We start from the raw sequence: 186,081 nt of genomic DNA, 5'->3' as shown, positions 1-186,081 counted from the left end.
GTCGCCAACGCCACCGCCGACTTCGTCATCGCGCGCATGCTGCACTCCGGCCGTCTCCACCGACCACCGCCGCAGCTTCCGCTCCACCGCGATCAACGATTCAACAGAGCCGATGACAGGATGACCAATGCCGTTCGCCGTTCAGGGTCCGGCGCGCCGGTCCCCTGTGGCCTGTGGGAGGGATGCGGATGCTCCGGATGAAGCGGATGCTGCGGATCGCTCCGCACCGGCGCATGGAGCGTTGCCGCCACGCGGAACGATCCGAATGATCCGTTCAGATCCGGAGCATCCGCATCCTCCCCAATAGGCAAAGGGACCGGCGCGCCGACGCGTCCCGCGTTCCACAGCCGCCCCCCGCGGCCCACAGCGCCTCACCGCAGCTGCGCCGCCCCGAAGCTCAGCTGCAGCACCGCGCTGAACACGGTCTGCGAGATGCGCTGGTTCAGGTTGTTGTTGAACGTCGTCACGTGCGTGCCGTTGAGGCTCAGCGTCAGCGTCTCCGCCACGTCGGAGTTCGCGCTGAACGAGAGCGCGCGCCGCCCGTTGTCGGCCTGCACCACGCGCAGCGCCTCGTCGGCGATCACCTGCCCGAACGCGTCGCGCGGCAGCAGCAGCGTCTCCGTGCCGCCGTCCTGCCAGCCGAGTCGCGTGCGGATCGGGCTGCGCAGGTTCCAGCGCGACGGCGGCGTGAAGGCCTTCGTCAGCTCGACGTTCGTCTCGCGCGTCTGCACGTCCGTGCGGCTGCCCGGGACGTCGTCGAAGCGGCGCGTGAGCGCCACGCCGCCGCCCGTCGTGAAGCCGCCGAACGCCTTCCACACCACGCTGCCCGTGATCGGGTAGCTGCGCGACGTCACCGCGCGCGTGTCGAGCGGCGCGCCCGAGTCGGCCGGCGACACCGCGCGCGTGCGCTGCCAGAGCATGCGCGCGTTCGCGCCCACCGTCTCGATCCAGTCGCCCGCGAACGCCGGCCGCCAGTTCCAGCGCAGCGACAGGTCGGGGATCGTGCGCTGCGTGCCGTCGGCCTCCGCCTGCCGGTCGGTCGCCGCGCGCCGCCACCAGCTGCGCGTCCCGCCCGTCTCCATGCGATTGGTGAGCGAGAAGCCGAGCGGGAGACCGACGGTGTGCGCGAGCACGAGGCGCGTCACCGCGCCCGCGGCCGTCGCGTTGCGGCCGCCCGGCGTGCGGAACGCTCCCAGCCCGCCGAAGCCCAGCTGCAGCCCGAGGCTCGGATCGAGCGCCGTCGCGTCCAGGTTGGAGGAGAGCGTGCGCTCGACGCGCACGTCCACCGGCTGCAGCGCACGCCGCATGCGCGCGCGCAGCGTCGGCGTCGCGCCGCGGAGCGCGGTGTCGCGCGCGAGGCGCGGCGTGGAGTCGGGCACCACCGGCGCGATCGGCGGCGCGGGCACCGGCGTCGGCGCGGCGCCGAACAGCGCGCGCCCCAGGTCCACCATCGCGCCGGCGGACGCGACCTGCGTCGTGCCGATGCGGCGCGGCAGCCGCAGCGCGCCCGTCGAGTCGCCGAGCTCCTCGTCCGCGTGCAGCAGCGCGCGCGCGTTCGGGTCGCGCGTCGTCGTGTGGTACGTCGCCACCTCCGCGCGCGGCTGCACCCAGCCGCGCAGCGCCGGCGCGAAGCGCAGCAGCCCCGCCATCGCGCGCTCGCGCTCCAGGCCCACGTCCAGCCCCGCCAGGCGCTCGCGGTCCGCGCGCGCGGCCGCGCTGCGCTCGTTCGCCAGCGAGTCGAGCCCGTCGCCGAACGCCGGGTAGTCGCGCAGGTCGCGCAGCGTGCTCGCGTCCCAGCGCGCGGTGAGCGCGGGCGTCGGCTGGAACTCCACCACCAGCCCGTTCCGCCACACGTGATCGAGCCCGTTCACCACGCGCGCCGTGTCGTCGAACGCCACCACCGGCTTGAGGAACGCCTCCTGCCGGTTGCCCGTGCGCACCAGGTGGCTCGTGAGCTTGAGCGTCGTCGGGGTCCAGCGGAACGCGCCGCCGATCAGCCCCAGCGAGCGCGCCGCCGGCACCAGGTCGTAGTCCGCGCGCAGCGTGAAGCCGTCGCGCTGCGCGCGCTGGAAGGCGCTCCGCGACCCGCCGCTCGTCCACGTGGACGTCAGCGCGAGGTTGTTGAGGAGCGGCGCCCACGGCGTGCCCGTCACCGGCGTCGCGCGCTTGATCGTGAACGCCACGCTCGTCGTCGCGTCGCGCGGCGTGCGCAGCCCCGTCAGGTCCTCGCCGCGCAGGTCGGAGTTCGCGAGGAAGGTCGGCGCCGCGTCGGTCTGCTGGTAGCTCACCGTCAGCGGCATCGCGAAGCCGCGCGCGCCCGGCACGAGCCTGTCGAGCCGCACCGACGCGCCGACGTCGATCGCGTTCGCCGTCGCGAAGGTCGGCGTCTCGCCCAGCTGGCGGAAGTACGGATCGCGCCGCGTCACGTTCACGCGCACGTCGGCCAGGTCGCCCGCCTGCACCGCGAGCCCGAACTCGCCCGCCATCCCCGGCGTGTCCTCGACGTCGCTGAGGCGCAGGTCGTTGACCCACAGCTCCAGCGTGTCGCCCGGCACGATGGGCGAGCCGCCGCGCGCCAGCGTGTCCACGCGCACGAAGCCCACCGCCAGCTCCTGCACGGCCGCGAGGTTGGGCGGCGTGACGTTCGGCTCCACCGTGTAGACGAGGTAGCCGTCCTCGCACGCCGCGTAGCGGTTCACGGCGAAGCCGCGCGGGAGCCCCGAGCGCTCCACGAGGGCGGCGTCCACCCCCGTGCACCGGTACTGCTGCGCGATGCCGCCGCGCAGGTAGGCCTCCTGCACCGCCGCCCGCAGCCGGTAGAAGCGGCCGAAGTCCACGCGCACCTCGGGCAGCCACGACTCGCGCGACGGGCCCGCATTCACCGGCGTGCGGTAGACGTAGAAGTTGTGCTCGTCCCGGCCGAGCTTCACGTACGCGTTCAGCTCCCCGTTCACGCCCCAGCCGGCGCCGTTGCCGCGCATCCACAGCCGGAGCGTCTTGTACGTCATCAGGTTCTTGGCGCCCTCGGGGAAGCGGAAGTACGCCTCCGCGCGCTCGTAGAGCCCGAGCGAGCCGCCCGGCGCGCCGGCCTGCAGCCGCAGCGCGCGCTCGTTCACCTGCACCGCCGTCGCCTCCAGCCCCGTGCGGCGCTCGTCCGTCTCGTCGGTGACGCCCGGCGGGGACTGGTACGGCACGCGTCCCGTCGAGTCCTGCGTCCCCACCACGCCCGCGATCACCCAGCTTCCCTGCGTGCCGAGCGAGTCGCCCGCGATGCCGACGGCGGCGCGGTCGGTGCGGCGCAGCCACGGCGCGCCCACCAGTCGCAGGCGCGCGAGCGCGGTCGTCGTGAACGCGCTGTCGGGCTCCTCGTCGCCGCTCACCATCGTCAGCCGCAGCGACCGCACGCGGCGGATGCTGAAGCCGTCCGTCGAGTCGCTCGGCGCGCGGAAGGGCACGCGCACCAGCACCCAGCAGCGGCGCTCCGCGAGCGCGGCCACCTCGCCGACGGTCGGCGTGACGGTCGCCTGGCACGCGTTCGGGTTCTCGCGCGTGAAGGTGCGGCGGTCGCTCAGGTTCACCACGAAGCGCCGCAGCCGCTCGCCGCCGTCGGCGCTCGCGTCGTCGAGGTTCAGCTGCCCGTCCTGGTCGAGGTCCTCCTCGTCCAGCCGGTTGTTGCGCACCGTGCACGTCGTCAGCGGGTCGCCGATGACGGCGCTGCGCCCCGTCTGCGCGCGGCACACCGCGACGTCGCGCTGCACCGTGCGGGCAGGCGCGGTTCCGGATTCGTCGACCACCACCAGCGTGTCGATGCGGTCGCCCGGGAGGCCGCGGTCGTTGACGCTGGCGTCGAACACGCGCGTCAGCGAATCGCGCTCCGTGTCCAGCCGGTCGAAGCGCTGCAGCCGGCGCCCGCGATACAGCGAGTCCACGCCCGCCGGCACGCCCGGCCCCGCGGCGCGCGGCCGCACGGTCAGCGTCTCGGGCGCGAACGCGACGGTGTTCTCGGACACGTCGCCGAAGTCGAAGACGAGCGTCGGGTTGCGGCCGATGCCCGCGGCGTCGGTGCGCACGAGTGCGTAGAACTCCAGCGCCTCGACGCGCGACAGGTCGGCACCGCCGGGATTGAGCAGCGTGCGGATCGAGCGCCAGCGGCGGCCGGGCGTCGCGTCGGTGCCGCCGAGCGTCCAGCGGAAGCGCGACGCGGGCGACGACGCCGCGCCGCCGACCGGCGTGCCCGCGTCGTCGCGCGCCGGCAGGCCGCCGATGCTCGTCGGGTACAGCGTCAGCCAGAGCAGCGGCTCCGTCGGCGCGAGGCCGCCGGTGCTCAGCCGCACCGAGGGATCGATGTCGGTGATGCGATACTGCAGGAGCGCCGATCCGCCGAGCGGGCGCACGAGGCTCTGCCACGCCAGCGTCGACGCGCGGTCGGTCGTCAGCGGCACGCCGCGCGTCGCGCCGCGCAGCGCGGTCGACATCACCGGGCGGCTCGACAGGTACCACTGCGTCTCGCTGAGCGGCAGCCCGAGGCCGCCGTCCCCCTCGAAGCTCTCGAGGAACGCCTGCCCCGCCGCGTTGGGCACGGGCTTGCTGGCCGCGAACTCCGCGCGCAGCGCGACGCGCGCCGGCGCGACCGTCGTGTCACCGCCGCCGAGCGCGCGCGTCAGCCGGTTCACCGCGCGCGCCAGCAGCGGCGCGTTCCACGCCAGGTCCGCGCGCGCGCCGCCCACCAGCGACCCCACCGGCTCGAAGCCGAGCGGCGGCCGGTTGAACGTCGAGCGCTGCGACTGCGTGATCGCGGTGAGGCTCAGCACGCCCGCGTTCGTCGTCCACTCCGCCGCGCCGCCGACGATGCGCGTGGGCTGCGTGGCGAACAGCGGGTTCTCCTCGAAGCGCACCGTCACCGGCGTCGGCGTCGGGAAGAGGCGCGCCGGATCGGTGAACGTGACGACGCCCAGGTCGTAGTCGATCTCGTAGTCGGTGCCGCGCACCAGCGGGCGGCCGAACGCGGTCAGCCGCTCGGAGCCCGGCCGCAGCTGCACGGAGCCCAGCGCCAGCGTCCCCGGCTCGCCGAGGCCCTCGCCGTCGTAGCGCAGGCGCAGCCGGTACACGCCCTGCGGCCGCTGCGCCGAGTAGAGGAACTCGGCCGGGATCGTGTAGATCGTGTCGTTGGCCGGGTTCGACGCGCCGCGCGCGAGGCCCGCGCGCGCGAACGGCTGCAGCGACGGGAAGACGACGAAGTAGTCGCGGATCAGCTTCGCCGTCAGCCCGCCCGCGCCGCCCGCGGCGTTGACGTTCGGGTCCTGCGGCCGCGGCCAGAGGCGGTTCTCGACGTCGAAGGTCGTGGGGCTCGACGCCTGCGCGAGCCCGAACATCTGCAGGTACGTCGCGCCGAACGTCGCGTCGACGGGCTTCTCCTGGTCGCCGCCCGGGCCCGTGACGATGCGCAGCCCCACCGTCTCGCGCCGCAGCTCCTCGCCGCCCACGCGGTACACGTTGCGCAGCTCGCGGAAGAACGCGCCGTCGCGCGGCGTCAGCTCGGGCTCCCACACCAGGTTCGCGACCTGCGCGGTGTCCTCGCGCAGCTCGGTGTCGGGCGTGCCGCCGGTGGCGACGTACCGCGTGCGCACGCCGTTCACCGTCACCTCGTACGCCACCGCCAGCCGCTCGGCGTTCAGCTGCAGCGGGCGCAGGAGCGCGATCCAGAGCTGCGACGGGTCGACGTAGTAGTCGACGTTCTCGCGCAGCAGCTCGTACGTCTGCGCGCGCGGGTTCTTGGCGCCGCGCACCTGCAGCCGCGGGCCGCGCGGGTTCTGGTTCTGCGCGCCGATCAGCTGCCGGTAGAGGAAGACGCGCGTCGGGCGCAGCGTGTCCGGGAGCTGCGCCGCGAGCCGCGTCATGAGCGGCCGGTTCAGGACGTCGACGTTCGGGTAGCCCGGCAGCAGCCGCGGATCGATCGTGAAGAAGAAGCGGCGCGGCTCGACCTGGAAGTCGTCGAGCGGGCGCTCCGTCGTCTGCACCGAGCGATCGCCGACCGTGAACACGCGGTCGCGCTGCACGGTCCCCTTCTGCTGCGCGGCGATGGCGCGCCACACCATGCTGCCGAGCTGCCCCACGGCCTGCATGCCGTAGTTGTTGCTCGGGATGCCGGCGGTGAGGAAGCGCGACGCGGGCGGCGTGAACGAGACGTTGCCGACCTCCACGCGCCCGAGCTTCGCGCCCGGCTTCCCCTGGTACCAGGCGCTGATCACGTTCGACGCGTCGAACTCGCGCTGCGAGTCGTAGTCCACGTTCAGGTGCAGCCGCTCGGCCACCGCGCCGGCGCTCCGGACGTTGAACTGGAAGTCGAAGTTCGGCTGGAAGGTCGAGCGGCAGCCGAGGGCGACCGCGAACCCCTGCGCGCACCGCGCGTCGCGCGTGCGCTCCATCTTGGACTCCATCCGGCCGACCACGTGCAGGTCGAGGTCGGCGAGCGGGTCCTTCTCGGTCGTGTCGGCGGCGGAACGCTCCGCCCGGCGGGCGCTGTCGCCGGGCAGGCGCAGCGTGTCGGCGGCCGACCGCGGCGCGGCGCCGGGCGCGGCGCTGGAGTCCGTGCGGGCGCCGCGCAGCGAGTCGGCCGGGGCGCGGCGGCGGCCCGCGGTGTCCACGGGCATGCGGACCGTGGGCGGCGCGCCCGCGCGGCGCGCGGAGTCCTGCGGCGCCGGGACGGGCGCGGGACTCGGCGACGGGGCCGCGGGCGTGGGAGAGGGCGCCGTGGGAGGGGCCGGCGCCGGACGGACCTGCGCGGCGGCGGGCGCACCACCCAGCAGGGCGCCGCCGAGCAGGATCCGGAGGAGACGCACCAAACCCGAGGGCGTGGGTACTACGAGGGGACGCGGTCGGGCTTGTGTCGCCCCCCGCGGCCGGTGGAATATACCGGGATGCCCGATCGCGACAACCGCAGCCGAAATTGCGGTGCGTCTTGCGGTTACACGTTCGCCCGACGTCGTGAAGATCACCACCAAGTACGTGCTCCGGGAGCACCTCGGTCCGCTGACGTTCGCGTTGTCGGCGCTGACCTCGCTCCTGCTGCTCAACTACATCTCGCGCAAGTTCGGCGACCTGGTCGGCAAGGGGCTCCCCTGGCGCGTCATCGGGGAGTTCTTCGTGCTGTCCATCCCGTTCACGGTGGCGATGACGCTGCCGATGGCGGTGCTGGTCTCCGTCCTCTACGCGTTCAGCCGGCTGGCGGCCGAGAACGAGGTGACCGCCTTCAAGGCGAGCGGCGTGGCGATGAGCCGGCTGCTCGGCCCCGTGCTGGTGGCGGCCGTCGGGCTGGCGGGGCTGATGGTCTACTTCAACGACCAGGTGCTGCCGCGCGCCAACCACCGGCTCACCGTGCTGACGGGCGACATCGCCCGCACGCGGCCGACGTTCGCGCTGCGCGAGCAGGTGCTGAACGAGGTGACGCCGCAGTTCGTCCTGCGCGCGACGCACGTCTACAACGAGCGCGGCGCGCTCAGGGACGTGACGATCTACGACATGTCGCGCCCGGAGATGCGGACCATCCGCGCGGACAGCGGCCAGCTGGCGATGTCCAAGAACCAGAAGGACATCGAGATGACGCTCTACCACGGCGTCATCGAGAACCTGGGCGAGGGGAAGCCGAACGAGCTGCAGCGCCTGTTCTACCAGACGAACCTGGTGCGCGTGCGCGACGTCGCGAAGTCGTTCACGCAGACCGACAAGAACGGCACCAGCTTCAAGAGCGACCGCGAGATGTCGATCTGCGAGCTGCAGGACGCCTACCTGCGCTCGCGGAAGGAATACCTGATCGCGCGCCTCGAGTTCGACCAGGCGCTCGCCGACTCGCTGCGGCGCAAGCGCCCCGAGGCCGCGCCGCCGGGCAAGGTGTTCCTGGGCCTCGGCCGGCTGTACTGCCAGGCGGTGAAGGGCGTGCGCGGCGCCGTGCAGGAGGTGCTGCCGGTGCGCACGGCGGGCGCCATGGAGGTGCGGCCCGCATCGGTGCCGGCACTGCAGCCGCCCGCGCAGGACACGACGCGCCGTCCCGCCACGCCGTCGCCTGCATCGCCGGCATCGCCGGCGACGACGCCCGCGCCCACGCCGGCGCAGGACACCACGCGCCGCCCCGCGACGCCGACCCCGCAGCCGGCGCCGACCCCGCCGGCCGTCCCGCCGGCCGTCCCGCCGGGCGTTCCCGCGACGGTGCCGCCGGGTGCGCAGCCGTCGCGCGCCGACACGGCGGCGCTGCCGGGTCAGCCCGGGGTGCCGGTCGTCCCCATGGTCCCAGGCCAGCCGGTGCCCGGCCAGCCGGTGCCCGGCCAGCCGGTGCCCGGCCAGCCCGGCGCCGTCCCCGGCGCGACCGTCACCGGCCAGCCGCTGCCGCCCACCCCCACCCAGACGCCCGACAGTGCCGTCTCGGCCGCCGCGAGCGCGGGCTCGATGCTCGCGATCGCCCGCCTGCGCCTGACCGAGACGGCGACGCAGATGAACGGCTACGACATCGAGATCCACAAGAAGTTCGCGCTCGCCGTCGCCTGCATCGTGTTCGTCCTCCTCGGTGCTCCCGTTGCATTGCGCTTCCCGCGCGGCGGCGTGGGGCTGGTGATCGGCATGAGCCTGTTCGTGTTCGCGCTCTACTACTGCTTCCTGATCGCCGGCGAGGAGCTGGCCACGCGCGGCCTGCTCCCCAGCTGGGTGTCGATGTGGGCGGCGAACGTGCTGTTCGGCGCCGTGGGCGTCGTGCTCGCGTGGCGCATGGGCCGCGAGAGCGGCTCGGCGCGCGGCGGCGGGCTCGCGGAGTGGTGGTGGATGCTGCGGCACCGCAAGGAGCTGCGCCGGCAGGCCGAGGCGCGCGCGGCGGTCGCCGGTGCGGCCCGGGCCCAGGGGGCGGCATGAGCGCCGCCGTCCACCCCGCCCCGGTGCGCACGCCGGCCGTCGGCTCCACGGCGGCGGCCCGTCCGGTGGGCGCCAAGCGCCGGATGCGGCTCGGCAGCGCGCTCGATCGCTACGTGTTCGTCGAGTTCATGAAGGTCTTCACGGTCACGGCGCTCGGCTTCCCGCTGCTGCTGTTCGTGATCGACCTCGTCGACAACCTCAACAAGTACCTCGGCCGCAAGATCCCGCGCGCCGACCTGCTGCTCAGCTACGTCTACTGGCTGCCCGAGCAGATGTTCTTGGTGCTGCCGGCGGCGGTGCTGTTCGCGACCGTGTTCACCGTCGGTGCCGTCACGCGGCACTCCGAGATCACGGCGGCCAAGGCGTCGGGGATCAGCTTCTACCGCTTCATCCTCCCCATCGTCTGGGGCGCCATGATCGCGACCTGCGTCGGCATGGCGCTCGGCGAGCTGTCGCCCGACGCCAACGCGGTGCGCATGCGCCTCCTCAAGGAGCGCGAGGACCCGATGGGCGTCGCGCGCGCCAACTTCGCCTACGCCGCGGAGGGCGGACGCGTCTACCAGGCGCAGCTCCTCCTGGTGGACTCGGGGCAGCTGGTGAAGCCCCAGCTGGAGCGGAAGGGGAACGGCGCCGAGTACCCGGGCGTGCTGGCCGCGGCGAACGACGCCCGCTACCGCGCGGGCCAGGGGTGGATGCTGCGCAAGGGCGCGATCCACCTGATGCCGGGCGACACGGTGGTGCACGCGTTCCAGTTCGACTCGGTCCTCGACCGCCGCATGAACGAGCGCCCCCGCGACCTGCTGTCGTCCGCCAAGGCGCCGGCCGACATGGACTTCCGCGAGCTGGGCGCGTTCATCCAGGCGATGGAGCGCTCGGGCGTGGACGTCGGGAAGCTGCGCGTGGAGCGCATGCTGAAGATCGCGATCCCGGTCACCTGCGTGATCATCCTGCTCTTCGGCGCCCCGCTGGCCACCAGCACGCAGCGCGGTGGCACGGCGTACGGCGTGGGCCTGAGCCTCGGGACGACGATCATCTTCCTCGTGCTCATCCAGCTGACCCGCGCCATCGGCGGGAAGGGGCTGATCCAGCCCGAGCTCGCGGCGTGGATCCCCTCGGCGCTGTTCGGCGTGGTGGGCGGAATCTTGCTCCTGCGGGTCAAGACGTGAGGTGTCGAACCCGCGGAGGACGATGGAGCGGAGAACGGTGAGGCGGAGGACGGAAGGGCGCGAAACGAAGAAGCGGACCTCTCGGCTTGAAGCGTCAAGCGCGAAGGGTCCGCCTCACCGTTTCACGCCCCTCCGTCCTCCGCTTCATCGTCCTCCGCCCTTCCGTCCTTCGCCGTTAGTTTAGGGCTCGTGTCCACCACCCTGGCCCCCGTCCCCCGCTGGGCGATCCTCACCCGCACCTCGCGCACGGCGCGCGGGCTGCTGCGGGCCTTCGGCGAGCGCGCGTACTTCGGGCGCGACGTCGGGCGCGCGCTCGCGCATCCGTCCACGTGGTGGGCCGAGGCTGTGCGGCAGATGCGCGGCATCGGCGTCGACTCGCTGCCGCTCGTGCTCATCGTCGCCGGCTTCCTGGGCGGCGTCACGGCGTTCCAGTCGTACTACCAGCTGTTCGCCGGCGTGCAGCTGTCGGTGCTCGGCCTCCTGGTCCGCGGCAGCATCGTGCTGGAGCTCGGGCCCCTCATGACGGCCATCGTGCTGTGCGGCCGCGTGGGCGCGCGCATGACCGCGGAGATCGGGACGATGCGCGTCACCGAGCAGATCGACGCGCTCGAGACGCTGGCCTACGATCCCGTCGGCTACCTCGCGACGCCGCGGCTGGTGGCCGCGCTGATCATGTTCCCGGTGCTCGTGCTGATCGCGAACTTCACCGCGATCACGGTCGCCTGGCTCACGCTGCTGGCGGCGACGCCGGTCACGTCGACGGACTACGTGGCCGGGCTGCGGCTCGCGTTCGTGCCGTTCCAGGTGATCTACGGGTTGATCAAGGCGTTCTTCTTCGGCGGCGCGGTGGCGTTCGTCTGCTCGTACGAGGGCTACGTCACCGGCGCCGGCGCCGAGGGCGTCGGCCGCTCCACGGCGCGCGCGGTGGTCGTCGCGTCGATGTCGATCCTCGTGCTGGACGCGATCATCGCGGCCGCGCTCGCGCAGTACGTCAGCGCCTGATGCGGCGCCTCATGCGCCGCCGCGGCCCGCTGCTCTCCAACTGATGCGCTCATGAAGCGTCGCAATGAGATCCTCGTCGGCGGCCTGCTGCTCGTGTCGCTCGCCATCGGCATCCTCGGCACGATCTGGCTGGTGCGCGGCGGCTTCCGCTCGGGCTACCCGCTGTACTCCATCTTCAGGTGGGGCACCAACCTGAAGGTGGGCCAGGCGGTGCGCCTCGCGGGCGTGCAGGTGGGCTACGTCGAGGACGTGCAGCTGCGCGACGACGGGACGCTCGTGCTGAAGATGGCCATCGAGGAGGGCCGCAAGATCCCGCGCAACGCGCGCTCGGTGGTGCAGGCGGTCGGCATCTTCGGCGACGCGGAGGTGGCGCTCCTGGGCACGCCGGACCCGCGCTCCTACGTGGCCGGCGACACGGTGCCCGCGGGAGCGGCGGCGCCCGGCATCCCCGAGCTGACGGCCAAGGGCGACAGCGTGGCGACGATCGCGGTCAACCTGTCCAAGCAGCTGCAGGCGCAGCTCGTGGACAGCGGGGGCCTGGGCGACATGCGGCAGACGATCGCCCGCACGAACGCGCTCGTCGCGCAGCTGGCGGTCATCGCCGCCGAGCAGTCGCGCCAGCTCTCGGCCACGCAGCGCACGGTGCGTCGCTCCCTGAGCGCCGTCGACTCGGCCACGGTCGACTCCACGCTGCGGAGCGTGCGCGCCACCGCCGCCAACGCGGCCGCGCTCTCCGACTCGCTGCGCCTGACGGTGGCACAGCTCAACGGGACCATCGGCGACCTGCGCGGCGGCAGCGGCACGGCCGGCAAGCTGCTGACGGACACGCTGCTCTACTCCGACGTGCGGCGGCTCGTGACGCGGCTCGACTCGCTGACGCTCGAGTTCAAGAAGAACCCGCGGCGGTTCATCAACCTGGAGATCTTCTAGGGCAGCGGGCTGCGGATCCGAACCGCAAACCGCTCTGACAGGATGACAGGATGACCAGGAGGCTCCGTGCGGCGCGACGTGAGATGCGCCGGTGCGGAGCCTCTTCTTCATCGTGTCAGCTCTTGCATGTTGTTCCGGTACGCCGGACTCCTCTTGCCTATTGGTTGCCTATTGGGGGGGATGCGGATGCTTCGGATGCGAACGGATCCTTCGGATCGTCCCGCGTGGCCGCGACGTCCCATCCGCCGGGCCGGAGCGATCCGTTCGATCCGTTCCAATCCGCAGAATCCGCATCCCTCCAACAGGCCAACAGGTCCGGCGCGCCGACGCGTCCCGAGGCCCGATCCGCAGCCCGCAGTCCGCAGCCCTCTTGCACCTCACGTAGCGTCAGGTCCTATCCTGGCCCCGTGGCCACGACGATCCCCATGACCGCAGAGCGTACCGGAGGCGACGCATCGCCGCTGAAGGTCGGCGAGCTCGCCCGCCGCACCGGCGTCTCGGTGCGCGCGCTGCACCACTACGACGCGATCGGGTTGCTGCGGCCCTCGCTGCGCACGCCGTCCGGGCACCGGCTCTACGGCCGGCCGGACGTCGAGCGGCTGCAGCAGATCCAGTCGCTGCGGGCCATGGGGATCTCGCTGGACGAGGTGGGGCGCCTGCTCGACGGCGGCGCGGCCCTCACCCCGCGGCGCGTGCTCGCGCTGCACGCGGAGCGCGCCCGGCGCGAGGCCGGGCGCCAGGCCAGGCTCGCCGAGCGGCTCACCCGGCTCGGCGCCGACATGGACGCGGCGCGCATCGTCTCGCTGGACGAGCTGTGCCGCCTGATCGAGGAGATCACGCGCATGGACCAGTACTTCACCCCCGAGCAGCTGGACGTCCTCCGCGAGCGGCGCGAGCGCGCGGGCCCGGAGCGCATGCAGGCCGTGCAGGCCGAGTGGGCGGAGATCATCCCCGCCGTGCAGGCCGCCATGGACCGCGGCGCCGACCCGGGCTCGCCCGAGGTCATCGCGCTCGCGCGGCGCTGGACCGCGCTGACGCACGAGTTCACCGGCGGCGATCCGCAGATGGAAGCCTCGGTGCGGGCGCTCTACGCGCGCGAGGGCGACACGCTCCGGCAGCGCCACGGCGCCGTCCCCACGCCGGCGATGTTCCCGCACATCGCGCGCGCCGTCGCCGCCGACGCGGAGCGTCGGGGCACGTGACTCATGGGGCGCCGCCGGCCCGCGCGGCCGGCGGCTCCTCGCCGCGCAGCAGCGCCTCGATCGCGTCGCAGGCGGTCGCGACGCCGTCCTCCGTGCGCACCTGCGCGGCCACCTGCGCGGCACGCGCCGCGTAGCCCGGATCGTCCAGCAGCGCGCGCAGGGCGGTGGCCACCCGCGCCGCGCGGTAGCGCCACGGATGGACCGTGCGCGCGACGCCCAGCCGCGTCACGCGATACGCATTGTCGGGCTGGTCGTGCGCGAACGGCACCGCGAGCATCGGCCGCCCCGCGCGGAGCCCCTGCCCCAGCGTGCCGATGCCGCACTGCTGCACCACCGCGGCCGCGCGCGGGAAGAGCTGCGAGTGCGGCGCGGCGGCGATCGCGATCGCGTCGTCCGCGTTCGCGCTCGCGAACTCGGCGAGCCGCTCGCGGCCGACCATCAGCACCGCGCGCAGCCCCGCGCGCCGTGCGGCCGCCAGGCTCTCCGGGAAGAAGTCGCCCGACGCCAGCACCGCCGACGTGCCGAGCGTGAAGACGACCGGCGGCGGGCCCGCATCGAGGAACGCCTCCAGCGCCGGCGACAGCGCCGTGCCGTGCGCCGCGTCGTAGAGCAGCTGGCCGGTGACCACGACGTGCGCCGGCCAGTCGGGCTGCGGCGCGCCCAGCACGCGCGAGAAGAGCGCGAGCACCAGCGCCGGTGCGTGCTGTCCCTCGAAGAACGGATGCGCGCCGCGCGGAAGCCCGAGGCGCGCGCGCAGCCGATCGAGCGGCGCCGTCCAGCCGCGCGTGGCGAGGCGCGACGCGCCGATGATCGCGCGGCCCACCCACGGCCCGAGGGCTTCCAGCTGCTTGAGCCACGGCGCGGGCGGCAGCACCGGCACGTCGTGCGCCGACCAGAACGACAGCGGCGCGAGCACCGTCGACGCCCAGCGGAGCCGGCGCGACTCGGCCACCACGGGCGCGGCGAAGGTCGCCGGGTGGCTCACCAGCAGGTCCGCGCCGTCCGCGGCCGCGTCGAGCTCCGCGAACGCGCCCTCGACCGCCGGCAGCAGCAGCTCGCGCAGCAGCACCTCGCTGCCGCGGCGGCGGTCCATGATGCGGCGCACGAGCGCCGTGTCGGTGGGATCGAACTCGGGGCCGACGGCATGGGACGCGATCCCCGCCGCCGCCGCGACGTCGCGGTAGAAGGCGGGCGCCGCGAGCACCGGCGCGTGGCCGCGGGCGCGCAGCCCGCGCGCGAGCGCCAGCGCGGGATCGACGTCGCCGTGCGAGCCCCAGGTGTTGAGGACGATGCGTGCCATGCGGGTGCCAGGATCGCGGTGCGGTTCGCGATACGGTACGCGGCGCGCGTGCCGGACGCGACACGCCCCCGGAAGCGCGAGGCTCCCGGGGGCGTGCCGTTCGTCAGCGAGGCTCCTGCCGTGCCGCGCCCGTGGACGCGGCCGGTCGGACTCAGAAGCTGTAGCGGATCGACAGCTGCATGCGGTAGTTCGACGACGCGTTGCGCGCGTTGAACGCCGTGTACGTCGGGCTGAACGTGTAGATGCCGTCCGCCGTCGTCGACTGCGTCTGGCCCGTCGGCAGGCGGTTGCCGACGTGGGTCAGCACGACCGTCGCGGAGCAGATCTGGCCGCAGGTCGAGCCCTGGTCGGAGAACGCCTGCTCGCCCCAGTCCTTGTTGAGCAGGTTCGTGAAGTTGATGATGTCCCAGCGGAACTGGAGGTTCTTGAACCGCTCGCCACCGAACTTGCCGAGCGACTGCGCGACCGAGACGTCGACCTGGTTGACCCACGGGTTGCGGCAGGCATTGCGGGTCAGGATCGTGCCGCGCGCCTCGTTGAGGCACTCGTTCTCCGAGATGAACTTCTCGAAGGCCTGCGCCTGCTGCTGCGCGGTGGCCTGCTGCGCCGCCGTGCCGTTGTAGCCCTGGAACAGGATCTCGTTCGCGTCCGTCGCGTTGCGCGGGACGTAGATCAGATCGTTCTGCGTCTGGCCGTCGGCGTTCAGGTCGCCGAAGGTGCTCGACGAGCCGTACACGTAGTCGAACGGCGCGCCCGAGTTGCCCGTGTAGATGAGCGACAGGTCCGTCGCCGTCTTGAAGCGGTACGTGCCCGTGGCGACGATGCGGTGCGGCTGGTCGTACTTCGACTTCGTCACCGTCTTGTCGAGCAGGTTGCCGCTGACGCTGCGCTGGTAGCGGTAGTTCGAGCCGGCGGTGCTGCTCGTGACCGAGACGACGTCACGCGCCTGCTGGTACGTGTAGGCGAGCGAGCCCTCCCACGCGTCCGCGAACGTCTTCTGCAGCTGCGCGGTCGTGCTCCACGTGTAGTCGCCCGACGAGTTGGTCACGTCGAGGACCTGCGTGCGGTTGCCCGTCGTGCGCGGCGTCGAGCCCGTGGCCGACAGCGTGCCGTACATCGTGCGGCCGCGCGCGTCCGTCCCCTGCGGGCCGACGAGGGCGAGGTTCTGGTAGAACGCGTTGTCCTGCGAGCGCGAGTACAGCCCCTCGATCGTCGCGATCAGGTTCCCCGGCAGGCGGCGGTCGTAGCCGAGCGTCGCCTTGAGGTACTTCGGGTACTTGAAGTTCGGGTCGATCGAGTTGATCGCGGCGCCCGACGCCGGGCCGCTGATCGCCGCGCCCGGCACGACCTGGCCGTTCGTGCGCGTGAACGGGGCGCACGACGTCGGCGGGTTGTCGATCGCCGCCTGGTTGAACTGCGGGACGAGCAGCGACGACGTCGCCGTCGCGTTGGGCGTCACGCCCGTGCAGGTGAGCTGCGAGAAGCCGCTCAGGCCCGTCGCGCCGAACGCGTTCGAGAGGTACACGAACGGCACCGCGCCCGAGAACGAGCCGACGCCGCCGCGCAGCTGGTTGCGCTGGTCACCCGTCACGTCCCAGTTGAAGCCGAAGCGCGGCGAGATCTGCGCCTGCGACGGCACGCTGCTGGTGTGGCGGCCGTACTGCTGGAAGACGATGTCGTTCTCCGGCGGGAGCGTGCCGAAGTCCGGCTTGTCCCAGCGCACGCCGAAGTTGAGCGTCAGCGTCGGCGTCGCCGTCCACGTGTCCTGCGCGTAGAGCGAGTACGTCGCCGCCTTCACCGTCGCGATCCCGTTGTTCGGATCCGTCGGCGCGGGCGCGGCGATCTGGTAGCGCGACGCGACGCCGTTCTGCAGGTCGGTCAGCGAGTTGAACTCCCACAGGCCGAGCCGGTTCGACGCGAACAGGTTGACCGACTTGTAGAAGACGTTCTTCGTGCCGAGCGTGACCGAGTGCGAGCCGACGGGGATCGTGAAGTTGTCGGTGATCTCGAACGTGTTCTGGTCGAGGGAGTTGCCCTGCGACGGCGCGTCGGTGCCGAACACCAGGCCCGCGGTGCCCGTCGGGTTGTCGGTGCGCGGGATGCCGCGGACGGTGATCTGCGGGAAGGTCACCGGGACCGTGCGGAAGTCCTCGGTCGTCGAGCGGTTCACGAGCAGCTCGTTGTACATGCCGTTCGTGAAGTTCGTCAGGAGCTGCCCGACCGTGCTGTTCGTGCGCGTGCTGAACTTGTAGCTGTTGGACGTCAGCGTGAAGAACGGCACCGCCGCCGTCGGCTGGCTGCGGCTGAACGTCACGTTGTCCGCGCCCGCGTAGTTGTGGCGCAGCACCAGGCGGGTGTTCCACGGCAGGTTCGCGTCGAACCGGACGAACGCGTTGCGGTTCGGGTTCTCGCGGATGACCGGGTCGCCCGTGCCCGCGCCGGTGAAGCCGTAGCGCGAGGAGAGGATCTGGTTCAGCTGGTCGATCGAGGCCTGCGAGACGTACGCGTCGGACGCGCCGATGCTCGGGCCGGTCGCCGGCTGCTCGAGGCGCTGCTGCTCGTAGCTGACGAAGAAGAACGCCTTGTCCTTCCAGAGCGGGCCGCCGAGCGTGCCGCCGAACTGCTGCTGCGTGTAGTCGTTCAGGTACGGCTGCGAGCGCGTGAGCTTCTGGTCGCGCGTGTAGCCGTAGATGCTGCCGTGGAACTCGTTGGTGCCGCTCTTCGTGACCGCGTTGATGAGCAGGCCGCCGAAGTTGCCCTGGCGCACGTCGAACGGCGACAGCAGCACCTGGTACTCCTTCACGGCGTCGAGCGGGATCGACTTCGCGTTCGCCTGCGCGCCCGGCTGGCCGGTCGTGCCGAGGCCGAACATGTCGCCCGACTGCGCGCCGTCGATCTGGATCGCGTTCTGGCGCAGGTTCACGCCGCCGCCCGACAGGTAGCCGGTCGTGGTCGAGACCTGCGGGACGAGCTGGACGAAGTCCTGGAAGTTCCGGTTCAGCGTCGGCAGGCGGCGCAGCGCGGAGTCGGAGATCGTCGTGCTGGTGCCGGTCTTCGAGGTCGAGATCACGGCGTCGTTCGACACGGTGACGGTGACCGCCGACAGCTGCGTGGCCTGCGTCTGCAGCGTGAAGTTCACCGGCGTCGTCTGGCCGAGCGTCACGCGCACCGGCGCGATCGTCTGCGGCGCGAAGCCGATGCGGCGCGCGGTGACGCGGTAGTTCGTCCCGACCTCGAGGCCCTGCACGACGTAGCGGCCGTCGTTGCGGGTCACCGCCCCCGTCGTCACGCCCGTCGACGGGTTGACGATCTGGACCTGAACGCCCTCGAGCGCGTTGCCCTCGGGCCCGACCGCACGACCGCCGATCGAGCCGGTCGTGACCTGGGCCTGCACGACCGTCCCGCTGGCGAGCACGGCAATCGCCGCGATCGGCACGGGCATCCAACGATTAAAGCGCATGTTGTGCGTCCGAAGTGAGGAGTGATGCCGCCGACGGCGTTCGGAGCGATGCGTCGCTGCAGCGCGTGACGCTGCAACACCCGGCCCGGCGGACGCTCCGCGAGTCGTGGACACGGCCACGAGCCGAGGAACTTCGGGTGCGACGCCCCAGGGAGGTGGGAACGGCTGGCGGGGCCCGCACCGGTTTCACGCGCCCCAAAGCTAGCCGGGCTCGCGCGTGGGGGTCAACGCGACCCCGTCACCGGGCGGTCACGGGCTCGAGCTGGTCCCCACGCCGCAAGTGGACCCCGGGAGCGTGCGGCCGGTCACGGCGCGCGGCCGGTCCGTCCCGCGGACGGGGTCACCCGGGCGATCATTCCCGGCGTGCTCCCCCGGGCCGCTCAGCGCCCCCGGCGGCCGACCGTCAGGTAGTAGAGCGGGACGCCCAGCAGCACCATCCCCAGCGTCCCCGCCGTCGCCCACCGGCTGGCCGGATCGAGGAGGGCGTTCCCCAGCAGGTACAGCGAGGCCGCGATGAAGAGCAGCGGCACGATTGGGTAGAGCGGCACCCGGAAGGGCGGCTGGTAGCCGGCCTGCTTCCGGAGGCGGAAGATCGCCGCCACGCCCAGGGCGTAGAACGGCACGATCGCCGTCACGAAGGCGTCGGCCAGCTGCTCGAACGTCCGCAGCATCACGAACGCCACGCCCAGCCCCGCCGTCATGAGGATGGCGACGTACGGGCTCTGGAAGCGCGGGTGCACCCGCGCCACCGGCTCGAAGAAGAGCCGGTCGTCGGCCATCGCGAAGAAGATGCGCGGCCCCGTCAGCAGCGTCCCGTTCAGCGTCCCGAAGGTCGAGAGCATCACCGTGACCGCCACGAACACCACGCCCGGCGCCCCGATCAGCCGCTGCGCCACGTCCGCCGCCACCAGCCGCGACGCCCGGATCTCGTCGATCGACATGACCGCGAGGTAGGCGACGTTGGCCAGCAGGTAGATCGCGATCACCAGCACCGTGCCGATGATGAGCGCCCGCGGCAGCGTGCGGCGCGGGTCCTTCACCTCGCCGGCCACGAAGCTGAGGTCCGCCCACCCGTCGAACGCCCACAGCGCGCTCACCAGCGCCAGCCCGAACGCCCCGACGGCGAAGCTGCCCGGCGGGTTGGCGGGGGTGAAGTTCGCCCCGCCCGTCTGCGGCAGCCCGATCGCCAGCGCCAGCAGGATGATGAAGAGCAGCCCGCCGTACTTGGCGATGGTGGTGATGTTCTGCACCAGCGAGCCGGTCTTCGCGCCCCGGTAGTTGAACACGGAGGTGACGATGATCGCCCCCGCCGCGACCCAGTGCACCCAGTCGTCGTACGGCGCCCGCGACGGGTCGTAGCCGAGCACCCGCAGCGCGTACTCGGCGAACGTCGTCGAGATCGCGCCGAGCGAGGCGGCGCGGATCACGGAGAGCTCGGCCCATCCGAAGAGGAAGGCCGGCAGTCGGCCCCACCCGTCGCGGATGAAGACGTAGATCCCGCCCGTCTCGGGGCGGCCGCTCGCGATCTCGGCCAGCGTCAGCGCGCCGCAGAGCGCGAACAGCCCGCCCACGATCCAGACCGAGAACATCGGCAGCGGGCCGGGGAGGCGCTCCGCGATCCCGGCGGGCGATCGGAAGATCCCCGAGCCGATGGTCGAGCCGATGAGCACCGCGACGGCGCTCCAGAGGCCGATCTGGCGCGGGAGCGTGCTCCGGGAGCCGGGCGTGCGGCCGGAGTCGGCGTCGACGACGGGCGCGGCGACGTCGCCGGCTGGCGAGCGGATTGCGGACATGGCGCCAACGGTAACGCGCGGACCACGCGGCGGTCAGTGGGCGCAGGGGCCGCGGGCGCCCCGTGAACCGAATCCGCACCCGCCGCGCATCCTGCGGCCGGCCAAGCAGTTGCCGGCCGGCGGCGCCGGCACGCGGGGGTCCCCCGCCGCTTGAAGTCGCCGCCCCGCGCGGCGACCTTTCACGGGCTCGACTCCGACTTCTTCTGTCCCAGTTCGCGGCCGCCCGCCGGGCGCCTGCCCGGTGCGAGCCGGCCGCGTGGATGGCATCGATATGAGCCCGAACGTCGCCGACGCGGTCTTCTGGATCGCCGTCGTCGCCTGCGCCGTCGCCCAGGTCGCGATCACGCGCTCGGTCCTGGTGGCCCGCCAGCCCGAGCTCCCCGCCGGCGCGCGCGTGGCCCCGGCCCGCCGCCCCGCCGAGCTGGCGTGGGCGCTCCTGCCCGCCCTCGCGGTCGCCGGCGTGCTGGTGCTGACGTGGCGCACGATGCACCCCGCCGCCGCCGCGGCGACGCCCGCCGTCGCCGAGGTGCGCGCGTGAGCCCCGCCGCCACCCGCGAGGCCGTGGCGGTGCGCCGCGCCGCCGTCGTCGCGCTGTTCGTCGCCTTCGTGCACGTCGTCTTCGGCGCCATCGTCCGCATCTCGGGCTCCGGCATGGGGTGCAAGGACCGCTGGCCGCGCTGCGCCGATCCGCGCACGGGCCAGGAGTACTGGTTCCCGCCGCTCGACCTCCCGATCCTCGTCATCGAGTGGACGCACCGCCTGCTCGCCTCGGTGCTGATCGTCGCGGTGGGCGTGCTCGTCACGCTCGCCTGGCGTCGCCGCGCGCGCGTGGGCGGCGCGGGCGGCGCGCTGCGCGCCTCGCTGCTCTCGCTCGGCCTCGTGCTCTTCGCGGCGGGCTTCGGCGCGGTGACGGTGTTCACCGTCAACCCGCCCTGGGCCACGGTGGTGCACAAGCTCATCGCCGCATCGCTTCTGGCCACGCTGGCCGCGACCGCGGTGCGCGCCGGGGGCCTCGGCGCCGCGCAGGCGACGCCCGGCAGCGGGACGCCGAAGGCCGCGCGCGGCGCGGCGGTGGCCGCCACGCTGGCGATCGTCGTCGTGACGATGGGCGCCTTCACCGCCAAGATCCCGGACGCCGCGGTCGCGTGCGCGGGCTTCCCGCTCTGCGGCGACGGCTCGCTGGGCGGCGGGCCGCAGCACGTGCAGCTGACGCACCGCGTGCTCGCCTACCTGCTCGTGCTGCACCTGATCGGCCTCCCGTTCGCCTTCCGCAAGCGCGGCGAGGCGCTCACGGTGCGCCGCCTGGCCGCGATCGCCGCGGCCCTCGGCCTGCTGCAGGTCGCGTGGGCCGCGTGGATGGTGCTCGGCGGCTTCCCGTCGCACGTGCGCTCGCTGCACCAGGCGACCGGCATCGCGATCTGGCTCGCGACGTTCACGATGGCGTACGTGGCGCGGCGCGCCGCCGACCGCCGCGCCCCGCGTGCGGCGACGAGCCCCTCGACGCTCGACGCTCCACGCGCGACGCTCCTGGAGCCCGCCCGATGACCGGCGCCGTGATCGAGGAGGCGCGTTCCACGTCGCTCACCCGCGACCTCGTCGCGCTCACCAAGCCGCGCATCATCTCGCTGCTGCTGGTGACGACCGTCGCGCCGATGTTCGTCGCCGGGCGCCCGAGCTGGTGGACGGTGCTGATCGTCACGCTCGGCGGCTACCTGATGGCCGGCGGCGCGAACGCGGTCAACATGTACCTCGACCGCGACATCGACGACGTCATGTCGCGCACGCGGCTGCGCCCCATCCCCAGCGGCCGCATGGCGCCGCAGGCGGTGCTCGCGTTCGGCGTGCTGCTGGCGACGACGGCGACGTGGATGCTGGCGCACTTCGTCAACGTGCTCACCGCGCTGCTCGCGCTGGCCGGCTTCTACTTCTACGTCTTCATCTACACGCGCTGGCTCAAGCGCTCGTCGCCGTCGAACATCGTCATCGGCGGCGCGGCGGGCGCGTTCCCGCCGCTCGTCGGCTGGGCGGCGGTCACGGGACGCCTGGATCTCGCGGCGCTGTACCTGTTCCTGATCATCTTCTACTGGACGCCGCCGCACTTCTGGGCGCTCGCGCTCCTGAAGCAGAAGGACTACGGCCGCGCCGGGATCCCGATGGCGCCGCTCGTGTGGGGCGAGCGCGAGACGATGGACCAGATGCTCTGGTACACGGTCGTCCTGCTCGCGCTGACGATCCTCCCGGTGGCGTTCGGCGCCTTCGGCCTGATCTACCTCGCGAGCGCGATCGTGCTCGGCGGGCTGCTGCTGCGCGGCGTGCTGCGCGTGCGGTCGCTCGACCGGCAGCACGAGATCTGGACCAAGGCCGCGTGGTGGACGTACAAGTACTCGCTCCTCTACCTCGCGCTCCTCTTCGTCGCGATGGTCATCGACCGCGCGATCGGCTGATCCGATGTCCTACGATCCCACGCCCCTCCCCTCGTCGACCGACGCCGAGCTGCTCGCGGTGCACGTCGCCGGCGGCGACGGGGAGCCCGACTGCGTCTACGAGCTCGCGCGCCCGCGCGACGGACGCGTGGCCGTGCGCGCGCTCCCCGCGCCCGGCGCGCCGCACGGCTTCGAGGCCGCGTGTGACGTGGTGCTCGACCGCCTGGAAGGCGCGCGCCGCGCGGGCGGCCGCGTGAGCGTCGAGGGCTACGCGCTGCGTCACTGGCTGCTCGGCCGCGCGTGAGCGACGCGTCGTCGCCGGCGCGCCCGTCGCGCCGGCCGGTCTCGCCGCGCCCACTCGCCCGCCTGCTCCCCTACCTGCGGCCGCACGCGGGCCGCCTGGCGATCGCGTTCGTCTGCCTGCTCGTCGCCGCGGCGGCGGGGCTGGTGTTCCCGCGCGTCGTGCGCGAGCTGCTCGACGCCGCGTTCCGCGACGGCAGCCGCGCGCGCCTCGACCGGATGGCGCTCGGCCTGCTGGCGGTGTTCGCCGTGCAGGGCGTGATGAACTACGTGCAGGTGCTGCTGCTCAGCTCCGCCACCGAGCACGTGCTGGCGCGGCTGCGCGAGGCGCTGTTCGCGCACCTCGTGCGCCTGTCGCCGGGCTTCTTCACCGAGCGCCGCACGGGCGAGCTCACGAGCCGCCTGTCGTCGGACCTCGTGCTGCTGCAGAGCGTCCTGAACACGTGGGTCTCGGAGTTCACGCGCCAGGTCCTCTTCCTCGTCGGCGGCGTGCTGCTGCTGACGCTCACGGACCCGACGCTGACGCTGACGATCATCGCCGTCGCGCCGGTCGTGGTGGCGGTGGCGTTCGTGTTCGCGCGGCTGCTGCGGCGCGCCAGCACGGGCGTGCAGGACCGCGTGGCCGATTCCACCGCGCTGGCCGACGAGGTGTTCGGGCAGATCCGCACGGTGCAGAGCTTCGTGCGCGAGGGCGAGGAGACGCGGCGCTACCAGGCGCTCCTCGGCGGCGTGGTGGACGCGGCGGTCGCGCGCGCGCGGCTGCGCGCGCTCTTCTTCGGCGTCGTGGGCTTCGTCGCGTTCGCGGGCGTCACGGCGGTGCTCTGGATGGGCGGCCGCCGCGTGCTCGCGGGGACGCTGACGGCCGGCGCGCTCGTGCAGTTCCTCTTCTACGCCTTCTTCATCGCCGCGGCGGTCGGCTCGCTGGCGTCGCTGTTCGGGCACTTCCAGGAGGCGATCGGCGCCGCGCAGCGCGTGTTCGAGCTGCTCGACACCGCGCCGACGGTGGCCGAGCCGGCGCATCCGGTGCCGCTCGCGCGTCAGTCGGGGCGCGGCGCGACGGGCGTCGCCGTCGCCCTGGAGGACGTGCACTTCCGCTACGCCGATGGGCTGCCCGACGTGCTGCACGGCGTGACGCTGCGCGCCGCGCCCGGCGAGGTGGTGGCGCTGGTGGGCCGCTCGGGCGCGGGCAAGACGACCGTCGCGTCGCTGCTGCCGCGCTTCTGGGACGTCACCGGCGGGCGCGTGACGCTCGACGGCCACGACGTGCGCGAGCTGTCGTTCGCCGACCTGCGTGGCGCGATCGGCGTGGTGCCGCAGGAGCCGGCGCTGTTCAGCGGCTCGGTGCGCGACAACATCGCCCTCGCGCGTCCGGGCGCGAGCGACGCGGAGATCGAGGCGGCGTCGCGCGCGGCACACGCGCACGAGTTCGTGGTGCGGCTGCCGCAGGGCTACGCGACGCCGGTGGGCGAGCGCGGCGTGAAGCTGAGCGGCGGGCAGCGCCAGCGCATCGCGATCGCGCGCGTCTTCCTCAAGGATCCCGCGGTCGTCGTGCTCGACGAGGCGACGTCGTCGCTCGACACCGAGAGCGAGCGGCTCGTGGAGGAGGCGCTGGAGGAGCTGCTGCAGGGACGGACGACGCTCATCATCGCGCACCGCCTCAGCACCGTGCGCCGCGCGGACCGCGTCGTGGTGCTCGACCAGGGCCGCGTCGTCGAGGAAGGGACGCACGCCGAGCTGCTGGCGCAGGGCGGCGCGTACGCGTCGCTCTACAACGGGCAGTTCCGGGCGGAGGACGTCGTCGGGGCCTGAACGACGCTGCGTGCTGCGTGCTGCGCGGCCTGGATCGTCGCGCCGGACCTGAACGACCACTGCAAGACTTGATGACGGTATGACCGGGAGGCTCCGTGTGGCGCGACGTTCCAGGCGCCGGTGCGGAGCCTCCTCGTCATCCTGTCATCCTGTCGAAGCAGTTCGTCGTTCAGGGTCCGGCGCGCCGGGCACCGGTCGGCGAACTGCGGGTGCGGATGCTCCGGATCTGAACGAGGATGCGTCGGATCGCTCCGCCTGGCGGCGACGCACCGTGCGCTGCGCGGAGCGATCCGAATGATCCGCTCCCATCCGAAGCATCCGCATCCCAACGCGTAGTTCGTGCATGCCCGCCACGACGTCGGCCGCCGAGGGCACGGAGCCCACACGCACCACGCAGGGCTTACTTGCCGAGCGTCACCGGCACCGTCGCCGTCTGCCCCGCGCTCACCGTCACCGCCTGCTCCACGCGGCCGAGCCGCGGATGCCACGCCACCAGCGTGTACTGGCCCGCCGGCACCGAGTCGAGCGTGAACGCGCCCGCGGCGTTCGTCTGCGCGTAGTACGGCTGGTCGAACACCAGCAGCCACGCGCGCACCCACGGCAGCGACTCGCCGCGCACCTCGAGCGTGCCCGCGTCGGCGAGCACGCGGTCGTCGGGCACGACCTGCCCCGCGTCGGTCATGCGCCACGTCGCGCGCGTCTCGCCCGATGGCCACGCCGTCGCGCGCAGGCGCAGCGAGAGCGGGTCGCGCCCCTTCACGTTGAGCGTCGCGCCCGCGGGCAGCGCGGCGACGCGCGGCTGCAGCTGGCAGCGCTCCAGCGTCAGCTCGTGCCGGCGCGGCGCGGAGAGCGCCTTGCCGCTCTTCACGTCGGCCAGCCAGACGATCGCGCCCTCGACGAACGTGCCGCGATGCGACACCGCGCGGTCCACGAGCGTCGCGCCGCACGGCCGGGCGAGCGCCGCGTCGGGGCGCACCGTCGTGTCGGCCGGCGCGTCGCCGCCGAGGCTGACCACGCCGACGATCTGGCCGCCGTCGGTCACGGCGCGCACCTGGTAGCCGCCCGGCACCGGCGCGACGCCCGGCAGCGTGACGTCGTTCGGCGCCTTCGCGCGCGGGCGGCTCTCGTCGGCGCGCGCGGTGCGCACCGCGTGCGACTCGCCGTCGGAGCAGGCCACCGCCAGCGCGAGGCTCGTCAGGGCGCCGGCGATCGGGAGCGCGCGCGTCAGGCGGGCGACGGAGGCGGCGAGCGACGGCGGGAGCGGCGAGGCAAACACGAAGGCGGTGCTGCGGCAGGTGGACGGCGACGGCGAGCCGGGGAAGCTAACCGGACGGGATGGCGCCCGCGCCCGGGCAGGCCCTCGCGCAAGCGGCGCGCCGCGCACCGGTCGGCGTTCAGTCGCTCCCGGTCTGCGCGAGCGCCAGCGCGGCGCCGAGCTCGCGCCGATCCACGGGCATCGCGAAGAAGCCGAGCCGGCGCGCGCGCGCCGCGGCGCGCACCTCGTCGACGACGACCGGCTCGCCGAACAGGCAGACGCGCGCGCCGCTCTGCGCGCAACGGGCGAAGAAGAGGTCCGACCGCGCCTCCGGCAGCTGTCCGTCGAGCACCACGATCAGCGGCGGCCGCAGGCGCCGGATGGCGTCCTCGGGACGCTCGTCGGGCGCGGCGAACACCGGCTCGTAATCCTCCAGCTCCAGCAGCATGCCGACGAGGGCGGCGATGACGGCCTCTCGCGCGAGGACGAGGACTCGGACCGTGGGTTGGTGAGCGGACACGGACGGCGAAGCACGGGTAGTGAGCGTCGCTCGGTGCGAGCGGACTCGGCCCTACAGCACGGGCGGGCCGGCCGGGGGCGCTGCAAGCCATGCACCGTCCTCCGCGTCTGCTCGCGAGTCTCGGCATCAGCCGCCCCGCGTTTGACGCCCCTGCGCACCAAACGTATGTTGTCCGCTCGGACGGGCACGCCGGCTGCAAATGACGGCGTGCCGCCACTCCGTGGGCGTTGTCCTTCCTCCCCTCGCGCGTCACGTCGTCCCGTCCGCAATGATGGCCTTCGATTCGCGCTCGACGCCCGAGCGACCACGCCTCTCCGACCAGACGGTCTCCGACCTGCGCGACGCGGTGCTCCTGCTGTGGACCGCGCCGGCGTCCGCGGATGGGCAGCTCGGACGCGCGATGGACACGCTGGTGCGCGAGGCGCGCGACCGCGCGCTGCGGGCCGAGGACGTGCTGATCGAGGTGAAGTCGCTGCTGCAGGAGATGCCGCAGCTCGACGATCCCGAGCGACGCCTGGAGAGCGCGCGGTTCCGCGAGCAGCTGGTGACGCGCTGTATCAAAGCGTACTACGGGAACAACTAGGCGGAGGACCGAGGGGCGGAGGACGGAAGGGCGGAGGACGATACGGCGTGATACGGAAAAGCGGACGCTTCGAGCCTAGAGCTCAGAGCGTCCGCTTCATCGTTTCACGCCGTTCCGTCCTCCGCCTCTCCGTTCTCCGCCCTTTCGTCCTCCGCCGCCTCAGACGACGAGCAGGTCGCGCTGATACTCCACCGGCGTCACGACCAGCCCCTCCTCCCCCACGTACGCATTGACCTCCGACCGCATCCCGATCTCGCCCGGCACGTAGATCCCCGGCTCGATCGAGAAGCCCACGCCGGGGATGAGCAGCCGCTCGTCGCGCGACTCCAGGTTGTCGAGGTGCGGGCCGGAGCCGTGCAGCTCGCGGGCGTCGATGGAGTGGCCGGTGCGATGCACAAAGTACGGCCCGAAGCCGCGCGCCTCGATGACGGCACGCGCCGCGTCGTCGGCCTCGGCGCCGCGCACGGGCGCGCCCGCGGCGACGCGTTCGGTGAGCAGCGCGATCGCCGCGTCGCGCGCGTCGCGCACCGCGGTCCACACGCTCACCGCACGCTCGCTCGGCGCGCCGACGCTCGCCATCCACGTCTGGTCGGCGTGCGGCGTGCCCGCGAACGCCGCCCACAGGTCCAGCAGCACGACGTCGCCCTCGCGGATGGCCTGCGGCGCGGCGGCCGACGGCTCGTAGTGCGGATTGGCCGCGTGCGCGCCGACGGAGACGTTCGGTCCGTGGTCCGGCCGCTCCAGCCCCGCGCGCGCGAACGCGTCGAGGATCCACTGCTGCAGCTCGTGCTCGTGCAGCGGCGTCGCGCCGCGCGCACGCTCACCGGCCAGCGTCAGCGCGCGGCGCGCGACGTCGGCGATGATCTCGGCCGCGCGGCGGTGGGCATCGAGCTGCGCGGGCGTCCACACCGCGAACAGCCGGCTCACCAGCTCCCCGCTGGTCGCGATCGTCGCGCCCTGCGCGCGCACCAGATCGAGCACGCCGCCGGGCACGCGATCGACGTACGGCACCGCGTCGCCCGGCGAGTACTCCATCGCGACGCGCCTGCCCGCGACGAGCGCGCCGACCGCCGCCTCGAGCGTGCGCCACGAGCTGTAGACCTCCTTGCGCCACGCCGCCGGCCAGCGCGCCCACGGCGCCTGCTCGATCGCGTGCGTCACCGCGACCGGCGTCCCCTCGCGCGGCACCCACACGAAGATGCGCCGCGTCAGCATCAGGTGCCCGAAGCCGAGCAGCCCCCCCGCGATCGGGTTCGTGCCGCGGAAGTCGAACAGCAGCCACCCGTCGAGGCCCGCGTCGGCGATGGCGGACTGGAAGCTCGGAAGCGTCGTTTCGCTCAGCATGACCGGAACCTAAAAAGGCGGAGGACGGAACGGCGGAGAACGATACAGCGGAGGACGGAACGGCGTGAAACGGAAAAGCGGACGCTTCGAGCCTGAAGCTCAGAGCGTCCGCCTCTTCGTGTCACGCCGTATCGCCTTCCGCCGTTCCGTCCTCCGCAGCATCGCGCCTACGGAAACTCGATCCGCCATCTACACCGCCCCTCGCCGCGCGCGGAGCACTGCTCGTGAGCCACGGCGTCGGCGCGGCCCACCAGCAGTCGCAGCAGCTCGCCGAAGCCCGCCTCGTAGAAGGCGCAGCCGGCGCCGTCGCTCGTGCCGTCCAGGGTCAGCGGGCGCGGGACCTCGAGCACGAGGGCGCTGCCCGCCCGCTCGACGCGGCCGCCGAGGTAGCGCCGCGCGATGCGCCGCGCCTGTCGCGCGGCCAGTGGACGCGCCATGAAGCGCGGGAGCGCGCGCACGCCGCGGCGCGCCGTGCCGCCGATCGTCCGGTACGCACGCTCCGCGAGGTAGCGGCCGGCCTCGCGGAAGACCACCTCGGCGTCCGGGCGCCGGTCGATGAGGCGCGCGAGCGCGACGACCTCGTCCGTGGTGGTCCGCTGTCCGCGGCGCACCGCCTCGGCGTAGCGGCGGATCTGCGCCAGGACCGTGTCGCTCAGCCCGAGGCGCTTGTTGCGCAGCTCGGCGACGAACTCGGTCTCGGGGTCTTCGATGGGCCGATCGACGGCGCGGACGCCCTCGAGGAGGCTGAGCGGGAGGAGGGCGTCGACCGGTGCAGCCATGGTCAGGCGAGACGAGAAGCGGGAGGCCGAAGCTACCAGACTGCGCCGTGCCGTTCAAGCACTGGCGCGCGGCCGCGCGCCGTGCTCCGGATCACCGACCCGCCCAGTCCGGGAGGGGAACTTCCGGTGGCGCTGGGACGCTGACCGGGCGACGGCCGCCGGCTGCCGCGGGCGCCGGTCGCCGCGCAGATTGCGCGACGCCTCCCCGCCCTCCCCGCCGTGTCCCACTCCCCCCTCGCCAGCGTGCCGAGCATCGGTGCCGTGACGTGTCCGGTGTCCGAGGCACAGGCGCATGGTCTCCTCGACGCCGAGCTGTCGGGCGCCGAGGCCGGCGCGGTGCGCCGGCACCTGGAGGGCTGCGCGCGCTGCCGCGCGCACGTCACGCGGCTGTCGCACCTCCTCGTCGCGCTGCGACGGCAGCGGCTGCGACAGGAGCGCGCGCCGGCTTCGCTGCACGCCCGCGTGCGCGCGCTCGCCCGCGCCGAGTGATCGAGCGCGCGCTCGTCGGGCTCGGGATCGCCCTCGTCATCGCGTTCGGCGCCCATCGCGCGGGCTCGCTCGATCGCAGCGGCGCCAGCGCCGCCGTCGTCGTCGGCACCGCGTCCATGGCGGCGGGATGGACGTGGGGCGTGCTGCTCCTGCTCTTCTTCGGCACGGGCACCGCGCTCTCGCGCTGGCGCGCCCGCGAGAAGGCCGCGCGCACCGGCGGCGTGGTGGCCAAGGGCGGCACGCGCGACGCGGCGCAGGTGCTCGCCAACGGCGGCCTCTACGCGGCGACGGCGCTCGCGGGCGCCGGCCCGTGGGCGCTCGACTGGCCCGCGTCGTGGACCGTCGCCTGGTCGGGCGCGGCGGCAGGCGCGATCGCCGCGGCGACGGCGGACACGTGGGCCACCGAGATCGGCACGCTGGCGCGCGGCGCGCCGCGCTCGCTCCGCGGCTGGCGGCCGGTGCCGGCAGGGACCTCCGGCGCGGTCTCGACGCCGGGCACGCTGGCGATGCTCGGGGGCGCCGCGTTCATCGCGCTCGCGCTCGTCCTGGCGGGCCGCACGCGCGACGCGGCGCTCGGCGCGCTCGCGGGCGGCATCGCGGGCGCGATGGCCGACACCCTCGCCGGCGCCGCGGTGCAGGAGCGACGCTGGTGCCCGGAGTGCGCCGTGGGCACGGAGCGCGCAGAGCACGACTGCGGCGCGCGCACCGAGCGCGCGGGCGGCGTGCCGGGGCTGGGCAACGACGCGGTCAACGTGCTCTGTGGGGCGGTGGGTGCGGTGGCGGGCGCGCTGGCGGCGCTGGCAGCCGCGCGGACCGGCTGAGCGGGCGAGGAGGGGTGGCGATGCGGACGGGGGCGCGATGACGCGGGCGGCACAGGTGATCGTCGTCGGTGGAGGACCGGGCGGGGCGTCGACGGCGTGGCAGCTGGCCACGCTGGGACTCGACGTCCTGGTGCTCGACCGCGCGCGCTTCCCGCGCGACAAGACGTGCGCGGAGTGCCTCAGCCCGCAGGCGTCGCGCATCCTCGCGACGATGGGCGCGCTGGAAGCGGTCGAGGCAGAGGCGGCGCGGCTCACGGGCATGCTGGTGCGCGCGCCGTCGGGCGACGTGATCCACGGCGAGTACGCGGCGGCGCACGGCTTCCGCGGCTTCCGCGACCGCTGCCTCGCCATCCGCCGTCGGACGCTGGACGCGATCCTCGTCGAGCGCGCACGCATGGCCGGCGCCCGCGTGCACGAGGGCGCGCGCGTGGTCGACGTGCTGCGCGCGCACGGCACGCGCGGGCGCGCGACCGGCGTGCGCGTGCTGGATGCCGACGGCGCGACACGCGACCTCCACGCCGCGCTCGTCGTCGGCGCCGATGGCCTGCGCTCCGTCGTCGCGCGGCGGCTCTCACTCGGCGCGCGGCTGCCGTGGCCGCGTCGACTCGCCTTCCAGTGTCACGTGCGCGGGCTGCCCGGCGTCGGCCTGCTGGGCGAGATGCACGTCGAGCGCGACGGCTTCGTCGGCATCGCGGACGTCGGCGGCGGCGTGACGAACGTCGCGATGGTCGCGCCGGCTGGCGTCGCGCGGCGCGGGCTGGCCGCGCACGGCTCGCCGGCGAAGTTCATGGAGGCGTGGCTCTCGCGCGCGCCGCAGCTCGCGCCGCGCTTCGCGCAGGCCATGCGCGTGTCGCCCGTGCGCGCGACCGGGCCGTTCGCGAGCCACGCGCGCCGTGCGCACGCGCCGGGCGCCGCGCTGGTGGGCGACGCGGCCGACTTCTTCGATCCGTTCACGGGCGAGGGCATGTACAGCGCGCTGCGCGGTGGCGAGCTGCTGGCGCCGTTCGCGGCGGAGGCGGCGCGACTGCTGGATGCGGCGCACGCCGACGAGCGGCGCGCCGCGCGCGCGCTGGCCGCCTACGACGCCGCGCGGCGGCGCGAGTTCCGCGGCAAGTGGACGGTCGAGCGGCTGATCGCGCTCTCGGTCGCGCACCCGATGCTCGTGAACCGCGCGGCGCGCGCGCTGTCGCGCCGGCGCGATCTCGCCGACCTGCTGGTGGGCGTCGCGGGCGACATCGTCCCGCCGGCCACCGTGCTCAACGCCCGCTACCTGTGGGAGCTGTTCGGCGTGCGTGCCGACGGCACCGCCGCGCGGGCCACTACCTTCCAAGGATGATCGCGCCTTCCGATCCGTCCAACCGGCTGCCCGTCGACGGCGCCGCGCCGGACCTCGCGCTCCCCCGCCCCGCCGTCGATCCCGACGCCTTCCGCAGCGTGCTCGGTCGCTTCGCGACCGGCGTCACGATCGTCACCGCGCTCGACGCGCAGGGCCGCGACCACGGCATGACGGTGAGCGCGTTCTGCTCGCTGTCGCTGGAGCCGCCCCTCGTGCTCGCATGCATCGACCGCGCGGCGACGATGCACGACCTGCTGGTCGACGGGACCCCGCTCGCCATCAACGTGCTCTCCGCCGGCCAGGAGGCGCTGTCGCGGCGCTTCGCGTCCGGCGACCCACCCAACCGCTTCGACGGCATCGGCTACACGCGCGGCGCGCTCGGCGTCGCGGTGCTCGACGACGTGCTCGCGTGGCTCGAGTGTCGCGTCGTCGCGCGGCACCCGGGCGGCGACCACACGATCGTCGTCGGCCACGTCGAGGCGGTGGGCACGCGCCACGAGCGCCCGCTGCTCTACTATCGCAGCGGCTACGCCACGCTCGAGCGCTGACGCGCGCGGCCGCATGCTGACGCCCGCCCGCATCCGCGGCCGCGAGTTCCTCGACGAGCCGGGCATCGACGGCGCGACCGTCGTGCGCTCGCTGCACGACGTCGCGCGCTCGAACACGCTGTTCGGCGGGCGGCGCGCCGTGCTGCGCGCGCTCGACGCGGCGATGCCCGATCTGCCGACGGACCGCGCGGCCACGCTGCTGGACGTGGGCACCGGCGTCGGCGACATCCCGTTCCATGCGCGGCGGCTCGCGCGCCGACGCGGCGTGCGCCTCGAGACCGTCGGGCTGGAGCTGAGCGAGGCGCTCGCGCGCGCCAGCCGCGCGCGCGTCGGGCACGCGCTCGTGGGCGACGGCTTCCGCCTGCCCTTCGCCGACGCCAGCGTGGACGTCGTGACGGCGTCGCAGCTGCTGCACCACTTCGCCGAGGCGGATGCGGCGCGGCTGCTGCGCGAGCTGTCGCGCGTGGCGCGCGCGCGCGTGATCGTCGGCGACCTGCGGAGATCGTGGCTCGCCGCCGGCGGCTTCTGGCTCGCGTCATGGCCGCTCGGCTTCCACGCCATCACGCGGCACGACGGCGTGGTGTCGGTGCGGCGCGGCTTCACCACCGCGGAGCTGGAGGCGCTGGCGCGCGCCGCGGGTGCGGACGCGCCCGACGTGCGCCGCCGGCTGGGCTGGCGGCTCGTGGCCAGCTGGACGCCGGCGCATGGCGCCTCCCCCACTGCCGACGCGCCGCGCGCCGGCGCACCTTTGCGCGCATGACCACTCCGCCGACCGACCGGGCCGCCGCCGCGCGGCCCGACAAGGCGCGCCGGCCCTACGAGCTGGGGCGCATGCCCATGACGCGCTCGATGGTGACCGTCGACGAGGCCGTCGTCGCCGCGCCGATCGCGCGCATCTTCGCGCTCGCGCGCGACGTCGAGGACTGGCCGCGCCACCTGCCGCACTACCGTTTCGTGAAGTTTCGCGTGCGGACGCGCGACGGCGGCGGGCTGGTGGAGATGTCCGCGAACCGCCCGTTCGGGTCGCTGAACTGGCCCACGTGGTGGCTGTCGCAGATGTCCGTCGACGAGCAGGCGCCGAGCGTGCGGTACCGCCACGTCGACGGCATCACGGCGGGAATGGACGTCGAGTGGACGTTCGAGCGCGCGGCTCCCGGCGACGATGCGCGCACCCGCGTCCGCATCGTGCACGTCTGGGACGGCCCGCGCTGGCCCCTCATCGGAACGGCGGCGGCAGTCGCGGTGATCGGCCCCGTCTTCGTGCACGGCATCGCGTCGCGCACGCTCGCCGGCCTCGCGAGGGTCGCCGAATCCGCTCCCTCCGCCTGACCGTTTCGCGCCGTACCGTCTTCCGCAGTATCGTCCTCCGAAGCACCGTCGTCCGCCGCATCGTTTCCTCGCTTCATCGGTCTCTCATGTCACGTCGCGTCGTCGTCACCGGCATCGGCGCCATCACGCCCATCGGCCTCACCGCCGACGGGCTGTGGGCTGGCCTTCGCGCGGAACGGAGCGCCGTCGCCACCGTGACGCGCTTCGACCCATCCATCTGGCGCAGCCGCATCGCCGCGCAGGTGGACGACTTCGTGGTCACCGACCACATGGACGCCAAGCGCGCCAAGCGCCTCGACCGCTTCAGCCAGTTCGCGGTCGTCAGCGCACAGCAGGCGCTCGCCGACGCGGCCATCGACCTCGACGCCGAGGACCGCGAGCGCGTGGGCGCGATGATGGGCACCGCGCTGGGCGGCGTCGGCTACGCGGAGACGCAGATCCACGACTTCCTGAAGTACGGCGCGAAGGGGCTCAACCCGCTGCTCGCGCTCACCGTCTTCGGTGGGGCGGCCAGCTGCAACATCGCCATCGAGCTGGGCGTCATGGGCCCCAACGCCACGAACGCGATGAGCTGCGCGTCGGGCACGATCGCCATCGGCGAGGGCTTCCGGCAGATCCGCGACGGCTACGCCGACGTGATGATCGCGGGCGGCTCCGAGGCGCCGCTGCACCCGCTCTGCTTCGGCGCGTTCGCCGTCATCCGCGCGATGAGCACGCGCAACGACGACCCGGGCACCGCGTCGCGCCCCTTCGACCGCGACCGCGACGGCTTCGTGATGGGCGAGGGCGGCGCGGTGCTGGTGCTCGAGGAGCGCGAGCGCGCGCTGGCCCGCGGCGCGCGCGTGTACGCCGAGGTGTCGGGCTTCGGGATGACGAACGACGCGCACCACATGACCGCGCCGCGCCCCGACGGCCGGCAGGCGGCGCGCGCCATCCGCCTCGCGCTGGCCGACGCGCACCTGGCGCCGCACGAGGTGCAGTACGTCAACGCGCACGGCAGCTCGACGCCGCTCAACGACCCCACCGAGACCGTGGCGATCAAGCAGGTGTTCGAGGAGCACGCGCCGCGGCTGGCGGTCAGCAGCACCAAGGGCTACTACGGCCACGCCCTCGGCGCCTCGGGCGCGTTCGAGGCGGCGATCACGGCGCTGGCGCTCGCGCGCGACTGGCTGCCGCCCACCATCAACCTCGCGGAGCCCGACGCCGGCTGCGACCTCGATTACGTTCCGCGCACGGGGCGCACGGAGCGGGTGGACGTCGCGCTCTCGAACAGCTTCGGCTTCGGCGGGATCAACGCCAGCCTCGTGATGCAGCGCGCGGACGGCTAGCGGGTCGCCGCGCGGCGACGCCACCCTCAACGGAGGACGCGCGGATGCGCGATGCGCTGCGGCACTTCTTCGCGGAGTTCATCGGGATCTTCGCCCTCGTGTACGTCGGCGGGGGCGCGATGATGATGGCCCAGCAGGGCGCGGGCAACCTGCTCACCGTCGCGCTGGCCCACGGCATCGTCTACGCGGTGCTGGTGACGGCGACGCTGCGGATCTCGGGGCACTTCAATCCCGCGGTCACGATCGGCTTCCTCGTCACGCGGCGCATCCAGCCGATGATGGCCGCGCTCTACGTGGTCGCGCAGCTCGTCGGCGCGATGGCGGCGGCGTACCTGCTCAAGGCGACCTTCCCCGACGACATCTTCGCCGCGGCGCGCGGGACGACGTCGTCCATCGCGCTCGCCATCGACGGCGGGCAGGCGTTCCTGATCGAGGCGATCGCGACCTTCCTCCTCGTCTTCGCCGTCTTCGGCACCGCGGTCGACCCCCAGGCGCCCAAGCTCGGCGGGCTGGCGATCGGGCTGATCGTGATCGCCGACATGCTGGCGTTCGCGCCGCTCACCGGCGCCTCGCTCAACCCGGCGCGCACCTTCGGACCGGCCGTCGCGAGCGCGATCTACGAGGGGCAGGTCGTCTACTGGACGGGCCCGATCGTCGGCGGCGTGATCGCGGCGGTGCTCTACGACCAGCTCTTCCTCCCGCGGGCCCCCGAGGCGCCGGGGAGTGGCGCGGTCCAGCCGCAGCCGGGCCGGGGGGCGCGCCGCGACCACGCGGTCTGAGCGCGACCCGAGCGGCCGCCGGGGCCACCGAATTCGAGGAGGCGCGGGCGACACTCCCGCGCCCCCTCGTGCGTAGGACGCCCCATGAGCGACGCCCTCACCCCGACCGCCCCCCTGCCGCCGGCTCCGGTCGCGCTGGCCGACGCCCGCGAGCGCGCCATCCGGCTGCTGACCGACCGCTACGCGGACGACACGCTCTCGACCGGCGAGTTCGAGATGCGGCTCGACCGGCTCTACGGCACGCTGACGCCCGCCGCGGCCGAGGCGCTGGTGGCCGACCTGGGCGCGCCGCGCGCGGCAGCGATGGCACGGACGGCCCCCGTGTCCGCGGCGCTCCCGTTCCAGGCGGCGCCGGCCCGTGCCGAGCGGCTGTCGTGCATCTTCGGGCAGCGCACGATGGGCGGCAGCTGGACGCCGGGCGCCCGCGCCGAGGCGCTGGCCGTCTTCTCCGAGGTCACCTTCGACCTGCGGACCGCGGTGCTCCGCGACGGCGTCGAGCTCGAGATCGAGGCCTACTTCTCGACCGTGCGCGTGCTGCTGCCGCCCGACGCGGTGCTGGACGTCAACGTCGGCCCGGTGATGGGGAGCGTCACGGACGACACGACGCCGGCGCGCGGCATGGGCCCGGTCGTCCGCCTGCGCGGATCGGCGGCGTTCGCGGAGGTGACGATCCGCCGCGCGTCGCCGGACCTGCCTCCCGGCGCGCCGTTCAAGCTGGCGTGGCGGGAGGCGAAGCGGGCGGCGCGACGCGCGCGCGCCCGCTAGGCGTCGCTCCGAACGTCGGTCAGCGCGCGAGCACGGGCGCGGCCGCGTCGGGCGCGGGTCCGCGCACGCCGTACTTGGCCTCGTAGCGCGCGATCGACTCCTCGATCAGGCGCATCGCCGAGTCGCTCTTCTCCCAGCCGAGGATCTCGACGCGCTTCCCTTCGAGGTCCTTGTAGATGTGGAAGAAGTGCTCGACCTCCTTCAGGTAGTGCCCCGGGAGGTCGGCGATGTCGAAGTACTCCTGGTGATGCGGGTCGTGCATCGGCACCGCCAGGATCTTGTCGTCCGGCTCGCCCTTGTCGAGCATGCGCAGCACGCCGACAGGGCGCGCGTCGATGTGGCAGCCGGGGAACGTGGGCTCCTGGATGCGCACCAGGATGTCCATCGGGTCCCCGTCCTCGTGCAGCGTGCGCGGGATGAAGCCGTAGTCGCCGGGATAGTGCACCGCCGAGTAGAGCACGCGGTCGAGGCGGAGCAGCCCCGAGTCCTTGCACAGCTCGTACTTGTTGCGGCTCTTCGCCGGGATCTCGATGATCGCCGTGACCTGGTCGGGCGGATGGATGCCGGGCGGCAGGTCGTGCCATGGGTTCAGCATCCGCGCAATCTAGTGATGCCGGGCGGCGGACTGCAGGCGCCGTATCTTCCGGCATGCTCACCTCCCGCCTCGCACAGGATCCCGCGCTGGCGCCGCTGGTGCCGCGCCTCGCCTTCGCGCTCGAGATCGACCGGCTGAAGGGCGTCGAGCGGCGCACCTGGCTCGCCGACGGCTCGCGCCGCGAGAACTCGGCCGAGCACTCGTGGCACATCGCGACGCTGGCGCTCGTGCTGGCGGACCTCGCGCCGCCGGGGACCGACGTCGATCGCGTGGTGCGGATGCTCCTCGTCCACGACCTGGTCGAGATCGACGCCGGCGACACCTTCGCGTTCGACGCCGTCGGGCTCACCGACCGCGACGCCCGCGAGCGGCTGGCGGCCGACCGGCTCTACGCGCTGATCCCCGGTGGCGAGCGGCTGCGCGCGCTCTGGGAGGAGTTCGACGCGGGCGAGACGCCCGACGCGCGCTACGCCAACGCGCTCGACCGCCTGGCGCCGCTGCTGCTGAACCTGGCGACGGAGGGCGGCACCTGGCGCGAGCACGGCGTGCAGCGCTCCGCCGTGCGACGCCGCATGGCGCCGATCGCGAGCGGGCTCGCGGCCATCTGGCCCGCGGTGCAGGCCGCCATCGACGACGCGGTGGACGCGGGCTGGGTCGGGCCCGACTGACCGCGCCTCGTCACGCCCAGGTCAGCGTCCCGTGAGCGCGATTCCACGGCGATGACGCGCAACCGTTCCGGGGGGTCCTGCTGTCTGATGGACAGCAGCGTTGTCCGTCGCCCTTCCGGAGCCGTCCGCATGCGCCTCGCCCGCCGCTGCACCCTGGCCCTCGCCCTCGTCGCCACCACCGCCTCGCTCCTCGGCGCGCAGCCCAGCGTCCTCCCGATCGAGGAGGCGGAGGAGGCCGCGGCGTGGATGATGGTCCCCCGGCTGCCGATGCACCTGGCCACCGAGACGCTCGTCAGCCGCGACGGCGCCGCCGCGCTCCTGCTGACCGGCGACGCGGTGGTGGCGCAGCTCACCGACGACGGGGTCGCCCGCGAGACGTATGCGGCGCCCGCCCGCCAGCCGCGCGTCGCGCGCCTGGTCGCGAGCTTCCTGGCCAACTTCCGCCGCGCCGCGCCCGACCGCGCGGTGCGCTGCGACCTGCGCCGGGTCGCCGACGTGCAGGTGGATGCGGCCGGCCACGTGCTCCTCACCGGCCACGACGGCACGCGCATCAACGTCACGGGCGCGCACGGCCGGCACGACCGGTTCGACCCGGTGGCCGCGCGCGCGTTCGCGGCGCGGGTCCGCGCGGCGGCGGAGATGCGGCGCGCGACTGGCGGGACCTGAATGGCGAACGGTATTGGCAGGGATAAGATCGGATAAGGTCTGATAACGACGCATGGCTCCGCGTGGTGGCGAGGAATCGCGCACCACGCGGAGCCATCCGTCGTTATCAGATCTGGTCAGACTTTCATCCTTGCTGCCGTTGCCGTTCGGGTCCGGCGCGCAAGTTCCTGCCTCAGCGATCCGTGCCGCGCTCCAGCGCCCGCCGCACCCGCGCCCGCCGCCGCATCAGCAGCAGCGCGTAGCCCAGGTACACGGCGCCCACGACGACGTACGCCGCGTGGAAGTAGCCCGCGTTGTCCGGCGGCATCAGCCCTCCTCCCCGCGCAGCGCCAGCAGCTCGCGCTCCACGCCGTAGCGCACGCGCGCGCGCAGCAGTGCGACGAACAGCAGCGTAGTCGCGCCGAAGCCCAGCAGCAGCGTCGTCAGCATCTCGGGCGGCAGCGAGGGCGCGCTCGGCTTCAGCACGATCGCGCGCGGATGCATGGTGCGGAACAGCACCACGCTCAGGTGGATGAACGGCACCAGCAGCACCGCCAGCAGGCCGAGCACCGCGGAGAAGCGCGCGCGCTGCTGCCGGTCTTCCAGCGCGCCGCGCATCACGAGGTAGCCGAGCACCACGAACCAGAGGAAGAGCGTCAGCGTGAGGCGCGCGTCCCACGTCCACCAGGTGCCCCACACCGGCTTGCCCCACAGCGGCCCGGTGAGCAGCACGACGCTCAGGAAGACCAGGCTCACCTCCGCCGCCGCCTCGGCCACGCGGTCCACGCGCTCGTCGCGCAGCCAGAGGTAGACCGCGCTGCACAGCGCGACCACCGGCAGCCCGAGATAGAGGCCCACCACCGCGGCCGGCACGTGCACGTAGAAGATCTTCTGCGCCGGCCCCTGCATCGCCTCGACCGGCGTGAACCAGATCGCGCGCACCAGCACCGCGAGCACGGCCAGCAGCGCGCCGACCAGCAGCAGGTCGGGACCGCCCTTCGGCAGCGTCAGCGCATCGGATGGTACGCCGCGCGACGCGGGCGCGCCGGGGCGATGGGGATCGGCGGCGTGGGGCGCCGCGAGGGAGGGATTCGTCATAGGGGTCCGCGCGCCCGGGCTCAGTCCTCGAGCGTGTACGGGAAGGCCAGGGTGCAGGCCACGACGAAGATCATGTCGAACGCCCCCAGCATTTTCAACAGCCCGGCCATCTCGGCCACGGGACGGCCGGCCAGCAGGCGCGCCGTCGCCATCGCCGCCGGCGTCACCACCGGCACGAAGAACGGCAGCGCGAGCATCGGCAGCAGCAGCTCGGCCAGGCGCGTGTTCACGGTCATCGCGCTGAACAGCGTGCCCACCGCGACCAGCCCCACCGCGGCCATCGCCGCGACCGTGAGGATGCCCGCGAGCACGCCGCCGCCCACCGGCAGGTCGTAGAAGAGCGCGACCGCGGGGATCGCGATCCCCTGCACGCCCGCGACGAACAGCAGGTTCGCGAGCGCCTTGCCCAGGAAGAGCGCCTCGCGGCTCACCGGCGCGGCGAGCAGCCCGTCCATCGCGCGGTCCGCCTGCTCCACGCCGAACGAGCGATGCAGGCCGAGCAGCCCGCTGAACACGAAGATCACCCAGAGCACGCCGGGCGCGAGGTCGATCGCCGCGACCGCCGTCGGGTCCCACGAGAAGCGGAAGATCACGACCGCGAGCAGCGCGAACACCAGTGCCGCGAGGAACGCGCTGCGCGTGCGGAACTCGATGACGAGATCCTTGCGGGCGACGAGCCACGCGGTGGCCAGGACGCCGGGCGGCGAAAACGACGTCGCGCTCATCCCGCCGTCACCAGCGCGCGGTACTCGGCCGCGAACGCGGCGTCGTCCACTGCGGCGCGCGGGCGCTCCAGCACCAGCCGGCCGGCCTGCATCACGGCGACGTGCGTGCCGAGCGCGAGGCCCTCGGTGAGGTTGTGCGTCACCAGCACCAGCGCGGCGCCGTGCGCCTTGAGCGTCGTCAGCGCGTCCGTCAGCGCCCGCGCGCCCGCCTCGTCGAGCCCCGTGAACGGCTCGTCCAGCAGCACCACGCGCGGCTCGTGCACCATCGCGCGCGCGATCGAGACGCGCTGCTGCAGCCCGCGGCTCAGGCGCCGCACCGGCGTGTCCGCGCGGTCGAGGACGCGCATGCGCGCCAGCGCCTCGCGCGCCGCGCCCTCGGGGTCGGGCAGGCCGTACAGCCGCGCCGCGAACGCCACGTTCTCCTGCGCGGTCAACGCGGCGTAGAGCATCGCGTGGTGGCTGATGAGCCCCACGCGCGCGCGCACCTCGGGATCGCGCGCGATCGGCTGGCCGCCCACGCGCGCCTCGCCCGCGCTCGGCGAGAGCAGCCCGGCGAGCATCCGCAGCAGCGTCGTCTTCCCCGCCCCATTGGGGCCGAAGAGCGCCAGGCAGTCGCCGCCCGCGATCGCCAGGGTGACGCCGTCCACCGCGCGGCGCGGGCCGAAGGCACGACGCAGCGCGACCGCCTCGAGGGCGGGCGCGAGGACCGGATCCGAGGCGGCGGCGTGGTGCGGAGGGGAGGCGGCCGCGGTCAGCGGACGCCCCGGAGCGAGGCGCGGGACGACACGCCCGAATGCTAGCGCCGGCCGGGAGGCGCCGGCACCCGCAGTTGCCGCCGGCGGCCTTGACGGTCACGAGCACGCGGCCCAGTCTCGCCGCTCTCTCACAGCCCCCGTCTGCCCATGTCGCTGCGCCGCCTCGTCGCGCTCTGCTCGGCCCTCGTCCCCGCCCTCCTGGGCGCCCAGGCGTCGCCGCCGCCCGACCTCGTCCTGACCGGGGGCCGGATCTTCACGGCCGACTCCACGCGGCCGTGGGCGGAGGCGGTCGCCATCCGCGGCGAGCGGATCGTCGCCGTCGGGACGACGGCGGAGGTGCGCCGGATGGCCGGCCGCGCCACGCGCGAGATCGCGCTCGGCGGGCGCGTGGTCATCCCCGGCATCAACGACACGCACACGCACCTCGGCGTCGCCTTCGACGCGTCGTTCTCGACCGCCGACACGTCGCTCGCCGGTCCCGCCCTGCCGGAGGTGCTCGACTCGGTGCGCGCGGTGGCCGCGCGCACGCCCCCCGGCACGTGGATCCGCGGCGCCATCGGCACGCGCATGCTGGGCGACTCCACCGCCCGACGCGCGGCGCTGGATGCGGCGGCGCCGCGGCATCCGGTGCTCCTGCGCGCGCCTTGGGGGCACGGGATGCTCGTGAACTCCGCCGCCCTGCGCGCCGCGGGCATCGCCGACCGCGCCGCGGATCCGCTGGGCGGCACGTACGAGCGCGACGCCTCGGGGCGGCTCACGGGCTCCCTGGGCGAGTACGCGGGGTGGGCGGTGTTCCGGCGCGCGAACGCGTCGCTCCCGGACGCCGACGTCGTGCGCGCGCTGCGCCGCGAGGCCGAGCAGCGCCTGGGCTGGGGCGTGACGAGCGTGCAGGACATGGCGGATGCGTTCGCGCCGGCGCAGACGCTGCGCGTCCTGCGCGCCGCGCGGCTGCCGCAGCGCGTGCGGGTCGTGCGCTGGCCGATGGCCGGTGCGGGCGGGCGCCACGTCGCGGAATGGCGCGCGGTGAACGCGACGCCCGCGCCGCGCGTCCGCGTCTCCGGGGTGAAGTACGTGCTCGACGGCACGCCGATCGAGCAGGGCGCGCTCAATCGCACGCCGTACCCGGGCCGACCGGGATGGTACGGGCGCCTCAACTTCCCGCTCGACACGGTGCGCGCCATCCTGCGCGACGCGCTGCGCGGCGGCGACCAGACGATGCTGCACGTCGTCGGCGACAGCAGCCTCGCGCTCGTGCTGTCGGAGATGGAGCGGATGGCGCCCGACTCCGAGTGGCGCCGCCGGCGGCTGCGCCTCGAGCACGCGAGCCGGCTCGGCGGCGACTTCGTCCCGCGCGCCGCGCGGTTGGGGATCGTCGTCGCGCAGCCGCGCACGAGCGCCTCGCTGCGCAGCTGGCGCGCCGCCGGGATCGTGACCGGCTACGGCTCCGACGGGCTGCCCAACCCGTTCGTCGACATGCTCGTCGCCGTCACGGCGCCGGCACGCCCGGGCGAGGCCGTCTCGCGCGAGGAGGCGGTGACGATCCTGACGCGCGGCTCCGCGTACGCGGAGGGGATGGAGCGCGAGAAGGGGACCCTCGCGCCCGGGATGCTCGCCGACCTCGCCGTGCTGTCGCAGGACGTGTTCACCGTGCCGCCGGCGGCGCTCCCCGCGACCACGAGCGTGCTCACCGTCGTCGGCGGGCGGATCGTGCACGATGCGCTCGCGCGAGCGGCGACGGGCGCGCCGGTGCCGTAGCACCGGCGGCGACCGCCTTCACAGGCCCTCAGATGTCGACGTCCTTCGTCTCGCGCACCAGCAGCGCGCCCACGACCACCGTGAGCGCGGCGATGACGATCGGGTACCAGAGCCCCGCGTAGATGTCGCCCGTGGCCGCGACGATCGCGAACGCCGTCGTGGGCAGGAAGCCGCCGAACCAGCCGTTGCCGATGTGGTATGGCAGCGACATCGACGTGTAGCGGATGCGCGTGGGGAAGAGCTCCACCAGCATCGCCGCGATCGGGCCGTAGACCATCGTCACGAACAGCACGAGGACGAACAGCACCGCGACCACCATCGCGTGGTTGATGCGCGCGGGGTCGGCCGCGGCGGGATAGCCGGCGCTCGCGAGCGCGCCGCCGAGCGTGCGCTCGAACGTCGGCCCCTGCGCCGCCGCGTCGCTCGCGCTCGCGTCGTAGGCGGGGATCGCCGTCGTGCCCACGCGCACCTGCGCCGTGGTGCCCGCCGGCGCGGCGACGTTCGCGTACGGGACGCCGGCCTTCACCAGCGCGGCCTTCGCCACGTCGCAGCTCGACGTGAACCTGCTCGTCCCGACGGGATTGAACTGGAAGGTGCACTCGGCGGGATCGGCGACGACGGTCACCGGCGCCGCCGCCTGCGCGTGCTCCAGCGCGGGGTTCGCGTAGTGCGTGAGCGCGCGGAAGAGCGGGAAGTACGTCAGCGCCGCGAGCGCGCAGCCGGCGAGGATCACCGGCTTGCGCCCGATGCGGTCCGACAGCGCGCCCATCACGAGGAAGAACGGCGTGCCCAGGAGCAGCGCCGCGGCGACCAGGAGGTTGGCCGTCTGCGCGTCCACCTTCAGCAGCTGCGTGAGGAAGAAGAGCGCGTAGAACTGCCCCGTGTACCACACCACCGCCTGCCCCACCACGAGACCGAACAGCGCGATCAGCACGATGCGCAGGTTGGCCCAGTTGCCGAACGACTCGGCGATCGGCGCCTTCGACGTCTTCCCCTCCGCCTTCATCGCGGCGAACAGCGGCGACTCGTTCAACCGCACGCGGATCCACACCGAGACGCCGAGCAGCGCCAGCGACACGAGGAACGGGATGCGCCACCCCCACGCCTCGAACGCCGCGGTGCCGAGCGCCACGCGGCAGGCCAGGATCACGAGCAGCGAGAGGAAGAGGCCGAGCGTCGCCGTCGTCTGGATCCACGCGGTGTAGAGCCCGCGCTTCCCCGGCGGCGCGTGCTCCGCCACGTACGTCGCGGCGCCGCCGTACTCGCCGCCGAGCGCGAGCCCCTGCAGCAGGCGCAGGGCGACGAGGATCACCGGCGCCAGGATGCCGATGCTCGCGTACGAGGGCAGCACGCCGACGACGAACGTCGAGAGGCCCATGATGAGGATCGTGACCAGGAACGTGTACTTCCGCCCCACCAGGTCGCCCAGCCGCCCGAACACGAGCGCGCCGAAGGGGCGCACGGCGAAGCCCGCGGCGAACGCCATCAGCGCGAAGATGAACGCCGCCGTGGGGTTCACGCCCGAGAAGAACTGCTTCGAGATGATCGCCGCCAGCGATCCGTACAGGTAGAAGTCGTACCACTCGAAGACGGTGCCGAGCGACGACGCGAAGATGACGCCGCGCACCTCGCCCGGCGCGAGCGTGCGGACGGCGGTGGGGCGATCGGGCGACGCGGACGCGGGGTGGGCCACGGGGGTCGGGCGGCAGGGTGGAGGCAGGGTGGAGACGGGACGGGGCGCGGGGTAATCTTCCGCGCGTGCGCACCGTTGCGCACCCCTCTCCCGCCCCGCAATTCGCCGCAACGCGCCATGAGCGATCTCGACGTCCTCCTCCGCGAGGAGCGCTCCTTCCCGCCCCCCGAGTCCTTCCGCCGGGACGCGCTCGTCGGCGACGACGCGCTGCACCGCGAGGGCGCGGCCGACCCCGACGCCTTCTGGGCCCGGATGGCGCGCGAGCTGACGTGGATCAAGCCGTTCACGCGCACGCTCGACTGGACGCCGCCGCACGCGCAGTGGTTCGCCGACGGCACGCTGAACGCGAGCGTCAACTGCCTCGACCGGCACGTCGAGGGGCCGCGGCGCAACAAGGCGGCGCTGATCTTCGAGGGCGAGCCGGGCGACCAGCGCACGCTGACCTACTGGGACCTCTACCGGAAGGTCAACCAGTTCGCGCTCGTGCTCGACCGGCTGGGCGTGAAGAAGGGCGACCGCGTCGCGATCTACCTGCCGATGATCCCCGAGGCGGTGATCGCGATGCTCGCGTGCGCGCGCGTGGGCGCGATCCACTCGGTCGTCTTCGGCGGGTTCAGCCCGGAGTCGCTGCGCGACCGCATCAACGACTCGCAGTGCAAGGTGCTGATCACGGCCGACGGCTCCTACCGCCGCGGCCAGGTGATCCCGCTCAAGCGCAACGCCGACAAGGCGCTCGCCGAGTGCCCGTCGATCGAGCACGTGGTCGTCGTGCAGCGGCGCGCCGGCGCGCCGGGCGACGCGGCGTTCACCGAGATCAAGGAGGGGCGCGACCACTGGTGGCACCGCCTCATGCGCGAGGCGCGCAACGCCGACGGCGGCTTCTACCGCGCGCCCGAGGAGATGAGCGCCGAGGACCTGCTCTTCGTCCTCTACACGTCGGGCACGACGGGAAAGCCGAAGGGGATCGTGCACTCGACGGGCGGCTACCTCACCGCCGCGGCGGCGACGACGAAGTACGTCTTCGACCTCAAGGAGGAGGACGTCTACTGGTGCACGGCGGACATCGGCTGGGTCACCGGGCACTCGTACATCGTGTACGGGCCGCTGGCGAACGGCGCGACCTGCGTGCTCTACGAGGGCGCGCCCGACTGGCCGGAGAAGGACCGCTTCTGGGCGATCTGCGAGCGCTACGGCGTCACCATCTTCTACACGGCGCCGACGGCGATCCGCGCGTTCATGAAGTGGGGCCCCGAGTTCCCCGCGCGCTACGACCTGTCGCGCCTGCGCCTCCTCGGCTCCGTGGGCGAGCCGATCAACCCCGAGGCGTGGATGTGGTACCACGAGCACATCGGCCACGGACGCTGCCCGATCGTGGACACGTGGTGGCAGACCGAGACGGGCGCGATCATGATCACGCCGCTGCCGGGCGCCACGGCCACCAAGCCCGGCTCCGCGACGGTCCCCTTCCCCGGTGTCTCGGCCGCGCTGCTGGACTCGGCCGGCCAGGAGATCGAGGTGGGCGGCGGCCTGCTCGCGCTCACGCGCCCGTGGCCGTCGATGCTGCGCACCATCTGGGGCGACGATCAGCGCTTCGTCGACACCTACTTCTCGAAGTGGCCGGGGCGCCCGGACCTCTACTTCGCGGGCGACGGCGCCAAGCGCGACGAGGACGGCTACTACTGGATCCTCGGGCGCGTGGACGACGTGCTGAACGTCGCCGGCCACCGCATCGGCACGATGGAGGTCGAGAGCGCGCTCGTGGACCATCCGGCGGTCGCGGAGGCCGCCGTGGTGGGCAAGGCGCACGAGCTGAAGGGCCAGGCGATCGCGGCCTTCGTCACGCTGCGGGCCGGGCACGCGCCCAGCGGCGCGCTGCGCGACGAGCTGCGCGACCACGTGGCCGAGAAGATCGGCCCGATCGCGCGACCGGACGACATCCTGTTCAGCGCCGACCTCCCGAAGACACGCTCGGGCAAGATCATGCGCCGCCTGCTGCGCGACATCGCCGAGGGGCGCGCGCTGGGCGACACGACGACGCTGGCCGACCCGGGCGTGGTGGCGTCGCTGAAGGACCAGTACGAGGCGCAGGAGAGCTGACGGCCCGTCCGTTCCTGGCCGGCTCGCGCCCCCCGGTGACCACGGTCACCGGGGGGCGTCCCTGTCTGGTACGGCTCGTGCCCCCTGACCGGCCGGCCAGTGTATCTTGACGGTGGCCCGGCCGGCGCACGTCGCCGGCTCGCGCATCGCCCGGTCGCCCACCAGTCCCCGCATGCTCGGCAAGCTCTTCCCGGAAGCGATCTTCTCCCGCAAGCTGCCGCCGGCCGCCGAGCGCCGCCTGCGGCTGGCGCAGGCCCGGGCCGAGGAGTCCATCGTCCGCGCGCACGTGGACAACGCGCTGATGTTCATGGACACGCTGGCGGAGGACCTGCCCTTCGACCGGGCGATCGACACCTACATCCGCGTGATGGGGATCCCCGAGCCGCTGGCGAGCACGGTGGCCACGCGCGCGCTGGTGGTGCTGGGCCAGGATCTGGTCCCCTTCCGCCGCCGGCAGCGCGGCCCGGGGACGCCCGCGACGGCTCCCGCCGCGCAGGGCGCCGAGGGCGACGGCGACGACGGCGGGAAGCCGCGGCTGCGGCTGGACGACGCGGCGGAGGCCCGGCGGCGCCGGCGCGCCTGAGCGGTCGTCCTCGCGCCAGCCCCGAAGGGCGAACGGCATTGCAAGGATGAAGTTCGGAGAAGGTCTGATAAGAGCGGATGGCTCCGCGCGAGTGCGATGTCGGTCGCGCTCCACCGGAGCCATCCGTCGTTATCAGACCTTCTCGGACTTTCATCCTTGCTGCTGTTGTCGTTCGGGTCCGGCGCGCCGGACCTTTCTGCCATTTGGAGAGGATGCGGATGCTCCGGATCGAGACGGATGCTCCGGATCGCTCCACGTGGCGCCTACGCCCCGTGCGCCGAGAGGAGCGATCCGAGGCATCCGCTCACATCCGGAGGATCCGCACCCCTCCCAAAGGCATGAGGGGCCCCGCCGTGACGGCGAGGCCCCTCGGTCGTTCCCGGCGCCGCGAGCGTCAGGGCGCCGCGACCGGCGTGCGCCTGGCGGTGTCGCCGGCGTTGGCCGGCGTCACGGGCGCGGCGGCCGCGGTGGCGCGGGCCGAGTCCACCATCGCCTTGATGACGTCGAAGGGCTGCGCGCCCGCGACCATCTTGTCCCCGATCACGAACGATGGCGTCGAGCGGATCTGCGCCGTCTCGGCCGCCTTCGCATGCGCCGCGATGCGGTCGACGTGCTTGCGGCCGTCGTAGCACTGCTCCCACGTCGCGGCGTCCGCGCCGATCTCCTTCGCGTAGCCGGCGAAGATCGACTTCGGGTCGTCCGTCGCGAACGAGTTCCAGTCGTTCTGGCCCGCGAAGATGCGGTCGTGCATCTCCCAGAACTTCCCCTGGTCGTCCGCGCAGGCGGCGGCCAGCGAGGCCGCGGGGCTGTTGCGGTGCGACGCGTTCACCGGGAAGAGGTAGACGCGGTAGCGCGCCTGCCCCGTCTCGACCAGCCGCTTCATCACGTCCGGCTCGGTGACCGTAGCGAACTGGCCGCACCCCGGGCACTCGAAGTCCGCGTACTCCACGATCTCCACCGGCGCGGTGGGGCTGCCCTTCACGTAGCCCGGCGCGGCCGCGAGGTTCGCGGCGGGCGTCGGGACGGTGACGACGGCGGCGGTCTTGGAGCGCTGCGTCGCCCAGAGGATGCCGGCGACGCCGGCCACGCCGACGAGGAGGAGCGTGAGGTAGAAGCCGCGGCGCGACTGCTTGCCGCGGGCCTGCTTCACGACGTCCGGTCGTCCTCCGCGTCCGGCGTCCATTCGCTTCGATGCCATGTATTGCTGTCCTGAGCGTCGAGGGCCTGCTGCACGATGCGCCGACTCTCCGCCACCTCGGGGGTGTCGTAGGTCGCGCGCACCTCGTAGTGAAAGAGCTCGCTCCGCACGTCGCCGATCAGCCGCATGAGGGGACCGGCGTGCCGCAGCAGCTCGCCGCGCGCGTGGAGCTCGGTGATGCGCTCCGCCAACGCGAGGAGCAGCGCCTCGAGGTTGCGGGCGCGAGCGGCGTCGTAGGTCTGTTCGTCCGACATGCGGCGTCCCTGCGCGTGCTGCGCGTGCGGGTATGCCGGAGGCAAAGGTACGCACCCGCGCGTCCTCCGGCGACTGCTCCGGCCGGCGAGCTCGCGCGGCCCATCGGGTCCCATCGGGTGGACGGCGCCGACGGCCTCGCGGTCACGCCGGCGGCCCTCGCCCGTGCCTGTCGTGCGGGCGCGACTCGTGCCACCGGAGCGCGGCACGTTAGCTTCTCGCCCGTCCGCGCCGTTCCGTACCCCGCTGGTCCCGCCGGTTTCCGTCGGGCCCGTCGGCCGCGGTCCGCTTCCGCGCCTCCCGCTTCGCCCTCGTCACGCCCGTGCGCGCCGACCACCTCCGCCTTCCCGTCGGACCCGGATCGCTGCACGCCGAACGCTACGGCCACGGCGGCACCCCGATCGTGCTGCTGCACGGCTTCGGCACGTGCAGCTTCCTCTGGCGCGAGGTGGCGCCGCAGCTCGCGATCGCGCGGCACACGGCCGTCGCGCTCGACCTGCTGGGGCACGGCGAGTCGGACCGCCCCATCGAGGCCGACTTCGGGGTCGCGGCGCAGGCGGAGTACCTGGACCGCGCGCTCACCGTGCTGCGCATGGCGCGGTCGGTCATCGTCGGCGTCGACGTGGGCGGCGGCGTGGCGCTCCGGCTGGCGGCCACGCGCCCCGACCGCGTCGCCGGCCTGGTGCTCGTGAACACGGTCGCCTTCGAGCACATGCCGGGGCGCGACGTGCGCACGCTGCAGCGGAACACCGCCCGCGTCGCGTTCCGGCTGTCGCGCGGGATGTTCGGCGCCTCGCCGCTGCTGGCGCCGGTGCTCCAGGGGAGCGTCGCCAACCGCGCGCACATGCCCGAGCGGCTGGTCGCGCGCTACCTCGCGCCCTTCGTCGGCCGCGACGGGGTGACGCACCTGCTCGACCTCGCGCGCTCGCTGCGCACCGAGGAGGTCGACGAGATCGACCTCGCGTGCGTGACCGCGCCGACGCTGGTCGTCTGGGGCGAGGCCGACCCCTGGGTGCCCGCGGAGGTCCCGACGCGGCTCCTGCACGCGATCCCGGACACGCGGCTGGCGCGGCTGCCGGGCGTCGGCCGCCTCACCCCCGAGGAAGCGCCGGACGAGCTGGCGGACCTCATCCTCGGCCACGTCGTGCGGATCGAGGCGGCCGCCGCGGCCGCGCAGGCGGCGCGCGCCGAGCTGGCGATGGCGACCCGCCCACGCGAGGGCGTCACGGCCAGCGACTTGCCTTCCGGCCTCGCATCGGGCGACGTGGACCGCTAGGAAAAGGCCCCGGGATGGGTTAGCTTTCCTCGTCTATCACAGCATCGACTTGCAGCCGGATTTCATGAGCCGAGTGAAGAGCAACAACGCGAATCGCGGACGACGGGAAGTCGCGGTCCCGACGCCGTTCGAGGAGGCCCGCGACGAGCTGTTCCAGCACATCATGTCGTGTGGTGTCATCGGGAGCGAGCCCGAGCACCAGACGGAGTGGTTCGACGCCACCATGGCGTACATGACGGACCGCTTCCCGGAGATCCCTGCCGAGAAGATGCAGGAGCTCCGCACGCTGGGCGAGCGCTTCGCGCAGCCGCCCAAGCGGCAGGCCCAGACGTCGGCCGCCTGACGTCTCCCGCGAGGCCGCACGACGGCAATGACACCACGCCCCCGATCGCTCGGGGGCGTTCGTGTTTTCCGGCGACGCGCCCGGGGCTAGCGGCGCCCGGGCCGCGCGCGACGGAGCGCCACGGCCACGCGCACGCCGCCGCCCAGCCCCAGCTCCACCGCCGGCGCGAGGCGCCCGCGCGGCGCCCCCTCCACGCCCAGCAGCGCGACCAGCTGCCACCGGGGCGCGGCGCCGTCGCGCACCGCGGCTGCGACGCCCCCGCCCAGGTACACGCCGCGGCGGGCCATCCGCAGGGGATCGAGGTGGAAGCGCGCGAGCGCCTCGAGGCGCGCCGCCGGCACCACGGTGCGGCTGCCGTCGCCCGGGCCCACGCCGTCCGGATCGCGCGCGAGCCCCACCGCGGCGACGACGCCGACCCGCGTGTAGAGCCCCGCGTCGCCGAACAGCCCTGCGCCGCCGAACGCGCCGCCCTCGCGGCCGAAGGCGCCGTCCACGCGCACCTCGGGCGTCAGCGCCGGCCGCGCCGGCGCCTGCGCGGCCAGCGGAGCCGCGCGCACCGCGGCGAGGAGCGTCAGCGCGCGAGCGATCGGGAGACGTCCGCTCACGGCTTCAGCGTGCGGTCGCGCTCGCGCCAGAGCAGCAGCGTGTAGTCGATCGTCGACGCCACCGAGACGATCCCCAGCACGACCACCAGCGGCATCACCCAGCGCGGCCACACCAGCGCGGTGACCAGAGTGACCAGCTGCAGCGCGGTGACGACCTTGCCGAGCGGTCGCGCGCGGAAGGCCACGGGGCGGAGCCAGGCGACGCTGCGCGCGACCAGGAAGCCGATGGCGGTCATGATGTCGCGCAGCAGCAGCACGCCGACCTGCAGGAGCGTGAGCTGGCCCTGGAGCAGCAGCGTCGTCACGGCGGCCAGCACGAACGCCCGGTCGGCCAGCGGGTCGATGAGCGCGCCCCAGCGCGAGACGGCGTTGCGGCGGCGCGCCAGCCAGCCGTCGAGGAAGTCGGTGAGCGACGCGACGCCGACCAGCGCCACGCGCTCGCCGTTGCCGGTGGACGCGAGGAATCCGGCCGCCAGCACGAACCGCGACAGCGAGACGACGTTCGGCAGCGTCCAGAGCTCGGCCGACGGGGGCGGCGCGCCGCGTGACATGGGGCGGAACCTAGCGCGGCCTCGCATCCCGAAGCAAACCGCCGGTCGCGGCATGCGTCGTGGCGCGTGCGTGACGTGGCGCACGGTCGCGGTGCATGCGGCGGCGCGATCCTGGCACCCGCCGCCGCACCGGCCTGCACACCGCACGCGCGTCGGCCGGCCGCCATCCGCAGCGCACCCTCGTCCGCCCTCGGCCATGTCCACGTCCGCGCCCCCGTTCACCGCCCACCGGGACGACGCGGCACCCGGACCCCTGCCCCGCCTCGTGCGGCGGGCGATCGTGCCGTGCGGCGGCCAGGGGACGCGCATGCGCGCGCTCACCGGCGGCCAGCCGAAGGAGATGCTGCCCGTGGGCCGCATGCCGCTGGTGGAGCACGTGGCGCGCGAGTGCGCGGCGAGCGGCATCGACGAGCTGCTGATCATCGTCGCGCCGGGCAAGGACGCGATCGCGGCGCACCTCGCGCCGCTCGCGGGCGCGCCGGGCATGCCCCGCCGCGTGTCGTTCCTGGAGCAGCCGGCGGCGCGCGGGCTGGCGGACGCGATCCGGCTGGGCCGCGCGTTCGCCGCCGACGGGCCGGTGGCCGTCGCGCTGCCCGACAACCTGTTCGTCGACGACGCGCCGGGCGTCGCGCAGGTCGCGGAGGCGTACGCGCGCACCGGCCGCCACGTCGTCGCCGTCGTCGAGATCACGAGCGAGGAGGCGGCGCGCCGCGGCCCGACGTCGGTGTTTCCCGGCACGCGCGATGGGGAGCTGTTCGAGATCGCGCGCATCCCCGACAAGGGCGAGCGCGGTCGCACGTTCGACACCGGCGGCGCCCCGTCCGCGTTCACGGGCGTCGGCCGCTACGTGTTCCGCCCCGACGTCTTCGACGTCATCGACGCGGCGGAGCGCGAGCTCCCTGCGGGGGCGGAGCTCGACGACGTGCCGGTGATGCAGCGGCTGCTCGCGGCGGGGCAGCTGGTGGGCCGCCGCATGCGCGGCCGCTTCCTGGACGCGGGACTGCCGGACGGCTACGCGGAGGCGAAGGCGCGCCTGGCGCGCGCGTGACCGCGCCCACGACAGCGCCGACGACAGCGCCAACGACCGCGCGCGTGAACGCAGGCTGGCCAGGGGCGCCCCTTGTTCGCGCCCCTGCCGACGGCCTATCGTCCGCCGTGACCGACGCCCCCGCCCCGACGCCCCCGTTCACGCACCTCACCGCCGACTTCCTGGGCGTGCCGGCCGCGCAGCTGCGCGACGACGCGCTGATCGGCGGCCTGCTCGTCGCCGCCGCCGGTGCGGCCGGCCTGGGCGCCCACGGCCCGCCGGTGATGCGCGCGCTCCCGCACGACGGCGTCGCGGGGCTGTTCCTCCTCGAAGGGTGCCACATCGCGGTGCACACCTTCCCCTCCGAGGAGCTGCTGCTGCTCGACGTGCTCTCGCGCGCGACGCGCGACGCGCAGAAGGCGGTGGACGTGTTCTCGCGGCGACTGACCGCGCGCACCGTCCGCGCCGAGCATCGGGCTCGTGGCTGACGGCTCGCACGCCGCGCTGAGCGTCGTGGCGGCCGTCCTCGCGACGCTGGCGCAGATCGCCGCGCCGCTGGCCTCCCCGCTCGAGGCGCTGCCGATCGCGCGCGAGTGGCGCACCTGGCCCGCGCTCGCGTGGCTCGTGGGCGTCGGCGTCACCCTTGGCTGGAACATCGTCTACGCGGGGCGCATCGCGCGGCTGCGTCGCGCGCCGCGGCCGCTGGCGGCGCTGAGTGCCGCGTGCGGGCTGCTGGTGGCGCCCGCCCTCGTGGCGCACGTCGCCTCGAGCTCGCTCTACGGCGGCCGCGCGGTCAACGGCATCGCGTGGCTCTGGCCTCTCACGACGACGCTGTTCGTGGCGCAGGCGGCGTTCGCGACGTGGCGCCGATTCGTGACGCCGTTCGTCGGCGTGCCGCTGCTCGTGTGGGACGTGCTGACCTGCCTCGCGGCGTGGACGCGCTTCGCCGTCGAGCGGCAGGGCGACGCGCCCACGGCGCTGCTCGCGCTGTCGGCCGCGCAGGCGACGGTGCACGGCGCGGCCATCGGCGGCGCGGCGCTGGTCTCGCCGCTCGCGGTGCAGCTGCCGCTGCTGGTGCCCGCCTATCCGGCGCGCTGGCGGCTGACGCGCACGGTGCGCGCGCTGCTCGCCGTGGCGACGATCTTCGCCGCGGGCGTGCTGCTGCTGGAGCTCCCGCGCGGCATCGGCACGGTGGCCAGCTACCAGCCGTGGGCGAGCGAGCGCCTGAGCGAGCGGCCCACCGGCGACTTCGCGATCGGCGTGTCGCTGCTGCCGCCGCTGGGCGGCCCGCCGCCGACGGTCGCGACGCGCTGGGACATGCCGCTCCTCGACTCGCTCGACGTCCAGGCGGTGCGCGTCACGGTCGGCAGCGGCGCGCTGACGCTGGGCGCGCTCGACTCGCTGCAGCGGACGCTCGATCCGGCGCGCCGCGACAGCCTGCGCCTGGTGGTGGCGATCGCGTTCGAGCACGAGGACGGCGCGCGGCGGCGCGCGGCCCCCGAGCGCTTCGATGCGCGGCGGCTCGCGCTCGTGGAGCGCGTCGCGCGCGCGCTGCGCCCCGACGTGCTGCTGCCCGCGGATGCGCCCTACGGCGCGACGTCGGTGGACGCGGTGGGCCACCTGCCGGTGGAGCACTGGCGGCGCTTCCTCACGGCATCCGCGGCGCGCGTGCAGGCGGTGAACCCCAACATCCGCGTCGGCGTCGCGGCGTCGTCGTACGACGCGTCCGACAGCACGCTGTACGCGTGGGCGGCGTCGCGCGCGTCGCCGGTGCACGTCGTGGGCTTCGAGGTCGCGCCGTCGTTCTCCGGCGGCACGGGCGTGGACGCGCGGCTGCGCGCGGCCGACCGCTGGATGCGCGCGCAGGAGCGCACGCGCGTGGGGGTGGGCGCGGCGGCCCGCGCGAAGCCGCACTGGGTGTTCGACGTGCACGCCTTCCCGGTCACGCACGGCGACGCGAGCCAGGAGCGCGCCGTGTGGCACACGCTCGCGTGGGCGACCGCGCACCCCGACGTCGACGGCGTGGTCGTCGGCGAGTCGGGCGACTACGCGCGGATGACGGGGCTGCGCGCCGCGTCGGGGCGCACGCGGCGCGTGGCGGCCGCGATCAGCCGGGCGTCGCGGGCGCTACGGGAGGCGGTCGTTCCATGACGCTGCGGACTGCGGGCTGCGGATCCTGTGGAACCCGCAGTCCGCCGTCCGCAGCCGCCGTTCAGGCGCCGGCCGCCTCGCCGGAGCCCAGGTTCTCCGTCGCCCGATCGATCCGCCGCACGTAGTCGCGCGCGCTCTCGTCGTCGGCGCGCGTCGGCAGCACCATGCGCGCGTCGTCGGGCTGGGTGCTGTCGGGCGAGTTGGTCATGCGGTCGCCGCCGAGCGCCGAGACGGCCGCCTCGAACCGCTCGACCGCCTCCACGACGGCGGCGAGGTCGAGCGCCGACTCCTCGCCGGTGACGCGGACGCCGCGCTGCCGGAGCTGCGCGTACGCCATGTCGGCGGCGTGGGCGCGCTCCTCGTCGCGGTGCGGGTTGAGCTCCTGCTGGCGCTCCTCGAACGGGGGGCGGGACATCGGCTGGGCCTCCGGATGGGGTGGACGTCTGGACGCCCCCTCCCCGTTCACATTCGGTGCCGGCAGGCGCGCCTCAGCCCGTCCCGCGGACGACGCCCTCCACGCGCCGCGCCGGATCGAACCAGTCGCGGGCCAGCGTCTGGATCGTCTCCGGCGTGACCGCGCGCACCCGCGCGTCATAGGTCTCGAGCTCGGAGAGCCCCTCGCCGGTGAGCCACGCGTCCACCAGCTCGCCCATCACCGCGCCGCCGCTCTGCCGCGCGATGGCGTGCGTGCCGAGCGCGTACGTCTGCGCGCGCTCCAGCTCCTCGGCGCTCACGGGCGCGTCGCGCAGTCGCTCGAACTCGGCCAGCAGGCCGGCGCGCGCCTCGTCCTCCTGCGTCGGCCCCGTCGCGATGTAGGCGCCGAACGTCCCCGCGAGCCGCCGCGGGCTCGCGAAGGCGTGCACCGTGTACGCGAGCGAGCGGCGGTCGCGCAGCTCGTCGAAGAAGCGGCCGCCCAACCCGCTCGCGATGCCCGCCAGCAGCTGCGCCGCGACGCGCGCGGGATCGGTGCGCGTCGGCCCCGGGAAGAGCAGCGCCAGCGCCGTCTGCTTCTTGGCGCGCGCGTCGTCGCGCCGCGCACCCTCGCGCCACGTGGGCGCGGGCAGCGGCGTCACCTCACGCGGCGCGAGCGCGCCGAACTCGCGCGCCACCAGCGCGGCCGCCTCCTCGGGCGCGAGATCGCCGACGACCGCGAGCACCGCGTCGCCCGACAGCGCGCGCGCGCGATGCCACGCGCGCAGCTGCGCCGCGTCGAGCGCGCGCAGGGATTCGTCCGTGCCGCCCACCGGGCGCCCGTACGGATGGCCGGCGTACGCGGCCTCGGAGGCGAGCCGCATCGGCCAGCGGTACATGTCGTCGCGCAGCAGCCGCAGCTCCTGCAGCGCGACGTCGCGCTCCGTGTCGACCGCCGCGTCGGGGAAGACGGGACGCTGCACCACGTCGGCCAGCAGCGACGCCGCATCGGCCGCGTGTGGCAGCGGCACCGCGATCCCCCAGCCGAACGTCTCCGATCCCACGCTCGCGCCCACGCTGCCGCCCAGCACCTCCGCCTCGGCCGCGATCTGCGCGGCGGTGCGGCGCTCGGTGCCCTTCACGCTGGTGTGCGCCATCAGCATCGTGAGGCCCGCGTCGGCATCGGCCTCCTCGCTGGCGCCGCCGCGCGCGTAGACGCCGAGGTTCACGATGCGCGCGCCCGGCTTGCGCGCGACCAGCACGGGGATCCCCTGCGCGGTGCGGAAGACGTGCACGCCCGCCTCGACGCGCTCCAGCGCGGGCGCGCCCGTGTGCACCGCGGGCGCCTGCGGCGCCGGTGCGGTGCCCGCGCCGACGGGCGCGGGCGCGTCGGCCGCCAGCAGCGCCGCGAACGCCGTCGCATCGGCCGCGATCGGCGCGCTGCCCTGCGGCCGGTACACGATCACGCCCGCGCGCTCGGGATCGAGCCAGCGGCGCGCGGCCTCGGTCACGTCGTCGGGCGTCGCGCGCTGCACGCGCGCGCGGTAGTCCTCGCCCAGCCGCCAGTCGCCGAGCGCCTCCCACTCGGCCAGCCAGCTCGCCTGGCCTTCCATCGTCTCGAGGCGGCGCAGCCAGCGCGACTCGGCGATGCGCTGCACGCGCGCCAGCTCGTGCGCGCCCACGCCCTGCTCGCGCAGCGCGCGCACCTCCGTCCACATCGCACGCGCCGCGTCGGGCAGGCGCGCGGGATCGCCCTCGGCGTGTACGACGAAGATGCCGAGCTCCGTCGGCGTGCTGTCGTACGCGCCGACGTGAGACGCCAGCGAGCGCTCGCGGACCGCGCGATAGAGCCGCGAGCCGCGGCCCGTGCCCAGCACCGCCGCGGCGAGGTCGAGGTGCGGCGTGTCGTCGTGGCGCGTGCCCGGCGTGCGCCACCCGAACGCGACCTGCGCCTGCTGCACGTCGCCCGACAGCTCGCGGTAGCGGAAGTCCGCGTGCGCGTCCTCCTGCGGGCCGCGGTCGGTGGGCACGGCGCCGTCCGGCAGCGCGCCGTAGCGCTCGCGCACGTGCGCCAGCGCGACGTCCGGATCCACGTCGCCGACGATCGACAGCACCGTCGCGCTGGGCCGGTAGTAGGTGCGATAGAAGCCCGCGACGTCGTCGCGCGTGAGGCGCCGCAGCCCCTCCTCCGTGCCGATGCGCCAGCGGCGCACGCGGTGCCGGTCGTGCAGCAGCGCGTACAGCGACTCCACCGTCACGGCGCCCGGGTTGTCGAGCTTCCGCTTCGCCTCCTGGATGATGACCTCGAGCTCCTTCGCCAGCTCGTCGGCGTCCACCAGCGAGTTCGCGTACGCGTCGGCCTGGATGTCGAGCCCCTCCACGAAGCCCGACGACGGCAGCACCGCGTAGTAGCTGGTGTGGTCGTAGATCGTGTGCGCGTTGAGGTAGCCGCCCTGCGCCTTGGTCTGCTTCGCGATCTCTCCGACGCCGCGCCGCGGCGTGCCCTTGAAGAACATGTGCTCCAGCACGTGCGCGACGCCCACCACGTCGTCCGTCTCGTCGAAGTAGCCGGCGCGCACGAACGTGTTGACCGCCACCACGGGCGCGGACGCGTCGCGCCGCACGAGCACGGTGAGGCCGTTGGGCAGCACCGTGCGGTGCACAGTCGCGGGGTCGATCAGGGGCGTGTCGGGAGGCGTCGGCATCGCGTGCGTCGGGAAGCGGAACGGGGACGTCCGACCGGAGGATGGTCGGACGTCCCCGTTCGGTGAAGGGCTCCGGCGCACCGTGCGTGCCGGAGCCGCTCGCCCGTCGGTCAGGTGAGGATCGAGCGGCGCCGGAGGACGGCGATCCCGGCCGCCACGCAGACGGCGCCGTAGCCCACGGCCCAGAGCATCGCGCGCAGCGGGTCGCCGTTGACCATGGGATCCACCAGCGGCCCGAGGCGCTCGATGGGCGGCAGCAGGTAGCGCAGCGCGCCCACCGCGCCCCAGCCGTCCACGCGCTCGCTGAGCTCGCGCAGCGGGATCACGCCCAGCGTGCCGATGAGCGCCAGGCCGCCGTCGAAGCGCACCAGCGTCGAGAGCAGGAAGGTGAGCCCGCCGACCGACGCGAACAGCGCCGTGGCGATCATCAGCACCTGCTCGACCGGCACCGCGCGGCCGAACACCGCGCCCGCCAGCAGCGCCACGACGAGCGCCAGCGCGAGCGTCCCGACGAACGCGATCCCGAGCTTCTGCAGGTAGTACGGGACGCGCGCGACGGGCTTCGCGAACAGGAAGCGCTGCAGCCCGCGCTCGCGCTCCGCCGACACGATGCCGTGCACCGTGAACACCGACGACAGCCCGGCGAACGCCGACATGAGCGCGAGCATCAGCCCCGTGAACGTCTCCGCCTCGGGCACGGGACGCACGATGCCGTCCGCGCCGCGGCGCATGCGCTCGCCCATCTGCGCGGCGTCGTAGTTGTCCCAGAAGAAGTAGATGCCCATCAGGCCCAGCGCGAGCAGCCACACCGCGCGCTGCTGCACGAAGTCGCGCACCTGGTACTTGAGGTAGCGGCGCAGCGGCGACTCGGCCGGCGGGATGTCGAGCGTCTCGTCGGTGGCGAGGAAGTCGTCGTCGTCCAGCGCGGGGCCGCCGGCGGTCTGCGGCACGAGCGCCGCGGCGGCCGTCAGCTCGTCGAGCAGGCGCGCGTGGCGCTCGCGGTCGGGGGCGGGCGCCGCCCCGTCGAAGGAGATCACAGCAGCACCTCGCCGATGGCGTCGTGGAAGACCTGCTCGAGCGCGCTCTGCGCGGGGGCGACGCCGACCAGGAGCACGCCGCGCTCGATGAGCGCCGCGATGCCGTGGTTCAGCGCCTCGAGCGTGGGGGCGCTCACCGCCCAGTCGCCGCGTCCGAGGTCCGTCGCCTCGGTGAACACCTCGCTCAGGCGGTCGGCGCCGCGCGCGACGGTCAGGCGGTAGAGCGTCTCGTGCGTGTGCGGCAGCACCTCGCCCACCTCGACGACGCGCGTCACGCGCCCGCGGTCGAGGATCGCGACGCGGTCGCAGAGGCGCTCCAGCTCCTCCAGGTTGTGCGACGCGACGAGGATCGCGCGGCCGGGGCGGCGCAGCTCCGCGAGGATGCCGCGGAAGCGGATCATCCAGAGCGGGTCGAGGCCGTGCGTGGGCTCGTCGAGGATCAGCACGCGCTCCTCGCGCAGCAGCGCCTGCGCGAGGCCGAGCCGCTGCTTGTTGCCCTTGGAGAGCTTGCGGAAGGGACGGTCGGCATACTCGTCGAGGCCGAGCCGCGTCATGACCTCCTGGACGCGCACCGCGAGCCGCGATTCGGGGACGCCGGCCAGCGTGCCGAAGCGGAGCAGCGCCTGCCGCACCGTCCAGCGCGGGTCGACGTCGACGAGCTCCGAGAGGTAGCCCACGCCGTGGCGCTCGATGTACTCGCGCACCGGGCGGTTGGCGATGCGCACCTCGCCGCGGCTGGGCGGGACGTAGCCCAGGAGGATGGAGATCAGCGTGCTCTTGCCGGCGCCATTGGGGCCGGCAATGCCGAGGACCTCGCCGGCGTGGACGTCGAGCGAGACGTCCTCGAGGGCGACGACGTCGGAGGCGAGGGGGCGCGTGTAGCGCTTGCCGACGCCGCGGAACTCGATGAGGGATGGCACGGACGGCGGTGCGGAGGCGACGGGGCGGACGCCGGATGCGGCGCCGCGCAGGCCCTACGGAGCGGGGGCCGGACGCGGTTTCGCGCCCGGCCCCCGCGGCTACCCCGCCCTCGCCGGCCCGTGCCGTCAGGCCCGCGTCACGGGCGTGGCGCGACGCCCTGCGGCGCGGGGTACTGCTGCGGCACCGCCCCCTGCGGATACGGCGCCGCCGGGTACGCCGCCGGCGGCAGCTGGCCGGGCATCTGCCCGGGCATCTGCCCGGGCGCCATCGGCATCGTCGGCGCCGCGTTGACGCACCCGGACCAGTCGCCCTGCCCGGCGCGCTGCGCGAAGCTCTGGGCGAGCTGCACGTTGCCCTGCCGGGTCAGCGCGCACGCCATCCACCCCTGCGCCACCCGGTCGGCGTTGTTCGCCTCGATCGCGCGCCGGAGGAAGTTGATGGCGAGGTCGGGGCGGTTCACCTGCAACTGGAGCTGCCCCATCTCGCGCAGCGCGATCGCGTTGGCCGGCTCGTTCTGGATCGCGCGCGTGACCTCGTTCGTGGCGCGCGGCAGGTCGCCGTCCTCGCGGGCCAGGCGCGCCAGCCACACCCGCGGCAGCGCGAGCTCCGGGTGGTCGTCGGCGGCCGCCTGGAACTCGCGCCGCGCGATGTCCTTCTGGCCTGCCTGGTACGCGACCACGCCGCGCTCCAGTGCGCGCGGGCTCTGCGACTCGCTCATCCACCAGTAGGCGCCGGCGAGGATCGCGGCCAGCGCGACGATCCCGACGACGAGCACCGACCGCGACGGCCGCCGGAACGGGGTGCGGCGGGCCACCGGGTCGAGCGGCACGTCCGGCGCCGGCGCGCCGAGCCCTGGCCCGGGCCGGGCGCCGACGGCCGCGGGCGGCAGCGGCGCGGGCGTTCCCGGTGCGGCACCGGGGGGCGGCAGCGGACCGACCGCGCGGTGCACCCCCGTCGGCGCGCCGATGCCGAGGCCGAGCGCCGCCTCCAGCGACTGGAAGCCGCTGCGGGCGGCGTCCACGTCGGCGTGGTCGGGGCGGTAGCCCTGCCGCGAGGCGCGGTCGCGCGCGGCCAGGAAGCCGAGGAGGTCGTGCGCGTGGCGGTAGTCGAGCAGGCCACGCTGGCGCACCTCGCCCACCAGCGCCTGTCCGCCCAGGCCCGAGCCGCCGAGCAGGGCGCGGAGCGAGGTCTCGACGGCGCCCCAGGCCTCGATCAGGTCGGCCGCGACCTCCTCGGGGTGGCGGGTCGGGTCCAGCCGGGTGATGAGCGGGCGGGCCGCGTCGAGCGCGGCCATGGCCGTGCGATGGTTCGGGGTCGTCATCGGTGGCCCATCAGTGCAAGGGGCCGACCACCGCCGGGGCGGGGTCGCTGGGGCGGCCGCGTACGTGGGTGCTCACGCGGCCGCACGCACGACCGGCCCCCGGCGGAGCGCCGGGAGCCGGTGTGAGGCGGAATGAAGCGTCCGTCGGACGGAACGCGTCCGTCCCCGTCAGCGGACGATGCGAAGCAGCCCGGCGTCCGCGCTGCCGCGGATGAACGACTCGGCGTCCCCCGCCGAGATGCGCACCCCCGTCTTGCCGTACTGCCGCCGCGCGACCGCCGACATGAAGTCGGAGACCGGGCGTCCGGCGAACTCCTCGCTCGCGTCGCGCAGGAGGCCGACGATCTCCTCCCACGTGCCGTCCACCATGGCACCCTCGCTGGTGACCACGCGGTGGCGGCCCGTGTCCATGCGCGCCGGCGGCACCTGCGGCTCGTCCGTCCGTTCCGTCGGCGGGACCGCCTCGGCCGCGAACAGCTCCAGCTGCGCCACGTCGTCGTCGCCGTTCTCCAGCTCCGCCAGCAGGTCGTCGATCGCGTCGGGCTCGCCCGCCAGCTCGGTCAGGCGCGCCTCCCACGGCTTCAGCTCGACGTCGTCGTCGGCCAGCCGGTACACCGACTTCTTGAGCTCCAGCAGTCGCCAGATCCCGAGCTCGTCCCAGTGGTCCTCGGGCGTCGAGCGGTCCAGGTGGTAGAGGGCGCTCTCGAACTCCCCGCGGTCGTAGAGCAGGTTGCCGAGGTAGATGCGGGCCTCGACGTGCTCGCCGTCGAGCTGCAGCGCGCGCCGGAGCGCGGCGGCCGAGCCCTCGTCGTCGCCCAGCCGGTGCAGCGCGTAGCCGACGCAGGCGACCGCCTCGGCGTTGTCGGGGGCTTCCTGGACGGCGACCTCGAAGTACGAGCGCGCCTCCTCGATCAGCCCCTCGCGGAAGAGCGCGCGGCCGATCTGGAGCATGAGCTCGATGTCGTCCTGGTAGCCCAGGGTGAGCGTCTGCTGGAACGCGCGGAGCGCGGCGTCCTGCTGCCCGAACTTGAGCAGCACCTCGCCGAGGCCCGCCAGGGCGTCCTCGTGCTCGGCGTCGAGGACGAGCGCCTCGTCGAACGCCCGACGCGCCCACGCGTACTCCTCGCGCGCCAGGCGCGCGTAGCCCAGCCCCACGTGCAACTCCACCGCGTGCGGGTAGAGTGAGAGCCCCTCGCGGAGGACGTCGAGCGCCTCGTCGTACTTGCCCTCGTTGTAGAGGGCATGCGCGCGCTCGTCGTACTCCTCGGAGCTCAGGAAGGGGTTGGTCATGCTGTGGGTCCTCCGCCTGATCTGGTCTGCCTATAGTACAGCCCGGACGCGGATGAGTTCAATGTCGGGAACGTAAAGCGCACCTTTTGCGCCCCGGCGGGGGCGCTCAGCCGGCCAGCGCCACGGCCACCTCCCCGGCGAGGCGGGCGTTCGCCTCCAGCAGCGCCAGGTTGGCGACGAGCGAGCGGCCGCCGGTGGCCCGCTCGACGGCGGCGAGGAGGAAAGGGGTGACGCCCGGGCCGGCGACGCCCTGCCGCGCCGCGTCGGCGAGGGCATGGGCGACCGCGCCGTCCACCAGCTCGCGCGGGAGCGCCGTGTCGGCCGGCGGCGGCTGGACGACCAGCACCGTCTCGCGGCGGCCAAGGGCGCGGTGGTGCCGCCAGAGCGCGGCCAGCTCCTGGGGCGTGTCCGCGCGGTGCGGGAGGCGCAGCCCCGTGTCGACAGTGAAGAAGCCGGGGAGCGTGTCGGTGCGGTAGCCGACGATGGGGACACCCAGAGTCTCCAGCCGCTCCAGCGTCGCCGGAAGGTCGAGGATCGACTTGGCGCCCGCGCAGACGCAGAGCATCGGGGAGCGCGCCATCTCCAGCAGGTCGGCCGACTCGTCCCGGACCCACGAGGTGGGCGCGGAGCCCGGCGCCTCGCGGTGCACGCCGCCGATGCCGCCGGTGGCGAACACCTCGACGCCCGCCATCGCGCCGATCGCGAGCGACGCGGCGACCGTGGTCGCGCCGTCGTGGCCGCGCAGCATCGCGGGGGCGAGGTCGCGCGCCGAGACCTTGCGGACGCCCTCGCGGGCGAGGAAGCGCTCCAGCTCCGCGGGCTCGAGGCCGAGCGTGGGCACGCCGTGGACGACGGCGGTGACCGCGGGCACCGCCCCCGCGCGCTCGACGGCGCCGGTCATCCGGTCGGCGGCGTCGCGGTTGGCGGGGATCGGGAGGCCCTGGGCGAGCACCGAGCTCTCGAGGGCGACGATCGGGCGCCCGGCGTCGCGGGCGGCGCGGATGGCGGCGGTGAGGCGGAGCGGCGACGGGTCGGACATGCCCGATCGTAGCGCCTCCGCCCCTCGCGGGTCTAGGGCGCGCGCGACGGGCGGGCCGTGCTGTCGGCCGGCGCGGGGCGCCGGGCGTCCTGCGACGGGCGCGCCGGGGTGCGGCGCGGGGGCGTGGCCGGACGCGTCGCGGGCGCGACGGCCGGCGGCGCGGGATCGACGCGCGGGACGGGCGTGACGACCGCCGGCGCGGGGCGCGGCGCGCGCGCCAGCGCGGGAGCGGCGGAGTCGACCCAGGCCTGGATGTCGAGCTTCTGGATGATGGCCGCGGTGTCCGCGCGGAAGGGCTTCGGGCGGTTCGGGTCCGCGCTGTCGGCGGCGGCGGCCGCGGCGACGGCCGCGGGCACGGGGCGCGGCGGCGGCACCGGGACGCCGACCAGCTGCGCGTGCGCGGCGCCAGGCACGGCGAGCAGCGTGACGGCGGCCAGCGCCGCGGAGGCGAGAGTGACGGAAGCAGGCACGCCCCCCGCAGGCGCAGGGGGCGTGCCGGACGTGCAGGCGCGACCGGTCAGGACTGCGGCGCGCGAGGCCGCTTCGGCCAGGCGTCCGTGATCACCTTCCCCAGCCGCGCCATCAGCAGCTGCGGCTCGGTGTCGAGCACCCAGCGCGTGTCCCGGTTCTCCTTGGTGAGCACGCAGGCGACGACGCGCGACTGCAGCTCCCACAGCGCGCACTCGGTGCGCACCTGGTCGGTGGCGCCGGTCTTGTTGGCGGCGCGCACGCCCTCGACGTAGCGCTGCAGCAGCGCGTCGTCCTCGTTCTGGAACATGATGGCGAGCATCGCCGAGTCGGCGGCGGGGCTGACCGCCGTGCCGCGCGCGAGCCGCGCGTAGAGCGCCGCCATCTCGTCGGGCGTCGTCACGCCCAGGCCGTACTTCACCGAGCTGTCCATCGCCACGCTGGTGAAGCGCTGGAACACCTTGGCGTGGACCTTCGTGTGCGGCAGGCCGAGCGCCTCCATCTTCTCCCAGACGCGGCGCAGCGCGACGCGGTCGAGGAGCAGGTTGGTGGCGGTGTTGTCGCTGATCGTGATCATGTACCGCGCGGCGTCGGCGACGCGGATGGTGACGCCGGGCCGCAGGTGCTGCAGCTGCCCGGACCCGGGCACCTGGTCGATCTTCAGCATCGTGATCGGGTCGTCGAGCGCGATCATCTTCTTCTCGACGAGATCGAACAGCGTGACGAGGATCGGGACCTTGATCAGGCTCGCCGTGGGGAAGGTCTCGCCGCCGCGGTACGACAGCCGCTCGCCGGTGTCGAGGTTGTGCACGGCGTAGCCGACGACGCCCTGCTTCGCGCCCTCGTACGCGGTGACCAGCGAGTCGATGGCGCGGCGCAGCGCGACCGTGTCGGTGCGCACGGCCGCGGCGCGGGCGGGGGCGGTCGCGGGGACGGCCTTCGTGACGGGCGTCTGCGCCCGGGCGCAGGCGGCGGTGCCCGAGAGCAGCAGTCCCGCGCTGGCCACGGCCGCGAGGTGCCGGAACGCGACGCCGGCCCGCCCGAAGGCGGGCCGGCTGGCCGTGCGAGTCGTGCGCCCGATCACGCGACGGAGGGCGCGCGTGATCACTCCGCGGCGTCCGGGAAGTCGTCGGACTTCTTGGTGTCGACGAGCTCGCGGTCGTGCGAGGTCGGGTCGTACATCGCCAGCAGCTTGATGGTCTCGCCCGGGTAGGCGTCGAACTCCTTGCCCGTGCCCTTGTAGACCTTGATCTCGTGCCCGTCCTCGAAGCGCATGATGACGAGGGGGTACTCGCTGTTGACGTACTGCTTGCGGATGCGCTTGGGCGCGGTGCTCATGGCCAGACTCGGAAGTGGAAGGGAGTTTCCCGCGAAGCGGGAGCGGTCCATCAGGTCACCACCGCCCGCCGTCCCGCGTGCCGCTGCCAGGCGCCGGTCGCGAGGATCTCGTCGATCGCGGCCACGGCCGCCTCGAGCTCCTCGTCCGACGTGTAGAAGTGCGGGGCGACGCGGATGCCCGCGCCGGGGCGATAATCGATGACAATGTCGCGTGCGATCAGCTCCTGCGCCACCTCGTAGCCCTGCGGCACGTCGAAGGCGACCGTGCCCCCGCGCCGGGCCGGGTCGCGCGGCGCGTGCACCGGGTAGCCGCGCGCGTCGGCGAGCGCGATCAGCCGCGCGGTCTGCCGCTCGCTCTTGGCCCGCACTTCGGCGATCCCCGCCGCGTGCACGAGGCGCGGCCCCTCGAGCGCGGCATAGAGGGCGGGCACGCTGGGCGTCCCCGACAGCCAGCGCCAGGCGCCCGCGGCGTGCGACATGGCGTCCTCGAAGGCGAAGGGGCGCTCGTGCGCCTGCCAGCCGGTGAGCGCCGGCCGCACGGGCGCGCCGGCCCGCGCCTCGACGTCGGGCGCCGCGTACAGGAAGCAGCCGCCCGGCCCGCCGCACAGCCACTTGAGCACCCCGCCCGCCAGGAAGTCGCAGCCGAGCGCCCGCACGTCCACCGGCAGCACGCCGACCGAGTGGTAGGCGTCGAGCATCACCAGCGCGCCGGCGTCGTGCGCGTGCCGGACGACGCGCGCGGCATCCATGACGTACGCCGACCGGAAGAGCACGTGCGAGATGGCGACGAGTCGCGTGCGGTCGTCGATCGCGGCGCACAGCGCGTCCTCGTCCACCGACAGCCCGTCCTCGGCTGCCGGCACGACGACCACGCGCGCGCCCATCCGCGCCGCCATCCCCTCCACGGCGTAGCGCACCGACGGGAAGTCGAGCGCGGTCATGACGACGGTGTCGCGCCCGCCCGAGAAGTCGAGCGCCGAGAGCACGGCCGCGTGCGCGACGGAGACGTTGGCGACCATCGCGATCTCGTTGGGCGCGGCGCCGACGAGCGGCGCGATCACGTCGCCCACGCGCACGGGCAGCTCCCACCACGCGTCGGCCCACGCGCGCACGCCGCGCGTCGCCCACACCTCCGCGTACTCGGCCAGCCGGTCGGCCGTCGCGCGCGGCATGGCGCCGAGCGAGTTCGAGACGAGGTAGGTGGAGCGGTCGAGGATGGGGAACTCGGACCGGAACGTCAGCAGCGAATCCATCGGAGGACGATGAAGCGGGGGACGATGAAGCGGAGGACGATGAAGCGTGAAACGGTGAAGCGGCGATGGGCGGAGTCGCCTCAGGCGCGAGGCTGCGCCGTCTCGTATCGCGCCCTTTCGTCCTCCGCTTCACCGCTCTCCGCTCCTCCGTGCGGAACGCGCCGCCCTTTCGTGAGGAAGTACGCGGGCACGGACAGCACGAGCACGACGGCGAGCGCGATCCACTCGTTCATCGTGAGCCCCGTCATCAGCCAGCCGATGACGAGCAGCGCGAGCGCGGGCGCGACGCTGCCGAAGGGGGTCCGGAACGGCACGCCGCCGGCCTGCCGCACGTCCTTGCGGCGCAGCTGCCAGGCGCCCGCGCAGCACGCGGCGTAGGCCAGCAGCGCGGCGCCGTTGGCGACGAGCGCCAGCCGCTCGAAGCCGCCGCTGAGCGCGAGCGCCGCGGTGAGCACCGCCTGCGCGACGATCGCGACGTGCGGCGTCTTGTAGCGCGGGTGCACGGCCGCGAAGACGCGCGGCAGGAAGCCGTCGCGGCCGAACGCGTACAGGATGCGCGGCACGCCGAGCGTCATGCCGCTGACGTAGCCGAACATCGAGATCGCGGAGCCGACGAGGATCAGCCTGCGCCCCCACTCGCCGAGCGCGATGCCGGCGGCGTCGGCGAGCGGCGTCTTCGCGGCGGCCAGCGCGGGCCCGAGGATCCCCTGCGCCACGACGTGCACCGCGATGTAGACCACCGTCACCGCGAGCATCGCGAGGAAGAGCGCGCGCGGCACGGTGCGCGACGGCTCGCGCACCTCGCCGCTGGGGACCAGCGCCGCCTCGACGCCGAGGAAGGCGAAGATGAGGAAGGCCGAGCCCCGCGCCATCGCGTCGGTGCTCGGCGTCTGCGTCATGGCGAGGTTCGCGCCGTTGACCGCCAGCGCCCCGAGCGCGACGAAGACCGCCAGCGGCAGCAGCTTCGCGATCGTCATCGCGGCATTGAACCGGCTCGCGCCGCGCACGCCGAGGACGTTCAGCCCCGCGAGGAGCGCCAGCGCCACCAGCATCGCGATCGCGCGTCCCGCGCCGGCGCCGATCGCCGGCACGAGCGCCACCAGCGAGTCGGCGAAGAAGGTCGAGACGGCGGCCAGCGCGGCGCTCATGCTCGCCCAGAGCATCACGCCGGTGAGGAAGCCGAGGAACGGGCCGAACGCGATCTCGACGTACGCGTACAGGCCGCCCGTCAGCGAGACGCGACTCCCCGCCTCGGCGAAGCAGACGACGATCAGGCCCATCGCGATCGCGCAGACGACGTACGCGAGCGGGGCGGCGGGGCCGAGGGCGTCGGCGGCGCCGGCGGGGAGGCGGAAGATGCCGCCGCCGATGGTCACGTTCACGATGCCGGCGGCCAGCCCCCACGTGCCGAGGGCGCGCACGAGGGACGCGTCGCGGTGGCGCGCGGGCGCCGGGCCGCTGGAGGGAGAGGTCGTCATGGCGCTAATGTACGCTGGGAACCACCGGCGCACCGTGCACTGGCGCGCTTCTTTCGTACTGCAGGGGTGTAGGACACGGTGACCACGCAGGCCCTGGAGGCGTCTGCAGGTCATCAGGATGCGATCGGCCGACATGGAAGGTCGTGTGGAACGTCGCGTGCCCCCGGCAGCGCGACCCGTGCGTGCACGTGCCCGCGTGGCGGGAGGACACCGATGCCTGGAGACCCCCAAGACCGCGCGCAAACCCCCGCCACCCGGCGATCGCCGCGCGTCGTCGCGCGCCAGGCGCCGCGCATCGCGCTGGTGCTGGGTGGCGGGGGCCTGAAGGGATTCGCGCACATCGGCGTGCTGCGCGCGCTGCGCGAGCGCGGCATCCGCCCCTCGCTCGTCGCCGGCTCCAGCATCGGCGCGCTGCTCGGCGCCGCGTACGCGGCGGGGCTGCACGAGGACGAGATGGCGCGGCGTGCCGTCGCGCTCAAGCGCCGCGACCTGTTCCGCATCAACCACTACGGCATGCTGGTCGAGCGCATGCGCGCCGCGTCGCTGTACATGGCGGAGCCGCTGCGCGAGCTCGTCGAGCAGGTGGTGCCCGACGGCGACTTCGACACGCTGGAGCTGCCGCTGCTGGTCAACACCGTGGACGTCGCGCGCGGCACCCAGGTCGTGTGGGGGCTCAACGGGCTGCGCGACGTGCCGGTGCGCGACGCGGTGTACGCGTCGTGCGCGCTGCCCGGCTTCTTCCCGCCCGGACGCGTCGACGGGCGCGTGTGCGTCGACGGCGGCACGGTCGACAACCTCCCCGTCTCCATCGCCGCGCGGAACCGCGTCGCGCCGCCGGTGGACGCGATCATCGCGGTGGACGTCGGCAACGCCGACCTGACGCACGACACGACGATCCACGCGCAGGGCTTCGCGTCGATCTTCATGCGCTCCGCGAGCGTGATGATGCAGGCGCTGCAGGTGCCGCCGCTGAGCCACTGGAACGGCCCGCCGATGCTGCTCGTGCGGCCGCGTGTTAGCCACATCGGGTGGTTCGTCTTCGGCCACGCGCAGGAGCTGATCGACGAGGGCTACCGCGCCGCGTGCGAGGCGCTGCGCGGGCTCGACGAGCTGTTCACGGCGCCCGGCGGGATCTTCCCGCGGCGCACGGTGCGCCTGTCGGTGGACCACGAGAAGTGCACCGCGTGCGGGCTGTGCGTCGCCCTCGCGCCGCACGTGATGGGGCAGCAGGCGGACGGCACGGCCTATCCGCTGAGCCGGGAGCTGTCGTGGTCCCCGGCCGACGGCAACTTCGTGCGCATCTGCCCCACGCACGCGATCACCGTCGAGACGGTGGGCCGGGTGAGCGCGCCGTCGCCGATCCTCGCCACGCCGGTCGTGCTGCCGCCGGCGACGCTCCCCGCGTCGGCGACGCCCGGGCTCGCGCCGCTGGTCCCGGTCGTGCCGCTGGCGCCGGCGATGGAGCAGGTGGTCCCCGGTGGCGAGGACGGGCTGCTGGAGACGCCGCCGGCAGCCTGACCGCTCGCACGCGACGACGACGGGGGGCGGCGTCCGTGGACGCCGCCCCCCGTCTCTCACATGCACTGCGTCGGATCACCCGAGGCGGCGGCGCCTCACGAGCGCGCCGAGCGCCAGGCCGGAGGCCACGAGCAGCACGGTCGCCGGCTCGGGGACGACGGCCGCCGCCGTCGGATTGCCATAGAGGAAATCGTCCATCACGACGACGTCTGTCGAGCCGCCGTCGTTCGGACCGAGTCCCGTGGTGCCCGCGATGATGCGCACGCGGCTCACGATTGCGTCGTCCCAAGAGACCCCGAGGAAGGAGAACGTCTGACTTCCCACGAGGCCGGGAACGGCGAACACGCCGAGTGAGTTGCCGGTGAGCCCGAAGTACTCAATGGACGTCCCCGACATGTCCACGTCCACGAAGATCGCCCCGAAGCCGCGGGTGAGCGCCGGCGTGTCGGTCCCCGCCAGGAAGAACTGTACGTCGACGATGTTGCTGCCGACGGCGGTGAACAGGCGCTCAGGCGAAAAGGCGGCGAACGTCGCCCCGTAGGTGGGGTTGATCTCGCCAAATGCGATCGGCGTGGCCGTCGGGTTGACCGCGTCCGCGCTCACCCTGAAACCCGAGCCGGGCGTCGAGAAGATGGCGCCTCGGGGCGAGTTCACATTGAAGAAGTTCGCCGGCAGGTTATTGGGCGAGGCGAACTGGTCGGGCACTGCATCCCAGTTGATCTCGCGACGCGCGCCGGTGCCGTCGGAGAACAGGCCGGCGGCTCCCGGGACATTGCCGCCGCCGAGGTCGACGCGGAACTGGTCGCGCGCGGCCGTGATGTCGGCGGCAGTGGGGCCGGCCGCGGATCGGACGACCTGCGCGGATGCGGCGACGGGGACGAGAGCGAGCAGCGCGAGGGCGCGACGAACGGATCGCATGACGCCTCCTGTGACTGAGTGGTGGGCCAGCCGCAGCGCCCCAACATGCGAACGACCATCCGTTCACGAAAGCGGCCGGGACGGCGATGCGGCGCGGCCTGCATCTTTCCTCATCCCCGACGGTTCCGTGGTGCCCACCCCTCGCCGAGGTGTCGAATGTCCGTGCGCTCGCTCGTCCTTGCCCTGCTCGTCACCGCCGCGCCCGCGGCCGCCCAGGAGCTGACCACGCCCGCCGTGCCCGCACCCGCCGCGGCCGCGCCGCAGTCCGAGACGCCGCCCGCGCCCGGCCCCACCCGCGAAGGCGCCCGCGCCGGCGTCGCCACCGCGCCCATGCACGCCGCCCGCGCGGCGCAGCAGGGCGAGCGGGAGCGCGCGCCGCGCAACCGCCCCGGCTTCGGCCAGCCCGAGGCGCTGATGATCGTCGGCGGCGCCGCGGTCGTCATCGGCCTGATCGTCGGCGACGACGCCGGCGGGATCCTCGCCTTCGGCGGCGCCGTGACGGGGCTGGTGGGGCTCTACCAGTACCTGCGCTGAGCGCTCACGACTCCGTCAGCGCCGCCGCGGCCAGCCGCTCGTAGGCGTCCACGGCGGCGCGCAGCTCGGCCACGTCCACGTGCTCGTCGTCGGTGTGCGCGACGTGGATGGAGCCCGGCCCGAACAGGTACGGCCGCCCCCAGCGCGTGAGCACGGGGATGTCGGTCGCGTAGGCGACGACGTCGGTGCGGAAGCCGGGCGCGGTCCCGAGGTGCACCGGAGGCACGGTGATCCCCCACGTGATCGTCGCGCGGTCGCCGACCCAGGCCTCGAGCACCGCGCGCAGCGTCTCCGCCGGCGTCACCAGCCGCGCCATGCAGCGCGCCTCGGCCAGCGGCGGGACGACGTTGTCGGCGACGCCGCCCGTGACGGAGCCGACGTTGATCGTCGTCGCGCCGAGTATAGGGTCCGTCGGCAGCGCGAGGGTCTCCAGCTCCACCAGCAGGCGCGCCAGCTTCGCGATCGCGCTCTCGCCCAGCTGCGGATAGGCGGAGTGGCAGGCGCGCCCGGTGGCGCGCAGCGTGAAGCGGAGCGCGCCCTTGGTGCCCACGCCCAGCACGCTCTCCGTCGGCTCGCCGTTGATCAGCGCGCGGCACGCGGGCGCGAGGCGCGGCTGCGCGTCGTTCGCCGCGTGCGCACCGTCGTGCGCGGTCTCCTCGCCCACCACGAACAGCAGCCCCACCGGCACGGCGCGCGCGCGCAGCCGCTCGGCCGCGCACACCATCGCGGCGGCGATCCCCTTCGCGTCGCACGCCCCGCGCCCGTACAGGCGGCCGTCGTGCAGCCGCGGCGGGATGAACGGCGGCACCGTGTCGAGGTGCGTCGAGAGCACGACCTCCGCGGGACGCTCGCCCTCGGCGAACAGGTCGTCGCGGCCGGGACCGACGGGGATGCGCGTCACGCGCCAGCCGCGCGCGGCGAGCACCTGCGCCATGCGATCGATCGCCGGCGCCTCGCGCCCACTGGTGGAGTCGGCGGCCATGAGGTGCGCCGCGAGCGCGACGGGATCGAGCGGGGCAGCAGGGTCGAACGCGGGCAGCGACATGAGCGGGGAGCGTCGAGCGGTGAGCGGCGAGCGTCGAGGGCGGCTCGGACGAAGCCGAAGGAACGCCGGGAACGGCCCGCCACGCCAGTGGCCGCCGGCAGGACGCCGCGGCACGCTCGACGCTCACCGCTCGACGCTCGTGCTAGATTGCCCCCCAGCCTGCGCGGCCTCCCGCTCACCCGCGCAGCGGCTCCACTCCGAACCTCGCGCCCCCGCCGCGGCCGCGGGCCCCGCCGGGCGCGATCACCGAGCCAATGCAATGACGCACCCCAACTCCTTCGGCAGCCGGGCGACGCTGTCGGTCGGCGGGAAGTCGTACGCCTACTTCCGCCTCGACGCGCTGCGCGAGCTGTCGGGCGGGAACGTCGACCGCCTCCCGTTCTCGCTGAAGGTCCTGCTGGAGAACCTGCTGCGTGGCGAGGACGGCGCCTTCGTGAAGAAGGCGGACGTCGAGGCGCTCGCGAAGTGGGACGTGACGGCCGCCGCCGAGAAGGAGGTGGCCTACCGCCCCGCACGCGTGCTGCTGCAGGACTTCACCGGCGTCCCCTGCGTCGTCGACCTCGCGGCGATGCGCGACGCGATCACGGCGCTCGGCGGCGACCCGCAGCGCATCAACCCACTGCAGCCGGTCGACCTCGTGATCGACCACTCGGTGCAGGCCGACGAGTACGGCACCGCCGAGGCGTTCCTGCAGAACGTGTCGTTCGAGTACGAGCGCAACCAGGAGCGCTACCGCTTCCTGCGCTGGGGCCAGGACGCGTTCACGAACTTCAGCGCGGTGCCGCCGGGCACGGGCATCTGCCACCAGGTGAACCTCGAGTACCTGGCGCGCGTCGTCTTCACGCGCGACGACAACGGCGAGACGCTCGCCTACCCCGACTCGCTCGTCGGCACCGACTCGCACACGACGATGGTGAACGGCCTCGGCGTGTTCGGCTGGGGCGTCGGCGGCATCGAGGCGGAGGCGGCGATGCTCGGCCAGCCAACGTCGATGCTCGTGCCCGAGGTGGTGGGCTTCAAGCTCACCGGCCGCCTCCCCGTCGGCGCGACGGCGACGGACCTCGTGCTGACGTGCACCGAGATGCTCCGCAAGAAGAAGGTCGTCGGCAAGTTCGTCGAGTACTACGGCCCCGGTCTCGGCGGCCTGTCGCTCGCGGACCGCGCGACGATCGCCAACATGGCGCCGGAGTACGGGGCCACGATGGGCTTCTTCCCGGTCGACGAGGAGACGCTGAAGTACCTGCGCCTCACCGGCCGCAGCGAGGAGCAGATCGCGCTCGTGGAGGCGTACACGAAGGCGCAGGGCCTCTTCCGCACCGACGAGACGCCGGACCCGGTGTACACCGACACGCTGGAGCTCGACCTGTCGACGGTCGTGCCGTCGCTCGCCGGCCCGCGCCGCCCGCAGGACCGCATCCCGCTGCGCGAGAGCAAGCAGACCTTCCAGCTGCACCTCGAGGAGACGCTGGCGAAGGCGGGCACGGTCGCGGCGAAGGCCGAGCTCGCGAACACGCACAAGGTCAGCGCGTCCCCGGAGCTGCACCCGGGCGTCGTCGCCACCGCGGTCGAGGAGCAGGAGCCGGAGGGGGTGGAGGTCGAGTACAACGGGCAGAAGTTCGTGCTGAAGCACGGCGCCGTCGTCATCGCCGCCATCACGAGCTGCACCAACACGTCCAACCCGAGCGTCATGCTCGGCGCCGGCCTGCTGGCGCGCAACGCGCGCCGGAAGGGGCTCGCCGCCAAGCCGTGGGTGAAGACGACGCTGTCGCCGGGCTCGCGCGTGGTGACGGACTACTACGAGAAGGCCGGCGTGATGGAGGACCTCGACGCGATCGGGTTCTACCTCGCGGGCTACGGCTGCATGACGTGCATCGGCAACTCGGGCCCGCTCCCGGAGCCGATCGCCCACGCGGTGGAAAAGGGAAAGCTTGTTGTAAGCGCGGTGCTCTCGGGCAACCGGAACTTCGAGGGCCGCGTCAACCCGCACACGCGCTTCAACTACCTCGCGAGCCCGATGCTCGTGGTGGCGTACGCGCTCGCGGGCCGCATGGACATCGACCTCGAGCGCGAGCCGCTCGGCGTCGGCGCGGACGGGCCGGTGTTCCTGCGCGACATCTGGCCGTCGCCGCAGGAGATCGAGGACACGATCCTGCAGAGCGTGAAGGGCGAGATGTTCGCCAAGCAGTACGCGAACGTCTTCGAGGGCGACGAGCAGTGGCGTGCGCTCGACGTGCCGAAGGGCGCGACCTACGCGTGGGACCCGAAGTCCACCTACGTCGCCAACCCGCCGTACTTCGAGGGGATGACGATGGAGGCGCCGGGCGTGAAGCCCATCACGGGCGCGCGCGTGCTCGGCATGTTCGGCGACTCGATCACCACGGACCACATCTCGCCGGCCGGCAACATCGCGGCCGCGAGCCCCGCGGGTAAGTGGCTGATCGCGCACGGCGTGACGACGCGCGAGTTCAACTCGTACGGCGCGCGCCGCGGCCACCACGAGGTGATGATGCGCGGCACGTTCGCCAACATCCGCCTGCGCAACGAGCTGGTGCCGGGCACCGAGGGCGGCGTGACGACGACGCAGCCGGGCGGCAACCCGGTGTCGATCTTCGACGCGGCGATGCAGTACCAGCAGGAGGGCACGCCGCTCGTCATCATCGCCGGCAAGGAGTACGGCACGGGCTCCAGCCGCGACTGGGCGGCGAAGGGCACGGTGCTGCTCGGCGTGCGCGCCGTGATCGCCGAGAGCTTCGAGCGCATCCACCGCTCCAACCTGGTGGGGATGGGCGTGCTGCCGTGCGAGTTCACGAACGGCGACACGCGCCAGTCGCTCGCGCTCACCGGCTTCGAGACGTTCGAGGTCGAGGGGCTGAGCGAGGCGACGCTGCGCCCGCGCGCGCGGCTGACCGTCAAGGCCACGGCCCCGGACGGCAGCGAGAAGCGGTTCGAGGTGCTGGCGCGCATCGACACCCCCGAGGAGCTGAGCTACTACAAGCACGGCGGGATCCTGCCGTACGTGCTGCGCTCGCTGGTGGGCGGCAAGAAGTCGTAAGCGATCGCGGTCGTCCGCGACTCGTCGTTCGTGTGCAGCGCCCGCCCGTCCTCGCGACGGGCGGGCGCTGCGTCGTTCGGCGATCCACCTGCTTGGCCGCTGCACGATCGGGTCAGCGCGCGTGCGTCCATCTTCGCGCCGCTGGCGGTGGGCGAGGGGGCGTCGCCGGCTCGGAATTCGGCGGGTCGGAGCCACGACGCCGCTTCGCGGCTCGCGTCTCCTCAGCCGCCGATTTCAGGTCGCTCGGCTCTACCCCCTCACCCACCGCTCGCCCTGCACCCCCGCAACGCACACGCATGCCCGGGGCGAAGCGTGGTGGGGCGGATCGCCGAGCGATTCCCGAGCGTAGCGAGGGATCTTTGTGGATGAGGAGACGCGCTGCGCGCAGCGCGAGCGCGGCTCCGACCCGCGGAATACCGAGCCGGCGGGCCGCCCCACCACGCGCCGCCACACACGGAGTCCCGCCCGCGTGCAGTAGCCGAAGAAGGCGGACGCTGAAGCGCGAGGCCAGCGCCGGCGACCTACTTCGCGCGCCGCAATTTCGCGGGCACGATGGGGGCGCGGCGCAGCCGCACCTCCTCGACCGCGTGCTCGGCGCCCTTGCGCAGGATCACCGAGGCGCGCTCGCGCGTGCCTTCGATGTTCTGCTTCAGGTTCAGCCAGTTGATGTCGCGCCAGATGCGCTGCGCGGTCTCGATCGCCTCGGGCTCCGACAGCGCCGCGTAGCGGTGGAAGTACGAGGCCGGGTCGCGGAACGCCGTGTCGCGCAGGCTCAGGAAGCGGCGCACGTACCACTGCTCCAGCGCCGCCTCGTCGGCGTCGACGTAGATCGAGAAGTCGATGAAGTCCGACACCATCAGCCGCGGGCGGCCGTCCGCCTCGTCACGCGCCGCGGCGGTGGGCGCCTGCAGCACGTTGATCCCCTCGAGGATCAGCACGTCCGGGCGGCGCACCGTCTTCCGCTCGTCGGGGACGATGTCGTAGACGAGGTGCGAGTAGACCGGCGCCTCGACCGTCGGCTTGCCCGCCTTCAGGTCCGTGAGGAAGCGCAGCAGCCGCGCGACGTCGTAGCTCTCCGGGAAGCCCTTCCGGTGCATCAGCCCGCGCGCCTCGAGCACCGCGTTCGGATGCAGGAAGCCGTCGGTCGTCACCAGCTCGACCTTCGGATGCGACGGCCAGCGCGCCAGCAGCGCGCGCAGCACGCGCGCCGTCGTGCTCTTCCCCGCCGCCACGCTGCCGGCGATCGCCACCACGAACGGCGGCGGCTGCGAGGGGCGGCCGAGGAAGCGGTCGGTGACCTGCAGGAGGTCGCGCGCGGCCTCGACGTGCAGGTTGATGAGCCGCGACAGCGGGAGGTAGATCTCCGCCACCTCGTCCACCGGCATCGGCTCGTTCACGCCGCGCAGCCGCCGCAGCTCGTCCTCGTCCAGCAGGAGCGGCGTGTTCGCGCGCAGCGTGGCCCACTGCGCGCGGGTGAAGCTCATGTACGACGGCGACGACGACGGCTCGACCGCGGCCAGGGGGCCGGGCGTCGGCCGCCCGGACGGCGGGGCGGAAGGCATGGTGCCGGAAGCTAACCGCCCGCGCCGACCGCTCGGAACGGACCGCCTGGAACGGACGAGGGGCGGGAGCCCGTCGGCCCCCGCCCCCCGCCCTTCGGCAAGTCACCGCCGAGAACGGTCTCAGAACGGCAGCTTGCCCTGGTTGTTGCCGATCACCGCGCCCAGGCCCGCGCCGGCCACGGCGCCGATCAGGCCGCCCTTGAGCCGGTCGCTCTTGCCGCTGGTCGCGACGCCGATCGCCGCGCCCGCCACCGAGCCGATGATCGCGCCGTTGGTGCGGCCCTTCGCGCGCTGGCGCTTCCGCTCCGCCGCGCCCGCGTCGTAGGTGCCCGCCGACGAGTACGTGCCGCTGCCGCCGCTGCTGCGCGCGGTGCTGGCCGTCCGGGTGCGGTAGACCACGCGCTCACGGACGGGCGCCGGGGCCGGGGCCGCCGCGTAGTAGCCCTGCTGGGCATAGCCCGCCTGCACGGGCTGCAGGCCGTACGGCGTCTGGACGTATCCGCCCGGCGCGTAGCCCAGCTCCGCCGGCGACACGTACTGCTGACGCGGGTACTGCGAGGCCTGGGTCGCGAGCGAGAGGTCGTTGCGCAGGGCGTCGTCCACGCGAGGCTGCTCGCGGCCGCACGCGGCCGCCAGCGCCAGGGTCGGCGCCATGATCAGGGTCGTCTTGAGCGAACGGGTCGTCAGCATTGCGGGTCTCCTCGTTGTTCGTCCGCCGCCTCTAAGGGCAGGCTCCGGGCCAGGGGTTGCGTGCGCCGTCGGGCCCTCAACGTCCCACGTGCGTCCACTCCGGAGACGCACCATGTCCATATCGTGAGACTGGGGACGTGACGGGTGTCACCCGGACCTGCCGCGTCCGTCATCCGCGCGTGGCGCGCTGAAGGCACGAGGGTCGCGTTAGATTCGCCGCCATGCGCCGCGACCCCTTCACCATCGGCATCATCCAGGACCACGCGACCGACGACGTCGATGCGAACGTCGCGCGCGCGGTCGAGCTCATCCGCGAGGCCGCGCGCCAGGGCGCGCAGATCATCTGCCTCAAGGAGCTCTTCAACACGACCTACTTCGCCAAGTCGACGAAGGTCGACCACTTCGACCTGGCGGAGCCGGTCCCCGGCCCCATCACCGACACGATGCAGGCGCTGGCGAAGGAGCTCGCCGTCGTCATCATCGTCCCGATCTTCGTGCGGCGGGCCCCCGGCCTCTACATGAACTCGGCGATCGTCATCGATGCCGACGGGAGCGTGCTGGGCGTCTACGACAAGATGCACATCCCGCACGACCCGATGTTCGAGGAGAAGTACTACTTCACCCCGGGCGACGGGCACCAGGACTACCACGGCGAGAAGCCGGGCGAGGCCAACGGCTTCAAGGTCTGGAAGACGCGCTACGCCAACGTCGGCGTCCTGATCTGCTGGGACCAGTGGTACCCCGAGGCCGCGCGCATCACGACGCTCCTCGGCGCCGACGTCCTGTTCTACCCGACGGCGATCGGCTGGCATCCGGCGGAGAAGGACGAGTGGGGCGAGGCGCAGGTGCAGGCGTGGCGCACGGCGCAGCGCGCGCACGCGATCGCCAACGGCGTCTGGGTCGCGAGCCCCAACCGCGTGGGCCACGAGCCCGAGCCCGGCACGAACGGCCTCGAGTTCTTCGGGCACTCGTTCGTCGCCGACCCGTTCGGCCGCGTGGTCGCCGAGGCGGGCACGGAGCAGGCGGTGCTGGTCCACACGTGCGATCCGCGGCTGCAGGAGGAGGTGCGCCGCAACTGGCCCTTCCTGCGCGACCGGCGCGTGGACGCGTACCGGCCGATCCTGAACCGCTTCCTCGGCGCGCCGCGGTGACCGTCGATGCGTGACGACATCGCGCGCGGCGAGATCGGACCGACGGGACGCGGCCTGGCGAGCGCGTTCCGCGCGGATCCGGTGCCGCAGGGGATCCGCAGCCCGCAGCCCGCGGCGCAGTACCGCATGCCGGCCGAGTGGGAGCGCCACGACGCCACCTGGCTCGCGTGGCCGCACCACGAGCCGGACTGGCCCGGCAAGCTCGGGCCGATCCCGTGGGTCTATGCGGAGATCGTCCGCGCGCTGCACCGCTACGAGCGCGTCGAGATCCTCTGCCACGACGAGACGGTGCGCGAGGCGGCCGAGCAGGCGCTCGCCGCGCACGGCGTGCACCAGGACGGGTACCGGCTGCACCTCGCGCCGAACGACCGCGTGTGGGTGCGCGACTCCGGCCCGTCCGCGGTGCTCGACGACGACGGCCGCGTCGTGTGGCTCAACTGGGCGTTCAACGCCTGGGCCAAATACGACAACTACGCGCGCGACGCGGAGATCGGCCGCGTGTTCGAGCGCGTCACGCGCATCCCGCGCGTCGAGCCGATGCGCCCCGACCGCCCCGACCAGCGGCTCGTGCTGGAAGGTGGCGGCATCGAGGTGAACGGCCAGGGGTTGCTGCTCGTGACCGAGGAGTGGCTGCTCTCGGACGTGCAGGTGCGCAATCCCGGGATGACGCGCGAGGACTACGAGCGCGCCTTCCGCGACTGGCTCGGCATCCGACAGACGATATGGCTCGGCGAGGGATGCGTGGGCGACGACACGCACGGCCACGTCGACGACATCGCGCGCTTCGTCTCGCCGGACACGGTGGTGCTCGCGTACGAGGAGGATCCGGCCGACGAGAACCACCGGCGCATGGCGGACAACCTCCGGCGCCTCGAGCTGGCCGGCGCCGCCCGCGGCGCGCTGCGTGTCGTGAAGGTGCCGTTCCCGCGCGCGGTCGAGATGAACGGCGAGCGCCTCCCGGCGAGCTACGCGAACTTCTACGTCGGCAACGGCGTCGTGCTCGTGCCGACGTTCAACGACCGCAACGACCGTTTGGCGCTGAACGCGATCGCGGAGGCGATGCCCGACCACGACGTGATCGGGATCCACGCGGTGGACCTGGTGTGGGGCCTGGGAACGCTGCACTGCCTGTCGCAGCAGCAGCCCGCACCGCAGCGGCGCGGCGGCGCCTAGCGGCCCGGCCGCGACAGAGGTGGGGGGCGCGCGCCACAGACGCGGTGCGCGCCGCGTCCGGCGGAGAGGTCACAAATCCGCCAAGACTGGGAGGGGCAACGACTTACGGGCTGGCACGGCCGATCTCGTCGATGGCGCCCGTTCTTGCCAGGGTGGGGACCGAGCCCAGCGACACCGGGCCAGGACGATCCCGCCGTGCTCCCTCTCCCGCCCCGATCCTTTCCATGCGCCTCAACGCCCTCGTCGCCAGCCTCGCCGCCGCCACGGTCGCCATCGCCGCCACCAGCACGCCGGCCCATGCGGCGCCGCTCTTCGGCAGCGAGGGCTGCGGTGGGCTGACCTTCGTCTCCTGCGCGGCGTGGTCCGCGTCGTACTCCGGCAGCACGCTCTCGCTGACGGTGACGAACGAGTCCGCGGACGCCCCGGCCAGCAATGCGAACAGCGTCTTCACGCGCATCTACCTGGGCAACGTCGCGCGCGACTACGTGCTCCAGGCGAACGGCTTCTCGGTCATCGGCAGCAACGTCGGCTCGTGGAGCTACACCAACGAGGGCAACGGCTTCAACCTGCTGCTCGAGGACACCTTCGGCGCCAACGCGGCGGGCAACAACGGCCTCACGGTCGGCCGGACGGTGACCTTCGAGTTCGCCTTCACGCAGGCGATCACCGCCGCGGACTTCAGCGCGGTGCAGCTCGCGATCCACGACCAGGGCGCCGTCGCCGGCTGCGGCCAGTCGAGCAAGTCCGTCTTCGACGGCGGCACGGGTGCGTTCGTCGGCGCCAGCGTCTCGTGCGCCCCGGGCGGCGGCGGCGTCGGCAGCGTCGTCCCCGAGCCGTCGACCTACCTGCTCATGGGCAGCGGCCTGCTCGGCCTCGCCGGCATCGCGCGCCGCCGTCGCACCGCCTGACCGCTCCGCGGCCCCTCACACGGTCGCCGCACGCAGCACGAGAGCAGCACCCACGCGCGGCCGCCTTCGGGCGGCCGCGCGTCGCATGCGGGGGACGCGAACCCTCCATGATCGGATTGCAAGGTTGGGTCGAACGACCCTCGGCGCGTCCCCCCGGCCGGCGCAGCTTGCCTGCACCGCCGGGACGGCCGTCGGCGCGCGCACCGGCGTGCCGCCCGCCCGGTCCCCGACCAGGCACTCCCTCCATGTCCGCTTCGATCCTGCGCCGAGTGCTCGGCGCCGCCCTCGCGCTCGCGACGACCGCGGGCGCCGCGTCGGCCCAGCAGTTCACCATCAACGCCGACGTCAACAACGGCTTCGGCGCCCAGTGCGACCAGCTCGGCGACTCGTACCACGGCACCGCCACCGGCAAGTGCGGCAGCGTCTACGACAGCGGCCGCGACGCGTTCGACGACTACGGCAAGATCACCAGCACGCCCGCGGGCGTCCTCGCCTCGCGCCGCACGGAGGCGTTCCTGTCGCGCAACCTGTACCGCTTCGTCGACACGTACTACAACAGCACCGGCGCCACGATCACCGGCGACGTGACCTTCTTCGGCGACCTCGGCTCCGACGGCACCGGGCGCGCCGTTGCGACGAACGAGTTCTATCGCGTGTCGTCGGACGCGTTCGCCAACTCGTTCGGCAACGACCCGGTCGTCGCGTTCGTGTTCGGCAACAACGACTTCGTCGGCGAGTTCATGACGTTCGCCGGCAACCAGCACAATCACACGCTGACCGCCACGCTGACGCTGCTGCCCGGCCAGTCGGTGAGCATCATGTCGTTCGCCTTCCTCGCGCGCTCGCTGACGCGCAACCCGACCACCCAGGCGTCCGACGAGGCGCTCGCGGTCGCGACCGCGCAGTCGCTGGTCGCCAACCCGTTCTTCGACGGCCTGAGCGCGGACGAGCGGGCGCGGATCGCGAACTTCGGCCCGGGCGTGGTGATGCCGCCGCCCGCCGGAGGGACGGTGGCGCCGGAGCCGGGGACGTGGGCGCTGCTCGGCACCGGCCTCCTGGGGCTCGCCGCCTCCGCGCGCCGCCGGCGGGTCTGAGGCATCTGCCGCGTCGCACCCGCGCCGCGAGACTGTAGCGGACACACGACAGCGACGGGCGCCGATCAGGCACGGAGGGGACGACGCATCGCGTTGTCCCCTCTCGTCTTAGCGGACGGCATGACGACCCCGACAGCGGACGCATGGTTGTTGCCAGACTCGGCCGTTGCTGGACCGAACCCGACGACGTCCGTCGGCTCCCCGCCCCGAATCCGAACTACCCGCCATGACCGCCTCGCTCCTCCGCCGACTCGCGACCGCCGCCGTCGTGCTCTCCGCCTCGGCCTCGCTCGCCTCCGCTCAGACCCTCCTCGGCGACGTCACGGGCAACGGGAGCGGCCGCGCGATCGCCGACCTGTCCACCACCACGTCGACGATCACCCTCGCGAACGCCGGCTTCGTCCTCGGCGCCGGCAACAACGTGACGGTCCGCATCAACGGCCTCTCGCACACCTTCATGAACGACCTGGCGGCCTTCCTCGTCTACACGCCGACGGGCGGCGGCCCGTCGATCGAGGCGGTGCTGTTCGACAACGTCGGTGGAAACGGCGATCCGCACGGCAGCTTCAGCTTCAACAGCGGGTTCGGCACGTCGATCGGCTCGATCAACCTCGCCGGCGGCGATTTTGCGCCGCTGGGATCGCTCGCGGTGTTCAACGGCGTGTCCGTCGCCGGTGACTGGACGCTGCGCGTCGAGGATCAGGTGGGCGCCGACGCGGGCAGCTATCAGAGCTGGGACATCGGTCTCGCGACGACGACCACCACGCCCGAGCCGGGCACGTGGGCGCTGATGGGCTCCGGCCTCCTCGGCCTCGCGGGCGTCGCGCACCGCCGTCGCAAGGCCTGATCGGGCCCGACGCCTCGCCCGACCGCTCCACCGCAGCTCCGCGCGCGGCGTCACCCGACGGCCGCGCGCGCTGCATTTCGACACCCGCCGTCGCGCTTAAGCGAGGTTAAGCGTGGCCCTAAGCACTCCATGACAGAATCGACACGCGCGCTGCACACGCGGCACGCGCGCGGCCCGCTCCCCCTGCGCGGGCGCTCAACCCTGTCATCGGAGATCGACTGATGTCCTTCCGCACCCTCGTCGCCGCGCTCGCGGCCACCCTGCTCGCCGCCCCCGCCGCGCAGGCGCAGACCAACTACGGCGCCATCTTCTCGTTCAGCGGCGGCAGCGTCGTCCAGCCGGGCTACGTCACCTTCGACGTCCTCACGAGCGGCGCCTTCCGCTTCTGGACGATCTCCGAGCCGGGCCGCGATCCGCAGATCTTCCTCTTTCAGGGCACCCGCGCCTCGCTCGGCGCGCTCGTCACCGACAACGACGACGGCTGCATCACCAACCCGGCGGCGCTCTGCCCGGGCTCGACCAACATCCGCGACGCGCTCATCACCCCGACGCTCGTCGGCGGGCAGACGTACACGCTCGCGATCGGCCGCTACACCTTCACCGAGAGCGAGGCGCGCAGCGGCCAGATGGACGGCGGCGACTTCTCGGGCCAGATCGTCATCACCAGCGGCAACGGCACCGCCACGAACTTCGCGGTCGCCAACGGCATCCCGACCACGACCACGACGCCGGAGCCCGCGACCTGGGCGCTCATGGGCGCCGGCCTGCTCGGGACCGCGGTCGTGTCGCGCCGCCGCCGCACGACGGCCTGACCATCCGGTCGCCGGTCCGCGCGGGGGCGTCCCATCACGGTGGGGCGCCCCCGCGTCGCATTCCGCTCGCGGGCGCGTGGTCGGCCGCCCCGCGTTCCGCTAGCTTCCGCGAGTCCTCCCGCCCCCGCCGCCGTCGTGACCGTCCCTCCCTCGCTGCCCTCCTGGGCGACCCCGAAGACCGTCGGGGGACCTCCCGCGCCCGACTCGCCGCTCGACCGGCAGTACGGCGCGTTCGTCGGCCGGCGCTGGCCGGCGTACCGGCGGAAGTTCGCGCCCTTCTTCGCCGACGCGCGCTTCCAGCCCACCTGGAACTGGGCCGCCGCGCTCTCGGTCCCGGTCGGCGCGCTCTGGTTCCTGTACCGGAAGCTCTACCTCCCGTTCGTGTTCTTCACGATGGCGCCGGGGTTCGTCTTCCGGATGCTCTGGGAGGGCGACCTCCCGATGCGCGAGGTCCCGAACCCGATCGACCCCGCGGGCCCGCCCCTCCCGATCCTCACCCGCGACGCCGCCCTGGTCATGCTCGGCGTCGTCCTGTCGGCCGCCGTGCTGGCCGGGGGCACCGCGAACTTCCTCCTCTTCCGCCGCGCCAGCGCCGCGATCCGCGTGGTCGCCCCACGCGCGCCGGACGCCGAAGGGGCGCTCGCGCTCCTGCGCCGGATCGGCGGGACGAGCTGGCGCGCGGTGCTCATCGGCTTCGCGGTGCTGATGTTCCTGCAGCTGCTGGGCGGCCGCGCCGGGGCGGCCTGAGCGCCGCCCACTCCCCGATCGCACGCCACGACGGCGGACCCCACTCGGGTCCGCCGTCTCGCGTTGCGGGTGGAACCGGCCGTGACTTTCGGGTTATATTCGGAGCAACTTGCTTCCTTTCACGAGCCGCTCCGATGGACAGTCGCAAGCTTGCCGTGCTCGCCGACGCCGCGCGCCTGGACGCGCCGTGCGGGGGGCGTGGCGCCCGTGGTGGCACGGCCACCTCCCTCCTCCCGTCCGACGTCGAGCCCGGCGCGATCTACGAGAGCGTGGCCGCCGACGGCCGGAAGGTGCCGCTGCTGCGCATCCTCCTCAGCAACCACTGCGTCCACGACTGCGCCTACTGCCCGCTGCGCCGGTCGGCCGACCCGCCACGCGCCCGGCTCTCGGTCCGCGACGTGGTGCGCCTGACGATCGAGTGGCACCGGCGCGGGCTGGTCGAGGGGCTGTTCCTCAGCAGCGCGGTCGACCGCGACGCCGACCACACCATGGAGCAGATGGTCGCCGTCGCGCGCACGCTGCGCCGCGAGCACCACTTCCTGGGCTACGTCCACCTCAAGGTCCTTCCCGACGCCAGCCCCGATCTCATTCGCGAGGCGGGCCGCTGGGCCGACCGCGTGAGCGTGAACGTCGAGCTGCCGACCCAGCGCCGCCTCGACGCGCTCGCGCCCGGGCGGCGGCTGGCGACGATCCACCGCGCGATGGACCGCCTGCGCGACGGGATCGCCGAGGCGCACGAGGTGTCGCGGCGGCACCGCGTGACGCTCGATCCGGCGCGGGCCTGGCGGCGCGCGCTCCCCCGCTTCGCGCCCGCGGGCCAGGTCACGCAGCTCATCGTCGGCGCCGACGACGCGACCGACGCGGAGCTGCTCGGCGCGGCGAGCGTGTTGTACCAGCGGCAGCGGCTGCGGCGCGTCTACTACGGCGCGTTCGTGCCGCTCGCCGACGCGCGCGGCGACCTGCTCCCCGACGTCGCGCCGCCTGCGATGCGCGAGCGACGCCTCTATCAGGCGGACTGGCTGGTGCGCGAGTACGGCTTCGCGGTGCACGAGCTGGCGCCCGCGGACGCGCCCGACCTCCCGCTCGCGATCGATCCCAAGCTCGCGTGGGCGATGCGCCACCCGGAGGCGTTTCCCGTCGACGTGAACCGCGCGCCGCGCGAGCAGCTGCTGCGCGTGCCGGGCTTCGGGCGGCGCACCGTGGACCGCATCCTCGCGATGCGCGCGTGGCATCGCGTGCGCACGCTGGACCTCGTGCGGCTGCACGTGCCGGTGTCGCGCGCGCTGCCGTTCATCGTCGCCGCGGACCACGGCGCGCGCGCGATCGACGACGCCGCGCGCGTGCTGCAGGCGCGCATCGCGCGGCTCACCGCGGCACCGCGACAGCTCGACCTCTTCGCGGCGTGAGCTACTCCCTCTCCTTCGCGAACCGCCGCGCGCCCGCGTCGATCAGCGTTCGCGCGGCCGTCGCGTCGCCGCGGCCGAGTGGCGTGAAGGTGCGCCCCAGCGCCTCCTGGTAGCGCACGAGGAAGCGCTCGATCTCGTCCACGGTCGCGGCGCCGACGTCGTCCAGCGTGCGCGCATCGCCCAGCCGCGCGGAGAGGGGCGACACCGCGAGCAGGCGGTCGTTGCGCTGCGGCGGATCGTCGCCCTCGTGCTGCTCCGCCTCGATCACGCCGACGAGCCGCGCCTCCACCAGCACGCCGGGCGCGGTCGGTCCGTCCAGCAGCACCAGCACGTCGAGCGGACCGCCGTCGTCGCCCAGCGTCGAGGGCACGAAGCCGAAGTCGTACGGGAAGACCATGCCGAGCGGCAGCGCGCGCTTGAGCAGGAACAGCCCGCGCGCCTCGTCGAGCGCGAGCTTGTGCGCGCTTCCCTGCGGCGTCTCGATGACGACGTGCACGACGGCCGGGTCATCCGCGTCGTCGGGGCGCGGCGGCAGCGCGAGGGCAGGATGCCTGAAACGCGTCATGGCGCGCGGTCCGGCAGACCGCGCGCCATGAGCGCCTCCCTACCGCACGCGCGCGGCGCTCAGAACGAGAAGCGCAGCCCCGCGCTGGCGGCGATGTTGTGCGAGACGTTCCCCTTCACCTCGAAGCCGGCGATCTCCTCGCTCGTGTACTTGGCCACGTAGTCGCGCACCTGCAGGCGCAGCGCGGCCGAGCGGCCGAAGGAGAGGTCGAGGCCCGCGCCGGCGTTGAAGGCGGGGTTCGTGGAGGTCGTGTTCAGCGGGCCGCCGCTCAGCTTCGTCGTGATCGCGCCGCCGCCCGCCTGGATGAACGGCGAGATCGTCGACGCCGACGGCAGCCGCAGCTCCAGCCCCGCGTCGTAGATCCACGAGCTGCTCGACCCGACGCGGAGGCCGCCCAGGATCGGCGCGCCGACCTCCAGGTCGCCGCTCGTGTAGCCGACGTTGCCCGTCAGTGCGAGGCCGGGCGCCAGCGACACGCTGAGCTGCGCGCCGCCGATCGGCGCGGGGCGGCTGCGCACGCTCGTCCCCAGCGGGCCGTCGAGGTAGTTGCCGAACAGGATCACGCCCGCGTACGGCGTGACGTCGGCGACGCCGACCTTCGCGGCGGACTCCGCGCGGCGCGTCTGCGCGAGCAGCGAGGTGGCCGTCAGCGAGCTGGCGGCGAGCAGCCCGGCGACGGCCGGGAGGAGGCGGGCGGAACGGGGCGGCGTGCGGCGCATGGGAGACTCCGGAGGGGGTGACGCGAGATCCGCGTGAGATCCGCGTGGCCCCACGGCAAGGCAGCGGGCGCGCCGTCCGCACCCACATTCGCATCTCCCCGCGCCGCAACGACTTGCACGAACTGCTGCAGTCGCCGGCGTCCCCCGCCGTGGACGCCCGGCGTACCGCGCGCGGCGCACTCCGGCGAGCTCGGCCGCTCAGTCCTCGCGCGCGGCGTGGCTCGCGAGGGCGGCCGCGATCGCCCGGACCTGCCGCTCGTGGCGGTCCTCGTGCTTGGCGATGAACAGCACCCAGCGATACAGGTCGATGTCGCCGAGCACCGGGTGCACGGCGGTCACCTGCTCCAGCGCCAGCCCGTCGCCGTCGCGGAGCACGCCCATCAGCGTCTCGCGCGCGTCCTGCAGCCCCGCCAGCGCCGACTCCGCCGTCGCGCCCTCGCGCGGGCGCACCGTCTCGGGCGCGACGCGCGGGGGGCTGCTCGCGGGGTCGTAGCCCGGTAGCCGGTCGAGCACCGTCGACGTCTCCGTCTCCGGGCCGAGGCCCGCCTCGCGTGCGCGCATCAGCCGCTTCGCGAGCAGCCGCGCGCTCCCCGCCTCCACCATCACCAGGTGGTCGAGCACCTCGGCCACCGACCAGCTGTCGGAGTTCGGGCGCTGCTCGAGCTGCTCGGCGGGCACGGACGCGACCGCGGCGAGCAGCGCGGCGCGGCCGCGGGTGAGCAGGTCGACGAGCTCGGCGACGCGAGGATGCATGGCGTGCGGCGTGGTGGTGGAGCAGAGACGGACGAGGGCGGCGGTCGCGCGGGAAGCTACGTGGGGGGCTTGGTCCTTGCACCCTCGCGCCGCGAAGCAGCCACGATGCATCCGCGTCGTCGACCCGCGCCTCCCCGCCCGTGAAGCTCACGCTCCTCGCCGAAGACCGCGTCCGCTACGAGCTCACCACCGGCCCGCTGACCGTCGAGGCGCCGAGCGCGGACACCGAGTTCTCGCCGTTCCACATGCTGGGTGGCTCGCTCGCGTCGTGCACGTTCACGGTGCTCGCCTCGTGGGCGGGCAACGCGAAGCTCGACTTCACCGACCTCGTGATCGAGGTGTCGTGGACGTTCGCCGAGCAGCCGCACCGCGTGGGCGCCATGACCATCGACCTGCGCTGGCCGAGCCTTCCGGCGAACCGCCGCGAGGCGGCGCGGCGCGCGGCAAACCTCTGCACCGTGCACCACACGCTGGAGCACCTGCCCACGCTGACCACGGTGATGCAGGACGGGCCCGCGACGGCTCCGGCTGCCGCCCCGGCGCCCGCGAGCGGCGAGGCCGCGTGACCGTCCCCGTCGTCCGCTTCACGGTGAACGGCGTCCCGCGCGACGCCGCCGATCCGCTCGCGGACACCACCGCCGGCGCGTCCGGCGTCGGCGAGAACCGACCGTACACGGTCGTGTACGACGGGCACTGCAAGGTGTGCGGGAAGATGGTCGGCGTGCTGCGCGGCTGGGACGCGCATTCGCGCCTCCTCGAGATCGTCCCCTCGCAGCTCCCGGGGCTCGACACGCGCTTCCCGTGGATCCCCGCCGCCGCGTACGTGTCGGCGCTGCAGCTGGTCGGCCCGGGCGGGAAGACGTGGGCGGGCGCCGCCGCGATCGAGCAGTTGATCGACATCCTGCCGCGCGGCGCGTGGATCTCGTGGGTGTTCAAGATCCCGTTCGTGCGCGCGATCGCGGACCGCTTCTACCGCTGGTTCGCGCGCAACCGCTATCGCCTGGGCTGCGGCGAGCACTGCGCGCTGCGACCCGCGACCTGAGCGAACGGTCGGTCAGCCGCGCGGCCCCTCGCCGTGCACCTCGGCGCCGGCCAGCTGCGCCTCGTGGTCCGCGCGGCGCCGCGCCTCGGCCAGCGCGCGCAGCCACTCCTCCACGCGCGCGGCGTCGTCGCCCTCCAGCGTCGCGTCCTCCTCCTGCACGCCGTCGGGTGCGGTGCCGCCGCTCTCCTCCACCATCGCCTCGACCATCTCGCGCCACGTCGCGCGCTGCAGCCGCGAGCCGAGCGCCGCCATCGCCATCCAGTCGAACGCGCTCGCGGCGCGATCGAGCACCTCGACCTCGAAGCGCAGCGCGTCGGGGCCCTGCGCGCGCACCGCGAAGCGCACCGCGCCGGCGAGCGGATGCCCCTCGATCGTCTGCAGCGTGAGCATGTGCGCGTCCAGCTCCGCGACGCGCACCTGGACGGTCCCGCGCAGCGGCAGCGCCATCGTGACGGTCTGCCCTTCCGCCAGCACGGCGGTCGGCGTCCCCGGCTCCGCCTTCAGGTCCATCTGCGACGGCGTGACCTCGTGGAAGCGCCGGCAGAGCCGATCGAGCAGCTGCTCTGGCGTCGTGCGCGGGTGCTGCACGTCGGCCCAGAACCGGCGCCGCCGCAGCGCGCCGACGCCCTCGTCGGGGAGCTGCTCGGGCAGCGCGTCGAGCAGGCGGCGCAGCCCGTCGTCGAGCGGCGTGGGCGTCACGCGCAGCGCGTGCTGCAGCGCGTTGCGCGCCGGATCGTCGATGACGTTCCCCTCGGCCAGCATCGTGAGCTGGCTCTCGTTGATCGGCAGCGACACGCCGAGCGCGCCCGCGACCTTCACGCCGAGCGACGCGATGGGACCGGGGAGCGGCACGCGCAGCGGCTCGCGGCCGGTGAGCCGCGCGAAGCGGTCGAGCAGGTCGTGCATCGACGTGCGCTCGGGGCCCGCGACGTCGAGCGTCTGCCCCGCGAGGTCCTCGCGCTCCACCGCCTCGGCGAGCGCCTCGCCGACGTCGTCGGCCCACACGGGCTGGAACGGCTGGTCGCCGCCCGCGATCACGGGCACGGCGGGCAGCGTGCGCACCATGCGCAGCAGCAGCGACACGACCTCGTCGCCGGGTCCGTAGACGTTGCCGGGCCGCACGACCACCCACCGGCCGCCGAAGCGCCGCGCGATCTGCTCGCCCGCGTGCTTGCTGCGGTGGTACGGCGACGCGCCCCGCTCGGCGCCGAGCGACGACACGTAGACGAGGTGCGGCACGCCGGCGCGCGCGGCCTCGTCGACCACGTGCTGCGTGCCCTCGACGTTCACGCGCTCGAACGTCGCGTGCGGCGGCGACTCGTCGACGATGCCCACGAGGTGGAGGACGGCGTCGCAGCCGTCGCCCGCGCCGCGCAGCGTCTCGGGCTGCGTGACGTCGCCCGCGTGCGGCTCCACGCCCTCGGGCCAGGTGCGGGCCTCCTCGTCGGCGTGGCGCGCGAGCAGCCGCACGGCGTGCCCGCGGCGCAGGAGCGCCTTCACCACCGCCTCGCCGACCACGCCGGAACCGCCCGTCACCAGTACGCGCATGCGGACCGCTGGTGCATCGGGGATGCCAGCGTGGCGTCCCGGCTACGTGCTATTCTTCGCCGACGAGCCCCTGCTCGATCGTCCCCCCGTCGCGCAGCTTCACGGGCCTGTCGGTCGCCTTGCGCAGGCGGAGGTTCAGCATCTCGACCGCCACCGAGAAGAACATCGCGAAGTAGGTGTAGCCCTTCGGGATGTGCTGGCCGAGTCCCTCCGCGACCAGGTTCGTGCCGATCAGCAGCAGGAACGAGAGCGCGAGCATCTTCACGGTCGGATGGCGGTCGACGAAACCCGAGATCGGGCCCGCGGCGCCCAGCATGAACGCGAGCGCGATCACGTTGGCGGCGATCATGATGCGGATGTCGCTCACCATGCCGACGGCCGTGATCACCGAGTCGAGCGAGAAGACGATGTCGACGACGGCGATCTGCGCGACCACCGCCACCAGCCCCTTCGACACCGTCCCCTTCGCGCCGGCATCGCTCGCGGGCGTGTCGTCGTCGCCCTCGAGCTTGTGGTGGATCTCGTAGGTCGCCTTCCCGATCAGGAACAGGCCGCCGAAGATCAGGATCAGGTCGCGCCCCGTGATCTGGCGCGCCTCCAGCTCCAGGAAGCGCAGCGTGCCGATCGTGAACAGCGGCGCCGTGAGGCGCGCGATCCAACTGATGCTGAACAGGAGCGCGACGCGCGTGATGAACGCGCCCGCGAGGCCCAGCTTGCGCGCCTTCGGCTGCTCCGCCGGCGGCAGCTTCCCGGCGAGGATCGAGATGAAGATGATGTTGTCGATGCCGAGGACGATCTCGAGCGCCGTCAGCGTCAGCAGCCCGAGCCAGGCGTTCGGGTCGGAGAGGAAGTCCATGGAAAGTGAGGTCGGGGGACGTGCGACGGGCCGAGCCGGAATCCGGCTCGGCCCGTCGGCGTGCACGGCGCGCGCCGTGGCGCGCGGTGTCAGATGGGTTCCGACGCTACCGTCGGATCACTGCCGACACGCACCCGTCGGATCGGGCTTCGGCTTGTCGACCACCGGCCGCGCGTCCTGGTTCGCCACGCGCAGCGCGAGGTCGCGGATGTAGCTCGTGATCCCCGCGTAGTGCGGGTAGTCGATGTACTGCGGCTCGTCGGTGAGCTGGTGGTAGTCGCCGTGCAGGCCGGTGAAGAAGAACGCGATCGGGATGCCCCAGCGCGCGTAGTGGAAGTGGTCGCTGCGGCAGTAGATGTTCTGCGGATGCCCGTCGGCGTCGAGCGCGTAGTCGAGGCGGATGGGATTCGCCTGCGCCTTCGCGACCGCCTCGGCTAGGTCGCCGAGCTGCGTCGAGAGGCGGCGCGAGCCGACGATGCCGACGTACGTCGGGCCGCCCGTCACCACGTCCTCGGCGCGCCCGCGGCCGATCATGTCGATGTTGAGCTGCGCGACGATCGAGTCGCGCGGCACCGTCGGGTGGTCCGAGTACCAGCGCGCGCCCACGAGCCCCTTCTCCTCGCCGGTGTGCCAGACGAAGAGGATCGATCGCTTCGGCTTCACGCGCGCGGCCGCGAAGTTCTCCGCGATCTCGAGCAGCGCCATCGAGCCCGAGCCGTCGTCGTCCGCGCCGTTGAACACCGAGTCCATGCGCGCCGGACGCAGCGCGCGCAGCGAGTCGACGTTGACGCGGATGGCCGCGCGCTGCTGGCGGTAGAGCGAGTCCGCGGCCGGCGGGATCGTCTCGTCGCCCTCCGGGTCCTGCGCCATGTACAGGCGGCGCGCGGCGGCGTTGAACGCCTTCAGCGAGTCGTGGTCGACCGCGCGCGGCGCCATGCCCACGTGGTCGTTGTGCGCGCCCATCGCGACGTACGTGCTGGCGAGGCGCGCGTCGCTGCCGGGCAGGATCGCCACGACGTTGGTGGCCGGCGCGCGCTCGGTGCGGAACGCGACGTTGCCGGTGACCGTGCGCCCCGCCGCGCCCACCGCGGCGCTCGCGAGATCGGCACCCAGCATCGCCTGCGCGGCGCGCTGCGACACGACGAGGACCGTCGGCACCGTGCCGGCCGTCGGCGCGGCGCCCGCGGCCGCGAAGCCGGCCGAGTCGAGCGCGAGCTGCGTGCGCGTGAGCTGCGCGCGGAAGGGCGCCGGCAGCTGGTCGAGCAGCACGAGCGCCACGCCGGCCGCGCCGCGCAGCGCCGGCACCCCACTCAGCTGGCGCACCGCCATCACGTTCGGCGCGTTGAGCACGACCACCTTGCCGGCCGCCTGCTCGGCCGTGAGGCCCGCGACGCCGTCGGCCGTCAGCGAACCGCCGAACACCACCGCCGCGCCGTCGATCGAGCGCGGCGTGCCGGCGCCGGGCGACGCGACGAAGTCCGTGCCGTAGCGGAGCGTCTCGCCACCGGCGGTGATCGTCGTCGCCGGGTCGATGGAGCGGCGCACGAAGGGCACCGTCTGGAAGTACGTGCCGTTCTCGCCCGCGGGGCGCAGCCCGAGGCGGCGCAGCTCGCGCTCGATGTACGCGTTGCCCTTCTGGTTGCCGAGCGTGCCCGCGTCGCGACCCATCATCGAGTCGTCGGCGAAGATGTAGAGGCGCGTCATCAGGTCCGCGGCCGTGATGGGCGCGGCGGTGGGACGCGGGGCGTGCTTCAGCGGGAGCGCGGGCGCGGCGCCGTTGGCCGGCGCGTCCTTCGTGACGCGCGCGGGCTCCTGCGCGCCGGCGCAGGCCGCGGACACGGCCAGGGCGGCCAGGGGGAGCAGCACGTCGGCGCGACGGCGCGCGCGACGTGGAGACGAATTCGGGATCACGGGTCCTCGAGTGTGGAGAGGGTTGGCGCCCGAACTCTAGCGGGGCGCGCGTCGGGGCGCGCGTCGTGATGCCTGGACCGACTAGCTTTCGGGATGCCAGACGCCGCCCCGGCCGCCGTCGTCCTGCTGTCGGGCGGCCTCGATTCCACGACCTGCCTCGCCATCGCCCGCCGCGAGGGCTTCGCGGTCCACGCGCTCTCCTTCCGCTACGGCCAGCGCCACGCGCACGAGGTCGAGGCGGCCCGCCGCATCGCCGCGCGCCACGGCGTCGCGCGCCACGTCGTCGTGGACATCGACCTGCGCGTCTTCGGCGGCTCGGCGCTGACGGCCGACATCGACGTCCCGAAGGACCGCCCGGTCGCGGCGATGGCCGGCGAGGGGGTGCCGATCACCTACGTCCCCGCGCGCAACACGATCTTCCTCTCCTACGCCCTGGCGCTGGCCGAGACGACGGGGGCGCGCGACATCTTCCTCGGGGTGAACGCGCTGGACTACTCGGGCTATCCCGACTGCCGCCCGGAGTACGTGCGGGCGTTCGAGCGGATGGCGAACCTGGCGACCCGCGCCGGCGTCGAGGCGCCCGCGGACGCGCCGGCGATCCGGCTGCGCACGCCGCTCCTGGAGCTGACGAAAGCCGAGATCGTGCGGCTCGGGCTCTCGCTGGGCGTGGACTACGGCGAGACGACCAGCTGCTACGACCCCGCGCCGGACGGGACCGCGTGCGGGCACTGCGACGCGTGCGCGCTGCGGCTCAAGGGGTTCGCGGAGGCAGGCGCGGAAGACCCCGTCGCTTACGTCGACCGCCCGGCGGCAGGTGCGCGCGGATGAGCTACACCGTCAAGGAGATCTTCCACACGCTCCAGGGCGAGGGCGCCAACGCGGGGCGCGCGGCGGTGTTCTGCCGCTTCAGCGGGTGCAACCTGTGGACGGGGCGCGAGCAGGACCGGCACCGGGCCGTCTGCCGCTTCTGCGACACCGACTTCGTGGGCATCGGCCCCGACGGCGGGCGCTTCGCGACGCCGGAGGCGCTGGCCACCGCGATCGCCGGGCGATGGGAAGCGGGCACCGGGGAGACGCCCGCGCAGAGCCGCGCCGCGGGCATCCGGCCGCTGGTCGTGTGCACGGGGGGCGAGCCGCTCCTCCAGCTGGACGCGCCCGCCATCGACGCGCTCCACGCCGCCGGCTTCGAGGTCGCGGTCGAGACCAACGGGACGCAGGTGGCGCCCGCGGGGCTCGACTGGATCTGCGTCAGCCCGAAGGCGGGCGCCCCGCTGGCGCTGACCCGCGGCGACGAGCTGAAGCTGGTCTTCCCGCAGGCGGAGCCGGAGGCGCAGCCCGAACGCTTCGAGGGATTGGCCTTCCAGCAGTTCTGGCTGCAGCCGATGGACGTCGCGGACCCGGCCGTGCGCGAGGCCAACGTGCGGGCGGCGATCGCCTACTGCCTCGCCCATCCGCGCTGGCGGCTCTCGGTCCAGACCCACAAGGTCGTGGGCGTGCGGTAGCGCCTGACCGGGCGGTCAGGGACGCGCGACATCCGGCCCCCCGGCTGCCTCGCGCGGCACTGCGCGCGAGGGCTAGGTTGCCCCGTCCCCCGGAATCCGGCCCAGTCTGGCTAGCTTCCGTCGCTGTTCCCGCCCTCAGGACCCGCGTGCGCCCCCCCTCCGCACCCTCGCGAGCCCTGCACGTCCTCACGCGCCTCCTCGGCGCGGCCGCGCTCGGCCTCGCCTTCGTGGCCGGCGACGCGGTGCTCGCACCGGCCGCCCACGCCGCCCCGTCCGTCGCCACCTGGTCGCTGACGGCCAACCCGCGCACCAAGCGCGCCGCGAAGAGCACCGAGCGCAAGCCGTCGGCCAAGCGCTCCTCGAAGGCACGAACCACCCGACGCGCCGGCGACGTCCTCCGCCGCAAGCCGGTCACCCGGCGCGTCACGCGCGCCGCCCGCGTCGCGACCCGCGCCACCGCCCCCGAGCTCGCGCCGGTCCCGACCTTCGTCCTCCCGGACCTCTCGGCCCTGCTGGGCGAGGCGCCGGCGACCGCGACGGCCACCGTCGCCTCGGCCGAGCCGACCACGAGCCGCCCGTTCGCGAGCATCAGCCGCTCGGCGACCGCCCTGCTGGACGCGATGGTCTCGCGCGCGCGCAGCCAGCTCGGCACCCGCTACGTCCTCGGCGGCGCGACGCCCGGCCGCAGCCTCGACTGCTCGTCGTTCGCGCGCTACGCGATGGAAGCGCTCGGCATCGCGCTCCCGCGGACGGCGGCCCAGCAGGCGCAGGTCGGCACGCCGATCCCGCGCGACCGCAACGCGCTGCGCCCCGGCGACCTGCTCACCTTCGGCACGCGCCGCACGGTCGACCACGTCGGCATCTACCTGGGCGAGGGCCGCTTCATCCACGCCAGCGTCAAGTCGGGCCGCGTGATCGAGACGACGATCGAGCGCAACGGCCTGCTCTTCCGGAAGTGGCAGGGCGCGCGGCGCCTCATCGCCTCCGACGACACGACGTCGGTGCGCGGCGGCTGAGCCGACGCGACGACACGGGTGCAGCAGCGGGCGCGACCGCTTCGAGAGTCGCGCCCGCTTCGCGTTCGGGCGCGCGCGGCTCGCCCGGCGGCACTCCTACACAGATGAAGTACATGGGAACGCGCCTTGCCTAGGGGACGGGCACGACCTGCAACGCCGGCGGCGTCACACTACTCACGCCGTTCATTGGGTCGTCCCCGCATCTCCCAGACATCAAAATGACCCGACTCGTGGACCGGACCGAGCGCGCCTCGCGCCTCGCCACCGATTTCGACGCGCCCATCGTGGTGCAGAGCCATCTCCGGTGGGACTTCGTGTGGCAGCGCCCGCAGCAGCTGCTCTCCCGGTTCGCGACGTCGAGCCCGATCCTGTTCGTCGAGGAGCCGGTGTGGGCCGACGACCTCGCGACGCCGACGCTCGAGCTGACGACGCCGATGCGCGGGGTCACGCGCGCGATCCCGCGCCTGCCGTCGGCGCTGCGCGGTGACGAGGCGATCGTCGCCACGCGCACGCTGCTGCTGCAGGCGATGGCGCGCGGCGGCCCGCTCGCCGGCCAGTTCACCGCGCCCGTGCAGTGGTTCTACACGCCGATGCCCGCGCCCGTGATGCTCGGCGCGTTCGGCGAGCGCGCGGTCGTCTACGACTGCATGGACGAGCTGTCGCAGTTCCGCTTCGCGCCGCCCGAGCTGGTGGAGCGCGAGCGCCTGCTGGTCTCGCGCGCCGACGTCGTGTTCACCGGCGGCTACCGCCTGTGGCAGTCGAAGTCGCGCCTGCACCCGAACGTGCACTTCTTCGGCTGCGGCGTCGACTCGGCGCACTTCGCGAAGGCGCGCCTCTCGGAGACGCCGCGCCCCGCCGACCTCCCCGACGGCGACGCGCCGATCCTCGGCTACTACGGCGTGATCGACGAGCGCATCGACTACGCGCTGATCGCCGAGCTGGCCGCGCGCCTGCCCGAGTCGCAGGTCGTGATGGTGGGCCCGGTCGTGAAGGTCGATCCGCGCGAGCTCCCGCAGGCGCCGAACCTCCACTGGCTGGGCCAGAAGCAGTACGCCGAGCTCCCGGCGTACGCCAAGCACTTCGACGTGGCACTGATGCCGTTCGCGCTCAACGAGGCGACCGAGTACATCAACCCGACGAAGACGCTCGAGTACATGGCCGCCGGCAAGCCGATCGTCTCGACCGCGGTCGCCGACGTCGTGCGCAACTTCACGCCGATCGTGAAGGTCGCCCGCTCGCACGACGGCTTCGTGGCCGCGGTGCGCGCCGCCGCCACCTGCCCCGAGCCCGAGCTGATCGCGCGCGGCATCGGCATGGCGAAGGACGCGTCGTGGGAGTCGATCGTCGGCACGATGCAGGGCCTGATCGCGGCCGCGCTGCAGCAGCGCGAGGCGCCGCGGCACCCGGAGGTCGCGCGCGCCGCGTCGTCGTCGCGGCTGGCGACCGCCGGCGCGGGGCGCGACCTGGTGGGCGGAGAGGAGCTGACCGCGTGACGTCGCCGGCCACCGGCGCCGCGACGGGCCGGGGGCGGGACGGACGGGACGCGAAGGCGCAGCGCGACCAGCAGCAGCAGGTGGTGGAGACCATGCGGCCCGAGGTCTGGGCAGGCGTCGAGTGCACGGTCAACCGAGTGGGCGAGCGGTTCTTCGACCAGCTCGCCCGCAACGGCCACCACGTGCGCGACGACGACGTCGATCGCCTCGCGGCGCTCGGCGTCGCGGCCGTGCGCTTCCCGCTGCTGTGGGAGCGCACGTCGCCCGACGGCGTGCATCACGACTGGTCGTGGAGCGACGCGCGCCTCGATCGGCTGCGCGCGCTCGGCGTCCGTCCCGTCGTCACGCTCCTGCACCACGGCTCCGGTCCGCGCGACACGTCGCTGCTCGATCCCGGCTTCCCCGCCCGCTTCGCCGCCTACGCGCGCGCGGCGGCCGAGCGCTACCCGTGGGTCGAGGAGTGGACGCCGATCAACGAGCCGCTGACGACGGCGCGCTTCAGCGCGCTCTACGGCGTCTGGTATCCGCACGCGCGCGACGACCGCAGCTTCGCGCGCGCGTTCGTGCACCAGATGCAGGCGATCGCGCTCGCGATGCGCGCGATCCGCGCCGTGATCCCGCACGCGCGCCTCGTGCAGACCGAGGACCTGGGCAAGACGCACGCGACGCCCGCGCTGCGCTACCAGGCCGCGTTCGAGAACGAGCGCCGCTGGGCGACCGCCGACCTGCTCACCGGACGCCTCGCGCCCCGCGACGCCATGTGGCGCTTCCTCGTGGAGCGCGGCGGCATCGACGCGCGCGTGCTGCACGAGTTCCGCAAGGCGCCCTGCCCGCCCGACCTGCTGGGCATCAACCACTACCTCACGAGCGAGCGCTTCCTCGATCGGCGGCTGCGGCGCTATCCCGCGCACGCGCACGGCGGCAACGGCACGCACCGCTACGCCGACGTCGAGGCGGTGCGCGTGCTGGCCGAGGGCACCGAGGGGCCGGAGGCGCTGCTGCGCGAGGCCTGGGACCGCCACCATCTGCCGCTCGCGGTGACGGAGGTGCACCTCGCCTGCACGCGCGAGCAGCAGCTGCGCTGGCTGGACCGGGTGTGGCACGCGGCGCTGCGGCTGCGCGCGGGCGGCGTGGACGTGCGCGCGGTGACCGCGTGGGCAGCGTTCGGCTCGTTCGACTGGAACTCGCTGCTGACGCGCGACGCCGGCCACTACGAGCCCGGGCTGTTCGACGTGCGCGCGCCGTCGCCGCGGCCCACCGCGCTCGCGGCGATGGTGCGCGACCTCGCGACGCACGGGCGCTGCGAGCATCCGGCGCTCGCCGGGCCGGGATGGTGGGAGGCGCCCGAGCGGCTGATCTACCCGCCCGCCCGCCGGCACGGCGCGTCGGTGCTCGACCGCCGCGAGGCTGGCGCCTCGCTCCTGCGCGTGCCGCTGCGCGAGTCCGCGCCGCGCGCGCCGCGTCCGGTGCTGGTGACCGGTGCGCACGGGACGCTCGGCCGCGCGGTCGCGCGCGCCTGCGCCATGCGCGGGCTCGCGTACGTCGCGCTCGGCCGTGCGGAGCTGGACGCCGCCGACGCGGCCGCCGTCGAGGCGGCGCTGGCCGCGCACGATCCGTGGGCCGTCGTCAACTGCGCGGGCTTCGTGCGCGTGGACGACGCGGAGCGCGAGCGCGAGGCGTGCTGGCGCGGCAACGTGCACGGCCCCGCGACGCTGGCGCAGGCGTGCGCGCGGCGCGGCGTGCGCCTCGCGACCTTCTCGTCGGACCTGGTGTTCGGCGACGCCGCGGAGCCGCGCCCGTTCGTCGAGGACGATCCCGTCGCGCCGCGCAACGTCTACGGCGCCAGCAAGGCCGAGGCGGAGCAGCGCGTCCAGGGGCTGATGCCGGAGGCGCTCGTCGTGCGCACGAGCGCGTTCTTCGGCCCGTGGGACGAGTGGAACTTCCTCACCATCGCGCTGCGCGAGCTGTCCGCCGGCAACGCCTTCCGCGCGCTGGCGGACGTCACCGTCTCGCCGACGTACGTCCCCGAGCTCGCGGACGCGACGCTCGACCTGCTGGTGGACGGCGAGCGCGGCGTGTGGCACCTCGCGAGCGAGAGCGCGCTCACCTGGCTCGACTTCGCGCGCCTGGGCGCGGAGCGCGCGGGCGTGGACGCGTCGCGACTGGTGCCGATCGCGCTGGCAGACGCGCGGCTGCCCGCGGCGCGGCCGCACTGGTCCGTGCTCGGCTCCGCGCGCGGCCCGCTGCTCGGGGCCGTCGAGAACGCGATTTGCCACTACCTCGCGGCGCGCGGCGCGCCGCAGCTCCCGCCGCCGCGCCCGCTGTCGTCGCGCCGCGCGCGCGCCCGGGCACGCGTCGCGGCCTGAGCGCCGACGACCGTCACCGCCGCAGCGGTTCCCTCGCAGTCTCCCGACGTCCATCGGTCGCGGCGCGCTCCACGCGCCGCGGCCCTACCCGCGCGAATGCGCGCATCGCAGGAGTCCAATGTCGCAGTCGCACGCCGTCTCGGAGTCGGAGCGCAAGATCGTGATCCTCGGGGCGGGACCGACGGGGCTCGCGGCCGGCTACCGGCTGCAGGAGCTCGGCTACCGCAACTTCCAGGTGATCGAGGCACGTCACAAGGTCGGCGGCCTGGCGTCGAGCGAGACGAGCCCGAACGGCTTCACGTACGACATCGGCGGCCACGTCCTGTTCTCGCACTACGAGTACTTCGACCGCCTGTTCGACCGCCTGATGGGCGACGAGTACCAGGAGCTGGTGCGAGAGGCCTGGGTGTGGATGTGCGGGCGCTTCCTCCCCTACCCGCTGCAGAACAACATCCGCGGGCTGCCGAAGGAGGTCGTGCTCGAGATCGTGCTCGGCCTGATCGAGGCGCAGAAGGAGCCGCTCGACCTGGCGAAGATCGAGAACTTCGAGCAGCTGATCATGAAGCAGTTCGGGGCCGGGCTCGCGAAGTACTTCATGATGCCGTACAACTTCAAGGTGTGGGCGCACCCGCCGCGCATGATGAACAAGGAGTGGATCGGCGAGCGCGTGGCGCTGCCGTCGCTCGCGCGCGTGCTGGGCAACGTGATCCTCGACCGCGACGACGCCGGCTGGGGCCCGAACAACACCTTCAAGTACCCGCGCTACGGCGGCACGGGCGGGCTGTTCGAGCGCATCGTCCCGCACATCAGGGAGCACCTGCAGCTGGAGCGCCCCGCGGTGCGCGTGGACCCGGCGGCGAAGGTCGTGACGTTCGCGGACGGGAGCACGGAGTCGTACGACGTGCTGATGTCGACGCTGCCGATGGACAAGCTGGTCGGGATGACCGGCGGCGCGGCGCCCGACGTCGTGCGCGAGGAGGCGGGCCGGCTGCGCCACTCGGGATCGTTCATCGTCGGCGTCGGCGTGGACCGCCCGGCCGACACGACGAAGTGCTGGATGTACTATCCCGAGGGCGACTGCCCGTTCTACCGGGTCACCTACCTCTCGAACTACTCGCCCGAGGTGGTGCCCGACCACACGCGCCAGCACTCGCTGCTCGCGGAGATCTCGCACTCGGAGTTCAAGCCCGAGGACCGCGAGACGATCGTCGACCAGACGATCGAGGGGATGCTGAACGTGCGGCTGCTCGACGAGTCGGACGTCCCGCGCATCGTGGACACGTACGTCATCGAGCGCGACTACACGTACCCGACGCCGAGCCTGGAGCGGGACGCGGCGCTGCGCACGATCCACCCGTGGCTGCACGAGCGCGACGTCTACTCGCGCGGGCGCTTCGGCGCGTGGCGCTACGAGGTGGGCAACATGGACCACTCGGTGGCGCAGGGCGTCGAGTGGGTGAACCGCGTGGTGCTCGGGCAGGCGGACGACGAGCTGACCTACCAGGCGAAGCGCGGCTGCTGAGACATCGGGCACGGCGGGCTCGGACGCCTCGAGCCCGCCATGCCAGCGCGCCTGCTAGCTCGCGGTCATCGCGTTCAGGTTCGCCTGCACGAGCACCGCGAGCAGCTCGCGCGCGGTGCGCGTGGTGAACGTCCGCGCCGGCGGCAGCACGCGCCCACGCACCGACTTGCCGTCCAGCCGGCGGCGCACCGCGCGCGACAGGTAGACGCCCGCGTCGTCGGGGATCGTCCCCAGGTCGTCCTGGCCGAGGACGAGCGTGCGCACCGCGGAGGCGTGGCCGGCCATCGAGCGCTCCAGGAAGGGCATCGTCTTCCGGTCGCTGATGACGATGTAGAGCGGCCCGCGCTGCATCTCGCGCCGCCACACCGCGTCGATGTCCATGCGGAGCTCGAGCGTGACGACGCGGCTCTCCGCCGGGAGCGCACGGCGCAGCGCGGCCGCATACGGCTCCGGCGCCGCCACCAGCTCGGCGTTCAGGATCTCGGACGGCACGCCGCCCGGCCGGTCGATCGCCTCGGGCGCGAACGGCACCGCGTCGAAGCCGTAGTCGTCGCGCAGCTCGCCGCAGAAGCTCTCGAGCTGGTCCTCGCTGCCGGCCACGACCGCGACGCGCACGCGCCGCGTGGTCACGCAGCGGCGCAGCCACTCGCCCAGCTTCGGCGCGGCGACGCCCTGCTCGAGGCCGGCCGTCAGCGTGTCGACCAGCCAGCCGGGCGCGACCACCGGCGGCCCGCCCGCGACCTCGGGCACCGCGGCGACGTAGATCCCCGAGCGGCGCCGGATGCTCACCAGCCCCTCGCGCGCGAGGATGCGATACGCGGCCAGCACGAGGCGGGGATCGGCGTCGAACTCCGCCGCGACCTCGCGGGCGCTGGGCAGACGATCCCCGCGCCGGGAGAGCCCGGCGGACACCGCGGTCACGATGCGACGGCGGAGCGTCTCGGCGATGTCGGCGCGGCGGCGGCGAGGCGTGACGGTCATGCGCACAACCTTGGAATCCAGTCTCCGTCCGCCAAGAGTGTTGCACGTACGCGACGAACAGGAACCGTCAATAAACGAATGAAGCGCGATTCTGCGACGTTCCTTGGGCCGTAGAAATACGGATCGCCAGACGTTTGTGACGCTCATCGCGGCGCGCGAAACCGACGAGCCCCGCGACGCCAAAGCGCCGCGGGGCTCGTGATGGTTCCAGGCGCGATTTTGTTCGCTCAGCGACCGCCGAACGACGCCGATCGGCCGCGTCCGCCACGACGACGCCGACGACCGCTCTCGCCACCGGCGGACTCCTGCGCGTACGGGCCGTTCGCGTCGCGCGCGGGACGCGCGGGCGCCGGACGCGACGGCGTGGCGGGCGCGCCGGACGACACCGGACGCGGGCCGCGGCCGCCGCGCGAGGACTCCTTCGCCGCCACGCGCGCGGCCTCCTCGTTCTGGCGCTGCAGCTTCCGCTCGGCCTTCTCCTTGGCGCGCGCGCGCTCCTCCTGCTTGCGCTTGCGGATCTCCGCGATGCGCTCGGCGAGCGGCACCTCGAAGCGCTCCGTCGGGCGCGCGGCGTAGTCGAAGCCTGCGACCGTGAGGCGCGGGATGCGCTTCCCCACCGCGCGCTCGATCGCCTTCAGGTCGCTCTCCTCCTCCGGCGAGACGAAGGTGAAGGCGTCGCCCGTCGCGTCCGCGCGCGCCGTGCGGCCCACGCGGTGGATGTAGTCCTCCGGCAGGTGCGGCACGTCGAAGTTGACGACGTGGCTCAGCTCCTCGACGTCGATGCCGCGCGCGACGATGTCCGTCGCCACCAGCACCTGCACCGCGCCGCTCTTGAAGCCGGCCAGCGCCTGCGTGCGCTGCGCCTGGGAGCGGTTGCCGTGGATGCGCTCGCAGCGGATGCCGTGCTTCGTGAGGAAGTCGTACAGCCGGTTGGAGCGGTGCTTGGTGCGCGTGAAGACGATGACGTCCTTCAGCTCCCCGCGCTTCAGCAGCTCGAGGAAGAGCTGCGCCTTGAGCTCCTCGCGCACCGGGTAGAGCGCCTGCGTGATGCCGGTGGCCGGCGCCGCCTTGCGCTCCTGGTTCAGCGTCACCGGCTGCCGCAGCATGTGGTCCGCGAGCTGGGCGATGGGCGCCGGCATCGTGGCCGAGAAGAACAGCGTCTGCCGGTCCTTGGGCAGGTGGGCGAGGACGCGCTTGATGTCGGGCAGGAAGCCCATGTCGAGCATGCGGTCCGCCTCGTCGAGGACGAGGACCTCGAGCCCGTCGAGCTTCGCGTACGGCTGCTTCAGGTGGTCCAGCAGGCGGCCCGGCGTGGCGACGAGGATCTCGACGCCGCTGCGGAAGGCCTGCTCCTGCGGGCCCATGCCCACGCCGCCGAAGATGGCGGCGCCGCGGACCTTGGTGTGCGCGGCGAGCGCGCGGAGGTGCTCCTCGATCTGCGCCGCGAGCTCGCGCGTGGGCGTCAGGACGAGGGCGCGCGTGCCGCGGCCCGGACGGGCCAGCAGACGCTGGATGATGGGCAGCAGGAAGGCGGCGGTCTTGCCGCTCCCGGTCATGGCGCAGGCGAGGAGGTCACGCCCTTCGAGGCCGGGCGGGATGGCCTGCTGCTGGATTGGCGTCGGAGTGGAGAAACCCATCTCCTGGACGCCGCGCAGGAGATCGGGGTGCAGACCGAAGCTGGAGAACGACATGAACTCGGGAGGAAACGACTGAAGGCGCCGTGGATCCAGACACGCGGACCCGCGGCGGCGAGCGCGAAGGTTACCATGGCACGCCCGACCGTTGCACCCCTGGCGGAGGGGAAAGGTCCGATAACGTGTTGTGGCGCTTCGCTCTGGACGCTCGGGGCCGTACTTTCGGGCGATGTCCGATCCCGACACGCCGCCCGTCGGCCCGTCGCCAGAGCCGTCCCCGACGCCGCCTCCCGCCCCCCCGGCCGAGCGGCCGATCCCGCGCGGCTGCAATCCGCTCGTGTTCGGGGTCGTCATGGCCACGATCCAGCTGGGCCTGACGGTCTACTTCATGGGGTGGTGCGGGTCGAGGTGAGCCCGAGCGCGCCCGTCAGGGCGCCCACCAGCGCGGCGTAGGCACCGGCCCCCCGAGTCCCAGGGGCGTAGAGCCGGGCGACCCGCTCCCGCCCCGACGGCGCGGCCAGCCGGCCGGCCGGGAGCGTCGCCGGCAGCAGCGCGTCGGGCGCCAGCGCCTCGATCTCCTCCAGCAGCGCCCATCGGTCGGCGTCGCGCGGGAGGGCGCGCGCGAGCGCGACGCGCAGCGCGGGCGGCGACGACTGCCCTGCTCGCCAGGCCGCGACCTCGCGCAGCGCGCGCCGCGCCAGCGGCGACGCGTCCACGGGCACCAGCACGACGGCGGCCCGCGCCAGCTCGGCCCGCACGGCGTCGTCCAGGCGCGGTGGCGGATCGACGACCACGAGCGCGGGCGCGTCGGCGGGCTCGGGGTCGGGTGGCGTGCCGACGTGCAGCGGCGCCGCGGCCCAGGGAAGCGCGACGGTCGCGCCGTCTCCCGCCGCGCGGGCGAGCGCGCGCGACGACGCGCCGTCCAGGTCGCGCAGCCGCGTCGCGATCCCCGCAGTGGCGGCGGCGACGGCGACGTTCAGCGCGACGGTGCTCTTGAGCGACGCCGCCCCCGCGCCGACGACGACCAGGCGGGCGGGCGAGCCTCCGGAGTCGCTCACCGTCGCCCGATCGCGCCCGCGAGGTCCGCGCCCACGTAGAGCGCGCGCGGCGTGCCCGGCTCGTAGTAGCGCGCGCCCGCCGCGTTCACGGTCACGGCCGCGTCCCACTTCACGTCGAAGACGTTGGTGACGCCCGCGAACGGCGCGAGCGACACGCCCCCGAGCCGCAGCGCGGGGCTGGCGGCACGCACGGTGGTGAGCAGCCAGCCGGGCGAGCGCGCGCGGTTGGCGTCGTCGGCCATGCTCCACGACTGCGCGCGCTGCTCGACGGCCACCAGCGCCTCGCGCGGCCCGCGCCACGTCACCGCGAGGTCGAAGCGGCGCGGCGCGACGCCAGGCACGCGCCGCCCCGCATACGAGCTGTCGCCCACCGTGTACTCGCGGAAGCGCGCGTCGAGCCCCGTGTACGCCGCACGCACCGCCACCGCCGGTCCGACGGCCAGCGTCGCCGCGGTCTCCACGCCGCGATGCACCGCGCGCCCCGCGTTGCGGAAGAACTGCCGCCCCGCGGCACCCGGCACCTCGTACGGCTGCAACGCGTCGTCGAGCCGCGCGTGGAACACGGAGAGCTGCACGCTCCCCGCGAGCAGCCGCCCGAGCGCGCCCGACGCGGTGAGGCCGCCCTCGACGCTGCGCGCGCGCTGCGGCTCCAGCTCGGGATTGAAGCCGCCCGCGCCCGTGGGACGGTTCGCGAGCTCGGTCGTCGTCGGCGTCTCGAACGCGTACGCGCCGTTGGCGTAGACGCGCAGCCACGGCGCGACGGCGACGTTCACGCCGAGCGACGGCGACGTCGCCTGCAGCGTGCGCTCACCCGAGTCGTCGGGATTCGAGGCCGACACCAACCGGTCCTCGGCCGCGAAGCGCACGCGGTCGTGCCGCAGCCCGGCGAGCAGCGTCGCGCGCGCGCCGAGCGACGCCGTCGCCTGCGCGAAGGCGGCGGCGTTGGTGACGCGCTCCAGCTGGTCCAGCGCGAGGGCGCCGCGCGCGCCCTGGTTGTTCGCGTAGTTCTGCCGGTCGTCGCGCTGGCGCTGCCACTCGCCGCCGAACGCGAGCTGCACCGGCGCCGCGCCCGAGTCGGCGCCCAGGCCCAGCGTGTACGCCGCGCGCAGCCCGCCCGCGTGCCGGTCGAGCGCGACGACGCGCACCGGGATCGGATTGTCGAGCCGCCGCGCGAGGCCGTACGCGCTGGCGTCGATCGCGCCGGGGCCGACGTCGCGCCGCCACGTCAGGCCGAGCTGTCCGTGCCGCCCCGCCTCGCCGGTCTGCTGCCTCCGGTTGTTGGCGAACGCCTGCGTGGGATCGCGGCGGCGCGCCGTGTCGGCGAGCGCGCCCGGATTCTTCGCGTCGTAGTCCACCCACGCGAAGGCCGCGCGCAGCGCGCCCGGCGCGCCGGTCCAGCCGGCGTTCGCGAGCACGCGCGTGCTGCGCTGGTCGCTGAAGTCGCGGAAGCCGTCGTACGCCAGCCGGCCCGCGGAGAGCAGCCAGTCGCCGCGCCCGTCGGCGGTGCGGCCGCCGGTCGTGCTCTGCACGCGCGTGAGCCCGTCGCTGCCGCCCACGACGCGCACGCGCTGGCCGAGCGTCGCGTCGGGCGCGGGCTCGGTCGTGAGCTGCAGCACGCCGCCCGCCGCGTTGCCGTAGAGCGCCGACGCGGGGCCGCGCACGACCTCCGCGCGCTCCAGCGCGCCCAGCTCGACGTGGTTGAGCGTCGTCTGCCCGTCGGGCATGGTCGCGGGCACGCCGTCCACCAGCACCTTCACGCCGCGCACGCCGAACTGCGTGCGCGCGCCGAAGCCGCGCACCGAGAGCTTCTCGCCGAGCGCCGCGTTGAAGCGGTTGTCGGCCTGGACGCCGGGCACTGCCCGCAGCGCCTCGTCGAGCCCGAGCCCCGGCCGCGCGCCCTGCACCTCGGCGCGCGTGGTGGCCGACACCGCGAACGGCGCGCGCACCGGGTCGAACGTCGAGCGCAGCACCGTCGTGACGACGGGCGGCAGCGCGCGCGCGGCGCTGTCGCGGCGCGCGAGCGTGTCGCGTGGCGCCGTCTGCGCGCCCGCGCCCTGTGCGCCCGCCGCCAGCGCGGCCGCGAGCGCCCCTGCCCGGCGCACGCTCACGCGGGCACCGGCGCGTCGTCCACGTCGTCCGCGTCCAGCCGCCGCAGGCGCCGCCCGTCGAGCGCGACGAGCACCGACGCGATCACGACGATGACCGCGTTGATCGCGCACCACGGGCAGAAGCTGCGCAGCACGATGAACTCGCCGTACTTGAGCCGCAGCGTGAAGAGGAGCGCGGGAAGGACGAGCGCGGAGAGCGCGACGGTGGGCCAGCGCGCATCCTCCCACCGGGGCAGCGTGCCGAGCACCGCGACGACGAACACGGCGGCCCACCCGACGGCGCCGATGAGCGCCACGTCGACGCCCAGGAACCAGCCGTAGGAGCTGAGCTGCACGACCTCGCACCCGTGCTCGGCGCCGCACGACAGCGTGCCGGCGAGCCCGATCTTCCAGAGGTGCAGGTAGAGGGCGACGATCGAGTCGACGAGCGCGACGAGCGCGACGGCCATGCGGTAGGTCATGCGGGGACGTTACCTCGCCGTCGCCGATGCCGGCAGCGGGCGCCGCACGTCCCACCACGTCTTGGCCACCGCCGCGAGGACGATCACCGCCCCGCCCACCCACGAGAGCGCGGACGGCCGCTCGCCGTGCGCGAGGTAGGCCCAGCCCGGGTTCAGCGCCGGCTCGATGAGCAGCAGCGTGGACGCCTCCAGCGCCGGCACGTGCGGCATCGCGCTGCTGAGCGCGAGGTAGGCGAGCCCGATCTGCACGACGCCCAGATAGAGCACGACCAGCCAGTCGGCGGTCCCGGCGCCGTGCACCGGCAGCGCCATCGGCAGGCAGGCCAGGAAGGCGAGCACGTTGCCCGCGACGACGGTGGTGAGCGCCGCGCCGCCCTCGGCCGACGGCGTCTCGGTCGCGGCCTCGTCGGCGGTCTCGCGCACGGGCGCCGACCGCGCCCCGCCGCGCCCCAGCCAGCGCAGGCCGAGCACCGTCGCCGCCCACGTGACGCCGCTGATCACCGCCAGGATGTTGCCACCGAGCGGGTCGGGCGCGGTCGCCTGCGGGGCGTCCTCGCCGACGAAGAAGCAGACCATGCCGAGTGCGACGACGCCCATGAACGCGACGTCGCGCCGCGTCGTGCGCTCGCCGAGCAGCGCGGGGCCGGCCAGCAGCACCCAGAGCGGCGCGGTGCTCTGCAGGAAGATCGCGTTCGCCGACGTCGTGCGCTTGTTGGCGATGACGAACAGCACCAGCGTCGCCGCGTAGACGGCGGCGACGGCGAGCACGCGCGGCGACCAGCGCGCGCGCGCGGCCGGCACGAGCAGCCACACCGCCAGCGCGGCCACGCCCGAGCGGAAGCTCGCGACCTGCCAGCTGGTGAGCGAGGCAGCCTTGATCGCCGCGCCGCCGGTGGAGAACAGCACGGCGGCGGCGATCAATCGGAGCCGGGCGTCGAGACGCGAGACGGGCATGACGAAGCGGAAGCGCGAGCGCGGACGGAGCGAGCGCGCAACCTAAGCGCCCGCGCGCGGCCGAGTCCACGTCGCGCGGGGCGTCAGCGTACGTCCGCGAGCGTCCGGCTCGCCGCGCTCGCGTCCTCGCCGAGGCGCTCCGCGAAGTGGGCGATCGTCCGTGCGAGCCCCTCGCGCAGCGGCACCGTCGGTGCCCAGCCGAGCGTCGCGCGGGCGCGGGCGATGTCGGGGCGGCGCTGCCGCGGATCGTCCTGCGGCAGCGGGCGCACCTCCACCCCGGGACGCGCGCCGGTGATCGGCGCGACGAGCGCCTGCACCAGCTCCGCCAGCTCGCGGACGGTGAACTCGTCCGGGTTGCCGATGTTCGTCGGCAGCGGCGAGTCCTCGGCGCGGTCGCGCAGGAGCAGCCGATAGAGGCCCTCCACCTCGTCGCTCACGTAGCAGAAGCTGCGCGTCTGCGCCCCGTCGCCGTAGAGCGTCAGCGGCTCGCCGCGCAGCGCCTGCACGATGAAGTTGGAGACGACGCGTCCGTCGCGCGGCCGCATGCGCGGGCCGTACGTGTTGAAGATGCGCGCGATGCGCGTGTCCACCCCGAGGCTGCGGTGGAACGCCATCGTCATCGCCTCGGCGAACCGCTTGGCCTCGTCGTAGCAGCTGCGCGGGCCGACGCTGCTGACGTGGCCCCAGTAGCTCTCGGGCTGCGGGTGCACGTGCGGGTCGCCGTACACCTCCGACGTGGAGGCGAGCAGGAAGCGCGCGCCGTGCGCGTGCGCCAGCGCGAGCGCGTGGCGGGTGCCGGCGGAGCCGACGTCGAGCGTCGCGATGGGGTGCTCGTAGTAGTCCACCGGGCTGGCGGGCGACGCGAGGTGCAGCACGGCGTCCAGCGGCCCGTGGCACGCGAGCCCGGCGGAGACGTCGCGCTCCAGCAGCTCGAAGCGCGGCTCGTGCGCCAGGTGCGCGAGGTTGCGCGCGTCGCCGGTGAGGAAGCTGTCGACGCCCACCACGTGGTGGCCGTCCGCGAGGACGCGGTCCGTCAGATGCGAGCCGAGGAAGCCGGCCGCGCCGGTGATGAGCACGCGCACGCGGTCAGGCCTCCAGCGAGGGAGACTTCGGAGTACGGCCCGCGCGGCGGCGCGCGGTCGGCACCGCGACCGACGGCACCGTCGGTGGTGCGTCGGCCGCCGCGACCGGACGCGGCAGCGCGATCGCCAGCTCGGGCGCGCGGGCCGTCACGCGGCCGATGGAGTAGTACGCGAAGCCGAGCGCCGCGAGCTTCGCCGGGTCCCACAGGTTGCGCCCGTCGACGACGATGGGCCGCGCGAGGGCCGCGCGGATGCGCGCGAGGTTCGGGTGGCGGTACTCGTTCCAGTCGGTGGCCACCACCAGCACGTCGGCGCCCTCCGCGGCGTCGTAGCTGGTCGGCGCGAAGCGGAGCCGGTCGCCCAGCTCCCGGTCCGCGTAGCGCCGCTTCGCCGCGGACATCGCGACGGGATCGTGCGCCACGACGCGCGCGCCGGCCGCCAGCAGCGCGTCGCCGAGCGCCAGCGCGGGGCTCTCGCGCAGGTCGTCCGTCTGCGGCTTGAAGGCGAGCCCCCACACCGCCACCGTCGCGCCTTCGAGCGGCACGTCGGCCGCGGCGAGCGCGGCGCGCACCTTCTCGAACAGCACGCGCTGCTGGCGCTCGTTGGCCTCGTCCACCGCGGCCAGCACGCGCAGCGGCGCGCCCACCGCCAGCCCGGTGCGCACCAGCGCCTTCACGTCCTTCGGGAAGCAGCTGCCGCCGTAGCCCGGGCCCGGAAAGAGGAACGCCGGTCCGATGCGGCCGTCCGAACCGACACCGCGCCGCACGTGGTCCACGTTCGCGCCCACGCGCTCGCAGAGGTTGGCCAGCTCGTTCATCAGCGTGATGCGCGTCGCGAGGACCGCGTTGGCTGCGTACTTGGTCAGCTCCGCGCTCGCGATGTCCATGAACAGGATCGGCTTGCCCGTGCGGACGAACGGCGCGTACAGCTCCGCCATGACGCTGCGCGCGTAGTCGCTCTCCACGCCCAGCACCACGCGGTCGGGGCGGAGGAAGTCCTCGACGGCGGCGCCCTCCTTCAGGAACTCCGGGTTGCTGCACAGGTGGAACGGGAAGCGCGCGTGCTCCGCCACGACCTCCGCCACGCGCGCCGCGGTGCCTACCGGGACCGTCGACTTGATGACGATGACGAGCTCGCGCCGCAGGTGCCGGCCGATCTCCTCGGCGACCGCGAGCACGTGCGAGAGGTCGGCCGAGCCGTCCGAGCCGGGTGGCGTGCCGACGCCGATGAACACGACCTCCGCGTCGGTGAGCGCCGCCGGCAGGTCGGTCGTGAAGGCGAGCCGGCCATGCGCGCGGTTGCGGCGCACGAGCTCCTCCAGCCCGGGCTCGTAGATGGGCAGCACGTCGCGCTGCAGGTCGGCGATCTTCGCCGCGTCCACGTCCACGCAGGCGACGTCATGGCCGGTCTCCGCGAGACACGCGCCGACGACGAGGCCCACGTACCCGGTGCCGATCACGGTGATGTGCACGAGCGTTGGGTCTCCGGTTGGGACACGGCACGTCCCGGCGATCCGGCCGGTGCGGTGCCGCGACTGCTGTGTCTCGCACACCACGCGCGGGTGCGCACGATGGTCGTTCGCGTCGTCAGGCGCACACGTTGACCGCGAGCACGCGCGCCCCCCACGGCTGCAGCTCCGCCTCGCTCACGGACGCGGGCGCGAGCTCCAGCCGGTGCTGCAGGTCCAGCGGCACGCCGAGCAGGTGCCCGAGCACGGCCTTCAGCACGTCGGCATGGCTCACGAGCGCCACGCGTGCGTCGGGCTGCTCCGCGGCGAGCCGCAGCACCACGGCGACCGCGCGCGCCTGCGCCTCCAGCGCGAGCTCGCCGTCCGGCGCGCGCGTCCCGCTGCGGTAGCTGTTGAAGTGCGTCCATCCGGGCTCGTCGTGCAGCCCGTCGATCGCGCGGCCCGTCCACCGGCCGAACGCCAGCTCGGTGAGCCCGGGCTCGACGCGCGGCGTGATCCCGTGCGGCCGCGCGACGGTCACCGCCGTCTCCACCGCGCGCGCCAGCGGGCTGCTGTGCACCGCCGTCAGCCGCGCACCCGCCAGCCGCATCGCCAGCGCCGCGGCCTGCGCACGCCCCTCGGCGTTCAGGCACACGCGCGGCGTGCGGCCGGACAGCGAGCGCCCCACCGGGTCGCACATCGCGTGGCGCACGAGATAGAGATGCATGGTCGCTCAGGGGAGCGCCGCCTCGACGACGTCGCGGCTGACCACGAGCGGCGTCGCAGCCGCGTCGCTCACGTCCGCCGTGGGGGTGGGCTCGTGCGCCACGTAGCGCCGCACCATCGTCTCCGCGAACGCCGCGAACTCCTCGACGTCCTGCGGAGGGCTCGTGTGGTGCGGCCGCAGCCCGCGCGACGGCGGCGTGAAGCAGAGCGTGACGGTGACGTCGAACTCCGCGAGCGCCGCCATCTGCCGGTCGAACCACGCCGCCGCGTTCGGGCGGTGCCAGTCCGCCCACGAGAGCCCCGTGCGCAGCCGCCGCACGCCGAGGCGCCGCAGCCACTCCACCGCGAGGTCCAGCCGGTGGTCCTCGAAGTGGAACCACTGGCAGATGCCGAGGCGCGGATCGAAGTGCTCGACGGCGGGCTTCGGCGTCCCGTCGTCGCGCACGAGGCCCATGTAGAAGTGGCGGTAGTACGCGCTCCCCTCGCTCTCGCGGTGGCGCGTGGTCGCCTCCCACGTCGCGGGCAGATCGAGCAGCGAGTACCAGTAGACGCGGTCCACGCGGTCCGCGAGCAGCTCCGTGGTGCGCCGCAGCCCGAAGGTCTGCACCTCGTCGGCGCCGAACGTCGACACGCCGACCTCGGTGACCCACACGGGCTTCGCGGTCACGGCCTCGATCTCCGCGATCTTCGCCGGCCACTCCTCCAGCTTCCAGTGGTTCCAGTCGAGCGGGAAGCCGTGCACCGCGACAGCGTCCACGTGCGCGAGCAGCCCGTGGCCCTCCACGAGGCGCAGCCAGCCGGCGTCGATGGGCGACATGCCGCCGAGCACCACCGGCAGGTCAGGGGCGACGGCCTTGATGCGCCGCGCGGCGCGCACCGACATGTCGCTGAACGCCTCCCACCGCGGATCGATGTGGAAGTCCCAGTGCGACTGGTTGTTCGGCTCGTTCCAGAGCTTGACGGCTTCGATCATGGGACGATGGGAGGATCGAGCGGTGCATCCAGGATCGGTCGTGGCGCGCGCGCGAGCTGCGCGAGCGCCGCCGCCACGCGCGCCACGACGGGCGCCCACGCGCCGGGCGCGTGCTGGCGGAACAGGCGCGCCGTCGGGTACCAGGGGCTGTCGTCGCGGCCCGTCATCCAGCGCCAGTCGGCGTCGTGCGGGAGCAGCACCCACACCGGGACGCCGAGCGCGCCGGCGAGGTGCGCGGGCATGCTGTCGATGGTCACGACGAGGTCGAGCGCCCGCATCGTGCGCGCGGCCTCGTACACGTCGTCCGAGCCGGCGTCCAGGCCGAAGTCGGGCGCGCACGCCGCGCGCGCCGGACCGCGCTGCAGCACGTGCAGCGCGACGCCGGCGACGTCGGCCAGCGGCGCGAGCAGCTCGACCGGGATCGAGCGGCGCTCGCGCGCCCAGTCGCCGCTCTCCCACACGAGCCCGACCGCGAGCCGCTCGCCGCGCGCCAGCGGCGCGGGCGGCACGTGCAGGTACGGCACCGCGCCGCCGACGGTCCCGGGCGCGGCACGGACGACGTGGGCCAGCTCCATCACCTCCACGTCGACGTCGTACGCCGCCTCGGGCGCGCCGTCGTGGAGCGGCAGCAGCCGGTCGATGCCGGGCGCGGTGGCGAGCAGCCGCAGGAGCGCCGGCTGCGCCCACAGCGTCACCTCGGCCGCGCGGGCGCGGACCTGGGGCAGGAAGCGCACGAACTGCAGCGTGTCGCCCAGCCCGTGGTAGCAGCGCACGAGCACGCGCCGGCCGTCGACCGGCGAGCCGTCCCACACCCACTGCTCGTGTCGCGGCAGGTGCCAGCAGCGCGTCGCGCCGCGCTCGCGCAGCACGTCGTCGCACACGCGCCACGCCTGCTCCCACGCCCCCTCCCGCATCGCGCGCCCCCACGCATCCGGGTCGACGGCGGGCGCGGCGACTCGCTCGACGCCGGCGCTCACGCCCCGCCCTCGGGCGGCCCACCGGCGCGCCAGGCGCAGCCCGTGGCGGCCAGCAGCTCCGCGCGCCCACGCCCGCGCGGCCACACGGCGGCCGCCGGGTCGGGCTCGCAGAGATACATCTCGTGCGCCGGCCGCCCGGTCACGCGCAGGCCGCTGCTGCGGAGCATCGCCTCGACGGCGGCGTGGTTGGGCGCCCACCAGTTCGTCTCGTCGCCCGCGAACGGATGCTCGAGGAAAGCCATGCGCGGCCAGCCCGGCGCCAGGAAGTCGTCGCGGTCGTCCACGCTGCGATAGCGCGCCGTGTCCGGATGCACCTCGGTGCCCGGCATCGTGAGCGTCTGGAACACCAGCAGCCGGCGTACCGTCTCGGCCACGATGTCGAGGCCCAGCATCGGATAGCGGAGGTGGTAGAACACGCCCATGAACAGCACGAGGTCGAACTGCGCGCCGATGTGCGCGAGGTCGTAGACCTGCGCCTGCCGGAAGCGCACGCGGTCGGCGAGCCCGAACTCGCGCGCGGCCCACTCGGCCTGCCGCAGGAAGAGCGGCTCGACGTCGATGCCCGTGACCTCGGCGCCGCGCTTCGCCAGCTCGAAGCTGTAGAAGCCCGCGTTGCACCCGATGTCGAGCGCCGTCCAGCCGCGCAGGTCGTGCGGGAGCGCGGGCGCGAGCTCGCGCCACTTGAACGCCGGGAAGTCGCCGAGCGCGTGGCCCGGCGCCGTCTGCGCCCCGTCGGGCAGGTGCAGGTTGTGGAACCACGGGCCCAGGGCGAGGATCTCGCCCTCGCGCGCCTTGGTCGGCGCGGTCGCGAACTGCTGGAGCAGGCTGGTCATGGCGCCTCAGGCGAGATGGCCCGCGAGGAGCTCGGACACGTACCCCTCGAGCTCCGCGGCGCGGTGCGCCGCGGTGTGGGAGGCGAGCACGCGCGCCCGCGCGGCGGCGCCGAGCGCGAGCCGCTCGTCCTCGGGCATGCCGCGCACGGCGCGCAGCGCGTCGTCCGGATCGTGCGCGACGAGGATCTCCTCGCGTACGCGGAGCACGTCGTCGAGCCCCTCCCACCAGTCGCTCACGATGGGCGTGCCGCACGCCGCCGCCTCGAACAGCCGCACGCTCGGCGACCAGCCGGCGGCCACCATGTCGGCGCGCGTCACGTTCAGCGTGAAGCGCTGCGCGTTGTAGAACGCGCGGTGCTCGCGCGGCGCGAGGTGCATCACCCGCTCCACGTTCCCGGGCCACGCGAGCGACTCGGGGTACTGAGGCCCGGCGACCACGAAGCGACCGGCGTCCCAGCGGCGCGCCGGCTCCAGGAGCAGGCGCTCCAGCGTCGGCTGCCGGTCGTCGCTGTAGGTGCCCATGTAGCCCAGGTCCCAGCGCATCGGCGCCGCGTCCGGGTAGTAGAGCGCCGGGTCGACGGAGCAGTAGAGCGGCCGCGCCATCGGCGAGCCGAGCTCGCGCTCCAGCCGATCGAGCGTCGGGCCGCCGGTGAAGGAGAGGTACAGGTCGTAGCGGGCGACCAGCGCCGGCGTCACGTACTCGTGCTCGCCCCGCGCGAGCTTCGCCAGCGTCACCGGCGTGTCGATGTCGTAGAACGCGACCGCGCCGCGCGCCGTGGCGGTCACCCACTCGCCCACCGCCACGCCGTCCGGCACGTACGAGCCGACGATCACGACGTCCGCATCGCGCACGCGCTCCGCATGGCACGCCGTCAGCTCCGCCAGCGACGCGTAGAGGATCGTGCGGCAGCCCGCGGGCGCCGGCTGGTCGCGGTTGTCCGCGTACCACGGCACGTCGCGCTCGAGGAAGGTGACCGCGTGCCCGCGCGCGGCCAGCCCGCGCACGAGGCCGCGGTAGGTCGTCGCGTGGCCGTTCCCCCACGACGACGTGATGGAGAGCCCGAGGACGACGATGGAGAGCGGGGTGCCGGTCATCGGGCGATCGCCTCCACGACGTCGGCGCGCTCGGCGCCCTCCAGCACCGCCTCCACCTGGGCCGCGCGATGCGCGTACGTGTGCGACGCGAGGACGCGCCGGAGCGCCGCGTCGCCGATGGCGCGCGCGCGCGCCGGCGTGAGCGCGTCGAGGTGCGCCGCCACGGCGTCGCCGTCCTCCGCCACGAGGATCTCGCGCCCGGGCTCGAGGAACTCGTCGATGCCCTGCCAGGCGTCCGTGATCTGGCAGGCGCCGGCGCCCGCGGCCTCGAACAGGCGCGTCGCCGGCGACCAGCCGTTGCGCACCATGCTGTCGCGGTGGACGTTGAGCACCGCGAGCGCGGAGCAGTTCACCGCGTTGTGGTCGCCGGTGTAGACGTGGCCCACGTACGCCACGTTCGCGGGCATCGGCCGGTCGTGCCAGCCGTTGCCGCCGAGCAGGAAGCGGCGGTCCGCCGCCGCCGCGGCGGCGCGGAAGAAGAACGCGTCGACGCGCGCCTCGCGGTCGGGCAGCCGGTTGGCGAGGAAGGCGAGGTCGCACGCGAAGCGCGCGTCGCGCGGCACCGGGTGATGCGTGGCGGGATCGAGCGCGTTGTACACGGGCACGCAGGCGCGCGCGCCGAGCGCGTGGTAGGCCGCGACCACGGGATCGCCGCCGCCGTAGGTGAGCACCAGGTCGTAGCGCGGGACGAGCGCGCGGAAGGGATCGGCCTCGTCGGCGCGCACCCGCTCCAGCGTCGCGGGCGCGTCCACGTCCCAGAACGCCACCAGGGACCCCGGCCGCCGCAGCGCCAGCACCTCGCGCTCCAGCAGCTCATCGAACACGCCCACGCCGCTCGCCTTCACGACGAGGTCCGCGCCGCGCGCGTCCTCGAGCGCGCGCGACACCCCGTCGGTCCCCTCGCCCGCGTAGACCACCACGCGCGCGTAGTCGGGATCGGGAATGTCGCGGTGCCGCTGCCGCTCGTACGCGTCCGGCTCGTAGAAGGTCACGTGGTGGCCGCGGGCGTGCAGCGCGCGCACGATGCCGCGGTAGTACGTGGCCGCGCCGTTCCAGTAGGCGGAGACGAGGCTGGAGCCGAAGAAGGCGATTCTCATGCGGGCGAGTGGGTGGCGGTGAGCGCCGCGGGCTCCGTCTCCACGCCGAGCGCGCGCGCGACGTCCAGCAGCTCGTCCACGCGGTGCGCGCAGGTGTGCCGCGCGAGGACGGTGGCGCGGCCGCGCGCGGCGAGCGCCGCGGCCATGTCGTGGTCGGCGAGCAGCGCCCGCAGGTGCCGGCGCATCGCCGCGCCGTCGCGCGCGACGAGGAAGTCCTCGCCCGGCGCGAACAGCCCCTCGACGTCGTCCCACGGCGCCGAGACGAGCGGGATCCCGCACGCCAGCGCCTCGAACACGCGGATGGTCGGCACGCCCGGGAGCGCACGCACGTAGGGGCGCCGGGGCACGTGCACGGTCGCGGGGAAGCGCGCGAACGCCTGCGGGGCCTCGTGGTTCGGCAGCCACCCCGCGTACGCGATGCCGGCATCGGCGAGGGCGGCGCGCGCGTGCTCCGGATACCGCACGCCATGGATGCGCGCGCGCAGCCCGAGGTCGCGCACCGGCTCGATCAGGAACTCGCGCAGCTCCTCGCTGCGCTCGTCGTCGCCCCAGTTGCCGATCCACACGAGGTCGCCCTCGCACGGCGCACCGGGAATCGGATGGAAGACGCGGTGGTCGGCCGCCTCGTGCCAGGTCCACGCACGCGACGCCCAGCCCTCGCGCAGGTACACCTCGCGCACCGCGTCGCCGAACGCGAGCACCCCGTCGTAGTCCGACAGGTCGTACGCGTCCATCGCCGTGCGCTCCGTGACCGAGCGATGGTGCGTGTCGTGGAAGAGCAGCCGCCACGGCGCGCCCGCGCGACGCCGCGCGCCCAGCCGCGCCACCAGCGCGGGGTCGTTCCACTCGTGCACCAGCACGAGGTCCGCGCCGTCGAGCGCCGCGTCGAGCGCGGCGTCGTCCGGCCCGCCGGCCGCGTACACGTGGCGCACGTCGGCCAGCGCCGGATAGGCGCGCAGCCAGCCCTCCAGCGCCTCCGGCCCGCGCTCGGCCACCAGGTTCGCGGCGCTCCACGCGTCGGCGGGCTCCCAGCTCGCGACCTCGTGCCCGCGCGTCCGCAGCTCGCGCGCGACGCCGCGCAGGAAGTGGGCGTTGCCGTGGTTCCAGTCGGAGGCCAGCGAGTGGCAGAAGACGATCACGCGCATGCGGCCACCTCCCGCTCGCCGGCGCGCGCCGCGGCGTCGTAGGCCGCGAGGTGGCCGTCCGCCATGCGCGCCGGCGAGTAGTCCGCCGCGCGGCGCCGCGCGCGCCTCGCGAGCGTCACGCGTCCGGCGTCGTCGGCCATCAGCCGCGCGATCGCGGCCCGCAGCGCGGACACGTCGTCCGGCGGCACGTACGTCGCCGCGTCGCCCCACACCTCGCGCAGGCTCGGCACGTCGCCGAGCACCAGCGCGCATCCGGCCTGCGCGGCCTCCAGCGCCGAGAGGCCGAACGGCTCGTAGCGCGCGGGCAGCGCGTACACGGCGGCCCGCGCCATCCACGCGCCGAGCTCCCGCGGCGGCAGCGTGCCGAGCCACCGCACGTTGGTCGCGTCCGTCCCGGTCCCGCATGCGTCGCCGCCGCGCGCGCCGGCGGGCGGCGACGCGTCGCCGGCTACCGCGAGCGTCCACGCCTGCCCCGCCGACGCCTCGACCGCCGCGCGCACGTTCTTCGCCGCGTCCCAGAGCCGGCCGGCCGTCAGCACCAGCGGCTCCTTCTCGCCCGGCGCCGCGAGCGGCGTGCGACCATTCGGCACGACGCGCGCGTGCGGCACCGGCCCGTAGTGCTCCCGCAGCGCGTCCGCCATCGCGCGCGTCGGCGCGACCACTGCGGCGGCTCCCGCGAGCCCGACGCGCACCGCCTCGCGATACCGGTCCCACGCGGGCGGCGCATCGACGCCGTGCACCGCGCGCCACCACGAGCGCACGCACGAGTGCGCGACGACGAGCGCGGGCGCGCGCCACGGCAGCGCGCCGTGCGCGTAGCCGTTCAGGTGCACGACGTCGGGCCGCAGCGTGCGCTCCAGCTCCAGAAGCCAGTCGCCCGCACGCGCCACGTCGTCCCACGGCGCATCCATCCACTCCAGGCGGTACTCGCTCTCGTGCAGCGTGAGCGTGGGCACGTGCGCGGCGGCCGCGCGCTGCGCGGCGGTCGGCCGCGGGCCCATCGTCGCGAGGTGCACCTCCACGCCGTGCGGCGCCAGCGCGCGCGCCAGCTCCAGTGCGTAGCTCCAGACGCCGCCGACGGCGTCGGCCGTCATGAGCACGCGCCCATGCGACGCCCGCGCTCGTGCGCCGGTCACGGTCCCACCTCCGCGCGGCCGTAGATGCCGTCGAGCGCGGCCGCGACCTCGACGATCCGCTCGACGTCGGGATCGAACCGAGCGCCGGAGGCGAGCGCGCGCGCCCACGCGACGGCCGCGCGCCCGCCCCACGCATCGGGCGGCTCGGCCAGCGTCGCGCGCGCGGTGCCGCGGAAGCGCTGCGCGACGAAGTCGTAGAACGACCCGTCCACGTTGCGAAGCGCGGCGCCGCCCTCGGTGCCGTAGAACGCGGCCTCGATCACCGCGTCCTGTCCGGCGCTCAGGTGCCAGGAGCAGGCGAGGCGCACGGTGGCGCCGGTCGCCAGCTCGAGCGTCGCGACCGCGTGGTCCTCGACCTGACGCGCGGGGTCCGCGAGCGCGCGGCCCTGCGCGTACAGCCGTCCGTCGACGCGACGCACCGCGGGCCACCCGAGCGTCCACAGCGCGAGATCGACGAGGTGGATGCCGAGGTCGATGACGCACCCGCCGCCGGCGAGCGCGGGATCGCGGAACCACGCCTTGTCCGGTCCGTACGCGTTGTGGAACACGAGGTCCACCGCGTACACCGCGCCGAGCGCGCCCTCCCGCACCAGGTCGCGCACCGCGCGCGCGCCGGCCGTGTGGCGGTACGAGAGGTCGACGCCCAGCAGCCGGTCGGCGGCGCGCGCCGCATCCACCACGCGGCGCGACTCGGCGGCGGTGCGCGCGAGCGGCTTCTGGCAGAACACCGCGCATCCGCGCTCCAGCGCCGCGATGGCCTGCGGCGCGTGCAACGCGCTCGGCGTCGCGATCACGAGGCCGTCCAGCTCGAGATCCAGCAGCGCGTCCAGCGATCCGACCACGCACGCACCGGGTACGGCGTCCGCCGCCTGCGCGGCCGCGTCGGGCGAGGCGTCGGCGATGGCGGCGACGGTCGCGCAGCCGTCCGCCGCGATGGCCTGCATCCGATGACGCCCGATCCAACCGGTGCCGAGGAAGCCCAGGCGCGGAGGCGTCGCGCGCGGCGGCGCGAGGCTCGGCGTCGCGAGCTGCAGCGTCGCGTCGCTCATGCGGTCACCAGCGCCTTGAGGAACCCGTCGGGGCGCCTGCGCGTCGCCTCGAACGCCGCGGCCAGCCCGTCGAGCGGATGGCGGTGCGTGTAGAGCGGATCGGGATCGAGCCGCCCCGCGGCCACCGCCTCGACCGCCTCGCGGATGCCCGCGACGTACGCGCGCGGGTCGCGCTCGTGCGCGTTGATCACGTCCAGCCCGCGCCAGTTCCAGAGGAACATGTTGACCTGCCGCGGTCCGTCCTGGTGGAAGCCGGCCACGACCAGCCGCCCGCGCTCCGCCGTGAGCTCGCCCGCCAGGTCGAGCGGCCACTGGAGCCCGACGCACTCGATCGTGCGGGCGCACATGGCGCCCGCGGTCAGCGCCTTCACACGCTCGATCACGCGCCAGTGATCGTCCATCGGCACCAGCTCGTGCGCGCCGAACTGCCGCGCCACGTCGAGCGCGAACGGCCGGCGCGAGACGGCGATCACGCGCGCGCCCGCGTCGGCGGCCAGGCGGCAGAGCAGCGCGCCGAGGAAGCCGACACCGACGATGGCGACGTCCTGCCCGGCCTCGATGCCGGCGCGCCGGGCGATGTTGAACGCGCACCCCAGCGGCTCGCCGGGGAACGGCCGGCCCGTGAGCGCGTCGGGCAGCGGCACCACGTGGTCGGCCGCGGCGACGTCGTGCGTGGCGTAGGCGGCGTACGACAGCGCGGCCACCCGCTGCCCGACGCGCAGCCCGCGCACGCCGTCGCCCAGCGCGTCGATCACGCCCCATCCCTCGTGCCCGGGCGCGCCGGGGGCCGCGGGGTAGGTGAACCACTCGCGCCCCTCCCACAGCGGCAGGTTGGACGCGCACACGCCGCTGCCCTCCAGCGCCACGCGCACCTGGCCCGGGCCGGGCGCGGGCGCCTCGACCGCGCGCAGCTCCACCACTCCCGGCGCGGTCAGCACGCAAGCACGCGCGGACGCGCCCGCGGCGTCGCCGCGCCGGACGCCCCACGCGGCACGCTCGAGGCTCGTGGTCACGCGGCCGCTCCCGCGTGCAGCGCCGGCGCACCGGCGCGCGACTCCACCAGCCAGGCGTACAGCCGCTCGACCCCGTCGGCCACGCCCGTGCGCGGCGTCCAGCCCGTCGCGGCCGCGAAGGCGCGCACGTCCGAGACGTAGTAGCGCTGGTCACCCGTGCGCCACTCGTCGAAGGTCACCGACGGCGCCTCCCCGCGCAGCACCGCGATGCGCTCCACGAGCTCGACGAGCGACGTCGTGTTCGCGGGCCCGCCGCCGATGTTGAAGGCGCGCCCCGCCAGCTCGTCCACGTGGCCGACGGCGCGCAGCATCGCGTCCACCAGGTCGTCGACGTACAGGACGTCGCGCACCTGCATGCCGTCGCCGTACAGCACGATCGGCCGCCCCTCGATCGCGCGGATCAGGAAGTGCGCGACCCACCCCTGGTCCTCGGTCCCGAACTGGTGTGGGCCGTAGATGCAGCTCATGCGGAAGACGACCGCGCGCAGGCCGTACGAGCGCGCGTAGTCGAGCACGTACTGGTCGGCGGTGCCCTTGCTGCAGCCGTACGGGCTGTGGAAGTCGAGGCGGCGGGCCTCCCCCACCCCGTACGCCGCGACGTCGGCGTCGACCGGCCCGTAGCGGCGCCCGTCGATCCCGATCGCCACGTCGGCGAGATCGCCGTAGACCTTGTTGGTGCTGGTGAAGAGCAGCGGCGGCGGGTCGCTCCGCTCGCGCAGCGCCTCCAGCAGGTTGAGCGTGCCGCGCGCGTTGACCTCGAAGTCGTCCACCGGATCGACGAGCGAGGTCGTGACCGCCACCTGCGCGGCGAAGTGGAACACGGCCGCCGCGTCGCGCGCCGCCCGCACGACGGCGTCGCCGTCGCGCACGTCGGCCACTATCGCGCGCACCCGGTCGCCGTGCGTCGCGCGCAGCCATGCGAGGTTCCGGTCGACGCCGGCGCGCGACAGGTTGTCGAGCACGACGACCTCGCGCCCGGCGCGCAGCAGCCGGTCGGCGACGTTGCAGCCGACGAAGCCCGCACCGCCGGTGATCAGCACCGGTCCGTCGCCGACGGCGCGCGAGAGGTCCGCCACCGTCCGGTCCTGCGCCGTCCGGTCCGTCAGTTCGCGCGCGCGTCTCATACGGTCAGCCCCCGCGCGGCCAGCTCCGCGCTCGCCTCGGCAACCCGGTCGGCGGCCGTCTGCCCCTCCAGCCACTCGGCGAGCTCCACGAGCCCGTCCTCGAGCGGCACGGCGGGCGCGTAGCCCAGCACGTCGCGCGCGCGCGCGACGTCGGCGACGCAGTGGCGGATGTCGCCGACCCGGTAGCGGCCGGTGATCTCCGGCGCGACGTACCCCTTGCCCAGCGCGCTCGCCATCCGCTCGGCGATCTCGCGGATGGAGTAGCGCCGGCCGCTGCCGACGTTGAAGACCTGCCCGTCGGCGTCCGGCGCCTCCAGCGCGAGCCGGCACGCGCGCGCGACGTCGTAGACGCTCACGAAGTCGCGCTGCTGCAGGCCGTCCTCGAAGACCATGGGCGCGCGATCGTTGAGGTAGCGCGACGCGAAGATCGCGAGCACGCCGGTGTACGGGTTCGACAGCGCCTGCCGCGTCCCGAACACGTTGAAGAAGCGCAGCGCCACGGTCGGGATGCCGTAGGCGCGCCCCACCATCAGGCACATCCGCTCCTGGTCGTACTTCGACAGCGCGTAGACGCTCGCGAGCGACGGTGGCTTGGTCTCCGGCGTCGGGAGCGGCTCGAGCGGCCGGCCCTGCGCATCGCGCGGCTCCCAGTCGCCGGCCACGAGCTGCTCGCGGGTCCGCTCCACGTCGGTGACGAGCGCGCCGTCAGGCGCGCGGTAGAGTCCCTCGCCGTAGAGCGACATGCTGGACGCGACGACGAGCCGCTGCAGCGGCGCCGTGCGCCCGCGGGCCACGATCGCCTCGAGCAGCACCGCGGTCCCCATGTTGTTGACGTCGGTGTACTGGGCGATCTCGTACATGCTCTGTCCGACCCCGACCGCTGCCGCGAGGTGAAAGACCGCGTCGACGCCGTCGAGCGCACGTCGCACCGCAGCCGGATCGCGGACGTCTCCCACCTGCAGCTCCACGTCGGCGTGCAGGTACTCGGGCCGGCGGCCGGCCTCGCCGGCGGCGCCGTGCACCTGCGGCAACAGGCTGTCGAGCGCGCGCACGCGATGCCCGGCGCGCAGCAGCTCGTCCGCCAGGTGCGAGCCGATGAATCCGGCGCCGCCGGTGATCAGGATGTGCTGACCCATGTGCCTCCCGTTCGGGCCCCGCGCTGCCGCGCCGTGTGGGCGATGCAGGCGCGCGGCCGGGGTGCGAAGGTGCCGATCGCGACGTCGCCGTCCGACTGCGGCGCATCGAGGGCACGAGTTCGTCGGCACGCGTGCAATTCGGACGCCATGCATCTACTTACGTTGCCGATTCCTTGGGATCGCAGTAATGGGAAGCACGTGCTTGCGATCCAATGGCACGCGCTTTCGAGCGTATGTAGATGAACGTCGCCGATTCACGCGCGCCGTGCGCGAAGCTTGCACGCGCCACGTGCATGCGGATCGTCGTCTTCGGCCTCAGCGTGAGCTCGTCCTGGGGAAACGGGCATGCCACGCTCTGGCGTGCACTGCTGCACGCCCTCGCGCGCGCCGGCCACCGCGCCGACTTCTTCGAGCGCGACGTGCCCTACTATGCCGCGCATCGCGACCTGCGGGCGCTGCCGCGCGGGGAGCTCGTGCTTTACAATGATTGGGAATCCATACGTCCGGCGGCGCGCGCGGCGCTCGCCCGCGCGGATGTCGCGATCGTCACGTCGTACTGCGCGGACGCGACGGCCGCGTGCGCGCTCGTGCTCGAGACGCCGCACGTCGTGCGCGCGTTCTACGACCTCGACACGCCGGTCACGCTCGCGCGTCTCGACGACGGCGAGGCGGTCGCGTATCTGCCCGCGCACGGCCTCGGCGACTTCGACCTCGTGCTCAGCTACACGGGCGGGCGCGCGCTCGCGGCTCTGCGCGCGCGGCTCGGCGCGCGGCGCGTCGTGCCGCTCTATGGAAGCGTCGACCCGGACGCGCACCGCCCCGCGCCGCCGCGCGACGACTGGCGCTGCGACCTGTCGTACATCGGTACGTACGCCGCAGATCGGCAGACCGACGTCGATGCGCTTCTCCTCCAGCCGGCGCGCGCGTCCCCGCAGCGTCGCTTCGTGCTCGCCGGGTCGCAGTATCCACCCGACTTCCCGTGGACGCCGAACCTCTGGTACCTGCAGCACCTGCCGCCGGCCGACCATCCCGCGTTCTACGCGTCCAGCCGCCTCACGCTGAACGTCACGCGCCGCGCGATGGCCAGCATGGGCTGGTGCCCGTCGGGCCGCCTCTTCGAGGCCGCCGCGTGCGGCGTTCCCATCCTCACGGACGCGTGGGACGGCCTGGAGGCGTTCTACACGCCTGGGACGGAGATCCTCGTGGCGACCGGCGCGGACGACGCGCTGCGCGCCCTCGAGCGCGACGACGGGGAGCTGACGGCCATCGCGCGGCGCGCGCGCGAGCGCACGCTGGACGAGCACACCGCCGACCACCGCGCGGCGGAGCTGATCGCCGCGCTCGAAGCCGCCGCCTCGCCGAGCGTCCTCGGCACGAACGCCGGATCCTGACCATGTGGGGGATCGTCCCAGCCGCGGGCCACGGCTCGCGCATCCAGCCGCTCGCCTTCTCCAAGGAATTGCTGCCCGTGGGCAGTCGCATGGAGAACGGGACCGAGCGCCCGCGCGCCGTGAGCGAGTACCTCGTCGAGCGCATGGTGCGCGGCGGCGCGACGCGGCTCTGCTTCGTGGTCTCGCCTGGCAAGGCCGACATCCTGGCCTACTACGGTGGCGCCGCCTGCTCGGCGCACGTCTGCTTCACCGTGCAGCCGCAGCCGGCCGGGCTCTGCGACGCGCTCTTCCGCGCGCTCCCGTTCATCGCGCCCGCGGACGACGTGCTGGTGGGGCTGCCGGACACGATCTGGTTCCCGGCCGACGGCTTCCGCGCGCTCCCGGACGGGGCCTTCTCGTTCCTGCTCTTCCCGGTCGCGCATCCCGAGGTGTTCGACGCCGTGCTCACGGACGCGCACGATCGCGTGGTCGAGATCCAGGTCAAACAGCCCGCGCCGCGCACCGAGTGGGTATGGGGCGCGTTCAAGCTCACCGGCCGCATGCTCGCCGAGCTGCACGCGCTCTGGCTGCGCCGCGACCGCGCCGACGAGTACGTCGGCACGCTGGTCAACGCCTGGCTGGCCGAGGGGAACGCGGCCCGCGCCGTCCGCGCCGGCGCGACCTACGTCGACGTCGGCACGCTGCACGGCTACCACGAGGCGCTGCACGCGCTCCAGCATCGCGCCACGTCGGACGAGGTCGACCCGAGCCGTCCGGGCGTCGTGGTGCCCCGCGCGCTCGGCGCCGCGCGGCGGTGAAGCGAAGCGGGCGGCGCACCATGTGGTGCGCCGCCCGCTTCCGTCATCCCGCGTCGACCGGGATCAGCGCGTGTAGTCCGCCCAGCGGCGGATCGCCTTCTGGCACGTCGGCCACTGGCCGGCGGTCCCGCGCGCCACGTCGCCGATGCGCACCGCGCGCTCGCGCGACGTCGTCTGCGGATCCTCCGACGCCAGGTACGCGAGCATCGCGACCAGCGTCGCGTTGGCCTTCACGTCGTCGAACGAGATCTTGTCGAACGTGTCGCGGTTGGTGTGCCACGTGTACGTGCCGTAGTCCCACGGCGCGGAGCCGAGGCCGAACGCCGGCGCGCCCGCGCAGATGAACGACGCGTTGTCGCTGCCGCCACCCGACGGCGAGCCCGGGAAGCGGTACTGGATCTGATTCGTGAGCTCGCTCGGCAGGCGCGACGCCCAGCGGCCCCACGCCTCGCCGGCGCCCACCAGGCCCGACGGCGACACGTTGACGATGCGTCCCGTGCCGTTGTCCTGGTTGAACAGCGCCTGCAGCCCCTTCACCACCTCGGGGTGGTCCTCGACGAACGCGCGCGAGCCATTGAGGCCCTGCTCCTCGCTCGTCCAGTGGCCGACGACGATCGTGCGCTTCGGGCGCGGATAGGCCTTCGCCAGCAGGCGCATCGCCTCCGCCATCACGACGGTGCCGGTCGCGTTGTCCGTCGCGCCCGAGCCCGCGTCCCACGAGTCGAGGTGCGCGGAGAGCACGACGTACTCGTCGGGCTTCTCGCTGCCGCGGATGGTCGCGACCGTGTTGAACGTCGGCACCTCGCCGGTGAACTGCGCGTCGCCGCGCACGCGCAGCTGCGGGCCCTGGCCGCGCTCCGCGAGGCGGTACACGAGCGTGTAGTCCTCGCAGCTCAGGTCGAGCGCGGGCGCGCGCTCGTTGCGCGTGTAGAAGACCTTGTTCACGCCCCAGCCGCCCTGGTACAGCGACGCGACCACGCCGAGCGCGCCCGCGCGCTCCAGCGCGAGCCCGAGCGTGCCGGTGCCGAGCGAGAGGTTGAGGCCCGTCTTGCGCACGCGATCGGTCCACGCGGTGCGGATCGAGTCGCGCTCCTTCCGGACGCGGGCGAGCGTCTGCGGCGTCGCGGCACGCTCCCAGCTGTCGTCGGCGCGGCAGGTGGGGTGCGGCTGCGAGACGAGCACGAACTTGCCGCGCGCCTGCGGCAGCCACGCCGCGAACGCCGCGCTGTCGGCGACGTCGGGAAGGATCACGACCGGGCCGCTGACGTCGCGGCCGTTCGTGCCCGGGCTCCACGCCAGCATCGTCCCCTCGAGCGTGCGGACGCGCGGCGCGATCAGGTCGACGTGCGACGGGCCGCGGCGCCACCCCTTCCAGGTGCCGACGCGCTCGTTCTTCGCCTGCACGCCCCAGCCGGCGTAGGTCTTCACGAGCCAGTCGTGCGCCGACTGGATGCCCGGCGTGCCGGTGAGGCGCGGGCCGATCGAGTCGGTGAGCGTCTGCAGGAGCGGCACGACCTGCGAGCTGTCCATGCCGGCCGTCCACAGGCGCGGCAGCACCTGGTCGGCGACGGGGATGGTCTGCGCGCCGGCGCGCGAACCGAAGGGCGCGGCGGCGAGGGCGGCCAGCGCGAGCGGCGTGGCGCGGGAGAGGAGCGAGCGGCGGGTCAGGGGAGGCTCCGGGTGGGGGTGGAGGGGGTCGGCGGGGATTCTAAGGCAGCGACCGGCACGACGACGGCCCGGTGACCTGCGCGGGGCTTACGCAGCCGGCGGACGGGGCGTTGCCCGAAGAGACCCCGACAGTCACCTTTCGGAGCCTCCGACCCGCATGCCCGCCATCGCCACCCGCCCGCGCCGCCCCGCGTCCGACGACGCCGACGAGGCCCCGCCGCTCCTCCGCCTGCTCGACGCGGCGGAGGAGGCCGGGGAGCTCGACGTGCGGCAGGTGGCGGCGGCACTCGGCCTCGACACGCCGTCGTTGCGCGCGGCGCTGGCCGCGCCGGGCGCGCTCGACCGGGCGCAGCGCGACGCCCTGGGCGGGGCGCTGGGGCTGGACCGGACGCGGCTGCGCGCGCTGCTGGGGCCCGAGGCGGCGCCGATGCTCGCCTCGTCCGAGGAGGGCGCGGCAGCCGCGCCGGCCGCGGTCGTCGAGGAGCACGCGCCCGCGCCGCGCTCCACCGCGGAGCTGCTGGAGCGGACGGTGCTCGCGATCGACGACGCGGCGCCGTGGGGCCGCGCCGCGCGGCTGGCGGTGCTCGACGCGGCCGAGCGGGGGGCGCAGGCGGCAGGGCGTGCGGTGCCGCGCGAGCTGCACGCGCTGCGCGCGCGCGTGCGCGGCGCGCCGCTCGCGACCGCGCCCGTCGTGGAGGATGCGACGCTCGATGCGCCGCGTCGGCCGCGCGGCCCGATGCCGCCGGAGGACGTGCAGGTCCTCGACGACGTCGTGCGCACGGTGCGCGCGCTGCAGACCGCCGGCTCGGGCTACGACGACCTGTTCGCGCCCGTGCACGACGACGCGATCCTCGCGCTGCTGCGGCGCTTCACGCTCGCGGTGCACGAGGCGCCGCTGGGCGCGACCTGCGCGGTGGTGGTGACGCCCGCGCTGTACGGGCGCGCGGTGCTGGTGCGCTCGTCGCAGGCGAGCGCGGAGCAGCGGCGCGTGGCGCGGCGCGTGGCGCTGGCGCACGCGGCGGCGGGACACGTGCGCGAGGAGCGTCCCCTGCCCGCGCCCGCGCCGCCGCACGAGGCGCGCGTCGCGGCGCTGGTCGCGCTGGCGGACCTCGTCCCCTTCTGGCAGCTGGGGCATGCGCGCCGCCGCGCGCGGCTGGGCTGGGGCGCGCTCACCGACGACGTCGCGCGGCAGGCCGCGGCGCTCGCGGGCGACTGGACGTGGGCGTGGGCGCGCGAGGTCGCGCGGCTGCGCGTGGCGCTCTATCGGCGCGACGGTCTGTGAGCGATCCGGGCGCGCCGGACCCGAACGGCAATGCAAGGATGAAGATCGGATAAAGTCGGATAACGACGGAGGGCTCCGCGTGCCGCGATGTATCTCGCACCCTCACGGAGCTCTCCGTCGTTATCAGACCTTCTCAGATTCTCATCCTTGCTGCCGTTGTAGTTCGGGTCCGGCGCGACATCAGACGCCCAGCGCGTCCGCCGCCTCCTTGAGGATCGCCGCGCTCCGGCGCAACGCCGCGCGCTCGGCGTCGTCCAGCTCCGGCGCCAGCGTGCGCAGCGCGCCCTGCGCCCCCACGACGCGCGGCAGCGAGAGCGCGATCTCCGGCACGCCCTCCACGTCCGGCGTGATCGTGCTGACCGTCATCACGGTGCGCTCGTCGGCGCGCACGATCTCCACCAGCCGCGCCAGCCCGGCGCCGATGCCGTGCCACGTCGCGCCCTTCCCGCCGATGATGCGGTACGCCGCGCGGCGCACGCCCTCGTCCACCCGCGCGCGCACCGCGTCCGTCACCGCGCAGCGCGGGTCGTCCGCGAACGCCGCCAGCGGCACGCCGCCGACGCGCGCGCTGGACCACGCCAGCACCTCCGAGTCGCCGTGCTCGCCCAGCACGTACGCGTGCACCGAGGTCGGCGCGACGTCCAGCTGCTCGCCGAGCAGCGCGCGGAAGCGCGCCGTGTCGAGGATCGTGCCCGAGCCGATGACGCGCTCCGGCGGCGTGCCCGCGACCTCGTGCGCCACGCGCGCGGCGACCTGCGTCATCACGTCCACCGGGTTCGTGGCGACGAGCAGCATCGCCCCGGGCGAGGCGCGCAGCACCTGCGGCACGATCGTGCGGAAGACGTCGGCGTTGCGCTGCAGCAGGTCGAGCCGCGACTCGCCGGGCTTCTGCGCCACGCCCGCCGTCAGCACGACGACGTCCGCGCCCTCCGCGGCGCCCGCGGGCCCCGACCGCACGCGCACCGGCGACGAGAACGGCGTCGCATGCAGGATGTCCTCCGCGTGCGCGGCGGCGCGGTGCTCGTCCTGGTCCACCAGCACCACCTCGGACGCCGCGCCGCGCAGCACCAGCGCGTACGCGGCCGAGCTGCCCACCTGTCCCGCGCCGACGACGGCGACCTTCATCTGCGGCTCCGTGTGGAAGTGGAGGATGGGTGGCGCGCCGTGCCGTCAGCGCCGCCCGTCGAGCGCCATGCGCAGCGCGAGGCCGCCCAGCACGGTGCCCATGAGCCAGCGCTGCGCGCGCGCCCACAGTGGTCGCGTGCCGAGGAAGCTGGCGATGCCGCCAGCCGTGCAGACCACGGTCCCGTTGACCATCATGCTGACCGCGATCTGCACCGCGCCCAGCTGGAGGCTCTGCGCCAGCACGCTCCCACGGCCGGGCCGCACGAACTGCGGCAGCAGCGACAGGTAGAGCGCCGCGGCCTTCGGGTTCAGCAGGTTGGTGAGCAGCCCCATGACGAACAGCCGCCGGTCCGAGTCGGGCGCGAGCGCGCGCACCTCGAACGGCGAGCGCGCACCCGGCCGCAGCGCCTGCCACGCGAGCCATCCGAGGTACGCCGCCCCCGCGATGCGCAGCACGTCGTACGCGAGCGGCGCCGCCATCGCGACCGCGGTGATGCCGAACGCCGTCAGCAGCAGGTAGATCCCGAAGCCGACCGCGATGCCGCCGAGCGACACGAGCCCCGCGCGACGCCCCTGCGACACCGACCGCGACGCCAGGTACATCATGTTCGGGCCCGGCGAGAGCGCCATGCCGAGCGCCACGCCGGCGAAGGCCGCGAGCGTCGGCCCTGGGACCGTCGTCATGCGCTCAGAGCACCGCGCGGAAGTGGAAGCACTGGATCGCCATCCCCTCGCGGAAGTAGAAGCGGTGCGCCCGCTCGCGCACGGTGTTCGAGAGCAGGTGCAGCTCCCGGCAGCCGTGCGCGCGCGCCTCGTCGCGCAGCCAGGCCAGCAGCGCGGCGCCGTGGCCACGCGATCGCTCGGTCTCGTCACTCACGAGGTCGTCGAGCATCAGCACGCGGCCCGCGTAGAGCGTCCCGTGCATGCGGTAGCCCGCCGCCGCGCGCACCTCGCCGTCCTCGACCACCGCGGCCAGGCGATAGCCGTCGTCGGCCATCAGGGTCCGAATGACGGCGAGGTAGCCGTCGCCCTCGGGCAGGTGCGGGCGCAGCTGCCGCATCACCCGGCAGGTGGCGAGGATCTGCGCGTCGGACTCGGCGCGGACGATGGGCACGGGCGGTCGGGGCGGCGGATGGAGGATCGGCAGGGCCCACCAAGCCTAAGCGAGGGCCGCGGCCCACGGCCAGCGTTCCGTCGCCGCGCGCGTCGGCTAGAATGCGCTGTCCGCCGCATTCGTGCGACCCAACCCCGCGCCCCTTCCCGCGCCATGCCGACCGACGCGTCCGTCCGCTTCTTCCGCTGGTCCGACATGCCCAAGGAGACCGTCACCAGCGAGATCTCGCGCCGCCTGATCACGGGCGACCGGATGATGCTCGCGCACGTCTACCTGACGAAGGGCAGCCTCGTGCCGCAGCACTCGCACGAGAACGAGCAGATCACCTACATCCTCGAGGGCGCGCTGCACTTCTACATCGGCGCCGACCGCTCCGAGGAGATCATCGTGCGCGCGGGCGAGGTGCTGCACATCCCGTCGAACGTGCCGCACGAGGCGCGCGCGCTGGAGGACACCCTCGACGTGGACATCTTCTCGCCGCCGCGGCAGGACTGGCTGGACCACACCGACACGTACTTCCACCGCAAGGACGCGTAACGCGTGAGCCGCGACGAGCAGGACGCCGACGGGGACGACGAGACGCGCGGTGGGAGCTGGCTCACCTACCGCTACCGGCTCGGCGGCGGCCGCAGCGACGCGCACGGGACGATCAAGGCGCCGTCGTTCCTGAGCGCCGCGCGTCGCCTGCTCGAGCGCCGGCTCGCGCCGCACGTGGGCGACGGGACGGCGTACCTCCGCCTGCGCGCGGCGGGCGAGGACGAGGTGCTCGTGCGCGTCACGCCCTCCCCCGACGGGCGCGGCGCCCCGCGCCTGGAGACAGTGCCGTCCGACGCGTTCGACTTCGGCGAGCCGGACGTGTCGGACGACCGCTGATCCGCGCCGCTCACGTCGACGGAAGCACCTCGACGTTGAACACGAGCACCGAGTTGCCCGGGATCGGCCCGTTGGCGCGGCTGCCGTAGCCGAGCGAGGGCGGGATGACGAGCTGTCGCCGCTCGCCCACGCGCATGCCGACGATCCCCTGGTCCCAGCCGGCGATCACCTCGCCGCGGCCGAGGTTGAAGGTGTACGTCGACGACTCGAACTGCGTGCCGTTCGACAGCCACCCCGTGTAGCGCACCGAGATGCGCTGCCCGTTCGCGACCGTCGCGGCGGTCGCGGGCGCGCTCGCCAGCGTGCGGTACCAGAGCCCCGTCGGCGTCTTCGTCCAGCCCGAGGCCGACACGTCGACGCCGAGCGACGGCGCGAACGTCGTCGCCTCGATGCTGGTGAAGGTCGTGGGCGCCGTCGTGGCGTCGTCGTCGCTGCAGGCGGCGAGCGGCAGGGCAAGCGCGAGCAGCGGGGTGAGCAGGCGGGAGAGACGCATCGGGAATGGTGAGCGCGTGATCGCCGGGTGGAAGCCGGTGAAGCTAGCGGACCGGCCCGTGACTCACGCAGTGATTATGCTCAGGGACCGCGACCCCGCCGGATCGCGACCACCCTCCAACCAGAACTCGCTCGTGGATCTCGGACTGACTGGGAAGGTCGCCCTCGTCGCGGCGTCGAGCCGCGGCCTTGGCCGCGCGATCGCCGAGGAGCTGGCGGCCGAGGGCGCGCACCTCGTGATGTGCGCGCGCGGCGCCGACGCGCTGCGCGAGGCCGCCGATGCGATCCGGGCCGCGCATCCGGGCGTGCGCGTCGTCGACGTCGCGGCCGACCTCAGCGAGCCCGCCGACGTCGGGCGCGTGGTCGCGGCCGGGCTGCGCGAATTCGGGCGCATCGACGTGCTGGTGACCAACACCGGCGGCCCGCCGGCGGGCCCCTTCGAGAGCCACTCGGCCGACGCCTGGCGCGACGCCGTGCGCGCGAACCTCGACAGCGTCGTCAACCTGACGCGCGCCGTGCTGCCCGGGATGAAGGAGCGGCGCTGGGGGCGCATCGTCAACGTGACGTCGATCGCCGTCAAGCAGCCCGTCGACAACCTGATCCTCTCCAACAGCGTGCGCGCCGCCGTCACGGGCTTCGCGCGCACGCTCGCCAACGAGGTCGCGCCGTTCGGGGTCACGGTGAACAACGTGCTGCCCGGCTACACGCGCACGCAGCGCGTCGACCAGCTGGCGGCGCGCAACGCCCAGCTGCGCGGCACGTCCGCGGACGCCGAGGTGGCCGTCTGGGAGCAGCAGATCCCGATGGCTCGGCTCGGCGAGCCGCGCGAGTTCGCGGCGATGGTCGCCTTCCTCTGCTCCGAGCGCGCCAGCTACACCACCGGCGCCAACGTCCCGGTCGACGGCGGCTGGATTCGCGGCCTGCTCTGACGCCTCTGACGCTCCGTTCCCCACCGCGCATCCCCCGCATGTCCAGCCCCGTCCTCGTCGAGCGCCCGCGCTCCGACACCGGCCTCGCGCCCCACCTCGCGCAGCTCTCCGGCGAGGGCGCGCTCGACGTCTTCCGCCGCGCCACGGAGCTCGAGCGCATGGGCCGGCGCATCGTGCACCTGGAGCTCGGCGCCCCTGACGTGGACGCGCCGCCGCACGTCACCGAGGCCGCGGTCCGCGCGCTGCGCGAGGGCGACGCGCGCTACGTCGCGCCGGTGGGGCTGCCCGCGCTCCGCGAGGCGATCGCCGCCGACGTGCAGTCGCGCGGCGTCGCGGCCGACGCCGACCAGGTGATCGTGACGCCGAGCGCGAAGACGGCGGTGTTCTACGCGATGCTGGCGACCATCGCGCCGGGCGACGAGGTGCTCGTGCCCGATCCCGGCTTCCCGATCTATCCGTCGGTGACGCGCTTCGCGGGCGGCATGCCGGTGGGCTACGGCGTCGACGCGAACGACGCGCCCGACGTGGACGACATCGAGGCGCGCGTCACGCCGCGCACGCGCGTCCTCGTGCTCAACTCGCCCAACAACCCCACCGGCGGCGCGCTCGACGACGCGGCGACCGCGCGGCTGGCGGCGCTGGTGGAGCGGCACGACCTGCTGGTGGTGACGGACGACATCTACTCGCGGCTCGTCTACGAGGGCGGCCGCGCGCCGACGATCGCCGTGCACGAGGGCGCACGCGAGCGCACGCTGCTGATCGACGGCTTCTCCAAGACGTACGCGATGACGGGCTACCGCCTGGGCTACCTCGTCGCGCCGCGCCGCTGGGTCGAGCCGCTGACGACGCTCGCCATCAACGGCCACACGTGCGTGCCGCCGTTCGTGCAGCGGGCCGGCATCGCGGCGCTCACCGGGCCGCAGGACATCGTGCCGACGCAGGTCGCCGCGTACCGCGCGCGGCGCGACCTGCTCGTCGCGGGGCTCAACGCGCTGCCCGGCGTGCGGTGCCCCACGCCGGCGGGCGCGTTCTACGTCTTCCCCGATTTCAGCGCGCTCCTCGCGCGGACCGGCGGCACGTCGCGCGGGCTGGCGCACCGGCTGCTCGAGGACCATGGCCTGGCGGCGATCGACGGGCGCGCGTTCGGCGCGCGCGGCGAGGGGCGGCTGCGCTTCTCGTTCGCGAGCGCGCAGGCCGACCTCGACGCCGCCATCGCGCGCGTGGGGGACGCCGTGCGCGCACTCGGCGGCTGAGCGATCGGATTCAGCCCGTCGCCGCGACCGCGGTCGCGGCGACGGGCGCGGCGGCGGGCGCGCTCCATTCGCGCGCGCCGACGTTCCGGAACGGCCCCTCCCACACCATCCCGTCCGGACCGATCGCGTCGCGCACGCGCGCGGCCAGCGCGGCGCCGGCCTCCGCGCCGCCCACGACGCCGAAGACGGTCGGGCCGCGCGCGCTCTGCCCCGCCCCGGCGGCGCCCCAGTCGAGCATCGCCGGCACGAGGTCGTTGCTCGCGTCGGCCGCGGTCGCGCCGTGCGGCGCCGCGGCCAGCCAGCGGCCGGTGAGCTGCTGGATCTCCGTCAGCGTGCCGCCGAACGTCGCCAGGTCGCCCTCCGCCAGCGCGGGCAGCAGCGACATCAGCACCAGGTGCGCGACGCGCTCCACCTCGCGCGCGGGCGGGAGGTCGGCGGGCAGCTCCTCGATCGTGCCACCCGCGCGCGGCACCGACGGCAGCGCGACGACGCAGCGCCACTCCGTCGGGATCGCGAGCCGCGCGAGGAAGGGCGCGGGATCGTCGCGGTCCACGCGCCGGCCACCCTCCAGCACCAGTCCACCGGCGTCGAACAGCATCGTGCCGATGGCCGAATGGCGCCCCCGGCCCAGCGCGCGGGCGAGCGCGGGCGCGGCGGTGTCGAGACCGTGCAGCTCCGCCAGCCCGCGCGCCACCGCGAGCGCGAGCTGCGTCCCCGACCCCAGCCCGGCGTGCATCGGCAGCGCCCGGTGCACCCGGACGTGCGCGCCGCGCGCGATGCCGTGGTGACGGAGGAAGGTGCGCGCGGCGTCCAGCGCGCGCGTCGCGTCCTCGCCCACGGCGTCGACGGTGCCGCCGTCGGTGAGCTCCGTCGACACGAGCAGCGTCGGCAGCGGCGCGGAGGCGCCGATCCCGCCGAAGCGGCGCCCGAGCGCGCCGCGCAGGTCGAGCACGCCGAAGTGGAGCCGGGCCGCCGCCTCGACGAGGACGGCGCGGTCGCGGGTCGCGCGGGTCATCCATCACCTCGCCGAACGGGTGGTTGGCGCGAAGTTGCCGGCCGGCCGCGACGGTGTCAATCAGCGGTCGGCCAGCGGCGCGATTGACACCCTCGTGCGCGCGGCCTATCTCGCGGCATGCGCGTGGCGGATGCCGGCGCGGCGCCCGGCGTCGCGCGACACGAGGTGCGGCGGGTCGAGGGCGCGCGCGAGGCGCGGGCGGACGACGACCTGCTCGCGGTCGAGGAGCCGCTCCTGATCGAGCTGGCGCACGACCGCGACGGCGGGCGCGTCACCGACAGCGTCGCCGTCACCATGCGCACGCCCGGCCACGACGTCGAGCTCGCGCTCGGCTTCCTCTGGGCCGAAGGGATCCTCGCGGACGCCGACGAGCTGCTGCGCGCGCCCGAGGCCCTCGACGCCAACACCGTGCGCGTCACGCTGCGCACCGGCGTACCGGTCGACCTGCGGCGGCTGGAACGCCACTTCCACACGACCTCCAGCTGCGGCGTGTGCGGCAAGACGTCGCTGGAGGCGCTCGCGGCCGCTCGACCGATCGCGCTCCCGGCCGCGCATCCCATCGTGGACGCGACGACGATCCACGCGCTGCCGGACGCGCTGCGCGCCGCACAGGACGTCTTCGCGAGCACGGGTGGGCTGCACGCCGCCGCGCTGTTCACGCCGGATGGGCGGCTGCGGTGCGTGCGCGAGGACGTCGGGCGCCACAACGCGGTCGACAAGCTGGTGGGTCGGCTGCTCCTCGACGGCGCGCTGCCGATGCACGACGGCGTGCTGCTGGTGAGCGGGCGCGCGAGCTTCGAGCTGGTGCACAAGGCGCTCGCCGCCGGCATCCCCGTCCTCGCCGCGGTCGGCGCGCCGTCGAGCCTCGCGGTCGAGACGGCGCGCGCGTACGACGCGACGCTCGTCGGCTTCGTGCGCCAGCAGCGCTTCAACGTCTACGCGGGTGCGGCGCGCATCCGCACGGAGTGAGGATGGACGAGACGCCGGAGCTGCCGAGCGCACAGACGCCGCCCGAGACCGAGCACCCGCACGTCGGGAAGGCGAGCACCGTCGCCGCGGGCGTCGCCGCCGTCGTGCAGACCGCGCGCTGGGGGCTGCGCGAGATGGGACCGGTGCGCACCGTGCGCACCCTGCTCGCCGTCAACCAGGTGGACGGCTTCGACTGCCAGAGCTGCGCGTGGCCCAGCCCCAACGGCGCGCGCCACACGGCGGAGTTCTGCGAGAACGGCGCGAAGGCCGTCGCCGACGCCGCGACGAGGAAGCGCGTCGGACCCGACTTCTTCACCGCGCACTCGGTGCTCGAGCTGTCGCGGCAGAGCGACCAGTGGCTCAACGCGCAGGGCCGCCTCACGCACCCGATGGTGCTGCGCGAGGGCGCCACACACTACGCGCCCATCACGTGGGACGAGGCGTTCGCGCTGATCGCCGCGGAGCTGCACGCGCTCGACACGCCCGACGCGGCGGCGTTCTACACCTCGGGGCGCACGAGCAACGAGGCCGCGTTCCTCTGGCAGCTGTTCGTGCGGCAGTACGGGACCAACAACCTCCCCGACTGCTCCAACATGTGCCACGAGTCGAGCGGCGAGGCGCTCAACGAGGCGATCGGCGTCGGCAAGGGGACGGTGACGCTCGAGGACTTCGAGCGGGCGGACTCGATCTGGATCTTCGGGCAGAATCCGGGAACCAATCATCCGCGCATGCTGACGTCGCTGCAGGCGGCGAAGGCGAACGGCTGCACGATCGTCACGGTGAACCCGCTGCCGGAGGTCGGCACGACGGCGTTCGCGAACCCGCAGCACCTGAGCCATCCGCTGAAGGCGATCCCGGTGCTGCTGGGGCGCGCGACGCCGCTCACCGACCTGTTCGTGCCGGTGCGCATCAACGGCGACGTGGCGTTCCTGCAGGGCGTGATGAAGGAGATGCTGGCGGAGGAGGACGCCCGACCGGGCACCGTCTTCGACCAGGTCTTCATCCGCGAGCACACCGTCGGCTACGAAGCGTTCATCGCCGGGCTGCGCGCGGCGTCGTGGGACGTCATCGTCGAGCAGTCGGGCGCGTCGCGCGCGCAGATCCGCGAGGCGGCGGCGATCGCGATGCGCTCGGAGCGGATGATCTGCTGCTGGGCGATGGGCCTCACGCAGCACCGCAACGCCGTCGACACGATCCAGGAGGTCGCCAACTTCCTGATGCTCCGCGGGCACCTCGGCCGCCCCGGCGCGGGGGCGTGCCCGGTGCGCGGCCACAGCAACGTGCAGGGCGACCGCACGATGGGCATCTGGGAGAAGATGCCCGACGCCTTCCTCGACCGGCTGGGCGCGGAGTTCGGCTTCGCGCCGCCGCGGGCGCACGGCGCCGACACGGTGCAGACGATCGAGCGGATGCACGCCGGCACGATCCGCGTCTTCGTCGCGATGGGCGGCAACTTCCTCTCCGCGACGCCGGACACCGGCTTCACCGCGGAGGCGCTGCGCCGCTGCCGGCTCACCGCGCACGTGGCGACCAAGCTCAATCGCGCGCACCTCGTCACCGGCCGGCAGGCGCTGATCCTCCCCTGCCTCGATCGCAGCGAGCACGACGTGCGGCCCGGCGGCGAGCAGTTCGTGACCGTCGAGGACTCCATGGGGATCGTCAACCCGTCGCGCGGCGTGCTGCCGCCCGCGAGCGAGCAGCTGCTGAGCGAGCCGCGCATCGTCGCCCGCCTCGCGCAGGCGACGCTCGGCGACCGCACGACGGTGGCGTGGAGCGCGCTGGCCGACGACTACGACCGCGTGCGCGACCACATCGCGCGCGTCGTCCCCGGCTTCGACGACTTCAACGCGCGGATCCGCCGCGGGCCGTGGTACCTGTACAACGCCGTGCGCGACGAGCGGAAGTTCAACAACGGCATCGGCAGGGCGAGGTTCACCGTACACGACATCCCGCGGCACGACCTGCCCGCGGGCCAGTACCTGATGATGACCATCCGCACGCACGACCAGTTCAACACGGTCGTCTACGGCCTCGACGACCGCTACCGTGGCGTCTTCGGCGGCCGGCGCGTGGTCTTCATGAACCGCGACGACATGGCGGACGCGGGGCTCGCGCAGGGCGACCTCGTGGACCTCACGAGCCACTTCGCGGGCGAGACGCGCACCGCGCCGCACTGGCTCGTCGTGCCGTACGCCATCCCGCGCCGCTGCACCGCGACCTACTTCCCCGAAGGCAACGCGCTGGTGCCCGTGCGCAGCACCGCGCGCCGCAGCAACACGCCGACCTCCAAGAGCGTGCGCATCAGCATCGCGCGCTCGGTCGGCGGCGCGCCGCCGGCCTGACGCCGCACGGTCACTCCCGTTCCAGCTTCGCGAGCTGCGGCTCGACCTCGGTCGCCATGCAGTGCGGGCAGATGCCGTGGCTGAAGCGCGTGCGCGTGTGCCGCGCGAGGTAGCTCTCCACCGAGTCCCAGTAGTTCTTGTCGTCGCGGATGCGGCGGCAGTACGAGCAGATGGGGAGGATGGCCTGCAGCGTCTGCACCTCCGCCAGCGACGCCTGCAGCTCGGCGATCAGGCGCGCGCGCTCGTCCTCCGCCGCCCGGCGCGCGGTGATGTCGCGGGCGACGGCGTAGATGGTCCGGTCGTTGGTCGACGGCGCGGAGTTCCACAGCAGCCAGCGGTACGAGCCGTCGCGGCACAGGTAGCGGTTCTCGAAGCCGCGCGCCATGCCGCCGCCGCGCACCTGGCCGTTCTGCTGCAGCGTGCGCTCGCGGTCGTCCGGGTGCACGAACTCGATGAACCGCCGCGCCATCATCTCCTCGCGCGTCCAGCCGAGGGTGCGCTCCCAGGCCGGGTTGAGCCGGCGGAAGTAGCCGCTGAAGTCCAGGAAGCAGAACATGTCCTGCGACACGGCGAAGAAGCGCTCCAGGTCGTGCGTCGCGCGCGCGCCGTGGTACTGGCAGAGCGCGAGCTCCAGCGTCGTGCGCAGCTCGCGGTCGGTGCACGGCAGCACGAGGTCCAGCGGGCCGGGAAGGGCCGCGTCCTCGCGCCCCGCCGCCTCCACCGCGGCATCGGCCCCCAGCAGGCGCACGACCGGCATCGGACGCGCCAGGCGGATCGCCGCCGCCGCCGACGGGCCGTCCACCGGATCGCCGAGCTCCCCGCCGACGACCGCGACGTCCGGCACGCGCTCGGCCGCGAGCGACGCCGCGCGCGCCACCGTGTCCGCGACCGCCTCCACCGCGTAGCCCAGACGCGACAGGCGCGCCGCGATCTCGTCCGCCGCGGCGGGTCGACTCTCGACGATGAGGACGCGCTTGGCCATGCGGAGGGAGGGACGGCGGAGGGAGGAGCGGCCTCGGCGAGGGGCCGCGCGACCGTTGGGGGCCAATCTATCGCGCGCGCGGCCGGCCGCACGATTGACGCGCCGCGCCCCGGCGCCAGCTTGCTCCCGTCCGGACGTCGGCCGCCCCCGGCGTCATGAAGCCCCTGCCATCCGCCCCATGGCCCACCGCGAGCCCCGTGACGAGCGCGCACCGCGGCCCACCGGCGTGATCCTCGCCGGCGGCCGCGCGTCGCGCTTCGGCGGCCGGCCCAAGGGGCTGGAGACGCTCGGCGGCGCCCGCATCGTGGACCGCGTCGCGGCGGCGCTCCGCGCGGCGTGCGACCCGCTGCTCCTCGTCGCCCACGCGCCCGACGCCGGCGACTGGCTGCCCGGCGTCCGCGTCGTCGGCGACGTCCATCGCGACATGGGCGCGCTGGGCGGCCTGCACGCCGCGCTCTGGCACGCGCGCGCGCCGGTCCTCGTCGTCGCCTGGGACATGCCCTTCGTCACACCGGCGCTGCTGGACGCGCTGCTCGCGCTCGGCCGCGCCGGCGCGCGCGCTGCCCTCTCGCTTCACCCCGACGGCCACGCCGAGCCGCTGTGCGCGTACTACGACGCCGCGTGCGTCCGCGAGGCGGAGGCGCTGCTGCGCGCGGGCGAGCGCCGCGCCGCGGCGCTGGGCGGGGCGGTCGGCGCCGTGATGCTCGGCGGAACGGCGCTCGCCGCGCTGGGCGATCCGCGCACGCTGCTGGCGAGCGTCAACACGCCCGACGATCTCGCGCGCGCGGCCCGAGCCTATCGCACGGCCGGCGGCGTCTCGCCCGAGGACGTCAGCAGCCCCAGCTCCAGCGCGTGGCGCACGTAGTCCGCCCGCTCGCTGAACCCCAGCTTGTCGTTGATGCGGCGGCGGTACGTGTCCGCGGTCTTGGCGCTGATGTGCAGCCGCTCGCCGATCTGCGACGGCGTGTAGCCCTGCGCGATGAGGATGAACACCGCGCGCTCGCGCTCGGAGAGCGACTCGTAGCGCGCGCGCGTCGCGTCCTGCTGCGCGCGGCGCGTCCAGCCCGCGGCCAGCACGTGCGCGGCCGACGGCCGCACGTACACGCGCCCCGCCGCCACGGCGCGCAGCGCGTCCAGCAGCTCCGTGCTCGCGGCGTCCTTCACGACGTAGCCGCTCGCGCCGGCCTCCAGCAGCGGGATCAGGTACTCCTCCTCGTCGTGCATCGTCAGCACGAGCACGCGCGGGGTCGTGCCGGCCGGCCCGCGCCGGCGCGCGAGCTCGCGCGTCGCGGTCACGCCGTCCATGCCGCTCATCGAGAGATCCATGACGACGATGTCCGGCGCCAGCCGCTCGCACAGCACCAGCACCTCGTGCCCGTCCGAGGCCTCGCCCACGACCTCGACGTCCGGCGCGGCGCTCAGCAGCGTGCGCAGCCCGAGCCGCACGACGCCGTGGTCGTCCGCCAGCACCACGCGGATGCGCGCCGTCGCGCCCGCGGTCACGCGCCCACCTCGGCCGCCGGCACCGGCGCGAGCGGCACGCGCGCGCGCACCGTCGTGCCCTGCCCCGGGCGGCTCTCCACCTCCAGCCGTCCATCGATCAGTGCCACGCGCTCGCGCATCACGAACAGCCCCATCCCCTCGCGCGACCGCTCGGCCGCCTCGACGTCGAAGCCCTCGCCGTCGTCCGTGACCTCCAGCAGCGCGCTCGCGCCGTCCGTCGCCACGAGGCCGATGCGCACGTCCGACGGCGCGCCGTGGCGCACCGCGTTGCGCAGCGCCTCCTGCGCCACGCGGTAGAACACCGACGCCACCGGGGGCGGCAGCGTGCCGCGCACGTCCGAGACGACGCGCGTCTCGACGCCGCTCTGCTCGCGCGTCCGGCGCGCGAGGAACTCCAGCGCCGCGACCAGCCCCAGATCGTCCAGCACGCGCGGGTGGACGTTGTGCGACAGCGTGCGCACCTCCGCCAGCGACTCGACGACGATCTCGCGCATCACCGCCAGCCGCTCGTGCAGCGCGCCGGCCGGCACCTCGCGCACGGAGGACGTGACCAGCATCTCGAGCGCGCTGAGCTGCTGCGCCGTCGAGTCGTGCAGCTCGCGCGCGATGTGCGCGCGCTCCTGGTCGCCCGCGCTGATGACCTGCGCCGCCAGCGCCCGCATGCGCAGCCGGTCGGCGGTGACGCCGTCGAGCAGCGTGTTCAGCGTCACGCCGATGCGCGTCAGGTCGCGGTCGGCCGTGAGCGACAGGGGCACGCGCGCCGCGAGGTCGCCGGCGGACACGCGGCGCGCCGTCGCCTCCAGCGCGCGCAGCGGCAGCAGCGCCCAGTACACCAGCAGCGCGTTCAGCACCAGCGTCACCATCAGCGACGCCAGCATGATCTCGTTCGCCCACGCCTGCCGCGCCTCGCGCATCACGAAGAACGCCGAGACGTTGATCACCAGGTCCGCGAGCACGAGCTTGCGGAGCAGCGGCGCCTCGAGCAGCGCGCGGCGCCACCCGTGGCGCGCCGGCGCGGTGGCGGGCACCACGGGCGCGGACGGGACGGTGACGCGCGCGGCGGTCGCGGCGCGTGGTGCGGCGGAGGCGGAGGAGGTGCTCACGACGGACGACGATCGGCGATACGGCCGGCGTCCGGCCGTGGAGGGGCGCGCCGGGCGCATCCCGGCGCGCCGTCCCTCCGCGAATGGTACACCGCGGGCCGCGCCCGCGGGCCGCGCGCGGCCCGCGGGCGCGGGCCTCAGCCGGCCCGGAGCTCCTCGACCTGGCGGTGGCGCAGGCCCGGCAGCGCGTTCGGGGCGCCGCTCGGCGCGCCGATGGGCGCGCTCCCGATCAGCGGGCTCCCGTCCATCGTGACGCCCGTGTCGCGCAGCAGCCCCTCGTGGAGCCCGTACACCAGTCCGTGGATCCGCAGCGTCTGGCCGCGCGCCCACGCGCGCTGCACGACCGGCGTGCGACTGAGGTTGTAGACCTGCTCGCGCACGTTCAGCTCGACCAGCCGCACGATGCGCGCGTCGCCGGGCGGGAGCGCCTGCAGCTCCTCGTCGTGCAGGCGCGCGACCGTGCGCACGTGCATCAGCCACTGGTCCACCGCCGGCGGCGCCGCCGCGCCGAGGGCGGCCTTCACGCCGCCGCACTCCTCGTGGCCGCAGACGATGACGTCCTGCACGCCCAGCGCCTCCACCGCGTACTGGAGCACCGCGAGCAGGTTGGCGTCGCCGGGCACGACCTGGTTCGCGATGTTGCGGTGCACGAACATCTCGCCCGGCTCGGTGCCGGTGATGACGTCCGCCGGCACGCGCGCGTCCGAGCAGCCGATCCACAGGTAGCGGGGCTCGTGGCGCGCCGCGCGGCGGCGGAAGAACTCCGGGTCCTCGGCGGTGCGCTCGCGGACCCAGCGGCGGTTGTTCTCGAGCAGCGCGTGGTGGGGCAGCCGGCTCACGGGACTCTCCATCGGCAAGGGTGACGGTGGAGAATCTCGGGGGCCGGCCTCCCCGTGTCTGTCGGACCGCGGCGCGACCTGCGTCGGACGTGGCCGTACGACGGCGTCGGACGCGGGACGCCGCCTCCCCTCAGCTGGCGCGCACGTAGGCGCAGCCGCTCTCCTGCGCCAGCACCGTCGCGAACACGCCCGACGGCTGCATGATGACGCCCGGCACCAGGTGGTCGAGCGCGGTCTTCCGCGCGGCCTCGGGCGTCGCGCCGTCCTTCGCGACGACGAGCGCGATCGGATCCTCGAACGCGAGGTTGCACGCCAGCACGATCACGCCGCGCGCGATCGCCTGGTCCAGCGCCAGCGCATCGTACGCCGCCGGCACCTCGCCGCGCGACGACGCGAGCAGCACGGGATTGCGGTCGGTCGGCTTCTCGCTCACCGGGTGGATCACCGGCAGCGCGCGCGGCACGCCGTAGCGGTCCCAGAACTTCTGCTGCATCGCGAGCGAGATCCCGTTGTGCCGCAGCACGACGACGGTCGCGATGTCCTTCGGCGCGGCGCCGAGCACCTGCTGGTACTGGTTGGCCCAGATGGAGGCGCGCCAGACGCCGTAGCCGCTCTCGATCTCCGGCACGTCGAACACCGCGCGGTGCTTGCCGGTGATGCGCTTCGTCCAGCTGGTGTCCCAGTCCGGCGCGCCCGCGGCACGGCGTGCGGGCACGCCGACGGGGGCGGCGGCGAGCGCGTGGGGCACGGCGGCGAGCGTCAGCGCGGCGGCGCTGCACTGGCCCAGGAACTCGCGACGGCTGGCGTCCATGATCCCTCCCGGGAATCGGCGTGTGCGGACATCGGGGCAGCCACCAACGACGCTCCACGATCCGGTCGCCGGGCGGCACGGTCAAGCGCGGGCCGTCTCCGCCGGGCCGGGCCGGACGGTCGTCGCATGCCCTCCGATACGCAGACCGGGCACGTGACCCGACACTCCCTCGCCGGCGCCGCCGCTCCGTGAAGAAATCGTATCGGGCTTCATGGTATTGGCTGTCATCCGGGAGTCCGAGACTCGGGCTTGAGCCGATCCCTGGCTCTCCCCCCTCCCCTGCGCGCATGGCCGGTCGGCCCCCGGCGCGCCCTGCGTCTCCCGCCGTTCCCACCCGGCGCCGGCCCGCAGCGTTCCCCTTCCGGACGCCCCCCATGTCCAACGCCCTTCGCCTGTCCCTCCTCGGGGCGGCCACGTGCCTCGCCGCGTCGGCCGCCCCCGCGCAGTCGCGGCCCGAGCCGCGCCCGACGCAGCTCGCGCAGCACTCGCCGGCGGCCAGCCCGGACACCAGCCGCGCCGCGCCGAAGGACGGCACGGCTCCGCGCGACACGACCGCGCGCGACACGACCGCGCGCGACACCACGACGCGCCGCGCGCCCGCTCCCGCGGCGCCCGCCCAGCCGACGCTGCTCCCGGGCGCGGGCACGATCCGGATCAACGGCCTGCTCCAGGCCTGGTACATGACGCACACGACGTCCAGCCGGAGCTCGTTCCGGCTGCGTCGCGCGGAGCTCCGCCTCAACGGCGACCTCGGTCGGCGCGTCGGCTGGGCGCTCGGCATCGACGCGGCGAAGGCGCTCTCCGTGACGCCCACGTACGTGACGGTCAACGGCCAGCGCGTCCTCGCCGACGAGACGGTGAATCTCGCGAGCCAGATCCTGCAGGATGCCATGGTCACGGTGCACGCGCCGGCCGGCATCTCGATCGACGTCGGCCAGACCAAGGTCCCGCTCAGCTTCGCGGGCATGCAGGGCAGCGGACGCCTGGAGACGGTGGAGCGGCCGATGTTCGCCGCGGACCGCGCGCGCGGCGGCGCCTTCGGTGACGTGCGCGACGTCGGCGTGCTGGTGCGCGGCTCGACGCTCGGCCACGTCGACTACTCGGTCGGCGCCTTCAACGGCAGCGGCGAGTCGCAGAACGGCATCGATCGCAACGACCAGAAGTCGCTCGCCGGGCGCGTCGTGCTCCGCGCGCTCGTCCCGGGGCTGCAGGTCGGTGCGTCGGGCGTGTACGGCGGTCGCCCGAGCGCGGACTACGCGCGCCGCGATCGCCTCGGCGCCGAGGCGCAGTACGCCGCCGGCCCCATCGTCGCACGCTCCGAGTTCATGTCCGGCACCGACGGCGCGACGCACCGTGCGGGCTATTACGGCCTCACGAGCGTGCGCGCGCGGCGCGGCGTCGACCTGGTCGCGCGCTACGACGTCTGGGATCCGGACACGCACAACGAGTCCTCCGCCGCGACCGCGCGCGCGACCGACGTCCTCGGTGGCGTCAACCTCGCGCTCGGCGGCAGCAACTCGGCCGTGCAGATCGACTATCAGGTGCGCTCGTTCCACGGCCACCTCGCGCCCCGCGCGTCGCAGCTCCTGCTGAACGTCCAGACCTCCTGGTGACGACGGCGCGTCGCGCGATGCCGCGACGCCGCCCGCACCGCCTCCTCATAGGCCCTTCCATGCGCTTCTTCTCCGACCTGCGGCTCGGCCGCAAGCTCGCGCTGACGTTCGGCGCGCTCGCCGTCGTCGTCGCCGGTCTCGGCGGCTTCGCGCTCAAGCAGCTCGCCACCGTGAACGGCTCCACCGTCGAGGTGGCCGACCAGTGGCTGGTCCGCGTCACCACGCTGGCGACCACGCGCAAGTGGTTCCTGACGTATCGCATCGCGCTGCGCGACCACCTCATCGAGCAGGACACGACGAAGCTCGCCCCCATCGAGGCGAAGGTGAAGACCGCGAGCGACTCGCTCGACGCCGCCCGCAAGCGCTACCAGCCGATGATCGCGAGCGACTCGGAGCGCGTCCTCTTCGAGCGCTTCACCTCGGAGTGGGGCACGTACACCGCGGCGGTGCCGACCATCTTCGAGGCCTCGCGCCGGCTCGACAAGGAGAGCGCGAAGGCGTCGCTCGCCGGCGTCCAGCCGAACGCGAACTCGTCCACCGTCGCGCTCGAGGCGGAGATCGCGCTCGGCCAGCACGGCGCGGCCACGGCGCGCGACGCCGCGAAGGCCACGTACGAGCGGGCGCGCTGGCTCATCGGCGTGACGGTGCTCGTCGCGGTGATGCTGAGCGTCCTGTTCGGCATGCTGCTGACGCGCGCGATCGCCCGTCCGGTGCGCGCCGTGGCCGAGCGCCTGGGCGCGCTCGCCGAGGGCGACACGCGGCACGAGGCGCCCGTCACCGGCCGTGACGAGATCGGGCAGCTGGCGTCGGCGTACACGGCCCTCGTGACGACGCAGCGCGCGCTCGCGACGGCGGCCGGCAGCGTCGCCAGTGGCGATCTCTCCGCCGACGTGCCGGTGCGCGGCGAGCACGACGTCCTCGGCACCGCATTCCGTCGCATGCGCGACACGGTCGGCACCGTCTGCGCCGAGGTCGAGACGCTCACCGGCGCGGCGCACGCGGGCCAGCTGGAGGTGCGCGGCGACGCCAGCCGCTTCGAGGGCGCCTTCGCGCGCCTGGTCGGTGGCGTGAACGCGACGCTCGACGCCGTCGTCGAGCCGATGCAGGAGTCGACGGCGGTGCTCGAGCGCCTCGCGAAGCGCGACCTGACGGCGCGCGTGCAGGGTGCGTACGTCGGCGACCATGCGCGCGTGAAGGAAGCGCTGAACGGCGCCGTCGACGCGCTGGCGGACGCGCTGCGCGAGGTCGGTGCGGCGAGCGAGCAGGTGTCCGCGGCCGGCGGGCAGATCGCCGGCGGCAGCGAGGCGCTGGCGCAGGGCGCGAGCGAGCAGGCCGCGTCGCTCGAGGAGATCGCCGCCAGCGTGCAGGAGCTGAACGCGATGGCCGAGCGCACGGCGGAGAACGCGCGCGAGGCGCGCGACCTCGCCACCGCGACGCAGAGCGGCGCGTCGGCGGGCGCCGAAAAGATGACCGCGCTCGGCACCGCGCTGGGCGCGATCAAGAGCTCGGCCGACCAGACCGCGAAGATCATCCGCACGATCGACGAGATCGCGTTCCAGACGAACCTGCTCGCGCTCAACGCCGCGGTCGAAGCCGCGCGTGCGGGCGACGCGGGGCGCGGCTTCGCGGTCGTCGCCGAGGAGGTCCGTGCGCTCGCGCTCCGCAGCGCCGAGGCGGCGCGCAACACGGCCACGCTGATCGAGGAGAGCGCGCAGCGCGTGGACGGCGGCGTGCGCCTCGGGCAGGAAGTGGCGGCCGAGTTCGAGGAGGTCACGCGCCGCGTGGCGCGCACGACGCAGGTCGTCACCGAGATCACCGCGGCGGCCGAGCAGCAGACGTCGGGCGTGCGGCAGATCACCGACGCGCTGGGCGAGATGAACGGCGTCACGCAGCACACCGCCGCGAACGCCGAGGAGAGCGCCGCCGCTGCCGAGGAGCTCTCGGCGCAGGCGAAGACGCTGCAGGACGTGGTCGCCGGCTTCCGCCTGGATGCGGACGCGTCGGCCGGCGTGCGCGCGAGCGTCGTCGAGGACCACGATGACCACGTGCCCGTCGCCCGCAACGTCTTCGTGGCGGATCGTGCCGGCCCGCGCGGCCGTGCGCGCGCGGACCGCCGTCACGCCACCATCTGAGCCGGAGACGATTCGCGATGAGCATGACTGCTTCCCCCGCCGCGGCGCAGGACCGCGGCGGGAAGTTCCTGACCTTCTACCTCGCCGACGAGGAGTACGGCGTGGAGATCCTGAAGGTGCAGGAGATCATCGGCCTGCAGCCGATCACGCGCGTGCCGCGGACCCCGGCCTTCATCCGCGGCGTCATCAACCTGCGCGGCAAGGTCATCCCGATCATGGACCTCCGGGAGCGCTTCGGCATGGCGAGCGCCGCCGAGGCCCTCGCCGGCGCCACGGAGGCCGAGGTGGCCGCGGCCGAGGCGGTGCGCTGCATCATCGTCGTGGAAGTGGTGGGCCCCACGGGCCGCGCGGTGCCGGTCGGCATCGTGGTGGACCGGGTGAGCGAGGTCTCGGCGATCGCGGGGGCGGAGATCGAGGACGCGCCGAGCTTCGGCTCGGGCGTGCGCACCGAGTACCTGCTGGGGCTCGGCAAGTCGCAGGGGCGCGTCAAGCTGCTGCTCGACATCGACCGCGTGCTCGCGGCGGACGAGCTCGGCGCGCTGACGGTGGAGATCGACGGCTGAAGACCTCCGTGCTCACCGTACCGAGCGACGGAACGCCCCGCATCACGAGCTGATGCGGGGCGTTCCGTCGTTGGCGAAAAGAAGAAGCCCGGCGTCGACCGAAGTCGTTGCCGGGCTTCCGATTGCCCCTCCTGGGCTCGAACCAGGACTCTTCTGATCCAGAGTCAGACGTGTTGCCAGTTACACCAAGGGGCAGCGATCTCCGCGCGCACCGGAACAGCTCGCGCGAGGCTTAGTATTGTACCCGGCCCCGAAAGCCGTCGCAACCCCCGCCGTCCCCTGCCGCGCCCTTGTCAGAGCCTCGCCGAAGCCATTCGCTGCCCGCCGAAACGAGCCGCATCGCACGCCCCCTGACCGCCGCGCTCGCGTGCCTCGCGGTCGCGTCGTGCGACGGGGCCGCGCGCGCCTTCGGCCCCTCGCCGGCGGCCGCGCGCGCGCACGTCGAGGACTTCTTCGGCGGCCTGGGCGTGCGCTTCGTGGACGTGCAGCGGAACGCCAAGTTCACCACCGCGCGCGGCAAGCTCGCCCGCCACGCCCTCTCGCCGTCGAAGGTCTGGGGCGACACCTCGGTGTGGACCGGGCAGGCCGCCAGCACGCGGACGCTCCAGCTCGAGGGGAGCTCCGACGGCCGGCGCTACACCTTCCGCGCGGCGTCCGACGTCCCGGCGCCCGACAAGCCCGGCGACGCCCGCCACGTCATGCGCCTCGCGCGGATGGGCGGCGACGGCGAGTGGCAGTGGAACACCGCGGTCGAGCACGCGGTCGGCCGGGCGCGCGCGGGCGACGTCGCCAGCGCGATGACCCTCGGCATCGCCCAGCTGGCACGCCCGCAGGCCGACCTCCGGCCAGTCCTCCGCACCGGCCTCCCCCGCACCGCCGCCGCGCTCGGCCGCCTGCTGACGCTCGAGGAGGCGCGGAGCACCCCGCTGGCCGACGGCTCGCGCGTCGTCGACATCCGCGCCCGCTTCGAGACCGGCCGGCTGAAGGCGACGATGCCGGCCTTCGCGGCGTACGTCGAGAAGTGGGTCCACCCGTCGAAGATGGCGTTCGCGCTCACCGACGCCCGCGGGAGCGCGCGCTGGCTCGAGCTCCGGCTCCGCGACGACGTCCTCACCGTGCGTCTCCGCACCCGCGCCGACGGCGCGCTGCTGGCGCTCGACGGCCCGGCGCGCCCGATGCCCGACACCGTGCAGCTGCGGACCGACGCGCGGATCCACTACATGGTCTTCGACGTCGGCATGGACCAGCTGGTCGGCGAGATGACGGCCGTGCGCGGCGCCCACGAGCGCGGCTGGAACGTCCGCTGGCGGCGCGCCCCCGAGTGGCACATCCCCCTCGGCGTCCGCCACCTGATGAGCGGGACCCTCAACCGGCCGTTCGAGGCCGAGGGGATGCTGCTGCGCCTCGCGCTGCGCGACTCGGACGCGGGGCAGACGCTGCTCGTCCGGCGCTTCGACGTCGCGGTCAAGGAGAGCGCCATCGTCCGCTGGTTCGGCGCGCTCGGCTCCCGCGCGATGGACGACTTCTCCGGCCGCGCGGAGGTGGAGGAGAACCGCTTCCTGGCCGAGCTGCTGTTTGCGATGCGGGCCGACCTCGGCGCCACGCTGACCGGCGCCGCCGCCACGGCCACCGCCGAGCCCTGAGGACCGAGACGGCCGGAAATGCGAGAGGCCGAGGACTCGTGTGAGTCTTCGGCCTCTCGCGTCACGTGACGCTAGCCACGCGCGCTGTCATTGGAACTCTCCGTCCTACCGAGCAGCGGCGGGCAGCGTAATCCTGAATCGCAAGCCTCGTACCGTCGAACTTGCCGTACGATTTATGGAGCTGAGGGGGATCGAACCCCTGACCTCACCGATGCGAACGGTGCGCTCTCCCAGCTGAGCTACAGCCCCGTGATGGGATCGAAAACGGCCCCGCGACTGGTCGCCGGGGCCGAACCGACGCAGGGAAATGTAGCGGTGAAGCTTGCCGTGTCAAGCACGCGACGGTGTCGCCCGGACGCCTCGGCCATCGCGTCCGCAGCATGGACGCCGCACCCCGCACGGACGTCACAGACCCCCTCGCCCCGGTGAGACTGGCCGCGCGGCCAGGCCACACCCCCGCATGCACACCGCCCCGTCGCGCTCCGGTGAGGGGAGCGCGACGGGGCGGCGTGCGTGGCGGCCGGCCTCGCGGGTCGGGCGCGTCGTGCCGGACGGGTGGGTCCTGCGATCGGCGCCCTAGCGGGCGTCGAGGTCCCGCGCGTCCGTGCTCGTGTTCTGACGCAGCCCGCTCCCGCCAGACTGCCCGCGATCCGACGGACTGCTCGTCTCACGGCTGACCATGCGCTGCATCTCGCGGTCGGGCGAGACGCCGCCACGCTGCTGCTCGCGCTGGATGCGGCTCGCGCGGCTGCGCGACTCGCCTCCCTCGCGCCCGATGGCGGCCATGTGGGCGCGGTCGCGGCTCACCGCGATCCCGCCCTTCTGCCCGGCCACGCGCGCCTCGTCGGACGACCACTCGTGCGCGGTCCCCTTGGCGTGCGCGGCGCGGCCGCCCTTGCTGGCGATCTCGCGCTGGCGGTTCGCATCCATCGACGCGAAGCCGCGCTTGCTCTTCCCGCCGTTCCCGTTGGTGTTTCCGTTCGCGTTGCCGGCCATGGTGGTTCCCTCCACGCTCGTGCCCCGGACTGCGCTCCCATCGGCGACCAGCATGCGTCGCCGCGGAGCAGGATCCCGCCGCCTCTCTCGTGCGTGCGTGCCGGCCCCTGCGAGCAAACTGCGGGCCGTCGGCGGCCTCGTGCGCCGATTTGCACCCGAGGCCGCCTGCGAACGGACCGGCGCCACCCCTCACGGAATGCCGCACCGGGCCGCCACTGCAACGCGCCGCCGGGCCGCGGGGCGCGTTCCATCACGAGCTGCCGTCCACGAGCTGCCGTGCCGTCCTGCGTCCTTCAGCCAGCCGTCGTCTCCCCGCCCAGGAGCGCGAGCACCTCGCCGGTGATGTAGCTCGAGTCCGCCGTCGACGCGAAGAACACGAAAGCCGGCGCCATCTCCTCCGGCTGCGCGGGTCGCTTCATGGGCGTGTCCTTCCCGAACTCCGCCACCTGCTCCGCGGGCTTCGACTGCGGGTTGAGCGGCGTCCATACCGGACCCGGCGCCACGCAGTTCACGCGAATCTTTCGCTCGACGAGCTGTTGCGCCAGAGATTTCGTGAAAGCGTGGATCGCGCCCTTCGTCGCCGAGTAGTCGAGGAGCGTCTTGCTACCCTCGAGCCCGGTTACGGAACCGGTGTTGATGATGCTCGAGCCCGGCCTCAGATGCGGCAGCGCCGCGCGCGCGAACCAGAAGTACGCGAAGATGTTCGTGCGGAACGTCTTCTCGAATTCCTCGTCGGTGATGTCCGCGATGCTCTCCTTGTCCTTCTGGTGCGCGGCGTTGTTGACGAGGATGTCGAGCTTCCCCAGCTCGCGCACCGTGCGCTCCACCGCCTCGCGGCAGAACGCCGCGTCGGTCACGTCGCCCGCGATCAGCACGCAGCGGCGCCCCTCGGCCTCCACCGCCCGCTTCGTCTCGTCGGCGTCGCGTTGCTCGACGGGGAGGTACACGATCGCGACGTCGGCGCCCTCGCGCGCGTAGAGCACCGCCACCGCGCGGCCGATCCCCGAGTCGCCGCCGGTGATCAGCGCCGCCTTGCCGTGCAGCTTCCCCGCGGCGCGATACGACGGCGCCTCGTACTGCGGACGGAGCGTGAGGTCGGCCTCGAGCCCCGGCTCCTCCTGGTGCTGCGCGGGCATCTGCGCGGGATAGAGATCCACGCGGTCGTCGGGGTTCACGCGCGGCCGCGAAGCGCGGTCGTCGGGGGGTGCGGCCATCGGCATCCTCTCACGGGCGACGGGGAGCGGGATCCAACATGGGATCCCAGGAATCGTCGGCCGTGGTCGCAGGGATCGCGCCCACGGTGTGCCGCGCGACCCGTCACCCGGCCCGGCTATATTCCGCGCCCATGTCGCTGACCCTCCGCTTCCTCGGCACCGCCGCCTCGCGTCCCACCGTCGAGCGCAACGTCTCGTCGATCGCCGTCATGCGCGAGGGCGAGACGCTGCTGGTGGACTGCGGCGAGGGCACCCAGCGCCAGATGATGCGCTACGGCATCTCGTTCGCGCTCAACGACATCTTCTTCACCCACATGCACACGGACCACGTGCTGGGGGTGATCGGGCTGACGCGCACGCTGCAGCTGCAGGGGCGCACCGCGGCGCTCCGCCTCTGGGGCCCGCGCGGCTCGGCGCGCGCGCTGCGACAGGCGACCGCGTTCGGCGGCGACCGCCTCACCTTCCCGATCGAGGTGCTCGAGGTCGAGCCGGGCACGCCGATCGCGCGCGACGAGTACGCCATCCTGCCGTACGAGGTCGAGCATCCCGGCAGCGTGGCGGTGGGCTACGCGATCGTGGAGCCGGAGCGCCGCGGACGCTTCAACCCCGACCTCGCGCGCGAGCTGGGCGTGCCCGAGGGCCCGCTCTGGGGCCAGCTGCACCGCGGCCGGACGATCACGCTCGACGACGGCCGCACGGTGGACCCGGCGACGCTCGTGGGCCCCACGCGCCCCGGCCGCACGGTGGTCATCACCGGCGACACGCGCCCCTGCGCCGCGACGGTGGACGTCGCGAAGGGCGCCGACCTCCTGGTGCACGAGGCGACCTTCGCCGACGACGAGGCGGACCGCGCGCGCGAGACGGGACACTCGACCGCGCGCGAGGCCGCGCAGGTCGCGCGCGTGGCCGAGGTGCGGCGCCTCGCGCTCACGCACATCTCGGCGCGCTACTCGCGCGACGCGCGCGAGCTGGAGGCGCAGGCGAGGCAGCTCTTCCCGGAGTGCGCGGTGGTGCGGGACGGGACGGAGATCGAAGTGCCGTACCGCGAGATCTGATACGGCGGAGGACGGAACGGCGTGAAACGATAAGGCGGACCCTTCGAGCTTGACGCTTCAAGCCGAGAGGTCCGCCGTTCCGTTTCACGCCGTACCGCTTTCCGCCGTACCGGTTTCCGCCGTTCCGTCCTCGGCCTTATCCTGGTTCGAAACGGGGTACGTGGCTATCGACCCGCATCGACTTCCGGTACAGCCGCAACAGCGCCCGGTCGTCGAGCGACTTCAGCACGTCGGCGGAGCTGAGGCGCGCGGTGGGATCGCTCGCTTCGGGGCCGGTCGCGAGGAACCAGTTGTAGCGGTCCTGGCGTGAGGTCGCGTCGGGGTGGAGGAAGACCACCATCGCATTGCTCGCGCCCGGCGCGCGCACCTCGACCGTCCACATCGTCCCGTCCGGCCCGCGGAAGGCGCGGCGCGCGGAGTCCTGGAGGCCCAGCTTCCACGGCTTCATGCGGGCCCTCCGGACATCGTGGCCGACGCGGCGACGGGCGCCGTGACGATCGCGCCCTCGATCGGCTGCCGGCCCCCGAAGCCGGCGTCACGGCGGTGCCACCAGTCGACGGTCGTCTCGCCGACCTTCCAGCACAGGTACGCGGGCGCGCCGTCGATCAGCGCGGGGAAGTCGATCAGGCCCTCGTCCAGCGACTTGCACTCGACGCCGATGGCGGCGAGCTCGCCGAGCGAGGCCTGGATGTCGGAGGCCAGCTCCTGCGTCTCGCGCTGCAGGCGGCGCTGCGTCTCCGCCGGGAGCGGCGTGCGGGCGCCCGAGCCCGCGACCTCGATCGCGCGCACGCGGGCACGCCAGCGCGCGTAGTCGCGCACCAGGTCCTCGGCGATCCGCCGCACGTACGGCAGCGTGCGGTTCGCGCGGTCGACGGTGTAGAGCGTCTCGGGAACGGCGGGTTCGAGGCGTGACACGGAGCGTGGGCTCGGGTCGGGTCGCGGTGGACGGATCATGCGGTCGGGGCGGGCGTCGCGCTCGCGGGCTCGGGCGCACGGCCCTGCTCCGCGTGCCGCTCCTCGAGACGGCGGCGACGGCGCTCGCGCGCCGCCTCGTAGCGGCGCACCTCGTCGGGCATCTCGGGGCGCAGCGGCGGCACCTCGATCGGACGGCCGTTCCGGTCCACGGCGACGAAGGTCAGGTAGCAGGAGTTGGTGTGGCGGCGCCGTCCCGTCGTGAGCTCCTCGGCTTCGACGCGCACGCCGACCTCCATCGACGTGCGGCCCACGAAGTTGACGCTCGCCTTCATCACGACCAGGTCGCCGACGTGGATCGGCTCCCGGAAGTCGACGCGATCGATGCTGACGGTCACGCAATTGTTGCGCGCGTGGCGAAACGCCGCCACTGCCGCGGCGGTGTCCATCATCGAGAGGATGACGCCGCCGAACACGTGCCCGAGGTTGTTCGCGTGCTCGGGCATCATGAGCTGGGACGTCTCGTGCTGGCTCTCGCGCGGCGTGCGCGGGGTGAAGAGCGACATGCGGGTGTGCGGGAGGATCGGGCGTCGGCGCGCGTCAGTGCGACGCGGCCGACGTGTGGCGCGCGAGCGACGGCGACGCCACGCGTGGCGCCACGCGTGGCGCCACGCGTGGCGCCACGCCCGGGCGCCAGCTGACGCTCGTAGTCACGTCGCCGTAGAACGCGCTCTCGTCGAACGCGCGGCGCAGCGCGCGGCGCGCGGAGTCGGAGAGCACGGCGCGCGAGAGCGGGAGCACCTGGTGCACGGGCGCGCCGACGTCGCCCAGCGGCACCGCGCGCCGCGCGCCCGGCACGCGCAGCGCGAGCCGCGTCCCGCCGCCCGCGACGGGCCGCGCGACCAGCTCCGCCGCGCGGCCGAGCGGGACGCGCGCCTCGCTGGAGTCGGGGCGCCAGCGCGGCAGCGTGCGCGCGACGTCGCGCCGCCACCAGAGCGGCGCCGGCGCCGGCAGCGGCGCGAGCGCGAGCGACACCGCGCGCCCCTCCGCGTCGCTGCCGAGCGCGACGAAGACCACCGCGGGCCCCGCGTCGACGGATGTGAGGCCGAAGCTCGTCGCGTCGAACCGCAGCGAGCGCAGCGCGCGCAGCGCCTGCGCGGCCGCGTCGCGCGGCTCGCCGTCGGCCAGCTGCCGCACCGAGTCCACGGCGGCGGCGAAGCGGCGGCGCCCGTCGGCCGTCAGCGCGGCCGCCGTGCGCGCGTCGAACAGCTCGTCGAGCGACGCGCGCCGGCCGGTGCGCAGGTCGACGACGGAGCGGCGCAGGCGGTGCTCGTGCGCGTCGCCGCGGCTCTCGACGTCGGCGCGATGCTCCACCGTCAGGTACGGGCCGAAGACGTCGAGCAGCGTGACCTCGGACGTCGCGACCGTCGCCGGCTCCTCCGCCGCGTCCTCCTCGGGCGCGAGCGGGCGCTCGTACGGGTTGGCGACGGCGTAGCGGTCGGCCAGCGTGCCGACGCGCGGGTCGTCGAACACCGCCAGCGAGTCGCCGCGCAGCAGGTCGCGCCGGAACACGCGCTGCGACGTGAAGACCGCGTCGTAGTACGACCGGTCGTCGTCGGCGGCGTACACCTCGTAGAGCCGGCCGTCCCAGCGCGCCAGCAGCAGCGGCGCGGCGCGCATGCGGGCGCCCGCGGTGCCGTCGGTGTCGGCGGCGATCCAGTAGGTGGAGTCGCCCGCGGCCACCAGGAGCTCGATGCCGGACGTCGCGCGCGCGCTGCCGTCGCCGCAGCCCGCGAGCGCCAGGAGCCTCGCGGCGAGCAGCCCCGCGCGGACGCGCGCGCGCACGCCACGTCGCACCCGCGGGGGTGCGCCTGGCGCGCCGGACGAGCGGGCGGAGGCTGGGGCGGGCACGGACATCGCGGACGGAATATAGCCGTTCCGGCTCCCTGCGCCCGTCCCGATTCTCGCCCGCATGCCCACACGCCGCGTCCGCGTCCGTCACGCGCTCGCCACGCTGCTCGCCATCGCGACCACCGCGACCGCCGCCTGCGACAGCCACCGCGCGGAGGCTGGCCCGCAGCCCGCGGCGGCGCCTGCCCCCCAGCCCGGACCCGCCGGCGCGACGGCGAAGGACGGCCAGGCACCCGACACGACGCAGGGGCCGAGCGGTCCGGGCGCGGCGGTCGCCGACTCCCTCGCGCGTGCCGCGTCGCCCGCGATCCGCGCGCTGTACGTGAACCGGTTCGCGGCGCAGAGCGCGCGGCGCATGCGCGAGCTGGTGGCGCTCGCCGACTCGACGGAGGTCAACGCGCTCGTCATCGACCTGAAGGACGAGTTCGGGCTGAACTACCGCTCGGCCAACCCCGCGTTCGCGCAGAACGCGGGCGAGATGGCCAAGCTGCGCGACGTGCGCGCGCTCACCGACACGCTGCGCGCGCACGGCATCCTCCCGATCGCGCGGCTGGTCGTGTTCAAGGACTCGGTGACGGCGCGCGTGCACCCGCAGTGGACCATCCGCCGCCCCGACGGCTCCATCTGGCGCGACCACAAGGGGCTCGCGTGGGTCGATCCACACCAGCGCGAGCTCTGGGACTACAACATCGGCGTCGCGGAGGAGCTGGCGCGGCTCGGCTTCGGCGAGATCCAGTTCGACTACATCCGCTTTCCGGAGCCGTACGCGTCGCTGCCGCGGCAGGTCTTCCCCGGCGACAAGGGGCAGTCGAAGCCGGACGCGATCAGGGAGTTCCTGCAGACGGCCAATGCGCGCCTCGACAAGCTGGGCGTGCGCACGACCGCCGACATCTTCGGGCTGGTGACGACGGTCGGCGGCCCGCTGGAGGTCGCGCAGCACTGGGAGCGGCTGTCGCCCGTCACCGACGTGCTGCTGCCGATGGTGTATCCGTCGCACTATCCGCCGGGAAGCCTCGGCGTCGCGCGCCCCAACGCGGAGCCGTACCAGATCGTCTTCCGCGCGATCAAGCGCGCCCGCGAGCGCGACGCCGCGCTCGGGATCACGGGGCGCGAGAACGTGCGGCCGTACCTGCAGGCGTTCAGCCTCGGAAAGCCCGACTACGGGGCCGAGGAGGTGCGGCAGCAGAAGCAGGCCGTGTACGATGCGGGGTACGACGGCTGGGTGCTCTGGCACCCGGGCTCGAAGTACGCGCCGTTCGAGGCGGCGCTCGAGAAGGGCCCGCTCGCGTCGCGCAAGCGGACCGCCGCTGCTCGGTGACGCGGCACGGCCGCCCCTTGCGAAATAGTGTCACAACACTTAATGTTCCCGCATGCCACTCACGCTACGTGACGAGATCCGCCAGACCCGCCCCTTCCAGAGCCTGGAGCAGGAGGCGGCGCTCTCCATCGAGCGCACGTCCGTCGTGCTCAAGCACCGGACGCAGGAGTCGCTGCGCGAGTTCGGGATCACGGGGACGCAGCTGAACGTGCTGCGGATCCTGCGCGGCGCCGGGCCCGACGGCCTGTGCCGCAACGAGATCGGCGAGCGGCTGGTCTCGCAGGTCCCCGACGTGACCCGCCTGCTCGACCGCATGGAGGAGGCGGGGCTCGTGACCCGCGAGCGCAGCACGGAGGACCGCCGGCTGGTCCGCACGCGCATCACGCCGGACGGGCTCGCGCTCCTCGACCGCCTCGACGCCCCGCTGGTCGAGATGCACCGCGAGCAGCTCGGCCACCTGAGCCGAGAGCAGCTCCAGACGCTGATCGACCTGCTGGCGCTGGTACGACAGGGCGGCTGACCGCCGCCCGGTTCGTCCGCCCTCAAACGTGTTGTCACACCAGACGTTTACACGCCGGAGAATCCGATGACGACCGCAGCCTCCGCCCTCCGCCCTGCTCCGCGCATCGACCTCGGACTGCTCGTGCTGCGGGTGATCGTCGGCATCGTCTTCGCCGCGCACGGGTGGCAGAAGCTGTTCGTGTTCGGCTTCGCGGGCGTCGGCGGCGCCTTCGCGCAGATGGGCGCGCCACTGCCGAGCGTCACCGGTCCGCTGATCGGCTTCGTCGAGCTGCTCGGCGGCCTGGCGCTGGTCGCCGGGCTGCTGACGCGCCTCGCGGCGGTCGGCCTCGCGCTCGACATGCTGGGCGCGATCGTGCTGGTGCACGCGGCGGCCGGCTTCTTCGCGCCGAACGGCGTGGAGTTCGTGCTGACGCTCTGCGCCGGCGCGCTGACGCTGCTGCTCACGGGCGCGGGCCGCTACTCGCTCGACCACCGCATCGCGTCGCGCAGTGGCGCGCGCTGACCCATACGGAGACCACGATCATGGGCACGACGACGCAGGACATCTTCGGCGCGACGCCGGACGTCGCGCCGGCCACGCCCGGCAGCTACGGTCAGGCGCCCACGGGCTACCGCCTCCCCGAGGCGACGCGCCTCGGCGCGGTGCGGCTGCAGGTCGCCGACCTCGCGCGCTCGATCGCGTACTACGAGGGCACGCTCGGCCTCCGCGTGACGGACCGCGACGCGACGTCGGCGCGGCTGGCGGCGCACGGCGACGACGCGACGCTGGTGGAGCTGCGCGAGCGGCGCGGCGCGCGGCCGATGACGCAGCGCGGCCGGCTCGGCCTCTACCACTTCGCGATCCTCCTCCCCGACCGGGCGTCGCTCGGCCGCTTCGTGCGGCACCTCGCGGAGACGGGCGTCCGCGCGGGCGCGGGCGACCACCTCGTGAGCGAGGCGTTCTACCTGCAGGACTCCGACGGACTCGGCATCGAGGTCTACGCGGATCGTCCGCGCGAGACGTGGCGCCGAGTCGGCCGCGAGCTGATGATGGCCACCGATCCGGTGGACGTCGCGTCGCTCGTGCAGGCGGCGGGCAATGCGCCGTGGACGGGCATGCCGGCCGGCACGGTGATGGGCCACGTGCACCTGCACGTCGGCGACGTGGCGCGCGCGGCGGCGTTCTACGCGGACGGCATCGGCTTCGACCGGATGGTGTGGCAGTACCCGGGCGCGCTCTTCCTGGGCGCGGGCGGCTACCACCACCACCTGGGCACCAACACGTGGGCCGGCAGCGGCGCGCGCACGCCCACCGACGACGACGCGCGGCTGTCCGAGTGGACGATCGTGCTGCCGACCGCCACCGACGTCGACGCGGCGGCCGAGAGCCTGACGCGCGGCGGGCACGTGGTGACGCGCGAGGGACGCGACGCGCTCGCCACCGATCCATGGGGCACCACGGTGCGCCTGCGCGCGGAGGGCTGAGCGATGGCGCAGGAGACGGCTGCGCTCTCGCTCGTGCACCTGGTGCGCCCGCCCGTCACGCCGCCGGCGCCCGGCGAGCGCGCGCCGCTGCTGGTGCTGCTGCACGGCGTCGGCGGGAACGAGGAGGCGATGCTGGCGATCGCGCCCGCGATGGACCCGCGCTTCCTGATCGTCAGCGCGCGCGGCCCGCACGTGATGGGGCCGCGCGCGTTCGGGTGGTTCCACGTGACGTTCACGCCGCAGGGGCCGGCGATCGCCGCCGACGAGGCGGCCGCGAGCTGGGCGGCGATCGCGCGCTTCGTGGACGAGGCGGTCGCGGCCTACGAGGCGGACCCGGGGCGCGTGCACCTCGCCGGCTTCAGCCAGGGCGCGATCATGGGGCTGGCGACGCTGCTCACGGCGCCGGAGCGCGTGGCGGGCGTGGTGGCGATGAGCGGCCGGCTGCTGCCCGAGGTGCTGCCGCACGCCGCGCCCGATGCCGCGCTGGACGGGAAGGCGGTGCTGATCGTGCACGGCGTGGACGACCAGAAGCTCGGCGTCCACTACGCCCGCGGCGCGCGCGAGACGCTGGCGCGCTTCCCGCTGCGGCTGGACTACCGCGAGCTGCCGATGGGACACGCCATGACGTCCGAGAGCGTGGCCGAGGTGGCGCGCTGGCTCTCCGCGCGCCTCGTGGAACCGCCCGCGGCGCGCTGACCGTCCACCAACCCGAACGGCGCGAGGTGCGCTGATGCCGACCGACGAGCAGTCCACCGACCGCCGCCCCGTGCGCGTGCTGATCTTCGCCGCGTCGCTGCGCCAGCACTCGCTGAACGACCGGCTGGCGACGCTCGCCGAAACGGTGGTGCGCGAGAAGGGTGGCGTGGCGGACCGCGCGGCGATGTCGGACTTCGACTGCCCCTCGTACGACGGCGACGCGGAGAAGGAGGACGGGCTGCCCGAGGGCGCGCGGCGGCTGCGCGACCGGCTCGTGACCGCGGACGCGTGCATCATCGCGTCGCCCGAGTACAACGCGTCGATGCCCGGCGTGTTGAAGAACACGATCGACTGGGTGTCGCGCCATCGCCCGCAGCCGCTGAACGGGCGGCAGCTGCTGCTGCTCTCCGCGTCGCCGTCGATGGTGGGCGGCAACCGCGGGCTGTGGGCGCTGCGCGTGCCGCTGGAGCACCTGGGCGCGCGCGTCTATCCCGACATGTTCTCACTGGCGCAGGCGCACGAGGCGTTCGGCGACAACGGGCGCCTGTCGAACGCGACGCTGCAGCAGCGGTTCGAGAGCACGATCGAGTGCTTCCTCGACCTGGTCGAGGCGGCGAAGCACTACCGTGCGCTGAAGAAGCAGTGGGTGGAGTTCCTGGGCGAGCGCCCGGCCGCGGTCATCGACCGCGTGGAGCATACCAGCGTGGACGCGCGCTGAGCGCGCGCGCCGCATTCAATCGGAGTCCTTCCATGCAACTGACCGGCATCCACCACCTGACGGCCGTCTCGGCCAGCATCCGCGAGAACTTCCGCTTCTACACCGACGTGATGGGCATGCGGCTGGTGAAGCGGAGCGTGAACCAGGACGACGTCACGGCCTACCACCTGTTCTACGCCGACGCCGTCGGCTCGCCGGGCACGGACCTGACGTTCTTCGACTGGTCGGTGCCGCGCGAGCGGCGCGGCTCGCGCACGATCACGCGCACCCACCTGCGCGTGCAGGGTGGCGACTCGCTGGAGTACTGGGCGCGCCGGCTCACGGAGCACGGCATCGCGCACGGCGGCATCGTGCAGCGCGACGGCCGCGCGACGCTCGACTTCGACGACCGCGAGGGCCAGCGGCTGGCGCTCGTGGACGACGGCGGCGCGGGCGATCCGCCGACGCCGTGGACGCGCAGTCCCGTGCCGCCCGAGCACCAGATCCGCGGGCTGGGCCCGATCGTGATGAGCGTGCCGAGCCTGCAGCCGACGGACGTCGTGGTGGAGCAGGTGCTCAACATGCGCCGCGTGCGCGACTACCCGCACCCCGACAACGCGCGCCACACCGTGCACGTGTACGAGATGGGCGCGGGTGGCCCCCATGCGGAGCTGCACGTCGCGGTGCAGCCGAACCTCCCGGCTGCGTCTCCGGGCGCCGGCGGCGTGCACCACGTCGCGTTCCGCAGCCCCGACGCCGACTACGAGGCGTGGGCCGAGCGGCTGAACACGATGGGCGTGCCGAACAGCGGCGAGGTCGATCGCTACTGGTTCCGCTCCCTGTACCTGCGCGAGCCGAACGGCGTGCTGTTCGAGATCGCGACCGACGGCCCCGGCTTCGCGGTCGACGAGGATCCCGCGACGCTCGGCGAGAAGGTGGTGCTGGCGCCGTTCCTCGAGCCGCGCCGCGAGGCCATCCTCGCGAACCTGAAGCCGATCGACTGAGGGAGGCGCATGGCACGCGTGTCATTCGGTGACACGCGTGTCAGAGGTGACCGGTGGAATCGACCGGTCGTCGTGCGTGCGCATGCGACGGGTGGGCGACGATGCCCACCCGTCGTCACGTTCCCTCCCGCACGTCCGGCGTTCGCGCGCACGAGTGCGACCGACCGCCCGCCTTGCGATCGATCCGAACCACCCGCACGCGCCGTCTCGCCCTCGCGCTCGCCGCGACCGGCACGCTCGTTCTCGGCACGCTCGCGTCCATCGGACGCACGCCGCTGCTCTGGCCCGCGCTGCGCGCGGTCGCGCGCACGAGCCCCGGCTGGCTCGATCCGCATCCCGCACCCGACGCCGGCACGTTCGCGCGCATGCGCGCGCTGGCCGCGCACACGACCGCGATGGCCGTGCAGTACGCGGCGATGGAGCGGCTGCGCGCCGCGCACCCGGAGCCGGCCGACGCCGACGACGCGACGCGCATCATGACCGTGCTGATGCCGCTGCGCCGCGCGCTGGTCACGCAGTGGCAGGTCGCGCACGCGGCCGCGGACTGGCCGGTGGCGCTGGCGGGCCTCGGCTGGTGCGATCAGGTGAACGGCACGGCGGCGATCGCGCTGGCGCCCGTCTTCGGCGGCGCGGAGCTCGTCGGCGTCGCGGGGCGCGAGCCGACGGGCGGCCACTCGTTCGGGCGCGTGTGGTCGGCGCGCGAGCGGCGGTGGCTGTACTTCGACGTCTGGGGCGACGCGGTCACGGTGCTGGCGCTCGACGCGCGCGGCGTGCCGCACGTGCTCGCGCACGCGCGCATCGGCGACGCCGCGCCGGCGAGCGTGCGCGCGGGCCTCGCGGAGATCTACGGGCGCACCGCGCAGGGCGTCGTGCACAACGTGCTGGCGCCGTCGTTCGGCGGCTACCTGCTGGACAAGTGGCGCTCGGGCATGCGCCGGCTCGCGCCCGCGCCGGCCGCAGCGCCGTCAGCAGTGGTCGCGTCGTCGGGCGACGCAGCGCCCGCACGCGCCGCGACGCCGCTGCCGGTGCGCGGAAGCGACGCGCGCACGGCCGCCGCGTACGTGGACGGCCGCCTGCGCCAGCTCGAGGGCGACACGGCGCGGGCGCGCGTCGCCTACTGCGGCGTGCTGCGGGACGGTGCGCTCGCGCCGGCGCTCGCCGGTGCCGCCCGCGCGCTCGTCGGCCAGCTCGGCGCCACGTGCGTCGAGGGGGCGCAGCTCGCGAGCCGCGCCCCCTCGATCTGAGTCACTCCCGACTCACTGCACGCACTGCCCGCGCGGGTCGGGCTTCGGCGCGCTGAGCGCCGGCCGGTGGTCGAGGCTCGCGACGCGCAGCGCGACGTCGTGGATCAGCTGCGTCACCGCCGCGTACTTGGGATAGTCGAGGTACTGCGGCTCGTCGGTCACCATGTGGTAGTCGCGGTGGCCGCCCGTCGAGAAGAACACGACCGGGATGCCGTAGCGCGCGTACATGTAGTGGTCGCTGCGGCAGTAGTACTGCTCGGGGTGCCCGTTCGCATCGTAGGTGTAGTCGAAGCGGAACGGTGTCGGGCGCGCCGCGCTGCCGACCGACTCGACGAGCGCGCCCAGCTCGGTCGACAGGCGCTTGGAGCCGATGAGCTGCACGTACGCCGGGCCGCCCTCCTGCAGGTCGCTCGCGCTGCCGCGCCCGATCATGTCGACGTTCAGCTGCGCGACGATCGAGTCGCGCGACACGGTCGGGTGGTCGGTGAAGTACTGCGCGCCGAACAGCCCCGCCTCCTCGCCCGTGTGCCACACGAACAGGAGCGAGCGCTTGGGCTTCACGCGCGCGGCCGCGACGCTCTCCGCGATCTCGAGCAGCGCCATCGAGCCGGAGCCGTCGTCGTCCGCGCCGTTGTAGATCGAGTCCTGGCGCGCGGGACGCAGCGCGCGCAGGCTGTCGATCATGCGGCGGATGCGCGTGGCCTCCTCGGCGGTCACCGGACGCTCCGGGCTGTCGGCGCCGCCGGGACGCGTCACGGTGAGCACCGTGCGCAGCGAGTCGTGGTCCACCGGCTCGTGATCGAAGCCGACGTGATCGTTGTGCGCGCCGATCGCGACGAAGGTGTTGCGCAGCACCGGATCGGAGCCGCGCAGGATCGCGACGACGTTGCGGCCGGGCGCCGGCTGCGTCTCGAACGCGATGCTGCCGCGCGCGATGCGGCCCTGCGCGCCCGGCGTGGCGCCGGCGAGCGGCGTGCCCAGGAGCGTGGCCGCCGCGTCGCGCGTCACCCACACGAACGCCGGCTGCGCGTTCGCGCTCGGCCGCGGTCCGGCGGCCATCCCGCGCACGCCGACCGCGGGCTCCATCAGCTGCGCCGTGAACGCCGGCGGGATGCCGTCGAGCCCCGCCACCGCGATCGCCGCCGCATTCGCGAAGCGCTGCACGATCGGGATGCGCAGGTTGTTCCAGGTCGGACGCCCCGCAGCGTCGAGCGGCGTGGAGACGACGACGACCTTGCCCGCCACCGCGTCGCCCGCGAGCAGCGCCGCGTCGCCCCACGTGCCCGCGTAGACGATGGGCAGCCCGTCGAACGGGCGGATGGCGGCGATCGGATCGCGCGGCACGAAGTCGCTGCCGAGCGTGAGCGGCGCGCCCTCGGCGCCGAACGCGCTGCCGGCGACGAGCGCGCGGCGCTCGACGGCGCTCTGGAAGTACGTGCCGTTCTCGCCCGCCGGCTCGAGGCCGAGGCGACGCAGCTCGCCGGCGATGTAGTCGGTCGCGCGGTCGTTGTGGACGCTGCCGACCTGTCGCCCCATCAGCGAGTCGTCCGCGTAGAGGTAGACACGCGTCATCAGGTCCGCGGGCGTGATCGCCGCCGTCGTCGGCCGCGGCGCGTGCTTGAGCGGCAGCTCGGCCTGCGCGGACCTCGCCGGCGCGTCCTTGGTGACGCGTGGCGTCGCGGGCGCCTGCGCGGCCAGGGGGAGCGCGCACAGCGGCAGCGCGGCGAGCGCGTGGCGGAACGAGAGAGGCATGGATCGGGATGTGGGGGGCGTGCGGATCGACCGGAAGGCTACATCGTCCCGCGCCCGGCCGCGGTGGACCGGGGCTGAATCGTGGTCAGGAGCGGACGAGCGCCGCGACGCCGGCCACGAGCCGCTCGACCTCGGCGCGCGTCGTGTAGGCGGCGCAGCCCGCGCGCACGAAGCCCTCGTCGCCCACGCCGTAGCGCTCCGCCACGGTCTGCGCGTAGAAGTCGCCGTGCGACACGAACACGCCGCGCGCCGCGAGCGCGATGGCGACGTCGCGCGAGCGGTGCCCCGCGACCGTGAAGGACACCGTCGGCGTGCGCGCGGTTCCCGGCGGCGGGCCGTAGACGGCGACGCCGGGGATCGCGCGGAGCCCGTCCCACAGGAGCGCGACCAGCCCCTGCCCCGCGGCGTGCAGCCGCGCGAAGGCGCGCGCCAACCGCTCGCGCCGCGTGCCCGACGCCACGCCCGCGTCGTCGCCGAGGGACGCGAGGAAATCCACCGTGGCAGCGATGCCGGCGATGCCCTCGTGGTTCTGCGTGCCGGTCTCGAAGCGCTCGGGCGCGGTCTCGGGCGCGGGATCGAGCTTCGGCACGTCGAGCGATGCCAGCAGGTCCGCGCGGCCCCACAGGATGCCGGCATGCGGCCCGTAGAACTTGTACGACGAGCAGCCGACGAAGCCCACGCCCGCGTCGGCGAGCGCGCGCACGTCGAACGGGACGTGCGGCACCGCGTGCACGCCGTCCACGAAGGTCAGCGCGCCCACCGCGCGCGCCATCGCCGCGGCGCGGGCGACGTCCGTGATGGTGCCGAGCGCGTTGGACGCCGCGCCGATCGCGAGCAGCCGCGTCCGCGGGCCGAGGAGCGAAGCGAGGTGGTCCCAATCGAGCGTGCCGGTCGCGGTGTCCATCCGCGCCACGCGCACCGTGCCGCCGCACTCCCGCGCCAGCGCGCACCAGGGCGCGACGTTGCCGTGGTGGTCGAGCTCCGTGACGACGATCTCGTCGCCCGACCCGAACGGCGCGACGTCGCCGCCGCCGCGGTGCAGGGCCCGCGCGAGGTGGAAGGCGAGCGTCGTCATGTTGTGGCCGAAGACGATCTCGTTCGGCGCGCCACCGAGGAGGTCCGCGACCGCCTCGCGCGCGCCGTCGATGATCGCATCCGTCTCGGCGCTGGTCGGATACGCCCAGTGCGTGTTCGCGTTGTGGTGCAGCAGGTAGTCGTGCATCGCGTCGGCGACGCTGCGGGGCACCTGCGTGCCGCCCGGCCCGTCGAAGTACGCGACCGGCTGGCCGCCGTGTGTGCGGGCGAGCGCGGGGAACGCGGCGCGCACCGCGGCGAGGTCGAGCGCGGCGTCGGGCGTCGCGGCCGTGGTCACGGCGGTCACAGCGGCTGCTCCAGCGTCGCCTCGGCCGCCTCGCGCGCGTCCTGGGCCTCCTGCGCGTCGACGTGCGCCGGCGCGGGCGTGGGCTTCGGCGCGGCCGCGCGGTGCGGCGCGATCGTCGTGCCCGCCCAGCGCTCGATCAGCTGCACCGCCTCGACGTGGTCCGCCACCTCGCCCAGCTCGTGGTGCGCGAGGCGGAACAGCTCCGCGGTCAGCTGCAGCAGCGGCGCGGGCGTGCGCTGCTCGCGCGCCACCTCGGCCGCGATGCCGACGTCCTTGTCCAGCAGCGCGAGGCGGAAGGTGCGCGGGAACGCGCGCGTCAGCACGCGCTCGGGGAACAGGTTCATGCTGGCGTTCGAGCGGCCGCTGGACGCGTTCACGACGTCGAGCGCGACGGCGGGATCGACGCCCGCCTTCGTCAGCATCGCCAGCCCCTCGCCGGTGGCCCAGATGTGCATCGCGAGGAGCGCGTTGTTGATCGCCTTCACCGCGTCGCCCGCGCCCACCGCGCCGCAGTGGACGATGCGCTCGCCGAACGCCTGCAGCACGGGGCGCGCGCGCTCCAGCGTGGCCGCGTCGCCGCCGACCATCACCGAGAGCGCGCCCCTCTCCGCGCCCACCACGCCGCCGCTCACCGGCGCGTCGAGGAACGCGACGTCGCGCTCGGCTAGCCGCGCGGCGATGCGGCGCGACGTCGCGGGATCGCCCGAGGTGCAGTCGATCAGCAGCGCGCCCGCGGCGAGCCCCGCGAGCACCCCGTCCGGGCCGTCGAGCAGCGCCTCGACCTCGTGCGACGACGGCAGGCAGGTGATGACGACGTCGGCGCCGCGCGCCGCGTCGGCGGGCGTCGCCGCGTGGCGCGTGCCGACGTGCGTGGCGGCGAACGCGGCGGCCTTGGCGGCCGTCCGGTTCCAGACCGTCAGCGCGAACGGCGCGGCGAGGTGGCGGGCCATCGGCAGCCCGATGGCGCCGAGGCCGAGAAACGAGACACGCATGAGAGACCGGGAGGGGCGAGTGCGGAGGCGGCCGACGGTGTTTCCGACCGCGGTCCTCGCAAAGCTAAGCGCGCCCGCCCCTCGCCGGGTGCCGGTCAGCCGCCGGCGGAGGGAGCGCCACCGATGGCCGCGACCCAGTCCGCGCGCCACTCGGCCAGCGACCGGCCCGTGTGCTTCGCGAACGCCTCCTTCGACGCGCCCTCGAGCGCGGGCTGCGCCTTCGCCAGGCCCGCGGTGCGGATCACGTAGCGCGCGAACGACGGCGTGAGCGCGGCGTGGGCCTTCCGCGTCTCGAGGTCCCCCGCTGCGGCCTCGCCGACGGTCGCGAGCGCCCGCCTGCCCGCCGGCGTGCCGAGGAAGCAGAGGGCGCGCTCGTCCATCGAGACGTTGGTCGGGCACTCGCGCGCGACGGTGGTGGCGGAGGCGGCGATGGGCGCGGCGTGCAGCGCGAGCATGGCGACGAGCGCCGTGCTCCAGGCGCGGCGGAGAGGCGAGACGGACATGGAAGCGCTCCAGGAAGACGAGAGTGGGTGTGATGCCGCGATGGTCAGCGGTCGGAGCCGCGCGCGGACGGACCGCCGCCGATGGCGGCCAGCCAGTCCGCGCGCCACGCGTCGAGCGAGCGGCTCGTGAGGCGCTCGTACGCGTCGGCGGCGTCGGACTCCATCAGCGCCAGCGTGGTCGCCAGGCCGACGCGCTCGACCAGGTGCCGTGCGAACGACTGCGAGAGGACGTAGTAGGCCGCGCGCGCGTCGGGCGGGCCGGCGGTGATGGCGGCGTCGGCGGCGCCCGGGCGGCCCACCGCGCGCAGCGCCGCCTCGCCGTCGACCGTGGTGACCGCCGCCAGCGCCAGGCGGTCCGCCGACGCGACGTCGCGGACGCCGAAGAGCTGCGAGTGCTCGCCCTCGCCGCGCGCGCTGACGGTGGACTCGACCCACGACGCGAGCCCCTCGCGCAGCGAGTGCGAGCCGAAGCGCCAGGCGACGAGGTGCGTGGTCTCGTGCAGGTACGGCGCGGCGCCCGTGCGCACGCGCGCCGCGTCGAGGTAGAGCCACGGCTTCGTGTGGCGCATGTGCGCGTAGCCGGCGTAGACGTGCGACGCGCCGATCCCCGCGGCGACGAAGACGTCGATGCGGTCGGTGCCGTAGCGCGCCCGGTCGAGCGTGCGGCCGAGGGTGCGCTCGATGGCGTCGACGCCGACGGTGAACTGCGCGGCGAAGTCGCGCGCCTGCGCATCCGTCAGCGCGCCCGGCTCGACCCACACGCGCGCGCGCGGCGTCTCGATGGGCGCCACGGCCGCACGCAGGCGCGCGGCGACCGAGTCGTCGCCCGCGGTCCCGCGCGCCGCGGGCCCCTGTGCGCGCACGGTCGCGGGGAGCAGCAGCGGCAGGGCGACGGCGGCGACGCGCAGCGCGCGGCGGATCGGCGAGGCGGGCATCGGAGCGCTCCGGATCGGGTCGGACGTGGGTGCCGGACGTCGGGACGCCGGCAAGCTGCGGCCGCGCGGCGGGTCGGACATGGGGAGAACGACCCCGTGCCGCGACTGGCGGGCCGGATGGCGGACCGCCTAGGCTTCGCCGCGTGCGCGTCGCCCACCTCACCATCAGCGGCATGACCGCCGTCCACGCCGTGCGGGCGGTCTACACCGCGTTCGCGGGCGTGCCGGGCGTGTCGCGCGCGGAGGTCGTGATGGGCGGCGCGACGGTGGAGCACGACGGCACCGTGACCGAGGCGATGCTCGCCGACGCGGTGGCGCTGGCCGGCTGCGCGCTGGTCGCGGTGCGCGAGGAGCGGCGGCTGCCGACGCTGTAGCGGGCGCGTCGTCGCCGCATCGCGGCCTCGCGGTTCCGACCGCTCCCGGGGCCGGTTAGCTTGCCCCGCGCTCCCGCCTCCGTCCGCACGCCGCGAGCGCCGCGGCCGCGCCCTCGCCGCGCCGCCCGGTTTCCAGTCCGCGATGGAGCGCGCTCCCCCGCCCCACGCCGACCGGGCCGCCGGCCCCGCGAGGACGTCCGGATGACGCCACCGCACCCGTCCGACGGACGCGACGCCACGCACAGCGTGGCGGCGCTGCTCGCGCCGGACATCCTCGTGATGCTCGACGAGGAGCCGGAGAACGTCGCGCTGGAGGTCGAGGAGGTGCACCCGGCCGACCTCGCCGACGTGGCCGAGGCGCTGCCCAAGGAGCGCGTCGCGGAGTTCCTGAGCGCGCTGCCGGCCGCGCGCGCCGCCGACGTCCTCGAGTACCTGAACGACGAGCTGCGCTCGGACGTCTTGGAGGCGATGAGCACGCGGCAGGCCGCGGAGCTCGTCACGCAGATGACGCCCGACGACCGCGCCGACGTGCTCGAGGCGCTGGCCGAGGAGAACGAGGAGCGGGCCGAGGAGATCCTCGAGCAGATCCCGCGCGAGGCGCGCGAGGAGACCGAGCGCCTGCTGGCCTACGAGCCGTATTCGGCCGGCGGCCTGATGACCACCGAGTTCGTCTCGGTGCCCGAGGCGCTGACGGTGGAGGAGGCGCTGCAGCGCGTGCGCGCGATGGCGCGCGCCGAGCGGCGCGAGGCGATGTACACGGTCTACACGACCGACGAGGCGGGGCGGCTGCGCGGCGTGCTGTCGCTGCGCGAGCTGCTCGCCGCGCCCGAGGGCGCGCGCATCGCGGACCTGGCATGGAGCGAGGTCGTGACGGTCGCGCCGACGGCCGAGCAGGAGGAGGTCGCGCGCCTGACGTCGAACTACGGCTTCGTCGCCGTCCCCGTCGTCGACGCCGAGCGGCGGCTCCTCGGCGTCGTGACGGTCGACGACGTCATCGGCGTCATCGAGGAGGAGCAGACCGAGGACGTCCAGAAGCTCGGCGGCATGGAGGCGATCGACGAGCCGTACCTCGCCGCCAGCTTCTGGACGATGATCCGCAAGCGCGTGGGCTGGCTGGCCGCGCTGTTCGTGGGCGAGCTGTTCACCGCGACGGTGATGCAGCAGTTCGAGGACGAGCTGAAGGTCGCCGTCGTGCTGACGCTCTTCATCCCGCTCATCGTCAGCTCGGGCGGCAACTCCGGCTCGCAGGCGACGTCGCTGGTGATTCGCGCGATGGCGCTGCAGGAGGTGCGGCTGCGCGACTGGTGGAAGGTCGCGCGGCGCGAGCTGCCCACGGGGCTCACGCTCGGCGTCATCCTCGGCGTCATCGGCGTGTTCCGCGTGCTGCTGTGGGAGTGGCTGGGCCTGTGGCGTCCGCAGCCGCATTACCAGCTCGTCGCGCTGACGGTCGGCATCGCGGTGATGGGCGTGGTGACGTTCGGCTCGCTCGCCGGCTCGATGCTGCCGTTCCTGCTGCGCCGCATCGGCTTCGACCCCGCGAGCGCGTCGGCGCCGTTCGTGGCGACGCTGGTGGACGTGACGGGGCTCGCGATCTACTTCCTGGCGGCGGCGCTGGTGCTGCGCGGCACGCTGCTGTGAGCGGCGACGGGCGCGGCACGCCGCACGCCGCGAAGTCGAACGCCTCGGCGAGCCTGCTGGTCGCGTTCGCGGCCTGCTGCTTCGGCTCGATCAGCATCCTGACGGTCGTCGCCACGCGCGCGGGCACGTCGCTGCCGACGCTGCTGTTCTGGCGCTACGGGCTGGCCGCCGCGCTGATGCTGCCCATCGCGTGGCGCACGCGCGCGCGGTCCGCGACGCCGGTGGGCGGGCGTCACGCCGTGCAGCGCGCGCTGGTCGCGGGTGCAGGCCAGGCGGCGGTCGCGTTCCTCAGCCTCTCGTCGCTGCGCTGGATCGGCGCGGCGACGCTCGGCTTCCTGTTCTACACGTTCCCCGCGTGGGTCGCGCTGTTCGCGGCGCTGCGCGGCACCGAGCGCGTGGACGGCCGCAAGGTGCTGGCGCTCGCGCTCTCGCTCGGCGGCATCGTCCTGATCGTCGGCGCGCCGTCGGCGGGCGGCGGCACGACCGTGTGGCCGGGCGTGCTGCTCGCGCTGGCGAGCGCGCTGCTCTACGCGATCTACATCCCGTACCTGGGCGGCCTGCAGCGCGCGACGACGCCGGAGCTGGCGACGCTCTACGTCACCGCGGGCGCGGCGACGCTGTTCGCGGCGGGCGCGCTGGCCGACGGCACGCTCACCGCGCAGCTCGCGCCGGCCGCGTGGGCGTCCGCGCTGACGCTGGCGATCCTCTGCACCGTGATCGCGTTTCAGGCCTTCCTGCGCGGGCTGCACGGCCTCGGCCCGGTGCGCACGGCGATCGTCAGCACCGTCGAGCCGTTCTGGACCGCCGTGCTGGGCGCCGTCGTGCTGCGGCAGGCGCTGACGCCCGTGATGCTCGCCGGCGGCGCGCTGATCGCGGCGGCGGTCCTGCTGCTCCAGCTCCCCGCGCGTGGCGCCGGTCGCGCGGTGGGCGACGCCGCGTAGCGCGGGCATCCCCCGGTCCGCGCGGACCGTCAGACGGGGAGCGGCCGCGGACTGCGGCGGCGTGCGTCGGCGCGCACGAACGTCGCGCCCCCCACGAGCGCCACGGTCGCGAACGAGAACCACTGCACCGCATAGCTGAAGTGCGAGCCCTCGTCGAGCGCGGGCGGCGGCACGCGCACCGGGCGGTCCTGCGGCGGCTTCTCCTCGCCCGGTGGCGGCGTCCAGACGACGTAGTACGGCGTGACCGGATAGCCCGTCTCGCGCGCGACCGCCGTGGCGTCCAGCCACCGATACGCGCGCACGTCGCGCGCGGCGGAGAGGCGCGCGGGCCCCGGACGGCTCGACGGCAGCTCGACGAAGCCGTCCACGCGCACGGTGTCTCCCTCGCGCCAGCGCGCGAGGTCGACGTCGGTGCCGTTCGCGGAGTAGACCCAGCCGCGGCTCACGAGCACCGCGGTGTCGCGCCCGGCGACACGCACGGGCGTCACGATGTGCACGCCCGGCGATCCGTCGCGCGAGCGGTTCACGAGCACGATCTCGCGCGCGTAGTCCGCGACGCCGACGAGCGCCACGCGCCGGTAGTGGTGGAGCCCCGTGTCGGCCGGCAGCGCGTCGACCGACGCCGGCGCCTCGCGCATGCGCGCGGCCACCGCGGCGTTGTGCGCGCGCCGCTCGCCGAGCCGCGCGAGCTGCCAGAACCCGAGCCGCACGCACACGGCGGCGACGACGAGCGAGAGGACGAGGAGGCTGAGGGCGCGGCGGGACATGGTCCGAAAGCTAAACGCTGCGAACTGCGGGCTGCGGATCCTCGACCCGCGCCCCTCCACGCGCTCTTCGGGTGTCGTCCCGAGCGGAGCGAGGGACCCGCTCTCCCCGGTGAGTGGTCAGTCGATGCGCGCTCGTCCCGAGCGAACGGAGGACAAGAGGACAGGATGACCAGGAGGCTCCACGCGGCGCGTCGTCCCGAGCGCCGGTGCGGAGCCTCTTCGCCATCCTGTCATCCTGTCCAATGTCGTGCGCAGCTCTGGGTCTGCTGCGCCGGTCGCTGGTCGGCGAACGAGGGGCTACGGATCCTCCGGACGAGACGGATGCTGCGGATCGCTCCGCGTGGCGGCGACGTCCCACGCAGTCCAGAGGAGTGATCCGTTTGATCCGGCTCATCCGGAGCATCCGCATCCAAATGCGTAGTTCGTGCAGGCCTGGTGCATCGTCGGTCGCCGAGGGCACCGGGGAACACGATCCGCAGTCCGCAGCTCCCCGCGGTGACGCGGCCCGCGCTCAGAATAGTCCCAACTGGTCCCCGAGTTCGTCCGGCTGCACTGGCCGCTGGCCGAGCATGCGCTGCAGGTCGCGCGCGCTGGACGGGCTGTGGCCGGCGAAGTGGTTGTTCACGTAGCCCCACACCCGGTCCAGCCGGCCGGCGAGCGCGCGCAGCGCCGCCGCCCACGCCTCCAGCTCGCGCGTGCGGTCCACCTGGATGCGCGAGTAGTCCACGATGTCGCGGTTGGGGCCCATCCAGCGCACGTACGCGAAGTCCGCCGTGGGACGCTCCGCCAGCGCGAGCATCTGCCGCCGCGGGACCCAGCGCGCGTCCGTGAGCGCGACCGCCACGCGGTGCTCGGCCAGCAGCGCGAGCACGCCGTCGGTGAGCCAGCCGCGCTGCCGGAACTCGATCGCGACCGGCACGTCGTCCGGGAGTCGCGGGAGGAACTGCACGAGCGCGGGCAGCTCCGCGGGCCCGAAGTCGGGGCCCAGCTGCACCAGCACGGGACCGAGCTTCGGGCCCAGCTCGCGTGCGCGGTCGAAGAAGAGCTGCATCGCGGACACCGCGTCGTCGCCGCGCAGCCGCCGCTCGTGCGTGATCTCCTGCGGCAGCTTGAGCGCGAACGAGAAGTCCGCCGGCGTCCGCTCGGCCCAGCCGCGCACCGTCTTCGCGGGCGGGATCGCGTAGAAGGTCGAGTCGACCTCCACCGTCCGGAACGCGCGCGCGTACATCGACAGGAAGTCGCCGACGCGCGTGCCGCTCGGATAGAACGGACCCACCCACGCGTCGTAGTTCCACCCCTGCGTGCCGATGCGCACGCGAGCCGCGACCGCGTCGGCCGTCGTCGTGCCGGCCGCGCGCGCCGGAGCGCCGCTGGAAGGAGTCCCCGCACTGGCACCGCGCATGCGCCCAATCGGCGCGGCGGACAGAGCGGTGTCAAGTGTGCGCAGGGCCCCGAACTTGCCGCCCTGCGCCAGGAACCCATTGGGGAGGACGCGATGCCATCCGACATGCCCGACCCGCGCGATCCGACGTCGCGCGGCGCCCACGACGCCCGGGACGAGCACCCGCAGCTCGCCGACACCGCCTCGTTCCCGGCCGCGTCGCGTCCGCACGAGCCGCCCACGGAGCCGGAGCGCCCGATGGACGCGGACGAGAAGCGCAGCGTCGAGATCACGAGCGGCCCCGCGGGCGCGCTGGCCGGCGCCGCCGCCGGCGCGACGGCGGGGCTGGCGACGATGGCGCTCGGCCCGATCGGCCTCGGCATCGGCGCGCTGGTGGGCGCCGTCGCGGGCGGCCTGGGCGGCTGGTTCGGCGGACAGGCCGCGACCGAGGTGACGTACGACGCCGCGCACGACGCGCACTACCGCGCGCTGTTCGAGGGCGGCATGGCGACCGACCGCGGCTTCGACACGGTGCGCCCGGCGTACCAGCTCGGCCACCTCGCCGCGCACAACCCGGAGTGGCGCGGCCGCGAGTTCACGACCGTGGAGCCCGACCTGCGCCGCGCGTGGGACGCGAACCTGCGCGGCCGGCAGGGTCCCGCCTGGGAGAGCGTGCGCGCGTACGTGCGCGACGCCTACGGGCATGCGCGCAGCGAGGGCGCGGGCATCCGGCGCGACACGTCGGTGTTCGGCAGCGCGGGCAGCGCGGTGGATCCCGACGAGCTGGCGCGCGCACGCGCCGGCCGGCCGAGCACGGACTACGCGGCGCCGGGCACGATGTCGTGGCGCGACGACGAGAGCGTGGTCGGCGAGGCGAGCGACGCGCACGACGCACGGGATTCGCGTCCGCCGCTCGGCGAGCTGCCGGAGACCGACGCGAACAGCGCGAACCGCCCCGATCGCGACCGCGGCTATCACTGACCGCGTGAACGCGTAGGCACGCCCGCCGCGCGTGGCGCGCGGCGGCGGACTGGAGCGCAGTGGGACGGGTCTCCTTCTTGCCCCCTGCGCGCACGCTCCGCCGTCGCGCGCCGCGGCGTCCCGCGCAGCGGAAGCGAGGCGGATGGACCGCCATCAGAGACGCCAAGCGAGGACCACATGGACCGGAATCCAGCGGACGACCTGAACGATCGCATGCGCGAGGAGCGCCTGCGGGAGGAGCGCCTGCGTGCGAGTGGGCTCGATCGCAGCGGCGTCCCCGATTCGAACGCGTCGAGCGAGTCGCTCGTCGGCGACTCGCTGCGCGCCGATGCGCCGGTCGCGGACGCGCCCCACGTGCGTCGCGCGGACGTGAACCCGGGCGACGAGATCGGCGAGGCGGTGGGCGGCATCTCGGGCGTGCTCACGGGCGCGGCCCTCGGCTCGCTCGGTGGGCCGATCGGCACGATCATCGGCGGCATCGCGGGCGCGGTGAGCGGCTGGTGGGCGGGCCGCGCGATCTCCGAGGCGGCCAGCCACCACACGAACGACGACGACGAGTACTACCGCACGCACTTCGACTCGTCGGTGCGCGGCGAGTCGCGCAGCTACGACGACGTGCGCCCGGCGTACCAGCTCGGCCACCTCGCGGGCCGCAATCCCGACTACAGCTCGCGCAGCTTCGACGAGGTCGAGGGCGACCTGCGCCACGGCTGGTCGACGGACGTCAGCCAGCGCCACGGCCAGTGGGACGAGGTGCGCGACTACGCGCGCCACGCCTACGAGCGCGGGCGCACCTCGGGCGCGACGTTCGGTGGCACGCGCGACGCCGACGCCAGCATGGGCGGCACGGGCGAGTCGATCGGCGGCGGCGTGGGCGACGCGCTCACGAACGCGGGCCGTCGCGTCGGCAACGCGCTCGACGACGTGAAGGACCGCATGGACGGGAACCCCGCCTCGCGTCCGGGCCCCGACGCCACCGACTCGTCGATGCGCACGGGCGGCGCGACGGGCACCAGCGGCATGGGCACGAGCAGCACGAGCGGCATGAGCAGCACGAGCGGCATGAGCAACACGCCCACGAGCGACGCCATGATCGCCCGCGACGCGCGCGCGCTCGGCGACACGGCGCTCGGCGACGCGGGCCGCACCGGCGGCGCGCTCGGCGCGATGGGCGGCATGGCCGGCGCGGCGGGCTACGCGGCGGGCAGCACGGCCGACCGCGTCGGGAACTTCGTGGACGACACGAAGGACCGCATCGACGGCAACCCCGCGTCGCGTCCGGGCTACGACCGCACGGACGATCCGTCGCGCGGCACGACGGGTGGCGTCTACGGCGGCGGGACGGGCGTCGGCGACCGCGTCGAGAACGCGGCCGACCGCGCGGGCAACGCGGTGGAGCGCGCGTGGGACAAGACCAAGGACGTCGCGCACCGCGCCGCCGACCGGGTCGAGGACGCGGTCGACGACACCAAGGACCGCATCGACGGCAACCCGGCCTCGCGCCCTGGCGTCGATCGCACGGACGATCCCGATCGTCGCTTCTGACAGACAGCACGACGGACTCCGGCCTGCGGGTCCGAACGACGACAACGCGACAGGATGACGAGGAGGCTCCGCGCGGCGCTTGGGTGAGCGCGCCGCGCGGAGCCTCCTCGTCATCCTGTCATCCCGTCTGCCTTTCGTCGTTCGGTTCGGTGCTCCGGACCTCTTGCCCATTGGGGAGGACGCGGATGAACCGGATGCCTCGGATCGTCCCACGTGGCGGCGACATCCCATGCGCCACACGGCGCGATCCGTCAGATCCGCTCCGATCCGGAGCATCCGCATCCTCACCAATAGCCAACAGGGCGGGCGCGAGCATGGCTGCCGAGGGCACGGAGCAGGACCCGCCGTCCGCAGCCCACAGCCCGCTACTGCATCACCTTCGCGCCGTCGAGCGTCCAGCGCGTCATCCACGCCAGCTCGCGGCGCATCTTGTCCAGCTGGTGCCGCGGCTCGCCGAGGCCGTGGCCCTCGCGCGGGTAGAACACGAGCGAGACGGGCACGCCGTTCCGCTTCAGCCCCAGGTAGAGCTCCTGCGCCTGCCCCGTGGGCACGCGCATGTCCTGCTGCCCGTGCAGGATCAGCGTCGGCGTCTTCGCCTGCTTGATGAACGTCATCGCCGAGCGCTTGCGGTACTCCTCGACGTTGTCGTAGGGCGTCCCGCCGAAGTAGCCGTCCAGCGTGCTCGGGATGTCGTTGGTGCCGTACATCGACTCCATGTTCGTGAGCCCCGCGCCCACCATCACGGCCTTGAACCGCTGCGTCTGCGTGAGCGTCCACGCGGTCATGTAGCCGCCGTAGCTCCAGCCGGCCTGCGCGAGCCGCTGCGGATCGGCGACGCCGCGCGCCACCAGCGAGTCGATGCCGATCTGGATGTCCCGGTAGTCGCCGTTGCCCCAGTCCCTGATGTTCGCGCGCAGGAAGGCCTCGCCGTAGCCGGTGGAGCCGCGCGGGTTGGGCTGGAAGACGATCCAGCCGCGCCCGGTCCACACGTGCGCGTAGCTGCCGTAGTTCGACGGGAAGCGGTCGAGCCACGCGCCCGCGGGTCCGCCGTGCACCTGCGTCACCAGCGGGTAGCGCTGGCCGGGCTTGAAGTCCGCCGGGTAGATGACGAGCCCCTCGACCTCGAGGCCGTCGTGCCCCCTGTAGCGCAGCGTCTCGGTGCGGCCGATGGCGAGCGTGCGGACCTGCGGGTTGTGGTCGGTGAGTCGGCGCGGCGCCGTTGCGCCCCGCGCGCCGACGCGCGCCACGTGCACGTCCGGCGGCGTGCGCAGGTCCGAGCGCAGGAGCGCGATCGTCGCGCCGTCGTCGCTCACGTCCGCGTCGCCGAGCCACGCGGCGTCGGTGAAGAGGGCGCGCGGCGTGCCGCCGCTCGCGGGCACGGTGAAGACGTTGCCCGTGGTGCGCGTGTTGGCCTCGAAGCGCAGCGTGCGGCCGTCGCGCGACCAGCTCGGATCGCTCGGCTGGTACGCGAAGTCCGGCGCCGTCACCACGCGCGACGCGCCGCCCGCCGCCGGCATCACCGCGAGCCGCAGCATCCCCACGTCGGCCGACGTGCCGGCGCGCGTGAGGAACGCGATCGACTGCCCGTCCGGCGACCAGCGCGGCGACGCGTCGCTCCCCGGATTGTCGGTGAGCTTCCGCGGCTGCGCCGAGCCGTCCGCGGCCACGACCCACACGTCGCTCTTCGAGCCGTCGTCGGCCTTGGGTGTCGGCGTCACGACGTACGCGAGCTGCCGGCCGTCGGGCGACCACTGCGGATCGCCGACGCTGAAGTCCCCCTGCACCAGCTCGCGCGCCTTCCGCTCCGCGACGTCGAGGATCCAGAGGCGCGTGTGCGGGAAGAGGCTGTCGACGACGATGGCGTCGTCCTTCGCCTTCTGCCGCCGCTCCTCGTCGGCGGTGGGCGTGCGGGCCGCGACGTAGGCGATGCGCCTGCCGTCCGGCGACCACTGGAACGCGCTGACCGCGGTCTTCGCGTCGGTCAGCCGCTCGGCCTCGCCGCCGTTCGGGTCGAGCACGAAGATCTGCGGCCGCTCCTCGCGCGCGCTCACGAACGCGAGCCGCCGTCCGTCGGGCGACCAGCGCGGCGAGCCGTCGCTCTTCTTGCTGGTCGTCAGGCGCCGCGCGGGCGCGCTGCCGTCGGTGCGCACGAGCCACACGTCGCTGTCCACCGCGTTCTCCACGGTGTCGGTGACGCTGACGACGTAGGCGATCCACTGGCCATCGGGCGAGAGCTGCGGGCCGCTGACGCCGCGCACGCCCATGACGTCCTCGGGCGTCATGGGGCGTGGCGCCTGCGCGGCGGCGACGGACGCGAGGGCGGGCGCCAGCGCGAGGGGGAGCGCGGCGGCGAGTCGGCGGAGCATGGGGACCTCGGGAGGGAGTCGAGGGTCCAGCCTAACGCGCGGGCCGGCGGCGGGACAGGGTATGGGGAGGCACGCGTCCGGCGGCGTGCTGCGTGTGGGCTCCGTGCCCTCGGCAGTCGACGTCGCCGCCGGCCAGCACGAACTACGCGAGGGGAGTACGGATCCTTCGGATGAGCCGGATCATGCGGATCGCTCCTCTCGGCGCACGGGGCGTCGCCGCCACGCGGAGCGATCCGAATGGTCCGTTCCGATCCGAGGCATCCGCATCCTCCCCACAAGCACCATCTCCGCAGCGCGACGAGGCGTCCCGAGGTCGCGCACGCAGCACTCAGCACGCAGCTATCTGTACGTCTCGAAGAACCCCGCCCCCTCGCCAGCGATCGGCGCTCCGCCCGCGCGCCCCGACAGCCGCGCGACGCCCTTCATCTGCACGAAGTAGGGACGCGACAGCTGCCGCGCGTACTCCGCCTCGCCGCGCTCGACGAGTCCGATCCGCGTGTCCGTCGCGACCGCGTCCTCGACGAGCAGCTCCAGCCGCAGCGTGTCGCGCCCGCGCACGTCCTCCAGCCAGCCGCGCGCCGGCACGCGCACCTCGCGGCCGGCCACGCGCACCGTGCGCGCGTCCTCGTAGCGGATGGTGCGCGGGCGGAAGAGCGCGCGGAAGCCGAGCGAGTCCACCACGTAGACGAAGAGCGGCGTGGCGCTGCGCAGCGAGTCCGGCGGCTGCACGCGGCCGTAGAGCAGCGTGTACGCGCCCGCGCGCGCGGCGCCCCACTCCCACGTCACGCCCTGCCACGTCCCCCAGTTGTGGTCATGGTACGACTGCGCGCCGTCGAAGCGCTCGCACGCGCCGCCCACGCACAGCGAGCCCGTCGCGTCGGCGCGCAGCCCCGCCACCGCATAGCCCGACGCGAAGTCGCCGCTCTCCAGCGTCGCGCCCGGGAAGTACGCGCGCGGTGCGGGCGCGACCACGAGATCCACCGCCACGCGCGCGCCGCTCCCGTCCTCGGCCACCGCCTCGGCGCGCACGGCGTAACGGCCGTCCGGCAGCACGCGCACGCTCGACGTGCCCACGCGCAGGTCCGCGTCGGCGGTCGAGAAGCGCACGTCCGCCGGTCCGACGCGCGCGCTGAAGCGGCGCGCCGGCGCGCCCTGCGCGTGCGTCGTCACGAGCACCTGCCCGCCCCAGCGCGGCGTGCCGGCGGAGTCGGGCTGACCGATGCGCCCGCCCACCATCAGCGTCACGAACGCCCACCGCTGCCGGTCGGCCGAGAGCACGTTGAAGTAGTGCCACTCGGCCCAGCTGTCGGGGCGCGCGATGTTCGCCGGCGGGAGGTGGAAGCGGTCGATCGCGTGCCGCAGCTCCGCGGGCGTCGGCTCGGCCCAGCGGTGGTCGCCGTCGTCGTCGCGCCACGCGCCGCCACCGAGGTCCGCGCCCGCGCCGACCGCCGCCGACGCCGACGGCACCTCGCCCGCCGCGCGCACGCCGAGCTCGCGCCCGTCGCGCAGCCGCAGGTAGAGCAGCTTGCCGTCGATCTGTGGCGCGACCGCGCGCACGTCGCGCGCGAGGCGCGGCGCGGCCAGCAGCTGCCCCTGCACGAAGCGCGCGTTCGGGATGGAGAAGAAGAGGCCACCGAGACCGCCCGTCTTCATCACCTCGACGTCGAGGCCCTCGGGCAGCACCGTGATCTCGCCGCCGCCCACCAGCTTCTCGTCGCTCGCCTGCGCCAGCAGCGCCTCGCCGATCGCGAGCAGCACGACCATCACGCCCACGCCCAGCCCGTAGCCCAGGAAGAGCAGCGCGCTGCGCCACGGGCGGTGGACGAGGTTGCGGAGCGCGAGCAGCGCGATCATGTGGAGACCGCCGCCTCGTCGCGCTCGACGACGCCGTCGCGCATGTGCACGACGCGCCGCGCGGCGCGCGCCAGCGACTCGTCGTGCGTCACGACCACGATCGTCGTGCCGTCGGCGTTGAGACGACCCAGCAGCGCGACGATCTCCTGGCCGGTGCGCGCGTCCAGCTCGCCCGTGGGCTCGTCGGCGAGGAGCAGCGCCGGACGGTTCGCGAGCGCGCGCGCGATCGCCACGCGCTGCTGCTCGCCACCCGAGAGCTGCGCCGGCCGGTGCCCCTCGCGCGCGCCCAGTCCGACGTACGCGAGCAGCTCGCGCGCGCGGTCGCGCCGCTCGGCCTTCGGCACGCGCGCCTCCGCCATCGGCAGCTCGACGTTCTCGCGCGCGCTGAGCGTCGGCATCAGGTAGAAGCGCTGGAAGACGAAGCCGACGTGGCGCAGTCGGAACGCCGTCGCCTGCGCGTCGGGCAGCGCGCCCACGTCCTCGCCGCGCAGGCGCACGATGCCCGACGACGGCCGGTCGATCGCGCCCAGCAGATGAAGCAGCGTCGACTTGCCGCAGCCGGACGGACCGACGACGGCGACCCACTCCCCCGCCCCGACGTCCAGCGAGACGCCGCGCACCGCGTGCACCGTCTCGCTGCCGAGGCGGTAGTCGCGGTGAACGTCGCGCAGCGAGAGCACGGCGCTCATCCCACCGCCTCCTCGCGCAGCGTCCCCGCGATCGGCAGCGACGCCGCGCGCCACGACGGATACACGCCCGCCGCGATCCCCGACAGCACGAGCAGGCCGAGCGCGCGCCACGCCGCCGCAGGTTGGAAGACGAAGAACTCGAACGCCGCCGGCAGCCCCGGGAAGTCGGCGAGGATCGCGTTCAGGTAGCGCGCGGTCACGAGCCCCAGCGCGAGGCCGAGCGCGGCGCCGGTGAGGCTCAGCGCCGCGCCCTCGATGACGATCTGCTGCACCACGTGCAGCCGGCTGACGCCGATCGCGCGCAGCACGGCGATCTCGCCCACGCGCTCGTTGACGGAGACGGTCACCAGCGTCGTGACGAGGAGGAAGCCGATGACCAGGCTGATGGCGCCGAGCACGAAGGCGAGCTGGCGGAAGTAGCTGAGGCGCTGCTCGACCTGAGCCAGCGCCGTGGCGGTGGAGATCGCGCTCACGCGCGGCTGCGTGCGCTCGATCGCCGCCCGCACGGCCTCGACGTCGGCGCCGTCGCGCACGCGGGCCATCAGCAGCGACACGCGGTCGTGTCCCTCGGGGCCACGCAGCCCCTGCAGCGTCGCGAGCGGCAGCGCGACCGCCGCCTGCCCCGCGGGCATGTAGAAGAAGCGCGCGGTGCCGACGATCGCGACGCGCCGACGCGCCGCATAGGCGCGCAGCTGCGGGTCGAAGCCGGCGGCGACGTCGATCGTGTCGCCGACCTGCGCCCTCGCGGCGCGAAGGAAGGCGTCGTTGGCGACCACCTGGTCGGCGCGCGCGACGTCGGCGCCGCCGGTGCGCTCGTAGTCGCCCTGCACCGCCGGCTCGATGCCGAGCGCGAAGGTGACGGCGCGCGGCGGCGCGGTGCCCGCCGCGTCGCCCGCGCCGGCGGCGAGGACGTGCAGCTGCCCGCCGAGCACGGGGCTCACCGCCGCGATGTCGGGGCGCGCGCGCAGCGCGGCCACCAGCTCCGCCGCGCCCGCGATGGTCGCCTCGCTGTCGAACGGCAGCGTGCCCTTGGGCGCGAGCCGCAGCTGGTAGCCGCGCACCATCAGCAGGTCGCCGAACGACTCGCGCATCCCGCCGGCGAGCATCACCATGTCCAGCAGCAGCGCGGCCGACACGGCGACGCCGAGGATCGCGAGCAGCGTGCGCGTGCGGTGGCGGACGAGCGCCGCGGCGGCCAGCGTGAGGCGCATGCGCTAGCGGCCGAACAGCTCCAGCGGCGCCGTGCGCGCCAGCCGCACTGCCGCCGCGAGCCCCGCGAGCACGCCGAGCACCAGCGAGAGGCCCACCGCGAACGTCGCGACCTCCGGCGTGACGAGCGCGAACAGCAGCGGCGTGCGGTAGACGCCCTGGTAGTACGCGTTCACCACGCGGCTGGCCGCCCAGCCGATGCCGAGGCCCATCGCGCTCCCCAGCAGCGCGACCATCGACGCCTCGAGCACCAGCGCGCTCACCACCGTGCGGCGCGAGATGCCCATGAGGCGCAGCGCCGCGACGTCGCGCCGCCGCTCGTCGATCTTCAGGAGCAGGATGCAGAGCAGGAACGCCGCGCTGGCGACGACCGTGATGACGCCGATCGCGCGGTGGAAGCGGCGCACCACCTGGAAGGTGCGCGACGTCTTCACGGCGACGTCGGTGCTGCGGTAGGCGCGGAAGCCGAACGCCGCGTCGTTGACGGCGGTCAGCGCGCGCGCGGTGGCGTCGTCGCCGCGCGTCGCGACCGCGAACCGGTCGACGCGGTTGTCGTAGCCGGCGAGCCGCTGCAGCTGGTCCAGGTGCAGACGCACGCGATACTCGCCGCGCGCGATCTCGGCCGGGTCGGCGCCGCGGCGCACGAACGCGCCGACGACGACGGTGTCCTCGGGCGCGGCGCGCCGCTCGGCGGCGGACGTCGCCGCCAGCACCACCGTGTCACGCAGTCGCAGCCCCGCGTCGCGCTGCAGCCGCTCGTCGACGGCGATCGTGCGGAGCGCGCCGGCGCGCGACAGCGGCGTCACGCGCCCCTGCTCGACCACGACGGGCGCGACGCCCTGCGCCGCCGCGGGCAGCGGCGCGAGCGCGAGCAGCGACGCGGCGAGCGCCGATCGGAGCGTCGGAAGGAGGGAGTGCATGCGGCCGGCGGGTAACGAAGGGCGCGCGCGGCGGGTTCCCGCCGTCGCCCGCACGGGTCGCGCGTCGTGCGTCAGTCCGCGCGCTCGGGCAGTTGGCCCTGCGGCGGCGCGACGCGCGCGAGCTCGTCGCGCAGCACGCGCTGCTCGACCTCCGGCTCGCGCACCGCCTTCACCCACTGCGCGGTGTCGCGCAGCGACGCGCGCGACTCGGGGAAGCCGAGCTCCGACTCGCGCATCTTCCGCATCCCGCGGGTCACGAGCAGGTAGGCGACGCCCAGCTCGAGCGCGCCGACGATCAGCGTGCCCGCCCAGTAGTTGCCCAGCAGGCGCCCGCCGAGCGCGGCGAGCGCGATGGTGAGCGCGGAGAGCGCGATGACGGCCGCGCCGAAGGCGATCGCCAGCCGCACGGTGCCGCGGGCGGCGCCGTGCACGCTCTCGCGGACCTCCAGCTTCGCCAGCCGCACCTCGTCGAGGGCCAGCCGCTTGGAGTCGTCGGCCAGCCGGCGGATCAGGTCGGGGATGCCGGCGTCGGGATCGATCGGCGCGGGGGGACGGCTGGCCACGGCAACCTCCGATGGGACCACGGACACGCGGCGTGGCGCCGCGCAACGGATGCTGCGCCCGGGCTGGGGCGCGACGCGGCAGGGCGCAAAGAGCGTTCCGGCGACCGTCCCGCGGCGAGGGGCGTCAACGACGCGCCAGACGAACGCTCACGACGTGCCGCCGTTCCCCCGCCCGGGGGCCGCGGCGGCCGCGCGACCCGCGACGCTGCGACGCGTGCGCGGCGCCTCGACCGGCTCCAGCGGCTCCACGAGCACCTGCTGCGCGACCACGGACCCCACCGCCGGCCGCGCGTCGCCCACCGCGAGCGTGATCGGCCCGTCGAACGGCGCGCGCGCCACCAGCGTCACCTCGGCCCCCGGCGTCAGCGCCAGCTCGCCCAGATAGCGCAGCAGCTCGCCGTCCTCGTCGCTCACGCGCACCACGCGCGCCCGCGCGCCCGTCGCCAGGTCGGCCAGCGCGACGTGGTGCCGCTCGTCCACCGCGCCCTCGCGCGTCGGGATGGGCGCGCCGTGCGGGTCGAACGCGGGGTCGCCGAGCGCCGCCGCCATCCGGTCGATGAGCGCGTCGGACGCCGCGTGCTCCAGCCGCTCGGCCTCCTCGTGCACGCCGTCCCACGGGTAGCCCAGCACGGTGGCCAGGTAGCACTCGAGGATGCGGTGGCGGCGCAGCGTGCGGAGCGCGGCGCGCCGGCCGTCGGGCGTCAGCCGCACGCCGCGATACCGCTCGTAGGTCAGCAGCCCCTGCTCGGCCAGCCGCCGCACCATGCCGCTGACGCTCGCCGGCGCGACGCCGAGGCGGTGCGCGATCTCGTTGGTCGCCGCGGCGCCGCCGGTGCGCTCCAGATCGTAGACGGCCTTGAGGTAGTCCTCGACCGGGGCGGTGAGCGCAGGAGCGCTCTGTGGCGGGGCGGCGGGGCGCGACGACATGCGCCTAAACGTAGCCCGTCAGGCCGGCGGCGGGACCGGGACCGCCTCGACCGCGCGGACCGGCGTCGGCCGGGCGGGCTGCGGCCCGCGCAGCAGCAGCACCGGGATCGAGGCACGGTGGCGTACGGCCTCGGCCACCGAGCCGTAGACGACGTCGGCCAGGAAGCGGTGGCCGTGCGTCGCCATCGCGATCAGGTCGCACCGCTCGCGCTCCGCGGCCGCCAGGATCTCGTCGGCGGGATCGCCACTCGCCAGCACGGCGTCGCACTCGAACCCCTCGGCGCACAGCGCCTCGCAGGTCGACTCCAGGTACTCGCGGTCGCGCCGCATCTCCTCGGACTCGCGCAGCGGCACCTGGCCGATGTTGCGCGCGACCCACCCGTCGGCGACGTGGATCAGCGTGACGCTCGCCCCGCACAGGCGGGCCAGCGGGCGGACGTGCTCGAGGATGCACGCGTCGTACGGCGAGTGCTCGAGCGGCACCAGGATGCGGGCGTAGACCGACATGAGCGGGAGTCTGGCGCCGGAAACGGGGCCCCGCAAGCAAGGAACCCCCGACGGCGGCGCCTCGAACCTCTGGCGGGCTGCGTGCTGCGTGGCCGGCATCGATGCGGCGGACTTGAACGACGAGTGCTTTGACGGGATGACAGGATGACGAGGAGGCTCCGCACCGGCGCTTGGAGCATCGCGCCACACGGAGCCTCCTGGTCATCCTGTCATCCCGTCCGCTCTTGCAGGTCGCGTCCGGTGCGCCGGACTCCTTTGCCTGTTGGGGGATGCGGATGCTCCCGATGAGAGCGGATGCTTCGGATCGTCGCTCGTGGCGGCGACGTCCCATGCGCCGGGGCGGCGCGATCCGTTCGATCCGTTCCGATCCGGAGCATCCGCATCCCTCCCATCGGCCGACAGGTGAGGCGCACCGATGCGTCCCGAGCGGCCGTACACGCAGCACGCCGCACGCAGCGTCAGTTGAGGAACTCCCGCGCCGTCTGCACCAGCAGCCACGCATTCAGCCCGCCGATCACCGTCGCCACCAGGTACGCCAGCGCCTTCAGCCACCCCGGGTTCACGAACTCGCCCATCTTCAGCCGGTCGCTCGTGAACTGCACCAGCGGGAAGACCGCGAACGACAGCTGCAGCGACAGCACCACCTGGCTGAACACCAGCAGCTGCGCGGTGCCGCTCTCGCCGTAGAGCACCGACACGATCACCGCCGGCACGATCGCGATCGCGCGCGTGATGAGCCGCCGCATCCACGGGCGCAGCCGGATGTCGAGGAAGCCCTCCATCACGATCTGCCCGGCGAGGGTGCCCGTGAGCGTCGAGTTCTGCCCCGACGCCAGCAGCGCGAGCGCGAACACCGTGCTCGCCGCGCCGACGCCCAGCAGCGGCGACAGCAGCTGGTACGCGTCCTGGATCTCCGCCACCTGCGTGTTGCCCGAGCGGTAGAACGTCGCCGCCGCCACGATCAGGATCGCCGCGTTGATGAACAGCGCCAGGCTGAGCGCGACCGTCGAGTCGATGAAGGCGAAGCGCACCGCCTCCTTCTTCCCCGCCGCGCTCTGCTCGTAGCGGCGCGTCTGCACGATCGACGAGTGCAGGTAGAGGTTGTGCGGCATCACCGTCGCGCCCAGGATGCCGATCGCGATGTACAGCTTCGCCGGGTCGCGGACGATGTCCGGATCGGGCACGAAGCCGCGCGCGACCGCCACCACGTCGGGGCGCGACACGAAGAGCTCGAACAGGAAACAGGCGCCCACGGTCGCCACCAGCGCGATCACCAGCGCCTCGAGCCGCCGGAAGCCCTTGTTCTGCAGCGTCAGCACGAGCAGCACGTCGGCCGCCGTGATGACGATGCCCCACGTCAGCGGGATGTCGAACAGGAGGTTGAGCGCGATCGCCGTGCCGATGACCTCCGCCAGGTCGCACGCGGCGATCGCGATCTCGCACAGCAGCCAGAGCGCGAAGTTGACGGGCGCCGAGTAGTGGTCGCGGCAGGCCTGCGCGAGGTCGCGGCCCGTGACGATGCCGAGCTTGGACGCGAGGCCCTGCAGCAGCACCGCCATGAGGTTCGACAGCAGGATCACGCTCAGCAGCGTGTAGCCGAAGCGCGAGCCGCCGGCGAGATCGGTCGCCCAGTTGCCCGGGTCCATGTAGCCGACCGCGACCAGGTAACCGGGGCCCGCGAACGCCAGCATCTTCCGGAACGTCCCCACGCCCGACACGGGCACGGTCCGGTACGCCTCGGCCAGCGACGGCGCCAGGCGGGAGCGGCGCCAGCCGGCCTCGGGCGCGCCGTTGCCATCCGCGTGGGTCGCCGGCGCGAACTCCACGTCGTCGACGGGAACCGGACCGGGCGGCGAGCCCGGCGGAGCGGCGGACGGAGAGGACGGCGAAGCCATGGCGGCGCGGTTGGGGTCGGGTGCACCCGCAAGTTAGGGCGCCCTAACTCCCGCCACAAGGCAAGGCGCGGTCCACGCCTACCCGTGCCTCACTCGCCGTCCGGGCCGGTGCGCGGGGCCGGCGGCCACCGCTCCAGCAGCTGCTCCACGATCCGGTGCGTCATCCCCCAGATCGTGTGGCCGTCGTGCACGAAGCTCGGCACCGTCAGCGCGTGGCCGCGCGCCTGCACCGTGGACGTCGTGGCGAAGCCCGGCTCGCCGAAGCGGCGGATCGGC

General features: G+C 74.2%; 170 protein-coding genes, 2 tRNA genes and 2 pseudogenes (1 of these 174 only partly in view). 78 read left to right on the top strand and 96 right to left on the bottom strand.

Going from position 1 to position 186,081, the window contains the following annotated elements:
* Window positions 1-371: 371 nt before the first annotated feature.
* Window positions 372-6,839: a T9SS outer membrane translocon Sov/SprA gene (gene sov, locus rosag_RS04575; RefSeq protein ID WP_284348860.1), complete on the bottom strand. Its 6,468-nt coding sequence runs from the start codon at window positions 6,837-6,839 to the stop codon at window positions 372-374.
* Between the two features lie 145 nt (window positions 6,840-6,984).
* Here sov and rosag_RS04570 point away from each other — a divergent pair, with 145 nt between their 5' ends.
* The 5 genes from rosag_RS04570 (at window position 6,985) to rosag_RS04550 (ending at window position 13,195) form a co-directional block, all read left to right on the top strand.
* The gene (locus rosag_RS04570) at window positions 6,985-8,895 is read left to right on the top strand and encodes an LptF/LptG family permease (protein WP_284348859.1); all 1,911 of its coding nucleotides are present in this window, start codon (window positions 6,985-6,987) and stop codon (window positions 8,893-8,895) included.
* Window positions 8,892-10,061 carry an LptF/LptG family permease gene (locus rosag_RS04565; protein WP_284348858.1) on the top strand — a complete coding sequence of 390 codons (1,170 nt, stop codon included), beginning with the start codon at window positions 8,892-8,894 and terminating at the stop codon, window positions 10,059-10,061. The genes rosag_RS04570 and rosag_RS04565 overlap by 4 nt, the downstream gene beginning before the upstream one ends.
* A 189-nt stretch (window positions 10,062-10,250) precedes the next feature.
* Window positions 10,251-11,063, top strand: a complete 813-nt coding sequence (locus tag rosag_RS04560; RefSeq protein WP_284348857.1) for an MlaE family ABC transporter permease — start codon at window positions 10,251-10,253, stop codon at window positions 11,061-11,063.
* Between the two features lie 51 nt (window positions 11,064-11,114).
* Window positions 11,115-11,993, top strand: coding sequence for an MlaD family protein (locus rosag_RS04555; protein WP_284348856.1), 879 nt, complete (start codon window positions 11,115-11,117; stop codon window positions 11,991-11,993).
* A gap of 425 nt (window positions 11,994-12,418) precedes the next feature.
* The gene (locus tag rosag_RS04550) at window positions 12,419-13,195 is read left to right on the top strand and encodes a MerR family transcriptional regulator (RefSeq protein WP_284348855.1); all 777 of its coding nucleotides are present in this window, start codon (window positions 12,419-12,421) and stop codon (window positions 13,193-13,195) included.
* 1 nt (window position 13,196) lies between these two features.
* Here rosag_RS04550 and rosag_RS04545 read toward each other — a convergent pair whose 3' ends face one another.
* From rosag_RS04545 to rosag_RS04535, 3 genes are all read right to left on the bottom strand, one after another.
* Window positions 13,197-14,495 carry a glycosyltransferase gene (locus rosag_RS04545; protein WP_284348854.1) on the bottom strand — a complete coding sequence of 433 codons (1,299 nt, stop codon included), beginning with the start codon at window positions 14,493-14,495 and terminating at the stop codon, window positions 13,197-13,199.
* A gap of 151 nt (window positions 14,496-14,646) precedes the next feature.
* Window positions 14,647-17,955 carry a TonB-dependent receptor gene (locus tag rosag_RS04540; RefSeq protein ID WP_284348853.1) on the bottom strand — a complete coding sequence of 1,103 codons (3,309 nt, stop codon included), beginning with the start codon at window positions 17,953-17,955 and terminating at the stop codon, window positions 14,647-14,649.
* A 380-nt stretch (window positions 17,956-18,335) separates the two neighbouring features.
* Entirely contained in the window at window positions 18,336-19,748 is a 1,413-nt protein-coding gene (locus tag rosag_RS04535; protein ID WP_284348852.1) for an APC family permease, read from the bottom strand.
* 271 nt (window positions 19,749-20,019) lie between these two features.
* Between rosag_RS04535 and rosag_RS04530 the strand changes: the two genes are divergently transcribed.
* The 5 genes and pseudogenes from rosag_RS04530 to rosag_RS04510 all read left to right on the top strand — a co-directional run bounded on the left by rosag_RS04530 (window position 20,020) and on the right by rosag_RS04510 (window position 24,280).
* Entirely contained in the window at window positions 20,020-20,286 is a 267-nt protein-coding gene (locus rosag_RS04530; protein ID WP_284348851.1) for a hypothetical protein, read from the top strand.
* Window positions 20,283-21,293: a COX15/CtaA family protein gene (locus rosag_RS04525; RefSeq protein WP_284348850.1), complete on the top strand. Its 1,011-nt coding sequence runs from the start codon at window positions 20,283-20,285 to the stop codon at window positions 21,291-21,293. The genes rosag_RS04530 and rosag_RS04525 overlap by 4 nt, the downstream gene beginning before the upstream one ends.
* Window positions 21,294-21,337: 44 nt before the next feature.
* Window positions 21,338-22,192: pseudogene (locus rosag_RS04520) on the top strand (heme o synthase); the annotation flags it as partial.
* Window positions 22,193-22,196: 4 nt separating this feature from the next.
* Window positions 22,197-22,475 (top strand): hypothetical protein, encoded by a 279-nt coding sequence (locus tag rosag_RS04515; protein ID WP_284348848.1) that lies wholly within the window; start codon window positions 22,197-22,199, stop codon window positions 22,473-22,475.
* A complete protein-coding gene (locus rosag_RS04510) occupies window positions 22,472-24,280 on the top strand; it encodes an ABC transporter ATP-binding protein (RefSeq protein ID WP_284348847.1) in 1,809 nt (602 codons plus the stop codon). The genes rosag_RS04515 and rosag_RS04510 overlap by 4 nt, the downstream gene beginning before the upstream one ends.
* Window positions 24,281-24,680: 400 nt before the next feature.
* On the opposite strand, the gene rosag_RS04505 is transcribed toward rosag_RS04510, so the two are convergent.
* Together rosag_RS04505 and rosag_RS04500 are read right to left on the bottom strand one after the other, a co-directional pair.
* A complete protein-coding gene (locus tag rosag_RS04505; RefSeq protein ID WP_284348846.1) occupies window positions 24,681-25,556 on the bottom strand; it encodes a carboxypeptidase regulatory-like domain-containing protein in 876 nt (291 codons plus the stop codon).
* A gap of 118 nt (window positions 25,557-25,674) precedes the next feature.
* The gene (locus rosag_RS04500; protein ID WP_284348845.1) at window positions 25,675-26,055 is read right to left on the bottom strand and encodes a response regulator; all 381 of its coding nucleotides are present in this window, start codon (window positions 26,053-26,055) and stop codon (window positions 25,675-25,677) included.
* A 268-nt stretch (window positions 26,056-26,323) separates the two neighbouring features.
* On the opposite strand from rosag_RS04500, the gene rosag_RS04495 reads away from it, so the two are divergent.
* Window positions 26,324-26,638 (top strand): hypothetical protein, encoded by a 315-nt coding sequence (locus tag rosag_RS04495; protein ID WP_284348844.1) that lies wholly within the window; start codon window positions 26,324-26,326, stop codon window positions 26,636-26,638.
* Between the two features lie 159 nt (window positions 26,639-26,797).
* On the opposite strand, the gene rosag_RS04490 is transcribed toward rosag_RS04495, so the two are convergent.
* A complete protein-coding gene (locus rosag_RS04490) occupies window positions 26,798-27,982 on the bottom strand; it encodes a M24 family metallopeptidase (protein ID WP_284348843.1) in 1,185 nt (394 codons plus the stop codon).
* A 167-nt stretch (window positions 27,983-28,149) separates the two neighbouring features.
* Window positions 28,150-28,761, bottom strand: coding sequence for a hypothetical protein (locus rosag_RS04485; protein WP_284348842.1), 612 nt, complete (start codon window positions 28,759-28,761; stop codon window positions 28,150-28,152).
* Between the two features lie 219 nt (window positions 28,762-28,980).
* On the opposite strand from rosag_RS04485, the gene rosag_RS04480 reads away from it, so the two are divergent.
* The 9 genes from rosag_RS04480 (at window position 28,981) to rosag_RS04440 (ending at window position 36,156) form a co-directional block, all read left to right on the top strand.
* Window positions 28,981-29,250: an anti-sigma factor family protein gene (locus rosag_RS04480; RefSeq protein WP_284348841.1), complete on the top strand. Its 270-nt coding sequence runs from the start codon at window positions 28,981-28,983 to the stop codon at window positions 29,248-29,250.
* Window positions 29,247-30,071 carry a DUF92 domain-containing protein gene (locus rosag_RS04475; RefSeq protein WP_284348840.1) on the top strand — a complete coding sequence of 275 codons (825 nt, stop codon included), beginning with the start codon at window positions 29,247-29,249 and terminating at the stop codon, window positions 30,069-30,071. Before rosag_RS04480 ends, rosag_RS04475 begins: the two co-directional genes overlap by 4 nt.
* Window positions 30,072-30,108: 37 nt before the next feature.
* Window positions 30,109-31,407, top strand: a complete 1,299-nt coding sequence (locus rosag_RS04470; protein WP_284348839.1) for an NAD(P)/FAD-dependent oxidoreductase — start codon at window positions 30,109-30,111, stop codon at window positions 31,405-31,407.
* Entirely contained in the window at window positions 31,404-31,955 is a 552-nt protein-coding gene (locus tag rosag_RS04465) for a flavin reductase family protein (protein WP_284348838.1), read from the top strand. Before rosag_RS04470 ends, rosag_RS04465 begins: the two co-directional genes overlap by 4 nt.
* Before the next feature lie 13 nt (window positions 31,956-31,968).
* Window positions 31,969-32,715 carry a methyltransferase domain-containing protein gene (locus rosag_RS04460; protein WP_284348837.1) on the top strand — a complete coding sequence of 249 codons (747 nt, stop codon included), beginning with the start codon at window positions 31,969-31,971 and terminating at the stop codon, window positions 32,713-32,715.
* Window positions 32,712-33,284, top strand: a complete 573-nt coding sequence (locus rosag_RS04455) for an SRPBCC family protein (protein ID WP_284348836.1) — start codon at window positions 32,712-32,714, stop codon at window positions 33,282-33,284. Before rosag_RS04460 ends, rosag_RS04455 begins: the two co-directional genes overlap by 4 nt.
* A gap of 86 nt (window positions 33,285-33,370) precedes the next feature.
* Window positions 33,371-34,612, top strand: coding sequence for a beta-ketoacyl-ACP synthase II (fabF, locus tag rosag_RS04450; protein WP_284348835.1), 1,242 nt, complete (start codon window positions 33,371-33,373; stop codon window positions 34,610-34,612).
* Window positions 34,613-34,656: 44 nt separating this feature from the next.
* Window positions 34,657-35,391: an MIP/aquaporin family protein gene (locus rosag_RS04445; RefSeq protein ID WP_284348834.1), complete on the top strand. Its 735-nt coding sequence runs from the start codon at window positions 34,657-34,659 to the stop codon at window positions 35,389-35,391.
* An 84-nt stretch (window positions 35,392-35,475) separates the two neighbouring features.
* On the top strand, window positions 35,476-36,156 hold the full coding sequence (locus rosag_RS04440; RefSeq protein WP_284348833.1) for a DUF1707 domain-containing protein: 681 nt from the start codon (window positions 35,476-35,478) through the stop codon (window positions 36,154-36,156).
* Between the two features lie 19 nt (window positions 36,157-36,175).
* Here rosag_RS04440 and rosag_RS04435 read toward each other — a convergent pair whose 3' ends face one another.
* Complete coding sequence (locus rosag_RS04435) at window positions 36,176-36,751, bottom strand: inorganic diphosphatase (protein WP_284348832.1); 576 nt, start codon at window positions 36,749-36,751, stop codon at window positions 36,176-36,178.
* A gap of 53 nt (window positions 36,752-36,804) precedes the next feature.
* Between rosag_RS04435 and rosag_RS04430 the strand changes: the two genes are divergently transcribed.
* Together rosag_RS04430 and rosag_RS04425 are read left to right on the top strand one after the other, a co-directional pair.
* A complete protein-coding gene (locus rosag_RS04430; protein WP_284348831.1) occupies window positions 36,805-37,419 on the top strand; it encodes an HD domain-containing protein in 615 nt (204 codons plus the stop codon).
* Window positions 37,420-37,548: 129 nt separating this feature from the next.
* Complete coding sequence (locus rosag_RS04425) at window positions 37,549-38,085, top strand: hypothetical protein (protein ID WP_284348830.1); 537 nt, start codon at window positions 37,549-37,551, stop codon at window positions 38,083-38,085.
* Between the two features lie 172 nt (window positions 38,086-38,257).
* Here rosag_RS04425 and rosag_RS04420 read toward each other — a convergent pair whose 3' ends face one another.
* The 4 genes from rosag_RS04420 to ccmA are packed head-to-tail and all read right to left on the bottom strand — an operon-like array spanning window position 38,258 to window position 40,564.
* Entirely contained in the window at window positions 38,258-38,392 is a 135-nt protein-coding gene (locus tag rosag_RS04420; protein ID WP_284348829.1) for a hypothetical protein, read from the bottom strand.
* Entirely contained in the window at window positions 38,392-39,162 is a 771-nt protein-coding gene (ccsA, locus tag rosag_RS04415) for a cytochrome c biogenesis protein CcsA (protein WP_284348828.1), read from the bottom strand. The genes rosag_RS04420 and ccsA overlap by 1 nt, the downstream gene beginning before the upstream one ends.
* Before the next feature lie 20 nt (window positions 39,163-39,182).
* Complete coding sequence (locus rosag_RS04410; protein ID WP_284348827.1) at window positions 39,183-39,887, bottom strand: heme exporter protein CcmB; 705 nt, start codon at window positions 39,885-39,887, stop codon at window positions 39,183-39,185.
* The gene (gene ccmA / locus rosag_RS04405) at window positions 39,884-40,564 is read right to left on the bottom strand and encodes a heme ABC exporter ATP-binding protein CcmA (RefSeq protein ID WP_284348863.1); all 681 of its coding nucleotides are present in this window, start codon (window positions 40,562-40,564) and stop codon (window positions 39,884-39,886) included. The genes rosag_RS04410 and ccmA overlap by 4 nt, the downstream gene beginning before the upstream one ends.
* A gap of 225 nt (window positions 40,565-40,789) precedes the next feature.
* Between ccmA and rosag_RS04400 the strand changes: the two genes are divergently transcribed.
* Complete coding sequence (locus rosag_RS04400; RefSeq protein WP_284348826.1) at window positions 40,790-42,397, top strand: amidohydrolase; 1,608 nt, start codon at window positions 40,790-40,792, stop codon at window positions 42,395-42,397.
* A gap of 28 nt (window positions 42,398-42,425) precedes the next feature.
* Here rosag_RS04400 and rosag_RS04395 read toward each other — a convergent pair whose 3' ends face one another.
* Complete coding sequence (locus rosag_RS04395; RefSeq protein ID WP_345784818.1) at window positions 42,426-44,024, bottom strand: MFS transporter; 1,599 nt, start codon at window positions 44,022-44,024, stop codon at window positions 42,426-42,428.
* Between the two features lie 183 nt (window positions 44,025-44,207).
* Between rosag_RS04395 and acs the strand changes: the two genes are divergently transcribed.
* Window positions 44,208-46,187, top strand: coding sequence for an acetate--CoA ligase (gene acs / locus rosag_RS04390; RefSeq protein ID WP_284348824.1), 1,980 nt, complete (start codon window positions 44,208-44,210; stop codon window positions 46,185-46,187).
* Between the two features lie 172 nt (window positions 46,188-46,359).
* Complete coding sequence (locus rosag_RS04385; protein ID WP_284348823.1) at window positions 46,360-46,770, top strand: hypothetical protein; 411 nt, start codon at window positions 46,360-46,362, stop codon at window positions 46,768-46,770.
* Between the two features lie 394 nt (window positions 46,771-47,164).
* Here rosag_RS04385 and rosag_RS04380 read toward each other — a convergent pair whose 3' ends face one another.
* On the bottom strand, window positions 47,165-47,920 hold the full coding sequence (locus tag rosag_RS04380; protein ID WP_284348822.1) for a DsbA family protein: 756 nt from the start codon (window positions 47,918-47,920) through the stop codon (window positions 47,165-47,167).
* Window positions 47,917-48,222, bottom strand: a complete 306-nt coding sequence (locus tag rosag_RS04375) for a hypothetical protein (protein ID WP_284348821.1) — start codon at window positions 48,220-48,222, stop codon at window positions 47,917-47,919. Before rosag_RS04375 ends, rosag_RS04380 begins: the two co-directional genes overlap by 4 nt.
* A 320-nt stretch (window positions 48,223-48,542) precedes the next feature.
* Here rosag_RS04375 and rosag_RS04370 point away from each other — a divergent pair, with 320 nt between their 5' ends.
* Both rosag_RS04370 and rosag_RS04365 read left to right on the top strand, forming a co-directional pair.
* Complete coding sequence (locus rosag_RS04370) at window positions 48,543-49,496, top strand: alpha/beta fold hydrolase (RefSeq protein ID WP_284348820.1); 954 nt, start codon at window positions 48,543-48,545, stop codon at window positions 49,494-49,496.
* A gap of 64 nt (window positions 49,497-49,560) precedes the next feature.
* Window positions 49,561-49,839: a hypothetical protein gene (locus rosag_RS04365; protein ID WP_284348819.1), complete on the top strand. Its 279-nt coding sequence runs from the start codon at window positions 49,561-49,563 to the stop codon at window positions 49,837-49,839.
* Window positions 49,840-49,925: 86 nt separating this feature from the next.
* Here the strand turns inward: rosag_RS04365 and rosag_RS04360 are convergent, their stop codons facing one another.
* Window positions 49,926-50,444 (bottom strand): hypothetical protein, encoded by a 519-nt coding sequence (locus tag rosag_RS04360; protein WP_284348818.1) that lies wholly within the window; start codon window positions 50,442-50,444, stop codon window positions 49,926-49,928.
* On the bottom strand, window positions 50,441-50,995 hold the full coding sequence (locus rosag_RS04355) for a CDP-alcohol phosphatidyltransferase family protein (protein ID WP_284348817.1): 555 nt from the start codon (window positions 50,993-50,995) through the stop codon (window positions 50,441-50,443). The genes rosag_RS04360 and rosag_RS04355 overlap by 4 nt, the downstream gene beginning before the upstream one ends.
* Before the next feature lie 196 nt (window positions 50,996-51,191).
* On the opposite strand from rosag_RS04355, the gene rosag_RS04350 reads away from it, so the two are divergent.
* From rosag_RS04350 to rosag_RS04340, 3 genes are all read left to right on the top strand, one after another.
* Window positions 51,192-52,043, top strand: a complete 852-nt coding sequence (locus tag rosag_RS04350) for a sugar phosphate nucleotidyltransferase (protein WP_284348816.1) — start codon at window positions 51,192-51,194, stop codon at window positions 52,041-52,043.
* A gap of 107 nt (window positions 52,044-52,150) precedes the next feature.
* Window positions 52,151-52,510: an S-adenosylmethionine decarboxylase gene (locus tag rosag_RS04345; protein ID WP_284348815.1), complete on the top strand. Its 360-nt coding sequence runs from the start codon at window positions 52,151-52,153 to the stop codon at window positions 52,508-52,510.
* Entirely contained in the window at window positions 52,503-54,173 is a 1,671-nt protein-coding gene (locus rosag_RS04340; RefSeq protein WP_284348814.1) for a hypothetical protein, read from the top strand. Before rosag_RS04345 ends, rosag_RS04340 begins: the two co-directional genes overlap by 8 nt.
* A 61-nt stretch (window positions 54,174-54,234) precedes the next feature.
* On the opposite strand, the gene rosag_RS04335 is transcribed toward rosag_RS04340, so the two are convergent.
* From rosag_RS04335 to rosag_RS04280, 12 genes are all read right to left on the bottom strand, one after another.
* Entirely contained in the window at window positions 54,235-54,588 is a 354-nt protein-coding gene (locus tag rosag_RS04335) for a hypothetical protein (protein ID WP_284348813.1), read from the bottom strand.
* A 73-nt stretch (window positions 54,589-54,661) separates the two neighbouring features.
* Entirely contained in the window at window positions 54,662-57,289 is a 2,628-nt protein-coding gene (locus rosag_RS04330) for a M16 family metallopeptidase (RefSeq protein WP_284348812.1), read from the bottom strand.
* A 110-nt stretch (window positions 57,290-57,399) separates the two neighbouring features.
* The gene (locus rosag_RS04325; RefSeq protein WP_284348811.1) at window positions 57,400-58,326 is read right to left on the bottom strand and encodes a hypothetical protein; all 927 of its coding nucleotides are present in this window, start codon (window positions 58,324-58,326) and stop codon (window positions 57,400-57,402) included.
* Window positions 58,323-59,246 (bottom strand): ABC transporter ATP-binding protein, encoded by a 924-nt coding sequence (locus rosag_RS04320; RefSeq protein WP_284348810.1) that lies wholly within the window; start codon window positions 59,244-59,246, stop codon window positions 58,323-58,325. Before rosag_RS04320 ends, rosag_RS04325 begins: the two co-directional genes overlap by 4 nt.
* Before the next feature lie 137 nt (window positions 59,247-59,383).
* Entirely contained in the window at window positions 59,384-60,568 is a 1,185-nt protein-coding gene (locus rosag_RS04315) for a tetratricopeptide repeat protein (protein WP_284348809.1), read from the bottom strand.
* A gap of 168 nt (window positions 60,569-60,736) precedes the next feature.
* Entirely contained in the window at window positions 60,737-61,858 is a 1,122-nt protein-coding gene (locus rosag_RS04310; protein WP_284348808.1) for a tetratricopeptide repeat protein, read from the bottom strand.
* A gap of 106 nt (window positions 61,859-61,964) precedes the next feature.
* Window positions 61,965-62,897 carry a pseudouridine-5'-phosphate glycosidase gene (locus rosag_RS04305; RefSeq protein WP_284348807.1) on the bottom strand — a complete coding sequence of 311 codons (933 nt, stop codon included), beginning with the start codon at window positions 62,895-62,897 and terminating at the stop codon, window positions 61,965-61,967.
* A 32-nt stretch (window positions 62,898-62,929) separates the two neighbouring features.
* A complete protein-coding gene (locus tag rosag_RS04300; RefSeq protein WP_284348806.1) occupies window positions 62,930-63,367 on the bottom strand; it encodes a hypothetical protein in 438 nt (145 codons plus the stop codon).
* Between the two features lie 47 nt (window positions 63,368-63,414).
* A complete protein-coding gene (locus tag rosag_RS04295; RefSeq protein ID WP_284348805.1) occupies window positions 63,415-64,473 on the bottom strand; it encodes a serine hydrolase in 1,059 nt (352 codons plus the stop codon).
* A complete protein-coding gene (locus rosag_RS04290) occupies window positions 64,470-64,703 on the bottom strand; it encodes a hypothetical protein (protein ID WP_284348804.1) in 234 nt (77 codons plus the stop codon). Before rosag_RS04290 ends, rosag_RS04295 begins: the two co-directional genes overlap by 4 nt.
* A gap of 50 nt (window positions 64,704-64,753) precedes the next feature.
* On the bottom strand, window positions 64,754-65,956 hold the full coding sequence (locus tag rosag_RS04285; protein ID WP_284348803.1) for an aminotransferase class V-fold PLP-dependent enzyme: 1,203 nt from the start codon (window positions 65,954-65,956) through the stop codon (window positions 64,754-64,756).
* An 80-nt stretch (window positions 65,957-66,036) separates the two neighbouring features.
* On the bottom strand, window positions 66,037-67,434 hold the full coding sequence (locus tag rosag_RS04280) for an APC family permease (protein WP_284348802.1): 1,398 nt from the start codon (window positions 67,432-67,434) through the stop codon (window positions 66,037-66,039).
* Between the two features lie 213 nt (window positions 67,435-67,647).
* On the opposite strand from rosag_RS04280, the gene rosag_RS04275 reads away from it, so the two are divergent.
* Window positions 67,648-68,952 (top strand): patatin-like phospholipase family protein, encoded by a 1,305-nt coding sequence (locus rosag_RS04275; protein ID WP_284348801.1) that lies wholly within the window; start codon window positions 67,648-67,650, stop codon window positions 68,950-68,952.
* Between the two features lie 75 nt (window positions 68,953-69,027).
* Here the strand turns inward: rosag_RS04275 and rosag_RS04270 are convergent, their stop codons facing one another.
* Entirely contained in the window at window positions 69,028-69,870 is an 843-nt protein-coding gene (locus rosag_RS04270; protein ID WP_284348800.1) for a PEP-CTERM sorting domain-containing protein, read from the bottom strand.
* 156 nt (window positions 69,871-70,026) lie between these two features.
* Between rosag_RS04270 and rosag_RS04265 the strand changes: the two genes are divergently transcribed.
* Complete coding sequence (locus tag rosag_RS04265) at window positions 70,027-70,404, top strand: hypothetical protein (RefSeq protein ID WP_284348799.1); 378 nt, start codon at window positions 70,027-70,029, stop codon at window positions 70,402-70,404.
* Between the two features lie 4 nt (window positions 70,405-70,408).
* Here the strand turns inward: rosag_RS04265 and rosag_RS04260 are convergent, their stop codons facing one another.
* Window positions 70,409-71,449 carry a M20/M25/M40 family metallo-hydrolase gene (locus rosag_RS04260; protein WP_284348798.1) on the bottom strand — a complete coding sequence of 347 codons (1,041 nt, stop codon included), beginning with the start codon at window positions 71,447-71,449 and terminating at the stop codon, window positions 70,409-70,411.
* 259 nt (window positions 71,450-71,708) lie between these two features.
* Between rosag_RS04260 and acnA the strand changes: the two genes are divergently transcribed.
* Window positions 71,709-74,501, top strand: coding sequence for an aconitate hydratase AcnA (gene acnA, locus rosag_RS04255; protein WP_284348797.1), 2,793 nt, complete (start codon window positions 71,709-71,711; stop codon window positions 74,499-74,501).
* Window positions 74,502-75,022: 521 nt separating this feature from the next.
* Here acnA and coaA read toward each other — a convergent pair.
* Window positions 75,023-76,021: a type I pantothenate kinase gene (gene coaA, locus rosag_RS04250; RefSeq protein WP_425607475.1), complete on the bottom strand. Its 999-nt coding sequence runs from the start codon at window positions 76,019-76,021 to the stop codon at window positions 75,023-75,025.
* 189 nt (window positions 76,022-76,210) lie between these two features.
* Window positions 76,211-76,357: pseudogene (locus rosag_RS25445) on the bottom strand (glycine zipper 2TM domain-containing protein); the annotation flags it as partial.
* 617 nt (window positions 76,358-76,974) lie between these two features.
* Here rosag_RS25445 and rosag_RS04240 point away from each other — a divergent pair.
* The 8 genes from rosag_RS04240 to rosag_RS04205 all read left to right on the top strand — a co-directional run bounded on the left by rosag_RS04240 (window position 76,975) and on the right by rosag_RS04205 (window position 84,891).
* Window positions 76,975-77,904, top strand: coding sequence for a carbon-nitrogen hydrolase (locus rosag_RS04240; RefSeq protein ID WP_284348793.1), 930 nt, complete (start codon window positions 76,975-76,977; stop codon window positions 77,902-77,904).
* Window positions 77,905-77,910: 6 nt separating this feature from the next.
* Window positions 77,911-79,077, top strand: a complete 1,167-nt coding sequence (locus rosag_RS04235; RefSeq protein ID WP_284348792.1) for an agmatine deiminase family protein — start codon at window positions 77,911-77,913, stop codon at window positions 79,075-79,077.
* A gap of 224 nt (window positions 79,078-79,301) precedes the next feature.
* The gene (locus rosag_RS04230; RefSeq protein WP_284348791.1) at window positions 79,302-79,985 is read left to right on the top strand and encodes a PEP-CTERM sorting domain-containing protein; all 684 of its coding nucleotides are present in this window, start codon (window positions 79,302-79,304) and stop codon (window positions 79,983-79,985) included.
* A gap of 245 nt (window positions 79,986-80,230) precedes the next feature.
* Window positions 80,231-81,079, top strand: coding sequence for a PEP-CTERM sorting domain-containing protein (locus rosag_RS04225; RefSeq protein ID WP_284348790.1), 849 nt, complete (start codon window positions 80,231-80,233; stop codon window positions 81,077-81,079).
* A gap of 226 nt (window positions 81,080-81,305) precedes the next feature.
* Window positions 81,306-81,926, top strand: coding sequence for a PEP-CTERM sorting domain-containing protein (locus rosag_RS04220; RefSeq protein WP_284348789.1), 621 nt, complete (start codon window positions 81,306-81,308; stop codon window positions 81,924-81,926).
* Between the two features lie 221 nt (window positions 81,927-82,147).
* Window positions 82,148-82,738 (top strand): DVUA0089 family protein, encoded by a 591-nt coding sequence (locus rosag_RS04215; protein WP_284348788.1) that lies wholly within the window; start codon window positions 82,148-82,150, stop codon window positions 82,736-82,738.
* A 135-nt stretch (window positions 82,739-82,873) separates the two neighbouring features.
* A complete protein-coding gene (locus tag rosag_RS04210) occupies window positions 82,874-83,485 on the top strand; it encodes a hypothetical protein (protein WP_284348787.1) in 612 nt (203 codons plus the stop codon).
* A gap of 134 nt (window positions 83,486-83,619) precedes the next feature.
* Window positions 83,620-84,891, top strand: coding sequence for a putative DNA modification/repair radical SAM protein (locus tag rosag_RS04205; RefSeq protein WP_284348786.1), 1,272 nt, complete (start codon window positions 83,620-83,622; stop codon window positions 84,889-84,891).
* Window position 84,892: 1 nt separating this feature from the next.
* On the opposite strand, the gene rosag_RS04200 is transcribed toward rosag_RS04205, so the two are convergent.
* From rosag_RS04200 to rosag_RS04190, 3 genes are all read right to left on the bottom strand, one after another.
* Window positions 84,893-85,456: an inorganic diphosphatase gene (locus rosag_RS04200; protein WP_284348785.1), complete on the bottom strand. Its 564-nt coding sequence runs from the start codon at window positions 85,454-85,456 to the stop codon at window positions 84,893-84,895.
* Window positions 85,457-85,515: 59 nt separating this feature from the next.
* Window positions 85,516-86,175, bottom strand: coding sequence for a porin family protein (locus rosag_RS04195; RefSeq protein ID WP_284348784.1), 660 nt, complete (start codon window positions 86,173-86,175; stop codon window positions 85,516-85,518).
* Window positions 86,176-86,373: 198 nt separating this feature from the next.
* Window positions 86,374-86,928 carry a DinB family protein gene (locus rosag_RS04190; protein ID WP_284348783.1) on the bottom strand — a complete coding sequence of 185 codons (555 nt, stop codon included), beginning with the start codon at window positions 86,926-86,928 and terminating at the stop codon, window positions 86,374-86,376.
* Between the two features lie 140 nt (window positions 86,929-87,068).
* Between rosag_RS04190 and rosag_RS04185 the strand changes: the two genes are divergently transcribed.
* Together rosag_RS04185 and rosag_RS04180 are read left to right on the top strand one after the other, a co-directional pair.
* Window positions 87,069-87,494 carry an OsmC family protein gene (locus rosag_RS04185; RefSeq protein WP_284348782.1) on the top strand — a complete coding sequence of 142 codons (426 nt, stop codon included), beginning with the start codon at window positions 87,069-87,071 and terminating at the stop codon, window positions 87,492-87,494.
* Window positions 87,491-87,970, top strand: a complete 480-nt coding sequence (locus rosag_RS04180; RefSeq protein ID WP_284348781.1) for a thiol-disulfide oxidoreductase DCC family protein — start codon at window positions 87,491-87,493, stop codon at window positions 87,968-87,970. The genes rosag_RS04185 and rosag_RS04180 overlap by 4 nt, the downstream gene beginning before the upstream one ends.
* 12 nt (window positions 87,971-87,982) lie before the next feature.
* On the opposite strand, the gene rosag_RS04175 is transcribed toward rosag_RS04180, so the two are convergent.
* The 3 genes from rosag_RS04175 to rosag_RS04165 form a co-directional block, all read right to left on the bottom strand.
* Window positions 87,983-89,518, bottom strand: a complete 1,536-nt coding sequence (locus tag rosag_RS04175; protein WP_284348780.1) for a complex I NDUFA9 subunit family protein — start codon at window positions 89,516-89,518, stop codon at window positions 87,983-87,985.
* Window positions 89,519-89,567: 49 nt separating this feature from the next.
* Window positions 89,568-90,374 carry a TerC family protein gene (locus tag rosag_RS04170; protein ID WP_284348779.1) on the bottom strand — a complete coding sequence of 269 codons (807 nt, stop codon included), beginning with the start codon at window positions 90,372-90,374 and terminating at the stop codon, window positions 89,568-89,570.
* A gap of 117 nt (window positions 90,375-90,491) precedes the next feature.
* Window positions 90,492-92,240 carry a M28 family metallopeptidase gene (locus rosag_RS04165; protein WP_284348778.1) on the bottom strand — a complete coding sequence of 583 codons (1,749 nt, stop codon included), beginning with the start codon at window positions 92,238-92,240 and terminating at the stop codon, window positions 90,492-90,494.
* A 138-nt stretch (window positions 92,241-92,378) separates the two neighbouring features.
* Here rosag_RS04165 and queC point away from each other — a divergent pair, with 138 nt between their 5' ends.
* The 6 genes from queC (at window position 92,379) to rosag_RS04135 (ending at window position 100,184) form a co-directional block, all read left to right on the top strand.
* Window positions 92,379-93,113 (top strand): 7-cyano-7-deazaguanine synthase QueC, encoded by a 735-nt coding sequence (queC, locus tag rosag_RS04160; protein WP_284348777.1) that lies wholly within the window; start codon window positions 92,379-92,381, stop codon window positions 93,111-93,113.
* On the top strand, window positions 93,110-93,787 hold the full coding sequence (gene queE / locus rosag_RS04155; protein ID WP_284348776.1) for a 7-carboxy-7-deazaguanine synthase: 678 nt from the start codon (window positions 93,110-93,112) through the stop codon (window positions 93,785-93,787). Before queC ends, queE begins: the two co-directional genes overlap by 4 nt.
* 146 nt (window positions 93,788-93,933) lie before the next feature.
* Complete coding sequence (locus rosag_RS04150) at window positions 93,934-94,803, top strand: C40 family peptidase (RefSeq protein ID WP_284348775.1); 870 nt, start codon at window positions 93,934-93,936, stop codon at window positions 94,801-94,803.
* A gap of 218 nt (window positions 94,804-95,021) precedes the next feature.
* Window positions 95,022-96,296 carry a glycosyltransferase gene (locus rosag_RS04145; RefSeq protein ID WP_284348774.1) on the top strand — a complete coding sequence of 425 codons (1,275 nt, stop codon included), beginning with the start codon at window positions 95,022-95,024 and terminating at the stop codon, window positions 96,294-96,296.
* Entirely contained in the window at window positions 96,293-98,662 is a 2,370-nt protein-coding gene (locus rosag_RS04140; RefSeq protein WP_284348773.1) for a family 1 glycosylhydrolase, read from the top strand. The genes rosag_RS04145 and rosag_RS04140 overlap by 4 nt, the downstream gene beginning before the upstream one ends.
* A gap of 118 nt (window positions 98,663-98,780) precedes the next feature.
* On the top strand, window positions 98,781-100,184 hold the full coding sequence (locus tag rosag_RS04135) for a protoporphyrinogen/coproporphyrinogen oxidase (RefSeq protein WP_284348772.1): 1,404 nt from the start codon (window positions 98,781-98,783) through the stop codon (window positions 100,182-100,184).
* A gap of 54 nt (window positions 100,185-100,238) precedes the next feature.
* On the opposite strand, the gene rosag_RS04130 is transcribed toward rosag_RS04135, so the two are convergent.
* Window positions 100,239-101,165, bottom strand: a complete 927-nt coding sequence (locus tag rosag_RS04130) for a GntR family transcriptional regulator (protein WP_284348770.1) — start codon at window positions 101,163-101,165, stop codon at window positions 100,239-100,241.
* 227 nt (window positions 101,166-101,392) lie between these two features.
* The gene (locus rosag_RS04125) at window positions 101,393-102,856 is read right to left on the bottom strand and encodes a DEAD/DEAH box helicase (protein WP_284348768.1); all 1,464 of its coding nucleotides are present in this window, start codon (window positions 102,854-102,856) and stop codon (window positions 101,393-101,395) included.
* A 172-nt stretch (window positions 102,857-103,028) separates the two neighbouring features.
* Between rosag_RS04125 and rosag_RS04120 the strand changes: the two genes are divergently transcribed.
* Entirely contained in the window at window positions 103,029-103,211 is a 183-nt protein-coding gene (locus tag rosag_RS04120; RefSeq protein ID WP_284348767.1) for a hypothetical protein, read from the top strand.
* Here rosag_RS04120 and rosag_RS04115 read toward each other — a convergent pair.
* The 18 genes from rosag_RS04115 to rosag_RS04030 form a co-directional block, all read right to left on the bottom strand.
* Window positions 103,186-103,857 carry a P-loop NTPase family protein gene (locus rosag_RS04115; RefSeq protein ID WP_284348766.1) on the bottom strand — a complete coding sequence of 224 codons (672 nt, stop codon included), beginning with the start codon at window positions 103,855-103,857 and terminating at the stop codon, window positions 103,186-103,188. The two genes, rosag_RS04120 and rosag_RS04115, sit on opposite strands and share 26 nt — an antisense overlap.
* Window positions 103,854-105,965, bottom strand: coding sequence for a TonB-dependent receptor family protein (locus tag rosag_RS04110; protein ID WP_284348765.1), 2,112 nt, complete (start codon window positions 105,963-105,965; stop codon window positions 103,854-103,856). Before rosag_RS04110 ends, rosag_RS04115 begins: the two co-directional genes overlap by 4 nt.
* Complete coding sequence (locus rosag_RS04105; protein ID WP_284348764.1) at window positions 105,962-106,426, bottom strand: vitamin K epoxide reductase family protein; 465 nt, start codon at window positions 106,424-106,426, stop codon at window positions 105,962-105,964. The genes rosag_RS04110 and rosag_RS04105 overlap by 4 nt, the downstream gene beginning before the upstream one ends.
* 9 nt (window positions 106,427-106,435) lie before the next feature.
* Window positions 106,436-107,380 carry a DMT family transporter gene (locus rosag_RS04100; RefSeq protein WP_284348763.1) on the bottom strand — a complete coding sequence of 315 codons (945 nt, stop codon included), beginning with the start codon at window positions 107,378-107,380 and terminating at the stop codon, window positions 106,436-106,438.
* 83 nt (window positions 107,381-107,463) lie between these two features.
* The gene (locus rosag_RS04095) at window positions 107,464-108,462 is read right to left on the bottom strand and encodes a UDP-glucuronic acid decarboxylase family protein (protein ID WP_284348762.1); all 999 of its coding nucleotides are present in this window, start codon (window positions 108,460-108,462) and stop codon (window positions 107,464-107,466) included.
* A gap of 4 nt (window positions 108,463-108,466) precedes the next feature.
* Window positions 108,467-109,933, bottom strand: a complete 1,467-nt coding sequence (locus rosag_RS04090) for a UDP-glucose dehydrogenase family protein (protein ID WP_284348761.1) — start codon at window positions 109,931-109,933, stop codon at window positions 108,467-108,469.
* Between the two features lie 115 nt (window positions 109,934-110,048).
* A complete protein-coding gene (locus rosag_RS04085) occupies window positions 110,049-110,636 on the bottom strand; it encodes a histidine phosphatase family protein (protein ID WP_284348760.1) in 588 nt (195 codons plus the stop codon).
* Window positions 110,637-110,642: 6 nt separating this feature from the next.
* Window positions 110,643-111,608, bottom strand: a complete 966-nt coding sequence (locus rosag_RS04080; protein ID WP_284348758.1) for a glycosyl hydrolase — start codon at window positions 111,606-111,608, stop codon at window positions 110,643-110,645.
* Window positions 111,605-112,585: a glycosyltransferase family 9 protein gene (locus tag rosag_RS04075; protein WP_284348757.1), complete on the bottom strand. Its 981-nt coding sequence runs from the start codon at window positions 112,583-112,585 to the stop codon at window positions 111,605-111,607. Before rosag_RS04075 ends, rosag_RS04080 begins: the two co-directional genes overlap by 4 nt.
* On the bottom strand, window positions 112,582-113,418 hold the full coding sequence (locus rosag_RS04070) for a TIGR04290 family methyltransferase (protein WP_284348756.1): 837 nt from the start codon (window positions 113,416-113,418) through the stop codon (window positions 112,582-112,584). Before rosag_RS04070 ends, rosag_RS04075 begins: the two co-directional genes overlap by 4 nt.
* 6 nt (window positions 113,419-113,424) lie before the next feature.
* The gene (locus rosag_RS04065) at window positions 113,425-114,513 is read right to left on the bottom strand and encodes a CgeB family protein (RefSeq protein ID WP_284348755.1); all 1,089 of its coding nucleotides are present in this window, start codon (window positions 114,511-114,513) and stop codon (window positions 113,425-113,427) included.
* Window positions 114,510-115,610 (bottom strand): CgeB family protein, encoded by a 1,101-nt coding sequence (locus rosag_RS04060; protein ID WP_284348754.1) that lies wholly within the window; start codon window positions 115,608-115,610, stop codon window positions 114,510-114,512. The genes rosag_RS04065 and rosag_RS04060 overlap by 4 nt, the downstream gene beginning before the upstream one ends.
* Window positions 115,607-116,755 carry a CgeB family protein gene (locus rosag_RS04055; protein ID WP_284348753.1) on the bottom strand — a complete coding sequence of 383 codons (1,149 nt, stop codon included), beginning with the start codon at window positions 116,753-116,755 and terminating at the stop codon, window positions 115,607-115,609. Before rosag_RS04055 ends, rosag_RS04060 begins: the two co-directional genes overlap by 4 nt.
* A complete protein-coding gene (locus tag rosag_RS04050) occupies window positions 116,746-117,849 on the bottom strand; it encodes a glycosyltransferase family 4 protein (RefSeq protein ID WP_425607474.1) in 1,104 nt (367 codons plus the stop codon). Before rosag_RS04050 ends, rosag_RS04055 begins: the two co-directional genes overlap by 10 nt.
* 38 nt (window positions 117,850-117,887) lie before the next feature.
* Window positions 117,888-118,940, bottom strand: coding sequence for a Gfo/Idh/MocA family protein (locus tag rosag_RS04045; RefSeq protein WP_284348751.1), 1,053 nt, complete (start codon window positions 118,938-118,940; stop codon window positions 117,888-117,890).
* Window positions 118,937-119,953, bottom strand: coding sequence for an MDR/zinc-dependent alcohol dehydrogenase-like family protein (locus rosag_RS04040; protein WP_284348750.1), 1,017 nt, complete (start codon window positions 119,951-119,953; stop codon window positions 118,937-118,939). Before rosag_RS04040 ends, rosag_RS04045 begins: the two co-directional genes overlap by 4 nt.
* Window positions 119,950-121,029: an NAD-dependent epimerase/dehydratase family protein gene (locus rosag_RS04035; RefSeq protein WP_284348749.1), complete on the bottom strand. Its 1,080-nt coding sequence runs from the start codon at window positions 121,027-121,029 to the stop codon at window positions 119,950-119,952. Before rosag_RS04035 ends, rosag_RS04040 begins: the two co-directional genes overlap by 4 nt.
* 44 nt (window positions 121,030-121,073) lie before the next feature.
* The gene (locus rosag_RS04030) at window positions 121,074-122,213 is read right to left on the bottom strand and encodes an NAD-dependent epimerase/dehydratase family protein (RefSeq protein ID WP_284348748.1); all 1,140 of its coding nucleotides are present in this window, start codon (window positions 122,211-122,213) and stop codon (window positions 121,074-121,076) included.
* Between the two features lie 293 nt (window positions 122,214-122,506).
* Between rosag_RS04030 and rosag_RS04025 the strand changes: the two genes are divergently transcribed.
* The gene (locus tag rosag_RS04025) at window positions 122,507-123,604 is read left to right on the top strand and encodes a CgeB family protein (protein ID WP_284348747.1); all 1,098 of its coding nucleotides are present in this window, start codon (window positions 122,507-122,509) and stop codon (window positions 123,602-123,604) included.
* 2 nt (window positions 123,605-123,606) lie between these two features.
* Window positions 123,607-124,401, top strand: a complete 795-nt coding sequence (locus tag rosag_RS04020) for a sugar phosphate nucleotidyltransferase (protein ID WP_284348746.1) — start codon at window positions 123,607-123,609, stop codon at window positions 124,399-124,401.
* Between the two features lie 63 nt (window positions 124,402-124,464).
* Here rosag_RS04020 and rosag_RS04015 read toward each other — a convergent pair whose 3' ends face one another.
* Entirely contained in the window at window positions 124,465-125,931 is a 1,467-nt protein-coding gene (locus rosag_RS04015) for a M20/M25/M40 family metallo-hydrolase (protein WP_284348745.1), read from the bottom strand.
* A gap of 295 nt (window positions 125,932-126,226) precedes the next feature.
* Between rosag_RS04015 and rosag_RS04010 the strand changes: the two genes are divergently transcribed.
* Window positions 126,227-127,351: a hypothetical protein gene (locus rosag_RS04010; protein ID WP_284348744.1), complete on the top strand. Its 1,125-nt coding sequence runs from the start codon at window positions 126,227-126,229 to the stop codon at window positions 127,349-127,351.
* Window positions 127,352-127,531: 180 nt separating this feature from the next.
* On the opposite strand, the gene rosag_RS04005 is transcribed toward rosag_RS04010, so the two are convergent.
* Genes rosag_RS04005 through rosag_RS03995 form a run of 3 tightly spaced genes read right to left on the bottom strand, consistent with a single transcriptional unit; the run spans window position 127,532 to window position 129,590 of the window.
* Complete coding sequence (locus tag rosag_RS04005; RefSeq protein ID WP_284348743.1) at window positions 127,532-128,476, bottom strand: L-lactate dehydrogenase; 945 nt, start codon at window positions 128,474-128,476, stop codon at window positions 127,532-127,534.
* 45 nt (window positions 128,477-128,521) lie between these two features.
* Window positions 128,522-129,160 carry a LysE family translocator gene (locus rosag_RS04000; RefSeq protein WP_284348742.1) on the bottom strand — a complete coding sequence of 213 codons (639 nt, stop codon included), beginning with the start codon at window positions 129,158-129,160 and terminating at the stop codon, window positions 128,522-128,524.
* 4 nt (window positions 129,161-129,164) lie between these two features.
* Window positions 129,165-129,590 carry a GNAT family N-acetyltransferase gene (locus rosag_RS03995; protein WP_284348741.1) on the bottom strand — a complete coding sequence of 142 codons (426 nt, stop codon included), beginning with the start codon at window positions 129,588-129,590 and terminating at the stop codon, window positions 129,165-129,167.
* Window positions 129,591-129,743: 153 nt separating this feature from the next.
* Between rosag_RS03995 and rosag_RS03990 the strand changes: the two genes are divergently transcribed.
* Together rosag_RS03990 and rosag_RS03985 are read left to right on the top strand one after the other, a co-directional pair.
* A complete protein-coding gene (locus rosag_RS03990) occupies window positions 129,744-130,127 on the top strand; it encodes a cupin domain-containing protein (RefSeq protein WP_284348740.1) in 384 nt (127 codons plus the stop codon).
* A 3-nt stretch (window positions 130,128-130,130) separates the two neighbouring features.
* Window positions 130,131-130,463 carry a hypothetical protein gene (locus rosag_RS03985; RefSeq protein ID WP_284348739.1) on the top strand — a complete coding sequence of 111 codons (333 nt, stop codon included), beginning with the start codon at window positions 130,131-130,133 and terminating at the stop codon, window positions 130,461-130,463.
* Window positions 130,464-130,473: 10 nt separating this feature from the next.
* Here the strand turns inward: rosag_RS03985 and rosag_RS03980 are convergent, their stop codons facing one another.
* On the bottom strand, window positions 130,474-130,956 hold the full coding sequence (locus tag rosag_RS03980) for an FKBP-type peptidyl-prolyl cis-trans isomerase (RefSeq protein WP_284348738.1): 483 nt from the start codon (window positions 130,954-130,956) through the stop codon (window positions 130,474-130,476).
* A 133-nt stretch (window positions 130,957-131,089) separates the two neighbouring features.
* Between rosag_RS03980 and rosag_RS03975 the strand changes: the two genes are divergently transcribed.
* Together rosag_RS03975 and rosag_RS03970 are read left to right on the top strand one after the other, a co-directional pair.
* Window positions 131,090-131,884 (top strand): SDR family oxidoreductase, encoded by a 795-nt coding sequence (locus rosag_RS03975; RefSeq protein WP_284348737.1) that lies wholly within the window; start codon window positions 131,090-131,092, stop codon window positions 131,882-131,884.
* Window positions 131,885-131,922: 38 nt separating this feature from the next.
* Complete coding sequence (locus tag rosag_RS03970; RefSeq protein ID WP_284348736.1) at window positions 131,923-133,137, top strand: pyridoxal phosphate-dependent aminotransferase; 1,215 nt, start codon at window positions 131,923-131,925, stop codon at window positions 133,135-133,137.
* 10 nt (window positions 133,138-133,147) lie between these two features.
* On the opposite strand, the gene rosag_RS03965 is transcribed toward rosag_RS03970, so the two are convergent.
* Entirely contained in the window at window positions 133,148-134,152 is a 1,005-nt protein-coding gene (locus rosag_RS03965; protein ID WP_284348735.1) for a beta-ribofuranosylaminobenzene 5'-phosphate synthase family protein, read from the bottom strand.
* Between the two features lie 117 nt (window positions 134,153-134,269).
* Between rosag_RS03965 and fdhD the strand changes: the two genes are divergently transcribed.
* Window positions 134,270-135,121, top strand: a complete 852-nt coding sequence (fdhD, locus tag rosag_RS03960) for a formate dehydrogenase accessory sulfurtransferase FdhD (protein WP_284348734.1) — start codon at window positions 134,270-134,272, stop codon at window positions 135,119-135,121.
* A gap of 2 nt (window positions 135,122-135,123) precedes the next feature.
* Complete coding sequence (locus rosag_RS03955) at window positions 135,124-137,463, top strand: FdhF/YdeP family oxidoreductase (protein ID WP_284348733.1); 2,340 nt, start codon at window positions 135,124-135,126, stop codon at window positions 137,461-137,463.
* A gap of 10 nt (window positions 137,464-137,473) precedes the next feature.
* On the opposite strand, the gene rosag_RS03950 is transcribed toward rosag_RS03955, so the two are convergent.
* On the bottom strand, window positions 137,474-138,445 hold the full coding sequence (locus rosag_RS03950) for a PAS domain S-box protein (protein WP_284348732.1): 972 nt from the start codon (window positions 138,443-138,445) through the stop codon (window positions 137,474-137,476).
* 178 nt (window positions 138,446-138,623) lie between these two features.
* Between rosag_RS03950 and rosag_RS03945 the strand changes: the two genes are divergently transcribed.
* Window positions 138,624-139,310 (top strand): molybdenum cofactor guanylyltransferase, encoded by a 687-nt coding sequence (locus rosag_RS03945; protein ID WP_284348731.1) that lies wholly within the window; start codon window positions 138,624-138,626, stop codon window positions 139,308-139,310.
* On the opposite strand, the gene rosag_RS03940 is transcribed toward rosag_RS03945, so the two are convergent.
* The 4 genes from rosag_RS03940 to rosag_RS03925 form a co-directional block, all read right to left on the bottom strand.
* On the bottom strand, window positions 139,241-139,948 hold the full coding sequence (locus rosag_RS03940) for a response regulator transcription factor (RefSeq protein WP_284348730.1): 708 nt from the start codon (window positions 139,946-139,948) through the stop codon (window positions 139,241-139,243). The genes rosag_RS03945 and rosag_RS03940 overlap by 70 nt on opposite strands.
* Window positions 139,945-141,051 (bottom strand): sensor histidine kinase, encoded by a 1,107-nt coding sequence (locus rosag_RS03935; RefSeq protein WP_284348729.1) that lies wholly within the window; start codon window positions 141,049-141,051, stop codon window positions 139,945-139,947. The genes rosag_RS03940 and rosag_RS03935 overlap by 4 nt, the downstream gene beginning before the upstream one ends.
* A gap of 137 nt (window positions 141,052-141,188) precedes the next feature.
* A complete protein-coding gene (locus tag rosag_RS03930; protein WP_284348728.1) occupies window positions 141,189-141,890 on the bottom strand; it encodes a carbonic anhydrase in 702 nt (233 codons plus the stop codon).
* Between the two features lie 130 nt (window positions 141,891-142,020).
* Complete coding sequence (locus rosag_RS03925) at window positions 142,021-142,701, bottom strand: hypothetical protein (protein ID WP_284348727.1); 681 nt, start codon at window positions 142,699-142,701, stop codon at window positions 142,021-142,023.
* A gap of 374 nt (window positions 142,702-143,075) precedes the next feature.
* Between rosag_RS03925 and rosag_RS03920 the strand changes: the two genes are divergently transcribed.
* From rosag_RS03920 to rosag_RS03910, 3 genes are read left to right on the top strand one after another with little or no spacing between them, the layout of a single operon-like run.
* The gene (locus tag rosag_RS03920) at window positions 143,076-144,314 is read left to right on the top strand and encodes a porin (RefSeq protein ID WP_284348726.1); all 1,239 of its coding nucleotides are present in this window, start codon (window positions 143,076-143,078) and stop codon (window positions 144,312-144,314) included.
* Between the two features lie 59 nt (window positions 144,315-144,373).
* Window positions 144,374-146,446 carry a HAMP domain-containing methyl-accepting chemotaxis protein gene (locus tag rosag_RS03915; protein WP_284348725.1) on the top strand — a complete coding sequence of 691 codons (2,073 nt, stop codon included), beginning with the start codon at window positions 144,374-144,376 and terminating at the stop codon, window positions 146,444-146,446.
* 23 nt (window positions 146,447-146,469) lie between these two features.
* Window positions 146,470-147,009 carry a chemotaxis protein CheW gene (locus tag rosag_RS03910; protein ID WP_284348724.1) on the top strand — a complete coding sequence of 180 codons (540 nt, stop codon included), beginning with the start codon at window positions 146,470-146,472 and terminating at the stop codon, window positions 147,007-147,009.
* Between the two features lie 122 nt (window positions 147,010-147,131).
* On the opposite strand, the gene rosag_RS03905 is transcribed toward rosag_RS03910, so the two are convergent.
* A tRNA-Gln gene (locus tag rosag_RS03905) sits at window positions 147,132-147,204 on the bottom strand.
* Between the two features lie 95 nt (window positions 147,205-147,299).
* Here rosag_RS03905 and rosag_RS03900 point away from each other — a divergent pair.
* Window positions 147,300-148,652 (top strand): hypothetical protein, encoded by a 1,353-nt coding sequence (locus rosag_RS03900; protein ID WP_284348723.1) that lies wholly within the window; start codon window positions 147,300-147,302, stop codon window positions 148,650-148,652.
* A 176-nt stretch (window positions 148,653-148,828) separates the two neighbouring features.
* Here the strand turns inward: rosag_RS03900 and rosag_RS03895 are convergent.
* The 3 genes from rosag_RS03895 to rosag_RS03885 form a co-directional block, all read right to left on the bottom strand.
* Window positions 148,829-148,901 (bottom strand) — tRNA-Ala (locus tag rosag_RS03895).
* A gap of 327 nt (window positions 148,902-149,228) precedes the next feature.
* Entirely contained in the window at window positions 149,229-149,648 is a 420-nt protein-coding gene (locus rosag_RS03890) for a KGG domain-containing protein (protein ID WP_284348722.1), read from the bottom strand.
* Window positions 149,649-149,941: 293 nt separating this feature from the next.
* Window positions 149,942-150,784 carry an SDR family oxidoreductase gene (locus rosag_RS03885; RefSeq protein WP_345784816.1) on the bottom strand — a complete coding sequence of 281 codons (843 nt, stop codon included), beginning with the start codon at window positions 150,782-150,784 and terminating at the stop codon, window positions 149,942-149,944.
* 209 nt (window positions 150,785-150,993) lie between these two features.
* Here rosag_RS03885 and rnz point away from each other — a divergent pair, with 209 nt between their 5' ends.
* Entirely contained in the window at window positions 150,994-151,917 is a 924-nt protein-coding gene (gene rnz, locus rosag_RS03880; protein ID WP_284348720.1) for a ribonuclease Z, read from the top strand.
* Between the two features lie 136 nt (window positions 151,918-152,053).
* On the opposite strand, the gene rosag_RS03875 is transcribed toward rnz, so the two are convergent.
* From rosag_RS03875 to rosag_RS03860, 4 genes are read right to left on the bottom strand one after another with little or no spacing between them, the layout of a single operon-like run.
* Complete coding sequence (locus tag rosag_RS03875; RefSeq protein ID WP_284348719.1) at window positions 152,054-152,365, bottom strand: hypothetical protein; 312 nt, start codon at window positions 152,363-152,365, stop codon at window positions 152,054-152,056.
* Window positions 152,362-152,832 carry a DUF2203 domain-containing protein gene (locus rosag_RS03870; protein ID WP_284348718.1) on the bottom strand — a complete coding sequence of 157 codons (471 nt, stop codon included), beginning with the start codon at window positions 152,830-152,832 and terminating at the stop codon, window positions 152,362-152,364. The genes rosag_RS03875 and rosag_RS03870 overlap by 4 nt, the downstream gene beginning before the upstream one ends.
* A 35-nt stretch (window positions 152,833-152,867) precedes the next feature.
* Window positions 152,868-153,395, bottom strand: a complete 528-nt coding sequence (locus rosag_RS03865; protein ID WP_284348717.1) for an acyl-CoA thioesterase — start codon at window positions 153,393-153,395, stop codon at window positions 152,868-152,870.
* A gap of 34 nt (window positions 153,396-153,429) precedes the next feature.
* Window positions 153,430-154,674, bottom strand: a complete 1,245-nt coding sequence (locus rosag_RS03860) for a hypothetical protein (RefSeq protein ID WP_284348716.1) — start codon at window positions 154,672-154,674, stop codon at window positions 153,430-153,432.
* Between the two features lie 127 nt (window positions 154,675-154,801).
* Here rosag_RS03860 and rosag_RS03855 point away from each other — a divergent pair, with 127 nt between their 5' ends.
* The 8 genes from rosag_RS03855 (at window position 154,802) to rosag_RS03820 (ending at window position 161,685) form a co-directional block, all read left to right on the top strand.
* Window positions 154,802-156,058, top strand: coding sequence for a putative glycoside hydrolase (locus rosag_RS03855; RefSeq protein ID WP_284348715.1), 1,257 nt, complete (start codon window positions 154,802-154,804; stop codon window positions 156,056-156,058).
* Window positions 156,059-156,110: 52 nt separating this feature from the next.
* Window positions 156,111-156,578 carry a MarR family winged helix-turn-helix transcriptional regulator gene (locus rosag_RS03850; RefSeq protein ID WP_284348714.1) on the top strand — a complete coding sequence of 156 codons (468 nt, stop codon included), beginning with the start codon at window positions 156,111-156,113 and terminating at the stop codon, window positions 156,576-156,578.
* 66 nt (window positions 156,579-156,644) lie between these two features.
* The gene (locus rosag_RS03845; RefSeq protein ID WP_284348713.1) at window positions 156,645-157,082 is read left to right on the top strand and encodes a DoxX family protein; all 438 of its coding nucleotides are present in this window, start codon (window positions 156,645-156,647) and stop codon (window positions 157,080-157,082) included.
* 20 nt (window positions 157,083-157,102) lie between these two features.
* Entirely contained in the window at window positions 157,103-158,044 is a 942-nt protein-coding gene (locus rosag_RS03840; RefSeq protein ID WP_284348712.1) for a VOC family protein, read from the top strand.
* Window positions 158,045-158,047: 3 nt separating this feature from the next.
* Complete coding sequence (locus tag rosag_RS03835; protein ID WP_284348711.1) at window positions 158,048-158,740, top strand: alpha/beta hydrolase; 693 nt, start codon at window positions 158,048-158,050, stop codon at window positions 158,738-158,740.
* A gap of 34 nt (window positions 158,741-158,774) precedes the next feature.
* On the top strand, window positions 158,775-159,458 hold the full coding sequence (locus rosag_RS03830) for an NADPH-dependent FMN reductase (protein WP_284348710.1): 684 nt from the start codon (window positions 158,775-158,777) through the stop codon (window positions 159,456-159,458).
* Between the two features lie 32 nt (window positions 159,459-159,490).
* Window positions 159,491-160,441, top strand: a complete 951-nt coding sequence (locus rosag_RS03825) for a ring-cleaving dioxygenase (protein WP_284348709.1) — start codon at window positions 159,491-159,493, stop codon at window positions 160,439-160,441.
* Between the two features lie 173 nt (window positions 160,442-160,614).
* Complete coding sequence (locus rosag_RS03820; RefSeq protein ID WP_284348708.1) at window positions 160,615-161,685, top strand: hypothetical protein; 1,071 nt, start codon at window positions 160,615-160,617, stop codon at window positions 161,683-161,685.
* 12 nt (window positions 161,686-161,697) lie between these two features.
* Here rosag_RS03820 and rosag_RS03815 read toward each other — a convergent pair whose 3' ends face one another.
* The 5 genes from rosag_RS03815 to rosag_RS03795 all read right to left on the bottom strand — a co-directional run bounded on the left by rosag_RS03815 (window position 161,698) and on the right by rosag_RS03795 (window position 167,248).
* Complete coding sequence (locus rosag_RS03815; protein ID WP_284348707.1) at window positions 161,698-163,437, bottom strand: M28 family peptidase; 1,740 nt, start codon at window positions 163,435-163,437, stop codon at window positions 161,698-161,700.
* 85 nt (window positions 163,438-163,522) lie between these two features.
* A complete protein-coding gene (locus tag rosag_RS03810; protein ID WP_284348706.1) occupies window positions 163,523-164,809 on the bottom strand; it encodes a cysteine desulfurase-like protein in 1,287 nt (428 codons plus the stop codon).
* 5 nt (window positions 164,810-164,814) lie between these two features.
* Window positions 164,815-165,810 carry an NAD(P)-dependent oxidoreductase gene (locus rosag_RS03805; protein ID WP_284348705.1) on the bottom strand — a complete coding sequence of 332 codons (996 nt, stop codon included), beginning with the start codon at window positions 165,808-165,810 and terminating at the stop codon, window positions 164,815-164,817.
* 95 nt (window positions 165,811-165,905) lie between these two features.
* Complete coding sequence (locus rosag_RS03800) at window positions 165,906-166,313, bottom strand: hypothetical protein (RefSeq protein WP_284348704.1); 408 nt, start codon at window positions 166,311-166,313, stop codon at window positions 165,906-165,908.
* Window positions 166,314-166,357: 44 nt separating this feature from the next.
* Window positions 166,358-167,248 carry a hypothetical protein gene (locus rosag_RS03795; RefSeq protein ID WP_284348703.1) on the bottom strand — a complete coding sequence of 297 codons (891 nt, stop codon included), beginning with the start codon at window positions 167,246-167,248 and terminating at the stop codon, window positions 166,358-166,360.
* Between the two features lie 143 nt (window positions 167,249-167,391).
* Here rosag_RS03795 and rosag_RS03790 point away from each other — a divergent pair, with 143 nt between their 5' ends.
* From rosag_RS03790 to rosag_RS03780, 3 genes are all read left to right on the top strand, one after another.
* Window positions 167,392-167,622 (top strand): heavy-metal-associated domain-containing protein, encoded by a 231-nt coding sequence (locus rosag_RS03790; RefSeq protein WP_284348702.1) that lies wholly within the window; start codon window positions 167,392-167,394, stop codon window positions 167,620-167,622.
* A 279-nt stretch (window positions 167,623-167,901) separates the two neighbouring features.
* A complete protein-coding gene (mgtE, locus tag rosag_RS03785) occupies window positions 167,902-169,260 on the top strand; it encodes a magnesium transporter (RefSeq protein ID WP_425607473.1) in 1,359 nt (452 codons plus the stop codon).
* Entirely contained in the window at window positions 169,257-170,201 is a 945-nt protein-coding gene (locus rosag_RS03780; protein ID WP_284348700.1) for a DMT family transporter, read from the top strand. Before mgtE ends, rosag_RS03780 begins: the two co-directional genes overlap by 4 nt.
* Before the next feature lie 29 nt (window positions 170,202-170,230).
* On the opposite strand, the gene rosag_RS03775 is transcribed toward rosag_RS03780, so the two are convergent.
* Entirely contained in the window at window positions 170,231-170,968 is a 738-nt protein-coding gene (locus rosag_RS03775; RefSeq protein ID WP_284348699.1) for an SURF1 family protein, read from the bottom strand.
* Window positions 170,969-171,479: 511 nt separating this feature from the next.
* On the bottom strand, window positions 171,480-172,370 hold the full coding sequence (locus rosag_RS03770) for a DUF72 domain-containing protein (protein WP_284348698.1): 891 nt from the start codon (window positions 172,368-172,370) through the stop codon (window positions 171,480-171,482).
* A 93-nt stretch (window positions 172,371-172,463) separates the two neighbouring features.
* Between rosag_RS03770 and rosag_RS03765 the strand changes: the two genes are divergently transcribed.
* The gene (locus rosag_RS03765) at window positions 172,464-173,330 is read left to right on the top strand and encodes a hypothetical protein (RefSeq protein WP_284348697.1); all 867 of its coding nucleotides are present in this window, start codon (window positions 172,464-172,466) and stop codon (window positions 173,328-173,330) included.
* Between the two features lie 177 nt (window positions 173,331-173,507).
* Window positions 173,508-174,875: a hypothetical protein gene (locus rosag_RS03760; RefSeq protein ID WP_284348696.1), complete on the top strand. Its 1,368-nt coding sequence runs from the start codon at window positions 173,508-173,510 to the stop codon at window positions 174,873-174,875.
* Between the two features lie 365 nt (window positions 174,876-175,240).
* On the opposite strand, the gene rosag_RS03755 is transcribed toward rosag_RS03760, so the two are convergent.
* The 10 genes from rosag_RS03755 to rosag_RS03710 all read right to left on the bottom strand — a co-directional run.
* Complete coding sequence (locus tag rosag_RS03755) at window positions 175,241-177,241, bottom strand: S9 family peptidase (RefSeq protein ID WP_284348695.1); 2,001 nt, start codon at window positions 177,239-177,241, stop codon at window positions 175,241-175,243.
* A gap of 339 nt (window positions 177,242-177,580) precedes the next feature.
* On the bottom strand, window positions 177,581-179,095 hold the full coding sequence (locus rosag_RS03750) for a hypothetical protein (protein WP_284348694.1): 1,515 nt from the start codon (window positions 179,093-179,095) through the stop codon (window positions 177,581-177,583).
* Window positions 179,092-179,784 carry an ABC transporter ATP-binding protein gene (locus rosag_RS03745; RefSeq protein ID WP_284348693.1) on the bottom strand — a complete coding sequence of 231 codons (693 nt, stop codon included), beginning with the start codon at window positions 179,782-179,784 and terminating at the stop codon, window positions 179,092-179,094. Before rosag_RS03745 ends, rosag_RS03750 begins: the two co-directional genes overlap by 4 nt.
* Window positions 179,781-180,995 carry an ABC transporter permease gene (locus rosag_RS03740; protein WP_284348692.1) on the bottom strand — a complete coding sequence of 405 codons (1,215 nt, stop codon included), beginning with the start codon at window positions 180,993-180,995 and terminating at the stop codon, window positions 179,781-179,783. Before rosag_RS03740 ends, rosag_RS03745 begins: the two co-directional genes overlap by 4 nt.
* A gap of 3 nt (window positions 180,996-180,998) precedes the next feature.
* Window positions 180,999-181,913: an ABC transporter permease gene (locus rosag_RS03735; protein WP_284348691.1), complete on the bottom strand. Its 915-nt coding sequence runs from the start codon at window positions 181,911-181,913 to the stop codon at window positions 180,999-181,001.
* Between the two features lie 71 nt (window positions 181,914-181,984).
* Window positions 181,985-182,476 (bottom strand): phage holin family protein, encoded by a 492-nt coding sequence (locus tag rosag_RS03730; protein ID WP_284348690.1) that lies wholly within the window; start codon window positions 182,474-182,476, stop codon window positions 181,985-181,987.
* Between the two features lie 147 nt (window positions 182,477-182,623).
* Window positions 182,624-183,403 (bottom strand): metal-dependent transcriptional regulator, encoded by a 780-nt coding sequence (locus rosag_RS03725; protein ID WP_284348689.1) that lies wholly within the window; start codon window positions 183,401-183,403, stop codon window positions 182,624-182,626.
* A gap of 18 nt (window positions 183,404-183,421) precedes the next feature.
* Window positions 183,422-183,910 carry a universal stress protein gene (locus rosag_RS03720; RefSeq protein ID WP_284348688.1) on the bottom strand — a complete coding sequence of 163 codons (489 nt, stop codon included), beginning with the start codon at window positions 183,908-183,910 and terminating at the stop codon, window positions 183,422-183,424.
* A 458-nt stretch (window positions 183,911-184,368) separates the two neighbouring features.
* Window positions 184,369-185,805: an Nramp family divalent metal transporter gene (locus rosag_RS03715; protein ID WP_284348687.1), complete on the bottom strand. Its 1,437-nt coding sequence runs from the start codon at window positions 185,803-185,805 to the stop codon at window positions 184,369-184,371.
* Window positions 185,806-185,894: 89 nt separating this feature from the next.
* Window positions 185,895-186,081, bottom strand: the 3' end of a protein-coding gene (locus rosag_RS03710) for an NUDIX hydrolase (RefSeq protein ID WP_284348686.1). 482 nt of this gene lie beyond the right edge of the window; 187 of the gene's 669 nt are visible here — the last part of the coding sequence; its start codon lies off the right edge, out of view; its stop codon occupies window positions 185,895-185,897.

Source organism: Roseisolibacter agri, assembly GCF_030159095.1.
GTDB lineage: Bacteria > Gemmatimonadota > Gemmatimonadetes > Gemmatimonadales > Gemmatimonadaceae > Roseisolibacter > Roseisolibacter agri.
This window is presented reverse-complemented; position numbering and strand designations above follow the sequence as displayed.

Bases quoted from the DNA above. Each gene is read 5' to 3' on its own strand.
- rosag_RS04565 (WP_284348858.1), top strand. From the start codon at position 8,892: ATGAGCGCCGCCGTCCACCCCGCCCCGGTGCGCACGCCGGCCGTCGGC.
- rosag_RS04555 (WP_284348856.1), top strand. From the start codon at position 11,115: ATGAAGCGTCGCAATGAGATCCTCGTCGGCGGCCTGCTGCTCGTGTCG.
- rosag_RS04550 (WP_284348855.1), top strand. From the start codon at position 12,419: ATGACCGCAGAGCGTACCGGAGGCGACGCATCGCCGCTGAAGGTCGGC.
- rosag_RS04545 (WP_284348854.1), bottom strand. From the start codon at position 14,495: ATGGCACGCATCGTCCTCAACACCTGGGGCTCGCACGGCGACGTCGAT.
- rosag_RS04540 (WP_284348853.1), bottom strand. From the start codon at position 17,955: ATGCGCTTTAATCGTTGGATGCCCGTGCCGATCGCGGCGATTGCCGTG.
- rosag_RS04535 (WP_284348852.1), bottom strand. From the start codon at position 19,748: ATGTCCGCAATCCGCTCGCCAGCCGGCGACGTCGCCGCGCCCGTCGTC.
- rosag_RS04530 (WP_284348851.1), top strand. From the start codon at position 20,020: ATGAGCCCGAACGTCGCCGACGCGGTCTTCTGGATCGCCGTCGTCGCC.
- rosag_RS04515 (WP_284348848.1), top strand. From the start codon at position 22,197: ATGTCCTACGATCCCACGCCCCTCCCCTCGTCGACCGACGCCGAGCTG.
- rosag_RS04495 (WP_284348844.1), top strand. From the start codon at position 26,324: ATGATGGCCTTCGATTCGCGCTCGACGCCCGAGCGACCACGCCTCTCC.
- rosag_RS04490 (WP_284348843.1), bottom strand. From the start codon at position 27,982: ATGCTGAGCGAAACGACGCTTCCGAGCTTCCAGTCCGCCATCGCCGAC.
- rosag_RS04485 (WP_284348842.1), bottom strand. From the start codon at position 28,761: ATGGCTGCACCGGTCGACGCCCTCCTCCCGCTCAGCCTCCTCGAGGGC.
- rosag_RS04470 (WP_284348839.1), top strand. From the start codon at position 30,109: ATGACGCGGGCGGCACAGGTGATCGTCGTCGGTGGAGGACCGGGCGGG.
- rosag_RS04465 (WP_284348838.1), top strand. From the start codon at position 31,404: ATGATCGCGCCTTCCGATCCGTCCAACCGGCTGCCCGTCGACGGCGCC.
- rosag_RS04460 (WP_284348837.1), top strand. From the start codon at position 31,969: ATGCTGACGCCCGCCCGCATCCGCGGCCGCGAGTTCCTCGACGAGCCG.
- rosag_RS04455 (WP_284348836.1), top strand. From the start codon at position 32,712: ATGACCACTCCGCCGACCGACCGGGCCGCCGCCGCGCGGCCCGACAAG.
- fabF (WP_284348835.1), top strand. From the start codon at position 33,371: ATGTCACGTCGCGTCGTCGTCACCGGCATCGGCGCCATCACGCCCATC.
- rosag_RS04445 (WP_284348834.1), top strand. From the start codon at position 34,657: ATGCGCGATGCGCTGCGGCACTTCTTCGCGGAGTTCATCGGGATCTTC.
- rosag_RS04440 (WP_284348833.1), top strand. From the start codon at position 35,476: ATGAGCGACGCCCTCACCCCGACCGCCCCCCTGCCGCCGGCTCCGGTC.
- rosag_RS04435 (WP_284348832.1), bottom strand. From the start codon at position 36,751: ATGCTGAACCCATGGCACGACCTGCCGCCCGGCATCCATCCGCCCGAC.
- rosag_RS04430 (WP_284348831.1), top strand. From the start codon at position 36,805: ATGCTCACCTCCCGCCTCGCACAGGATCCCGCGCTGGCGCCGCTGGTG.
- rosag_RS04425 (WP_284348830.1), top strand. From the start codon at position 37,549: ATGCGCCTCGCCCGCCGCTGCACCCTGGCCCTCGCCCTCGTCGCCACC.
- rosag_RS04420 (WP_284348829.1), bottom strand. From the start codon at position 38,392: ATGCCGCCGGACAACGCGGGCTACTTCCACGCGGCGTACGTCGTCGTG.
- ccsA (WP_284348828.1), bottom strand. From the start codon at position 39,162: ATGACGAATCCCTCCCTCGCGGCGCCCCACGCCGCCGATCCCCATCGC.
- rosag_RS04410 (WP_284348827.1), bottom strand. From the start codon at position 39,887: ATGAGCGCGACGTCGTTTTCGCCGCCCGGCGTCCTGGCCACCGCGTGG.
- rosag_RS04400 (WP_284348826.1), top strand. From the start codon at position 40,790: ATGTCGCTGCGCCGCCTCGTCGCGCTCTGCTCGGCCCTCGTCCCCGCC.
- acs (WP_284348824.1), top strand. From the start codon at position 44,208: ATGAGCGATCTCGACGTCCTCCTCCGCGAGGAGCGCTCCTTCCCGCCC.
- rosag_RS04385 (WP_284348823.1), top strand. From the start codon at position 46,360: ATGCTCGGCAAGCTCTTCCCGGAAGCGATCTTCTCCCGCAAGCTGCCG.
- rosag_RS04375 (WP_284348821.1), bottom strand. From the start codon at position 48,222: ATGTCGGACGAACAGACCTACGACGCCGCTCGCGCCCGCAACCTCGAG.
- rosag_RS04365 (WP_284348819.1), top strand. From the start codon at position 49,561: ATGAGCCGAGTGAAGAGCAACAACGCGAATCGCGGACGACGGGAAGTC.
- rosag_RS04355 (WP_284348817.1), bottom strand. From the start codon at position 50,995: ATGTCACGCGGCGCGCCGCCCCCGTCGGCCGAGCTCTGGACGCTGCCG.
- rosag_RS04350 (WP_284348816.1), top strand. From the start codon at position 51,192: ATGTCCACGTCCGCGCCCCCGTTCACCGCCCACCGGGACGACGCGGCA.
- rosag_RS04335 (WP_284348813.1), bottom strand. From the start codon at position 54,588: ATGTCCCGCCCCCCGTTCGAGGAGCGCCAGCAGGAGCTCAACCCGCAC.
- rosag_RS04330 (WP_284348812.1), bottom strand. From the start codon at position 57,289: ATGCCGACGCCTCCCGACACGCCCCTGATCGACCCCGCGACTGTGCAC.
- rosag_RS04315 (WP_284348809.1), bottom strand. From the start codon at position 60,568: ATGACGACCCCGAACCATCGCACGGCCATGGCCGCGCTCGACGCGGCC.
- rosag_RS04310 (WP_284348808.1), bottom strand. From the start codon at position 61,858: ATGACCAACCCCTTCCTGAGCTCCGAGGAGTACGACGAGCGCGCGCAT.
- rosag_RS04305 (WP_284348807.1), bottom strand. From the start codon at position 62,897: ATGTCCGACCCGTCGCCGCTCCGCCTCACCGCCGCCATCCGCGCCGCC.
- rosag_RS04290 (WP_284348804.1), bottom strand. From the start codon at position 64,703: ATGAGCACCGCGCCCAAGCGCATCCGCAAGCAGTACGTCAACAGCGAG.
- rosag_RS04285 (WP_284348803.1), bottom strand. From the start codon at position 65,956: ATGGATTCGCTGCTGACGTTCCGGTCCGAGTTCCCCATCCTCGACCGC.
- rosag_RS04280 (WP_284348802.1), bottom strand. From the start codon at position 67,434: ATGACGACCTCTCCCTCCAGCGGCCCGGCGCCCGCGCGCCACCGCGAC.
- rosag_RS04275 (WP_284348801.1), top strand. From the start codon at position 67,648: ATGCCTGGAGACCCCCAAGACCGCGCGCAAACCCCCGCCACCCGGCGA.
- rosag_RS04270 (WP_284348800.1), bottom strand. From the start codon at position 69,870: ATGCGATCCGTTCGTCGCGCCCTCGCGCTGCTCGCTCTCGTCCCCGTC.
- rosag_RS04265 (WP_284348799.1), top strand. From the start codon at position 70,027: ATGTCCGTGCGCTCGCTCGTCCTTGCCCTGCTCGTCACCGCCGCGCCC.
- rosag_RS04260 (WP_284348798.1), bottom strand. From the start codon at position 71,449: ATGTCGCTGCCCGCGTTCGACCCTGCTGCCCCGCTCGATCCCGTCGCG.
- acnA (WP_284348797.1), top strand. From the start codon at position 71,709: ATGACGCACCCCAACTCCTTCGGCAGCCGGGCGACGCTGTCGGTCGGC.
- rosag_RS04240 (WP_284348793.1), top strand. From the start codon at position 76,975: ATGCGCCGCGACCCCTTCACCATCGGCATCATCCAGGACCACGCGACC.
- rosag_RS04235 (WP_284348792.1), top strand. From the start codon at position 77,911: ATGCGTGACGACATCGCGCGCGGCGAGATCGGACCGACGGGACGCGGC.
- rosag_RS04230 (WP_284348791.1), top strand. From the start codon at position 79,302: ATGCGCCTCAACGCCCTCGTCGCCAGCCTCGCCGCCGCCACGGTCGCC.
- rosag_RS04225 (WP_284348790.1), top strand. From the start codon at position 80,231: ATGTCCGCTTCGATCCTGCGCCGAGTGCTCGGCGCCGCCCTCGCGCTC.
- rosag_RS04220 (WP_284348789.1), top strand. From the start codon at position 81,306: ATGACCGCCTCGCTCCTCCGCCGACTCGCGACCGCCGCCGTCGTGCTC.
- rosag_RS04215 (WP_284348788.1), top strand. From the start codon at position 82,148: ATGTCCTTCCGCACCCTCGTCGCCGCGCTCGCGGCCACCCTGCTCGCC.
- rosag_RS04205 (WP_284348786.1), top strand. From the start codon at position 83,620: ATGGACAGTCGCAAGCTTGCCGTGCTCGCCGACGCCGCGCGCCTGGAC.
- rosag_RS04200 (WP_284348785.1), bottom strand. From the start codon at position 85,456: ATGACGCGTTTCAGGCATCCTGCCCTCGCGCTGCCGCCGCGCCCCGAC.
- rosag_RS04195 (WP_284348784.1), bottom strand. From the start codon at position 86,175: ATGCGCCGCACGCCGCCCCGTTCCGCCCGCCTCCTCCCGGCCGTCGCC.
- rosag_RS04190 (WP_284348783.1), bottom strand. From the start codon at position 86,928: ATGCATCCTCGCGTCGCCGAGCTCGTCGACCTGCTCACCCGCGGCCGC.
- rosag_RS04175 (WP_284348780.1), bottom strand. From the start codon at position 89,518: ATGCGCGTACTGGTGACGGGCGGTTCCGGCGTGGTCGGCGAGGCGGTG.
- rosag_RS04170 (WP_284348779.1), bottom strand. From the start codon at position 90,374: ATGGACTTCCTCTCCGACCCGAACGCCTGGCTCGGGCTGCTGACGCTG.
- queC (WP_284348777.1), top strand. From the start codon at position 92,379: ATGCCAGACGCCGCCCCGGCCGCCGTCGTCCTGCTGTCGGGCGGCCTC.
- queE (WP_284348776.1), top strand. From the start codon at position 93,110: ATGAGCTACACCGTCAAGGAGATCTTCCACACGCTCCAGGGCGAGGGC.
- rosag_RS04145 (WP_284348774.1), top strand. From the start codon at position 95,022: ATGACCCGACTCGTGGACCGGACCGAGCGCGCCTCGCGCCTCGCCACC.
- rosag_RS04135 (WP_284348772.1), top strand. From the start codon at position 98,781: ATGTCGCAGTCGCACGCCGTCTCGGAGTCGGAGCGCAAGATCGTGATC.
- rosag_RS04130 (WP_284348770.1), bottom strand. From the start codon at position 101,165: ATGACCGTCACGCCTCGCCGCCGCCGCGCCGACATCGCCGAGACGCTC.
- rosag_RS04125 (WP_284348768.1), bottom strand. From the start codon at position 102,856: ATGTCGTTCTCCAGCTTCGGTCTGCACCCCGATCTCCTGCGCGGCGTC.
- rosag_RS04120 (WP_284348767.1), top strand. From the start codon at position 103,029: ATGTCCGATCCCGACACGCCGCCCGTCGGCCCGTCGCCAGAGCCGTCC.
- rosag_RS04105 (WP_284348764.1), bottom strand. From the start codon at position 106,426: ATGACCTACCGCATGGCCGTCGCGCTCGTCGCGCTCGTCGACTCGATC.
- rosag_RS04100 (WP_284348763.1), bottom strand. From the start codon at position 107,380: ATGCCCGTCTCGCGTCTCGACGCCCGGCTCCGATTGATCGCCGCCGCC.
- rosag_RS04085 (WP_284348760.1), bottom strand. From the start codon at position 110,636: ATGCATCTCTATCTCGTGCGCCACGCGATGTGCGACCCGGTGGGGCGC.
- rosag_RS04080 (WP_284348758.1), bottom strand. From the start codon at position 111,608: ATGATCGAAGCCGTCAAGCTCTGGAACGAGCCGAACAACCAGTCGCAC.
- rosag_RS04070 (WP_284348756.1), bottom strand. From the start codon at position 113,418: ATGACCAGCCTGCTCCAGCAGTTCGCGACCGCGCCGACCAAGGCGCGC.
- rosag_RS04065 (WP_284348755.1), bottom strand. From the start codon at position 114,513: ATGACCGGCACCCCGCTCTCCATCGTCGTCCTCGGGCTCTCCATCACG.
- rosag_RS04060 (WP_284348754.1), bottom strand. From the start codon at position 115,610: ATGAGAATCGCCTTCTTCGGCTCCAGCCTCGTCTCCGCCTACTGGAAC.
- rosag_RS04055 (WP_284348753.1), bottom strand. From the start codon at position 116,755: ATGCGCGTGATCGTCTTCTGCCACTCGCTGGCCTCCGACTGGAACCAC.
- rosag_RS04050 (WP_425607474.1), bottom strand. From the start codon at position 117,849: ATGACGGCCGACGCCGTCGGCGGCGTCTGGAGCTACGCACTGGAGCTG.
- rosag_RS04045 (WP_284348751.1), bottom strand. From the start codon at position 118,940: ATGAGCGACGCGACGCTGCAGCTCGCGACGCCGAGCCTCGCGCCGCCG.
- rosag_RS04030 (WP_284348748.1), bottom strand. From the start codon at position 122,213: ATGGGTCAGCACATCCTGATCACCGGCGGCGCCGGATTCATCGGCTCG.
- rosag_RS04025 (WP_284348747.1), top strand. From the start codon at position 122,507: ATGCGGATCGTCGTCTTCGGCCTCAGCGTGAGCTCGTCCTGGGGAAAC.
- rosag_RS04020 (WP_284348746.1), top strand. From the start codon at position 123,607: ATGTGGGGGATCGTCCCAGCCGCGGGCCACGGCTCGCGCATCCAGCCG.
- rosag_RS04015 (WP_284348745.1), bottom strand. From the start codon at position 125,931: ATGGACAGCTCGCAGGTCGTGCCGCTCCTGCAGACGCTCACCGACTCG.
- rosag_RS04010 (WP_284348744.1), top strand. From the start codon at position 126,227: ATGCCCGCCATCGCCACCCGCCCGCGCCGCCCCGCGTCCGACGACGCC.
- rosag_RS04005 (WP_284348743.1), bottom strand. From the start codon at position 128,476: ATGAAGGTCGCCGTCGTCGGCGCGGGACAGGTGGGCAGCTCGGCCGCG.
- rosag_RS04000 (WP_284348742.1), bottom strand. From the start codon at position 129,160: ATGACGACGGTCCCAGGGCCGACGCTCGCGGCCTTCGCCGGCGTGGCG.
- rosag_RS03990 (WP_284348740.1), top strand. From the start codon at position 129,744: ATGCCGACCGACGCGTCCGTCCGCTTCTTCCGCTGGTCCGACATGCCC.
- rosag_RS03980 (WP_284348738.1), bottom strand. From the start codon at position 130,956: ATGCGTCTCTCCCGCCTGCTCACCCCGCTGCTCGCGCTTGCCCTGCCG.
- rosag_RS03970 (WP_284348736.1), top strand. From the start codon at position 131,923: ATGTCCAGCCCCGTCCTCGTCGAGCGCCCGCGCTCCGACACCGGCCTC.
- rosag_RS03965 (WP_284348735.1), bottom strand. From the start codon at position 134,152: ATGACCCGCGCGACCCGCGACCGCGCCGTCCTCGTCGAGGCGGCGGCC.
- fdhD (WP_284348734.1), top strand. From the start codon at position 134,270: ATGCGCGTGGCGGATGCCGGCGCGGCGCCCGGCGTCGCGCGACACGAG.
- rosag_RS03955 (WP_284348733.1), top strand. From the start codon at position 135,124: ATGGACGAGACGCCGGAGCTGCCGAGCGCACAGACGCCGCCCGAGACC.
- rosag_RS03950 (WP_284348732.1), bottom strand. From the start codon at position 138,445: ATGGCCAAGCGCGTCCTCATCGTCGAGAGTCGACCCGCCGCGGCGGAC.
- rosag_RS03945 (WP_284348731.1), top strand. From the start codon at position 138,624: ATGGCCCACCGCGAGCCCCGTGACGAGCGCGCACCGCGGCCCACCGGC.
- rosag_RS03925 (WP_284348727.1), bottom strand. From the start codon at position 142,701: ATGGACGCCAGCCGTCGCGAGTTCCTGGGCCAGTGCAGCGCCGCCGCG.
- rosag_RS03920 (WP_284348726.1), top strand. From the start codon at position 143,076: ATGTCCAACGCCCTTCGCCTGTCCCTCCTCGGGGCGGCCACGTGCCTC.
- rosag_RS03915 (WP_284348725.1), top strand. From the start codon at position 144,374: ATGCGCTTCTTCTCCGACCTGCGGCTCGGCCGCAAGCTCGCGCTGACG.
- rosag_RS03910 (WP_284348724.1), top strand. From the start codon at position 146,470: ATGACTGCTTCCCCCGCCGCGGCGCAGGACCGCGGCGGGAAGTTCCTG.
- rosag_RS03890 (WP_284348722.1), bottom strand. From the start codon at position 149,648: ATGGCCGGCAACGCGAACGGAAACACCAACGGGAACGGCGGGAAGAGC.
- rosag_RS03885 (WP_345784816.1), bottom strand. From the start codon at position 150,784: ATGCCCGCGCAGCACCAGGAGGAGCCGGGGCTCGAGGCCGACCTCACG.
- rnz (WP_284348720.1), top strand. From the start codon at position 150,994: ATGTCGCTGACCCTCCGCTTCCTCGGCACCGCCGCCTCGCGTCCCACC.
- rosag_RS03875 (WP_284348719.1), bottom strand. From the start codon at position 152,365: ATGAAGCCGTGGAAGCTGGGCCTCCAGGACTCCGCGCGCCGCGCCTTC.
- rosag_RS03865 (WP_284348717.1), bottom strand. From the start codon at position 153,395: ATGTCGCTCTTCACCCCGCGCACGCCGCGCGAGAGCCAGCACGAGACG.
- rosag_RS03855 (WP_284348715.1), top strand. From the start codon at position 154,802: ATGCCCACACGCCGCGTCCGCGTCCGTCACGCGCTCGCCACGCTGCTC.
- rosag_RS03850 (WP_284348714.1), top strand. From the start codon at position 156,111: ATGCCACTCACGCTACGTGACGAGATCCGCCAGACCCGCCCCTTCCAG.
- rosag_RS03845 (WP_284348713.1), top strand. From the start codon at position 156,645: ATGACGACCGCAGCCTCCGCCCTCCGCCCTGCTCCGCGCATCGACCTC.
- rosag_RS03840 (WP_284348712.1), top strand. From the start codon at position 157,103: ATGGGCACGACGACGCAGGACATCTTCGGCGCGACGCCGGACGTCGCG.
- rosag_RS03835 (WP_284348711.1), top strand. From the start codon at position 158,048: ATGGCGCAGGAGACGGCTGCGCTCTCGCTCGTGCACCTGGTGCGCCCG.
- rosag_RS03830 (WP_284348710.1), top strand. From the start codon at position 158,775: ATGCCGACCGACGAGCAGTCCACCGACCGCCGCCCCGTGCGCGTGCTG.
- rosag_RS03825 (WP_284348709.1), top strand. From the start codon at position 159,491: ATGCAACTGACCGGCATCCACCACCTGACGGCCGTCTCGGCCAGCATC.
- rosag_RS03815 (WP_284348707.1), bottom strand. From the start codon at position 163,437: ATGCCTCTCTCGTTCCGCCACGCGCTCGCCGCGCTGCCGCTGTGCGCG.
- rosag_RS03805 (WP_284348705.1), bottom strand. From the start codon at position 165,810: ATGCGTGTCTCGTTTCTCGGCCTCGGCGCCATCGGGCTGCCGATGGCC.
- rosag_RS03800 (WP_284348704.1), bottom strand. From the start codon at position 166,313: ATGTCCGTCTCGCCTCTCCGCCGCGCCTGGAGCACGGCGCTCGTCGCC.
- rosag_RS03795 (WP_284348703.1), bottom strand. From the start codon at position 167,248: ATGCCCGCCTCGCCGATCCGCCGCGCGCTGCGCGTCGCCGCCGTCGCC.
- mgtE (WP_425607473.1), top strand. From the start codon at position 167,902: ATGCTCGACGAGGAGCCGGAGAACGTCGCGCTGGAGGTCGAGGAGGTG.
- rosag_RS03775 (WP_284348699.1), bottom strand. From the start codon at position 170,968: ATGTCCCGCCGCGCCCTCAGCCTCCTCGTCCTCTCGCTCGTCGTCGCC.
- rosag_RS03770 (WP_284348698.1), bottom strand. From the start codon at position 172,370: ATGCGCGGTGCCAGTGCGGGGACTCCTTCCAGCGGCGCTCCGGCGCGC.
- rosag_RS03765 (WP_284348697.1), top strand. From the start codon at position 172,464: ATGCCATCCGACATGCCCGACCCGCGCGATCCGACGTCGCGCGGCGCC.
- rosag_RS03760 (WP_284348696.1), top strand. From the start codon at position 173,508: ATGGACCGGAATCCAGCGGACGACCTGAACGATCGCATGCGCGAGGAG.
- rosag_RS03755 (WP_284348695.1), bottom strand. From the start codon at position 177,241: ATGCTCCGCCGACTCGCCGCCGCGCTCCCCCTCGCGCTGGCGCCCGCC.
- rosag_RS03750 (WP_284348694.1), bottom strand. From the start codon at position 179,095: ATGATCGCGCTGCTCGCGCTCCGCAACCTCGTCCACCGCCCGTGGCGC.
- rosag_RS03745 (WP_284348693.1), bottom strand. From the start codon at position 179,784: ATGAGCGCCGTGCTCTCGCTGCGCGACGTTCACCGCGACTACCGCCTC.
- rosag_RS03740 (WP_284348692.1), bottom strand. From the start codon at position 180,995: ATGCGCCTCACGCTGGCCGCCGCGGCGCTCGTCCGCCACCGCACGCGC.
- rosag_RS03735 (WP_284348691.1), bottom strand. From the start codon at position 181,913: ATGCACTCCCTCCTTCCGACGCTCCGATCGGCGCTCGCCGCGTCGCTG.
- rosag_RS03725 (WP_284348689.1), bottom strand. From the start codon at position 183,403: ATGTCGTCGCGCCCCGCCGCCCCGCCACAGAGCGCTCCTGCGCTCACC.
- rosag_RS03720 (WP_284348688.1), bottom strand. From the start codon at position 183,910: ATGTCGGTCTACGCCCGCATCCTGGTGCCGCTCGAGCACTCGCCGTAC.
- rosag_RS03715 (WP_284348687.1), bottom strand. From the start codon at position 185,805: ATGGCTTCGCCGTCCTCTCCGTCCGCCGCTCCGCCGGGCTCGCCGCCC.